Source organism: Bradyrhizobium sp. SZCCHNS3002 (genome assembly GCF_032377435.1).
Lineage (GTDB): Bacteria > Pseudomonadota > Alphaproteobacteria > Rhizobiales > Xanthobacteraceae > Bradyrhizobium.
Map to the genome: position 1 here is coordinate 112,923 of NZ_JAUHHY010000007.1, position 230,686 is coordinate 343,608.

Annotated in this window: 202 protein-coding genes and 1 tRNA gene (2 of these 203 only partly in view); 111 read left to right on the forward strand and 92 right to left on the reverse strand. The window is 66.2% G+C overall.

The features are described 5' to 3' along the window. The 3 genes from carB to QW845_RS16645 form a co-directional block, all read right to left on the reverse strand. A protein-coding gene (carB, locus tag QW845_RS16635) for a carbamoyl-phosphate synthase large subunit (protein WP_315802639.1) crosses the window boundary here: on the reverse strand, positions 1–248 show its beginning. 3,217 nt of this gene lie to the left of the window's left edge; only the first 248 of its 3,465 coding nucleotides appear in the window; it begins with the start codon at positions 246–248; the stop codon falls past the left edge of the window. Between the two features lie 234 nt (positions 249–482). Beyond that, positions 483–559: transfer RNA gene (locus QW845_RS16640), tRNA-OTHER, on the reverse strand. Positions 560–666: 107 nt separating this feature from the next. Further along, complete coding sequence (locus tag QW845_RS16645; protein WP_315802640.1) at positions 667–1,371, reverse strand: class I SAM-dependent methyltransferase; 705 nt, start codon at positions 1,369–1,371, stop codon at positions 667–669. A gap of 108 nt (positions 1,372–1,479) precedes the next feature. Here QW845_RS16645 and QW845_RS16650 point away from each other — a divergent pair, with 108 nt between their 5' ends. Continuing rightward, positions 1,480–2,007 (forward strand): DNA starvation/stationary phase protection protein, encoded by a 528-nt coding sequence (locus QW845_RS16650; protein WP_315802641.1) that lies wholly within the window; start codon positions 1,480–1,482, stop codon positions 2,005–2,007. 72 nt (positions 2,008–2,079) lie between these two features. Here the strand turns inward: QW845_RS16650 and QW845_RS16655 are convergent, their stop codons facing one another. The 4 genes from QW845_RS16655 to QW845_RS16670 all read right to left on the reverse strand — a co-directional run bounded on the left by QW845_RS16655 (position 2,080) and on the right by QW845_RS16670 (position 4,798). Beyond that, positions 2,080–2,871 (reverse strand): sulfite exporter TauE/SafE family protein, encoded by a 792-nt coding sequence (locus QW845_RS16655; protein ID WP_315802864.1) that lies wholly within the window; start codon positions 2,869–2,871, stop codon positions 2,080–2,082. A gap of 107 nt (positions 2,872–2,978) precedes the next feature. Continuing rightward, entirely contained in the window at positions 2,979–3,872 is an 894-nt protein-coding gene (locus QW845_RS16660; RefSeq protein WP_315802642.1) for an MBL fold metallo-hydrolase, read from the reverse strand. Between the two features lie 11 nt (positions 3,873–3,883). Continuing rightward, positions 3,884–4,336, reverse strand: coding sequence for a DUF6691 family protein (locus QW845_RS16665; RefSeq protein ID WP_315802643.1), 453 nt, complete (start codon positions 4,334–4,336; stop codon positions 3,884–3,886). A gap of 6 nt (positions 4,337–4,342) precedes the next feature. Continuing rightward, the gene (locus tag QW845_RS16670) at positions 4,343–4,798 is read right to left on the reverse strand and encodes a YeeE/YedE family protein (RefSeq protein WP_409997930.1); all 456 of its coding nucleotides are present in this window, start codon (positions 4,796–4,798) and stop codon (positions 4,343–4,345) included. Positions 4,799–4,857: 59 nt separating this feature from the next. Between QW845_RS16670 and QW845_RS16675 the strand changes: the two genes are divergently transcribed. Further along, a complete protein-coding gene (locus QW845_RS16675; RefSeq protein ID WP_315802866.1) occupies positions 4,858–5,184 on the forward strand; it encodes a metalloregulator ArsR/SmtB family transcription factor in 327 nt (108 codons plus the stop codon). On the opposite strand, the gene QW845_RS16680 is transcribed toward QW845_RS16675, so the two are convergent. The 3 genes from QW845_RS16680 to carA form a co-directional block, all read right to left on the reverse strand. Next, a complete protein-coding gene (locus tag QW845_RS16680; RefSeq protein ID WP_315802644.1) occupies positions 5,185–5,727 on the reverse strand; it encodes a cupin domain-containing protein in 543 nt (180 codons plus the stop codon). A 63-nt stretch (positions 5,728–5,790) separates the two neighbouring features. Beyond that, positions 5,791–6,282, reverse strand: a complete 492-nt coding sequence (locus QW845_RS16685; RefSeq protein ID WP_315802645.1) for a PaaI family thioesterase — start codon at positions 6,280–6,282, stop codon at positions 5,791–5,793. 147 nt (positions 6,283–6,429) lie between these two features. Next, positions 6,430–7,626: a glutamine-hydrolyzing carbamoyl-phosphate synthase small subunit gene (gene carA, locus QW845_RS16690; RefSeq protein WP_315802646.1), complete on the reverse strand. Its 1,197-nt coding sequence runs from the start codon at positions 7,624–7,626 to the stop codon at positions 6,430–6,432. A gap of 191 nt (positions 7,627–7,817) precedes the next feature. Between carA and QW845_RS16695 the strand changes: the two genes are divergently transcribed. From QW845_RS16695 to QW845_RS16710, 4 genes are all read left to right on the forward strand, one after another. After that, on the forward strand, positions 7,818–8,273 hold the full coding sequence (locus QW845_RS16695; protein WP_315717508.1) for a GatB/YqeY domain-containing protein: 456 nt from the start codon (positions 7,818–7,820) through the stop codon (positions 8,271–8,273). 315 nt (positions 8,274–8,588) lie between these two features. Beyond that, a complete protein-coding gene (locus QW845_RS16700) occupies positions 8,589–10,196 on the forward strand; it encodes an acyl-CoA synthetase (RefSeq protein WP_315802647.1) in 1,608 nt (535 codons plus the stop codon). A gap of 355 nt (positions 10,197–10,551) precedes the next feature. After that, on the forward strand, positions 10,552–11,328 hold the full coding sequence (locus tag QW845_RS16705; RefSeq protein WP_315802648.1) for a DUF2189 domain-containing protein: 777 nt from the start codon (positions 10,552–10,554) through the stop codon (positions 11,326–11,328). 112 nt (positions 11,329–11,440) lie between these two features. Then, positions 11,441–11,863, forward strand: a complete 423-nt coding sequence (locus QW845_RS16710) for a hypothetical protein (protein ID WP_315802649.1) — start codon at positions 11,441–11,443, stop codon at positions 11,861–11,863. A 13-nt stretch (positions 11,864–11,876) separates the two neighbouring features. Here QW845_RS16710 and QW845_RS16715 read toward each other — a convergent pair whose 3' ends face one another. Then, a complete protein-coding gene (locus tag QW845_RS16715) occupies positions 11,877–12,416 on the reverse strand; it encodes an SRPBCC family protein (protein ID WP_315802650.1) in 540 nt (179 codons plus the stop codon). Next, positions 12,409–12,723, reverse strand: a complete 315-nt coding sequence (locus tag QW845_RS16720; protein WP_315802651.1) for a metalloregulator ArsR/SmtB family transcription factor — start codon at positions 12,721–12,723, stop codon at positions 12,409–12,411. The genes QW845_RS16715 and QW845_RS16720 overlap by 8 nt, the downstream gene beginning before the upstream one ends. A 142-nt stretch (positions 12,724–12,865) precedes the next feature. Here QW845_RS16720 and QW845_RS16725 point away from each other — a divergent pair, with 142 nt between their 5' ends. Next, positions 12,866–13,486 (forward strand): LysE family translocator, encoded by a 621-nt coding sequence (locus QW845_RS16725; RefSeq protein WP_315802652.1) that lies wholly within the window; start codon positions 12,866–12,868, stop codon positions 13,484–13,486. Positions 13,487–13,560: 74 nt separating this feature from the next. Here QW845_RS16725 and QW845_RS16730 read toward each other — a convergent pair whose 3' ends face one another. Then, on the reverse strand, positions 13,561–14,397 hold the full coding sequence (locus QW845_RS16730) for a PhzF family phenazine biosynthesis protein (RefSeq protein WP_315802653.1): 837 nt from the start codon (positions 14,395–14,397) through the stop codon (positions 13,561–13,563). Between the two features lie 25 nt (positions 14,398–14,422). Beyond that, positions 14,423–14,626, reverse strand: a complete 204-nt coding sequence (locus QW845_RS16735; protein WP_315802654.1) for a hypothetical protein — start codon at positions 14,624–14,626, stop codon at positions 14,423–14,425. Positions 14,627–14,652: 26 nt separating this feature from the next. Here QW845_RS16735 and QW845_RS16740 point away from each other — a divergent pair, with 26 nt between their 5' ends. Next, positions 14,653–16,062 (forward strand): PLP-dependent aminotransferase family protein, encoded by a 1,410-nt coding sequence (locus QW845_RS16740; RefSeq protein WP_315802655.1) that lies wholly within the window; start codon positions 14,653–14,655, stop codon positions 16,060–16,062. Positions 16,063–16,066: 4 nt separating this feature from the next. On the opposite strand, the gene QW845_RS16745 is transcribed toward QW845_RS16740, so the two are convergent. Next, on the reverse strand, positions 16,067–16,870 hold the full coding sequence (locus tag QW845_RS16745; protein WP_315802656.1) for an N-formylglutamate amidohydrolase: 804 nt from the start codon (positions 16,868–16,870) through the stop codon (positions 16,067–16,069). 250 nt (positions 16,871–17,120) lie between these two features. Between QW845_RS16745 and QW845_RS16750 the strand changes: the two genes are divergently transcribed. The 4 genes from QW845_RS16750 (at position 17,121) to rpoD (ending at position 23,104) form a co-directional block, all read left to right on the forward strand. Continuing rightward, positions 17,121–17,945 (forward strand): transglutaminase family protein, encoded by an 825-nt coding sequence (locus tag QW845_RS16750; RefSeq protein ID WP_315802657.1) that lies wholly within the window; start codon positions 17,121–17,123, stop codon positions 17,943–17,945. A gap of 37 nt (positions 17,946–17,982) precedes the next feature. Continuing rightward, positions 17,983–18,393 (forward strand): gamma-glutamylcyclotransferase family protein, encoded by a 411-nt coding sequence (locus QW845_RS16755; RefSeq protein WP_315802658.1) that lies wholly within the window; start codon positions 17,983–17,985, stop codon positions 18,391–18,393. 167 nt (positions 18,394–18,560) lie between these two features. Further along, positions 18,561–20,567 carry a DNA primase gene (gene dnaG, locus QW845_RS16760; protein WP_315802659.1) on the forward strand — a complete coding sequence of 669 codons (2,007 nt, stop codon included), beginning with the start codon at positions 18,561–18,563 and terminating at the stop codon, positions 20,565–20,567. A gap of 428 nt (positions 20,568–20,995) precedes the next feature. Continuing rightward, positions 20,996–23,104 (forward strand): RNA polymerase sigma factor RpoD, encoded by a 2,109-nt coding sequence (rpoD, locus tag QW845_RS16765; RefSeq protein WP_315802660.1) that lies wholly within the window; start codon positions 20,996–20,998, stop codon positions 23,102–23,104. Positions 23,105–23,225: 121 nt separating this feature from the next. On the opposite strand, the gene QW845_RS34145 is transcribed toward rpoD, so the two are convergent. Beyond that, the gene (locus QW845_RS34145) at positions 23,226–23,516 is read right to left on the reverse strand and encodes a DUF6881 domain-containing protein (protein ID WP_409997933.1); all 291 of its coding nucleotides are present in this window, start codon (positions 23,514–23,516) and stop codon (positions 23,226–23,228) included. A gap of 140 nt (positions 23,517–23,656) precedes the next feature. Here QW845_RS34145 and QW845_RS16770 point away from each other — a divergent pair, with 140 nt between their 5' ends. Together QW845_RS16770 and QW845_RS16775 are read left to right on the forward strand one after the other, a co-directional pair. Then, a complete protein-coding gene (locus QW845_RS16770; protein ID WP_315802661.1) occupies positions 23,657–23,779 on the forward strand; it encodes a hypothetical protein in 123 nt (40 codons plus the stop codon). A gap of 41 nt (positions 23,780–23,820) precedes the next feature. Next, a complete protein-coding gene (locus tag QW845_RS16775) occupies positions 23,821–26,007 on the forward strand; it encodes a tetratricopeptide repeat protein (protein ID WP_315802662.1) in 2,187 nt (728 codons plus the stop codon). 272 nt (positions 26,008–26,279) lie between these two features. Here the strand turns inward: QW845_RS16775 and QW845_RS16780 are convergent, their stop codons facing one another. Further along, complete coding sequence (locus QW845_RS16780) at positions 26,280–26,516, reverse strand: hypothetical protein (RefSeq protein ID WP_315802663.1); 237 nt, start codon at positions 26,514–26,516, stop codon at positions 26,280–26,282. 207 nt (positions 26,517–26,723) lie between these two features. On the opposite strand from QW845_RS16780, the gene QW845_RS16785 reads away from it, so the two are divergent. Next, the gene (locus tag QW845_RS16785; protein WP_315802867.1) at positions 26,724–27,098 is read left to right on the forward strand and encodes a thiol-disulfide oxidoreductase DCC family protein; all 375 of its coding nucleotides are present in this window, start codon (positions 26,724–26,726) and stop codon (positions 27,096–27,098) included. Positions 27,099–27,196: 98 nt separating this feature from the next. On the opposite strand, the gene QW845_RS16790 is transcribed toward QW845_RS16785, so the two are convergent. From QW845_RS16790 to QW845_RS16800, 3 genes are all read right to left on the reverse strand, one after another. Beyond that, positions 27,197–27,517 (reverse strand): hypothetical protein, encoded by a 321-nt coding sequence (locus tag QW845_RS16790; RefSeq protein WP_315802664.1) that lies wholly within the window; start codon positions 27,515–27,517, stop codon positions 27,197–27,199. 156 nt (positions 27,518–27,673) lie between these two features. Then, a complete protein-coding gene (locus tag QW845_RS16795) occupies positions 27,674–28,189 on the reverse strand; it encodes a hypothetical protein (protein WP_315802665.1) in 516 nt (171 codons plus the stop codon). Positions 28,190–28,272: 83 nt separating this feature from the next. After that, positions 28,273–29,217 (reverse strand): OmpA family protein, encoded by a 945-nt coding sequence (locus QW845_RS16800; RefSeq protein ID WP_315802868.1) that lies wholly within the window; start codon positions 29,215–29,217, stop codon positions 28,273–28,275. A gap of 278 nt (positions 29,218–29,495) precedes the next feature. Between QW845_RS16800 and QW845_RS16805 the strand changes: the two genes are divergently transcribed. From QW845_RS16805 to QW845_RS16825, 5 genes are all read left to right on the forward strand, one after another. Next, on the forward strand, positions 29,496–30,302 hold the full coding sequence (locus QW845_RS16805) for a lytic murein transglycosylase (RefSeq protein WP_315802666.1): 807 nt from the start codon (positions 29,496–29,498) through the stop codon (positions 30,300–30,302). Positions 30,303–30,377: 75 nt separating this feature from the next. Beyond that, complete coding sequence (gene putA, locus QW845_RS16810) at positions 30,378–34,031, forward strand: trifunctional transcriptional regulator/proline dehydrogenase/L-glutamate gamma-semialdehyde dehydrogenase (RefSeq protein WP_315802667.1); 3,654 nt, start codon at positions 30,378–30,380, stop codon at positions 34,029–34,031. A gap of 120 nt (positions 34,032–34,151) precedes the next feature. After that, positions 34,152–35,399, forward strand: a complete 1,248-nt coding sequence (locus tag QW845_RS16815; protein ID WP_315802668.1) for an amidohydrolase family protein — start codon at positions 34,152–34,154, stop codon at positions 35,397–35,399. 1,032 nt (positions 35,400–36,431) lie between these two features. Next, a complete protein-coding gene (locus tag QW845_RS16820; protein WP_315802669.1) occupies positions 36,432–37,121 on the forward strand; it encodes a hypothetical protein in 690 nt (229 codons plus the stop codon). A 172-nt stretch (positions 37,122–37,293) separates the two neighbouring features. Next, a complete protein-coding gene (locus tag QW845_RS16825) occupies positions 37,294–37,575 on the forward strand; it encodes a hypothetical protein (RefSeq protein WP_315802670.1) in 282 nt (93 codons plus the stop codon). A gap of 171 nt (positions 37,576–37,746) precedes the next feature. Here the strand turns inward: QW845_RS16825 and QW845_RS16830 are convergent, their stop codons facing one another. Together QW845_RS16830 and QW845_RS16835 are read right to left on the reverse strand one after the other, a co-directional pair. After that, positions 37,747–40,899, reverse strand: a complete 3,153-nt coding sequence (locus QW845_RS16830) for an efflux RND transporter permease subunit (protein ID WP_315802671.1) — start codon at positions 40,897–40,899, stop codon at positions 37,747–37,749. Further along, positions 40,892–41,899 (reverse strand): efflux RND transporter periplasmic adaptor subunit, encoded by a 1,008-nt coding sequence (locus QW845_RS16835; protein ID WP_315802672.1) that lies wholly within the window; start codon positions 41,897–41,899, stop codon positions 40,892–40,894. Before QW845_RS16835 ends, QW845_RS16830 begins: the two co-directional genes overlap by 8 nt. A 767-nt stretch (positions 41,900–42,666) precedes the next feature. On the opposite strand from QW845_RS16835, the gene QW845_RS16840 reads away from it, so the two are divergent. From QW845_RS16840 to QW845_RS16870, 7 genes are all read left to right on the forward strand, one after another. Continuing rightward, positions 42,667–47,952 (forward strand): AAA family ATPase, encoded by a 5,286-nt coding sequence (locus QW845_RS16840; RefSeq protein WP_315802673.1) that lies wholly within the window; start codon positions 42,667–42,669, stop codon positions 47,950–47,952. A gap of 32 nt (positions 47,953–47,984) precedes the next feature. After that, entirely contained in the window at positions 47,985–49,442 is a 1,458-nt protein-coding gene (locus tag QW845_RS16845; RefSeq protein ID WP_315802674.1) for a formylglycine-generating enzyme family protein, read from the forward strand. 9 nt (positions 49,443–49,451) lie between these two features. Next, a complete protein-coding gene (locus tag QW845_RS16850) occupies positions 49,452–50,060 on the forward strand; it encodes a DUF4399 domain-containing protein (RefSeq protein WP_315802675.1) in 609 nt (202 codons plus the stop codon). Between the two features lie 1,074 nt (positions 50,061–51,134). Then, entirely contained in the window at positions 51,135–51,413 is a 279-nt protein-coding gene (locus QW845_RS16855; protein ID WP_315802676.1) for a PepSY domain-containing protein, read from the forward strand. Between the two features lie 10 nt (positions 51,414–51,423). Further along, on the forward strand, positions 51,424–52,197 hold the full coding sequence (locus tag QW845_RS16860; RefSeq protein WP_315802869.1) for a cytochrome b/b6 domain-containing protein: 774 nt from the start codon (positions 51,424–51,426) through the stop codon (positions 52,195–52,197). 614 nt (positions 52,198–52,811) lie between these two features. Then, positions 52,812–53,153 (forward strand): cupredoxin domain-containing protein, encoded by a 342-nt coding sequence (locus tag QW845_RS16865; protein WP_315802677.1) that lies wholly within the window; start codon positions 52,812–52,814, stop codon positions 53,151–53,153. Between the two features lie 96 nt (positions 53,154–53,249). Further along, positions 53,250–55,106 (forward strand): outer membrane beta-barrel protein, encoded by a 1,857-nt coding sequence (locus tag QW845_RS16870; RefSeq protein ID WP_315802678.1) that lies wholly within the window; start codon positions 53,250–53,252, stop codon positions 55,104–55,106. A gap of 278 nt (positions 55,107–55,384) precedes the next feature. On the opposite strand, the gene QW845_RS16875 is transcribed toward QW845_RS16870, so the two are convergent. From QW845_RS16875 to QW845_RS16910, 8 genes are all read right to left on the reverse strand, one after another. Next, a complete protein-coding gene (locus tag QW845_RS16875) occupies positions 55,385–56,173 on the reverse strand; it encodes an energy transducer TonB (protein WP_315802679.1) in 789 nt (262 codons plus the stop codon). A gap of 26 nt (positions 56,174–56,199) precedes the next feature. Then, positions 56,200–56,649, reverse strand: a complete 450-nt coding sequence (gene exbD, locus QW845_RS16880) for a TonB system transport protein ExbD (RefSeq protein WP_315736414.1) — start codon at positions 56,647–56,649, stop codon at positions 56,200–56,202. Between the two features lie 4 nt (positions 56,650–56,653). Next, the gene (gene exbB, locus QW845_RS16885) at positions 56,654–57,718 is read right to left on the reverse strand and encodes a tonB-system energizer ExbB (protein ID WP_315802680.1); all 1,065 of its coding nucleotides are present in this window, start codon (positions 57,716–57,718) and stop codon (positions 56,654–56,656) included. 1,020 nt (positions 57,719–58,738) lie between these two features. Beyond that, positions 58,739–59,428, reverse strand: coding sequence for a Fe2+-dependent dioxygenase (locus QW845_RS16890; RefSeq protein ID WP_315802681.1), 690 nt, complete (start codon positions 59,426–59,428; stop codon positions 58,739–58,741). Positions 59,429–59,468: 40 nt separating this feature from the next. Continuing rightward, positions 59,469–62,000, reverse strand: coding sequence for a TonB-dependent receptor (locus tag QW845_RS16895; RefSeq protein ID WP_315802682.1), 2,532 nt, complete (start codon positions 61,998–62,000; stop codon positions 59,469–59,471). Between the two features lie 86 nt (positions 62,001–62,086). Next, positions 62,087–62,371, reverse strand: a complete 285-nt coding sequence (locus QW845_RS16900; protein WP_315802683.1) for a hypothetical protein — start codon at positions 62,369–62,371, stop codon at positions 62,087–62,089. A gap of 29 nt (positions 62,372–62,400) precedes the next feature. Further along, positions 62,401–64,794, reverse strand: coding sequence for a TonB-dependent siderophore receptor (locus QW845_RS16905; protein WP_315802684.1), 2,394 nt, complete (start codon positions 64,792–64,794; stop codon positions 62,401–62,403). A 274-nt stretch (positions 64,795–65,068) separates the two neighbouring features. Then, positions 65,069–66,187 (reverse strand): ring-opening amidohydrolase, encoded by a 1,119-nt coding sequence (locus tag QW845_RS16910; protein ID WP_315802685.1) that lies wholly within the window; start codon positions 66,185–66,187, stop codon positions 65,069–65,071. A 120-nt stretch (positions 66,188–66,307) separates the two neighbouring features. Between QW845_RS16910 and QW845_RS16915 the strand changes: the two genes are divergently transcribed. The 4 genes from QW845_RS16915 (at position 66,308) to QW845_RS16930 (ending at position 70,173) form a co-directional block, all read left to right on the forward strand. Then, positions 66,308–67,111 carry an MBL fold metallo-hydrolase gene (locus tag QW845_RS16915; RefSeq protein ID WP_315802686.1) on the forward strand — a complete coding sequence of 268 codons (804 nt, stop codon included), beginning with the start codon at positions 66,308–66,310 and terminating at the stop codon, positions 67,109–67,111. Positions 67,112–67,331: 220 nt separating this feature from the next. Next, positions 67,332–68,936, forward strand: a complete 1,605-nt coding sequence (locus QW845_RS16920; RefSeq protein WP_315802687.1) for a hypothetical protein — start codon at positions 67,332–67,334, stop codon at positions 68,934–68,936. A 119-nt stretch (positions 68,937–69,055) separates the two neighbouring features. Continuing rightward, positions 69,056–69,544, forward strand: a complete 489-nt coding sequence (locus QW845_RS16925) for a DUF427 domain-containing protein (protein ID WP_315802688.1) — start codon at positions 69,056–69,058, stop codon at positions 69,542–69,544. Between the two features lie 146 nt (positions 69,545–69,690). After that, on the forward strand, positions 69,691–70,173 hold the full coding sequence (locus QW845_RS16930; RefSeq protein WP_315802689.1) for a hypothetical protein: 483 nt from the start codon (positions 69,691–69,693) through the stop codon (positions 70,171–70,173). A 707-nt stretch (positions 70,174–70,880) separates the two neighbouring features. Here QW845_RS16930 and QW845_RS16935 read toward each other — a convergent pair. The 5 genes from QW845_RS16935 to QW845_RS16955 form a co-directional block, all read right to left on the reverse strand. Continuing rightward, positions 70,881–71,291, reverse strand: a complete 411-nt coding sequence (locus tag QW845_RS16935; protein WP_315802690.1) for a hypothetical protein — start codon at positions 71,289–71,291, stop codon at positions 70,881–70,883. Between the two features lie 126 nt (positions 71,292–71,417). Then, positions 71,418–72,068 carry an Mpo1-like protein gene (locus QW845_RS16940; protein ID WP_315802691.1) on the reverse strand — a complete coding sequence of 217 codons (651 nt, stop codon included), beginning with the start codon at positions 72,066–72,068 and terminating at the stop codon, positions 71,418–71,420. A gap of 247 nt (positions 72,069–72,315) precedes the next feature. Further along, positions 72,316–72,510, reverse strand: coding sequence for a DUF2783 domain-containing protein (locus tag QW845_RS16945; protein WP_315802692.1), 195 nt, complete (start codon positions 72,508–72,510; stop codon positions 72,316–72,318). After that, on the reverse strand, positions 72,507–74,144 hold the full coding sequence (locus QW845_RS16950; RefSeq protein WP_315802693.1) for an FAD-dependent oxidoreductase: 1,638 nt from the start codon (positions 74,142–74,144) through the stop codon (positions 72,507–72,509). The genes QW845_RS16945 and QW845_RS16950 overlap by 4 nt, the downstream gene beginning before the upstream one ends. Before the next feature lie 51 nt (positions 74,145–74,195). Continuing rightward, a complete protein-coding gene (locus QW845_RS16955; RefSeq protein ID WP_315802694.1) occupies positions 74,196–74,738 on the reverse strand; it encodes a VOC family protein in 543 nt (180 codons plus the stop codon). Between the two features lie 138 nt (positions 74,739–74,876). On the opposite strand from QW845_RS16955, the gene QW845_RS16960 reads away from it, so the two are divergent. Then, a complete protein-coding gene (locus tag QW845_RS16960; RefSeq protein WP_315802695.1) occupies positions 74,877–75,395 on the forward strand; it encodes a MarR family winged helix-turn-helix transcriptional regulator in 519 nt (172 codons plus the stop codon). A gap of 68 nt (positions 75,396–75,463) precedes the next feature. Beyond that, positions 75,464–77,335: a molecular chaperone HtpG gene (gene htpG / locus QW845_RS16965; protein WP_315802696.1), complete on the forward strand. Its 1,872-nt coding sequence runs from the start codon at positions 75,464–75,466 to the stop codon at positions 77,333–77,335. A gap of 26 nt (positions 77,336–77,361) precedes the next feature. On the opposite strand, the gene QW845_RS16970 is transcribed toward htpG, so the two are convergent. After that, a complete protein-coding gene (locus QW845_RS16970; RefSeq protein WP_315802697.1) occupies positions 77,362–78,348 on the reverse strand; it encodes a tripartite tricarboxylate transporter substrate binding protein in 987 nt (328 codons plus the stop codon). 176 nt (positions 78,349–78,524) lie between these two features. Between QW845_RS16970 and QW845_RS16975 the strand changes: the two genes are divergently transcribed. The 5 genes from QW845_RS16975 (at position 78,525) to QW845_RS16995 (ending at position 85,195) form a co-directional block, all read left to right on the forward strand. Next, the gene (locus QW845_RS16975; protein WP_315802698.1) at positions 78,525–80,330 is read left to right on the forward strand and encodes a long-chain-acyl-CoA synthetase; all 1,806 of its coding nucleotides are present in this window, start codon (positions 78,525–78,527) and stop codon (positions 80,328–80,330) included. A 127-nt stretch (positions 80,331–80,457) separates the two neighbouring features. Further along, positions 80,458–80,703 (forward strand): acyl carrier protein, encoded by a 246-nt coding sequence (locus QW845_RS16980; RefSeq protein ID WP_315802699.1) that lies wholly within the window; start codon positions 80,458–80,460, stop codon positions 80,701–80,703. Further along, positions 80,690–82,078: a fatty acid--CoA ligase family protein gene (locus QW845_RS16985; protein WP_315802700.1), complete on the forward strand. Its 1,389-nt coding sequence runs from the start codon at positions 80,690–80,692 to the stop codon at positions 82,076–82,078. The genes QW845_RS16980 and QW845_RS16985 overlap by 14 nt, the downstream gene beginning before the upstream one ends. Next, complete coding sequence (locus QW845_RS16990) at positions 82,071–82,802, forward strand: SDR family NAD(P)-dependent oxidoreductase (protein WP_315802701.1); 732 nt, start codon at positions 82,071–82,073, stop codon at positions 82,800–82,802. Before QW845_RS16985 ends, QW845_RS16990 begins: the two co-directional genes overlap by 8 nt. Before the next feature lie 98 nt (positions 82,803–82,900). Then, complete coding sequence (locus tag QW845_RS16995) at positions 82,901–85,195, forward strand: heavy metal translocating P-type ATPase (protein WP_315802702.1); 2,295 nt, start codon at positions 82,901–82,903, stop codon at positions 85,193–85,195. 10 nt (positions 85,196–85,205) lie between these two features. Here QW845_RS16995 and QW845_RS17000 read toward each other — a convergent pair whose 3' ends face one another. Then, the gene (locus QW845_RS17000) at positions 85,206–85,613 is read right to left on the reverse strand and encodes a hypothetical protein (RefSeq protein ID WP_315802703.1); all 408 of its coding nucleotides are present in this window, start codon (positions 85,611–85,613) and stop codon (positions 85,206–85,208) included. 157 nt (positions 85,614–85,770) lie between these two features. Here QW845_RS17000 and QW845_RS17005 point away from each other — a divergent pair, with 157 nt between their 5' ends. Then, positions 85,771–86,487, forward strand: a complete 717-nt coding sequence (locus QW845_RS17005) for an MgtC/SapB family protein (RefSeq protein WP_315802704.1) — start codon at positions 85,771–85,773, stop codon at positions 86,485–86,487. Between the two features lie 202 nt (positions 86,488–86,689). Here the strand turns inward: QW845_RS17005 and QW845_RS17010 are convergent, their stop codons facing one another. Next, entirely contained in the window at positions 86,690–87,490 is an 801-nt protein-coding gene (locus QW845_RS17010; RefSeq protein WP_315802705.1) for an RMD1 family protein, read from the reverse strand. 155 nt (positions 87,491–87,645) lie between these two features. Between QW845_RS17010 and QW845_RS17015 the strand changes: the two genes are divergently transcribed. Next, positions 87,646–88,794 carry a DUF3095 domain-containing protein gene (locus tag QW845_RS17015; protein ID WP_315802706.1) on the forward strand — a complete coding sequence of 383 codons (1,149 nt, stop codon included), beginning with the start codon at positions 87,646–87,648 and terminating at the stop codon, positions 88,792–88,794. A gap of 7 nt (positions 88,795–88,801) precedes the next feature. Here QW845_RS17015 and QW845_RS17020 read toward each other — a convergent pair whose 3' ends face one another. Next, entirely contained in the window at positions 88,802–89,236 is a 435-nt protein-coding gene (locus QW845_RS17020; RefSeq protein WP_315802707.1) for a DUF2147 domain-containing protein, read from the reverse strand. A 974-nt stretch (positions 89,237–90,210) separates the two neighbouring features. Between QW845_RS17020 and QW845_RS17025 the strand changes: the two genes are divergently transcribed. Then, positions 90,211–90,669 carry an FKBP-type peptidyl-prolyl cis-trans isomerase gene (locus QW845_RS17025; protein WP_315802708.1) on the forward strand — a complete coding sequence of 153 codons (459 nt, stop codon included), beginning with the start codon at positions 90,211–90,213 and terminating at the stop codon, positions 90,667–90,669. 375 nt (positions 90,670–91,044) lie between these two features. Here QW845_RS17025 and QW845_RS17030 read toward each other — a convergent pair whose 3' ends face one another. Continuing rightward, complete coding sequence (locus QW845_RS17030) at positions 91,045–91,260, reverse strand: CsbD family protein (protein WP_315802709.1); 216 nt, start codon at positions 91,258–91,260, stop codon at positions 91,045–91,047. Between the two features lie 148 nt (positions 91,261–91,408). Here QW845_RS17030 and QW845_RS17035 point away from each other — a divergent pair, with 148 nt between their 5' ends. Further along, positions 91,409–91,927, forward strand: a complete 519-nt coding sequence (locus tag QW845_RS17035; protein ID WP_315802710.1) for a cupin domain-containing protein — start codon at positions 91,409–91,411, stop codon at positions 91,925–91,927. A gap of 150 nt (positions 91,928–92,077) precedes the next feature. Here QW845_RS17035 and zigA read toward each other — a convergent pair whose 3' ends face one another. From zigA to QW845_RS17060, 5 genes are all read right to left on the reverse strand, one after another. Beyond that, entirely contained in the window at positions 92,078–93,283 is a 1,206-nt protein-coding gene (gene zigA / locus QW845_RS17040) for a zinc metallochaperone GTPase ZigA (RefSeq protein WP_315802711.1), read from the reverse strand. Between the two features lie 572 nt (positions 93,284–93,855). Continuing rightward, entirely contained in the window at positions 93,856–95,085 is a 1,230-nt protein-coding gene (locus QW845_RS17045) for a TadE/TadG family type IV pilus assembly protein (protein WP_315802712.1), read from the reverse strand. A 284-nt stretch (positions 95,086–95,369) separates the two neighbouring features. Continuing rightward, positions 95,370–96,821, reverse strand: coding sequence for an MATE family efflux transporter (locus QW845_RS17050; RefSeq protein ID WP_315802713.1), 1,452 nt, complete (start codon positions 96,819–96,821; stop codon positions 95,370–95,372). 150 nt (positions 96,822–96,971) lie between these two features. Beyond that, on the reverse strand, positions 96,972–98,138 hold the full coding sequence (locus tag QW845_RS17055) for a hypothetical protein (RefSeq protein ID WP_315802714.1): 1,167 nt from the start codon (positions 98,136–98,138) through the stop codon (positions 96,972–96,974). After that, positions 98,135–98,836 carry a FecR domain-containing protein gene (locus QW845_RS17060; RefSeq protein WP_315802715.1) on the reverse strand — a complete coding sequence of 234 codons (702 nt, stop codon included), beginning with the start codon at positions 98,834–98,836 and terminating at the stop codon, positions 98,135–98,137. The genes QW845_RS17055 and QW845_RS17060 overlap by 4 nt, the downstream gene beginning before the upstream one ends. Positions 98,837–98,975: 139 nt before the next feature. On the opposite strand from QW845_RS17060, the gene QW845_RS17065 reads away from it, so the two are divergent. After that, positions 98,976–100,304: a phospholipid carrier-dependent glycosyltransferase gene (locus QW845_RS17065; protein ID WP_315802716.1), complete on the forward strand. Its 1,329-nt coding sequence runs from the start codon at positions 98,976–98,978 to the stop codon at positions 100,302–100,304. A 66-nt stretch (positions 100,305–100,370) separates the two neighbouring features. Here QW845_RS17065 and QW845_RS17070 read toward each other — a convergent pair whose 3' ends face one another. Then, entirely contained in the window at positions 100,371–101,021 is a 651-nt protein-coding gene (locus tag QW845_RS17070) for an OmpA family protein (protein WP_315802717.1), read from the reverse strand. 384 nt (positions 101,022–101,405) lie between these two features. Here QW845_RS17070 and QW845_RS17075 point away from each other — a divergent pair, with 384 nt between their 5' ends. The 4 genes from QW845_RS17075 to QW845_RS17090 all read left to right on the forward strand — a co-directional run bounded on the left by QW845_RS17075 (position 101,406) and on the right by QW845_RS17090 (position 104,576). Then, a complete protein-coding gene (locus QW845_RS17075) occupies positions 101,406–101,636 on the forward strand; it encodes a hypothetical protein (protein WP_315802718.1) in 231 nt (76 codons plus the stop codon). A 74-nt stretch (positions 101,637–101,710) separates the two neighbouring features. Then, on the forward strand, positions 101,711–102,883 hold the full coding sequence (locus QW845_RS17080; protein ID WP_315802719.1) for a winged helix-turn-helix domain-containing protein: 1,173 nt from the start codon (positions 101,711–101,713) through the stop codon (positions 102,881–102,883). A gap of 125 nt (positions 102,884–103,008) precedes the next feature. Beyond that, positions 103,009–103,566, forward strand: coding sequence for a TetR/AcrR family transcriptional regulator (locus QW845_RS17085; RefSeq protein ID WP_315802720.1), 558 nt, complete (start codon positions 103,009–103,011; stop codon positions 103,564–103,566). A 47-nt stretch (positions 103,567–103,613) separates the two neighbouring features. Next, the gene (locus QW845_RS17090; protein ID WP_315802721.1) at positions 103,614–104,576 is read left to right on the forward strand and encodes an alpha/beta hydrolase; all 963 of its coding nucleotides are present in this window, start codon (positions 103,614–103,616) and stop codon (positions 104,574–104,576) included. Between the two features lie 36 nt (positions 104,577–104,612). Here the strand turns inward: QW845_RS17090 and QW845_RS17095 are convergent, their stop codons facing one another. After that, positions 104,613–105,047: a DUF2809 domain-containing protein gene (locus QW845_RS17095; RefSeq protein ID WP_315802722.1), complete on the reverse strand. Its 435-nt coding sequence runs from the start codon at positions 105,045–105,047 to the stop codon at positions 104,613–104,615. A 129-nt stretch (positions 105,048–105,176) separates the two neighbouring features. Here QW845_RS17095 and QW845_RS17100 point away from each other — a divergent pair, with 129 nt between their 5' ends. The 17 genes from QW845_RS17100 to QW845_RS17180 all read left to right on the forward strand — a co-directional run bounded on the left by QW845_RS17100 (position 105,177) and on the right by QW845_RS17180 (position 124,002). Further along, entirely contained in the window at positions 105,177–106,508 is a 1,332-nt protein-coding gene (locus tag QW845_RS17100) for an MFS transporter (protein WP_315802723.1), read from the forward strand. A gap of 419 nt (positions 106,509–106,927) precedes the next feature. Continuing rightward, the gene (locus QW845_RS17105; protein WP_315802724.1) at positions 106,928–108,034 is read left to right on the forward strand and encodes an efflux RND transporter periplasmic adaptor subunit; all 1,107 of its coding nucleotides are present in this window, start codon (positions 106,928–106,930) and stop codon (positions 108,032–108,034) included. Positions 108,035–108,188: 154 nt separating this feature from the next. Next, positions 108,189–111,329: an efflux RND transporter permease subunit gene (locus QW845_RS17110; RefSeq protein WP_315802725.1), complete on the forward strand. Its 3,141-nt coding sequence runs from the start codon at positions 108,189–108,191 to the stop codon at positions 111,327–111,329. Positions 111,330–111,353: 24 nt separating this feature from the next. Next, the gene (locus tag QW845_RS17115) at positions 111,354–111,962 is read left to right on the forward strand and encodes a TetR/AcrR family transcriptional regulator (RefSeq protein ID WP_315802870.1); all 609 of its coding nucleotides are present in this window, start codon (positions 111,354–111,356) and stop codon (positions 111,960–111,962) included. Between the two features lie 139 nt (positions 111,963–112,101). Further along, entirely contained in the window at positions 112,102–112,725 is a 624-nt protein-coding gene (locus QW845_RS17120; protein ID WP_315802726.1) for a flavin reductase family protein, read from the forward strand. A gap of 52 nt (positions 112,726–112,777) precedes the next feature. Beyond that, entirely contained in the window at positions 112,778–113,197 is a 420-nt protein-coding gene (locus QW845_RS17125) for an acyl-CoA thioesterase (protein ID WP_315802727.1), read from the forward strand. 372 nt (positions 113,198–113,569) lie between these two features. After that, positions 113,570–113,812 carry a hypothetical protein gene (locus QW845_RS17130; protein WP_315802728.1) on the forward strand — a complete coding sequence of 81 codons (243 nt, stop codon included), beginning with the start codon at positions 113,570–113,572 and terminating at the stop codon, positions 113,810–113,812. A gap of 159 nt (positions 113,813–113,971) precedes the next feature. After that, positions 113,972–114,163 (forward strand): hypothetical protein, encoded by a 192-nt coding sequence (locus tag QW845_RS17135; RefSeq protein ID WP_315802729.1) that lies wholly within the window; start codon positions 113,972–113,974, stop codon positions 114,161–114,163. 150 nt (positions 114,164–114,313) lie between these two features. Continuing rightward, entirely contained in the window at positions 114,314–115,147 is an 834-nt protein-coding gene (locus QW845_RS17140) for a DeoR/GlpR family DNA-binding transcription regulator (protein ID WP_315802730.1), read from the forward strand. Positions 115,148–115,300: 153 nt separating this feature from the next. Further along, positions 115,301–116,854, forward strand: a complete 1,554-nt coding sequence (glpD, locus tag QW845_RS17145; protein ID WP_315802871.1) for a glycerol-3-phosphate dehydrogenase — start codon at positions 115,301–115,303, stop codon at positions 116,852–116,854. Beyond that, entirely contained in the window at positions 116,851–117,933 is a 1,083-nt protein-coding gene (locus tag QW845_RS17150; protein WP_315802731.1) for an ABC transporter ATP-binding protein, read from the forward strand. Before glpD ends, QW845_RS17150 begins: the two co-directional genes overlap by 4 nt. A 12-nt stretch (positions 117,934–117,945) precedes the next feature. Then, positions 117,946–119,028, forward strand: a complete 1,083-nt coding sequence (locus QW845_RS17155) for an ABC transporter ATP-binding protein (RefSeq protein WP_315802732.1) — start codon at positions 117,946–117,948, stop codon at positions 119,026–119,028. Positions 119,029–119,031: 3 nt separating this feature from the next. Then, on the forward strand, positions 119,032–119,934 hold the full coding sequence (locus tag QW845_RS17160; protein ID WP_315802733.1) for a sugar ABC transporter permease: 903 nt from the start codon (positions 119,032–119,034) through the stop codon (positions 119,932–119,934). Beyond that, positions 119,934–120,740 carry a carbohydrate ABC transporter permease gene (locus tag QW845_RS17165; protein ID WP_315802734.1) on the forward strand — a complete coding sequence of 269 codons (807 nt, stop codon included), beginning with the start codon at positions 119,934–119,936 and terminating at the stop codon, positions 120,738–120,740. The genes QW845_RS17160 and QW845_RS17165 overlap by 1 nt, the downstream gene beginning before the upstream one ends. Before the next feature lie 188 nt (positions 120,741–120,928). After that, on the forward strand, positions 120,929–121,258 hold the full coding sequence (locus QW845_RS17170) for a DUF2160 domain-containing protein (protein WP_315802735.1): 330 nt from the start codon (positions 120,929–120,931) through the stop codon (positions 121,256–121,258). A 67-nt stretch (positions 121,259–121,325) separates the two neighbouring features. After that, a complete protein-coding gene (locus QW845_RS17175) occupies positions 121,326–123,122 on the forward strand; it encodes an ABC transporter substrate-binding protein (protein WP_315802736.1) in 1,797 nt (598 codons plus the stop codon). Positions 123,123–123,288: 166 nt separating this feature from the next. Continuing rightward, positions 123,289–124,002 (forward strand): hypothetical protein, encoded by a 714-nt coding sequence (locus tag QW845_RS17180; RefSeq protein ID WP_315802872.1) that lies wholly within the window; start codon positions 123,289–123,291, stop codon positions 124,000–124,002. Here the strand turns inward: QW845_RS17180 and QW845_RS17185 are convergent. Beyond that, positions 123,991–125,163 (reverse strand): tetratricopeptide repeat protein, encoded by a 1,173-nt coding sequence (locus tag QW845_RS17185; protein WP_315802737.1) that lies wholly within the window; start codon positions 125,161–125,163, stop codon positions 123,991–123,993. The two genes, QW845_RS17180 and QW845_RS17185, sit on opposite strands and share 12 nt — an antisense overlap. A 23-nt stretch (positions 125,164–125,186) precedes the next feature. Between QW845_RS17185 and exbB (QW845_RS17190) the strand changes: the two genes are divergently transcribed. Genes exbB (QW845_RS17190) through QW845_RS17200 form a run of 3 tightly spaced genes read left to right on the forward strand, consistent with a single transcriptional unit; the run spans position 125,187 to position 127,336 of the window. Next, positions 125,187–125,963: a tonB-system energizer ExbB gene (gene exbB, locus QW845_RS17190; protein WP_315802738.1), complete on the forward strand. Its 777-nt coding sequence runs from the start codon at positions 125,187–125,189 to the stop codon at positions 125,961–125,963. Between the two features lie 3 nt (positions 125,964–125,966). After that, positions 125,967–126,392, forward strand: coding sequence for a TonB system transport protein ExbD (gene exbD / locus QW845_RS17195; RefSeq protein WP_315802739.1), 426 nt, complete (start codon positions 125,967–125,969; stop codon positions 126,390–126,392). After that, positions 126,389–127,336, forward strand: a complete 948-nt coding sequence (locus QW845_RS17200; RefSeq protein ID WP_315802740.1) for a TonB family protein — start codon at positions 126,389–126,391, stop codon at positions 127,334–127,336. The genes exbD (QW845_RS17195) and QW845_RS17200 overlap by 4 nt, the downstream gene beginning before the upstream one ends. Before the next feature lie 43 nt (positions 127,337–127,379). Here the strand turns inward: QW845_RS17200 and QW845_RS17205 are convergent, their stop codons facing one another. Both QW845_RS17205 and QW845_RS17210 read right to left on the reverse strand, forming a co-directional pair. Next, entirely contained in the window at positions 127,380–127,721 is a 342-nt protein-coding gene (locus tag QW845_RS17205) for a hypothetical protein (protein WP_315717331.1), read from the reverse strand. 48 nt (positions 127,722–127,769) lie between these two features. Beyond that, positions 127,770–128,612 (reverse strand): hypothetical protein, encoded by an 843-nt coding sequence (locus QW845_RS17210; protein WP_315802741.1) that lies wholly within the window; start codon positions 128,610–128,612, stop codon positions 127,770–127,772. Positions 128,613–129,569: 957 nt separating this feature from the next. Between QW845_RS17210 and QW845_RS17215 the strand changes: the two genes are divergently transcribed. Beyond that, positions 129,570–129,926 (forward strand): EF-hand domain-containing protein, encoded by a 357-nt coding sequence (locus tag QW845_RS17215; RefSeq protein WP_315802873.1) that lies wholly within the window; start codon positions 129,570–129,572, stop codon positions 129,924–129,926. A 79-nt stretch (positions 129,927–130,005) separates the two neighbouring features. On the opposite strand, the gene QW845_RS17220 is transcribed toward QW845_RS17215, so the two are convergent. Further along, positions 130,006–130,638, reverse strand: coding sequence for a response regulator transcription factor (locus tag QW845_RS17220; RefSeq protein ID WP_315802742.1), 633 nt, complete (start codon positions 130,636–130,638; stop codon positions 130,006–130,008). A 310-nt stretch (positions 130,639–130,948) separates the two neighbouring features. Between QW845_RS17220 and QW845_RS17225 the strand changes: the two genes are divergently transcribed. The 3 genes from QW845_RS17225 to QW845_RS17235 all read left to right on the forward strand — a co-directional run bounded on the left by QW845_RS17225 (position 130,949) and on the right by QW845_RS17235 (position 137,736). Then, positions 130,949–133,342, forward strand: a complete 2,394-nt coding sequence (locus tag QW845_RS17225; protein ID WP_315802743.1) for a TonB-dependent receptor — start codon at positions 130,949–130,951, stop codon at positions 133,340–133,342. A gap of 446 nt (positions 133,343–133,788) precedes the next feature. Next, positions 133,789–136,821, forward strand: a complete 3,033-nt coding sequence (locus QW845_RS17230; RefSeq protein WP_315802744.1) for an autotransporter domain-containing protein — start codon at positions 133,789–133,791, stop codon at positions 136,819–136,821. A gap of 546 nt (positions 136,822–137,367) precedes the next feature. Beyond that, a complete protein-coding gene (locus tag QW845_RS17235; RefSeq protein ID WP_409997934.1) occupies positions 137,368–137,736 on the forward strand; it encodes a hypothetical protein in 369 nt (122 codons plus the stop codon). Between the two features lie 172 nt (positions 137,737–137,908). Here the strand turns inward: QW845_RS17235 and QW845_RS17240 are convergent, their stop codons facing one another. Both QW845_RS17240 and QW845_RS17245 read right to left on the reverse strand, forming a co-directional pair. Next, positions 137,909–139,006, reverse strand: coding sequence for an alkene reductase (locus QW845_RS17240; RefSeq protein ID WP_315802746.1), 1,098 nt, complete (start codon positions 139,004–139,006; stop codon positions 137,909–137,911). A 168-nt stretch (positions 139,007–139,174) separates the two neighbouring features. After that, a complete protein-coding gene (locus QW845_RS17245; RefSeq protein ID WP_315802747.1) occupies positions 139,175–139,678 on the reverse strand; it encodes a DUF1993 domain-containing protein in 504 nt (167 codons plus the stop codon). Positions 139,679–139,866: 188 nt separating this feature from the next. On the opposite strand from QW845_RS17245, the gene QW845_RS17250 reads away from it, so the two are divergent. Together QW845_RS17250 and QW845_RS17255 are read left to right on the forward strand one after the other, a co-directional pair. Beyond that, a complete protein-coding gene (locus QW845_RS17250; protein ID WP_315802748.1) occupies positions 139,867–140,058 on the forward strand; it encodes a hypothetical protein in 192 nt (63 codons plus the stop codon). Positions 140,059–140,261: 203 nt separating this feature from the next. Continuing rightward, positions 140,262–140,636, forward strand: coding sequence for a VOC family protein (locus QW845_RS17255; RefSeq protein ID WP_315802749.1), 375 nt, complete (start codon positions 140,262–140,264; stop codon positions 140,634–140,636). Positions 140,637–140,698: 62 nt separating this feature from the next. Here the strand turns inward: QW845_RS17255 and QW845_RS17260 are convergent, their stop codons facing one another. Then, the gene (locus tag QW845_RS17260; RefSeq protein ID WP_315802874.1) at positions 140,699–141,937 is read right to left on the reverse strand and encodes a lytic murein transglycosylase; all 1,239 of its coding nucleotides are present in this window, start codon (positions 141,935–141,937) and stop codon (positions 140,699–140,701) included. A gap of 245 nt (positions 141,938–142,182) precedes the next feature. Beyond that, positions 142,183–143,823 carry a phosphoglucomutase (alpha-D-glucose-1,6-bisphosphate-dependent) gene (gene pgm / locus QW845_RS17265; RefSeq protein ID WP_315802750.1) on the reverse strand — a complete coding sequence of 547 codons (1,641 nt, stop codon included), beginning with the start codon at positions 143,821–143,823 and terminating at the stop codon, positions 142,183–142,185. A 488-nt stretch (positions 143,824–144,311) separates the two neighbouring features. On the opposite strand from pgm, the gene QW845_RS17270 reads away from it, so the two are divergent. Beyond that, on the forward strand, positions 144,312–145,022 hold the full coding sequence (locus QW845_RS17270) for a hypothetical protein (protein ID WP_315802751.1): 711 nt from the start codon (positions 144,312–144,314) through the stop codon (positions 145,020–145,022). A gap of 159 nt (positions 145,023–145,181) precedes the next feature. Here QW845_RS17270 and QW845_RS17275 read toward each other — a convergent pair whose 3' ends face one another. Further along, positions 145,182–145,604 (reverse strand): hypothetical protein, encoded by a 423-nt coding sequence (locus QW845_RS17275; RefSeq protein ID WP_315802752.1) that lies wholly within the window; start codon positions 145,602–145,604, stop codon positions 145,182–145,184. A 335-nt stretch (positions 145,605–145,939) separates the two neighbouring features. On the opposite strand from QW845_RS17275, the gene QW845_RS17280 reads away from it, so the two are divergent. Continuing rightward, entirely contained in the window at positions 145,940–147,238 is a 1,299-nt protein-coding gene (locus QW845_RS17280; protein WP_315802753.1) for a TadE/TadG family type IV pilus assembly protein, read from the forward strand. 7 nt (positions 147,239–147,245) lie between these two features. On the opposite strand, the gene mdoH is transcribed toward QW845_RS17280, so the two are convergent. After that, positions 147,246–149,384: a glucans biosynthesis glucosyltransferase MdoH gene (gene mdoH / locus QW845_RS17285; RefSeq protein ID WP_315802754.1), complete on the reverse strand. Its 2,139-nt coding sequence runs from the start codon at positions 149,382–149,384 to the stop codon at positions 147,246–147,248. Beyond that, positions 149,372–150,877 carry a glucan biosynthesis protein G gene (locus tag QW845_RS17290; RefSeq protein ID WP_315802755.1) on the reverse strand — a complete coding sequence of 502 codons (1,506 nt, stop codon included), beginning with the start codon at positions 150,875–150,877 and terminating at the stop codon, positions 149,372–149,374. The genes mdoH and QW845_RS17290 overlap by 13 nt, the downstream gene beginning before the upstream one ends. Before the next feature lie 591 nt (positions 150,878–151,468). Between QW845_RS17290 and arsA the strand changes: the two genes are divergently transcribed. Next, complete coding sequence (gene arsA / locus QW845_RS17295) at positions 151,469–153,238, forward strand: arsenical pump-driving ATPase (RefSeq protein ID WP_315802756.1); 1,770 nt, start codon at positions 151,469–151,471, stop codon at positions 153,236–153,238. Between the two features lie 815 nt (positions 153,239–154,053). Here arsA and QW845_RS17300 read toward each other — a convergent pair. After that, positions 154,054–155,499 (reverse strand): short-chain fatty acyl-CoA regulator family protein, encoded by a 1,446-nt coding sequence (locus QW845_RS17300; protein ID WP_315802757.1) that lies wholly within the window; start codon positions 155,497–155,499, stop codon positions 154,054–154,056. A 197-nt stretch (positions 155,500–155,696) separates the two neighbouring features. Between QW845_RS17300 and QW845_RS17305 the strand changes: the two genes are divergently transcribed. After that, entirely contained in the window at positions 155,697–155,903 is a 207-nt protein-coding gene (locus QW845_RS17305) for a hypothetical protein (RefSeq protein ID WP_006612464.1), read from the forward strand. Between the two features lie 234 nt (positions 155,904–156,137). Then, complete coding sequence (locus tag QW845_RS17310) at positions 156,138–156,686, forward strand: hypothetical protein (RefSeq protein ID WP_315802758.1); 549 nt, start codon at positions 156,138–156,140, stop codon at positions 156,684–156,686. A 15-nt stretch (positions 156,687–156,701) separates the two neighbouring features. On the opposite strand, the gene QW845_RS17315 is transcribed toward QW845_RS17310, so the two are convergent. Then, positions 156,702–157,586, reverse strand: coding sequence for a metallophosphoesterase (locus QW845_RS17315; protein WP_315802759.1), 885 nt, complete (start codon positions 157,584–157,586; stop codon positions 156,702–156,704). Between the two features lie 128 nt (positions 157,587–157,714). On the opposite strand from QW845_RS17315, the gene QW845_RS17320 reads away from it, so the two are divergent. From QW845_RS17320 to QW845_RS17330, 3 genes are all read left to right on the forward strand, one after another. Beyond that, positions 157,715–158,236 carry an NUDIX domain-containing protein gene (locus QW845_RS17320; RefSeq protein WP_315802760.1) on the forward strand — a complete coding sequence of 174 codons (522 nt, stop codon included), beginning with the start codon at positions 157,715–157,717 and terminating at the stop codon, positions 158,234–158,236. A 50-nt stretch (positions 158,237–158,286) separates the two neighbouring features. Next, on the forward strand, positions 158,287–159,219 hold the full coding sequence (locus QW845_RS17325; protein ID WP_315802761.1) for a glycosyltransferase family 2 protein: 933 nt from the start codon (positions 158,287–158,289) through the stop codon (positions 159,217–159,219). A 78-nt stretch (positions 159,220–159,297) separates the two neighbouring features. Next, positions 159,298–160,470, forward strand: a complete 1,173-nt coding sequence (locus tag QW845_RS17330) for a M20 aminoacylase family protein (protein ID WP_315802762.1) — start codon at positions 159,298–159,300, stop codon at positions 160,468–160,470. A 16-nt stretch (positions 160,471–160,486) separates the two neighbouring features. On the opposite strand, the gene QW845_RS17335 is transcribed toward QW845_RS17330, so the two are convergent. From QW845_RS17335 to QW845_RS17350, 4 genes are all read right to left on the reverse strand, one after another. Continuing rightward, on the reverse strand, positions 160,487–161,548 hold the full coding sequence (locus tag QW845_RS17335; protein WP_315802763.1) for an AraC family transcriptional regulator: 1,062 nt from the start codon (positions 161,546–161,548) through the stop codon (positions 160,487–160,489). A gap of 148 nt (positions 161,549–161,696) precedes the next feature. After that, complete coding sequence (gene eat / locus QW845_RS17340; protein ID WP_315802764.1) at positions 161,697–163,103, reverse strand: ethanolamine permease; 1,407 nt, start codon at positions 163,101–163,103, stop codon at positions 161,697–161,699. After that, a complete protein-coding gene (gene eutC / locus QW845_RS17345) occupies positions 163,096–163,878 on the reverse strand; it encodes an ethanolamine ammonia-lyase subunit EutC (protein ID WP_315802765.1) in 783 nt (260 codons plus the stop codon). Before eutC ends, eat begins: the two co-directional genes overlap by 8 nt. Beyond that, positions 163,875–165,275, reverse strand: coding sequence for an ethanolamine ammonia-lyase subunit EutB (locus QW845_RS17350; RefSeq protein WP_315802766.1), 1,401 nt, complete (start codon positions 165,273–165,275; stop codon positions 163,875–163,877). Before QW845_RS17350 ends, eutC begins: the two co-directional genes overlap by 4 nt. A gap of 249 nt (positions 165,276–165,524) precedes the next feature. Here QW845_RS17350 and QW845_RS17355 point away from each other — a divergent pair, with 249 nt between their 5' ends. Continuing rightward, positions 165,525–166,037, forward strand: coding sequence for an N-acetyltransferase (locus QW845_RS17355; RefSeq protein WP_315802767.1), 513 nt, complete (start codon positions 165,525–165,527; stop codon positions 166,035–166,037). A 134-nt stretch (positions 166,038–166,171) separates the two neighbouring features. On the opposite strand, the gene QW845_RS17360 is transcribed toward QW845_RS17355, so the two are convergent. From QW845_RS17360 to QW845_RS17385, 6 genes are all read right to left on the reverse strand, one after another. Then, positions 166,172–168,499, reverse strand: coding sequence for a TonB-dependent receptor (locus tag QW845_RS17360; RefSeq protein ID WP_315802875.1), 2,328 nt, complete (start codon positions 168,497–168,499; stop codon positions 166,172–166,174). A gap of 159 nt (positions 168,500–168,658) precedes the next feature. Continuing rightward, entirely contained in the window at positions 168,659–169,030 is a 372-nt protein-coding gene (locus tag QW845_RS17365) for a DUF2946 family protein (RefSeq protein ID WP_315802768.1), read from the reverse strand. A gap of 205 nt (positions 169,031–169,235) precedes the next feature. Next, positions 169,236–171,299: a hypothetical protein gene (locus QW845_RS17370; protein WP_315802769.1), complete on the reverse strand. Its 2,064-nt coding sequence runs from the start codon at positions 171,297–171,299 to the stop codon at positions 169,236–169,238. Positions 171,300–171,480: 181 nt separating this feature from the next. Beyond that, positions 171,481–174,303 (reverse strand): DUF4159 domain-containing protein, encoded by a 2,823-nt coding sequence (locus QW845_RS17375; RefSeq protein ID WP_315802770.1) that lies wholly within the window; start codon positions 174,301–174,303, stop codon positions 171,481–171,483. Further along, positions 174,300–175,256 (reverse strand): DUF58 domain-containing protein, encoded by a 957-nt coding sequence (locus QW845_RS17380; protein WP_315802771.1) that lies wholly within the window; start codon positions 175,254–175,256, stop codon positions 174,300–174,302. The genes QW845_RS17375 and QW845_RS17380 overlap by 4 nt, the downstream gene beginning before the upstream one ends. Next, positions 175,256–176,254, reverse strand: a complete 999-nt coding sequence (locus QW845_RS17385; protein WP_315802772.1) for a MoxR family ATPase — start codon at positions 176,252–176,254, stop codon at positions 175,256–175,258. Before QW845_RS17385 ends, QW845_RS17380 begins: the two co-directional genes overlap by 1 nt. A 265-nt stretch (positions 176,255–176,519) precedes the next feature. Between QW845_RS17385 and QW845_RS17390 the strand changes: the two genes are divergently transcribed. The 5 genes from QW845_RS17390 to QW845_RS17410 are packed head-to-tail and all read left to right on the forward strand — an operon-like array spanning position 176,520 to position 180,091. Then, positions 176,520–177,140 (forward strand): DUF1285 domain-containing protein, encoded by a 621-nt coding sequence (locus tag QW845_RS17390; protein ID WP_315802773.1) that lies wholly within the window; start codon positions 176,520–176,522, stop codon positions 177,138–177,140. A gap of 8 nt (positions 177,141–177,148) precedes the next feature. After that, a complete protein-coding gene (locus QW845_RS17395; protein WP_315802774.1) occupies positions 177,149–177,811 on the forward strand; it encodes a CoA pyrophosphatase in 663 nt (220 codons plus the stop codon). Further along, positions 177,808–178,071 (forward strand): DUF6111 family protein, encoded by a 264-nt coding sequence (locus QW845_RS17400; RefSeq protein ID WP_315802775.1) that lies wholly within the window; start codon positions 177,808–177,810, stop codon positions 178,069–178,071. The genes QW845_RS17395 and QW845_RS17400 overlap by 4 nt, the downstream gene beginning before the upstream one ends. Beyond that, entirely contained in the window at positions 178,068–179,318 is a 1,251-nt protein-coding gene (locus tag QW845_RS17405) for a CCA tRNA nucleotidyltransferase (RefSeq protein ID WP_315802776.1), read from the forward strand. The genes QW845_RS17400 and QW845_RS17405 overlap by 4 nt, the downstream gene beginning before the upstream one ends. Beyond that, a complete protein-coding gene (locus QW845_RS17410) occupies positions 179,315–180,091 on the forward strand; it encodes a TSUP family transporter (RefSeq protein WP_315802777.1) in 777 nt (258 codons plus the stop codon). The genes QW845_RS17405 and QW845_RS17410 overlap by 4 nt, the downstream gene beginning before the upstream one ends. Before the next feature lie 10 nt (positions 180,092–180,101). On the opposite strand, the gene QW845_RS17415 is transcribed toward QW845_RS17410, so the two are convergent. The 6 genes from QW845_RS17415 to QW845_RS17440 all read right to left on the reverse strand — a co-directional run bounded on the left by QW845_RS17415 (position 180,102) and on the right by QW845_RS17440 (position 185,496). After that, on the reverse strand, positions 180,102–182,042 hold the full coding sequence (locus QW845_RS17415) for a diguanylate cyclase (RefSeq protein WP_315802778.1): 1,941 nt from the start codon (positions 182,040–182,042) through the stop codon (positions 180,102–180,104). A 206-nt stretch (positions 182,043–182,248) separates the two neighbouring features. Next, positions 182,249–182,974 (reverse strand): HAD family hydrolase, encoded by a 726-nt coding sequence (locus tag QW845_RS17420; protein WP_315802779.1) that lies wholly within the window; start codon positions 182,972–182,974, stop codon positions 182,249–182,251. A 31-nt stretch (positions 182,975–183,005) separates the two neighbouring features. Then, positions 183,006–183,893 carry an oxygen-dependent coproporphyrinogen oxidase gene (gene hemF / locus QW845_RS17425; protein ID WP_315802780.1) on the reverse strand — a complete coding sequence of 296 codons (888 nt, stop codon included), beginning with the start codon at positions 183,891–183,893 and terminating at the stop codon, positions 183,006–183,008. A gap of 106 nt (positions 183,894–183,999) precedes the next feature. Further along, on the reverse strand, positions 184,000–184,368 hold the full coding sequence (locus QW845_RS17430) for a 6-carboxytetrahydropterin synthase (RefSeq protein ID WP_315802876.1): 369 nt from the start codon (positions 184,366–184,368) through the stop codon (positions 184,000–184,002). Between the two features lie 16 nt (positions 184,369–184,384). Then, positions 184,385–185,017 carry a 7-carboxy-7-deazaguanine synthase gene (gene queE / locus QW845_RS17435; protein ID WP_315802781.1) on the reverse strand — a complete coding sequence of 211 codons (633 nt, stop codon included), beginning with the start codon at positions 185,015–185,017 and terminating at the stop codon, positions 184,385–184,387. Beyond that, positions 185,014–185,496 (reverse strand): tRNA (cytidine(34)-2'-O)-methyltransferase, encoded by a 483-nt coding sequence (locus QW845_RS17440; RefSeq protein ID WP_315802782.1) that lies wholly within the window; start codon positions 185,494–185,496, stop codon positions 185,014–185,016. The genes queE and QW845_RS17440 overlap by 4 nt, the downstream gene beginning before the upstream one ends. Positions 185,497–185,776: 280 nt before the next feature. Between QW845_RS17440 and petA the strand changes: the two genes are divergently transcribed. The 4 genes from petA (at position 185,777) to QW845_RS17460 (ending at position 189,709) form a co-directional block, all read left to right on the forward strand. Then, positions 185,777–186,307: a ubiquinol-cytochrome c reductase iron-sulfur subunit gene (petA, locus tag QW845_RS17445; RefSeq protein WP_315802877.1), complete on the forward strand. Its 531-nt coding sequence runs from the start codon at positions 185,777–185,779 to the stop codon at positions 186,305–186,307. A 60-nt stretch (positions 186,308–186,367) separates the two neighbouring features. Beyond that, a complete protein-coding gene (locus QW845_RS17450; protein ID WP_315802783.1) occupies positions 186,368–188,440 on the forward strand; it encodes a cytochrome c1 in 2,073 nt (690 codons plus the stop codon). Positions 188,441–188,555: 115 nt separating this feature from the next. Beyond that, positions 188,556–188,888 (forward strand): YnfA family protein, encoded by a 333-nt coding sequence (locus QW845_RS17455; protein WP_315802784.1) that lies wholly within the window; start codon positions 188,556–188,558, stop codon positions 188,886–188,888. 146 nt (positions 188,889–189,034) lie between these two features. Then, positions 189,035–189,709 carry a dienelactone hydrolase family protein gene (locus QW845_RS17460; RefSeq protein WP_315802785.1) on the forward strand — a complete coding sequence of 225 codons (675 nt, stop codon included), beginning with the start codon at positions 189,035–189,037 and terminating at the stop codon, positions 189,707–189,709. Between the two features lie 45 nt (positions 189,710–189,754). Here the strand turns inward: QW845_RS17460 and QW845_RS17465 are convergent, their stop codons facing one another. Beyond that, complete coding sequence (locus tag QW845_RS17465) at positions 189,755–189,958, reverse strand: hypothetical protein (RefSeq protein WP_315802786.1); 204 nt, start codon at positions 189,956–189,958, stop codon at positions 189,755–189,757. 399 nt (positions 189,959–190,357) lie between these two features. Between QW845_RS17465 and QW845_RS17470 the strand changes: the two genes are divergently transcribed. Next, entirely contained in the window at positions 190,358–191,410 is a 1,053-nt protein-coding gene (locus QW845_RS17470) for a hypothetical protein (RefSeq protein ID WP_315802787.1), read from the forward strand. A gap of 61 nt (positions 191,411–191,471) precedes the next feature. Here the strand turns inward: QW845_RS17470 and QW845_RS17475 are convergent, their stop codons facing one another. Further along, positions 191,472–191,888: a 4-oxalocrotonate tautomerase gene (locus tag QW845_RS17475; RefSeq protein WP_315802788.1), complete on the reverse strand. Its 417-nt coding sequence runs from the start codon at positions 191,886–191,888 to the stop codon at positions 191,472–191,474. Between the two features lie 132 nt (positions 191,889–192,020). Here QW845_RS17475 and QW845_RS17480 point away from each other — a divergent pair, with 132 nt between their 5' ends. From QW845_RS17480 to QW845_RS17500, 5 genes are all read left to right on the forward strand, one after another. Next, positions 192,021–192,593 carry a TetR/AcrR family transcriptional regulator gene (locus QW845_RS17480; RefSeq protein ID WP_315802789.1) on the forward strand — a complete coding sequence of 191 codons (573 nt, stop codon included), beginning with the start codon at positions 192,021–192,023 and terminating at the stop codon, positions 192,591–192,593. Between the two features lie 335 nt (positions 192,594–192,928). Then, positions 192,929–194,083 (forward strand): IS4 family transposase, encoded by a 1,155-nt coding sequence (locus tag QW845_RS17485; RefSeq protein WP_315800429.1) that lies wholly within the window; start codon positions 192,929–192,931, stop codon positions 194,081–194,083. Between the two features lie 181 nt (positions 194,084–194,264). After that, a complete protein-coding gene (locus QW845_RS17490; RefSeq protein WP_315800429.1) occupies positions 194,265–195,419 on the forward strand; it encodes an IS4 family transposase in 1,155 nt (384 codons plus the stop codon). A gap of 300 nt (positions 195,420–195,719) precedes the next feature. Next, positions 195,720–197,882, forward strand: coding sequence for an anthranilate synthase component I (locus tag QW845_RS17495; RefSeq protein ID WP_315802790.1), 2,163 nt, complete (start codon positions 195,720–195,722; stop codon positions 197,880–197,882). Positions 197,883–198,016: 134 nt separating this feature from the next. After that, the gene (locus QW845_RS17500; protein WP_315802791.1) at positions 198,017–198,556 is read left to right on the forward strand and encodes an adenine phosphoribosyltransferase; all 540 of its coding nucleotides are present in this window, start codon (positions 198,017–198,019) and stop codon (positions 198,554–198,556) included. A 16-nt stretch (positions 198,557–198,572) separates the two neighbouring features. Here QW845_RS17500 and QW845_RS17505 read toward each other — a convergent pair whose 3' ends face one another. From QW845_RS17505 to QW845_RS17555, 11 genes are all read right to left on the reverse strand, one after another. Continuing rightward, on the reverse strand, positions 198,573–199,241 hold the full coding sequence (locus QW845_RS17505; RefSeq protein WP_315802792.1) for a hypothetical protein: 669 nt from the start codon (positions 199,239–199,241) through the stop codon (positions 198,573–198,575). Between the two features lie 56 nt (positions 199,242–199,297). Further along, positions 199,298–200,059: a hypothetical protein gene (locus QW845_RS17510; protein ID WP_009025709.1), complete on the reverse strand. Its 762-nt coding sequence runs from the start codon at positions 200,057–200,059 to the stop codon at positions 199,298–199,300. Positions 200,060–200,321: 262 nt separating this feature from the next. After that, positions 200,322–201,521 (reverse strand): M48 family metalloprotease, encoded by a 1,200-nt coding sequence (locus QW845_RS17515; protein WP_315802793.1) that lies wholly within the window; start codon positions 201,519–201,521, stop codon positions 200,322–200,324. A gap of 33 nt (positions 201,522–201,554) precedes the next feature. Beyond that, positions 201,555–202,112, reverse strand: coding sequence for a LemA family protein (locus QW845_RS17520; RefSeq protein WP_315802794.1), 558 nt, complete (start codon positions 202,110–202,112; stop codon positions 201,555–201,557). Positions 202,113–202,301: 189 nt separating this feature from the next. Continuing rightward, positions 202,302–202,733, reverse strand: coding sequence for a hypothetical protein (locus QW845_RS17525; RefSeq protein WP_315802795.1), 432 nt, complete (start codon positions 202,731–202,733; stop codon positions 202,302–202,304). A 145-nt stretch (positions 202,734–202,878) separates the two neighbouring features. Then, positions 202,879–203,868, reverse strand: a complete 990-nt coding sequence (locus tag QW845_RS17530) for a small ribosomal subunit Rsm22 family protein (RefSeq protein WP_315802796.1) — start codon at positions 203,866–203,868, stop codon at positions 202,879–202,881. A 63-nt stretch (positions 203,869–203,931) separates the two neighbouring features. Then, positions 203,932–207,396 carry a chromosome segregation protein SMC gene (smc, locus tag QW845_RS17535; protein ID WP_315802797.1) on the reverse strand — a complete coding sequence of 1,155 codons (3,465 nt, stop codon included), beginning with the start codon at positions 207,394–207,396 and terminating at the stop codon, positions 203,932–203,934. 243 nt (positions 207,397–207,639) lie between these two features. Then, positions 207,640–208,296 (reverse strand): DsbA family protein, encoded by a 657-nt coding sequence (locus QW845_RS17540; protein ID WP_315802798.1) that lies wholly within the window; start codon positions 208,294–208,296, stop codon positions 207,640–207,642. Positions 208,297–208,414: 118 nt separating this feature from the next. After that, entirely contained in the window at positions 208,415–208,894 is a 480-nt protein-coding gene (locus tag QW845_RS17545) for a DUF721 domain-containing protein (protein WP_315802799.1), read from the reverse strand. A gap of 26 nt (positions 208,895–208,920) precedes the next feature. Further along, positions 208,921–209,241, reverse strand: a complete 321-nt coding sequence (locus tag QW845_RS17550; RefSeq protein WP_315802800.1) for a HigA family addiction module antitoxin — start codon at positions 209,239–209,241, stop codon at positions 208,921–208,923. Beyond that, a complete protein-coding gene (locus tag QW845_RS17555) occupies positions 209,213–209,497 on the reverse strand; it encodes a type II toxin-antitoxin system RelE/ParE family toxin (RefSeq protein WP_315802801.1) in 285 nt (94 codons plus the stop codon). The genes QW845_RS17550 and QW845_RS17555 overlap by 29 nt, the downstream gene beginning before the upstream one ends. A gap of 121 nt (positions 209,498–209,618) precedes the next feature. On the opposite strand from QW845_RS17555, the gene mutY reads away from it, so the two are divergent. From mutY to QW845_RS17570, 3 genes are all read left to right on the forward strand, one after another. Next, positions 209,619–210,713 carry an A/G-specific adenine glycosylase gene (gene mutY / locus QW845_RS17560; RefSeq protein ID WP_409997931.1) on the forward strand — a complete coding sequence of 365 codons (1,095 nt, stop codon included), beginning with the start codon at positions 209,619–209,621 and terminating at the stop codon, positions 210,711–210,713. Positions 210,714–210,833: 120 nt separating this feature from the next. Beyond that, positions 210,834–212,060: a DNA repair exonuclease gene (locus QW845_RS17565; protein WP_315802802.1), complete on the forward strand. Its 1,227-nt coding sequence runs from the start codon at positions 210,834–210,836 to the stop codon at positions 212,058–212,060. Further along, positions 212,057–215,512, forward strand: coding sequence for an AAA family ATPase (locus tag QW845_RS17570; RefSeq protein WP_315802803.1), 3,456 nt, complete (start codon positions 212,057–212,059; stop codon positions 215,510–215,512). Before QW845_RS17565 ends, QW845_RS17570 begins: the two co-directional genes overlap by 4 nt. 532 nt (positions 215,513–216,044) lie before the next feature. Here QW845_RS17570 and QW845_RS17575 read toward each other — a convergent pair. Next, positions 216,045–216,788 carry an AraC family transcriptional regulator gene (locus QW845_RS17575; protein WP_315802804.1) on the reverse strand — a complete coding sequence of 248 codons (744 nt, stop codon included), beginning with the start codon at positions 216,786–216,788 and terminating at the stop codon, positions 216,045–216,047. 468 nt (positions 216,789–217,256) lie between these two features. Here QW845_RS17575 and QW845_RS17580 point away from each other — a divergent pair, with 468 nt between their 5' ends. The 5 genes from QW845_RS17580 to QW845_RS17600 all read left to right on the forward strand — a co-directional run bounded on the left by QW845_RS17580 (position 217,257) and on the right by QW845_RS17600 (position 222,333). Next, complete coding sequence (locus tag QW845_RS17580; RefSeq protein WP_315802805.1) at positions 217,257–217,694, forward strand: HIT family protein; 438 nt, start codon at positions 217,257–217,259, stop codon at positions 217,692–217,694. Between the two features lie 199 nt (positions 217,695–217,893). Beyond that, on the forward strand, positions 217,894–218,718 hold the full coding sequence (locus QW845_RS17585; protein WP_315802806.1) for an SDR family oxidoreductase: 825 nt from the start codon (positions 217,894–217,896) through the stop codon (positions 218,716–218,718). Positions 218,719–218,865: 147 nt separating this feature from the next. Beyond that, a complete protein-coding gene (locus tag QW845_RS17590) occupies positions 218,866–219,288 on the forward strand; it encodes a PaaI family thioesterase (RefSeq protein WP_315802807.1) in 423 nt (140 codons plus the stop codon). 1,309 nt (positions 219,289–220,597) lie between these two features. Next, the gene (locus QW845_RS17595; protein ID WP_315802808.1) at positions 220,598–221,584 is read left to right on the forward strand and encodes an MBL fold metallo-hydrolase; all 987 of its coding nucleotides are present in this window, start codon (positions 220,598–220,600) and stop codon (positions 221,582–221,584) included. 128 nt (positions 221,585–221,712) lie between these two features. Next, positions 221,713–222,333, forward strand: a complete 621-nt coding sequence (locus QW845_RS17600) for a glutathione S-transferase family protein (protein WP_315802809.1) — start codon at positions 221,713–221,715, stop codon at positions 222,331–222,333. 42 nt (positions 222,334–222,375) lie between these two features. On the opposite strand, the gene QW845_RS17605 is transcribed toward QW845_RS17600, so the two are convergent. Further along, positions 222,376–223,305, reverse strand: a complete 930-nt coding sequence (locus QW845_RS17605) for a LysR family transcriptional regulator (protein WP_315802810.1) — start codon at positions 223,303–223,305, stop codon at positions 222,376–222,378. Between the two features lie 98 nt (positions 223,306–223,403). Here QW845_RS17605 and QW845_RS17610 point away from each other — a divergent pair, with 98 nt between their 5' ends. The 5 genes from QW845_RS17610 to QW845_RS17630 all read left to right on the forward strand — a co-directional run bounded on the left by QW845_RS17610 (position 223,404) and on the right by QW845_RS17630 (position 228,919). Further along, the gene (locus tag QW845_RS17610) at positions 223,404–223,829 is read left to right on the forward strand and encodes a nuclear transport factor 2 family protein (RefSeq protein ID WP_315802811.1); all 426 of its coding nucleotides are present in this window, start codon (positions 223,404–223,406) and stop codon (positions 223,827–223,829) included. Positions 223,830–223,863: 34 nt separating this feature from the next. Beyond that, positions 223,864–224,301: a nuclear transport factor 2 family protein gene (locus QW845_RS17615; protein ID WP_315802812.1), complete on the forward strand. Its 438-nt coding sequence runs from the start codon at positions 223,864–223,866 to the stop codon at positions 224,299–224,301. A 164-nt stretch (positions 224,302–224,465) separates the two neighbouring features. Continuing rightward, the gene (locus QW845_RS17620; RefSeq protein ID WP_315802813.1) at positions 224,466–225,059 is read left to right on the forward strand and encodes a biliverdin-producing heme oxygenase; all 594 of its coding nucleotides are present in this window, start codon (positions 224,466–224,468) and stop codon (positions 225,057–225,059) included. Continuing rightward, positions 225,056–227,587, forward strand: coding sequence for an HWE histidine kinase domain-containing protein (locus QW845_RS17625; RefSeq protein WP_315802814.1), 2,532 nt, complete (start codon positions 225,056–225,058; stop codon positions 227,585–227,587). The genes QW845_RS17620 and QW845_RS17625 overlap by 4 nt, the downstream gene beginning before the upstream one ends. 294 nt (positions 227,588–227,881) lie before the next feature. Next, entirely contained in the window at positions 227,882–228,919 is a 1,038-nt protein-coding gene (locus QW845_RS17630; protein WP_315802815.1) for a hypothetical protein, read from the forward strand. Positions 228,920–228,922: 3 nt separating this feature from the next. Here the strand turns inward: QW845_RS17630 and QW845_RS17635 are convergent, their stop codons facing one another. Continuing rightward, positions 228,923–230,056 (reverse strand): site-specific DNA-methyltransferase, encoded by a 1,134-nt coding sequence (locus QW845_RS17635; RefSeq protein ID WP_315802816.1) that lies wholly within the window; start codon positions 230,054–230,056, stop codon positions 228,923–228,925. A 386-nt stretch (positions 230,057–230,442) separates the two neighbouring features. Here QW845_RS17635 and QW845_RS17640 point away from each other — a divergent pair, with 386 nt between their 5' ends. Next, positions 230,443–230,686, forward strand: the start of a protein-coding gene (locus QW845_RS17640; RefSeq protein WP_315802817.1) for a neutral zinc metallopeptidase. The gene runs 677 nt beyond the window's last position; 244 of the gene's 921 nt are visible here — the first part of the coding sequence; it begins with the start codon at positions 230,443–230,445; its stop codon lies beyond the right edge, outside the window.

A 230,686-nucleotide genomic window follows, 5' to 3' on the forward strand; every position in this document is an offset into this window, starting at 1 on the left:
TGGCGTTCCTTCTCGATGATCTTGGCGACGATCTCCGGCGTGATCGGCTCGATATAGGTCGCATCGGCCAATTCCGGATCGGTCATGATCGTGGCCGGATTGGAATTGACGAGGACGACGCGATAGCCCTCCTCCTTCAGCGCCTTCACCGCCTGCGTACCGGAATAGTCGAATTCGCAGGCCTGGCCGATCACGATCGGACCGGCGCCAATGATCAGGATGGTCGAGATGTCGGTTCGTTTCGGCATTCAAGCTCACGGGCAAGAAACGGCAGAGAATTGGGCACAAAAAAAGGGCGCGCGTGCTGCGCGTCCCCGAAGGCCAAGGGCCAAGGCGCGACCAGTGCTCGCGCGCGAGCGGTCTTTAGACCAGTTTCCTCTGAGCGAAAAGGGTTTTGGCCCGAAATCAACGGTCAAATTGGCCGGAGCTGGCGGAAGGGCGGCGGATGGCTCGCAGAGCCGAAGCCGCGCAGCGGCGAAGGCTGGAGGCCCGGCCTGGACTTGAACCAGGTTCAAGAGCGTTGCACCGCTCTTCGCGTCGTAGCTTCCGCCACCGGGCCGGGAATGATCTTACCTCTCACGGCCGCGTGAGCCAGCCCGTGTTTCAGTTAACCCTAATCCGGTTGCTCGATGTTGGGCCAGCGCGCGGGCTGGTCGGCTCGGCCGGTCACGCGGTTCCCGTCACCGGCTGCGCCACGAAGGTCATGCGCCAGGGATTGTGGCCGATATTCTTCGGCGCTCGGACAGCGCTGAGGCCGGCCTTCTTCAGCCGAGCCAGGATCTCGGCCTCGCTGTAGCGCTGCAGGCCGACCTTCGTCCGCAGCTGCCGGTAATCGGACAGGGCAGTGGCGACCAGCCCGACCATGGCATCCTTGAGGAAGCCGTCCCGTGCGGCGAACATCAGCAGCGCGAGCACGTCGCGGCCCATGCCAACGTCCGGGCGCAGGACGTCGCCGAGGACGAACTTTCCGGACGGCTTCAGCAGCCGCCTGATCACGGCCAGGGCTGCGTCGAATTCCGCCTCGCTCATGTACTGTGCCACGGAGTTCATGACGACGAGGTCGATCGAGCCCTCCTGCATGTTGCGCAGTTCGTCCAGCGAGCGCACGCGGATCTTGGTGTTGGGGGCGAAACGCGCGATCAGCCGGCCGCGCACGCCCGGCGCCGGCTCGGCCAGGATCAGCGTCATGCAGGCGTCGGCGACCTTGGCGGCCGATAAGGCTTCTCCGCAGGAATAGTCGAGAACGACCGCGTCGGGCGAGGGGATATAGCCGACGATGTCGCGCGCAATCGCCTGGAAGTGCAGGTCGCGATGCAGCTTGCTCGCATAGATCGTGTGCGTGGAATCGTAATAGTCGATCCAGTCGTCCATGGCGGGTTCCGGCAAACACAGTTCCTTGATGGGAACTTGGGGGGTCAGCGAGCGTTAACGGGTCCGATCACCCGTGTCCATCGCTGCTTCTAACAGGAAGGCTGACCCGTGAGTAAAGCAAAGACCGACAAGACCGCCCCCGAGCTCGATACCCCGACCGATCTGTCGCCGGACGCCGTGAACAAGATTTCGACGGCGTTGAACACGCTGCTTGCCGATGCGTTCGCGCTTTACCTTAAGACCAAGAATTTCCACTGGCACGTCAGCGGCCGACACTTCCATGACTATCACCTGATGCTCGACGAGCAGTCGGACGCGATCTTCGCCACAACGGACCAGCTCGCCGAGCGAGTTCGCAAGCTCGGCGGTACCACGGTCAAGTCGATCGGCCAGATCAGCAAGCTGCAGACCATCAAGGACAACAACGAGGAGTATGTGCCGCCGCGCGAGATGTTGCGGGAGTTGATGGAGGACAACAAGCACATGGCGGCCGCGATGCGCAAGGCGCACGAGCTGTGCGACGACAATGACGATCCGGCCACCGCGGGATTGCTGGAGACCTTCATCGACGAGACAGAGCGCCGCACCTGGTTCTTGTTCGAAGCCAGCCGCCAGGAAGGCAGCAACGCGGCATAAGCGGGCCCGCGTCGAGTTGAGGTCCGGGCGCGCTGCGAGCACGTGGTGCGCCCGTCCAGTCTCGATGCCGCGCTATGTGGAGTGGCCGAGTGCCGACCAGCTCCGGTAGATCATGTAAGCCGCCACCACGAACACCACACTGGCAAACACCTTGTTCAGGGTGCCGCGCGTGCCGGACAGGCGAGCGGCCAGCTTGGCACCGACCAGGCCACCGGCGATGCCGGCGACGAGAAAGGTCGCCGCCAGTGCCCAGTCGACCAGCCCCGACAGCGCGTAGTTCGCCGCGGTCGTCAGTCCGAACGCCGTGACGGACACGAGCGAGGAGCCGATCGCGTAGAGGATCGGCATGCCTGTCGCAAACATCAGAGCCGGAACGATCAGGAAGCCGCCGCCGATGCCGAAGAAGCCGGACAGCGTTCCCGTGCCGAAGCCGAATGCCACTAGCGGCAAAAGATTGTCGCGCGAAAGCTTGACGTCCAGCTGGCTGTTCGTGCCGCGCTTGCGCAGCATCAAGAGTCCGATCACGATCATGACCAGGGCGAACAGCAGCAGCAGCTTCTGACCGTCGACCATCTTGCCGAGCGTCGAGCCAGCGAAGGCGCCGACCACGCCCGTTGCAGCAAACACCAGCGCACAAGGCCATTTGACGTTGCCGGAGCGGGCATGATTGGCGAGATTGGCCGCCGCGTTGATCGCCACGGCGACCGCGCTCGTGCCGATCGCGACGTGGGGATTGCCGACGCCTACCAGATACACCATGAGCGGCACGGCCAGCACCGATCCGCCCCCGCCGATCAGGCCGAGCGTGAATCCGACGAAAGAGCCGGACAGCGAGCCGAGCGCAAGCTCGGCAGCGGACAAGATCATCCTGCGATGCTCCAGAGTGGCGTGCCGCGCCGGTGCCCGGCCGCTGCCAAATGGGAAAGCCGAGCCGCGACGTCTGCCGCGTGCTCGGTGGGGCGAGGGGTGTCTTAGAGTGCGTTGAGCGGCACTTTCAGGAAGCGCCGGCCGTCCTGATCGGGCGTCGGCAGCCGTCCCGCCTTCATGTTCACCTGCAGGGAGGGGATGATCAGTCTGGGCATGTCCAAGGTGCGGTCGCGCGCCTCGCGGGCGGCAACGAACTGATCCTCGGTGATGCCGTCGCGGACGTGGATGTTGTTCGCGCGCTGCTCGGCCACCGTCGTTTCCCAGCGGATGTCGCGGCCGTTTGGACCGTAGTCGTGGCACATGAACAGCCGCGTCGCGTCAGGCAGGTCCAGCACGCGGCGGATCGAGCGATACAGCGTGCGCGCATCGCCGCCAGGAAAGTCGGCCCGTGCCGAGCCGCCATCCGGCATGAACAGCGTGTCGCCGACGAAGGCGGCGTCTCCGATCACATGGGTCATGCAGGCCGGCGTGTGACCCGGCGTATGCATGGCGAAGGCGGTCATTGCGCCGATCCGGTAGCTGTCTCCATCATGGAACAGGCGGTCGAACTGGCTGCCGTCGCGCTGAAACTCGGTGCCTTCGTTGAAGATCTTGCCGAAGGTCTCCTGCACCATCCTGATGTTGGCGCCGATGCCGATCCTGCCGCCCAGCCGGGACTGGATGTAGGGCGCAGCCGACAGATGGTCGGCATGGACATGGGTCTCGATCAGCCAGTCCAGTTGCCAGCCGCGATCCTCGATCAGGCGGATGATTCCGTCGGCCGAATGCGGCGCGATGCGCCCCGAGGCATAGTCGATGTCCATGACTGAATCGATCACGGCGCAGGCCCGCGAGCCTGGGTCCTTGACCACGTAGCTGACGGTGTTGGTGGCGGGGTCGAAGAACGGTGTGACCTCGGGTTTCACCGACAGGTCGACCGGATGTGGCATGCCGGGCATTCAATCCTTCCTCATTCTGAAGTGACCGCGGCGAGCGAGGGCCGGCGGCGCGAGAGCATGCGGGCTGCGGCCATTCCGATCATCATGGCCGTGACGAACAGGACGACGGCAGGCGAGCCGTAGCCGAGCGCCACGAAGGCCGGGCCCGGGCAGATGCCGGCGAGGCCCCAGCCGATGCCGAAGATCGCAGGGCCGGTTGCGATCCGCCAATCCAGCACTTGCGAGGATGGCAGGTGAAATTGGTCACCGAGGACGGGACGCCGGCGCCGGAAAACCAATCGGAAGCCGATGAAGGCGACGCCCACTGCTCCAGCCATCACCAGGATCAGGCTCGGATCCCAGCCGCCGGAGCGGATCGCGGCGAAATCGAGGAAGTCGAGCACCTTCTCCGGATTGGACATGCCCGAGAGCAGCAGCCCGAGGCCGAAGACGAGGCCGACGGTGAACTGGATGAAGATGATCATGGCGCCTCACAGCACGTGGCGAACGAGGAAGGTGGTCGCGACCGCGGTGGCCATGAACACCAGCGTGGCGACGATCGAGCGAGGCGACAGGCTGGCGATGCCGCAGACGCCATGACCCGAGGTGCAGCCGTTGCCCCAGACCGCCCCGAAGCCGACCAGCAGCCCGGCTGCAACCATATCGATCGGACCGACCTCCAGCTTCAGCGGCGGCAGGCTCCCGCTGACGATGCGGACTGCAAGGGCGGCCGCGACCAGGCCGCCTATGAAGGCGAGCCGGCCAGCGAGGGCGCTGTCCCAGGGCGGCAACAGCCGCGCGGCAATGCCGCTGACGCCGGCGATGCGGCCGGTCAGGCCCATCAGCATGACGGCTGCAGCGCCGATGAGGGCGCCGCCTGCGAGCGCCGTGACCGCTGTATACTCCGTGATCATATCGTCCTTGATTCCCTCGTCAGGGGGGGGCATGTTGCAATCGGCTATCATGTGCATTATTGCATATATACGAAAATTAAGAAGTAACAATGATGACAACACAGGCCAGGCGCAAAACCCGTGAGGCCATGGTGGCGGCGCTCGACGTCAAGGCGGAGGAGGCGGCGGGCCTGCTCGCTGCCATGGCGAATTCGAAGCGCCTCATGGTGCTCTGCAACCTCATCGACGGCGAGCGCGCGGTCGGCGATCTCGCCGAGCAGGTCGGGTTGCGACAGGCGGCGCTGTCGCAGCATCTCGCCAAGATGCGCGCGCTGGATCTCGTCGCCACCCGGCGCGATGGCCAGACGATCTACTATCGGCTGGCGAGCCGCGAGGTCCGCGAGATCCTGCAGACACTGTATCGGCTGTATTGCGCCTGATCAGCGCGCCTGGTGCCACAGGCGCGTCAGTGGGCCGCCCGCACCGAGAACGGGATCGGTCGCGGGCAGCGGTACCGCCGGGATCGTCTTCAGGGCGCGCGCGTGGTTCTCCGGCGTCGGCCGCGTGATCTGCATCTTTGGTCCGGGCGGATAGGCGCCGACGATGCAGAAATCGCTGCTGGCGGAGATGCATTGATGTCCGGTGCCCGCCGGCAGGATGGCGACGTCGCCTGCCCGAAGCTCCAGTTCCCGACCGCGGTCGCCGCCGAAGCGGACCCGCGCCGTTCCGCTGGCGACGCCCAGCGCCTCATGCACGGTCGCATGATAGTGCAGATAGTCGTGGACTCCGTTGCGCCACATGTCGCCCCAGCCATTGGCGGCGAACATGCGCTCGATGTCGGCCGCCGGATCGGTGCTATCCAGATCGATGACGGCCTCGTAGACCAGGAACGGCAGCGGATTGTTGGGCACGAGGCCGTCGTCCGTGAATACGATGCCGAGCGGTTCGCTTGTCTTGACGCGTGGCGAGGGGGCGGCAGGCATGGCGACCTCGGAAAAAGATGAGCCTCACCCCCATCAACCGGCTTGCGCGGCCGCCGTTCCGGCTCACGCCTTGGGCAGTTCGAACACTAGGCAAGTCGTGGTGGCGTGCGCCAGCAGCCGCCCTCGTGAATCGGCGATGCGTGCTTCGGCGGTCGCGGCGCGGCGTCCGAACGACAGCGTCCTGCCCTCCGTTCTCACGGTGCCGGTGGATTCGGTCATTGCCTTGATGAAGGAGACCTTGAATTCCAGCGTGGTGTAACCGCTGCCCTGCGGGCACATCGTGTGGACGGCGAGCCCCATCGCGGAATCCAGCAGGATCGCGGCGTAGCCGCCGTGCACCGAGCCGATCGGATTGTAGTGCCGCAAGGCCGGAACGCTGTGCATGACGACCTGGCCGGGCTCTGCGCTGCAGTCAAACGGCGCGACGGTCTGCATGATCGGCGGCAGCGGCAAAGTCCCGGCAAAGATGCCGCGCACGAAATCGAGCCCGGGCATCGACGCCAGCACCGCCAGCGGCGCCACGCCGAAGTCACCGCGCAAATCCGTCTCGCTCATGTTGTCGACCTCCAAGGTATGACATCTATCATATAAATGCTGTGCGAAAAGATCGAGGGCAATACCGACGCAGGCGATCACATGATTGCGGACAGAAAAATGCCCGGGACCAGCCCGGGCATTTCGAATTGTCTGGAGTCACCGGCCTCAGGCTGCGCTGCGCTTCTTCTCGCGCATCAGCTCGCCAAAGCGTTGAAACAGATAGTGCGAGTCGCGCGGGCCGGGCGAAGCTTCCGGGTGATACTGCACCGAGAACACCGGCTTGCCCTCGAGCTGGATGCCGCAATTCGAGCCGTCGAACAGCGAGATGTGGGTCTGCGTCGCGCCCGATGGCAGCGTATCCTGGTCGACAGCGAAGCCATGGTTCATCGAGGTGATCTCGACCTTGCCGGTGGTCTCGTCCTTGACCGGATGATTGGCGCCGTGATGGCCCTGATGCATCTTCTTGGTCTTGGCGCCGACCGCAAGTCCGAGCATTTGATGGCCGAGGCAGATGCCGAAGGTTGGCGTGCCCGATGAAATCACCTGCTGAATGACCGGCACGGCATATTTGCCGGTCGCCGCGGGATCGCCCGGTCCGTTCGACAGGAACACGCCGTCCGGCTTCATCGCCAGGATGTCCTCGGCCGGCGTCGTCGCCGGCACCACCGTCACCTTGCAGCCGACGCCGGCGAGCAGGCGCAGGATGTTGCGCTTGATGCCGTAGTCGATCGCGACGACGTTGAACTCCGGCTTGGTCTGCTGGCCGAAGCCCTCGTTCCACACCCAGGGGGTCTCGTCCCAGGTGAAGCGCTGGGCGGAAGTCACCATCGGCACGAGGTCCATGCCCTCCAGGCCCGGCCACTCCCGCGCTTCCTTCTTCAGGGCGTCGAGGTCGAAATGGCCGTCCCTGGCATGCGCGATCACGGCGTTCGGCATGCCCTTGGAGCGGATCAGCGCGGTCAGCGCCCTTGTGTCGATGCCGGACAGCCCGATGATCCCGCGCGCGCGCAGCCACTGGTCGAGATGGCGCGTGGCGCGGTAGTTCGATGGGTCGGTGATCGCCGTGCGCAGGATCACCCCGCGCGCGCCCGGCGTCGCCGCCATGTTCACCGTCTCGATATCCTCGTCGTTGGTGCCGACATTGCCGATATGCGGGAAGGTGAAGGTGATGAGCTGGCCGGCATAGGACGGATCGGTCAGGATCTCCTCGTAGCCGGTCATTGCGGTGTTGAAGCAGACCTCGCCCACCGCGTGGCCCTCGGCGCCGAGGCCGTAGCCTTCCAGCACCGTTCCATCGGCGAGCACGAGGAGCGCGGTCGGTTTATGGTCCGGCCAGGCGGCGTCAGTATCGATGTGTGTCATGAGGCCTCTACATAGTGCCCCTGGCGAGCGGCGTCAAAGCGGGAAGCGAGCGATTCACACGCGATTTCGGTCAATTTGCACGGAGAATGGCCTGGTTTACGAGTGAACGGCCGGAACGTATGCGGAACCGAGTTGTCTCGCCGGGACGAACCGCCTAGACCAGCCGCAACGGAATTCGAGAGGGCAAGATCATGCTGCGCGACGACATCAACAATGCGGTCAAGGAGGCGATGAAGGCCAAGGACGAGCGCAAGCTGTCCACCCTGCGCATGGTCAACTCGACCTTGAAGAACGCCGACATCGCCGCGCGCGGCGAAGGCAAGCCGCCCTTGACCGACGCTGACGTGCTCGCGGTGCTGCAGAAGATGATCAAGCAGCGTCAGGAATCGGTCGAGCTGTATGAAAAGGGCGGCCGCGCCGAGCTCGCCGCCGGCGAGCGCGAGGAAATCGCGGTCATCTCGGCCTATCTGCCGAAGCAGATGAGCGACGACGAGGTGAAGACCGCCATCTCCGCTGCGGTCGCCGAGACTGGCGCCGCCGGCATGAAGGACATGGGCAAGGTGATCGCCGTGCTGAAGGCGAAGTATACCGGCCAGATGGATTTCGCCAAGGCGAGCGCGCTGGTGAAGGCGGCGCTGTCGGGCTAGCCACCGCCTATTTTTGCGCACGGCGCGAGCCGCACGGGCAGTGCGCTCCCTCTCCCCGTTCTTCACGGGGAGAGGGTTGGGGTGAGGGGCAGACGCACGGGAAGTGCTGGTGGTGAGACCTGTACCCCCCCTGTACCCCCTCACCCGGATTGCATCTTCGATGCAATCCGACCTCTCCCCCGCATCCGCCTTCGCTCTTCGAGCTACGGCGGACAAGAGCGGGGTGACGTTAAGGAGACCGTGCAAGCGCCCATGCAATCGCCAGCTCATGGGCGAAGCGCTTGAACTAACAACCGAGAGGGAAACGCCTCCTCCATGCTCAAGGAAACGTCCGACTACGAACAGCTCACGCGCGACTTCCGCTGGGACATTCCGGCGCAGTTCAACATCGCGGTCGCGACCTGCGATCGCCACGCCGACGGCTCCAGGCGACTGGCGCTGATCGTCGTCGAGGAGGACGGCGCCGCACGGCGCGTGTCGTTCGATGAGCTGCGCGACTATTCCTGCCGCTTCGCCAACGTATTGAAGGCCGATGGTCTCGCGCAGGGCGACCGCGTCGCGGTGTTCCTGTCGCAGTCGCTGGAGCTGCCGATCGTCCATTTGGCGGCGTTTCGCGCCGGTCTCGTCTCGGTGCCGCTGTTCACGCTGTTCGGCGAGGACGCGCTGCAATTCCGGCTGCAGAACTCCGGCGCCAAGGTCGTCGTCACCGACACCACGGGCTTTGCGAAGCTTGCGCGCATTCGCGACCATCTGCCGGAGCTCAAGACGATCTATGTCACTGACGGCGACGGCCTCGGCGCCCGGCCATTCTGGCCGGCGCTGGAGCGCGCCTCGGATCAATTCCCGACCGTCGCCACGTCAAGCGACGACCCTGCCATCATCATTTACACCTCGGGCACGACCGGTAACCCGAAGGGCGCGCTGCACGCCCATCGCGTGCTGCTCGGACATCTGCCCAATGTCGAGATGGTGCACGGCTTCCTGCCGAAGCCCGGCGACGTCATGTGGACGCCAGCGGATTGGGCCTGGATCGGCGGCCTGTTCGACGCGCTGTTTCCCGCCTGGTATCACGCGGTGCCGGTGGTGGGGTATCGCGCGAAGAAGTTCGAGCCGCAGGCCGCAATGCAACTGATGGCGGACTACGCCGTCCGCAACGTGTTCCTGCCGCCGACGGCGCTGAAGCTGATGCGCCAGGCCAACGTCAAGCACGAGGGGGTCCGGCTGCGCAGCATCCTCACCGGCGGCGAGTCGCTCGGCGCCGAGCTGCTCGACTGGGTGCGCGCGACTTTCGGCATCGATGCGCACGAGATCTACGGCCAGACCGAGTGCAATCTCGTGGTCGGCAACAATGCAAAGCTGTTTCCGATCCGGCCGGGCTCGATGGGCAAGGCGACGCCCGGCTTCCAGGTTCTGATCGTCAACGACAAGGGCGAGGAGCTGCCGCGCGGCGAGAGGGGCATCATCGGCGTGCGCCAGCCCAACCCCTGCACCATGATAGAATATTGGCGCAATCCGGAGGCGACGCGGAAGAAGTTCGCGGGCGACGTGCTGCTGACCGGCGATCTCGGCACCCAGGATGACGACGGCTATTTCTGGTATGCGAGCCGCGAGGACGACGTCATCACGTCGGCCGGGTATCGCATCGGCCCGGCGGAAATCGAGGACACGCTGCTCAAGCATCCGGCGGTCGCGCTGGCGGCCGTCGTGGGCATTCCCGACCCGGTGCGCACCGAGGCCATCAAGGCGTGGATCGTGCTGCGGCCCGGCTTCGTTGCAAATGACACGCTATCGCGAGAGATCCAGGACTTCGTCAAGGTGAAGCTCGCCGCGCATGAATACCCCCGCCACGTTGAATTCACCGACACCCTGCCGATGACGGCGACCGGCAAGGTGCTGCGGCGGGAGTTGAGGGCGCGGGGGTAGGGGCGGCGGTCCGACCGCCTTTTCGTCGGTAGTCGCTGAGATGTAAAGCAAGGTGGCGCGGCACGCTCGGTGCACCTCGCCCCGCTTGCGGGGAAGGTCGGATTGCATCGTCAGATGCAATCCGGGTGAGGGGGGACAGGTCTCGCCACGGACACTTCCCGTGCGTTTGCCCCTTACCCCAACCCTCACCCCGTAAGAACGGGAGAGGGAGCATACCGTCCGTGCTGTGAGAGCTTCATCGTCGGACGAGATGTGAAGGTCACGCCCTTATCCTCTGCCTACAAGTTGAAATTGAAATCCCCGCCCTCCCGCTGTTAGCATCGGTGCAAAGAACAACAGTCTGGAGGGTACGCCGATGACCGCATCCGTCTCGGGACGATCCGATCCTGTGGTGCGCCGCATCACCACGGCCGATATTGCCGAGGCCTTGACGCAAGGCCTCCGCGATTTTCAGGTTCAGCCCATGTTCGGCCTTGCTTTCGGGCTGATCTACGTGCTCGGCGGCATCAGCATCGTGCTGTGCGTCACCGCCTTCGGCATGGTCTACTTGGCCTATCCGTTGGCCGCGGGGTTTGCGCTGATTGGCCCGTTCGTCGCGATCGGTCTCTATGAGGTCAGCCGCCGCCGCGAACTCGGCCAGCCGATGTCCTATGGCGGGATCTGGCGCACGATCACTTCGCGCGGCGAGATCGGCTGGATGGCGTTCGTGACGCTATTCTTCTTCATCATCTGGATGTACCAGGTGCGCCTCCTGATCGCGCTGCTGCTCGGGCTCAATGCTTCTTTCTCCAGCATCAGGGAGTTCATGACCGTGGTGCTGACGACCAACGAAGGTCTGCTCTTCCTCGCGATCGGCAATCTCGACGGCGCCGCCCTGTCGCTGGTGCTGTTCTCGCTCACGGTCGTGTCGTTTCCGCTGCTGCTGGAGCGCGACGTCGATTTCGTGACGGCGATGATCACCAGCGTGCGCGCGGTCGTGACCAGTCCCGGCCCGATGATCGGCTGGGCCGCCGTCATCACCGTGCTGCTGATCATCTCGGCATTGCCGTACTTCCTGGGACTGCTGGTCACCGTGCCGGTGCTGGGCCATGCGACCTGGCATCTGTACCGCCGGATCGTAGCTCCGGCGTAAGGCAAGGGCGAGCCGCGACGAAGGTTCGATGGAGCATTGACGCCCTCGAACGGGCTCGTTTCGAAACGCGGCTCGCCGGTGGTCCTTCCGGCGCCAATATCGGAGGAGAATGATGCCGGACAACATCGCGTTGTTTGCCACGATCGTCTTGTTGCTGCCAATGTTCTATCTGCTGCTGGCCGCGCCGGCCTTTCTGCTGGTGCGGCTCGACATCGTGCCGGTCACCCGGCTCCTGCGCGGCATGTTCGACTCCTACTTCGTGGCGCTTTCGATCGCTGGTGGCATCGGCGCGCTGGTCGTTCTGGCCGACGGTCGCCCCGTTCTGGGGCTGGGCATTGGCCTGATCGCGGCGTTCGCGCTGCTCTCGCGCCGCTGGTTTCTGCGGCAGATGGACGCGCGCATCCGCGACAGGGATTCCGGCGATGCGACGGCCGTGCGTCGGCTGCGCCGGTTACATTGGGGTGGCATGCTGAGCAATGCGGTCCAGGTCGGCGTTGTTCTCGCCAGCATCCCACAGATCGCTGCGGTATCGTAGCAGGCCTTGTCGTTCAAGGCACTGCAATCCCCATCGCCTTCAGGGCCGCCAGCATGCGCGTCGGCGGCGTCATCTTCACCGCGAGCGGCTTGCCGGTCTCGAGCACGCTCTTGAGGCTCGACAGGATGGCCGGCCAGCCCTGGCGCCCGCCGGACAGGATGTCGTCGGAGAGCGGCCGCTCATGCGCTTCGGTCATCGTGAGACGGACGGCGTCGCCAGCCGGTTCGATCTCGTAGGTCACGAGCGTGCGGCCCAGTGCGTCGACGAGGCCCGGCCAGTTGACATCCCACGTGACCGTCAGCCGGTACGGCGGCTCGCAGACGATCACCTGGCCGCTGATGTGCTCGGAGCCGTCGGGCGCGCGCACGATGAAGGCGCCGCCCGCCTTCAGCTCGGCTTCAATCGCGAAGCCGAAGAAATATTGCCGGCTGAACTCGGCCGAGGTCAGCGCCTGCCACACCTTCTCCGGCGTCGCCGCGATGTAGATCGTGTACACCGTCTCCGGCTTGAAGTGCGCAAGATCGACGGCGTGGGTCTCCTTCGGCTCAGTCATCCCGTTCCTCCAATCGCTTCTTCAATTCACCGAGCGCGACGAGCTTGGCGCGCTCGAATTTCCTGATCCAGCGGTCGCCGATCTGGTGGATCGGCAGCGGATTGAGGAAGTGCAGCTTCTCGCGGCCGTGCCGGAGCGTCGTGACCAGATTGGCCGCTTCCAGAATCGCCAGGTGCTTGGTCACCGCCTGCCGCGTCATGGCGAGGCCGTCGCAGAGCTCGGTCAAGGTCTGGCCGTTCCGCGCATGAAGCCTGTCGAGCAGCGCCCGCCGCGACGCATCCGCCAGCGCCTTGAAGACGTCGTCCATTTGATGAAGAATAGGCAACCAAAAGGTTGCGTGTCAAGCGGAGCGCTGCAAGTTGTTCGACTTGGAATACGTCGAGATGTTGCAGCTTCCCTCTGCCGACATGCCGTGCATTAGTGACATCTCATCCACATCGAGGCGCCTCATGTCCCTGCAAGTCTATATCGCCTTCGTTGCCGCCTGCATCGGGCTTGCGCTGCTGCCCGGTCCCGTCGTGACGCTGCTGATCGCCAACGGTCTGCGTCACGGAACCCGTGCCGCGTTGATCAATATCGCCGGCGTGCAGACCGGGCTTGCGATCGCGATCGGCATCGTCGCTGTCGGCCTGACATCGCTGATGGCGACCATGGGCTATTGGTTCGAATGGGTGCGGCTGATCGGCGCGGCCTATCTGGTGTGGCTCGGCATTCAGCTCATCCGCTCGCCGATCGAGGGGATCTCGGCGGGCGAGGAGCCGCCTCCGCCGCCGCGCGGCGGCTTCTTCCTGCAGGGCTTGCTGGTGCTGCTGTCGAACCCGAAGGTGATGGTGTTCTTCGGGGCGTTCCTGCCGCAGTTCATGGACATGGGCCGGGATCACGTGCCGCAGGTCGGATTGCTCGGCGTCACCTTCATGGTGATCGCGGGTCTCACCGACGCGATCTATGCGCTGCTCGCGGGCCGTGCGCGAAAACTGTTCTCGGCCAGGCGGACCCGGCTGGTGTCGCGCATCTCCGGCGGCTTCATGATCGGGGGCGGGGTCTGGCTGGCGCTGACGCGGGCGCGGTGAGCCCGCATTGAGTTTAGGGCCTGCTCTCACCCCGGAGGGCCCGGGGGGGGGGGAGGGAGGAGGGGCCGCCGGCGTTACAGGCTGATCGTCCCCTTCACCACCGGCGCGACGTCGCCGCCGATCCAGATCGTGTCGCCGTCCTGCGCGACATGGACGCGGCCGGCGCGGCCGAGCACGGTGCCCTGGGACGCAACATATTGCTTCGGAGCAATTCCGGCTCCGATCAGCCATTGCGCCAGGCTTGCATTGAGGCTGCCCGTCACCGGGTCCTCGCCGCCGCCCCACATGAAGCCGCGGACCTCGTAGTCGGCATCCGTGCCATCCTGCGCTCGATCCCATGGTGCGACCACGCCGATCGGCTGTTGCGGCAGCGCCGCCGGATTTAAGCGGATGTCGAGCAGCGCGCGGCGCGAGTCGAGGAGCACGCCGATCCAGCCCGGGCCGTTGTCGACCCACTGCACGGCGCGCATCGCGCTCGATTGGATGCCGAGCGCTGCTGCGATCCTGCTGGTCAGTTCGGCATCGACTTGGCCGGAGCGCCTGAGCGGCGGGGCTGCGAAGGCGAGCCGCTCTCCGTCGCGCCTGATGCGCACGAGGCCCGCGCCGCATTCCTGCACCACGTGTTCGCCCTTCGGCCGGCCGCCGAGCGCGAGCCATACGTGGCACGAGCCGAGCGTCGGATGGCCTGCAAAAGGCAGCTCGCGCTGCGGGGTGAAGATGCGCACGCGATAATCAGCGCCCGGATCCTGGGCACGCGACAGGAAGGTGGTCTCGGACAGGTTGGTCCAGTTGGCGATCGCCCGCATCGCCGCATCGTCGAGGCCGTCGGCCTCGGCGATCACGGCAAGCGGGTTGCCCTTGAAGGCCACCTTGGAGAACACGTCGACTTGATGGAACGGAAGCGTCGGCATTTCGGTGTCCTCCTCGACGTCGTTGTCAGTCGCGCCAGAACGGCTTGTTGGCCTCTTCCTGGACGATCGCCGGATCAAGGCCGCAGTCGCGCATCTGGTCGCGATCCAGCATTGCCAGTTCGGACCGCCAGAACAGGCGCTGCAGCCAGAGTTGCGGCACCCCGAGCAAATTGCTCTTTCCGTGGGCAACTTGCGGAGTTGCCCAACGCTGCGCCAGGGAATATGCCATGAGTAACCTATTGCTCTTCAATTGCGTTGTTCGAAGAGCAATCGCGCCATCCATATCTCGGTGCAATCGAAACATTGCTCTCGGTACAATATAGCATGAATGCTTCGTATACGGCCCTGGTCGACGACATCGCCGAGGACATCGCCAACGGCAGGCTGAAGGCCGGTGACCGGCTGCCGCCGCAGCGCCAGTTCGCCTATGAGCGGGGAATTGCCGCATCCACGGCAGCCCGCGTCTATGCCGAATTATTGCGCAGGGGCCTGGTCGTGGGCGAGGTCGGGCGCGGCACCTTCGTCGCGGGTGAGGCGGTGCCGGTGCCACCCTCGCTGCGGCTGGAGCCGTTCGACGGCCGCATCGATCTCGAATTCAATTTTCCGACCCTGCCGGATCAGGCGGCCCTGATCGCGAAGTCGCTGGCCGCGTGGCAGCGGCCGGAGAAGCTGGCGCCGGTGCTGGCGCCGATCACGCAGCGCCGGCTGGCCGAGGCCGGGCGCACCGCCGCGGCCTTCTTCGCCAGCGAGCGCTGGCGCCCGCGTGCGGAAAATTTCGTTTTCGCCGGCAGCGGGCGGCAGTCGCTGGCTGCGGCGATCTCGGCGCTGGTGCCGGTCGGCGGCCGGCTCGGCGTCGAGGCCGTGACCTATCCGATGATCAAGGGCATCGCGGCGCGGCTCGGCGTCACCCTGGTGCCGCTCGCGATGGACGGCGAGGGCATCCGTCCGGAGGCGCTGACCAAGGCGCATCGCAGCAGCGCGCTCAACGCGATCTACATCCAGCCGGTGATGCAGAATCCGCTCGGCCTGACGATGAGCGAGGCGAGGCGCGAGGAGATCGTGCGTCTGGTGCGCAAGCACGAGCTGATGATCATCGAGGATCTGGTCTACGGCTTCCTCAGCGATCAGGTCTCGCTGGCGACGCAGGCCGAGGAGCGCGTCGTCGTGGTCGACAGCCTTGCCAAGCGGCTCGCGCCGGGGATTGCCGTCGGCTTTCTCTACGTGCCGGCAAGCATGCGCGAAAAATTCGCCGCCACGGTGCGCACCGGGGCCTGGTCGGTGACGTCGCTGGCGCTGGCCGCCGGCATGGGGCTGCTCGCCGACGGCACGGCGGCCGAGATCACCAGGCGCAAGCGCGCCGATGCGCTGGTGCGCCAGGCGATCGTCGCCGAGTGCCTCGCCGGCCATCACATCGAGGCCGATCCGCGCTCCTACCATGTCTGGCTGCACCTGCCGGAGGGCTGGCGCGCGGAAGCCTTGACGGCCGCAGCAGCCCGTGCCGGCATCGCGATCACCCCGGCGAGCGCCTTTGCAGTGGCGCACGGTCATTCACCGAACGCGGTAAGGCTCGCGCTCGGCCTGCCAAGCCACGAGGATCTGCGCACAGCTCTGTGGCGGCTTGCCGGATTGCTGTCGCATCACGACGCCTCCGACATGACAGAGTAGCAGGCTACGCGAGGCCCTTGCTGCGCAGCTCGGCCTCGATCTCGCCGAGAATGCGGATCAGCCGCTCGGCCCAGCGCTGCTGGCCCTCGGGCTCGGCGATTTCGTTCTGACGAATCTCGATGCCGGAATTGATCAGCCCGCGCGCCTCGCCATGCACGGGGATGGTGTAGTCGGTGCCGTCGCCGACCGCATAGGGCTGATTGTCGCCCACCACGAGATCGGGCTCGGCCCGCAGCGCCTTCAACAGCAGCGGCGGCAGCACACGGTCGTGCTGATACAGCGTGCCGATGTGCCAGGGCCGCCCGATGCCGGCATAGACGGGCGTGAAGCTGTGCAGCGAGACGAGAATGGTCGGCCGCCCCGCGACCTTGCGCGCATCGAGCACCGCGGTGATGCGGTCGTGATAGGGATCGAAGATGGCGCGCCGCCGCAGCTCGGCGTCCTCATGCGTCAGGCCCTCATTGCCGGGGATCGTGGTGCGCTCGCTGATCATCGGAATCGCGTTCGGCGCCTTCGGCGAGCGGTTGCAGTCGATCACCAGCCGCGAATAGCGCTGCGCGATCAGATGCGCATCGAGCGCGCGCGACACGGCCTCCGCCACGCCGGCGATGCCGATGTCCCAGGCGATGTGCCGCTCCAGTTCGCTCTCGTCGAGGCCGAGATTACCGAGCGCCCGCGGCAGCAGGCGGCCGTAATGATCGCAGGTGAAGACCAGCGCGGAGGCGCCATCCTGGTTCTGCTCGTAGACCGGCGGAACTTCGTCGCCCTGAAGGAGTCTTTTCGTATCGGTCGCGCGCGGCTGATTCATGATCACGTTCGTTGCTCATTCAGGCGGCATGACGATCTGCAATTGAGCAGGGGCCAATCTGGATCGGATCGCCGAAAACCGCGATGATGATTCGATGACGATGCCGATCCCGCGAGGCGATCACAAGGCCTGATATGGCCGGACCCGATCGGTTCTGTGGGTGGCGTTCGCGTCAGGCCGTCAGCGCCGCCGAGCCGCGTGCTGAGACCATCGAACACGCCGAGAGCCGCGCGTGCGGAAGAGGGGACTGATGGAGATCAAGGTCGGGTTCGAGATCGCCTACGCCGCGCCCGCGGCGACGCCGATGGTGATCATGCTGTCGATCCATCCCTCGCGCCGCCAGGACATCGTTGGCGCCGAGACCATCGTCGCCGAGCCGGGCGTGCCGATCAGCTTCTACCGCGACAGCTTCGACAACATCTGCGGCCGCCTGGTGGCGCCGAGCGGCGGTGTCACCTTCCACGGCAGCGCCATCGTGCGTGATACGGGCTTGCCCGATCTCGTCGAGCCCGCCGCGCAGCAACTGCCGATCGACCAGCTGCCGGACGATCTGCTGCTGTATCTGATGCCGAGTCGCTATTGCGAGACCGACAAGCTGACCGACGTCGCCTGGTCGCTGTTCGGCAGCGTGCCGGCGGGCTGGGCGCGCGTGCAGGCGATCTGCGACTTCGTCCACGATCATGTCAGCTTCGGCTATGAGCATGCGCATCACATGAAGTCGGCACACGACGTCTATCAGCAGCGCACCGGCGTCTGCCGCGACTTCGCGCATCTGGCGCTGACCCTGTGCCGCTGCATGGGCATCCCGGCGCGCTATTGCACCGGCTACATGGGCGACATCGGCATTCCGCCGGAGCCCTATCCGATGGATTTCTCAGGCTGGTTTCAGGCCTATCTCTCGGGCGAGTGGTACACGTTCGACGCCCGCCACAACGTGCCGCGCATCGGCCGCATCCTGATGGCCACGGGGCGCGATGCCGCCGACGTCGCACTGTCGACCTCGTTCGGCCGGATGACGCTGACCAAATTCCACGTCGTCAGCGACGAGATCGTGGCGGCCCGCGGCGTGGCGTGAAGCTGGCCTCGCCGCGCGAGGCCGGCTATGCAGGGCGATGACCTCCGACACGACATCCGATCTCCTGTTCGTCTACGGCACCTTGATGCGTGGCTTCGACCATCCGATGGCGCGGTTGCTGTCGGCCAACGCCGATTTCGTCGCCGAGGCCAGTTGCCGCGGCCGGCTGTACCGGATCCAGCATTATCCCGGCCTCGTGCTCTCGGATGACGCCGTGGATGCCGTCCATGGCGAGCTGTTCCGGCTGCGCCAGCCCGAGCCCATGCTGCGCGAGTTCGACATGTACGAGGCCTGTGGCGAGGGCTTCGCGCAGCCGACCGAGTACCTGCGTCAGCGCCTCAGCGTCACGCTGGCCGACGGCTCGGCCCGCGAGGCCTGGACCTATGTCTACAACTGGCCGGTCGACGAGGCCGCCCGCATCGCCTCGGGGCGCTTTCTGGCGCCTTGATCCCCTCTCTCCTCCCGTCATTCCGCGGCGCGCCCTGCGGTCGCCCCGGAATGACTGAAGGAGAGAGCAGGGCCTGTGAATAGCCCGGACAAGGGCGAGGAAGTTCACATTTCGTACACGGGTGCCTATATGCGTAAGTCCATCAACACAGGACCACCGCCTCACCCATGGCTCGCTTCACGCCGGAATTTCTCGATGAGCTGCGCGCCCGGCTTCCGGTCTCGGACGTCGTCGGCAAGCGCGTGAAGCTCAAGAAGGCGGGGCGGGAGTGGAAGGGGCTGTCGCCGTTCCAGCAGGAGAAGACGCCGTCCTTCTACGTCAACGACCAGAAGGGTTTTTATCACGACTTCTCCTCCGGCAAGCATGGCAACATCTTCGACTTCGTGATGGAGACTGAGGGCTGCTCGTTCCCTGAGGCGGTCGAGCGGCTGGCGGGGATCGCCGGCCTGGCCTTGCCCGCGGTGACGCCCGACGCGGCGCGCCAGGAGCGGCAGCGCAAGACGCTGTATGACGTGATGGAGCTGGCGGCGAAGTTCTTTTCTGACACGCTGGCGTCCCGTCATGGCGCGCGCGCCCGTGGCTATCTTGCCGATCGCGCGATCCTGCCGCAGACGCAGCTCCAATTCCGGCTTGGCTACGCGCCGCCGGATCGGTTCGGCTTGAAGGAATATCTTGGCGCCCAGGGCGTGCCGGTGGCCGACATGGTCGAGGCGGGATTGCTGGTCGGCGGCGACGACATTCCCGTGCCGTACGACCGCTTCCGCGACCGCGTGATGTTTCCGATCACCGATCTCCGTGGACGCGTCATCGCCTTCGGCGGCCGCGCGCTGCAGAAGGACGTGCCGGCGAAATACCTGAACTCGCCGGAGACGCCGCTCTTCCACAAGGGCGACAACCTCTACAACCTGCCGAGCGCTCGTCAGGCCGCGCATAACGGCGCGCCGATGATCGTGGTCGAGGGCTATGTCGACGTCATCGCGCTGGTGGCGGCCGGCTTTGCCGGCGCCGTGGCGCCGCTCGGCACCGCACTGACCGAGAGCCAGCTTTCGTTGATCTGGAAGATGGTGGACGAACCGATCCTCTGCTTCGACGGCGACCGCGCCGGCCAGAAGGCAGCCTATCGTGCCGCGGACCTTGCTTTGCCGCATCTCAAGCCCGGCAAGAGTCTCCGCTTCGCGCTGCTGCCGGAGGGACAGGATCCCGACGATCTCGTCCGCTCCGGCGGCCGCGGCGCGGTCGAGGAGGTGCTCAAGGTCGCAAAACCTCTCGCCGAGGTGATCTGGTCGCGCGAGATCGAGGGCGGCAGCTTCAACACCCCGGAGCGCCGCGCCGCGCTGGAGGCGCGGATCGGTCAGCTCACCGGCGGCATCGCCGACGAGGTGGTACGGCGCTACTACAAGCAGGATCTCAGCGACCGGCTGTACCGGGCGTTCGCGCCGGACGGTGGCCGGGGCTTTGGCCGCGGCTACGGTGCCGAATCAGGACGGCGGTTTGGCCCCCGCAGTCCCGGTTCCGGACAGCCGGGGCGGTTATCCACAGGGGGCGGCCGCCGCGGCGGCGCGCCATCCACAGGATCCGCGATGGCCCGCGGACCCTACCAGGCGGCGAGCCCCCAGCTCGCCATGAGCCCGATCATGCGCGGCCAGCGCTCGGCGATCTCGCGCCGGGAGGCGCTGATCCTGCAGTGCCTGATCAACCACCCCTGGATCCTGCACGACCACCTCGAGGAGGTCGCAGCCCTCGAACTGGCCCATCCCGAGGCGCACAAGCTCCGCGCCGCCATCATCGCGGCCTTCGCCCACGACCACCACCATTCGCCGGACCCGGACGAGCAGGCCGAGAAGATGCGGGCCGACCTGGAGAAGTCAGGCTTTTCCGAGCTTCTTCAACGGGTTGAGCGAGCGATCACGACCGCTGCGGTGTGGGCGGCGAAGCCCGGCGCGGCGCGCGATGACGTTCTTGCGACCTGGCACCAGCTCGTTGCCTTGCATCGGCAATGGCACTCCTTACTTAGGGAATTGAAGGATGCCGAGCTTGCCTTGGGCGAGGAGCCGAGCGAGCCGAACATGGGCTGGTTGAGGGACGTGAAGGCCAGGATGGCCGAGATGGACGGCACCGAAGCGCTGATCGAAGGCTTCGGGGAACTGTCCGGTCGTACCAACCGCAACGTGTAGACCGGATGCCCGGCGCCCTGTCGCGAACTGAGCACATTTCGACCCGGTCCGCTTGCGCGGTCTCGGGTCCGCGCGAAAAGACTCGCCAAATCCATGGTTTGGCTGCAAAAACAGGGTTAATCGAAGTTTAAGAGGTCCGGGGCATTTTCTGCAGCAGATGGGTTGGTTTCGCTGTCGGACACCGCGCCTGCATGTCGGGCGCCGGATTCGATTGCAAAACCGGTATCGCTTTTGCAAGAAACGCGCGCCGGTCCGAAAACGGGACGACACCAGCGTAGGACGACACGAGCGACGGACTTCAGGGGGTGGCGACGTTGAATGTGCGCCGCCCTTTCCGCGTCGAGAACAGTTTGAGTAGAGCAGGCGGGCGCCGCGATGCCAAGGGCGAAGATGCCACGGGCGGAGCGGGCGCGTTTCGGGAGCAATGAATGGCCACGAAGGCAAAGACGCTGCAGGTGAAGGACAAGGAAAAGGACGACAAGGCCGCGGACGCTCCTGAGAAGGACGCCGCCGATGCGCCTTCGCCGTTGCTCGACCTGTCGGACGCCGCCGTCAAGAAGATGATCAAGCAGGCCAAGAAGCGCGGCTTCGTGACCTTTGATCAGCTCAACGAGGTCCTGCCTTCCGACACCACCTCGCCGGAACAGATCGAAGACATCATGTCGATGCTATCAGACATGGGCATCAACGTGACCGAGGCCGAGGAGGCCGACGAGTCCGACGAGAAGGACGACGGCGAGGACGAGACCGACAACGAGCTCGTCGAGATCACCCAGAAGGCCGTCACCGAGGTCAAGAAGTCGGAGCCCGGCGAGCGCACCGATGATCCCGTGCGCATGTATCTGCGCGAGATGGGCACCGTCGAGCTCTTGTCGCGCGAGGGCGAAATCGCGATCGCCAAGCGCATCGAGGCCGGCCGCGAGGCGATGATCGCAGGGCTCTGCGAAAGCCCGCTGACCTTCCAGGCCATCATCATCTGGCGCGACGAGCTCAACGAAGGCAAGATCTTCCTTCGCGACATCATCGATCTCGAAGCCACTTATGCCGGCCCGGAAGCCAAGGGCGGCATGAATCCGCAGATCGCCGCGCCCGTGAATGGCGAGGGCGCTCCGGCCGAGGGCGGCGACGTCCAGGCCGCGGTCGCGCCGCCGGCCGCGCCGCAGCAGCCGACCCCGTTCCGTGCCGCGCCGAACGGCGCGCCCGCCGAGGAGAAGGATCCCGGCGAGGCGGCGGCCGAAGCCGACATGGACGACGACGAGTTCGAGAACCAGATGTCGCTCGCCGCCATCGAGGCCGAGCTGAAGCCGAAGGTGGTCGAGACCTTCGACAAGATCGCGTCCGAGTACAAGAAGCTGCGACGCCTGCAGGAGCAGGACATCGCCAACCAGCTCCAGAGCGAGTCGCTGTCGCCGTCGCAGGAGCGCAAGTACAAGAAGCTCAAGGACGAGATCATCGTCGAGGTGAAGTCGCTGCGCCTCAACCAGGCCCGTATCGACAGCCTCGTCGAGCAGCTCTACGACATCAACAAGAAGCTGGTCTCGTTCGAGAGCCGGCTGATGCGCTTGGCCGACTCCCACGGCGTCGCGCGCGAAGACTTCCTGCGCAACTACCAGGGCTCCGAGCTCGATCCGCGCTGGCTCAACCGCGTCTCCAAGCTCTCCGCCAAAGGCTGGAAGAACTTCGTCCATTACGAGAAGGACCGCATCAAGGATCTGCGCCAGGAGGTGCAGGCCATGGCCGCGCTCACCGGTCTCGAGATCGGCGAATTCCGCAAGATCGTGCATTCGGTGCAGAAGGGCGAGCGCGAGGCCCGTCAGGCCAAGAAGGAGATGGTGGAAGCCAACCTCCGTCTCGTGATCTCGATCGCCAAGAAGTACACCAACCGCGGCCTGCAGTTCCTCGACCTGATCCAGGAAGGCAACATCGGCCTGATGAAGGCGGTCGACAAGTTCGAGTACCGCCGCGGCTACAAGTTCTCGACCTACGCCACCTGGTGGATCCGGCAGGCGATCACCCGCTCGATCGCCGACCAGGCCCGCACCATCCGCATCCCCGTGCACATGATCGAGACGATCAACAAGATCGTCCGCACCTCGCGCCAGATGCTGAACGAGATCGGCCGCGAGCCGACCCCGGAGGAGCTCGCCGAGAAGCTCGGCATGCCCCTGGAGAAGGTGCGCAAGGTCCTCAAGATCGCCAAGGAGCCGCTCTCGCTTGAAACCCCCGTCGGCGACGAGGAGGATAGCCACCTCGGCGACTTCATCGAGGACAAGAACGCCATCCTGCCGATCGACGCCGCCATCCAGTCGAACCTGCGCGAAACCACCACCCGCGTGCTCGCCTCGCTCACCCCCCGCGAAGAGCGCGTGCTGCGCATGCGCTTCGGCATCGGCATGAACACCGACCATACGCTGGAAGAGGTCGGCCAGCAGTTCTCGGTGACGAGAGAGCGTATCCGCCAGATCGAGGCCAAGGCGCTGCGTAAGTTGAAGCATCCGTCGAGGTCAAGGAAGCTGCGGTCGTTCCTGGACAACTAATCACTGCATCAGTCGTCATTGCCGGGCTTGACCCGGCAATCCATCAAGGGACAACGGCGGACCGAGAGGTTCGCCGTTTTAGTTTGTGATCCATGTAAGCCAGGCAATTTGTCGACGTGACCTAACGCGCACGCCTGGCGCTCCAACGGCGCTCGAACTCTTCCTTCGAAATCTCTTCCGCCACGAATTGAGGATCCTGCCCGATCTCGTCGATGGGAGGAACAGCTATCTTCCCGAGCCGCGTCCGATCTGTCGCCTCGGTCGCGGTTGCGAAGCCGATGCTGCCGTCCCGAAAGATCTCCAGCTTTCGCGTCTCGAAGCGCTCGCCGTCGAGTTCGCTCCAGCGTTTTGCAAACCCTGGCGGCGACAGTGATGCGTAGGGTGGGCAAAGGCACGTGCACGGTGTCGAGATTGGCGACGGTGTCGTGCGCCGTGCCTACCGCGGCAGGCGGCCAATTGTGGGCACGCGCCGCCTTCGGCGGCGCTTCGCCCACCGTACGCATTAAGTTGGTACTCTGACGGCGATGGACGTGACGCGCTGCGGAAGGACCAATGACGGCATTCACCCAGCAAATTCCCGCAGAAAACATGGTTAATGAATTGTTTACGCTTGTCATCGAAGGTTCGGCGGGCGACCGAATGACGCCTGCATTCCGGCACTCTGCCCCGTCGTGACAGAACTTGGCGATGGCGGCTGATCCCTGGACGTTTTCAGCATGCAGCCAGCCTTGCGGAAAGGCGATGAGATCGCCGACCTGTTCGCCCGGGCGAGTGCGTTTCACCGCTCCGGCGATCTGGCCAAGGCTCAGGCCGGCTACAAGAAAATCCTCAAGAAGCGGCCGAACCATTTCGGCGCGCTCTATATGTTTGGACTGTCCGAGCACCAGAGCAACAATTCAGAGGCGGCGGAGCGCCTTCTGAAGCGGGCGGTGCTGGCAGACCCGCAAAACGTTGCGGCGAGATATGCGCGGGCCGTCGTCCTGTCCGCGCTCCAGCGCGACGACGAAGCGCTGACCTGCTTCGACGATCTCCTGGCCTTGAAACCGGATTTCTTCGAGGCGCAGCTGGAACGCGGCAAGCTGTTGTCGCGCCTCCAGCGCTTCGCGGAGGCGGTCGTCAGTTTCGACAACGCCCTCCGGATCAATCCGCACCACCTCGACGTGTTGATGAACAAGGGCGAAGCGCTGCACTATCTCGGCCGGTTCGCCGATGCGATCGCATGCTACGACCAGCTTCTCGCGGCGAAACCCACGCATCTGGCCGCCATCATCAATCGAGGCTGCGCGTTCAAGGATCTGCGTCGATCCGATGAGGCGATCGCCGAATTCAACCGGGCGCTGGCCCTTGCGCCCGACGACACCACGGCGCGGATCAATCGCGGCGAGACGTTCCTCCAGCTCAAGCGTAACGACGACGCGCTCGCTGATTTCGACCGGGTGATCGCGCTCGATCCGCAATTCACCCTGGGCTGGCTCGGCCGCGCCAACGTCCTGATGCTCAACAAGCGGGTGAGCGAGGCGCTGGAGGCCTGCCAGCGCGCCGTTACGATCGAGCCGAACTCCGCGAAAGCGCTGAGCCAGATCGGTCAATGTCATGCGCTGATGGGCGATGCAGAGGCGGCTGTCGCACTTTTCGATCGGGCGCTCGCGATCGACCCGGCCGACGAAGTCGCACTGGCGAACCGCATCTTCTCGTTGGATTTCTGCGATGTCGGCTATGCGGAGCACCAGGCCGTCCGATCGGAGTGGTGGCGCCGGATCGGATCCAGGATCGCAGAGAGGCATCCGCCTGATCATACCAATGATCTTGACCCTCACCGACGGATCGTCGTGGGATATGTGTCGGGCGACTTCAAGGAGCATTCCGCCGCCCGCACGATCCGGCCCGTGCTGCAGAACCACGACAAATCGCAGGTCGGGGTGATCTGCTATTCGAACTCACCGGTCCAGGACGAGATCACCGAGACGTTCCGGGCGGCTGCTGATCGATGGCACGACGTGATGCAATGGTCCGACGATCAGCTCACGGATTGCATCCGGTCCGACCGGGTCGACATTCTCGTCGACCTGTCCGGACACTCCCGCGGCAATCGGCTGGCCACCTTCGCGCGCAAGCCGGCCCCCATCCAGGTCACCGCCTGGGGCCACGCGACCGGCACCGGTCTGGCGACGATGGACTACCTGTTCGGCGATCCCGTCATGGCGCCGCTCGAGGTGCGTCACCTGTTCACGGAGCAGGTCTATGATCTGCCGTGCCTGATCATCATCGAGCCGCCGCCGGCGGGGCTGCGCAGCCTCGAGGCGCCCGTGACGTCCAACGGCCATGTGACCTATGGCGCGTTTACCAGGGCGAACCGATTATCGAGCGCCGTCCTCGACGTCTGGGCCCGCATCCTGCGCGCCGACGTCAGTGCCCGGTTGCTGGTCAAGGATTATCTGCTCGGCGATGCTGCGATTCAGGCCAGGCTGCTGGCCGACTTCGCCGCGCGCGGCATCGCGCCGGATCGCATCGGCCTGATCGGACCGACCTCCCGCGACGAGCATCTCGCCGCCCACCGGCTCATCGACATCTGGCTCGATCCATTTCCCAATGGCGGCGGCGTCTCCGCCTGGGAAGCCCTGCACATGGGCGTGCCGGTCGTGTCGAAGCTCGGCAACGGGATGTGCAGCCGGGCCGGCGGCGCGATCCTGACGGCGATCGGCATGGCCGACTGGGTCGCGACGAACGATGATCAGTATGTGGACATCGCGTTGCGGTCGACGCCGGACCGGCTCAGGATGATACGTCACCAGCTTCCCGACCTCATCGCCGCACGTTGTGGTCCGGCCATCTACACCAGGGCCGTCGAAGCGGCCTATCGCACGATGTGGCAGACCTATTGCGGCGGGCGGCAGAGCTCATAAGGAACAGTCATCGAGGGCGCTGCATCGTGCGGCGATGGGGGAGGCTGCAGGAAGGTTTGGAAGGTGGCGTCGAGGTGCCGGGGGCCGTGACATATTTCAGCGGCAGAAGCGTACGGCTCGGCGACGTCTCGCGGGGCGATGTTACCGTCGTAGGCCCCGCGATGGCGGCGCCGTCGAAACGATGACGAGTTCGCTCGACGCGCCTCGAACATCCCGCAAGGTGCGCGTCGCCGGCCGCCAGGGCTTCGACGCCTTGTGGCAGCGCGGCTGAGCTACTTCTTCTTCGCGCCGACCCGCTCCAGCGACTTGATCGCCAGCGGCGGGCGGCCGGACTTTTCGGCGATCTCGCGGTCCTGCTCCATGATGAAGCCGCGGGCCGGCTCGTCGCCGTCGAGGCCGCCGAGCAGCTCGGCCGGCACCCGCCGGTTGGAGCGCTGCGAGCCGTCCTCATAGGTGACGTTGAAGAAGGCGAATTCGCCTTTGGGATTGGTGCCGGGTTTCTTTGCCATGATCGGCGGTCTACGGCGGCGGGGCCGGTCCGGTCAATGCAGGAAAATGCTTATCCGCTGTCCGAATTTGACGTTTCCGTCATATGATTTTCGTGGAATCGGAGGAGTGGCCAGGCACGGCCGCGGCCTCTCGAAAACTCCTCGAATTTGCCGGATGACAATGCGTTCATCGCGGCCCCGAACCCGCGGCGAATTCCCGACATGTCGATGCCCCAACTCACCGTCTGGTACAACACGCGCTGCCCGGTCTGCGACGCCGGCATCGACTGGCAGCGCAACAAGCTGCTGGCGCTGGTCAGGTCGGGGCGGGTCGCGTTCAGGGACATCAATGAAGAGCCGGAGGCGCTCGCCGCATTCGGCGCCGATGTCGACGCCGTCCGCCGCCGCCTGCACGCGACCGACGAGGAGGGGCAGTTGATCACCGGCGCCGACGTCGCGCTCTTGCTGTGGGCGCTGACGCCCGGCGAGGGCTGGCTCGCCAAGCTGTTCGGCAACCGTCTGGTGCGGCCACTGACGCGGTTCGGCTACGACCGGTTCGCCGATGTGCTGTTCGCCTGGAACAGGCGGAAGGGGCACTGGTGAGGGCGGACGGACGCTTGCCATGTCGCCACAACGGCGGTGCGCTCCCCTCCCCCTTGCGGGGAGGGGAGCGCACCTCCATTGCGGCAGAGATTTCAAGCTTATCGCCTCCGCGCCTTCACCCGCGCATGCACCCGTGTGCCGCCGCGCGGCTCGTCGTCATCATCGCCGCGGCCGAGGGCCATGATGGCGGTGCCCATCGCGGTCGAGCCGAAGGTGACGAAGAACGAGCCGAGCAGCAGGCCGATGGCGACGCCGGGCGAGCGATCGGAGAAGATCAGGTGGCGCAGGCCGAAAGGGTCGAGCGCCAGCAGGCCGCCGACCAGCACCACGGCCATGCCGAGGCCGAGCGCGAGGTTGATCGCGAGCAGGCGGAACAGGGGGATCTGAAGCAGTCTGCGTCGTCGCTGGCCTGGCGGCATCGGCGATCTCCCGCGGATCGTGAACGACCTCGACATGGTAGCACCGGCCGCAATGGGCTCAAGGCCGAAGCCGTCCGGCAGGGACATGGCTGACGCGCCATCGCGGCGCGCCGCTTCGGGACGATGGCGCGCCGGGCAGGCCGCGCGCCGATGACCTCACGCCGCCTCGCCCTCGGCGATGCCATGCTGCTTGGCGATCACGCTCTGCCAGACGCTGGCGATCGCGCGCTGGGTCTCCGGCGCGATCAGGCAATGGCCCTCGGGATCGAAGCCGCAGAACCGCACGGACGGATCGTGCCTCGTCTCGATCAGCGCCTTGTTGATCATGTCCAGCGAGGCCATCACCTGGCCGATGTTCTGCAGCCGCGTATGATGCAGGATGTCGATCAGGCGGAACATCATCACCGGCGGCTGGCCGAGTGCGATGCCCGGGCGGCCGAACTCGAAGAACACGTTCACGGCCGGCAGCACGCCCTGGATCTGCGCCAGGATCTTGGCCGCATCGTCGGCCGAGCAGGCCACGAGGTGCGCGCCCGGCTCCGGCAGGGCGGGCGGTGCCGAGGGGGCCTCCGGCCCGAGCCCGAGCCCCGACAGCACCTGGTGCTCGATCCAGCGCCGCACTTCCGGTGGCGCCGAGCGAATCTGGTCGGCGGTCAACGTAATTCCGATCATGGCGTCGTCTCCAGTTTGGCCGCGGAGCTTAGGGAGCCACGATGGCACTGTCTTGACGAGGATCAAGCGGGTTGCGCGCCGTCTCAGGGCGCCACCAGCTCGACGCGCCGGTTGAGCGCGCGGCCCGCATCGGTCGCGTTGCTGCCGACCGGAGCGAGCAGGCCGACGCCCGCGGTGCGCAGCCGCGCCGGCGCGATGCGATAGCTGCGCGAAAGCTCGGCGGCGACCGCCTCGGCGCGCCGCCGTGACAGATCGAGATTGTAGTCGTAGCTGCCTTGGTTGTCGGTATGGCCGACGATGAAGACGCTGAGCTGCGGCTGGCCGGCGAGCAGCTGCGCGATCTGCTCCAGCGTCGGCCGGCTCTCCGGCTTCATCGTCGCCTTGTCGGTATCGAAATAGATGCCGTAGAGCGCGATGTGGCCCTTGTCGCCGAGGCCCTTCGCCATCTCGGCGGCGCTCACCATCTTGTTCTCCATCGCGCCGAGCTCGGCGATGGTGAGCTGGGCGTAGATCTGCTGGTTGTTCTGGCTGACCAGCACGCTGGCATAGGTCTCGCGTCCGCCTGCCGCCTTGCGGCCGGCAAAATAGCGGTAATCGAACCCGTCGACCCACATCTGAGGCACAGGCAGCAGGTCGATCGCCTCGGTGAACGGGATGGCGCCGCAGGCATCGGTGTCGCAGGCGAGGAGCGTCTCGAAGCCGGCCTTGGCGAGCTGGTTCTCGAAATTGCGTGACACTTCAAGGATCGAGGGACCGGGCGCGGTGCGATAGGCGATTCTGACGATGCGGCCTTCCGGGCGCCGCTCGTCGGTCGCCTTGCCGTCCTTGAACGGCGCCGCCTGCATGCGCGCCGCATCGAAATCCTTGGCGACATAGCCGGTGATCACGCTGCCGGCGAAACGTCCGATGCCGGGATAATCCCTGGCTCCCGCGATGTCGCCGGGCTGGGCGGCAGCAGGCGCCAGCGTGTGACAGAGCAGAGCCGCGAACAGCGCGAGCTGCGTCAGTGCGCCGAGTCGGAACGTCATTCTCATGGGGAACCTCTCCAGGCAAAGGGCAGGCAAAGCGGGCTAACGCGTGTGGCGTGCAGAGGGCGCTCGATCAGCGCGCGCAAGGAATGCGACCGCGACGAAGACGCGCCTTGCATATGTGGCGGGGAGGCCGCGTTGCGTTCAAAGGAGGCGAAGACGCAATGCAGATCGGGGGCGATCCCTGCCGGCTGGCCTGCCGCCGACAAATCGGGCATGGTGACGGCGCTTGGCGCCGCCTGTCCTCATCACGCTCTCATGCAGGGACCTTTCTTCTCATGCTCGTTGTCCGATCCCTCGTAGTTGTTGCGATCCTCTCATTTGCCTCTCCAGCCCTGGCCGCGCGCTGCGGCGGCGACTTCAATACCTTCATCACGAGCTTCTCGGCGGAGGCGCAGGGCGCTGGCGTCTCGGGCGGCACGATCAGCCAGGCGCTGTCGGGCGTGACGCTAGATCCGGCCGTGCTCGCCTTCGACCGCCGCCAGCGCTACACCTTCAACAAGAGCTTCGAGCAGTACGTCTCGACCCGCGTCGGCGCGGGCCGCATCAATGGCGGCCGCGCCATGCTGCAGCGGCACGCGGCACTGCTGTCGCGGATCGAGCAGCAATATGGCGTGCCCCGACAGATCCTGGTCGCGATCTGGGGGCTGGAGACCGATTTCGGCAAGGGCGACATGGGCAAGCTGCCGGTGATCCGCACGCTCGCCACGCTGGCGCATGATTGTCGCCGCACCGAGCTGTTCCAGGGCGAGCTGCTGGCGGCGCTGAAGATCGTCCAGCGCGGCGATCTCACCTTGCGCGACCTCGTCGGCGCCTTCGCCGGCGAGATCGGCCAGACCCAGTTCCTGCCGTCGTCCTACATCAAATACGGCGTCGACTTCGACGGCGACGGCCGCGTCGACCTGCGCCACTCCACCGCCGACGTGCTGGCCTCGACCGCCAACCTGCTGCACAGCAACGGCTTCAAGATGGGCGCGCCCTATGACGAGGGCTCGGCGAATTTCGAGGCGATGCGCGAGTGGAACAGGGCGGTGATCTACCGCAAGACCATCGGCTACTACGCCGATCAGCTGATCGGGCGGTAGCGCGATCCGTCGCTCGCGGCCTGCGCTCAGGCCGCGGGCATGGCGAGTGACGGGGACCGATTGAGGAGACGTGTCATGTCGCAGCCGCCGCCACGACCGTTCGCCGCGTTCGATGCCCACCTCCAGCGCCAGAGCGGGCTGCGCGCCGCGATCACCTCGGCCTATCGCCGCGCCGAGCCGGACTGCATCGCGCCGCTGCTCGATCTCGCCGCGCTCCCGGAGGCGTCGTCGGCGCGGGCCGCCGGTCTGGCGCGGGATCTCGTCCTGCGTCTGCGCGGCAAGGCGCAATCCGGCGGCGTCGAGGGACTGATCCAGGAATATTCGCTGTCGAGCCAGGAGGGCGTAGCGCTGATGTGCCTGGCCGAGGCGCTGCTGCGGATCCCGGACACAGCGACGCGCGATGCGCTGATCCGCGACAAGATCGCGACCGGCGATTGGCGCGCCCATATCGGGCACAGCCCGTCGCTGCTGGTGAACGCCGCGACCTGGGGCCTCATCGTCACCGGCACGCTGACGGCCGCCGCGAGCGAGGACAGCCTGGCGTCGGCATTGACGCGGCTCATTGCCCGCGGCGGCGAGCCGATCATCCGCAGGGGCGTGACGCTCGCCATGCGCCTGCTGGGCGAGCAGTTCGTGGCAGGGCAAACCATCGATGAGGCGCTGTCGAACGGCCGGCGGTGGGAGGCGCAGGGCTTCCGCTATTCCTACGATATGCTGGGCGAGGCGGCGACGACGGCGGGCGACGCCGCGCGCTATTTCGCCGCCTATGAGATGGCGATCCACGCGATCGGGAGGCATGCGGCCGGCGCCGGCATCTACGACGGGCCAGGCATCTCGATCAAGCTCTCGGCGCTGCATCCGCGTTACCTCAGCATCAAGCGCGACCGCGTCATGAACGAGCTGCTGCCGCGGCTGAAGCGACTGGTGCTGCTGGCGCGGGGATACGACATCGGCCTCAACATCGACGCCGAGGAAGCCGATCGTCTGGATTTGTCGCTCGATCTGCTCGAGGCGCTCTGCATCGATCCGGACCTCGCCAGCTGGAACGGCATCGGCTTCGTCATCCAGGCCTATCAGAAGCGCTGCGCCTTTGTGGTTGATTGGCTCATCGACCTCGCGCGGCGCACGCAGTGCCGGCTGATGGTGCGCCTCGTCAAGGGCGCCTATTGGGACAGCGAGATCAAGCGCGCGCAGGTCGATGGTCTCCAGGACTTTCCGGTCTTCACGCGCAAGCCCCATACCGATGTGTCGTACCTCGCCTGCGCCCGCAAACTGCTGGCCGCGCCCGACGCCGTGTTCCCGCAGTTCGCGACGCATAATGCGCGCACGCTGGCATCGATCGTGGAGATGGCCGGTCCCAATTACGAGCGCGGCCAGTATGAATTCCAGTGCCTGCACGGCATGGGCGAGCCGCTCTACGAGGAGGTTGTCGGACCCGCACGGCTCGGACGCCCGTGCCGCATCTACGCGCCGGTCGGCTCGCATGAGACGCTGCTGGCCTACCTCGTGCGCCGGCTGCTGGAGAACGGCGCCAACACCTCCTTCGTCAATCGCATCGCCGATCCCGCCGTGTCCGTCGACGATCTGATTGCGGACCCCGTCGCCATCGTTCGCGCGTCGGAACGCACCGGTGCCCCGCACGACAAGATCAGGCGTCCGCCCGCGCTGTTCGGCCCGGGCCGCGTGAACTCGGCCGGATTCGACCTTTCCGATCAGCGCGCGCTGGCGCGTCTCGGCGAAGGCCTGGTCACGAGCGCGGGCCTCGATTGGAAGGCTGTGCCGACCGGAGCGACGGGCAGCGAAGGTGCGCGCCTCATTCGCAATCCCGCCGATCGCCGTGACGTCGTCGGCGCGGCCAGGGATGCCGCGCCTGCCGAGATCGAGGCGGCGCTGTCGCGCGCGGCGAACGCCGCGCCGGCCTGGGCCGCGACCAGCCCGCGCGTGCGCGCCGCATGCCTGCGTGCTGCGGCCGAAACGATGGAGGCGCGTCGCCTCGTCCTCATCGGCTTGATCGTCCGCGAGGCCGGCAAGACCTTTGCGAACGCGGTCGGCGAGGTGCGCGAAGCCGTCGATTTCCTGCGCTATTATGCGAGCGAGATCGAAGCTCTCGCCGAGGGCGAGATGCCCAAGCCGCTTGGTCCCGTAGTCTGCATCAGCCCGTGGAATTTTCCGCTCGCGATCTTCACCGGCCAGGTCGCGGCCGCACTCGCGGCCGGCAATCCGGTGCTGGCGAAACCTGCCGAGGAGACGCCGCTGATCGCCGCCGAGGCCGTCCGCATCATCCATGAGGCCGGCGTTCCAGCGGATGTCCTGCAATTTCTGCCGGGCGACGGCCGCGTCGGTGCCGCGCTGGTCGGCGATCACAGCGTGCAGGGCGTGATGTTCACGGGATCGACCGACGTCGCGCGGCTGATCCAGAAACAGCTTGCCGAGCGCCTCACCGTCTATGGACAGCCCGTGCCGCTGATCGCCGAGACGGGCGGCCAGAACGCGATGATCGTGGATTCCTCGGCGCTCGCCGAGCAGGTTGTCAGCGATGTCATCGCTTCCGCCTTCGACTCGGCTGGCCAGCGCTGTTCGGCGCTGCGCATCCTCTGCCTGCAGGCGGACGTCGCCGACCGCATCCTGTCGATGCTGCGCGGCGCGCTGCGCGAGCTTGAACTCGGCAATCCCGCGTCGTTGTCGGTCGATGTCGGCCCGGTCATCAGCGGCGAGGCCCGCGACACGCTCGATGCGCATGTCGCCACGATGCAGGCGCGCGGCCATGCCGTGGAGCGGCTGCCGCTGCCACCGCAGGCGGCGCACGGCACGTTCGTCGCGCCGACCATCATCGAAATCAGCAACATCTTCGATGTCGAGCGCGAGGTGTTCGGCCCCGTCCTCCACGTCCTGCGCTACCGTCGCGAGCAGCTCGCTGACCTCGTCGACGCGATCAACCTGACCGGCTATGGCCTGACCTTCGGTATCCATTCGCGCATCACGGAGACGATTGCCCGCGCCTCGAGCCACAGCGCGGCCGGCAACATCTACGTCAACCGCAACGTGATCGGCGCGGTGGTCGGCGTGCAGCCGTTCGGCGGCTCCGGCCTGTCGGGGACCGGGCCGAAGGCCGGCGGTCCGCTGTATCTGCGCCGGCTGTTCGCGATGCCGCCGCGCCAGCGGCTCATGGCGTCGCAGTCTGACGCGGTCTTGCGCTCTTACCTCGACGGGTTGCGCGCCAGCGGACACGCCGAGGCGGCGCTGGCGTGCGAGGCGCATGGGCCCCAGGTGCTGGCCGGCTTCGAGATCGAGCTGCCCGGACCCGTCGGCGAGCAGAACATCTATCGCATCACCGCGCGCGGCGCAGTCGCGGCGCTGGCGCGAAGCGAGCAGGCGCTGCTGATCCAGATCGGCGTCATTCTGATGACCGGCAACGACGCGTTCGTCGAACGCGCGAATCCCGCTGCTGCCGTGTTGGGACCGCTCACCAGCCGGCTGCGCGGCCGCCTGCGGATCGTCGACAGCTGGCGGGCTCTCGGCGATCTGCAGGCCGTGCTTGCCGACGGCGAGGCGGATGAATTGATCGCGCTCGGCCGCGACCTCGCCACGCGCCCCGGACCGATCGTCCCGCTCGTCACGCCGCGCGCCAGCGACGGCTGCTACGATCTCGACCGGCTGGTCACCGAGGTCAGTCTCTCCACCAACACCGCGGCCGCCGGCGGCAATGCCAGCCTGATGTCGATCGGCTGAGAAGACAGGTATTCCGTCCCGGGCTGGCTCGACGCCGCAGGACAGGATAGGGGAGAACACCGTCATCGCCGGCCCGCTCCGCCCGCTGACGCACGCTTCGCTCCGATCGAGGACACCTTGATGTCGACCATCCTGTTCAAGAATGCCGCTCTGCTCGACCCGCTGCAGCCGGAGCTGCGCGAAGGCCATCACGTGCTGGTCGAGGACCATGTGATCAAGGAGGTGTCTGACAAGCCGCTGCAGACCAGCGTCGACCAGACCATCGATCTCCAAGGCAAGACGCTGATGCCGGGGCTGATCGACCTGCACGTCCATGCGATCGCGGTCGAGCTCAATCTGGCCCAGCAGGTGCAGATGCCGAACGTGCTGGTGACCCTGCGCTCGGCGCTGCTGCTCAAGGGCATGCTGCGGCGGGGCTTTACGACGGTGCGTGACGCCGGCGGCGCCGGCTATCCGCTGAAGCAGGCCGTCGACACCGGCCTCACCGAGGGCCCGCGGCTGTTCGTCTCCGGCCGTGCGCTCAGCCAGACCGGCGGCCATGGCGACATGCGGGCGCGGACGGATTTCCTCTCCGACAACGCGCCCTGTCCGTGCTGCGTGCGCGTCGGCGCGCTGGCCCGCGTGGCCGACGGCGTCGATGCCGTGCGCAAGGCGGTGCGCGAGGAGCTGCAGATGGGCGCCGACCAGATCAAGATCATGGCGTCCGGCGGCGTGGCCTCGCCGACCGATCCCGTCGGCGCGTTCGGCTATTCGGAGGACGAGATCCGCGCCATCGTCGCCGAGGCCCGCGCGCGGCAGACCTACGTCCTGGCGCATGCCTACACGGCGGAAGCGATCGCCCGCGCCGTCCACTGCGGTGTGCGCACCATCGAGCACGGCAATCTCGTCGACCTTCCGACGGCGCGGCTGATGGCGGAGAAGGGTGTCTATGTCATCCCGACGCTCGTCACCTATGAGGCGCTCGCCAATGAAGGCGCGCAATATGGCCTGCCGCCGGAGAGCGTCGCCAAGATCGCGGATGTGCGCGATGCCGGCCTGCGCTCGCTCGGCATCTATCGCGACGCCGGCGTCAAGATGGGCTTCGGCAGCGATCTCCTGGGGCCGTCCCAGCGGCTGCAGAGCGATGAATTCCGGATCCGCGCCGAGATCCTCGGTGCCCGCGAGGTCATCGCCAGCGCGACCGTGATCGGCGCCGAGGTGCTGGGCATGCAGGGCAGGCTCGGCTGCATCGCGCCCGGGGCCTTTGCCGACCTGCTCGTGGTCGAGGGCAATCCGCTGCGCGACGTCTCGTGCCTGCTCGGCCAGGGCGATCACATTCCGCTGGTGATGAAGGCCGGCAAGGTGCACATCGACCGGCTGAACGCCTGAGGCAGTTCGGCGCCGAAATCTACCCGGCCAATGGTCGACAATCCCAGCGTTTGCGCGCGCTGTCATGCGGGACGTCCATCGTCTCTCCGCCGCCTCGACGCTGCGGGCGCCGACATCTGCGATGAGTGCTTCTTGGAACGCAGTCATTCGCCCTCGCGGCGCTCCGTGCGTCCGAGTTGTGCGGGTCGTTTCGCCCTCATCGACGAAGAGGGCGCAGGGAATGCCGGGAGCTGGCCGCCCCCATGGCCCGCCTGCGAAAAAAATGCAGGCGGCAGGTACCACAGGTTCAGCCGAGACATCCCGGCATTCCCCGCGCGATGGTTGGGCGGCTTATACGTCCTCTCCCCGGGGACCGGCTGTCTTGCCCCCGTCACGAACGGATCATCGTCACCGTCCGCTTGGCCTCAGCACCGGGAGGCCAGGACCCTACGATTTCGCCGGCGCATCGGGCTCGTTCGTCCGCACGATTGCTCGCGCTGCGATCCAATGCACCCACCGCATCCCGCACCCACGTCTCGTGACGATCGCGAAGCGCCCCTCATGGCGGGACGGGATGCGCATAGTCAATCATGATTTTCTGAAAAACGAAAGTGGAATATTTTTCGTGGGAGGACTGGACAAGGATGATGTGCTTGAGGCGGTGAGTAAAATCAGATCTTGGGCGCATCGCATCAGAGGTTGACTTGTCGGTCGTGCGCGCCTGGCTTCGAGCTCGCACGAGTCTCGAGAAGCATATCCGCCCAAGCCCAGCCGGCCGACGTCTTTGGCGGCGGCCGGAAGGTCCGAGAAGGGCGAGTAACGGAAATGACAGGGAGGGCCGATGTCGGGGAGTGCAAAAAGGAGAAAAGCCATGGGTCCGGCAACCAAGCGGCCCAAGCCGCGTGCCGACACACGGCGCGGCTCCTCTAGCTGCCGCCTCCGAGTCGCCTTTTGAGCCTTTTTAGTGCCAGCCTAGTTTGATCGAATAGCGCAATAGCGCCAGCCACCAAAGCGCTTAATATCTCCCCGAGATATAGCTAGTGGGGAGTTCTTATGTGGCCATTTTCGGAAATGTCGCTCTCAACTGCCTCCTTCATTGGCACAATTGCCAACTGGGGGTTGCTTATTAGTCTTCTTGGTGGAGTGCTCTCTACGTTCGTGATCGTGAAGGCCACGGACGTGAAAGAAGAGCACTGGGCCGAGGACAGGCGGCGCTCTGACGAGCGCATCGCGGAGGTGGAAAGCCAGTCTGAACAGTTGCGAAAAGATACCGCGTTGGCCACCGCTCGCGCGGCCGAAGCCGAGCTGAAGCTCGCTGAATTCCGGAGAGGCAGAACAGTCGGGCCATCTGAGGCCGATAAGATTGTAGCTGCGCTAGAGCCGTTCGCTGGAGTAAAGTTTGATATTGGCCACGCTCCAACAGGACGTGAACAATGGGATTTCCTTTGGTTGCTTGAACCTGTGTTTCCGAAGGCAGGTTGGGTTTTTGTGGACTGGGACGGCCCGCAGAAATTCTCAAAACTCAACTGGACCATGACGTGGCATTTCTACGGCGTGGCCAACGTTTTAAATGTATCTATCGAATTGACGCCAGAGCATCGCAGCGAATTATTGCCGGCAGCCACAGCACTAGCCAAGGTGCTGAATGACATCGGTATTGTTGCACAAGTGGAAGCCGCTCCTATTAGCGGGGCGAGCGCCAACGCAGATGCCATCCATATCCTAGTGGGCGAAAAGAGATAGTGCGGAATTGCTCAACGCCTTCGAGTGTTACTCGCATGCACTCGCCGCAGGCAAGAGCTAAAGGAACTCCCCGCCACGTTCCACTAGAAATCGTACTCGCGCCGAGATCGCCCGGATCGACAGGCGCGGCCATTACACTTAAACTTTGGCACACCTTATCGAGGAGGCATCCATGCCGAAAGAGCAAAAGACGCTCGCCGAACTCGACGACATCGTTCACAAGCACATCGAGCGAAACCATCGCGGGCCGCTAGGCGGAGCGCAATTCTTGAAGATCGTACCGGTCGAGGGTAACCCCGACCGCACCTGGCGCATCGCCCACGGCGGCCAGGCTGGCGGATTCGGCGTGGCCCTCGACGAGGCCGAGGCAGAGCTCGTCAAGCTCTACGATCTAGTCCGTCATACCGCCGGTGGGTATCAGACCCAAGTAACAAATCAGCCGGATCGGTACTAACGTCCGAGAAAGGCTGAATGCGGACGCCGGTCATTCGGTCGCGAAGGTCTGCAGTTGACCAGTGGCAAGCTCGTCAGCACGGGTCGGAAGTTAATCTCCTTCATCCGGCCCGCACGGTGAAGCGTCGAGCAGCCATGTGCGGCGAACGTCGCGGACGTCTCACGCCCACGATCAGCTCGCCGTGACATCTCCGTGGGCGTGCACGCCGCGCGCGAACCGTCCGAAGCGCAGCGCCAGGGTCGGCAGCACCAGCAGGTTGAGGGCCATCGAGGTCAGGAGTCCGCCCAGGATGACAACGGCCATCGGTCCCTCGATCTCGCGGCCCGGCTCGCCGGCGCCGAGCGCGAGCGGCAGCAGGCCGAGGCCGGTCACCAGCGAGGTCATCAGGATCGGCACCAGGCGGTCGGCGGCGCCGGCGATCGCGGTCTCCAGAGTCCAGGCGCGGCCCTCGACGACGACCAGATGCTCGTAATGCGAGATCATCAGGATCGAGTTGCGCAGCGCGATCCCGAACAGCGTCACGAAGCCCACCATCGAGCCCAGCGACAGCACGCCCCCGGTCAGCGCGACGGCGATGACACCGCCGACGAAGGCGAACGGGAGGTTGATCAGCACCAGCACCAGGTTGCGCCAGTGCCCGGTGACGAAGGACAGCAGTAGCACGATGCCGATCGTCGCCAGCAGCGAGTTCACCAAGAGGTCGCGGCGCGACTTGGCCTGCGCTTCGGCCGCGCCGGTGAACTCGACATGCGCGCCCGGCGGCAGCTTGACCTCCTTGGCGATCTTCCGCTTGGCCGCGGCCACGAAAGATTCGAGATCACGCCCCGCGACGTTGGCGGTCACGGTCTGGACGCGCTGCCCATTGCGATGAAGCACGACGTAGCGCCCCGCGGTGCCGTAGACGTCCGCGACCTGCTTCAGGAGGATGTAGGCGCCGCTCGGCGTCCGGATCGGCATGTTGCCGATCTCGGTCGGGCGTGCCGTCGCATCGGGGTCGAGCTTGACGATGACGTTGAAGACGACGTTGCCTTCATAGGCCTGGCCGACCACGTCGCCCTGATAGGCGGTGCGGATCAGCTCCAGCACCTCCACCGCGTCCAGGCCCCAGGATTGCAGATCGGTCGGGCGCAGGGTCACGTTGACCTGCGGCATGCCCGGCGGCGACTGCTGCTGGATGTCGATCGCGCCCCGGACCTCGCCGAGCTCGCGCGCGATGTCGCGCGCCGCGCGCTCGAGATCGTCGAGATCGGGGCCGAACACGTTGATGACCACGGCGGCGTTGAAGCCGGACAGCGTCTCCTCGATGCGCTCGGTCAAATAGGTCTTGATCGACAGGTTGATGCCGGCGAAGTTGGCGAGCGCGGCGCGGATGCGCTGCTGCGCCAGCTCCTGCTGGTCGCCTGACAGCCCCGGCTTCAGGTCGACCTCGATCTCGCTCGAATGCGTGCCCGCGGTATCGACGCCGGCCTCGGCGCGGCCCGCATGCTGCGCCACGCTGCGGACCTCCGGCACGCCCTTCAGCGCCTCTGCGATCAGCGAGCCCAGCCGCAGCGATTCGTCGAGCGAGGTCCCCGGCAGCGTCGAGACGTGGAGGATCAGGTGGCCTTCCTTCAGGTCGGGCAGGAAGGTGCCGCCGAAGAACGGCACCAGGCTTGCGCCGCCGGCGGTCACCAGCAGGGCCGCCAGCATGACCGACTTGGGAAACCGGCCGAGCCGCCGCAACAGCGTCTCGTAGGAGCCGCGCGACCAGCGCACCAGCGGCGGCTCGCGTTGCTCTCGCGGCTTGCGACCGGCCAGCAGCAGCATCGACAGCGCCGGTGTGACCGTCAGCGCGACGATCAGCGAGGCCACCACCGCGAGGATGTAGGCGATGCCGAGCGGCCCGAACAGCCGGCCCGCGAGACCCGGCAGCGCAAGGATCGGCACGAACACCAGCAGCACGGCGAAGGTCGCATAGGCGACCGCGCTGCGTACCTCGAGCATGGCGTCATAGACGATTCGCGCTTCGCTGCGCGGCGACGGCAGGCCTCGGTTCTCACGCAGCCGGCGCACCACGTTCTCGACGCCGATCACGGCATCGTCGACGACCTCGCCGATCGCGATGGCGAGGCCGCCGAGCGTCATCGTGTCGAGGCTCTGTCCCATCCATTGCAGGGCCAGCACGGCCGAGAGCAGCGACAGCGGGATCGCGGTGCAACTGATGACGGAGGTGCGCCAATCATAGAGGAACAGGAACAGCACGATGATGACCAGGGCGCCGCCGATCAGCAGGGCGAACAGTACGTTCTCCGTCGCCGCATCGATGAAGGTCGCCGGACGAAACAGATCGGCGTGCAGCTTGACCTTCTCGCTGTCGAGCGCCGGCCGCAGATCCCGCAGCGCGGCCTCGACGCGCGCCGCGACGTTGCGCGTGTTGGCGCCGAATTGCTGGCTGATCATCATCATGATGCCGGGCTGGCCGTTGATCAGCGCGCCGCCGATCGGTGGCTCCGGCGCGTTCACGACCGTCGCGACGTCGCCGAGCACCACGCTGGCGCCGCCCTGGTGCAGCAGGACCGTACGCGCCAACTGCTCGGGTGTGAGCGACTGGCCCTGCGTCTGCAGGATGACCCGCTGGTTGGCGGTGTCGACGAAGCCGGCGCCGCGCACGCCGGTGGCCTTGCGCGCTGCGGCGACGACGTCGTTCATGCCGACGCCGAAGCGGACCAGGTCGTCGGATCGCACCTGCACCTGCAGCGACCGGATGTCCCGGCCATAGGTCGTGACCTGCGCGACGCCCGCGACCGCCAGCAGCCGCCGGCTCACGGTCCAATCGGCGATCGTGCGCAGATCCATCAGCGAGCGCTGCTCGGAGGTCAGCCCGATCGCCAGCACGGTGCCGGCCGCCGGCACCAGCGGCGTCATCGACGGCGCCCGCACGCCCTGTGGCAGGCTGCCGGCAACGACCGCGAGCCGCTCGGTCACCAATTGCCGCGCCCGGAAGACCTCGGTGCCGGGCTGGAAAATGACCGAAATGACGGACAGGCCCTGGATCGACGACGACCTCATGCTCTCGACGCCGGCGAGACCGTTGATCGCGGTCTCGATCGGCTGCGTGACCAGCACCTCGACCTGTTCCGGACTGAGACCTGGCGCCTCGGTCTGGATCGAAACCTGTGGCGGCGCGAATTCGGGAAAGACCGCGTAGTTGGCGCTGCCCAGCGACAAGATGCCATAGCCGAGAATGGTGCAGGCCAGCGCCAGCACGATGCCGCGGAAGCGGATGGCAAACGAGATCAGCGCCGCCTGGGGGCCGGCCGCGGCGCCGCGAGCGCCGTCAATCATCGTCGCCGCCGCCGCGCAACTCGCTCCTGGCCTCCTCCGACAACAGCACCTGCGCGCCGCGCAGGACGATCTCGGAGCCCGACGGAATGTCCTGAACGACATAGTCGTCGTCCGACACCGGCTGATCGGTGCGGATCGGATGGCGCTTGAAGACCTCGGGGCCGGCGCGCAGATAGACCCACGAGCGGCCCTGCCATTGCACGATCGCGGTGTCCTCGACGAAGACGCCGTCGAACGACTTGCCCGAGGGCACGTAGGCGGTGGTGTTCATCCCCGGCAGCAGCCCGCTGTCGCCGGCGGCGACGAAGTAGTAGCTCACGCCCTGGATGCGCGGATCCGTTCGCGGCGCAGCCGACAGATAGCGCAGATCGATGTTGACGCTGCGGGTCGGCGCCTGCGCCAGCGCGGCGCGCGGCGGCTCGGCCAGGGTCACGCCGGGCGGCAGCGTGACCTGCACCAGCAGCTGCTCGCGTTCGATCAGCTGGACTACCTGCGGCGAGCGCTCGATGATGCCCTGTCCGATGACCGCGCCCCATTCCTGCCGCGCCGTCGCCATCAAGGTCTTCACTTGCGATTCCGCGGCAGCCAGGGTCGCTTTATCGGTCCGGAACGTGCCTTCCGCCGCCTCGGCGTCCTTGCGCGGCATCGCCGCCGACTGCACGAGGTCGCGGGCGCGCTCGAATGCGAGCCTTGCGACGTCGAGCTTCGCTTGCGCCGTCTGCAGCTGCGCCTGGGCGTTGGCGTAGTTGTTGGTCAGGTCGGTCAGCCTGGCGACGTCCAGCACCGTGCCGTAGGCGCGAAACTGCTCGGGATGGGATTCCGCCGCCAGGACGGCGGTCTGGAGCCCGATCTGCTTTTGTTGCGTTGCGGAAAGCTTGACCGACGCAGGTTCGCGCTCGGCCGGACCGGCAGTCTGCGCCTGCGCGCGCGACGGCAGCGAAACCAGCGTGAACAGCACGGCGCCGCATGCGGCCGCAGCCCTCGTCCGTTGCCTCACCATGCAGTCCCGGCCCCATCGATCGGGAAACGTCTGGACGACGTCGATGTCATTGCAACAACAGCTACTTCAGCTTCGAGGGTGTTTCAAGCAGCGTCGGCTGCAGAGCCATCGCATGGGATCCGGCGACATCCCCGGGCTTCTTTGGCGGGCCATCGTGTGGGGCACGGCGACGCCGTTTCGGTCGGATGCAATCACCGTATTCGGGGAGGGAACGACGCGGTGCCATGCACGCTGGCGCCAATGCTTGTGGCGCCGCCCCCCTGCAAGCGAGCCGCATACGCGGCGGGCTCGTGGTCGAACAGGGACCGCAGCCGTGCTGCGGCGTGAACATCGGGCGTTCGGCATGCGTCTCGATATTTCTTCTTGAGCGTTAGAAGTATTCTTAGACACATTCCAGCGTATTCGTCCGCAACCCAAGCTTGTTGTCGGCTACGCGCGCGACGCTACACAAAAAGCCAAGACTAACAAACTTCTTAGGCGCGATTTTCCTCATCGAATGACCCGGGATTTTTTCCCGATTCTCCGACGGGAGCGAGAATCGTCACATTCATCTACCTGTCGGGTCATTGATGTGACCTCACTTCGCCATACCCCTCCGCAACGAGTCGGGAGTTCCGTCGACGTTGCAGCGAGGCAAGCTTGTCCACTCTGAACCCACTCTCCGATCGCCCGGCGCTCCGTGATCATGCGCAGGGCCATCCTTGTCGGTCAGCCTCTCGCCGAGCTCGCGCCGACGTTGCGGCCGACTTCAGAGAAGGATCTGCGCGATGAGCCAGCTGGTGAATGTGCGGCCCAACGAGGCCGGCGCGGGCGATCGCAAGGCGCAGAGCAGTGCAGCCGATCACGGCATGCGGCTGCTTGGTGCTATCGGCGCGGCAGCCCTGGAGCCGCAGTCGCCGACCGACGCCTGGGCGTCCTCGACGAGCGAAGCACTCGGCATGGGATCGGTCGTCGAGCCGTTGCAGGACGTGCTCGGCAGTCTGACCGAGATCATTCGTGCCGAGGGCTCCCCGGCGGAGCGTCAGCCGGATCATCCATTCGCCGACGATCATGGCTTCGCGCTCGACCAGGAGGAGCTGGCGGGCCTGCCGGGCGTGGTGATCAATACCTTCGATGTCGACGGTCCGGTGTGGCTCGCCGTCGAGGCGCTTGCCGCGACGGAGCCGCCTGCCATCGACTACGATCTCAAGACCTGGGTCGAGCCGTCGTCCGATCCCGACCGTCGTCCATCGCCGCACGAGAGCATCGTGGTCACGGTCGATGAGATCGAGAAGAACCGCCTCACCTTTGCCCGCCACGCGCGGCCTGAGGATTTTTCGCCGGCCCCGGAGCTGGGCGCCTGGACTGGACGGCTGCGCCTGGAGCAGCGTCCTGACCTCGTGCAGCGGCTCGAGCGCTATATCAGCGGGCCATGGACCGCCTGGGCCGACACCGAGCGCATGCGCCGCCGGACCATGTCGATCCACCAGCGGCTGCGCGACATGGCGGCCACGGTCGGCGCCGATCAGGTCATGGAGGTCATGTGGGGCGTCGCGCTGTCGTCTTGGCGGCAGGGCGGGCGGGAATTCGAGTTGCCGCTGTTCGAGCGCGCGGTCGAGATCGAGATCATCGCGCGCCCGGATGCCGAGGTCAGGGTCCGGCCGCGCTTCGTCGGCGCAACCGTCAATTTGAGGGCGCTCGATGCCGTGGCGCCGGACGCCGCGCTTGCCGTGCGCGACAAGCCGGATCGCCTGGTCGAGGCGCTGGAGCAGCGCGCAGAGCTGTCGCCGTTCACGCCGATCGGGACCGATCAGATCCTGAGCGCCGCAGGCGTGCAATCCGGTAACAGGACGTCGCGCGATCCCGTGTCGTCGGACGGCACGCCGGCCATGGAGGCCGCCATCGCGGCGGGACGCTGGGTCATATCCGCGCGGCGGCGGCCGGAGAGCCTCGCCCTGCGCGACATCGACAGTCTCAAGACCGCGATCGAGCATGCGCCGCAGAGTGAGTGCTGCCTGTCGGGAGCCGTGAACGCGCTGCTCTCGCAGCCGGATGGACGTGGCCACGCCAATGCGCGCCGGCACCTGTCCGGCATCGTCGGGGGCCCCATCGACATTGCGCCTGCGCCAAAGCCTGCCGCGGTCGAGCAGGGTGATCTGTTCTTCCCGCTGCCGGCTGTCGCGGAGGATGTCGAGGTCGTGCGCGAGCTGTCGCGGTCGGATGGCCTGATGGTCCAGTCTGTCGCACGCGACGATCGGATCGCGGCGCTCGTCAACGTCGTCTGCCATCACCTCGCGCTCGGCTCGCGCGTCCTCGTCGTGTCCAGGGACGAGGCTGCACTTTCCCTGCTGCATCAGAAGCTGCCGCCGGCCATTCGCGAGCTGACCGTCAGCTCGACCGGCTCCGACAAGGACGTGCTCAGGAAGGCCGAAGCCCTGGCGGGCCGGCTGCAATCGATCCTGGACGCGCCGAATCTGCGCGATCAGGTCGGCCAGATCGGTCGGCTCGAACGCGACATCATCTCGAAGCGCACGCAGATCGCTTCGCTCGACGACGAGATCGCCGAGATCGTCCGGCGCAACCTGCGGCTCGCCGGCGGCTTGCCGGAGCTGCCGTTCGATCTGTTCAAGGCGCTGATCGGCGAGCAGGCCGCCCATGCCTGGTTCACCGACCGGCCGCAGCGCCTGCTCGCGGCCACCGACCCGCTCGTTGTGGCGGTCGACAAGGCACGCGGGGCGCGGCTGCGGCTGGCCGCCGATCTCAAGCACATCGACGACGAGCTGCCGGACCCCGCAGTGCTGCCCGACACCGCCGCGATCCTGCGGCTGCACGCGGAGCTGCAGCACCAGGCGGGGCTGACGTCGGACGCGGGCCGCGACGAGGATCTCGCGCTCGACGCCATCGCGACCTTCGGGCTCGACGCAACCAACCGCCTGGCGGCCGATCTCGATGCGCTGGTGGCCGGCCATCGCGCCATCGCGGAGGCGCCCTGGCTCGCGCGTCTGTCGCCGCTCGGCACCGCCAAGGCCGACGGGCCCGTCGGTCTCGACAAGGTCGTGGGCTGGGCGCGTGATGCGTCGTTCCAGCTGTCCCGAAGCGCCGAATTCACGAGGCGCCAGGTGCAGGCGCCGGTCGAGGCCTTCACCAGGAAGGATGCGATTCGCGTGGTCGAGCGGCTCGCGGCCGGCGAGAAGCCGTTCGCGCGGTTCTCGGCCTCGCGCCGCGCGCTGAAGGCCGCCGTCGAGGCCATCACGGTGGACGGGGCTGCGCCGTCGAAGCCGGCGGACTGGCAATATGTCGGGCGCTTCCTGCTGTGGCGTCACGACCTGCATGCGTTGCGCGCGCGCTGGACGTCGATCGCAACGCAGATCGATGCACCCGCGCTTCAACTGGAATCGGCGCGCGCGTTCGATGACCTCGGGCACATCGTCAAGAGCGTCGAGGCCGCCGTCGTGACGGCCGCGCTCGCCGTCCGCAACGTGGCCGATGCCTGCTCCAAGCTGTCGATGCCGGACGGCGATGTCAGGGCGATGCTGGCCGATGCACAGCGGCTGGCCGCGTTCGGCGCGGCGATCCGGACCGTCATGACGCGCGTATCGGGACCGCTGGTCGAGCTCGCTCGCCTGGGCGAGTTGTTCGCCCGGGCGGGAGAACTCGCCGTCTCTGTTCAGGATGACGTGCTGTCGCGGGTCGGTGACGCCGAGACGGAGCCCCAGGAGCTCGAAACGCGGTGGACAGGCATTCTCGCAACCATGGAGAAGATCCGCGAGGCCGGCCCGGACTACGAACTCGTCAGGACCGCCTGCCGGATGGCGACTGCAGCGGGCGCGCCGAGTCTGGCGCAGCGACTGCGGTCCGCGCCGGCCGCGGGCGAGGCGAAGGATGCGACGACGCTCGCGGAATGGGTGGCGGCGTGGAATTGGGCCGTGCTGATGCGGATCGAAAGTCCGGAGGAGCGGCAGCTGCTGCATGACCTCGCGGCTCAGCGCGCGCGGCTTGAGACGCGCTCGCTCGCTCTGTTCGAAGCGGTGATCGGTGCCCGCATGTCGCTGGCCATCGCGCAGAATGCGGGCGGCGCCGTCAGGCAAGCGGTGAAGCGGTTCAGGGACTCGATGCAGAAGATGGCGTCGGCCTGCTCCGGTCCGACCGCGCGCCGGCTTCGGTTTGCCGCGCGCAGGTCTCTGGACGGCTGGCTCGAGGAGATTCCTTGTCACGTGATGCCGGCCTGGCGTGTCGCCGAGTTGCTGCCGGCCCGGATCGGCACCTTCGATCTTCTGGTCGTCGACCACGCCTCGCGCTCCGATCTGCGCGAACTGACGGCGATGCTGCGGGCCCGTAAGGTTCTGATCAGCGACGCGCGTCACGACGACGGGACCTTGGTCGAAGCCGGCCGCAACGATACTGTTGTCAAACGCACCGAGACGACCGCGCTGCGTAGCCTGCCGCCGGCGCTGCGGCGGCTGCTGATGCCGGGTGCCTCGCTGCGCGATCTCGCCGCGATCCTCTTTCCCGATCGCATGATCGAGCTGCGTGCGCGCCCTGCCGGCGTCGAGGCGGCCTCGGTCACAGCTCAGCTGCTGCCCGCCGATACGTCCAGATCGGCCGATGCACCAGCCGCCGAGCTGCCGCGGCCGGCCCGCGCGGCTGCGCCGGCGCCGAAGCAGCGGCCGCAGCCGCGGCAGGTCATCACGACGCACTCGCTCGAAGAGGAGATCGCCACCGTCGCGAAATATCTCTCGATGGCGCGCCGCTCGGGGACGGACATCGTCACGTCTGCCGCGGGCAAGCCGAGCGCGCCCGCGATAGCGCAGCGTGCCGAGAGCCGCGCGGCTGCGCCCAAGCCCTCGCCGGAGATTCGCGTTCTGCGCCGGCGTCCGCCGCGCGAGCCGGCCGCGGACATCGTGACGCCGGCTTCGGCTCCGCCCGAGCTTCCGGTCGTCGAGGAGCCGGCCACGGTCGAGCCGACCCAACCGCGCGCGACCATCGTCGCCGAAGCGCCGATCATTGTCGCCGATCGGCTCGCGGTGCCGCAGCGCCCTGGCGAAAGCAAGGTGGTCACAGCAGAGATCGACGCGAAGCCCACGAGCGCCGCGTCGGCAGAGCCCGTGAAGACAGGCGTCGTTGCGACATCCGCTGCGGCAGCGGCTTCTGCCACCACTGAGCCTGCCGCCGCTGCCGCGGCTCCAGCCTCTGTTGCGGAGTCCGTAACGCCGGCGGCAGAGATCAAGATTCACCCTTCTCTCGTCGAGATGGCGTTCAAGGCGACGGAGAACGCCGCGGCACCACGCCGCCGTGTGCCGAGCCGGCGCGTGATGGCAGTTGCCGCGGCCGGGCTGCTGGCGATCGTCGGTGCGGCGGTGTCCTGGGAGCGCGCGTCGGAATGGATCCAGCCGGCCCTGAGCGGTGCGACGGCAGCGTCCGCGCTGCCGAGCGAACCGGGCGCCCGCAAGGTCAATGCGGAGCGGATCACGCCGGAGGCCAAGCCGGCGATCGCCGCTGCGGCCGAGGAGCATGCCACGGTCGGCATGAGCGTGCCGGTCAGCACACCGGCGCAGGCGTTCCTCTATCACGAGGATCCGCAGGATCCGAAGGGCAAGCGTTATCCTGGCAAGGTCACCTGGTCGATCGAGCAGAGCAAGGGGCCGCGAGTCGATGCGGCGCCGGCGATCAAGGGGGAGATCGAGATCGAGAACGGCACCAAGGCCACGATCTCGCTGCGGCGGAACGCCGACATGGAGATGCCGGCGAGCCACATCATGGAGCTCAAGTTCGACTGGCCGGATCAGTCGGTGAGCGGCCTGACCAGCCTGAGGGGCATCGGCCTGAAGGGCGAGGAGGCCGAGCGCGGGACGGCGCTGGTGACCCAGACCGCCCGGGTGACACCGAAATACTTCATGGTCGCGCTGTCCGCCAACGAGGTCGATACCAAGCGCAACCTGATGCTTCTCAAGGGCAAGCAGTGGTTTGACATTCCGATCGTCTACGAGGGCGGCAACCGGGCGCTGCTGTCGATCGAGAAGGGATCCGACGGCGACCGCGTGTTCAAGGACGTGTTCGCGAGCTGGGGTCAGTAACGGGGTTGGCGGGCATCACGAGCGAGGACAGCATGAGCGAGAGTTCAGCGTTGCAATGGCTGCGGGCTCCCAAGCTCGCCGAGGATGCGCTGCCGGAGGATTCCCGCGCGGTGGCTTGCCGGCGCTGCGGCCGCACGGTGCAGGTCTCGCTCAGCCCGATGCGTCCGCCGAGCTTCCTGCGCGTCGAGGATCAGGTCGAGTGTCCCGAGGTGCAGGAGCGCTGGACCGGTAAGAGCGAAGGCGGGCTGTTGCTGATGATGTGCGGCGCGCTCGAGCAGTCGCTCGATGCCGAATGGGAGACCGCAGAGCCGGAGGGTGCGGCTCGACGAGAAGCTGCGCCAGTCTCTCCGGTGCGCCCGTCGCTTGCGCCGGCGGCGTCCGGTCCGGACAGATGGGACGACGGCAGCGACGATGATCAGGAGGAGACGGGTGAGGGCGGCCGGCTGAACGTCCTCCTCGCACCGGCTCCAGGAAGTCGCAAGAAGCTGATCCGCGGAGCGCTCGGCGTCGGGGTCCTCGGCATCGTCTTCCTCGGCGGCGTGCTGCTGCCGTTACGCGAGATCAGGCTGCTGATTCAGGCGCCGCCTGGGTCAGGATCATCGAGCTCGCAGCAGGAGGCGCAGTCCGCCGCGCCGCTGCCTCCGCCGCGCCGGATCCTGCTGGAAGCCGCCAGCGCGCCCCAGGACGTTGCGCGATCGCCGTCCAGCGCCTTCATCGCGCCGCGTCAGCCGGCTCCTGCACTCGAGGCAACGCTGGCGCGATCATCCGGCACCGCGGCGATCCCGCCGGCGCCGGACGCCGAGCCGAAGCTGCTCGTGCCCGAGCTGGTTGCGATCGCCGGCGGCAGTTTTGCGATGGGCGGCGACGACGAGTCCGAGCAGCCGTCGCATCAGGTCAGCGTGCGACCGTTCTCGCTCGGCAAGCATCCCGTGACGATCGGCGAGTGGAAGCAGTGTGTCGCGGCGGCAAGCTGCGCCGACATCGCGGCCGGTGCGGATGATCGTCCGGTCACCAACCTGAGCTACGACGACACGCAGGCCTATCTCGCCTGGCTGTCGAAGGCGACCGGCAAGGCGTTCCGGCTGCCGACCGAGGCCGAGTGGGAATATGCCGCGCGCGGCGGCCAGCGCACCCGCTATTGGTGGGGCGATCGCATGCGCCCCGGCATGGCCAGCTGCAAGGGCTGCAACGGCACGGGCGACGCCGAGACCGATCAGCCGCCGAAGATCGGCAGCGTCCAGGCCAATCCTTACGGCCTGTTCGACATGGGCGGCGGCGTCGGCCAGTGGGTCGCCGACAACTGGCATAAGAACTACAGGGGCGCGCCGGCGGATGGATCGGCCTGGCTCGAGGAGGGCAGCTATGCCCGCGTCATCCGCTCGGGATCGTGGAAGAACGGCGCCGCCGATGCGCGGGCCGGCAGTCGCGACCGCTATGACGGCCGCATCCGGCATCCGACCCTGGGTTTCCGCGTCGCGCTCTCACCATAGGGGATTTGCATGCTGCCGAGGTCTGCGCGACTCTGCCTTATCCTGACCGCATCGCTCGTGCTCGCGCCGTCATTGGCGCCAGCCAAGGGAACGAAGGCTGCGAAGGATGCCCGCGTCTATTTCATCTCTCCTGCGGATGGGGAGACGGTGACCGGGCCCTTCATCGCTCGCTTCGGACTGCGCAACATGGGCGTCACCCATGCGGGCGACGATTTCGCCGGCAGTGGCCATCATCATCTTCTCGTCGACGTCGACGAGACGATGCAGGCCGGCGAGGAGATTCCGCGTGACAAGAAACACGTTCATTACGCAGCGGGGGAGACCGAGGCGCGGATCGAATTGTCGCCCGGCAAGCACACGCTGCAGCTGGTGCTGGGCGACACCAGGCATCTCAACTTCGATCCGCCCGTGATCTCCGAGAAGATCATGATCACGGTGAGCAAGCCGAACGGAGGCGAGCAGGAGGCGCGGGCGACGCGCAGCGTCACCGTCCGAAACCGACCGCAGATCCGGTCCGTACCAGCCGAGCCGCCGGCCCAGCCCGAGCCGTCGCCGGAGATGACGAAGTCGCCCGAGAGCTCCGACTTCATCAGCCGCGTCTTCTCCGGGACGAAGTGACGACCTCTCCATTCCCAACCAGGGCTATCGCATATGAAGATCTGAGTGTTTCGCTGCGCTGCCTCCACGTCGTCATGCCCGGGCTCCGTCCCGGGCATCCACGTCCTTCCCAGGATGCCGAACGACGCGGATGGCCGGGACGGAGCCCGGCCATGACGGTGTGGAAGGAGCCGACCTCAAACTTGTATCGTCAAGTGCGATAGCCCTGATTCCCAACGGCCGGGCGCGTGATGCGCGTCGGCTTGCGCGCGACCGTGGGACGCAAGCTCGGTCGCTCCGCAAGGATCCATCGCTGAGGGCGGCGCCTGTCGCGCGATGGCGGCAAGGACGATCCGCCATCCGGCAACGGCCGCTCGTCCGGACGCGCGTCCATGGCAGATCCCGGCGCAAGCGGGGACGTCGTTGCCGAGGCATCCGAGACGTCGTTTTCCTGCAGCGACTCGCCATCCTGGTCGGCAGTCCGTGCCGGCAAGAGTATCGCCCGCGTCCAGGATCAGGATGGCCTTGCCGTTGTCCGCACGGATGTGCGTTTGACGGCCGCTAGATCCGTTCGCAAGCAGCCGCATCGTCATCGTCCACCACCGATCTCGATCTGGTCGTGCGAACGATCGCGATGCTCAGAAAATTTTTCTGAGGCTTAAGGTCGCAGCCTTGTAGCTGTCGGTTCCTTTCTCGCCTCACCATGGTCACAGCGGCAATCGGGCGGGAGTGTGGTCCCGCACGCCGCGCCGGCCACGCCTTGTGCGGGAGCAAAGCGCATACGCCTCACGACGATGCTGCTACATCCTTGCGAATCAATATCAGTTGCAACGCGCAGGGAACCCGGCACGGGGTCGAGTCCTGAAGAGATCAGTAGCCTGCTGACATGGTTCGATCCTGACTGGACCGCATGTGAGTTCGCATCTCAGCGACATTGCGGCCGGATGCGGAACGTTTCGAGCCGCGCCTGCGTGGTCGAGGCCATCCACCGCGGACGATGACGTCCAAGTTTCGTTGAAATCTCCCTCCCCTTTGTAGTCCGCGCATCGAGCGCTGTTGGCGCCGATGGCGCAGTCTTCGAGGAGGAATTTCATAATGAAGGTCATCAAACTGTTAGGCGTGGTCTTGGCGGCGGGTCTGGCGTCGGGCTCCGCGGCGCTCGCCGACGGCTACAAGGATTGCACCAGGCTCGACAAGGCGTCGTGGAAGACCACCGCCGAAGCCGAGGCGAAGGCGAAGGCCGCGGGCTACGAGGTTCGGCAGACCAAGATCGAGGGCACCTGCTACGAGGTTTACGGTGTCAAGGGCGGCAAGCTCTATGAGCTGTTTTACAGCCCCGAGGACCTCGCGCTGAAGCACACCAAGGCGAAGTGATCTGATGGTCATGCGTGACGCAGGCCAGGCGCAGCGGAGCGTCGCCTCCCCGACGCCGGCGAACTCACGTCCGGGGACCGTGGCGGTCTGGGATTTTCCGCTGCGCGTCTGGCACTGGTCGCTCGCGGCCTTCGTGCTCGTCGCCTGCGTCACGCCCAACACCTTCGATCGCCTGCACCGCCTCGCGGGCTATGCCGTCATCGGTCTTCTCGCCTTCAGGCTGATCTGGGGGCTGATCGGCAGCCGTCATTCGCTGTTCGCGCGGATCAGCCTCAAGCTGCGGGCGGCGCCTCAGTATATCGTGGGCATGCTGCGCGGAGAGACGGGACGCTATCTCGGGCTGAACCCGGCGGGGGCCGCGATGCTGGTCGTGATGCTCGCGCTTCTGATCGTCTCGACCATCAGCGGCGTCATGCAGGTCTCGGTCCGGTTCTTCGGCGTCGGCTGGATCGAGCAGGCGCATGCGCTGTCGTCCAATGCCATCATCGCCCTGATCGCCGTGCATGTGCTCGGCACGGTGTGGATGAGCTTGCTGCAGCGGGAGAACCTGATGCGCGCGATGGTCACGGGACGCAAGCGCGTGCCGGGCATCATGCGCGCCGCGCCGGCGCGCAGCGTCGCACGCCAGAGCCCGGAGCCCGAGCCCGTGGCGGACGAGGAGCAAATATCCGTCGTCCCCGATCTGCCGCCCCTGCGCGTGAATCCGGCGCCCGGCGCCGCGAAGCCTGCGCGTATGCCGCGATCCCTCAGCGTTCACGACAGGCGGCTGGGGGTCGGCAGATGAGACGGCGGGCATCGGTCGTGTGCGCTCGCCGGCGATATGGGCGAGCAGGCCCGCGCCTGATTTCATTTCTGGTGCGCGCGAGGCTCGTCCGCACACGGCTCGAGCTGGATGGGCGCACACGCATATTGCGGTCCATGCCGCATGAGACCAGTGCGAGCGCGTTCCTTCGTGCATCTCGCTCGTACTCGTCTCGATGAGCCGGTGCATGAGAATCATGCAGGTGCTGTACGCAGCGTAAGCGGTCGATCGTGAGCCTCGTGTGGTTCGCGGCGTGCGCGACGGCGCTGCATGACCTGTCGTGTCTCATATCAGCACAGCTGCGAACTCAGGTGATCGTGCTGCTCCCGACCGCGGAGACCGCTGATGTTCGTCATTGTCATTCGGCGCGCATCGGCGATGCTCGAGCCGACGCGTCTGCGCGGCGCCTCGACGCCGAACAACTAATAAATTCGCGCGCTTTGTCGCACACAACGATGTTGTCAAATTTCGACACGGCAAATTGCCGCATTCGGGACTTCATAGTCGTTCTATGAAGTGTCGGAGACTCGTCGAAGCAGGCGAGCGCCGGAAGACGTTCGGCACATTCGGGTGAATTCGGGACAGGGACATAAATCATGAATCTCTTTGGGAAGGGACAGGCAGCGGGAGCCGCCGTGCTGTTGATCGCGGCGTTCGCGCTGCCGGCAGGAGCGGCTGAGACGACCATCGAGATATCGGTCAAGGACAACAAGTTTCAGCCGGCGGAGATGAAGGCGCCGGCCAACACGCCGATCGTGTTCAAGGTCAAGAATCTGGATGGCGCGCCGGTCGAGTTCGAGAGCGAGCCGCTGGAGTTCGAAACGGTGATCAAGCCGAACATGGAAGGCGTCGTGAAGGTCAAGGCGCAGAAGCCGGGACGCTACGAATTCTTCGACGATTTCCATCAGGGCAACAAGGGCGCGCTGATCATCGAGTGATCCGGCCTTCGGTCCCGCGGCGCCGTGATGCCGGAATGCGTCACGCCGCGGGCGCCGCGCTTCGCAGGTTGCCGAACTCGACGGAGACGAGGCTCTTTGGAACGGGCAGCACGAGAGACGGTCGCTTCCAGACGTGGCATCGGTCGCGACGTCTCACGGTGCCAGGAGGAGACGGTTGCGATCACCGTGCTGCTCGTGACGCTGCTTGGAGCCGCGCCGTCGTCCGCTGAGACCGTCGTTCCGGGCAGCCAGGTGAGAGCCTATGCAGATCCCGGAGCCTCCGACGGGGGGCCGGTGGTAGTCGTGCCCAATCGCCGCCGGCAGCCGGCGCGGCCTGCCAACGGCAACGGACCGCTGGTCATTCCGCAGGTGATCGTTTCGCCTGGTGGCGTCGAGCCGGAGCCCAAGGCGGCCACCCAGGTGGACGAGGCTCCACCGCCGCGGCCGCGATCTCCGGTCGATGCCGGAGCGGGCGCGCTTCCGCAGGCCGCGCGCCGCGAGCCGGCGCCGCGCCTGGCGCCTGTCCGCAATGGCTTCTTCGGCACACCGTCAGCCGGCCTTCTGGTCGGTGGCTGCCTGTCGACGCCGGGCCGGTTGTCGGTCACGAACGTCCCCAATCGCTGCCTTGACGCGCTGGCGTTCGCCGTCAGTCCGCCGCCGGCGACGCGCGGCGTGCTGCCGCGCAATCTGCCGCCGATTCCGCGACAGGATGCACAGCCGATTCCGCCCGTTCTGGCCGACAAGCCCAAGATGCGGCTGCCGCCGGTGAACAAGGGGCAGAAGCCGCAGGATCAGCCGCAGCCGCCGATGATGGAGGAAGACCCCTATGAGCCCAAGGGCATCACGGTGGGAAACTTCATCCTGAAGCCTGCGTTCGAAATGTCCTCGGGCTTCGACAGCAATCCCGGCCGTGTACCGCAGGGCAAGGGCTCGGCCTTCGTCAGCGTTGCGCCGGTCCTGCTCGTGCGCTCTCAGTTCGAGCGGCATCTGCTCAACGCCGATGTGCGCGTCGGCTACATCGACTATGCAAAGCTCCGGCAGCTCAGCAGGCCTACCGTCGACGCCAAGGTGAATGGGCGCTACGACATCACCGATACGTTTGCGCTCAACGGCGAGGGCCACGTTGCCGTCGATGCCGATGATCCCGGCACGCCGCGCTTCGCCGGCCGGTTCGCCAGGATTCCGCTGGCCTCCACCGTCGGCGGCTCCGCCGGCGTCACCAAGCGGTTCGAGGAGGTCGAGGTCTCGACCAAGGCCGCCATCGACCGCGTCGCGTTCCAGAACGCGCCGCTCGTCGACGGCCAGATCGTCAGCAATGCCGATCGCAACTTCGTCCAATATGGCTCGCAGAGCCGCATCACCTACAATCTGACGCCGGAGATCCGCCCCTTCGTCGACGTCGCCATCGATCGCCGCGTTCACGACATCGCGGTCGATGCCGAAGGCTTCCGCCGCGACTCCACCGGGACGGCGGTCGAGGCCGGCGTGACATTCAACTACGCCGACAAGCTGACCGGCGACGTCGCCGTCGGCTACCTGACGCGCCGCTACCAGGATCCGATGCTCAAGCCGGTCAACGGCTTCATTGCCGATGCCAATCTGACATGGCAGTTCGCCAAGGAGACGGCGATCGCGCTGGGGGCCAAGTCGCAGGTGGTGGAGATTACCGAGCCCGGCATTTCCGGGGTGCTCAAGCGCGACGTCACCGTCGGCGTCGAGCATCAGTTCGAGCCCTGGCTCATCGGCACGTTCCTCGCCGGCTATGGCGAGGACGCGTTCACCGGCACGACGCGGGTCGACAACCGCTATCTGGTCGAGCTCGGCATGCTCTACAAGTTCTCGCGCCTGCTGCAGCTCAGGGCCAGCGTCCGGCGCGAGGAGACGCGCTCCAACTTCCGCGAAAACAATCTGTCGGCGACCGTGGTGCAGGTCGGCGCCCGGGTGCAGTACTGATCGGCAGCCCGGCACGCACCCGCGCGCGGCATCTGTGGTCTTCTGAGGACGTGCCTGGAGATCGCGCTTCTTGTCGTGACGCAGCCAACAGTCATCCCCCGGGCAAGGCCGCAAGCCTGGAAGCCGGAGTTTCCCGCTCTGGCTTCGCCGTGTAGTATAGCTCCCCTGCAACGGGTGGACGCGCAGCGGGAGTGCCCGGCTCCAGTCTCCAAAATGAAATGCAGCGCCCACGACGTGAGCGCTGCCAGGTCCGGATCTGCGCGGCAGTCCGGCCGCGACTATTTCTTCTGATTGAAGTTCACGTCGAGGCTGAAGCTGAACTGATCGTCCGTCAGTCCGGACGGCGGTGCAGGCACAGGGTCGGAGCGGCGGATCATCGCCAGCGCGGCATCATCGAACATCGAGTCGCCGCACGACTGCATGACGGACGCGGACACCACCTTGCCGGCCCGGCTCAGCACCAGCGCCACCTTGACCGTGCCATTGTGCTTCTTGCCTTCCGGATAGCGCTTGTGCAGCTCGAAATAGGCGCTGATCTTGCGGCCCCAATCGTTGGTCAGCTTCTGCTTGTCCTTGCCCATTCCCGGATTGGGGGCCTTGGCCGTCTCGGCCGGCGGCGCGGCCTCGTCCAGCGCCTTGCGGGCCGATTCCTCCTGCGCGGCAGATGCGACCGACGCCTCGGCCTGCTGGGTCGCCTGCTGCTGTTCCTCCTTCTCCGGCTTCTTGGGTTCGTTCTGCGTGACGACCCGATCGGCCTCCTCCTCGGTTTCGGTCGGCTTGTCCTTGACGGCGTCGGACTCCTTGACTTCGGCGGTCTGCTGCATCTGCTCCGGCGCAGCTTCGGCCGCGTCGCTGTCGGGACCCGGCGGAAGATCGTTGTCCTCGACCTGGGGCGAGGCTATCTCGAGCGCGAATTCGGCGCCGGCCGCGCCGAGGCCGCCGTCCACGTCATTGCCGCTGAGATGGACGACCGCGAGCGCGGCGCCGCCACCGTGCAACATGAGGGCGCCGATCGCGGCTGAGATCCACAAGCGGCGCGACGCTCCCTGATACTTGTGTTCGACCATTCTTCAGTTCCGTCGTTTCACTGGTTTCAATGTGCAGCCTGGGCGGCGGCCTGTGAGACGCCTTCGACAGTCACGAGCTTGATCTTCGGATAGCCGCCGGTCCGCAGCAGCTCCATCACGTCCATCAGCTCTCCATACGCCACGCCCCGGTCGGCGCGCAGGAAGATGAACTTGTCCTTCGCTGCCTCGGGGATGTGTTCGAGGGTGCTCACCAGGCTCGCCCGTTTCACCTGCTCCTCGCCGACGAACAGTGTCAGATCCGGCTTGATGCTGACATAGATCGGCTTGTCCGGCTTCTTCTGCGGCGTGGCCGTCGATGTCGGGAGATCGACAGGCACGTCGACCGTCGACAGGGGTGCCGCCACCATGAAGATGATCAGCAGCACCAGGATCACGTCGATGAAGGGCGTGACATTGATGTCACTGGTCTCGCCGAGATCATCGTCGCCATCGCCTTCCGAGAGAGAAACGGCCATGGAGCTACTCCGCTGCCAGCGCCATCGGAGGCGCTGAGTGGACGTGGATCGGCTCGAAGCGCTCGCCGTGATGGCTGCTGTGGTGGCTCTGGCCGCGATCCAGATCGCGCGACAACATCCGGGCGGTGGCGCCGGATGACCGGTTCACGAGCTCCATGTAGCCTTTCGTCACCCGCGTGAAGTGATTGTAGATGATCACGGCCGGGATCGCGGCGACGAGGCCGATGGCGGTTGCGAGCAGCGCTTCGGCGATGCCGGGCGCGACGACGGCGAGGTTGGTGGTCTGCGACTTCGAGATGCCGATGAAGCTGTTCATGATACCCCAGACCGTGCCGAACAGGCCGACGAAGGGCGAGATCGAGCCGATCGTGGCGAGCAGGCCCATGCCGGTCCGGCAACGCCGGCCCTCGGCACGCACGATCTCGGAGAAGCTCGAGGCGGCGCGCTCGTTGACGCCGTGAGACGGCAGCTCGGACGACATCCTGATTTCGTGCATGGCGGCATCGATCAGGGCTGTCAGCACGTTCTGCCGTGATCCCAGCGCGAGCTTGGCTTCCGACAGCCAGCGCACGTCGTCGACCTTGCGCAGCGCGCGGCTTAGCTTCCGGCGCAGGATGGAGAACTCGATGGTCTTGGCGATGAAGACGGTCCAGGTCGCGAGCGAGGCGAGCGCGAGCCCCATCATGACCGACTTCACGAGAATGTCGGCGGCCAGGAACATCGACCATGGCGACAGATCATGCGGCACGTGTGATGCCGCCTGCGCACCGCCTTGCGCCGGCTTCTCTGCCTGATCCTTCGCCTTGTCGCCCGCCGCTGCATCAGTCACGGTCTCGGCAGCGGTCGACGGCTGGGCGTCGTTCGTGGCGGCTGCCGGAGCCTGGCTCGTTGCAGCGGCTTGCGGCGTGGCGGCAGCCGGAGCTGGCGCCGGCGCAGCCGTCGTTGCGACGCCGCTGGTTGTCGGAGCCGCGGCGGCGGGCGCGGGCGCGGCGACCTGCGGCGCGGGTGCGGCCTGGGCAACGGCCGGCGCCGTGGATGTCTGTCCCGTCGTCACCGGTTTCGGTGCCATGCTTTGAGCCGGAGCCGCGTGCGCAGCGGCGGCCGGCGCACCGGCCGCGGTGTTGACGGGCGCAACTGCAGGCGTCTGCGTGGCGGCGGCTGTCGTCGCAGTCTGAACGGCCTTTGCTCCGGTCGCATTCGCTGGATTTGATGCTGTGGTCTGCGGTGCTGTTGCAGCCTGGCCAGGTCTCGGCGATGTGGCCGGCTGCTCGGCATGCGCCATGGCGCCGGCCGAAACCGCTGCGATCACCGCTCCTACTTGAAGAACGATCCTGAACATGTTGCTGAACACCCCTTGGTAGTTAACCGCTCCGTAATGTTTCCAGTCCTAACCCGGCTGTTTTGAGACGCCGCGTCGACTCAAAGCGGGAACATCGACGCCGGAGGTCGCCGCCATGGGTGCGATGCCAGACGAAAGATCGAATCGTGCGACCTGCGTAACAGCTCTCGATGGCGTGCATCGCGTCCTAACTCCCTGAAAGTCCTGCTGTGCGGCGGATGCGCCTTGCGCAGCGTCGCCAATGCGGCTGCCTGTCACGCAAATGCCGCCGTTCGGTCTTCCATCAATTCTAATTAGTCGACGCGGGCGTGACGGGCCTGTTCGGCGGGCGCGAGGATTTATGCGTGCATCTGTGATGCCGTCCGGCAAGGCAGAAGGCCTCGGGACCGAATCATAGTGCTGCCGAGATCGGCATGGTTCGAGAAATTGCGTGCGCCGCGCGACTCTCGCTTCGTTGTGATCAACGTCGATGTCGGCCGCAAGGAATGGCCGTAGTTCGCGAAGCGCACGAGCTCTCCGGCATGGAGAATCGCGGAACGCTGGTGGCGATCTGGCGGAAGTCCAAGACGCGGATCAACTGAGAAGAGACAGCTGCCGCATGTGAGCTCGGCTGGCGGTTGATCGCGGGCGCCGAGGACAGCACTGCAGCGAGCGGTCGCCATCCAGAACGAATGAGCCGGGCTGCATCTCGTGCAACCCGGCTCGAAGGCGATCGAACTCAACGTGATCGGCGCGATTGGGGACGGCCGTTCAGTTCTCCGCCCAGTAGCGGATCAGGTTGTGATAGAGGCCGGTCAGCCGCACCATCTCCGGATCGTCGCGCCCCATCCGCTGCGACAATCCCTGGATCGTCGTATCGAGATCGAAGATCATGCTGCGCGCGAGGGGATCGCGGATCATGCTCTGCAGCCAGAAGAACGAGGCGACGCGGACGCCGCGCGTCACCGGCGTGACCATGTGCAGGCTCGAGGCGGGGTACAGCACGAGGTCGCCGGCGGGCAGCTTCACCTCGTGCGAGCCGTACAGATCCTCGATCACCAGCTCGCCGCCGTCGTAGTCCTCCGGCTCGGAGAGGAACAGCGTGACCGAAAGGTCGGTGCGAATGCGCAGGCCGGTGAGCTTGTCGCCGCGGACCGCGTTGTCGACGTGGATGCCGAAATGGTGGCCCGACTCCGCGCTGTAGCGGTTGAACAGCGGCGGGAAGATCTGCTGCGGGATCGCGGCGGCGAGAAAGCGGGGATTGGCGGTCATCGCCGAGATGATGCGGTGGCCGAGCTTGCGCGCCACCTCGCTGTCGGGCGGCAGCTGCTCGTTGCGCTTGACCATGGCCGACTGGGCGCCGGCCGTCGAGCGGCCGTCCTCCCAGTCGCTGGAGTCCATGATGCGGCGGAAATCCGCCACATCGTCTTTGCTCAGAATTCCGGGGACACAGATCAGCATGAACTCATCACTTGACGTGTGCCCCGGCTTGGACGGGCGATCAGAACCGTCCTGACAGGACGATCGATGCGCTTCGTCCCGGACCGACGAGCACGAACGGGGTGGCACTCTGATAGAGAGCGTCGTAGTAGAGCTTGTCGAAGATGTTGGCAACAAACAGCTTCGCCGTCCAGTTCTTGTCGAGCTTGGCTTCCGCGAAGGCATCGAAGCGCCAATAGCTCGGCAGCTCGGTGCCCTGGTTCGCCGCCAGCCAGGTGCCGCCGAAGATCTTCGAGCGGTACACCGCCTGGCCGCCGATCTCCCAGGTGTCGTTGATCTGGTACTTCGTCAGCAGGCTGAACGACTGGTGCGCGGTGTTGGCGAGCTGCAGGCCGACATTGCTGGTGAACAGCGCGGTGTTGGCCGGCGGGATGTTCGACTTCGTCACCTCCGACTGCATCAGCACGATGCCGCCGAAGATGCTCCATTTGTCGGTCAGCTTGCCGCCGGCCTGCAGGTCGATGCCGCGGATGCGGTAGGCGGCGCCGGCCGAGAGACACGGCACGGAGCCGACGGTGCCCGCCGGATACGGACAGTCCGCGGTGGCCTGCGCGGCGCTGGTGATGTTGCGCGACTCGCGGGCGTTCTCCTTTTCGGTCTGGAACAGCGCTCCCGTGACCAGCAGACGGCCGTCGAGCAGCTCCCACTTGGTGCCGATCTCGATCGAGGTATTCTTCTCGGGCCCGAAGATCTGGTTGGCGCCGCCATTGGTCACCGCCGACAGGCCGCCATATTGCGGGCTGAGACCATCGAACTCCGCGCCGACCGGATTCGACGAGGTGGCGTAGGCCGCATAGAAGCTGGCGTAGGGCACCGGCTTCAATGTCATGCCGACGTTGAAGTTCGGCATGCCGCTGGAGGCCGCGGTCGAGCCCGGCGTGTTGGCGACGCCGTTGACGGTCCCGAAGCCGTCGACCCGGACGTCGTATTTGTCGTAGCGCACGCCGCCGTTGAGGATGACGAGATCGCGGTAGTTGACGCTGTCCAGCGCGTAGACGCTCGCCGAATCGATCTTCACGTTGGTCGGGAATTGTCCGAGCGACGGAATGCCGAACGGCAGGTTGGTGAACTGCGGGTTGAACACGCTCACGCCCGACAGCGAACCGCTGCCCGCGAATGCCAGGCCCTGCTGCTCGGAGGTCAGGCCGGTGTAGCTGTTGATGAGCGCCTTTTCCTGCGAGACCTCGAGGCCGGCGAGCACGGTGTGCCTGAAGTTGCCGGTGTCGAACTTGTAGGTCGCCTCGAGCTGGTTGGCGAGCACGTCGGTCTGCTGGAAGCGGCTCTGCGGATTGGCTCGGATCACCGAGTTCGACAGCGGATTGGTGAGCGTCGGGCCTTCCGGCAGCGTGCCGATATAGTTCAGGGTCGAGCGCGACACCCGGAACTTGTCGGAGATCGTCAGGTCAGGGGTGACCTTCACCTCGGCATTGAGCGTGCCGATGTCCTGTCCGACGCGCGAGAAGTCGCGGTTGACGAAGCCGTACCAGGCGTTGCGCGGCGCGCCGACCTCAGGGAACGGCGCGCCGGCGGTGAGCGTGCTCGGCCGATAGTACGGCACGCCGAAGTCCGGACGTCCCGTCACCTCGTTGTGGATGTAGTTGGCGGACAGCGTTACGGTGTCGAGCGGCGTCCACTTGGTGGCGATGAATCCGCCGTTGCGGTTGTCGGTGACGTAGTCGCGGCCGGCGACGCCGGCATCCTGGAACAGGCCGCCGACGCGGGTAGCGAAGGTCGGCGTGATCTTCTGGTTGACGTCGATCACCACGCGCTTGGTCCTGTCGGTGCCGAGCGTGGTGTCCATGTTGTAGAAGCTGTTCTCGGTCGTGGCCTGCTTTGTCACGATGTTGATCGCGCCGCCGGTGGTGCCGCGGCCGGCGAAGGACGAGTTCGGGCCGCGCAGGATCTCGACCTGCTCGGTGAAGAAGTTCTCGCGCACCGAAACGCCGGCGTCGCGCACGCCGTCGATGAAGACGTCGTTGCGGGCGTCGAAGCCGCGGATGAAGAAGCGGTCGCCGAACGCGTTGCCGCCTTCGCCGGTGCCGAGCGTCACGCCGGCGGTGGAGAGCACGGCGGATTTGAGGCTGGTGGAGTTCTTGTCGGCCAGGATCTCCTTGCTCAGCACCGTCACGGTCTTCGGCGTGTTGAGCAGCTTCTCCGGAAACTTGCCGGAGGCCTGCAGCCGCTCGCCCTTGTAGTCGGAGGCGGGGCTGGAATAGGGGTTGCGGTCGGGCGGCAGATTGCTCTTCGGCGCCGCGGCCTGCTGCTGTGGTTGCTGGCGGGCGGCGCGGCGCATCGCGTCGCGGGCGCGGACCTGGTCCGCGGTCGGGCGCGAGGCGGCCGGCTTGGGACGTGCCACCGGGGCTTCGACGGTGACGGACGGCAGCGGCGCCTGCTGGGCTTCGGCACTGGAGAACGAGGCAACCGCGATCAGGCTCGCGACGGCCGAGACTTTCACGCCGGAAATCTCGGGAGATGGCTCCCACTCGTGCCCGCTTGCCCCTCGCAAGCTCCTTGGAAAGATTGCCTTACCCATACTCGACCACCCCATTCGTTACGCAAAACTCTGACTTGGGTTCGTTTGAACGCCCGCAACCGGCGCGCGCCTGTTGCGAATGCAAGTCAAGAAGCGGGGGAAAGCGGTCCAAAGCTGGTTCCGCCGGTGGCCGGAATGCGAAAAGTTTCCATCCATTTCTGAAAATGAGAGTTGTTCGCAAACTGTCGCCGCGAGGCAACAGTTGAAACCCCTTGGTTGAACTGATCTCCATCATTCAATTGCTGATGGGAGAATTGATCGCCTTTCACCTCGTCTGGCGACGTGAATCGTGCGGTTGACGAGCAGTTCGGTCGATCTTCCGCGCGAGCTGCTCCCCGCCGCATCGCGAGATGCGGCGGGAATCTGGCCAATCTGTTTCCTGACCAGGACGCGTGCGGCTTTAGAACTTCGCCGTGGTGATCAGGTAGAAGGCCCGGCCGGGAGCGACCTGGGTGAACGGCACGTTGCTGCGGTAGAAGGTGTCGTAATAAAGCTGGTTGGTGATGTTCTGGGCATAGACCTTCATGCTCCAGTTCTTGTCGATCTGCTTCTCCACGAACGCATCGAACCGCCAGTAGCTCGGTAGCTCGTTGCCGGTGTTGGCCGCGAACGTGCCGCCGAACACCTTCGAGCGGTACACGGCCTGGCCGCCGATCTCCCAGCCGTCGTCGAACTTGTACTTGGTGAGCACGCTCAGCGACTGGTGCGCGATGTTGGCGAGCTGCAGTCCGGTATTGGACGCGACGCCGCTCTGCGTCACCTTGGACTGCATCAGCACCAGGCCGCCGAAGATGCTCCAGCGGTCGGTGAGCTTGCCTTCGGCCTCGATGTCGATGCCCTGGATGCGATAGGCCGCGCCCGAGGTCAGAAGGCCGTTGACGGTCTCGCGGGCGTTCTCCTTCACCGTCTGGAACAGCGCGCCGGTCACCAGCAGATGGCGGTCGACCAGCTCCCATTTGGTGCCGATCTCGGCGCCCTTGTTGCGCTCCGGCCCGAGGATGATGGTGCTGTTCGGCGGAATGCCGCCGTAGTCGGTGGCGGTGCCGTCGAGCTCGGAGCCGAACGGATTGGCGGAGGTCGCGTAGGCCGCATAGAGGCTGCCGATCGGCAGCGGCTTGTAGACGAGACCGAGATTGTAGTTGATCAGGTCGGAGTCGACGGTCGCCGAGGCGGTGTTGTTCGACGAGCGCATCGCGTAGCCGTCATAGCGCAGGCCGCCGGTGAGGATGAGGGTGTCGCGCCAGTTCGCGGTGTCGATCACATAGGCGCTCTTGCTGTCGACGTCGTAGCGGGTCGGATTGCCGGTCAGGAACGGCACGGTCGTGAACGGCAGGTTGGTGTAGGCGGGGCTGAACATGTTCTGGTTCTGCAAGCCCCCGCCGGTGGTGCCCTGCGAGCCGAACGCCTCCGAGGTCAGCCCGGCGTAGCGGTCGATCGAGATGTTCTCCTTGGAGAACTCGGTGCCGACCACCGTGGTGTGCTTGACCGGGCCGGTGTCGTATTTGAACGTGAGGTCGTTCTGGTTGGCCCAGTTGTCGACGGTCTGATAGCGGCTCTGCGCGCTGGCATTGAAGAACCATTTGATCGGATCGGGGCTCGCCGTTCCCGCCACGCTCGCATTCGGCAGGGTGCCGATGTAGTTCAGCTCGGAATGCTCGCCGCGCAGCTTGCTGGTGAAGGTGATGCTGTCGCTGAGCTTGAGCTCGCCGGCGAGCGTGCCGAAATCCTGCCGTGCGGCCTGGAAGTCGCGGTTGAGGAAGCCGTACCAATTGTTGCGCGGGATGCCGGCCGAGGTCGCCGGGATGTTGCCCTGCTTGTAGAACGGCACGCCGAAATCCGGATAGCCGGATAGGTCGGTGTGGACGTAGTTGGTCGTGACCTTCAGCGAGTCCGTCGGCGTCCACTTCGTCGAGATGAAGCCTCCCCAGCGGTCGTCGGTGACGTGGTCGCGTCCCGCGACATTGGCATCCTGGAACAGGCCGCCGGTACGCACCGAGAAGGTCGGCGAGATCGTCTGGTTGACGTCCAGCGTCACGCGCTTGGTCTGGTCGGTGCCGAGGGTCGACTCCGCATTGGTGAAGTTGCGGTCGCCGGCCTGCTTGGTGATGATGTTGATGGCGCCTCCCGCGGTGCCGCGCCCGGCATAGGCCGAGGCGGGGCCGCGCAGGATCTCGACCTGCTCGGTGAAGAAGTTCTCGCGCACCGACACCGCGGGATCGCGGATGCCGTCGATGAAGATGTCGTTGCGGGCGTCGAAGCCGCGGATGAAGAAGCGGTCGCCGAACGCGTTGCCGCCTTCGCCGGAGCCGAGCGTGACGCCCGCGGTCGAGCGGCCGACCTCCTTCAGGGTGGTGACGTGCTTGTCCTCCAGCACCTCCTTGCTCATCACGGTGATGGTCTTCGGCGTGTTCACCAGCTTCTCGGTGAACTTGCCCGAGGCGACGCGGTCGACCTTGTAGGGCGCGGCCGCGTCCGCGTAAGGATTGGCGTCGGGCGGCGTCTGCGGACCGGTCTGAGCCGGCGGCTGCTGCGGCTGGCGGGCCGCGCGGCGCAGCGCGCTGCGGGCGCGGACCTGGTCGGCCGACGGCCGCGATGGCGCCGGCTTGGCGCGCGCGGCCGGCGCCTCGACGGTGACAGAGGGCAGGGGCGCCTGCTGCGCCTCGGCGCCGGAGAACGAGGCGACGGCGATCAGCCCCGCGACCGCCGACATCTTGACGCCCGATACGTCAGCAGAGGGATCCCCTGGAAACGCGGTGCCCCCGCGCAAGCTTGCTGGAAAGACGGCTCGACCCATACTCAACCACCCCAATGGTTACTCGAGGACTGAATTCTTGTTCGTGGATTCGGCAGCAGGATCGTTCCTGTTGCGAATGTCTCTCAACAAGTCCTCGAATTTCGACCAAAACGGGTTGCGCAGGTGGCCTGCCTGGGACGATCATACCTGATGCATGTGATAATCAGTCGCATCTATAGACATGTTGGTCACGGAGTACCGGTCGCACGCAGAATCCGCGATGAGCCCCTCACGTCGCAGGAGCCCGCGCCTGCCGGATCTGGATACCGTCGGCCTAGCCGCGCGCGACGATCACCGCGACCGGCCCGCCGCCGTCAGGGCCCTGGTGCTCAGCGCCGCCCGAGACGAACAGGTCGGTGAAGCCAAACAGCCCGGCCAGCGCGCCGCCGACGAAGGCGCGGGCATGGCGGGTCGAGGAGACGTCGCTGTCGTCGAGCATGGTATGCCGCTGGCCGCGCAGCCGGCCGCTCTGCGCCGCCTCCGCCTTGGCGAGCACCGCGGCGATGCGGCTGCGATCGGCCGCCGGCACCTGGCCCGTCACGTTCAGGCCGAGCCGGGCGAGCGCCTGCCGCGCCGGCTCGATGTCGATGGCATCGCCCATGACGGCATGATCGATCGCGAGCGGCCCGCTCCACCTGGCCGACATGCCGGCCACCATGATCTCGTGGTCGAGCAGCTCGACGCCGCCCGAGGTGGCGGCGCGCCCGCTGTAGCGCGAGACATCGGCGCAGATCGTCGCATCGGACAGATCGCCGGCGGCGAGCTCGCCGAGCGCGACGGCGACCCCGAGCGCCGAGGCGCCGCGCGAAAAGCCCATCGACTTCAGCGTATCGCGCACGGCGGTGCGCTGTCCCCGGGCCTCGACCGCCTCGATGCGCTCCATCGTCAGCAGCGGGCATTTCACCTGCACGTAATGGACGTCGGCGGGATCGCCGATGCCGGCGTCGGCCATTGCCGCGCGCACGCCGGCGGCCACGAGCTCGACCTGCTGCATGCGGCCGAGATGCTCGCCCGCCAGCACCGGCGTGCGCGCGCGCCCCAGCGCCAGCGATGTCGGGACATCGCGTGGCTCTGCGGCGTCCCCGCCGTCGCGTGCCTCGAACACGATCATGTGCGGCGACAGCGCGCCCTCGGTGCCGCCGGACATCACCATCGCGATCTGCCGCACGGCGTCCGCCGCAAGATATCGGCCGAGCAGCGCCTCCAGCGAGCGCACGGCGAAGGCGCGGGTGAAGTCGTTGACGCAGCCATTGCCCTCGGTCTTGCCGAGAATGGCGATGATCCCTGCGGGATCGATCGCGCCTTGCGCGATCCCGGCCTCGAGCGCGCCGACATCGTCCGGGCTCCGCATCGGCAGGCGATGAACGTAGGCGCGGCGCAGCCGGGTCGGCATGTCGAGAACTCCTCTGGTGCGGTCCGGCGACACTAGGCAATCACGAAGCCGCGCGCGACGGTGTTCCGAGATGGCCCGCATGCTATCCTTGGCATTCCCAACCCGGACGACCGGTGATCCATGCCTCTCTGGACCTGCTTTCAATGCGGCGCGCAGTTTCCCGATACGCCAGCACCGCCCGGCCATTGCGTCGTCTGCGAGGACGAGCGGCAATATGTGAACTGGACGGGACAGAGCTTCCTCAGCCGCGACGACCTCGCCGAACGGCATCAGGTCGCCTGGCGCGAGGATGACGGCCTCACCGGCCTTGCTCTGGAGCCGGGCTTCGCGATCGGTCAGCGCGCGCTGCTCGTTCCCGAGCCGGAAGGCTGCGTGATGTGGGACTGCATTCCGCTGGCGACGGATGCGGCCATTGCCCATGTCCGCTCGCTGGGCGGGCTGAAGGCCATCGCCGTGTCGCATCCGCACTATTATGGCGCGGTCGCCGATTGGAGCGCCGCGTTCGGCAATGCGCCGGTCTATCTGCACGGCGACGACGCGGCCTTCGTCACCCGTCCGCATCCTGCGATCGTGCCGTGGACCGGCGACCGCCTCGCGCTCTCGGACGACGTCGTGCTGCTGCGGACCGGCGGGCATTTCGCCGGCGCCACCATCCTGCATTGGCGGAAGGGAGCCGAGGGCAGGGGTGCGCTGTTGACCGGCGACATCGCCATGGTGGCGATGGATCGTCGCCATGTCAGCTTCATGTACTCCTATCCGAACTACATCCCGCTCGGCGCCGCCGCCGTGCGCCGCATCGCCGATGCGGTCGCGCCGCTCGCGTTCGATCGGATCTACGGCGCCTGGTGGCAGAAGAACATCGCCGACGATGCCAAGGCGGCGTTCGATCGCTCGGTGCGGCGCTATCTCCAGGCGATCGCTTGAGCCGACGGTTTCGCGGAATCCCCGTAAAGTAACGGAGCATTAGGCACAACCAGAAGGTTGCCTCAGGACATCTTGCAGTCTTTGGTCGGATGGTATCGAAGTATCCCGGGCGGAATGGGGTACCTCAATGCATTTGCCATCGTGCTCGCCGGCGACTGGCGCCATCGCGCCGGCCAGCCTCCTCGTGCATTCAGACTTCCGATCAGTCCCCCATCCTCCCGTGTCCGCCTCCAGCGCCGGCGAGCTGCCCTGGCGCTGGATCCTGCTGGCGCTGGTGCTCGCCATCGTGCTCGCGGTGCCGTTTCTGTTGGTCGATGTCCCGCCGGTGCTCGACTATCCGAACCACCTCGCGCGGCTGTTCGTGCTGGCGCATCCCGACGATCCCGTGCTGTCGCAGATGTACGCGCCGAACTGGCGCATCCTGCCCAATCTCGGCATGGACGTGATCGGCGTCGCGCTGCTGCGCATCACCGACGTTCATGTCGGCGGCCGCATCCTGCTCGCGCTCAGCCTGTTCGCGCCGCTCCTCGGGGTCATCGCCTATCACCGCGCGGTGTTCGGCCGGCTGTCCTTATGGCCGCTGGCGGCCGGCATCGTCGCCTATGACGGCGTCTTCCTGCTCGGCTTCATGAATTTCCAGCTCTCGCTCGGTCTTGCCCTCGGCGGCGCCGCCGGCTGGGTGGCGCTGCGCCGTCGGGGCGGCTGGCTGCCGGCGATCGCCTGGGGGGCCATCACTGCGTCGGCTGCCTTCCTCTGCCACATCTTCGGCTTGCTGTTCTTCGCGGTCCTGATCGGCGCCGGAGAGGCCGATCGGCTGTGGCGGCTGCGCCGGTCGGCGGTCCTGACGCGGGAGCTGGCGGTCGCGGCCTGTGCGCTCGGACTCACGCTCAGCCCGGCCGTGCTGCTCTATGGGCTCTGTCCGCTGGGCGAGGGAGGGTTGCAACTCGGCGACTGGGACGGACCGCCGAAGCTGTGGCGCATCATGACGCCGTTCCTGACCACCAGCGCCGAGCTGACGATCATCACGACCGTCGTGGTGATGTCGGTGCTGGTTCTCGTCCGGCGCCAGCTCGTCATCGCGCCGGGCATTCCGCTGGCGCTGGCGGCGCTGTTCACGGCCTTCGTCGCGGCGCCCTGGACGGCGCTGGGAGGAACGCTGATCGACATGCGCTTTGCCGCGATGGGCGGCCTGCTGCTGTTCGCCGGCCTGCATCCGGTCGTGTCCGGCAGGAAGGCGGCGCTCGTCGGCATCGTCCTCGCAGGGCTGATGCTGGTTCGGACCGCGGATATCGCATCGGCCTGGATCGATCACCGAGTCGACCTCGCCGAACTGCGCGCGGCGATCGCGCATGTGCAGCCCGGCGCGCGCGTCATCGCCGCGCATGGCCACGAGCAGCCCGTCTCCAGCCGGCGCGAGCGCATCCTGCCCGGCTTCCGTTATGTCGATTCCCATATGGCGGCGCTGCTCGTGATCGAGCGGCGGGCGTTCTGGCCGCTGATGTTCGCCCATCCGAACCAGCAGCCCGTCACGGTGCGTCCCTCTTTCGCGCGTCTCGCGCAGCCGCTGGCCGAGCCCGCCGCGTGGCGCTGGCTGCAGCCGGACACGCCGCCCGCCGACGTGTTGCCGCTCGCGCGCTATCTGGCCGGCTGGCGCTCGAACTTCGATGCTGTCCTGCTGCTCGACCCGCCGGTCCCGGAGCAGCCGGTCGCCGGCCTCTCGCCGCTCTATCTCGGTAGCTACATCCAACTGTTCCGCATCGGGCTGCACAACGGCAAAACCGCGCAGGAGCCTGGGCCCGCTCCGCCGGCGGCTTCACCGTCGTGAAGCCGGAACGACAGCCGCCGCTCCCCATCAGTCTACGGTGATCCTCTGCCTCCCTTGGGCCGTTGCCTTGCGCTGGCCGGTCGCTACGCGCGGCGGCGGCGCCATGACGGAGAAGGGACATGCAGCGCATCGTGCCGGGGCCGGGACAGGAATCGGTGTGGGACTATCCGCGGCCGCCGCGGCTGGAGCGCTGCACGGCGCGGCTGCGCGTCGCATTCGCCGGCGTCACCATCGCCGACACGCAGGACGGCTATCGCGTGCTCGAGACCAGCCATCCGCCCGTCTACTATATCCCATCGCAGGATGTCGCGATGCAGTTGCTGCGGCGCGCGCCCGGCGGGTCGTTCTGCGAGTTCAAGGGCGTCGCCGGCTACTGGACGCTGGAGGTCGGCGGCCGCGTGTCCGAGCAGGCGGCCTGGAGCTACGAGCAGCCGACAGCGCCGTTCGCGCCGATCGCGGGCCATCTTGCGTTCTATGCCTCTCGGGTCGAGGCCTGCTTCGTCGGCGACGAGCGCGTTGCCGCGCAGGAGGGCGATTTCTACGGCGGCTGGATCACCTCCCGCGTCGTCGGACCGTTCAAGGGCGGGCCGGGTACGCGGCACTGGTAGAGACAGGCGCTCGTCCCGATGCGTGATCCGATGGCCGGTCTTGATCGTATGGGTGACGGCAGCCCGCGCATGCAGCGTGGCTTGACCTGGCAGGGGCAGCGAGCCTTGCTGGACGAGATATCATCTTCACGACGTCGGGGAATGCCATGCGACGGTTGATGAAGTTCCTGCACACGATGGGCGCGATCGGCATGATGGGCGCGATGGCCTGCCTCGTCGTGCTGCTCGGCCTGATCCCGCAGCCGCCGGTGTCGCTGTCGCATTACGCCGAGATGCGCGCCGCGATGGGCGCCATCGTGCGTTACGTGTTCTTCCCCTCGCTCGGCCTGACCCTGATCGCCGGCCTGCTCGCGATCGCGATCAACCGCGCGCTGCATAGCGCCGGCTGGGCGCTTGCCAAGCTGGCCTCCGGCATCCTGGTCTTCGAATGGGGTTTTGCCGCCGTGCAGGGTCCGATGCAGGAGGCGGCCGAGGAGGCCGCCCGCGCCGTCGCCGGCCAGATCGACCCGGCGACGCTTGCGCCCAACTTCGGCACCGAGCAGGGCGCCATCTGGGTCATGCTCGGCGTCGCCACCGTGAACGTGATCCTGGGCGTCTGGCGTCCGAAATTTACGAATCTGCCGGATTGATTGACCCCAGCGTTCCGCGTTGCAGCGCGCCAGCGTTTTCCGCCGACACTACCGCTCTCTCCTCTCCCCTCCCCGCAAGGGGAAGGGGAGCGCACCGCCGCAGACCGATCGCTCTGCGGATTTCGCGAAATTCCTCTTGCTATTTTTCAGAAATCATGTTTATGTCCCTCCATCCCGCCTCGTGCAGAGGGACGTACGCGTCGTCACGAACGTGGAGGTGGGCTGCGATGGACGTGACGGCGGCGCCAGACGAGCGCTCGCGGTCACGGACGGCGAAGTCGTGTGGTCCTGGCCTCTCGACGCTGAGGTCAAGTCCGCTTTCGATGCTGTGACGGCTCGGGGCGGGCGATGGGGGCAAGAACGCCGATCCCCAGGGAGAGCACGAAGGACACCGTTAAAACCGATCGCGCGGGGGAGGCCGGTTGTCAGGCCCGACCTGTGGTGACTGCCGCCTGCTTTCTTGTTGCAGGCGGGCCATGGGCCGCGGTCAGCACCCGGCCTTCCCCGCGCCCTCTCGTCGAGAGGGCTGACGGCCGCATCACCCGGGCACCGATCGTGCCGCGGGATCGCGAGCACGCATGCAAGATCACATGTTCAGGATGACATCAGGGGGCGCGCGCGCAGCCTTCGACGACGCGCATTGTCTTCAGCCGGTCATGCCCGACGTCAGCGCCGCCTCGGCGCTGACGCCGGCCCTGTCGACGTCTTCAGAGCTGCGTCGCCCGCAGCTCGATCGTGAGCGGCGCGGTCGTCCGCCGGGCGGCCGGGTCGGCCGGCATCTGCAGCACGCGGGCGCGCTGGCCGGTGGCCAGGTCGGTGACCTTGACGATCCGGCCATTGGAGAATTCGAGCGCATCGTGATGTTCGGTCGGCTTGTTGGTGTCGACCTGGCGGAAGCGGGCGAGATGCGCCCCGACCTTGCGGCGGAAGAACAAGCCCTTGATCCGCACGTCGCCCTCGAAGGCGAGTTCGGTGCCTGGACGCAGGCACACCGCGGTCAGCGGATCGTCCTTGGTGCAGAAGCCGCGGGTCTCCGTGCCGGGAAAGCGACAGGAGACCAGCACGTCGGCAGTCTTGGCGTCACGGGAAGCAACAGTATGGAGGCTGTAGTCACACATGGAAAGCTCCTGAAGGCCACCAGCACTAAGCCCGCAACGGCGCAGCAGGAGAGTCGTTCCATGGTGTTGAAGCCCGTCACTCCGACGACGCCCGCCGCGGGACGGTCCCGCGGCGGGAACTCGCGATCAGGTGAGATGCGCGGCTTCTTCGGCCTCGTCCTCGGCGGCGCCCCAATGCGAGGCGTCCTTGATGGTCGGATCGATCAACTCGCCACGCAGCAGCGCCAGCGGCGACTTCCAGTACAGCGCGATGTTGTGGAACGGGTCGGTCAGCACCTTGAAGGCCCAGATCAGGCCGGTCGGGACATCCTGCGTCGCAAACAGCTGGATGACGCGAAACAGACCGCCGCCGATGCCGACCGCGAGCCAGAGCAGGCCGACGTGGCGGACGAAGTCCATCCGGCCGGCCGGCTCGGCGAACAGGCCGAACAGCGTCGGAAACGCGAACAGCGCCACCGGCACCAGGCCCCACACCGTCAGCAGCACGATCTTGCGGGTCTGATTGTAGCCGACCTTGACCGCCTCCTTGTAGTCGTTGCTGACGCCGTTGACGTGGTCATAGCCGTTCGGCTCGAAGAAGAAATGCCCGGTCTGCCGCGTCAGCATCGCCAGCCAGCCGACCAGGCCGGCCATCGCCGGATCCTTGAACAGCAGCGCATAGCACACGAGGAAGATCACGGCGCTGATCAGGTGCAGCGTCTGATTGATCCGGCTCTGATGATAGTAGCGATAGTCGTCGAAGCGCTGCGTCTGCAGCGTCTTGTAGTAGCGCGACATGCGAATCCCCGTGCCGTTGTGGAACGAGGCGAAGACGTAGAGGGCCTCAGTGAAGGTGGCGTGACATTATGATGTTGTCACAATGAAACCGACCGGGAGCGGATCGGGAGGCGATATGAGCACGAACACGCCAATCCTGTGCCGGCGAGTGAGCCGCCTGCGGGTCTCTTTTCCTGCCAGAGAACGCGCACGCGCGGCTTTGATCGGGATCAAAACCGCGCCGAAAGTCGAACAAGAATTGATGCGGTCAGCCGCCGGGCGACCTCGCCAGCCGGATCGCCTCGCTCAGGATCGCGCGGTCGCCGATATGGTTGGCGAGCAGCAGCACGAGTCTGGCGTTCATGCGCAGGGCCTCGTCCTCGCTGAGGTCGCGCTGGCCACCGATCAGCTCGGCATAGAAGTCGTCGGGATCGCGAATGTTCGGGGTGAGGGTGAGGCTCATGCTGCAAGCTCCTGCTGGGCCGCGGGGCGCCTGCCGCAGGCGCGCCGGACCGCATCCGTGATCGCGTCCCCGTCGAACTGCGGCCAGCGGGCGCTGACATATTGATCGGGGCGGAACAGATAGGTCGTGCCGGGCGAGGCGCCGTATCGTGCCGCGAGCAGGCCCTTGGGATCGGCGAGGTCGCGGCCGACGACGAGCACCCGCGCCGTGATGCCGTCGATGCTGAGCTGCTCGGCGGTGACGGCGTTGTCGAAGGTGACAACCGTGAAGCCCGAGCCGAGGCAGTTCAGGAACCAGCCGGGCTCGCCCGCGACCATCACCGGCGCGTCCGCGGCATTGATACCTGGCGTCATCGCGCCGGGTACGCTGCCGCCGTCAGGCGTGTTCAGGGACGATGCGGCATAGGGCGTCGGCGTCGACAGCCGGCCGCTGTTGACCAGCGGCCGCGCAAAGCTGTGGTGCTGCGCGAGGTCGAGCACGGCGTCGCGGAAGGTGCGGCTCGCTTGTGTCTTCGGCGTGATGAAGTCGGTCGCCCGCGTCGAGTTCAGGATGTTGTCGTCGGCCGCGTAAGCGCGTTCCTCGTGATAGCTGTCGATCAGGATCTCCGGCGCCTCGCCGCGCAGCACCATTGCCAGCTTCCAGGCGAGGTTGTCGATGTCCTGCACGCCGGTGTTGGCGCCGCGGGCGCCGAACGGCGACACCTGGTGCGCTGCGTCGCCGGCGAACAGCACGCGTCCCCGGCGGAAATTGTCGATCCTCCGGCAGGCGAACTGATAGATCGACACCCATTCGAGCTCGAACTCGGCGGTCTCGCCGAGCATCGCCCGGATGCGCGGGATCACGCGCTCGGGCTTCTTCTCCTCGTCCGGATTGGCGTCCCAGCCGAGCTGGAAGTCGATGCGCCAGATGTTGTCCGATTGGCGATGCAGCAGCACCGACTGTCCCGGATGGAACGGCGGGTCGAACCAGAACCAGCGCTCGGTGGGGAAGTCCGCCTTCATCCTGACGTCGGCGATCAGGAAGCGGTCCTGGAAGAACTGGCCGGTGAACTCGGCGCCGACCATCCGGCGGGTGTCGGAATTGGCGCCGTCGCAGGCGATCACCCATTGCGCCTCCATGGTGAAGATGCCGTCGGGCGTCTCCACCGCGAGCTGCGCGCAATCCTCGCTCTGCTTCAGGCTGACGAGGCGATGCTTCCAGCGCAGATCGACCAGCGGGCTCCTGCTGCAGGCGTCGACCAGGATCTCCTCCAGATAGTATTGCTGCAGGTTGATCATCGCCGGCCAGCGATGGTCGGGCTCGGGCAGCAGGTCGAACTGATAGGAGAGCTGGTCGCGGAAGAACACCTTGCCGATGTTCCAGCTCACGCCTTTCTCGACCATCGGCGCGGCGCAGCCGAGCCGGTCCCAGATCTCCAGCGGGCGCTTGGCGTAGCACACCGCGCGGGAGCCGATGCTGACGGTGTCGTTGTCGTCGAGCACGACCACCGGCTGGCCGCGGGCGGCGACATCGAGCGCCGCGGTGAGGCCGATCGGCCCGGCGCCGATCACGACGATCGGATGGCGGCGGGTCTCGCCGCTGCGCTGCTCCGCCGAGCAGACATAGGGAAATCGCGGATAGACATAGTTGCTCATGGCTGCCTCGCCTGGCGCGTTGCGGTCGGGACTGTCGGAACGAGCAATCGCTCAGTCGCTGCCGGCGAATTCCTTCTCGTGCATCCAGGCGGTGTGCCGCGGCGGCTTCCTGGTCGTGGCCCATTCGTCGACCATGGCGTGGGCGACCGACTTCATCCGCGTGATCTGCTCCGGCGTCGCGGTCCAGGCCGCGATCTCCAGCCGGTGGCCGCTCGGATCATGGAAATAGATCGACTTGAAGATGGTGTGGTCGGTGATGCCGACGACGTCGAGACCGGCGGCCTCGGCGCGGGCCTTGGCTTCCTCGAGCTCCTCCATGTCCTTCACCTGGAAGGCGATGTGCTGGGTCCATTCCGGCGTGTTCGGATCGCGCCCCATCGGCGGCGAGTTCGGCAGCTCGAAGAAGGCGAGGATGTTGCCGTTCCCGGCATCGAGGAAGATGTGCATGTAGGGATCTGGCGCCTTGGTCGAGGGCACCTTGTCCTCGGCGATCGCGCCGAGCAGGTCCATGTTGAGGACCTTCTTATAGAACTCGACGGTGGCCTTGGCGTCGACGCAGCGATAGGCGACGTGATGAATCTTCTCGATCTGCACGATGGTCCTCCCATGATCATTGTTGGCAGGATAGTAACGAATGATACGATTGTGTGGCTTTGATCCAGATCAACCCGATGTGGATCGGATCGAGGTCGCCGGGACGAGCGCCTGGAACGGACGAAGGCAGGGGATGCGATGACGAAGGTGGCCAACGAGACCCGCGGCCGGACAAATGGAGAGGGGGCCGCCGAGCCCGAGCTTCGGCTGCAGCGCTATTTTCCCTACCGGCTTGCCCGGCTCGCCGAGCAGGTGTCGCTGGCGGTGGCGGAGGTCTATGCCGACCGCTTCGCGCTGTCGCGCCAGGAATGGCGGATCCTGGCGGCGCTCGGCGAGCAGCCGCGGCTGCCGACCAAGGAGATCGGCCGGCTGACGACTCTCGACAAGATGAATGTCAGCCGCGCCATGCAGAGCCTGGAGGCCCGCGGCATCGTCAGCCGGAGCCGCGATCCCGCGGACGGCCGCGAGCGGATCGTGGCGTTGACGGCTGCCGGCAGAGGGCTGTACCGCAGGATCGTGCCCCATGCGCTGGCGCGCGAGGCCGATCTGCTGAGCGTGCTTTCGGCCGCCGAGATCGCGACCCTCGACACGGTCATCGACAAGCTGCTCGCGGCCGCCGAACGATCGGTCGACGATCCCCCTGGCCGAAAGGCTTGATCGGTGCCGCCGCCGCGCTATATCGACGGTCTCTCTCCACCCCTGATAGCATGGGCCAACGTACGACGATGACCGACACCGCCACCGTTAGCCATTCCTTCCAGGCCGAAGTCTCCGAGCTGCTCCATCTGATGGTGCATTCGGTCTACTCCGAGACCGACATTTTCCTGCGCGAGCTGATTTCGAACGCCTCGGACGCCTGTGACAAGCTGCGTTACGAGGCGATCGCCAGACCCGATCTGATCGGCGACGGCGAGCCGCCGCAGATCCGCATCATCCCGAACAAGGCCGCTGATACGCTGACCATTGCCGACAGCGGCATCGGCATGGAGCGCCAGGAGCTGATCGACCATCTCGGCACCATCGCCCGCTCCGGCACCAAGGCGTTCGTGCAGAAGCTGGCCGAGGCCAAGGACGGCACCGGCCTGATCGGCCAGTTCGGCGTCGGCTTCTATTCGGCCTTCATGGTCGCCGACCGCATCCAGGTGATTAGCCGCCGCGCCGGCGGCGGCGAGGTCTGGACCTGGACCTCGTCGGGCGGGGCGGGCTTCGAGGTGGCGCCCGCGTCCGAGGAGGATGCCAAGCGGGTTGCGCGCGGCACCGAGATCGTGCTGCACCTCAAGGACGACGCGAAGAAATATCTCGAAACCTATGAGATCGAGCGCATCGTCACCGCCTATTCCGACAACATCCAGTTCCCGATCATGCTGGTGCCGGAGGAGGGCGAGCCGCGCCAGATCAACTCCGCCAGCGCGCTGTGGCAGCGCTCCAAATCCGAGCTGACGCCGGAGGACTACAGCAAGGCCTACAAGTCGATCGCGCATGCGTTCGACGAGCCGGCGATGACGCTGCACTACCGCGCCGAGGGCCGCTATTCCTATGCCGTGCTGCTGTTCGCGCCCTCGACCAAGCCGTTCGACCTGTTCGAGCCGGCGCGCAAGGGCAAGGTCAAACTCTATGTCCGCCGCGTCTTCATCACCGACGACGCCGACCTGATGCCGGCGTACCTGCGCTTCATCCGCGGCGTGATCGACAGTGAGGATCTGCCGCTCAATCTGTCGCGCGAGATGCTGCAGAACAATCCGCAGCTGGCGCAGATCCGCAAAGCGGTGACGACGCGGGTGATCAGCGAGCTGGAGCAGCTGGCCGAGAAGGACGCCGAGAACTTCGACAAGATCTGGGACTCCTTCGGCGCCGTCATCAAGGAGGGACTCTACGAGGACTTCGAGCGCCGTGACAAGCTGCTGGCGCTGGCGCGCTTCACCACGACGACCGGCGAGAAGCGCTCGTTGAAGCAATATGTCGAGGGCCTCAAGGAGAACCAGACCGAGATCTACTTCCTGGTCGGTGACAGCATCGAGCGGCTGAAGTCCAATCCGCGGCTCGAGGCGGCCAAGGCACGTGGCGTCGAGGTGCTGCTCTTGACCGATCCGGTCGATGCGTTCTGGACCTCGGCGCGGCTCGAATATGACGGCAAGCCGCTGAAGTCGCTGAGCCAGGGCGACATCAACTTCGATCCGATCCCGGTGACGGAGCCGAAGGCCGAGGACGAGGCGCAGCCGGCGGCCGACGAGGCCAACACGATCGCGTTGATCAAGGCGAGCCTCGGCGATCACGTCACCGACGTGAAGGTCTCGACCCGGCTCACCACCAGCGCGTCGTGCCTGGTGGCCGGCAGCCATGGTCCCGATCGCGAGCTGGAGCGCATCCTGTCGCAGCAGGCGCGCGGGGCGCGCACCAAGCCGATCCTCGAGATCAATCTGCGCCATCCGCTGGTCGTGGCGGTCGCCAAGGCCGCCGCCGACAAGGCCAAGGTCGACGATCTGTCGTTCCTGCTGCTCGAGCAGGCGCAGATCCTCGACGGCGAACTGCCGGAGGATCCGGCCGCCTTCGCGGCCCGTCTCAACCGGCTGGTGCTGCAGGGCGTCGCGGGGGCCTGAGGCAGGCGAGTCGCCGGGCGCGGAGGTCAGTTCTTCGCGCTCACCTGCGGCACCAGCTTGCGCCAGTGCATGATCTCGGCGCGGTAGGTCGCGGTGTAGACGCCGACGTCGCCGATGAGCGGCGTGGCGCCGACCTCGGCGAACTGCCTGCTGATGTCGGGATCGGCCAGCGCGGCGTTGATCTCGCGGTTGAGCAGCTCGACGATGGCTTTCGGCGTGCCGTGCGGCACGGCGACGCCATAGAAGCCGGAGGTTTCGAACGCCGGCAGCACGTCGGCGACCGGCGGCAGATCGGGGAAGGCGGCGGCGTGCTCGCGCGTCGTGACGGCCAGCGCCCGGACCTTGCCGCTGCGCAAAAGGTCGACGGCGGAAGCGGCGTTGTCGAACATCGCGTGGATGTGGCCGGAGGCGAGGTCGGTCAGGGCCGGACCCGAGCCACGATAGTGCACAGTCGACCACGTGAGGCCGCCGAGTGTCCGGAACAGCTCGGCCGACAGCAGCTGGACGGTGCCGGGACCGGCGGAGCCGACGCTGAGCTTGCCCGGGTTGGCCTTGGCATAGGCCAGGAATTCGGGCAGCGTCTTGACCGGCAGCTGCCGGCTGACCAGCAGCAGCAGCGGCATGCGCGCCATGCCGGCGACCGGCGTGAGGTCTTCGTCGGTGTTCGGCGAGCCGTCGACCGAGGCGGTGATGACGTTCGCGGTCGAGGTCGCGAGGATCGTGTAGCCGTCCGGCGCGGCGCTCGCGACGCTCTTGGTGGCAGTGGCGCCGCCCGCACCCGGCCGGTGATCGAGCACGAAGGGCTGGCCCAGGCGGCGGGTCAGCCGGTCGCAGATCAGGAGCGACAGCCGGCCGGTGGCTCCACCCGGGGCAAACGGAATGACCCAGGTGACGGGCTGAGCCGGATAGGGCGCATCAACTCCGGCGAACGCCGTGGTCGAAGTCATGGCTGCAACACTGCTCCAGGCGGCGCAGCGCAGCAATGCGCGTCGTGTCATCGTGTCCTTGGGCATGCCGGCCTTCGCGTTGGCATGTTCTGGGAGCGGTACGCTAACCGGCATTTCCGAGAACTTCGTAAAGGATCGCATTCGCATCAACAGCCACGCACTCTCGGCCGGTTAACCCTCCCGATTAACGGCTGGTGAGGCCACACCGCCTATAAGCACGCCGAATTGGGGCGAGGGCGTTCATGAACTCCGGGCAGTCGGATCGATCTGTGGAACTCAGCACGGCCTCTCGGAAGCCGTCGGCGGCGAAGATCTGGCTGAAGGCGATCGATCTGACCTCGCGCATCGAGGCAGAGCCGGCGCGGCTGTTCGCCGACGTGGTGGACGACTGGGCTGCGAAGCAGCCCGAACGGCCGGCGCTGGTCTCCGATCGCGAGACGCTGAGCTATTCCGCCCTGTCTGCGCGCATCAACCGATACGCCCGCTGGGCGCTGGCCAACGGCATCGGGCCGGGCCACACGGTCGCCTTGATGATGCCGAGCCGGCCCGACTACTTGGCCGCCTGGCTCGGGATCAGCCGCGTCGGCGGTGTTGTTGCGCTCATCAACGCCAATCTCATCGGACCGTCGCTCGCGCATTGCATCAATGTGGCCCGGCCAATCCATGTGATCGTCTCCAAGGACTTCCACGAAGCTTATACGGAGGTTGCGCCGTTGATCGCGGGCGGGCCGCGTGTCTGGTTTGCCGACGGCGGCGATCTCGACGTCGCGATCGCCGCGATGGATACGCACGCGCTCGACCCAACCGAGCGCCGCGCTGTGACGATCAACGACCGCGCGCTGCTGATCTACACCTCCGGCACGACGGGCCTGCCCAAGGCCGCCAGCATCAGCCATCGCCGCATCATGAACTGGGGCGGATGGTTTGCCGGCCTCACCGGCGCAGGTCCCGACGATCGCCTCTATGACTGTCTGCCGGTCTATCATTCCGTCGGCGGCATCGTCGCGCCCTGCAGCATGCTGCGCGCCGGGGGAGCCGCGGTGCTCGCCGAGAAATTCTCGGCGCGCAATTTCTGGCGCGACATCGTCCGTCACGATTGCACGCTGCTGCAATATATCGGCGAGCTCTGCCGCTATCTGCTGGCCGCCGCGCCGTCCGATTTCGACCGCGCGCATCGGCTGCGGCTCGCCTGCGGCAACGGCATGCGCGGTGACGTCTGGGAGGCGTTCCAGGCGCGTTTCCGCATTCCTCAGGTGCTGGAATTCTATGCCGCGACCGAAGGCAACTTCTCGCTCTACAATGTCGAGGGCAGGGTGGGATCGATCGGGCGCGTGCCGTCGCTGCTCGCGCATCGCTTTCCCGCCGAAATCATCAAGCTGGATGCCGACCAGCGCGCACCCCTGCGCGGAGCCGACGGACGGTGCCTCGTCTGCACGCGCGGCGAGATCGGCGAGGCCATCGGCCGCATCGGTACGGCGGACAAGGGAGGCGGTCGCTTCGAAGGCTATACCGATACGGGCGAGACGGAGAAGAAGATCCTGCGCGACGTCTTCGAGAAGGGCGATGCCTGGTTCCGCACCGGTGACCTGATGCGCCAGGACGATCAGGGCTTCTTCTATTTCGTCGATCGTCTCGGCGACACCTTCCGCTGGAAGGGCGAGAACGTCGCGACCAGCGAGGTGAACGAGGCGATCCTGCAATGTCCCGGCGTGTTGGAAGCATCGACCTATGGTGTTGTCGTGCCGGGGACCGATGGGCGCGCCGGGATGGCCGCGCTCGTCGTCGGCGATAGCTTCGATCTCGATCGTCTCTCCGTCGAACTTGCCCGAAGGTTGCCGTCCTACGCGCGGCCGGTGGCGCTCCGCATCACGTCGTCGCTGCGGTCGACTGAAACATTCAAGCAGAAGAAGCAGGAGCTGATGCGCGACGGCTTCGATCCGTCGGTCGTGCACGAGCCGCTCTACGTGCGAGACGCCGGGACAGGTGCATATTACCCGCTCGATCGCGATCTGCATGCGCGGATCCTCGCCGGCGAGGTTCGTTTGTAGGTGATTTTAATCATAGGCCATGATGGGCATTTACCAACGGTCCCGAAACATCGCGGGCCAGTCCGGGTTCCTTCACCTTCTGGCCCTATGGTCGGTTTCATCGTTTGAACAGTGCGCGGATTGGCCCATGTCGGTACGGTTAAGAATCATTGCAGCGATCAAGCAGATTGCGGAAGAACAGAAGGTCAAGCTGCCGCCGCTGACCGACGAGCTGACGTTGCATGAGACCGGCTTCGACTCGCTCGCTTTCGCCATCCTGGTCGCCCGTCTCGAGGACGATCTCGGCGTCGATCCGTTCACCCTGTCCGAGGATGTGACGTTCCCCAACACGATAGGCGACTTCATCGGGGCCTATGAGAATGTCCCCGCGTGAGATCTTCGCCCTTCGCGACCATCTCGGGACCGCGCTGACCGAACGGACGATCTCCGATCCGCGTCACGTCATATCGCTCGCCGAGCTCTCGCGCGGGAGCTGCCTCGGCAGCCGCACCGAAGAGCTCAACGGACGTTCGGTGCTGCTGGCGACCTCCGGCCAGCTCCTCGCCGGCCTTGCGCTGATCGAGATCGATGGCGTCGCACGACGTCTCCTGTTGTGTCCGCCGGATCTCAAGGGCGAGCATCTCGCCAGCATCATTGCCGATGCGGACATCGACGCCATCGTGACCGATGAGGTCCAGCGTTTCGACGCCTGCGGTGTCGATCTCGTGATCGAGGTCGCCCTGCCGCAGCCTTCTGCCGCGGTCGTGCAAACGGTGCGCGCCACCGAATGGCTGATGCTGACATCGGGTACATCGGGCGTGCCAAAGATTGTCGGGCATACGCTGGACGGTCTGTGCGGCGCGATCATCGGCGACCGTCCGGTACCTGGCGAAGCCATGCCGGTGTGGGCGACGTTCTACGACATCCGCCGCTATGGCGGCCTGCAGATCTTCCTGCGCGCCATCGTCGGCGGCGGCTCCATGGTATTGTCGGATCCGGGCGAGGGACTATCGGACCACGTCGCGCGTCTCAACGCACGCGGCGTTACGCACATGTCCGGAACGCCGTCGCATTGGCGCAAGCTGCTGATGAGTGGGGCAGTGGAAGGCTTCGCGCCGCGCTATGTGCGTCTCTCCGGCGAGATCGCCGACCAGGCCGTGCTCGATGGATTGAAGCTGGCATTCCCCCACGCTTCGATCGGTCATGCCTACGCCTCGACCGAGGCCGGCGTCGGCTTCGCCGTCAATGATGGGCTGGAGGGCTTTCCTGCGACGCTGCTCGGCGAAGGCCGCGGTGCCGTCGACATGAAGGTCGCCGACGGCTCGCTGCGCATTCGCTCCAAGCGCGCCGCGCACGCCTATGTCGGACGCGCTGCGGCCGCCCTGACCGATACGGATGGTTATGTCGATACCGGTGACATGGTCGAGCTGCGCGGCGATCGCTACTACTTCGTCGGGCGCCGCAACGGCATCATCAATGTCGGCGGGCTCAAGGTCCATCCGGAAGAAATCGAGGCCGTGATCAATGGCCATCCCGAGGTGCGGATGTCGCGCGCCAAGTCGCGGCGCAGCCCGATCACCGGCGGCATCGTCGTCGCCGAGGTCGTGCTGACGGCGGATGCCGATCCGGCGCGGACCGAGGCGGTCCGCAATGAGATCCTCGCCGCGTGCCGCGCGCGCCTCGCGCCCCACAAGGTGCCGGCGATGATCCGTATCGTGCCGGCGCTCGACGTCACACCGGCCGGCAAGCTGGCGCGCGCCGATGCGTAACGTTCTCGTCACCGGCGGCAGCCGCGGCATCGGGCTCGCCATCGCGCGCAGGCTCGCTGGCGCTGGCTATGACGTCGTCACGGTGGCCCGCCGGGAAAGCGAGGAACTGCGCGCTGCGATCGCCGAGTTCAGCGCCAGCAGCGCCGGCATTCATTTCCGCGCCTGCGACCTCAGCATCGTTGACGAACTACCCGCCTTCGTGAAGTCGGTGCGCGACGAGTTTGGTCCGCTCTACGGTCTCGTCAACAATGCCGGTCTCGGCACCGAGGGCCTGCTCGCGACCATGCATAATTCGGAGATCGAGGCCCTGGTGCGGCTGAACGTTCTGGCGCCGATGATCCTGACGAAATACGTCGTTCGCCACATGATGGCCGCGGGCGAGGGGCGGGTAATCAACATCTCCTCGATCATCGCCTCCACCGGCTACAACGGCCTGTCCGTCTACGGCGCGACCAAGGCGGCGGCCAACGGCTTCACGCGCTCGCTGGCGCGCGAGGTCGGCAAGGTCGGCATCACCGTCAACGCGATCGCACCGGGCTTCATCGCCACCGAGCTGACGCAGAGCATGGACGAGGAGCAGCAGCGGCGCATCGCCGGCCGCAGCGCGTTGCGACGGCTGCCGGAAACGGATGACGTGGCGGCGATGGTTGAATTCCTGCTCGGCGATGGCGGGCGCAATGTCACCGGCACCGTGCTGACGGTCGATGCAGGCAATACCGCCTGAGCCATTTGCGGCGATCGGTCGCTCTCGCCGTTGATTTCGCTCAAGGGTCCGACGGGCGGCAGCAGCGATAGTGCCGGCGCAATCCGGAACCGGTATCCATGTTCGAGCGCATTCTGCGGTGGACCCTCGTCGCGATCGCAATCGCGGGCCTCGCCGCGGGCGGCCTCGCGCATGTGCTCGGTCGCCCCGATCTTGCCGGGATCGCTTTTACGGCCTCGACCGTTCCGGTCATCCTGGGGCTGATCGTCTCGATCGTCCGCGATGTCCTGGCCGGCCGCATCGGCGTCGACGCGATCGCGCTGGTGTCGATGAGCGCGGCGATCATCCTCGGCGAGCCGCTGGCCGGCGCTGTCGTGGCGCTGATGTATTCCGGCGGCAACGTGCTCGAAGACATTGCCGTCGCCCGCGCCGAGCACGATCTGCGCGCGCTGGTCGATCGCGCGCCGCGCGAGGCACATCGCCGCCGTGGCGACCAGATCGACAACGTTCCGATCGCCAGCGTCGCGGTCGGTGATCGCCTGATGGTCCGCGCCGGCGAGATCGTCCCGGTCGATGGCATGGTCGAAGCGACCATCGCGGTCGTCGACGAGTCGGCGCTCACGGGGGAGCCGATCCCGGTGACGAAGACGCGCGGGATGGCGATCCTGTCGGGATCGGTGAATGCCGGCGACACGTTCGAAATGGCGGTCACCGCCACTGCGGGCGAAAGCACCTATGCCGGCATCGTCAAGCTGGTGACGACGGCCCAGACCGCGAAGGCGCCGTTCGTGCGGCTTGCCGACCGCTATGCGCTGATCTTCCTGCCCGTCAGCCTCGCCATCGCGGGGGCCGCCTATCTGGCTTCGGGCGATCTGATCCGGAGTCTTGCCGTGCTGGTGGCGGCAACGCCGTGCCCGCTGATTCTCGCTGCACCCGTCGCTTTCATTGCCGGCGTGGCGCAGGCGGCCCGAAGCGGCATTCTGGTCAAAGGCGGCGGCAAGCTCGAGGCGCTCGCGCGCGCCCATACCGTGCTGTTCGACAAGACGGGCACGCTGACCGTCGGCGGCGCGCGGCTGCTGTCGGTCGACGCCGCGCCGGGCGAGGACGCCGATGCGGTGCTGCTGCTCTGCGCATCGCTCGAGCAGGCCTCGCACCACGTGGTGGCGCACGCGATCGTTCAGGCCGGCCAGGCGCGCGGGCTGAAGCTGAAGGTGCCCGAACAGGTCAGGGAAACCATGGGCTCGGGCCTCGAAGGTCTGATCGATGGCCGCCCTGTGATGGCCGGCTCGCGCGACCTCGTGCTCGGCAGCCGGACGCCGCCGCCCTGGGCGGCGCGCGCGATCCGCCGGGCGTCGTGGCGGTCGGCGCTGATCGTCTTCGTTGCGATCGAGGGGCGCCCGATCGGGGCGCTGCTGCTGGCGGACGAGCTGCGCGCGGATACGCCGCGCGCGATCCGCTGGCTCCGCGAGGCCGGCATCGCGCGCATGGTCATGGTGACCGGGGACCGCGCCGCGGCCGCCCAGGCGATCGGCGCGGCGCTCGACCTCGACGCCGTGCTGGCGGACCGTGTCCCCTCCGACAAGGTGGAGGCGGTCAAGAGCGAGCAGCGGCTGCATCCCACCATCATGGTGGGCGACGGCATCAACGATGCTCCGGCGCTGGCCTCCGCCGACGTCGGCATCGCGCTCGGCGCCCGTGGTGCCAGCGCCTCGTCGGAAGCCGCCGACGTGGTCATTCTCGCCGATCGGCTCGATCGCGTCGGCGAGGCGATCGTGATCGCGCAGCGCGCCCGACGCATCGCCCTGGAGAGCATCTTCGTCGGCATGGGCCTGTCGTTCGTGGCGATGGGGGCCGCGGCCTTCGGCCTGCTGCAGCCGGTGCCCGCGGCCCTGGTCCAGGAAGCCATCGACGTCGCCGTCATCCTCAACGCGCTCCGCGCTCTGTTCCCGGCCGGCCGCAGCAAGGCCGGCCGGATCACGGCCGAAGACGGCCGAGGGCTCAGGCATGATCACCAGGCGCTGCTGCGCGGCCTCGACCGCCTGCGCGCGATCGTCGATGCGCTCGACGAAGCCCCGCCCGACGGCGCCGTGGCGCTGATCATGGAGGCGAACGGCGTGGTGCAGGACAAGGTCGTGGCGCATGAGCGCGACGACGAGGGCTCGGTCTATCCGAAGCTTGCTCGCCTCCTGCAGGAGAGCCACGGCCTGTCGGCAATGAGCCGCGCGCATCGCGAGATCCTGCATCTGGCGCGCCTGCTCGGCCGGCTGGTCGAGGATCTGCCGTCCGAACATGTGGACCGCTATCTGATCCGCGATGCGCAACGGGTGATCGAGGCGATCGAGACACTGGTCCGCATGCACACGGCGCAGGAGGACGACATCTACGAGGCCGTGGTGGCGCGCTCGGCCGCCTGAGCCGTTCGCGTCAGCCTGGATGCCGCGGCAGGTCGATCCGTTCGTTGGCAAATTCCGCAGGACCTTCGATCAGGCGGCGGATCCGCCGCTCGCGCTCCTCGGCGGACAGGCTCGGATCGAGCATCCGATCGATCAGCCGGATCGCATTCTGCTCGATGGCGACGGGATCCCGCGACGTGGGCTGCCCGGCTGCGGCCGGCCGCGATGCATGCAGGCCGATCGTGAGCAACTGGCCGATGGCGTCGGAGCGTGTCATCTGGTGAGCCTCCGCCCAGGCGTCGATCTCGGCGGTGAGCTCCTGGGACAGCTTCACCGCGCTCACCGCATCATGTCCCAGCCGGACGGCCGGGCTGTGATCCCTGCGGACGTCGGAGAATGGCGTCATTTGTTTGCCGGACGTCATCTGCCTGTTGATCATATCAGCCTAAAGTATACGGGAGGGACGGGGATTTGATTTCGATCAAGGACGGCTTAAGAAAGCGGCCTTCTCGCGACGGTTCCGCCGCCGAATGCTACGCGTGCCGCTGCCGCCAGGCGGGCCACGGAGCGTAATACCGTAGACAGTCAGCAAGCCCATGCGATTCCTCCACACCTTCCAGGTCTTCGACTTCCTCGACACGCTCGTGAGCCTGTTCACGGCGTTCGTGCTGGGCACGCTGATCGGCGCCGAGCGGCAATACCGGCAGCGCAGCGCCGGCCTGCGCACCAACGTGCTGGTCGCCGTCGGCGCGGCCGCCTTCGTCGACCTCGGCAACCGCCTCACCGGCGCCGACGGCGCGGTGCGGATCATCGCCTATGTGGTGTCGGGCATCGGCTTCCTCGGCGCCGGCACGATCATGAAGGAGGGCATGAACGTCCGCGGCCTCAACACCGCCGCGACGCTGTGGGCGTCCGCCGCGGTCGGCGCCTGCGCCGGCGCCGACCTGATCGCGCAGTCGGTGGCGCTGACGGTGTTCGTGCTGGCCGGCAACACCTTGCTGCGGCCGCTGGTCAATGCGATCGATCGCATCCCGCTCAATGCGCAGACCTCGGAGGCGAACTACGAGATCGTCCTGACCACCGACGGGCTGCGCGCCGCCGAGCTGCGCGAGGCGCTCGACGAGCGGCTGGAGGCGGCCAAATACCCGGTGCGGGAGACCGAGGTTGTCTATCGCTCCGAGGACATCGTCGAGATCATCGCGACGCTGGTGCCGCTCGCGGTCGATACGGTCGATCTCGACCGCGTCGTGTCCGAGCTGGCGAAGCTTGCCGGGGTCCGTCATGCGACTTGGAACGTCAGAGCGCTGGTGTGACGGCATTGGCGGACCAGCATCGCCGCGTCGGCGGCGGGGCGCTCGCCACACCTCGTGGCTGGCTGCCGCCGGCGACGGTCGCAAGCTCCCACCCACGTCATGGTTCGACATCCCCCAGCATCGCTCATCGCGCAACGGCGAGAGTTCCATGCCGCGTCTGAACCATCGCTGAATGCGATGGCCGCCGGTCGAGGCTCTGCCGTCAATGCCCGCCGCGGGCGAAGATCTCGTAGAAGCCGAGCACGATCTCGCAGGCGATCAGGATGACGACGATGACCTCGAGCCGCAGCGAGCGCTTGGTGTCGATGATGTCGGCGAGCGTGGTCGCCGTCTCCGCGATCACCGCGAGCTTGCGGTTGAGGGTGTCCTCCCGCTCCTTCAGCTCATACTCGTCCTCGAGCCGTGCATAGAGCCGTTCCAGATCGGGCCGGTCCCACAACACGTCCGGCTTCTCGCCGACCGCCACGCGGCCGGAGACGCGGTGCTGCACCAGCAGCGCCTCGCCGAGCAGCTTGAGCATCGCCACCCGGCTCTTCGATGTTCGCCCCAGCAGCGCCAGCTCGCGCGCGAACGGCTCGATCGTGTCGAACACGTTGGCGATCTCGCGCTCGCTGCGGCCGAGCACGACGCTCTTGGCCAGCGCATCGGCGACGATGAGCAGCCGCTCCAGCGACAATTCCTTGACCAGGACCGGGCCTCCGACCGGGATCGGCTCGTCGGATTCGCGCGCGACCTGGACCTTGGCCGTCTCTTCCTCGTGCGGCGCGATCGGGCCGAACAGTCGCGCGCTCAGCCGGTCGAGGAAGTTGATCTCCTCCGCCACCGACAGGCCGATGAAGACGACGACGCCGTAGCGGAAGACCACGGCGATACCCGTCTCGCCGATGCGGACCGCCAGCGGCGTCGCCGACAGCACTTGGCCCTCGAAGCCGGCGGTATTGATGCGGTCCGCGATCTGGAGCGCGCGGGCGGCGAGTTGTGGAACGGGTGAGGTGTCGGCCATGATGGCGATAGGCTAGCACGTCAATGCCGATGGAACGATAACGCGGTGCAATCCGTCAGGCGACACGTCCGCTGCCGAATATCGTTGCCTGAACCCGCTTGACAGGAAAGAACGTAGCTCCTCATTGGACGCGCACCCCGGACGGATGCCTCTCAATGTCGAAGACCAGCGCTGCGGACTACTATGCCTCGATTCCGGTGTTTCGCGGCTTCGCGCGCCTGATGGAGCCGCAGCTCTACCAGCCGGTGCCGGATGACTGGCTGATCGGCACGGCTGACATCGTCGAGTCGACCAAGGCGATCGCCGACAGGCGCTACAAGGCGGTCAACATGGCCGGGGCGGCGGTCATCGCCGCCGTCACCAACGCCTTGGAGGGGCGCGAATTCCCATTCGTGTTCGGGGGCGACGGGGCGAGCTTCGCCGTCGGGCCGGATGACGAAGCGGCCGCGCGCGAAGCCCTTGCCGCCACCGCGACCTGGGTCAGGGAGGATCTCGCTCTCGCGATGCGTGTCGCCCTGGTGCCGGTGAGCGCGATCCGCGCACAGGGCCTCGACGTCCGCGTGGCGCGCTACGGCCCGTCTGCCAACCTGTCCTACGCGATGTTCGCGGGCGGCGGACTGGGCTGGGCCGAGGCCGCGATGAAGCGGGGCGAGTTCGCGATGACGCCGGCGCCGTCCGGTGCGCAGCCCGATCTGTCCGGACTATCGTGCCGCTTCGAGGAGATTCCGGCGGCGCGCGGCGTCATCCTGTCAGTGCTGGTGCTGCCGGCGCCCGGCGCGGATGCGCAGGCCTATCGCAGGGTGATCGAGGAGATCATCACCCTCACCGAGCGCAGCCCCGACGCCGGGCGGCCGGTGCCGGCCGGCGCGCCGGCGCTGCGATGGCCGCCGCAGGGATTTGGCTACGAAGTCCGCGCCGCGCGCGGACCGCTGTTGTCGCGCTGGGCCCGCGTGCTCGGACGGACGCTGTTCGTCTATGCCGTGATGCGGTTCAACATCAGTATCGGCGGCTTCGTGCCGGATCTCTACAAGCAGCAGGTGGTCGAGAATTCCGACTTCCGCAAATATGACGATGCGCTGCGCATGATCCTCGACTGCACCGATGAGCTCGCGCAGGACCTGGAGCGCCGGCTTGGCGCGGCGGCGTCGCGCGGCATCGTCCGCTACGGGCTGCATCGCCAGGATGCCGCGATGATGACCTGCTTCACGCCGTCCGCGATCCGGCCGGATCACGTCCACTTCATCGACGGCGCGCGAGGCGGCTACGCGTCGGCTGCGACCGCGTTGAAGGCCGCGGTCGCCTGAGCGCTGATCAGCGCGCGCGGGTCCAGGTCTCGCCGCCGCACAGCGATCCGACGCAGCCTTCAACCTTCAGCGTGTCCGGGCCGGAGACGGAGATGTGGCTGGTGTAGCTCTGGCCGTCATCGGCGTTGTAGATCTTGCCGGACCATTTGTTCGGCCCCTCCGCGTGAACGCCTTCGAACAGTTGCAGGCCGATGATCGGGCGGTTGGCCAGCGCGCGATTCGGATTCTTGTTGTCGACGGCCGGCTTGCCGGTGTCGGTGTCCATCGGCTCCTTCAGCCACACGACGGTGCCGCAGAGACCGGCGCCGCATTTGGCGACCTTGATCCTGGCGTCGCCGGCCTGGGTCAGCCAGGTGCCGGTCGGATCATCGGCAGCCAAAGCGGGCTGCGCCATCACGACGGTCGCCAGCGCAAGACCAGCCAAACGCAATTTCCAAATCATCTTACCCCCCCGTTGAAGCCGCGTTTCCATAACAGCAAACGGCGCAGTTGCAATCGCAGAGCAGCGGTTGTCCAAAGCGGGATCATCACGATCAGGTGCATCGCCGACGGAACGTCTCAATCCCTTGCTCGGTTGTCTCATGCACTGGAAATGGCTTTGACTGCCGCGACAAACTCCATTGTCGTCCCGGCCTGGTGCGCAATTGCGCACGCGGCGCCGGGACCCATACCACCAGGGAGGGGTTTGAGGCAGACTGGTCATTGGCATTGTGCCCATCACGTCCGCCGCGGCGTATGGGTCCCGGATCGGCGCCGCGACGCGCTGGCGCGCGTCACGGCTTGTCCGGGACGACAGCGGTGGGTTTGGCGGATTTACGACTCAAACAGCTGATGACAGGGCCGGGACACGGCAGCGCGGCCTCGCGGCATGTGATGCCCGAGTGCTGCGATCCATGTGGCCCTCTTGAAAGTGCGGAGGGCGCAGGGAATGCCGGGTGAAGGCCTCACCCATGGCCCGCCTGCGAAAAAAATGCAGGCGGCAGGTACCACAGGCAAAGCCGAACACTCCGGCATTCCCTGCGCGACGGTCTTCACGCTTATACGCAGTCTCCCTGGTGCGCCGGGCTTGTTGGCCACCATGCCGCGACGATGCTTGCGCATCGCGCGGGTGACACCAGCGTCGGGGTGTCAGGACGCTGCGACTTCACGTCCGCAAGATATCGTTCGTCCGCATCCTCGTCGAAGAGAATGCTGCGATCTCTCGCGGCCATCGCACCCCGCCTCGCGTGTCGTGACGATCGCGCGCTACGCCCCTCTGCGGTGAGGCGGGATGCGCGGAGATAATCATGATTTCCGATTATTGGCAATAGGATTATTTTTTTCGGAAGCAGATGCCGGGCTGGTCAGCCGCTCCCGCTTGGGCTAAACCGCAGCTCCCGTGAACGAGCAGAGGCGGTCTGGAGCATGCGGCGTCCGATGAACAGAAGAGTTGCGCTGATGATGGCGGCATCGGCCGCGGCCGGTGTCGTGCTGGGCTCCCGCGCGGTCGCGGCCCAGACCAGTTCCGCCCAACCGACAGGAAAGACCATGACCACTCCCTCCGGACTGCAGATCATCGACACCAAGGAAGGCACCGGCGCGACGCCGACGCGCGGTCAGACCTGCGTGATGCATTATACGGGCTGGCTCTACGAGAACGGTCAGAAGGGCAAGAAATTCGACTCGTCGGTGGATCGCAACGAGCCGTTCGAATTCCCGATCGGCATGAAGCGCGTGATCGCCGGCTGGGACGAGGGCGTCGCGACCATGAAGGTCGGCGGCAAGCGCACGCTGATCATTCCGCCCGAGCTCGGCTATGGCGCACGCGGTGCCGGCGGCGTGATTCCGCCGAACGCGACCTTGATGTTCGACGTCGAGCTGCTGGGCGTGAAGTAGGTCTGGGAGAGTGAGGGCGGTTCGGTCAGCAAGCGTGCTGTGCGATACAGCGTCCTCTCCCCCAAGGCGAAGCGGAGCTTCGCCAGGGTGGGAGAGGACATCACCGGCCCATCCGCGAACGCTATAGGGTGAGGGGTATCCTTCGGCGAGCGATGCTCGGGGAGAGATACCCCTCACCCGACGAAGCTTGTGGGGACTGTCCTGCATGCCCTCTCCCACAAGGGGAGAGGGCGCATTCATAGGCGCCGGTTGGGACGCCGATAGTTGCTATTCGTCGTCAACTAACAACGGCGCGAAGACCGGCCCGCGAGGGGCCGGTCTTGTTAGTTTCTGGAGATCGTCATCGCGCGACCTCAGCGACCGCGCCGATCCTGCTCAGAGGTTCTTGTTCGCAGCGCCGGCGGCGGTGTTCACCGCGTCCTTGGTCGCCTGCTTGGCATCGCCCAGCGCCTGCTGGCCCTTGCCCTTCACTTCCTGGATCGCGCCTTCGCCCTGCAGACGGTCGTTGCCGGTGGCTTCGCCGATGCCCTGCTTGGCCTTGCCGATCGCCTCGTTGGTCGCACCTTTGATCTTGTCCATGGTCGCACCCATGATGTCTCTCCATTGTGTGTGTGAACTGTGCGGACTCAACGCGGGCGTTGCGAAAAGGTTCGCGTGGAACCGCAATGGCGCCGATGCGGCATTTCGACTACAATCGCGCCGGTTCCTCCGAACACAAGAATCCGAGAAGAAGAAAATCATGTCAGGCTCTCACGATCACGCGCACGGCCATTCCCACGATCACGGCGACGAGCGCTGGAAGCACGACGGCGTCCGCGTCATTCCGGGTCATCAGCTCGATGGCAACGTGCCGTCGACACCGGGCATGGACCGCAAGGCCGCGATCAACTTCGCGCGCGTCGGCGCGCAGAAATTGTGGGCCGGCACCGTCACGATCCGGCCGGACGCCAAGACCGGCGCGCATCATCACGGCCATCTCGAAAGCGTGATCTACGTCGTCAAGGGCAAGGCGCGGATGCGCTGGGGCGATCGGCTGCAATTCACCGCGGAGGCCGGCCCCGGCGACTTCATCTTCGTGCCGCCCTATGTGCCGCACCAGGAGATCAACGCCAGCCCGGACGAAGTGCTGGAATGCGTGCTGGTGCGCAGCGACGGCGAGGCGGTCGCGATCAACATCGACATCGAGCCGGTCGAGAAGCCGGAGACGGTGCTGTGGATCGATCCGGTGCACCGCGATCCCGCCGAGTCGAAGCCGTAGCCATCAAGGAAATGGCGGAGCCGTCTCGCGACGGCTCCGCCGGGCAGGGAGTGGCTATACCGCCCTCCCTCTCACACGCGAAGCAGGGGCGACTGTCGCGCGTGTGTCTCGCGGTTCGTTGTCTCGAGCCGCAGTTCGGATGAATGCCGATCAGGCCGCCTCGTCGGCGCGGCGCCAGACCGGAAACGGATCCGACAGCCGCGCCCATGCGGCGACATCCATCGCAGGCTTCCCCGGCAGCAGGCAGGCGTCGAGCCGCGCGCTCAGGCCCGCCTCATCCATGTTGCTGCCGATGAACACGATCTCCTGGCGGCGGTCGCCATAGACCTCGTCCCAGCGCCCGAGCATGCGCGTGCGCCAGTCGAGGTCCTCGGGCCACAATTTCTGCGGCACCGCAGCCCACCAGAAGCCGAGCGCGCTGGTGCGGACGATGGCGCCGGCCTGGCTGATCTCTCCGAGCCATTGCGGCCGGGTCGCCAGCCAGAAATGGCCCTTGGCGCGGATCACGCCCGGCCAGGATTCGCGCAGGAACCGGTCGAAGCGGGCCGGAATGAACGGCCGGCGGGCGCGGTAGACGAAGCTCGTCACGCCATAGGCCTCGGTCTCCGGCGCATGGTCGGCGAAGCCGTAGAGCTCGCTGTACCAGAGCGGGTGCTGCTGGGCGCGGTCGAAGTCGAAGCGCCCGGTCGCAAGCACGCGCTCCAGTGGCACACGGCCCTGGCTGGTCTCGATGATGTCGGCGTCCGGATTGAGCGCGCGAATGATCTTGCGCGCGGCGTTGCGCTGATCGCTGCTGGCATCGTCGACCTTGTTGAGCACGATCACGTCGGCGAACTCGATCTGCTCGACCAGCAGATCGACCAGCGCGCGCCGGTCGCCGTCGAACTGGTCGCCGCGGTCAGTCAGGAAGTCGGACGACGAATAGTCCTTGAGCAGGTTGACCGCGTCGACCACCGTCACCATCGTGTCGAGGCGCGCGACATCCGACAGGCTCATGCCATGCTCGTCGCGGAAGTCGAAGGTCGCCGCCACCGGCAGCGGCTCTGAAATGCCGGTGGCCTCGATCACGAGATAGTCGAAACGACCGCTCTCGGCCAGCGTGCGGACTTCCTTCAGCAGGTCGTCGCGCAGGGTGCAGCAGATGCAGCCATTGGTCATCTCGACCAGTTGCTCATCCGTCCGTGACAGATTGGCACCGCCATCGCGAACGAGGTCCGCATCGATGTTCACCTCGCTCATGTCGTTGACGATCACCGCCACCTTCAGACCCTGGCGGTTGTTCAGGACGTGGTTCAGCAAAGTGGTCTTCCCAGCCCCGAGGAAGCCGGACAAGACCGTGACGGGGAGTTTGCGCATCGAGATCGAACAGCCTCTTCAGGGGAAGGGGTCGGTGCCGGCGAACGGGCATGCGGCCTCAATCGTTATGTTATAACATAACATCATCTCAAGTCGCGCTGGGTGTCAAGGGAGAGTGGGTGACAAAGGTGTGAGAGGCGTGATGACGTGGGATCTTGCCGCGGGCGGTGGACGCGCGGGGGAGGCGTCGGCCTCAAGGAGAGCAGAGCAGGTTCAGCGGTGTGCTTTAGAATCGCCGGGAAACCGATCCGCTTGAGCGATGTTGCAGGAGCGACGCTGCAAGAACAACGCTGCAAGAACAACGACTGGTGCGCTCCCTCTCCCCGTTCTTACGGGGAGAGGGTCGGGGTGAGGGGCAGCCACACAAGAAGTCTTAGTTGTTAGGTCCGTTCTTTCTTGGCGTGAGGACGTTCGTGATGTGATCCGAACCTCTGTGATTCAGGTGAGACGGGTGGAGGCTATCGACTCAAACCGCTCGTGCGGCTGCCGCTCACCCCAACCCTCTCCCCGTGAAGAACGGGGAGAGGGGGCGCACCGTCATTGCGGCTGGAGCGTGCCTCATATGCAGCAAGCTACTTCGACAAAAACGCCGTGCCGGCCTGGCCGCTGGTCGCCGACATCGACAGCGCGCCGGGCGCGATCGCCCAGTTGGTCTGGTTGAGGATCAGCGTGTTGAACACCATCGTGACGCTGTTGCTGCTCATGGTCGAGACCGAGTTGATGGTGACGTTGCGGCTCGGCAGGTACATCAGGCCGGTGTAGGACGAGCTGCTGGTGCCGTTGATCGGCAGGTTCGTCGTCGACAGGCCTGACGGCTCGTACATCAGGATGTTGGCGTAGGTGCCGCTGGTCGGCGCCGACAGCGTCGCATTGACGTTGCCGTTGAAGGTGAGCGTCGCGTTCTGGTCGACGAGGTAGAAGGTGACGCCGCTGCCCGTCACCGTCCACCCCGAGTTGAAGGTCATCGCGCCGCCCTTGATGATGTAGAGGCCGGGATTGAGCGTCAGCGTGCCGGAGCCGTTGAAATTGGTCGCGCCGCAATACACGCCGGGGCTGAGCGTGACCGAGCCGGGATCGTAGACCTTGTTGTTGGTGGTGCACGCGCCCACCGTGACGGCGGGCAGCTTGCCGGCGAAGGGATCGGCGATCGCCGCGCAGCCGGTCTCGGCCGGCGGCGTGACGCCGCCGTTCTTGGTGATGTTGGTGCCCTTGATGCAGATGCGCTTGACGTTGAGCGTGGCGTTGAACATCGCCGCCGGGCTCTGCGTCGACAGCACGTGAACCTCGCAGCTCGGCGCATTGAGCTGGGCGCCGGAATTCACCAGCAACGATTGCGCGTTGATGGTGCTGACCAGCAGGATGCAGACCGGCGACCTGGCCTGCGCACCGGCTTTCGCCGTAGCGGACGCCGTCACGCCGAGCGACGTCGTGCCCATGACGTTGAGGAACGAGGTCTTCACCGTGGTCGTCGCGGTGCCCGACAGCGAGCCGTCGCCGTTGGGCGTGAAGGTCGCCGATGTGCCGCTGCCGAACCGGCCCTTGAAGCTGCCCGAGAACACCGCGCTCGCGGTCGAGACCTGCTGCGCGCTGGCCTGGGTCACGCCGGCGAGGACCGCGGCATCGACCGACTTCTGGAGTTGCGCCTTGGTGTCGCTGGACTTGGCGAAATCGACGGCGGCGCCGACCGACACCAGGATGGGGATGATGGTGATGGCGAAGATCATGCTGATCTGGCCGTCCTTCGCGCGGCCAAATCTCCATGCCAGATCGCGAAGTGTCTTCGACGAAATCGATACGGTCATGTGCAACGCTTCCTGCTGATGGCTGTCCGAGGCTCGACGCCGGCGGATGCGAGCCCGTGCTGCAAGGAAGTGGCGGCCAGACATTACCGCATGCTGAATCCGGTTCCGTAAAGGAACCCTGCGACGTCGTTGCGGAAGCCGAAGGTTATCAGTGTATTTGCCGGATCATCGAGAGGTGCTCGTTCGCACCACTCACTGGTAGTAGCCGCGCGAATTGCTTGTATTCGGCGGTGGCCGCTTGTGAGTTGCATGTCGTTTGAATTGCTCTTGCCGGTTAGTGTCCGCTAAGCGCGCGAGCGCCAGATCCGGGGCGAGAGAACGAGGCTGCAAACGAGTGCGTAGGCGACGAGCGACAGCGTGACCATTGCGGCGAGCGAGGCCATGCCGCCGCCGAGCATGACGATGGCGGCATAGCCGCCGCCCGCCGCGATCAGCACGCGCAGGGCGGAGCCGACGAACGGCCACAGCACGTGCCCCGCGCCTTGGCCGGCAAAAGCCAGCACGAAGCCGAAGCCGAGCGCGGCGTAGGCCGGCGCTACGGTGCGCAGATAGGTCGCGCCCTCGCGCACAACCTCGGCGTCGCGGCTGAACAGGCCGAGCCAGAGCGGCGGATGCAGCGCCACGATCACGCCGATGGTCCCGACCAGCGTTGCGCCCGCCAGGGCACTGATCCAGGCGATGCGGCGCGCACGGCCGCGCTGTCCGGCGCCCACATTGATGCCGACCATGGTCAGGGTGGCCGTGCACAGTCCGAACAGGATCGGGATCATGATGTAGTCGAGCCGCGAGGCGATGCCGTAGGCGGCGAGCTCCGAGGTGCCGAAGCGGCCGGCGAGCGCGGTCACCAGGATGACGGTGAGATTGACCATGACCGCGTTCAGCGCGGTCGGCAGCCCGACCCTCAGGATGTCGGCGAACAGCCGGGCCTGCAGGCGCCCAACGCGCACATGCAGGCTGGAGCGGCCGGAGGCCATGGTGCGCACCAGCACCAGCATGGCGCCGCAGTAGTACAGGCCGAAGGCGATGCCCGCGCCGGCGATGCCGAGCCCCGGCAGCGGACCGAGGCCGAAGATCAGCAGCGGCGAGGCGGGGATCATGACCAGCGCGCCGACCAGGGTGACCAGCGCCGGCACCCGCACATTGCCGGCGCCGCGCAGCGCCGCCGCCTGCAGGTTGACGATCCACACCGGGATGGCGCCGGCGAACAGATAGTTGGAGTAGCGCAGCGCGGCCTCCAGCGCGCCTGCGCGTCCGCCGAGCGCATGGTACAGGGCCGGGCCGAGCAGGGCGGTCGCGAGCGTGAACAGGCCGCCGGCGATCACCGCCAGCACGATCGCATGGAACGCGATGGCATCGGCATCGGCGTTGTGCCCGGCGCCGACGGCGCGCGCCACCGCCGAGGAGACGCCGCTGCCGATGCCGCCATTGGACATCATCGTCATCAGCATGAAGATCGGGAACACCAGCGCGACGCCGGCCAGCGCATCAGTGCCGAGGAAGCCGACGTAGTAGGCCTCGGCGACGTTGACCGCGGTCTGCGCCACCAGCACCGTCATCGTCGGCAACGCCAAGCGGAACAGCGCCGGCAGCACCGGGCCGGAGAGCAATGCCGTGCGGACCGACGCGGCCTTGGCGCGCGACGGAGCCGGGGCCGGCGTGACAAGCGGCGCTGGCGCCTCCGGAGCTGCCGTGCCGCTACGCCGGGCCTCGCTGGTTGCCTGGGTGGAAACGTCCATCGGATCTCCGCGCGCCTGGCGAGCCGTTGCATTGAAATGACGATCATCATTCAATAGGTCCGCCGCCGGGCGCGGGTCAAGGCGACGCGGGCGCAGGCCGATCATGAAAATTTGGCGGAGCAGGGTGATCCGCTGCGCCGGGGCGGCCCGCTAATAATGGACGCGCAGGCCGATGCCGCCGTGGATGGTGTTGCCGACCGGCTGCGGGCCGAGCGTGCCGTTGACGAACAGGTCGGCGATCCAGCCCTGCGGCAGGCGGAAGCCGAGCCGGCCGCCATATTCGAACCAGCCCTGGTTGCCCATGGTCGGCGTCACCGTGCCGTTGCCGGTGACGGTCGCGACGATGCCGGAGCTGGTCGCGAACGACTGGACGTAGCCACCATTGATGTTGGCCTCGATGCTCGTGCCGAACAGGTGGGTCCACTGGCCGCCGACCTTGACCAGGCTGGTGCGGTCGGTGCCGCCGGCGATCGTCGCGTCGAACGGGTTGAAGGCCACCGTGGGATCGCGATAGCCGGCGACGTGCTGCCACAATTGCCACAGCTCGACCGAGGCCGCGAGCTCGTCGCGCGGCGAGAACCGGCTGATCCAGCCGGCGCGGCCATAGACCGCGTAGTTCGATGCCGTGGTGGTGCCGTCCACCGTGACGTTGCCGAGGCTCGTCGCATAGCTGCGGCCGTAGCGCACGCGTTCATAGGGCGTCAGGATCGTGCCGACGTCGAAGAACGGCCGCGACGAGCCCCAGTCGGCGAAGTCGTAGCGCAGTGCAAAGGCGCCGATCGGCGCAGACGTCACGTGATAGCCGTTCTCGTCGTAGTGCGTGTAGGCGAGGCCGGCGAGCAGCGCCAGATTGCTGGTGAGCTGCTTGCGGCCATGGATGCCCGCCGAGAACGAGCCGGCCGAGCCGAACGCGCTGACGCAGTCGCTGCAGTTGACCTGCTCATTGACGCCGAGCAGCACCAGCCCGAGCACGCGGTTGGTGATCATCTGGTTGAAGCGCTGGTCGGCGAGGCTGTTGATCGCGTTGGCGCTGTTTCCCGCGCCGGTGGGCGACGGCGACGGGGTCGGCGTGCTCGAGGGCGAGGGCGTCGGCGTCGGACTGGCGGTCGATGTCGGCGTGGCCGACGGCGTCGGCGTCGCGGTGGGCGAGGAGGTCGGAGACGGCGACGGGGTCGGGCACGGCGCCGCCGCGAAGTTGTCCACCCCGCAAGTGCTCTGCGCGGCGGCCGGCGCGGCTTGCAGGGCGAGCGCGAGCAGCCCGCCGGCGATGGCCGTCATCAGGAGAGCAAGCTGACCGCGGCGTGTTCTCATCGTCATCGTCCGCACAGGATGCCGGTGAAATCCTGCGGCGGCGCATTGCTGGCGAGATCGGTGACCGTGCAGAGGCCCGATGTCGACGCGCAGCTCGCCGCAAAGCTCCAGGACGGATTGCTGGTCTTCTTGATCGTGCTCCTGCCGTTGCCGGTTGCGGTGATGATGGCCGTGTCGCCGGGCTGGGTCAGCTCGAGGCATTGGAAGGTGAGGGTGCAGACCCGCGACGCGCCTTCCTGCAGCACAACCATGGTCTGGCCGCGCTGCGAGCGGATGTCGAGGATGGTGCCGCGCACGCCGATGGTCGCGAGTGGCGTGTTGATCTTGTAGGCGGTCTTCTCGGAATGGCCGGTGACGAAGCGGAACGCGCCGGTGCCGAGCCGGATCGCGATGTCGCGATAGCTGGTCTCGTCGTTGAACACGGTCCGGTCGAGCGTCAGGGTGGCGTTGGCGCCGAGCGAGAGATTGGTGCTGTCGATCATGACGAGCCGCGCGGCGCTGTCATTGCCGGTGCGCACGGTCTCGTTGCGTACGACGCCGTCGCCGACATTGATCGGGCTGCTCGACGCGCCTGCAACGCGCAGCACGTCCTTCTGCACCAGCACGGCTTCGCCGATGCGGCCGTCGGCGCTCGCGCCGCCCGCGACGCCCAGCAGAGCGGCGGCCGAGATCGCAGCGACACAGGTTCGGCGACGCAGGCTCATATCCACACCGAAGGTCGTTCCCTGCTCAATCTAGCCGAAGACGGCGTGCGGGGTTGTTGTAAAATGGGCACAAGTTTGCCTCGATGACCGTTCGGTGGTTAGTTGCCGTCACCGTGGGATCAGTTCAACGCGGAGGCCCATGAAGGTATCTGCTGCTCGCCGGGATGACGACGAAGATGACGGCGAGGTTGCGCAGGATGGCGCTCTGTCGGTCCGCCGCGGCGTGATGACGGCGTTGCTGATCTTCGCGATCGCGCACGTCGTGCTGATGATCGGGCTCGCCTCGCCGCCGAAATTCGTCTTCGACGAGGTGCATTACGTGCCGGCGGCGCGGCAGATGCTGGGACTGGGGCCGGCGACGCCGCAGCTCAACCCGATGCATCCGCCGCTCGCCAAGGAGCTGATCGCGCTGTCGATCAGGACGTTCGGCGACAATGCCTTTGCATGGCGCTATCCCGGTACCGTGCTCGGCGGGCTCGCCGTCGCCGCGATCTATCTGTGCGGCCTGGCGCTGTTCGCGGCGCAATGGCCCGCCATCGCGGCGGCGCTGCTCGCGGCCTTCAACCAGATGCTGTTCGTCCAGGCGCGCATCGCGATGCTCGACATCGGCGCGCTCGCCTTCAGCCTGCTCGGGATCGCGGCGTTCCTGTTTTCGTTCAGGCTGCGCCGGCCGCAGGTCGTGTTCGCGCTGGCGGGGGCGCTGTTCGGCCTTGCGATCGCCTGCAAATGGAGCGGGCTGTTTCCGCTCTTGACGGCGCTTCTCATCGTCGGTCTCATCAAGCTGTTGCAGCATTGGCAGACCTCGTTCGGCGATGGCGAGCCGACCGACTGGTATCGGCCCGAGCAATGGCCGCAACTGAGCTGGCTGCAGATCGTGCTGGGCCTCGTCGCGATGCCCACTGTCTGCTATCTCGCGACCTTCGTCCCGCTGCACGGCCTGTCCGTCATGGGCATCGTCGAGGCGCAGCGGCGCATCTTCGCCGACAGCGTCACCACGGCGATCGCCGGCCACACCTATATGAGCGCGTGGCCGACCTGGCCGCTGCTGGTCCGTCCGGTCTGGTTCCTGTTCGACAAGAATGGTGACACCGACATCGCCGCGGTGGTGCTGCTCGGCAATCCGCTGGTGCTGTGGCCGGCGCTGGCCGCGCTCGCGATCTGCGCCCGGGATTTCATCGCGACGCGCAGCGCGACGGCGTTCCTGATCCTGGCGTTCTATCTCGGCTGCTATCTGCCCTGGGCGCTGCTGCCGCGCGCGCTGAGCTTCATCTACTACTACCTGCCGTCGGCGACGCTGGCGAGCCTCGCGCTCGTCCATGCGCTGCGACGCTGGCCGCGCTGGGTGCTGGTGAGCTATGTCGCCGTCGCGATCCTGGGCTTCGTCGCGATGCTGCCGATCAGCGCCGCCTTCATCGGCACGACGATGCAGACTTTCACCCGGCTGATGCTGTTCCAGAGCTGGATCTGAACGCGGACAAAAAGCGCCCCGCCCGCCAGGGACCGTAAGCAGGCGGGGCGATGCGCGGCGGAGCGCTCACTTCGCCGCGGTTTTGGTGTCCATGTTGACGACCTGGACCCGCCGGTTGAGCGGATCGGCCGGGTTGGCCGCGTCCTTGAGCTTGGTCTTGCCGTAGCCGACCGTGACGAGGTCCTGGCCGGGGAGGGCGAACTTCTCGACCAGATAGCGCTTGATGGTGTCGGCGCGGCGCTCCGAGAGATCCTGGTTGAAGCCGTCGCTGCCGATGCCGTCGGTATGGCCGGCGACCACGAAGGTCGAGCCCTTCAGGTTCGGATCGGACAGCGCCTTGCCGAGCTCCTGCACGGCCGGCATCGAGGCCTTGCTGATGTCGGCCGAATTGTAGTCGAACTGGATCTCGAGATCGATCTTGGGCTTGGTCGCCGCGATCTCGGCGATCTGCTCGCGCTCGCCGAGCGACAGCGAGCGGGTCTTGCGGTTGCGCATGCTGTCGATGAAGGCCGCTTGCTTCGCCTGCGTCGCCGTGTCGACCTGCGGGGTTGCCTGCGGTCCGACCGAGATGCCGCGCGTCACGGCCTTCGGCTTCAGCGCGTTGAGGATCTTGTCGGCCGACACGGCCTCGCCGGCGAAAGCGGTGCCTGCGCCGATCGCCAGCATCGCGGAGAACGCCGCCGCCTGAACTGCAAAACGTCCAAAATATGGGGTCATCGTCGTTATCCTCGGGTCGTCATGCCCTATGGCCATTGGATGCGTGAACGATAGAACGGGTTCAAAGCGTCCAATGTGATCGACGTCACGTTGTCGGGCCGGGCGGCCCTCGAGGGGCGAAGCGAGCGGTCCGCGGGACGCGCCGCGCGCTGCCGCAAAGCGATCGGCAGCTGGCCGGTCCGCGAACAACAAATCGGCCAGATGCGGTTCTACCGGATAGCGCTCGCCAGGAAAAAATCGCAAACCTAAGGGACGCGAACGGCGAGTGGATTCGTAGTCAAGAAACGCGAACAGAAAAGCAGAGCCGTGTTCAACCCATCGCACAGGCGCGACTATCAGTCCCATCGGGCGAGCAGCCAGGATCAGGCGGGATCATCCGGTTCCATGTCGACGCTGATTGGAGCAGGGATCATTGCCGCATCGATCCTGCTGTCGACGCTGTTCACGGCCGTCGGCAACCGCTATGTCGGCCTGGAAAGTCCCTCCGAGGATACGGCCTGGCTGGTCGACCGCCTGACCGGCCGCATCTACAAATGCCGTGCGCCCGATCCCGGCCGCGCCAGCTGCAAGGCCGAGATCGCCACCGGCAGCATTCCGGACAAGTCCAAGCCTTGAGGTTCCGCAAGGGGTTCCCGTCGGCCTGATTCGCCGTTGCGGGAGCGGGGGCGAATCTCGCACCATTGCGCGGCATGCCCGCCGTTTCCACGCCCATCCCGCTCTCCAAGCCGCAGGCGCGCCGCATCTGGCTGCGCGCGCAGCGCCTCGATGCCGACGCGCCGTTCGGCGCGGGCCCCGAGGCGGTCGCCGCCGCGATCGCCCATCTCGGCTATGTGCAGATCGACACCATCAACGTCATCGAGCGCTGCCACCACCACATCCTGTTCAGCCGCATTCCCGCCTATCGCCGCGCCGATCTCAGGCAGGCGCAGAGCGCGGACAAGACCGTGTTCGAATATTGGACCCACGCGCTGTCCTATATTCCGGTGCAGGACTTCCGCTACTTCGTTCCGGCGATGCGCCGCCACCGCCGCGAGGGCCATCGCTGGCTCACCACCGTGAAGCCGGAGGATACGCGCAAGGTCATGCGGCTGATCCGCCAAGGCGGCGCGCTGACGATCCGCGACATCGACGACGACGTGCTGCGCGAGAAGGACCACGCCTGGGCCAGCCGCAAGCCGTCGAAGCGCGCGCTGCAGCTCGGCTTCTACGAGGGCGTGCTGACGGTGTCGGGCCGCGACGGCATGCTCAAGACCTACGACCTCACCACCCGGCATTTCGGCTGGGAACGGCTGCCGAAGGGCGCCAACGATCGCGAGATCGCAGCCTATCTGCTCGACCGCGGCCTGCGCGCGCAAGGCGTCGTCAGCCTCGATTCGCTCTGCCATCTCAATGCCCCCAGCAAGGCCGCGGTGCGCCGGGTGATCGATGCCAGGGTCAGGCGCGGCACGCTTGTGCCGGTGGCGCTGGAGGGCGCCGGCAAGCAGGAGCACTGGGCGACGCCAGCAGCGTTGGACGAGCCGGTTGAAATCGATCCGGCGCGCGTGCACATCCTGTCGCCGTTCGATCCGCTGATCATCCAGCGCAAGCGGACGCAGGCGATCTTCGACTACGATCATCGCTTCGAGGCCTATGTCCCGAAGGACAAGCGCCTGTTCGGCTATTTCGCGCTGCCCGTCCTGGTCGGCGACGAGATCGTCGCCGCGCTCGACCTCAAGACCGACCGCCAGAACGGCAAGCTCCTGATGCAGAAATGGAGCTGGGTCGGCCCGGGCAAGGCCGCGCGTGGCGAGCTGCGCAAGGCGCTGAAGCGGGAGATCGAGGACGAATTGCACCGGTTCCAGCGGTTTCAACTTGGAGACTGACCTTTCCGCCGGAGAATCGTTCGAGCTCTTGATTTGGAAACGAATGTTTCCTAAAAGGAGGAATGACGCGGTCACAAACGAATTCGTCCGAGCGCCGCGGCCCTGGTCGGCCGCGCGAGTTCGATATGGACACCGCCCTGAACAGGGCCCTGGTGGTCTTCAGCGAGCGCGGCTACCACGCCGCGTCGCTGGCCGAGTTGCGCGCCGCCATGAAGCTCGCCACTGGCAGCCTGTACAAGGCCTTTGCGGACAAGCGCGCGATCTTCCTGGCGACGTTGGATCATTACATCGCGCGCCGCGACCAGCAGGTGCGCGAGCGTCTGGATGCGCAGCACAGCGGCCGCGACAAGCTGGAGGCCTTGCTGCAGTTCTATGCGGAAGCCGCCAGCGACAGCGAAGGCCGGCGCGGCTGCCTGGTCGTCACCAGCGCGGCGGAGCTCGCCACCTTGGATGCGGAGGCCGCTGCCAAGGTCCGCGGGGCGTTGCGGCGGGTTGAAAGCCTGTTGCGCGATCTGATCGACCTCGGACAATCCGACGGATCGATCCGGCCGAATCTCGACGCGGAAGCCGTGGCCGGCGCTCTTTTCTGCGTAATCCAGGGGCTGCGGGTGGTCGGCAAGACGGGACGTGCGAAGAACGAGATGATGAGCGTCGCAAGTCAGGCCGCGGCCTTGTTCGCGTGATGCCGTGCCAAATTAGGAAACATTTGTTCTATAAAGGAGAGTGATCCGTGCCCGAGTTGATGAACGCCATCGCTGCCAAAAGTCCGTCGCGCCTGGTCGCGGCTGAGCCGTTCTGTCGCGCCGAGCCTTCGTTGGCTGGATTCACCCACTGGTTCGAGACCGTCGACGGTGTCAGGCTGCACTATGTCAGCGGTGGACCGCCGGATGGCGAGGTGGTGGTGCTGCTCGCAGGCTTCCCCGAAAGCTGGTTTGCCTGGCGCAAGGTCATGCCGCTGCTCGGGTCGCGCTATCGGGTCATTGCGCCGGATCTCCCAGGACAGGGGGACTCGGATCGGCCAGCCGAAGGCTATGACACGCAGGCCCTGGCCACGGCGGTGCACCGCCTGCTGCAGCAGCTCGGTCTCACCCGCTATCATCTGGTGGCCCATGATATCGGCGCGTGGGTGGCCTATCCCTATGCGGCCTTGTTCGAAGCCGAGGTGCGCAGCCTGGCCCTGCTCGATGCAGGAATTCCCGGCGTCACCTTGCCCGAGGCGTTGCCGTTCGCGCCAGACCGCGCGTGGCGCACCTGGCACTTCGCGTTCCACGCCGTCGCGGATCTCCCGGAGATGCTGATCCATGGCCGCGAACGCGACTATCTCGCCTGGTTCCTGCGGCGGAAGGGGGCCAGTCCAGAAGCGTTCTCCGAATGCGATCTCGACGAATATGCCCGCGTGCTGACCAAGGCCGGCGGCTTGCGCGCCGGGCTCGCCTATTATCGTGCCGCCGCACTGTCAGCGCTTCAGAACCGCGAACTGAAAGCCAGGGGCAGGCTGAAGCCGCCGGTGCTGGCCGTTGGCGCCGACCAGGGATCGATCGTGGACATGGCCGCGCCGCTCAGGGAGGTCGCTGATCAAGTGGAGGGCATCACCATCTCCTCGTGCGGCCACTACATTCCGGAAGAGCAGCCTGCCGTTTTGGCCGAGGAGCTGGACGCCTTCTTCAGCCGCATCGGTACCGCGCCGAGCTGAGCTCTCGCGCGATGTCGCAGCTTGCCGTCGGCAAACCTATGCCGAAGCAGGCCGCATCGCGATCCGGTCGATCCAGACGCCGATGAGGATGCCGACCACATAGGCGGCAATGTTCCACAGTGAGAAGATGCGGCCGAGCAGCAGCGCGCCCGCCAGCGTCAGGCGAAAGCTGTCGAGCCAGGGCGTGTGGATCAGCCTGAAGGCTTCGACGATGGCGGCGATGGCGAGCGCGAGGCCGGCGATCTGCCCCACCGCCATTCGCGGCAGCAGCGCGACGAGCAGCATATAGACCATCGTCGCCCAGAGCACGGAGCCGCCATACTTGACGATCAAGGCGGGAAGGCCGAGGCCGGGACCGTGGAAACGCAGGCCGAGCCCGAGCGCGATCACGATCAGCGCCGTCGCGAGCGCTCGTGCTGCGCGGCGGCGCCTGTCAGCGCGGGCGAGCATCCCGGGTGACGAGAGCGTCATGCGCGTGCCGCGCCCCCGCGATGCGCCGACGGGCTGTGGGGTTTCAGGTTTTCCGATTGACTTGCCACGACCGATGCTCAACACCGCCCATCAACTACCAATGTCTGCAATGCTCCCGGGAGGAGACCGATGAGTCCGTCCGCCACCACCCCGGCCGCGCCTGGCCGCTCCGACATCGAGGCCGCGACCATCCGCGCCATCTCCTGGCGGCTGATTCCCTTCCTGGTGCTGGCCTATTTCTTCTCGTATCTGGATCGCGTCAATCTCGGCTTCGCCGCGCTGACCATGAACGCCGAGCTGAAGTTCTCGCCGCTGGTGTTCGCCTGGGGCGCCGGCATCTTCTTCATTGGCTATTTCATCTTCGAGGTGCCGAGCAATCTGGCGCTGGAGAAGTTCGGCGCCAGCCGCTGGATCGCGCGCATCATGGTGACCTGGGGCATCATCTCGGCGCTGATGGCGCTGGTCTCGGGCCCGTGGAGCTTCTACACGCTGCGCTTCCTGCTCGGCGTCGCCGAGGCCGGATTCTTCCCGGGCATCATCCTCTATCTCACTTACTGGTATCCCGCGCAGTATCGCGCGCGCTTCCTCGCCGCCTTCGCGGTTGCCGTGCCGATTTCGACCGTGATCGGCGCGCCTGTGTCGGGCCTGCTGCTCGGCCTGCACGGCTTGATGGGACTGCAGGGCTGGCAGTGGCTGTTCATCATCGAGGGCATCCCCTCGGTCATCCTCGGCGTGGTCACCTGGTTCTACCTGACCGACCGGCCCGAACATGCAACCTGGCTGTCGGCGGAGCAGAAGGCCTGGCTCGCGGCAAGGCTCGAGGCCGAGACGGCGGCGAAGCAGGCCGCCGGACACATGACGCTCGGCGAGGCGCTGTCGTCGCCCAAGGTGATCGTGCTCAGCCTGATCTATTTCGGCTTCGTCGGCGCGCTCTACGGCATGCAGTTCTGGCTGCCGCAGATCGTCAAGGCGTTCGGACTGACCAATGTGCAGACCGGCTTCGTCACCGCGATTCCCTATGCGTTCGGCACCGTGGCGATGATCCTGTGGGCGCGGCATTCGGATGCGACGCGCGAGCGCGTCGTGCACGTCGGTGCGCCACTGATCCTGATCGCGGTGGCGCTGGCCGCCTCGAGCATGATCGGCGATCCCACGCTCACCATGGTCGCGCTGACGGTTGCCGCGATCGGCGTGTTCTGCGTGTTCGGCGTGTTCTGGACCTTGCCCACGGCGTGGCTGTCGGGCACGGCCGCCGCCGGCGCCATCGCGCTGATCAATTCGATCGGCAATCTCGCCGGTTTCGGCGGCCCCTATCTGGTCGGCTGGATCAAGGACACCACCGGCTCCACCACCCATGGCCTGCTCGCATTGTCGGTGCTGCCGCTGATCGCCGGGCTGCTGGTGTTCTTCGGCGGCCATGAGAGCAAGGTCGAATTCGCAGGCCAGGCGCCGGCGGAATAGCGACCGCACAATCGGCTGACGATTGCAGAGGCTTGAGATCGCCCATCGAGTGAGGTGACGAAGGGCCCGGTCTCGACCGGGCTCTTTGTTGTGGCTTCCAGGCAGGGGCACGTGCGCTCCGCGGGGTCGAGGCGGGGGCGATCCGCGGCGGCCGCGCGGGCGTTCGTTGGCAGGCTGCATCAGCCGACCGAACCCGAAGCTCGAGATGAGGAGGATGGTGCCGACCAGTGCGGGATTCCGGGTTCGACGGCTGCCGCCGTCGCCTTGGCTGGGGCGGGAGTCCCCAAGAGCCCACCTGCCGCGCCAATGAGCACCTGCGGCAACGTGTCCAGATGTTCACGAAGTCCTGATCACTGACGAATATTGACAATCATCACTCAACATTCGACACTCGCTCGCAACTGCAGCGAGGGTGCGCCATGTTGATCCGCCTTATTTTCGCGAGCTATTCCAAGCTGTTGACCGGTCTTGCGCTGGCCACCATGGCCGTCGCCCTGGCCGGGTGCAATGAAACCGTCGCCCAGAAGGCCGAGCCGGTCCGGCCGGTTCTGGTCGCCCCGGTCCACTATGAGGCCGAGACGCCCGAACGCAGCTTCGTCGGCACCATCCGGCCGCGCATCGAGGCCGATATCGGCTTCCGCGTCGCCGGCAAGGTCGCCAAGCGCCTGGTCGAGGTCGGCCAGACTGTCGATGTCGGCCAGCCGCTGGCCACGCTCGACGAGGTCGACCTGAAGCTCCAGGCCGAGCAGGCTGAAGCCGAATTCCGCGCTGCCACCGGCGTGCTGGCGCAGGCGTCCGCCGCCGAGACCCGCGCCAAGGAGCTGCGGGCCAAGGGCTGGACCACGGATGCCCAGATGGACCAGGCCAGGGCGTCCGCCGACGAGGCGAGGGCACGGCTCAACCGTGCCGAACGCTCGGTCGAACTGACCCGCAACTCGCTGTCCTACGCGACGCTGGTTGCGGATGCGCGCGGCGTGGTCACCGCGAGCATGATCGAGCCGGGCGTGGTGGTTGCCGCCGGCCAGGCCGCGATCCGGGTCGCGCGCTTCGCCGAGAAGGAGGCGGTGGTCGCGATCCCGGAGACGCTGCTCGAACGCGCCAAGACCGGCAGCGCCTACGTCACGCTGTGGTCGGACGCCGACAAGAAATATGCGGCCAAGCTGCGCGAGATCGCGCCGGCCGCCGATCCCGCCACGCGCACCTATCTCGCCAAATTCTCGCTGCCGGACGCCGGCGAGGCCGTCTCGCTCGGCATGACCGCGACCTTGACGCTCGCCGATCCCGCCACCACCCGCGTCGCGCGGCTGCCGCTGTCGGCGCTGTTCAGCGAGGGCCGCGATCCGTCGCTCTATGTGGTCAACGACAAGGGCGAGGTGACGCTGAAGCCGGTGAAGGTGAAGGCCTATGACAGCAAGGACGTGCTGGTCACCTCGGGCGTCGACGAGGGTGAGAAGGTCGTGGCGCTCGGCGTGCAGAAGATCGATCCCGCGCAGAGAGTGCGCGTGGTCTCGGCGCTGACGTTCTGATGGCATGATGGCCTCATGGTTCGAGACGCGCGGCGACGCCGCGCTCCTCACCATGAGGAGCTAAATCCTCATCCTGAGGAGGCGCGAAGCGCCGTCTCGAAGAGATTGAGGCCACCGAAGCGCGAAGCAACTAGGTCCTCATCGGAGAGCACCCATGAAGCGGTTCAACCTGTCGGCCTGGGCGGTCAATCATCCGCCGCTGGTGCTGTTCCTGATCATTGCGCTCGGCGTCGCCGGCTTCTTCTCCTATCAGAAGCTCGGCCGCGCCGAAGATCCGTTCTTCACCGTCAAGGTCGTCAACGTCTCGGTGATGTGGCCGGGCGCGACCGCCGTGGAGATGCAGAGCCAGGTCGCCGACCCCATCGAGAAGAAGCTGCAGGAGCTGCCTTATTTCGAGAAGGTGCAGACCTATTCGAAGCCGGCCTTCACCGCGATGCAGGTGACCTTCCGCGATTCGACGCCGCCGAAGGAGGTGCCGCATCTGTTCTACCTGATCCGCAAGAAGCTCGACGACGTGCAGTCCTCGCTGCCGTCGGGCATCGTCGGTCCGTTCGTCAATGACGAGTTCTCCGACGTCGATTCGATCCTGTTCATGATGACCGGCGACGGTGCCGACTATGCGCAATTGAAGAAGACCGCCGAAGGTCTGCGCCAGCGCCTGCTGAAGGTCGCCGGCGTCACCAAGGTCAATCTCTACGGCACCCAGGACGAGCGCATCTATGTCGAGTTCAGCCATGCCAAGCTCGCCACGCTCGGCATCACGCCGCAGGCGCTGTTCGATTCGCTGGCCAAGCAGAACAATGTGACTCCGGCCGGCACGGTCGAGACCTCGTCGCAGCGCGTGCCGCTGCGCGTCACCGGCGCGCTCGATGGCGCCAAGGCGGTGGCGGAGACGCCGGTCGAAAGCAACGGTCGGGTGTTCCGGCTCGGCGACATCGCCACCGTCACCCACGGCTACGTCGATCCGCCGAGCTTCAAGGTGCGGCAGGAAGGCAAGCCCGCGCTCGGCATCGGCGTCGTCACGGCCAAGGAGGCCAACATCCTGGAGCTCGGCAAGGAGGTCCACGCCGCGGCCGACGACTTCATGAAGGCCGTGCCGCAGGGCATCGAGATCGAGCAGATTGCCGACCAGCCCAAGGTGGTCGAGCACGCCGTCAGCGAGTTCGTGCATTCGTTCGTCGAGGCGCTGGTGATCGTGCTGTTCGTGTCGTTCCTGGCGCTCGGGTGGCGCACCGGCATCGTCGTGGCGCTGTCGGTGCCGCTGGTGCTGGGGCTCGTCTTCATCGTCATGAACATCATGGGGCTGAACCTGCACCGCATTTCGCTTGGGGCCCTCATCATTGCGCTCGGCCTTCTGGTCGATGATGCCATCATCGCGGTCGAGATGATGGTGGTGAAGATGGAGCAGGGCTGGGACCGGATGCGCGCGGCGTCGTTTGCGTGGGAGTCCACCGCGTTCCCGATGCTGACCGGCACCCTGGTCACGGCCGCGGGCTTCCTGCCGATCGGCTTCGCCAATTCCGCGGTCGGCGAATATGCCGGCAGCATCTTCTGGATCGTCGCCATCGCGCTGGTCGCGTCCTGGTTCGTCGCGGTGATCTTCACGCCCTATATCGGCGTCAAGCTGCTGCCGGACATGAAGGCCCATCACGGCCATGACGAACACGCGGTCTACGACACGCGCATGTATCGCGGCCTGCGCGCCATCGTGCGCTGGTGCGTCGATCACCGCATCACCACCGTCGCTGCGACGGTCGGCGTGTTCGCGGCATCGATCGTCGCCTTCGGCCACGTCCAGCAGCAGTTCTTCCCGCTGTCGGAACGCCCCGAGCTGTTCCTGCAGTTGCGGCTGCCGGAGGGCACCGCGTTCGGTGTCACCGAGAAGGCGGCGCGCGAGGCCGAGGCGCTGCTGAAGGACGACAAGGACATCGAGACCTACACCGCCTATGTCGGGCAGGGCTCGCCGCGCTTCTGGCTCGGCCTCAACCCGCAACTGCCGAACGAGGCCTTCGCCGAGATCGTGATCGTCGCCAAGGACGTCGCCGCGCGCGAGCGCATCAAGGCCAAGATCGAGACCGCGGCTGCGAACGGCGAGCTGAACGAAGCGCGCGTCCGCGTCGATCGCTTCAATTTCGGTCCGCCGGTCGGCTTCCCCGTCCAGTTCCGCGTCATCGGTCCCGATGCGGCCAAGGTGCGCGAGATCGCCCATCAGGTGCGTGACGTCATGCGCCAGAACCCGAATGTCAGGGATCCGCAGCTCGATTGGAACGAGCAGTCGCCTTACCTCAAGCTGGTCGTCGACCAGGATCGTGCCCGTGCGCTCGGCCTGACCCCGCAGGACGTGTCGCAGTCGCTGGCGATGCTGATCTCCGGCGTCCAGGTCACGACCATCCGTGACGGCATCGAGAAGGTCGGCGTCGTCGCGCGCGCGGCACCGTCCGAACGGCTGGATCTCGCCCATGTCGGCGACCTCACCATCACCTCGAAGAACGGCGTGGCGGTGCCGCTGCAGCAGATCGCCAAGATCGAATATTCCCACGAGGAGCCGATCCTGTGGCGGCGCAACCGCGACATGGCGATCACGGTGCGCGCCGACGTGGCGGATGGCGTGCAGGCGCCTGATGTCACCAACCAGATCTCGCCGAAACTGCAGGATATCCGCAACCACCTCGAGCCCGCCTACCGGATCGAGGCCGGCGGCGCGTTCGAGGAATCAGCCAAGGGCAATGCCTCGATCTTCGTGCTGTTTCCGCTGATGGTCATCGTGATGCTGACCCTGCTGATGATCCAGCTTCAGAGCTTCTCGCGGCTGATCCTGGTGTTCCTGACCGCGCCGCTCGGCATCGTCGGAGCGTCACTCGGACTGAATGTCGCCAACGCGCCGTTCGGCTTCGTCGCGCTGCTCGGCCTGATCGCCCTCGCCGGCATGATCATGCGCAACGCGGTGATCCTGGTCGATCAGATCGAGACCGACGTCGCCCATGGCCTGACCCGCAAGGACGCGATCATCGAGGCCACGGTGCGCCGCGCCCGCCCCGTGGTGCTGACCGCGCTGGCGGCGATCCTGGCCATGATCCCGCTGTCGCGCTCGGCGTTCTGGGGCCCGATGGCGATCACCATCATGGGCGGGTTGTTCGTTGCAACCTTCCTGACGCTGCTGTACTTGCCTGGATTGTATGCCCTATGGTTCCGCAAGAGTCTGGACGAGCGCGGAGCGAAAGACGCGGATCATTCCGCAGCGCAGCACGTTGACGTGCCGAGGCCTTCGCTTCCTCTGGCCGAGGCCGCCGAATGAAGGATCAACAAGATCGCAGGCATGATGACCCTGGTTTCCGACCATATCGAATCCGACACGCACGAGCGCATTCTCGTCGTTGCTGAGCGCCTGTTTCGACAGATCGGCTACCAGAAGACGACCGTCGCCGACATCGCCAAGGAGCTCCGCATGAGCCCGGCGAATGTCTACCGGTTCTTCGACTCGAAGAAGGCGATCCACCGGGGGGTCGCCCGCACGCTGATGGCCCAGGTCGAGGCGGCCGCCATCGCGATCGCGGAGCGGCCCGGTCCGGCGGCACCGCGGCTGCGCGAGCTGCTCGGCACGATCCATCGCATGAACACCGAGCGCTATGTCGGCGACAACAAGCTGCACGAGATGGTCGCGGTGGCGATGGAGGAGAGCTGGGACGTCTGCGAGGCGCACATGCTGCTGATCACCGAGATCATCGGCCGCGTGATCGGGCAGGGCGCGGCGTCCGGCGAATTCGCGGTCACCGACCTGACGCTGGCGGCAAAATGTGCGACGACCGCGATGATGCGCTTCTTCCATCCGCAGATGATCGCGCAATGCGCGACCAAGCCGGGCCCGACGATCGACGAGATGATCGATTTCGTGCTGGCAGGGCTTGGTTCCAGGGGCGCTGCGGTCTAGGTTGCAGTCATTCCGGGGCGATGCGAAGCATCGAACCCGGAATCTCGAGATTCCGGGTTCGCCTCTTCCGATCAAAGTGGCTTCGCCATTTTTGTCGCGCGAGGCGCCCCGGAATGACTGCTGCTTAGGAGACGACGGCGTGATCGAACGCGACTTGCATTTCTACGAACCGAAGAACGGCCACGGCCTGCGCCACGATCCCTTCAACGCCATCGTCGCGCCGCGTCCGATCGGCTGGATCTCGTCGCGTGATCCTGATGGGCACGTCAACCTTGCGCCCTACAGCTTTTTCAATGCGTTCAACTACACGCCGCCGATCATCGGCTTCTCCTCGACGCAGTGGAAGGACTCGGTTGCCAACATCCAGGACACCGGCGAGTTCGTCTGGAACCTGGTGACGCGCGGGCTTGCGACGCAGATGAATGCGACCGCCGCGCATGTCGCGCGCGAGGTCGACGAGTTCAAGCTCGCGGGCGTGACGCCGGTGCCGTGCAAGTTCGTCAACGTGCCGCGGGTCGGCGAAAGCCCCGTCGCGTTCGAATGCAAGGTGACGCAGATCATCCAGCTGCAGGGCGCCGACGGCACCAAGGCCCAGGCCTGGCTGACGCTCGGCGAGGTGGTCGGCGTGCATATCGACAAGACGCTGATCAAGGACGGTGTCTACCAGACAGCGCTCGCGCATCCGATCGTCCGCGCCGGCCGTCGCGGCGACTATTTCGAGATCATGCAGGAGGCGATGTTCGAAATGGCGAGGCCGGACTGACGGCCCTGCTTGGCGCCTTCTTGAACGCTCCCGCAATTGGAGACCATCCGACGTGACCGAAGCGACCGCCCATGCCGCGCCGACCGAGCCCCGCGGCGATCTCTGCATCCGCACGCTGGCGATGCCGGCGGACACCAACGCCAATGGCGACATCTTCGGCGGCTGGCTGCTCAGCCAGATGGACGTCGGCGGCGGCGTGTTCGCCGCCAAGGTCGCGAAGTCGCGCACGGTGACGGTCGCGATCGAGGCGATGAACTTCCGCAAGGCGGTCTATGTCGGCGATCTCGTTTCGGTCTACGCACATCTCGTCCGCGTCGGCCGGACGTCGATGACGGTGCGTCTCGAAGCCTGGGTGCTGCGCCGGAAAGAGGAGCAGCCGATCCTCGTCACCGACGGCAATTTCACCTATGTCTCGATCGACGACGGCGGCCGGCCGCAGCCGATCCAGCGTGATGGCGTGATCGCGACCTGATCACATTCGCGGTCGGCGGCCGCAAATAACCTCCGTTAATGCGCGGCATATGCCGCTCGCTCGGCATAGGAACCGGCATCCGGCGATGCGCGTTCATTCGAGCACGTTCGCGCGGCGTCTGCGCCGATCACTCTCGCGCGATCTACGTCCGGTCCACAGGGCAGGCGTCTTTACGATGTTTGCAAGTTCTGGTTGCTTGGATGCGCGTTGCCGCGTCTCTGCCGTATTGCGCGCTTCGAGTGGCGCGCCGGACGGACAGCAATCATGGCAGTCCGTTTCCGACCAACAAGGCAAAAAATGCCAGCCGGAAAAAATTGCCGGCACAGGGGAAATGGTGGGGGCATGTTGCGCGAACAGGGTGGGAGGAAGTCCATGTCGGACGTCGACGAGAAACTGACCTTGCAGGTGCTGAAGAAGCTGCAGCAGCGGCTCCTCCATGCCGAGCGCAGGATTGGCGTCTACGAGCATCAGCTCAGCGCGTTTCGTGAACATCACGTCGAGGTGCTGAGGGATCTGCGCACGATCTATCAGTTGCTCGGTCGGCATCAGCACTGTCTCGGCGGAGCCGATGCATCGCTGCACAAGGCGACGCTCGTCCCGGATGATCCGCACTGATTCGGCAAGGCGTCACGGCGTGAGGGCGTGCAGCGCAGCCAACATAACATCCACACAATTTCCTGTTGGCATTCACGTCGGAATAGCCGGGGCTCCCTGCACGGAACATTCGTCATGGAGCTCGGTTATACGCCCCGGAATGAACGACGGGATTGCGCAATGTCCGAAACCTATATCATCGAGGTCAGCTCCCAGGCGGCGGGGATCGTCATCCGCGACCGCGGCGGCTTTCGCTTCTTCGCGGCGTCCCATCGCTTCAATGCCCTCGAGGGCCAGGTGTTTCGCAATGCCCGCGAAGCCGAACGCGCCGCGATTCGGCTCGTGACCGGTGAGCTGAGCGCAGCCGCCTGAGCGAGCTCGGCGCACGTGGACGTAGGCCGGACCAAGGCCGCGTCTGAGCTGCTCCGGGGCGAGCGATTGCTGCGATGCGCCCAATGCTTCGCCGATTGACGCTTGACTCGATCAGCATCACCATGGTGCAGCTTGTCCTGAAAGCCTGCCATGGCCGTCCTGTCCCAACGCCAGACCGACATCCTCAACATCGCCCGCGCCTCCGGCCGCGTCATGGTGGAGGATCTCGCGCGCCGCTTCGAGGTCTCGGCCCAGACCATCCGCAAGGATCTCAACGATCTGTGCGAGCAGCGCGCGCTGACGCGCATTCATGGCGGGGCCATCATCGCCTCCGGGGTCGAGAATCTCGCCTACGAGGCGCGGCGCTTCGTCGCTGCCGACGAGAAGAAGGCGATCGGTGCGGTCGCAGCCGCGCGGATTCCGAACGGCTCCTCGCTGTTCATCAATATCGGCACCACGACGGAGGAGGTGGCGAGCGCGCTGTCGTCGCACCAGGACCTGCTCGTCATCACCAACAATCTCAACGTCGCGATGCTGCTCTATCCGCATCCGCGCATCGAGGTGATCGTGGCCGGCGGCACCGTGCGGCGCTCGGACGGCGGCGTCATCGGATCGACCGCGACGCAACTGATCGGCCAGTTCAAGGTCGACTACGCGATCATCGGCGCGTCCGCGATCGACGAGGAGGGCGCGCTGCTCGACTTCGACTATCGCGAGGTCCAGGTTGCGCAGGCGATCATCGCCAATGCCCGCAGCGTGATGCTGGTCGCCGATTCCACCAAGCTCCACCGCAGCGCGCCGGTGCGCATCGCCCATCTCAGCCAGATCCAGACCTTCGTCACCGACCGCCCCCTGCCGGACGGACTGGCGAGCCTCTGCCATAGCCGCGGCATCGAGGTGGTCTCGGCGATGTCCGCCGACGATGCCGACGACGCCGCAGAGGCAACCGAAACGGCGGGGTCCGCCGTTCTCCGCCGCGCCTGACTTTCCGCCACTCTCGCAGGCTCCTTGATCCCGGTTTGGGCAGCTTTTGCCCAACCGCGGCCCAACATGCGAATTTCGATTTGCTTTCACTTTCGTTTGTGTTTAACTCGAAACCGAAAGTGAAATCGCCGCAGTCAAGGCGATTGCCGGGGGATACGTCTGTTGGAGCGGATCTACGACCTCGCCATTATCGGAGGCGGCGTGAACGGTTGCGGCATCGCGCGCGATGCGGCCGGACGCGGAAATTCCGTTTTCCTGTGTGAAATGAACGATCTGGCGAGCGGAACCTCGTCCTGGTCGACCAAGCTCGTGCACGGCGGCCTGCGCTATCTCGAATATTACGAGTTCCGGCTGGTCCGCGAGGCGCTGATCGAGCGCGAAGTCCTGTGGCAGATCGCGCCCCATATCATCCGTCCGCTGCGCTTCGTGCTGCCACATCATTCGGGGCTGCGCCCGGCCTGGCTGCTGCGCCTCGGCCTGTTCCTCTATGACCATCTCGGCGGCCGCAAGCTGCTGCCGCCGACGCGGTCGGTGAACCTGCGCAGCGACGAGGTCGGCCGCCCCTTGATCCCCGGGCGCTACAGCAAGGGCTTCGAATATTCCGACTGCTTCGTCGACGATGCGCGCCTGGTCGTGCTGACCGCTCGGGATGCCGCCGATCGCGGCGCCGTCATCCGCACCCGCACGCGTGCGACCGAGATCCATCAGGATGGCAGCCACTGGCTGGTCACGACCGAGAACACCCAGACCGGCGAGCGCGAGACCATCAAGGCGCGCGCGCTGGTCAATGCCGCCGGTCCCTGGGTCGAGCAGGTGCTGGCGACCGGCGCCGGCGTCAATGCGAAAGCGAAGGTGCGGCTGGTGCAGGGCTCGCACATCGTGGTGCGCAAGCTCTACGATCACGACCGCGCCTACATCTTCCAGAACGCCGACGGCCGCATCATCTTCGCCATTCCCTATCAGCAGGATTTCACGCTGATCGGCACCACCGATCGCGACTATCAGGGCGATCCGGCCAAGGTGAAGGCGACCGACGAGGAGATCGCCTATCTCTGCGCCGCGCTCGGGGAATATCTCGCCAAGCCGGTGACGCCGGCCGACGTCGTGTGGAGCTATTCCGGCGTGCGGCCGCTCTATGATGACGGCGCCAGCGAGGCCAAGGCAGCGACCCGCGACTACGTATTCGAGCTCGATACGCCCGGCGGCCTGCCGCTGCTGTCGATCTATGGTGGCAAGATCACCACCTACCGGCGCCTGTCGGAAGAGGCGCTGGAGCGTCTTGCGTCCTATCTGAAAGGGGGCAAGGCGGAGGAAGGCTGGACCGGCAAGGCGCCGCTGCCCGGCGGCGACATGAAGGTCTCGGCCGTCGGGCCGTTGATTGCGGATCTCTGCAAGACCTTTCCGTTCCTGTCGGATGCACATGCGAAGCGCATCGCCCTTGCCTACGGCACGCGGGCTGCGGCCATGCTCGCCGGTGCGACATCTTTGGCCGATCTCGGCCAGGACTTCGGTGGCACCTTGACGGAGCGTGAAGTCAGGTACCTGATGACGGACGAGTGGGCGTTGACGGCCGAGGACATCGTGTGGCGTCGATCGAAGCTGGGGTTGCGGATGTCTGCGGCTGAGATCGCCGCCCTCGAGGCGTGGATCACAGCCAATCGCGAGCGCTCCACCTTGCCGGCGCGTGAGGCGGGAGGACGCGCATGAGCGTCACGCTCGATCACGTCTCCCGAATTGTCGACGGCGTGACCACCATTCGCGACGTCTCGCTGACCTTGCAGCGCGGCACGCTGAGCGTGCTGCTCGGGCCGACGCTGTCCGGCAAGACCTCGATCATGCGGCTGCTCGCCGGCCTCGACAAGCCGACCACCGGCCGCGTGCTGGTCGACGGCAAGGACGTCACCGGCGCCGATGTGCGGCAGCGCTCGGTCGCGATGGTCTATCAGCAATTCATCAACTATCCCTCGCTGACGGTCTATGAGAACATCGCCTCGCCGCTGCGCGTGCAGGGCAAGTCGCGCCAGGAAATCGAGAAGCGCGTGGCGGAAGCGGCGCGGCTGCTCCGGCTCGAGCCCTATCTGAAGCGCACGCCGCTGCAGCTCTCCGGCGGCCAGCAGCAGCGCACCGCGATCGCGCGCGCCCTGGTCAAGGGTGCCGACCTCGTGCTGCTGGACGAGCCGCTCGCCAATCTCGATTACAAGCTGCGCGAGGAGCTGCGCACCGAGCTGCCGCGCATCTTCGAAGCCTCGGGCGCGATCTTCGTCTACGCCACCACCGAGCCGTCGGAGGCGCTGCTGCTCGGTGGCCGCACCATCTGCATGTGGGAAGGGCAGGCGCTGCAGGCCGGCGATACCGCGGCCGTGTATCGCCGACCCGATACCTTGCGTGTCGGCCAGGTGTTCTCGGACCCGCCGATGAACACGGTCGAGATCCAGAAGCGCGGCGAGAGCGTGGAGTATGCCGGCGGGGTCAAGGCGCCGGCGGTCGGCCTCTATGCCGATCTGTCCGATGGTGCCTACCGCGTGGGCTTCCGCCCGCATCAGCTCGGGCTTGGCAAAGGCGATGGCAGCCACGGCCGCCATGCCTTTCCCGCGATCGTCTCGGTCACCGAGATCACGGGATCGGAGAGCTTCGTGCATCTGACGCGCGACGGCATGAACTGGGTCGCCGTGCTGCACGGCGTCCATGAATATGAGCCCGGCGAGATCCTCGACGCGGTGCTCGATCCGTCCAATGTGTTCGTGTTCGACGCCGGCGACCGCCTGGTCGCCGCGCCGGCGATCTGAGGGAGATGCCGCATGGCCCGCATTGACCTCGTCGATCTCGCCCACGCCTACAACGGCAACAGCGGCGATATCGAGAGCTACGCGCTGAAGCCGGTGACGATGACCTGGCGCCAGGGCGGCGCCTATGCGCTGCTCGGCCCGTCCGGCTGCGGCAAGACCACCTTGCTCAACCTGATCTCGGGCATTCTCACGCCCTCGCACGGCAAGATCCTGTTCGACGGCACCGACATCACCAAAGCCTCGACCCGTGAGCGCAATATCGCGCAGGTGTTCCAGTTCCCGGTGATCTACGACACGATGACGGTCGGCGAGAACCTCGCCTTTCCGCTCAAGAACCGCGGCGTGCCCAAGGCCGAGATCGACAAGCGCGTCGCCGAGATCGCGCGTCTCCTCGATCTGACTCCGGACCTCAACCGCAAGGCGACACGGCTCACCGCCGACGCCAAGCAGAAGATCTCGCTCGGCCGCGGCCTGGTGCGCTCCGATGTCGCCGCCGTCTTGTTCGACGAGCCGCTGACCGTGATCGATCCCGAGCTGAAATGGCAGCTGCGTTCGAAACTGAAGGCGCTGCATCGTGAGCTCGACCTGACGATGATCTACGTCACCCACGACCAGACCGAGGCGCTGACCTTCGCCGACACCGTCGTCGTCATGCATGACGGCCGCGTGGTGCAGAGCGGCACGCCGGCAGAGCTGTTCGACAAGCCGGCGCATACCTTCGTCGGCTACTTCATCGGCTCGCCGGGCATGAACATCCTCTCCGCCGAGGTGAAGGGACGCGAGGCCCGCATCGACGGTCACACGCTGACGCTGTCGCGCAGCTACGACGCGCTGCCGGCCGGAGCCAAGATCGAGATCGGCGTCCGTCCGGAATTCGTCGATGTCGCTCAGCCCGGACCCGGCCTGCTCGATGCCAATATCGAGCGCGTCGACGATCTCGGCCGCATCCGCTTCGCGCGCGTCCGTGTCGGCGACGTCAAGTTCGCCGCGCGACTGCCGGCCGGCTTCTCGCCGCAGGGCTCCGCGATCGGGCTGAAGTTCAATCCAGCCTATGTCCACGTCTATGCCGACAGCCGTCTCGTCGAGGGAGCCTGAGTGATGGACAAGACCATCAACAACAAGGCCTGGTTCCTGGTGCTGCCGGTGTTCCTGCTGGTGGCGTTCTCCGCCATTCTGCCGCTGATGACGGTGGTGAACTATTCGATGCAGGACACCTTCGGCAACAACCAGTTCTTCTGGAACGGTGTCGGCTGGTTCAAGGAGCTGCTCGATCCCTCGACCGATCTCGGCGGCCGCTTCCTCGCCTCGCTGTGGCGCAACCTGATCTTTTCCGGCGCAATTCTCGCCATCGAGGTCCCGCTCGGCATCGTGATCGCGCTGGCGATGCCGCGGCAGGGCTGGACCGTGGCGTTCGCACTGGTCGTGCTGGCATTGCCGCTGTTGATTCCGTGGAACGTTGTCGGAACCATCTGGCAGATCTTCGGGCGTCCCGACATCGGCCTGCTCGGCTATGTGCTCAACGCCATCGGCCTCGACTACAACTACGTCTCCAACGAGGCTGACGCCTGGTTCACCGTCATCCTGATGGATGTCTGGCACTGGACCAGCCTGGTGGCGCTCCTATGCTACTCCGGCCTCAAATCGATCCCGGACGCCTACTACCAGGCGGCCCAGATCGACGGCGCCTCGCGCTGGGCGGTGTTCACCGCGATCCAGCTGCCGAAGATGCACCGCGTGCTGCTGATCGCCGTGCTGCTGCGCTTCATGGACAGCTTCATGATCTATACCGAGCCGTTCGTGGTCACCGGCGGCGGCCCGGGCAATTCCACCACCTTCATCTCGATCGAGCTGGTCAAGATCGCGCTCGGCCAGTTCGACCTCGGCAAGGCCGCGGCGCTGTCGCTGGTCTACAATCTGATCATCCTGATCGTCTGCTGGGTGTTTTACACCATCATGACCAATGCCGGCGCCGAGCGCCGGCCGGTGGAAGGGGGCGCGTGATGAACACGATTCCGGGCCGCCGAATCATCATCTCGCTGTTCCTGGTCTTCCTGCTGTTGCCGATCTATTGGCTCGTCAACATGAGCTTCAAGACCAACACCGAGATCGTCTCGACCATGACGCTGTGGCCGCATCAGCCGACCATCGCGAACTACATGCGCATCTTCACCGACGAGAGCTGGTATTCCGGCTACATCAACTCGTTGAAATACGTCGTCATCAACACGGTGATCTCGATTGCCGTAGCGCTGCCGGCGGCCTACGCCTTTGCGCGCTACCGCTTCCTCGGCGACAAGCATCTGTTCTTCTGGCTGCTGTCGAACCGCATGGCGCCGGCCGCGGTCTATGCGCTGCCGTTCTTCAATCTCTACTCGGCGATCGGGCTGTTCGATACGCCCTGGGCGGTGGCGCTGGCCCATTGCATCTTCAACATCCCGCTCGCGGTCTGGATTCTCGAGGGCTTCGTCTCGTCCGTGCCGCGCGAGATCGACGAGACGGCGTTTCTGGACGGCTACTCGTTTCCGCGCTTCTTCATCAAGATCCTGGTGCCGCTGATCGCCAGCGGCATCGGCGTGGCGGCGTTCTTCTGCTTCATGTTCTCCTGGGTCGAACTCCTGCTGGCGCGCACGCTGACGGCGACCGAAGCCAAGCCGATCTCGGCGATCATGACGCGAACCGTGTCTGCCGCCGGCATGGACTGGGGCCTGCTCGCCGCCGCCGGCGTGCTGACCATCATCCCCGGCGCGCTCGTGATCTGGTTCGTCCGCAACTACATCGCGCGCGGCTTCGCGCTGGGACGGGTGTGATGATGATTTCATGTCGCCGCAGTCTCCGCTCCACCTCTCCCGCCTGCGGGGGAGGTCGCGTCGCATCGTCAGATGCGATGCGGGTGGGGACCTCTGTCCTCTCGGGCAGTTCGATTCGCGGCGCCCCCACCCCAACCCTCCCCCGCAAGCGGGGGAGGGGGGCCGCTACCGCCTGGAGTCACTGAGCCATGGACAACATCGCATGGATGGCATGGACCCTGCCGACAGCAATCTTCTTCGCCGCGCTGGCCTGCACGCTGGTCGTCATGACCTGGCTCGCGGCCCGCTACCCCGAGGCCGAGCGGGTCGGAGTGCTGCGCATTCCGACCACGCGCGGCGATCGTCTGTTCATCTCGCTGATCTTGGCGGCGATCATCCATCTTGCCTGGATCGGCCTGGTCGGCACCGACACGATTACGACCTTGCCGATCGGCGAGGAAGGGTTTGAGGTTTCGAGCCTGTGGCTCGCAACCGCAATTTCGCTTGCGTCCGCCGTTGCGATCTTTCGCACCGTCTGACGCAAGTGAAAAGGGGCAGATCCGGGGGCAACCCGGACCTGGAATATTGTCGCTCAAGGAGGAAAGCATGCGACACTTGAAGCCTAGGAAGCATCACTTGACCAAGGCCCGCTACCTCGCGATGACCAGCGCCGCAGCGCTGTTTGCCGCGGGCATGACGATGTCCGTTCCGGCAAAGGCCGACGAGGCCGCCGCGAAGAAGTGGATCGACAGCGAGTTCCAGCCGTCGACGCTCTCGAAGGACGACCAGATGAAGGAAATGCAGTGGTTCATGAAGGCCGCTGAACCCTTCAAGGGCATGGAGATCAACGTTGTCTCCGAGACGCTGACAACCCACGAATACGAGTCCAAGACTCTGGCAAAGGCGTTCGAAGAGATCACCGGCATCAAGGTCAAGCACGACATCATCCAGGAAGGTGACGTCGTCGAGAAGATCCAGACCCAGATGCAGTCCGGCAAGAATGTCTATGACGGCTGGATCAACGACTCCGATTTCATCGGCACCCACTTCCGCTACGGCCAGGCCGTCGACCTGACGGACTGGATGGCGAAGGACGCCAAGGACGTCACCGATCCGATGCTCGACGTCAACGACTTCATCGGCAAGTCCTTCACCACCGCGCCCAACGGCCATTTGTATCAGCTGCCCGACCAGCAGTTCGCCAACCTGTATTGGTTCCGCTACGACTGGTTCACCAACCCGGACTACAAGGCCAAGTTCAAGGCCAAGTATGGCTACGACCTCGGCGTGCCGGTGAACTGGTCGGCCTACGAGGACATCGCCGAGTTCTTCACCAACGACATCAAGGAGATCAACGGCGTCCGAGTCTATGGCCACATGGACTACGGCAAGAAGGATCCCTCGCTCGGCTGGCGTTTCACCGACGCCTGGCTGTCGATGGCCGGTAACGGCGACAAGGGCCTCCCGAACGGCCTGCCGGTCGACGAATGGGGCATCCGCATGGAAGGTTGCCGTCCGGTCGGCTCCTCGGTCGAGCGCGGCGGCGACGTCAACGGACCTGCCGCAGTCTATTCGATCGTCAAGTATCTCGACTGGATGAAGAAGTATGCTCCGCCGCAGGCCCAAGGCATGACCTTCTCGGAATCCGGCCCGGTGCCGTCGCAGGGCAACATCGCTCAGCAGATCTTCTGGTACACCGCCTTCACCGCCGACATGGTCAAGCCCGGCCTGCCGGTGATGAACGCCGACGGAACGCCGAAGTGGCGCATGGCTCCGTCGCCGCACGGCTCCTACTGGAAGGACGGCATGAAGCTCGGCTATCAGGACGTGGGATCGTTGACGCTCCTGAAGTCCACGCCGGTCGATCGCCGCAAGGCGGCCTGGCTCTATCTGCAGTTCATCGTCTCGAAGACGGTGTCCTTGAAGAAGAGCCATGTCGGTCTGACCTTCATCCGTGAATCGGACATCTGGGACAAGTCGTTCACCGAGCGCGCGCCGAAGCTCGGCGGCTTGATCGAGTTCTACCGCTCGCCCGCGCGCGTGCAGTGGACCCCGACCGGCAACAACGTGCCCGACTATCCGAAGCTCGCGCAGCTGTGGTGGCAGAACATCGGCGATGCGTCGTCCGGTGCGAAGACGCCGCAGCAGGCGATGGACGCACTCGCAGCCGCGCAGGACTCCGTGCTCGAGCGTCTTGAGAAGTCCAAGGTCCAGGGCGACTGCGGGCCGAAGCTGAACAAGAAGGAGTCGGCCGAGTACTGGTTCAACAAGTCGGCGAAGGACGGCAACATCGCTCCGCAGCGCAAGCTCGCGAACGAGAAGCCGAAGGGCGAGACGATCGACTACGACACGCTGATCAAGTCGTGGCCGGCGTCGCCTCCGAAGCGCGCCGAGGCGAAATAGCAACCTCTCCTTCGGACGACCGGCGACAGGTCGGTCGTCCCCGGGGAGTTTGGAAGGCCGGGAGCAATCCCGGCCTTCTTCTTTTTCGTTGACTTGTTCGGTCGTGCGAGTTCGGATCTGGATGCCAGTGGCCCGGATGAGACCGGGTCGAGCTCTGGAATTTGCGATGCGCATGATCTTTCGCTGCGACCCCGTCCTTGCGGATCACCTGCTGCGACCGGTGCCGGCCCGAACCATGCTGCCGGAATGGTTGCGCCAGATGCCGGCCTCGGCGCATTCGGAGCTTCACGGGCGCGACATCCGCACGGTCAAGCAGTGTCCCCCCTTTGTCGACGCGATGGCCTATGGCGTGACGATTCTGCTGCCCTGCGACGTCAGGGTCGAGCGCGGCGCATTCGCCTGGGAATGGGACATTCCGGCGCCGGCGACCAAGGGACATCCGCGTGCGCCATTGAGCTTTCATGTCGCGGCCCAATTGGCCGGTGCGCCGTTTGCGTCGGACAAGCAGGCCGCCATCAAGTTCAATTCCTTCTGGACGATCGAGTGCGAAGCCGGGTGGTCGCTGTTCGCGACGCATCCGATCAACCGCGAGGACCTGCCGTTCCGGACCCTGTCGGGCCTGGTCGATGCGGATCGCTTCCACGACGGCGGCATCAATTTTCCAGCGCTCTGGCTCGATCCGGATTTCACCGGCATCCTGGCCAGGGGAACGCCGGTGGCGCAATGCTTTGCGGTATTGCGCGAGCCGCCGCAGCTCGTGTTCGAGCCGCTCGACGACGCGCAGCGGGATACGTATGCCGGGACGGTCGCCGAGGTGCTCGCGACACCAAACGTGTACCGCAAGAAATTTCGCGCACGCCGCGGCCGCCTAACCAGCTGAGTTCAGGGCGCGCTTCAACGCGGCAGGATCGATCCAAAGTCTGCCATGCGGAGCCGAGGTGAGCGCCATGGCGATGGCACCGAACATCTGTGGGCGAAGCCGATAGGCACAAGCATAGGCCTGCATTGCCGCGTCGGGGTCGCCGCTCTCCTGCAGGACGATGCCGAGATTGAGCGCCGCTTCGGCGTGATCCGGCCTTATCGCCAGCACGCGGCGATAGGCTGCGGCAGCTCCCGCGAGATCCGCAACATCCTGTCGCACGAGGCCGAGATCGAACCAGACCGAGGCCGGCGCAGCCGGGTTGGCTGCGCGTTCGAGGACGGTCCGTGCCGTATCGAAGTCGCCGTTCTCCCAGGAAAGACGTCCGAGCCGCGCTAGCGCTTCGTCGTGCTCCGGTATGACCTTGAGAATCGCCAGCCAAGCTGCCCGCGCCTGGGCTGCCATTCCTGCCTGATCGAGAATGCGCGCTTTTTCGATGAAGACATCGCGGCGGGGTGACAGCGCGATGGCGCGGTCGACATGGGCGAGCGCGCGCTCGAAATCCTTCCCCACCCGCGCGATGCGCGCCGCAAGCAGCCGAGCTGCGGCATGGTCCGGCCGGCGGGCCAGACTGGCCTCGATGCGCAACCGTGCTGCGGCGTTGTCCTCGACCGCGAACAGCACTGCGGCAAGCAGATGGCTCAACATCGGTTCGTCTGGACTTTGCTTCAAGCCCGTTTCGCACAGCCGTTGCGCCTCTGCCGCGCGCCCTGCGTTGAAGGCGGCCGTGGCGCGTCGCGCGATCTCTTCGGTGGTTTCGCTCATATTCACGATCATATACGGTCGGGCCGGACAACTGAACTCGGGTGCCGGCTCCGGACTCATCGTCCGCGGTGATGCGAGCGGTGCCCTCGCCGGCTCGAGCTGGGCGAACTTGAGGCCGATGCGCACCACCGTAGCGCAGCAAGCGCTCGCGCCCGTTCCATCCGGGAATTCTTCCCATCGGCCTGGGGACATATTCCATGAGGCAAGTGTCTTGAAGCTGCCGAGAACAGGCGGCACTCTCGGCTTGCGAACAGTGCAGCCGTTCCATTGCAGCTCTGCCCGGGTATCAAAACCAAGAGCCCTCCGGGGAGAACGGTGGACGGCACGGGGCTCCGCGGCTGCATCGAGGACCCCCAAGGTCCCTTACAGGGAGTACGGCCATGGATCAGGCGCACATCGCCAATATCGCGAGCACGCTGCCGGAGGCGTTGTCGCCCTGGACCATGTTCATGCAGGCCGACATCGTCGTGAAGTCGGTGATGATCGGCTTGGCGTTGGCCTCGGTGGCAACCTGGACGGTGCTGGTCGTCAAGACCATTCAGCTCCGCTCGGCGCTGCGCACGGCCCGCGGCGCGCTCGGCATCACCATGGCGGCCCGCTCCTTGGCCGATGCGACAGGACGCATTTCGGCCGATGAGGGTGTCGTCGGCCGACTTCTCGCCCTGGCCGACGACGAGATCGACAAGTCGCGCGGCCTGCCTGCCGACGGCATCAAGGAGCGCGTCTCCTGGCAGTTCGAGCGGATCGAGGCGGCGGCAGTGGCGCGCATCGGCCGCGGCATCGGCATTCTCGCCACCGTCGGCGCCGTCGGCCCGTTCGTCGGCCTGTTCGGCACGGTCTGGGGCATCATGAACAGCTTCATCGGCATCTCGCATGCGCATACGACCAACCTCGCGGTGGTGGCGCCGGGCATCGCGGAAGCGCTGCTCGCGACCGCCTTCGGCCTCGCCGCCGCGATTCCCGCGGTCGTGATCTACAACCTGTTCGCGCGCGCCACCGGCGGCTATCGCGCCGTCATCGCCGATGCGTCGGTGGCGGTGATGCGCCTGCTCAGCCGCGATCTCGACCGGCAGCATGCGGGGCCCGCCGAGGCGCGGCGCAGCGCCATCCGCGCGGTCGAGGCGCCGATGCTGTCGATCGCCAATCCGGCGGAGTGAGCCATGGCCGTCAAGCTCGCCCGGCGCACCGACGAGTTCGAGGAGACGCACGACATCAACGTGACGCCGTTCATCGACGTCATGCTGGTGCTCCTGATCATCTTCATGGTCGCCGCGCCGCTCGCCACGGTCGACGTCCCGGTCAACCTGCCGGCGATCTCGGCCGAGCCGCAGCCGCGCGCGGAGACGCCGGTCTTCGTCACCTTCAAGGCCGACCGCTCGCTTGCCGTCGGCGACCAGAGCGTGGCGCAGGCCGACATCGCCGCCTCGCTCGATGCCGCCACCAAGTCCGATCATGAGCAGCGCGTACTGCTGCGCGCCGATCAGACGCTGCCCTATGGCGAGGTGATGGCGCTGATGAACACGTTGCGCCGCGCCGGCTATACCAAGGTCGCACTCGTCGCACTGGAAGACCGGGGCGCGCAGTGAGCGTCCTGACGCTCGATCCGTTCGAACACGAGCAGCGCCGTGAGCGGACGCTGTGGACCATCGCCGCGCTGGTGGTGGCCGCGCTGCATGTCGGGCTCGCCGTCGGCTATCTGCTGCTGCGCCCCGCGCCGCAGGGGCGTGCCCAGGCGCCGGCCTTCGACGTCGTGTTCACCCCGGCGGTGGTGAGCGAGCCGGCGCCGACGGCGCAGGATGCGCCGGCGTCCGAGCCGCCGCCGGCGGAGGCGCCGAAGGAAGAGCAGGTGAAGGACGAGCCGGTCGCGCGTGAGGCCGTCGCTGAGCCTGTCCCGCCGGCTCCCTCCGAGCCGGAGCCGCAGGTCGTGGCCCAGCCTGACCTGGAGCCGGATGTCATTCCCTCGCCGGAGCCCGCGCCGCAGGTCGCCCTCGCGCCCGAGCCGCCGCGTGCGGACGATGTCGTTCTGCCGCCGCCGCCACCACCAAAACCGATCGAGGCGAAGCCGCCGGAGCCGAAGCCCGTTCCCGTGCCCGAGCGTGTCGAGCGCAAGCCGGTCGAGAAGAAGGAAACGAAGGAGCGGGCCGAGAGGAAGTCCGCACCGCCGAAGCCGGCTGCGGCGCCGGCGGCCCGGCCTTCACGGGTCGCGTCGGCGCCCAATCCCGGCGAGGACAGCGTCGGGGCGCGCGAGGGCCAGGCCAGTTGGAACGCCGAGGTGGTGGCGCAGATCCGCCGCGCCGCGGCCTATCCCTCCGACGGCAATGGCGCGAGCGGCACCGTCATGCTGAACGTCGTGATCGATCGCAACGGACGACTCTTGTCGCGACGGCTCGCCGGCAGCTCGGGCTCGCCGGCGCTGGACCGCGCGGCGATGGGCATCATCGAACGCGCCGCGCCGTTTCCGCGGTTTCCGCCGGCGATGGCGCAGACGCAGGTCTCGCGCACGGTGCCGCTGCATCTGAGGCCGCGCTGAACGCGGCGCCATCCGGAGCTACGTCCGGTGGCGCTCCGTCCCGCTATTTGCTGCACTCGGTCAGATCCGTATCGCGCACGACGAACTGCGCGCCTTCCTTGAGCTCGATGTTCTTGGCGACGCAGGTGCGGCCGCCCTTTTCGGACAGCTTGATGTCGTAGCGGCCGGACTTCACGCCGACCAAGGTCATGCGCTCGTTGTGGTCGACCTCGCCCTCGTCGTCGTTCTTGCACTGGTCGGCGCCCCAGGTCTTGGTGCCCGCGGCCGCCAGGTACATCTTCACGATGGTCTGGCCGGTGCGATTGAGAAAGCGCGGGCCGTCCTCGGCGGACGCGGCGGAGCCGGCCAGCATGAGAAGCGCGCAGGCGGTGACGAGGCGACGCATGACGAGTGTCCTTTTCTTATGATTGGTCACGGGATGAAGGCGCGCGGATCAGAAATCCTTGCCGATGCTGGTCTTGACGGCGAGGCCACGCGAGGCGTTGGTCAGGCCGTAGCCGAGGCCGAAGCTGAGCTCGAAGCCCTTGAAGCGGGTGTCGGCGACTGCGTAGAGCGTCTGCATCTGCTGATTCCAGGGCAGGATGTAGCCGAACGGTCCGAGATTGGAGAAATGCTCGATGCCGACGGTCCAGCGGTCGCTGAGGCGCTTGACGAAGCGCACCGACGGCTCGAACGCCGAGCCGGCGCCGTCGATGCCGAAGGTCATGTTGGCGTTGAAGATGAGCTGATAGTCGTTGGGCAGGTTGACGCCGATGATCGGCGTGAACATCTGCGCCACCCGCGGCGTCGCCTCCTGCACGAAGCGTGGCGCGCCGGGCTGGCCGGCGCCGGCCTTGTTGGCGACCCACAGATCGGGGGTGAGGCCGCCCTGCGGCGCCAGGATGGTGCGTGAGACCAGGCCGATGAAGACGGTGCGCTCGAGCCGGTCGCCCTGGATGAAGGTCTGGCGGATGGTGACGCCGCCGGACTGGAATGAATAGCCGGGCACGCCATTGTCCATCACGTTGCCCAGCGCCATCGGCACATTGGTGCGGGCAAAGGCGTAAGGCGAGGTCAACGCGATCTCGTACCATTCGGTCGGCGAGTAGCCGATCTCGGTCTCGCCGGTGACCGCACGCTGCGGCACGCGGCGTCCGCCGTTCTGTTGCGGATTGAAAGTCGTCAGATAGCCGAAGCGCTGCTCGACCTGGAAATGTCCGGGCGAGGCGGGGTCATTGCCCTGGATCTCCTCGGCCGCTGCGCCGAACGGCGCGAGCACGAGAGCACCGGCAGCCATGTACAATCGCGATCGTCTTCTTGCACTCCTGGCGATGCCGTTCGGCTGCATGTCCCCGCGCTCCCTTCAACTGATGAGCTAACGAGTCGCCGGGGCGAAAAAATGCGGGCCTGTCGGCTGAAAGATGACGCGATCGGGAAACGATCAGTCGTTGAATGCCGCATTTGCTCCGGCCTTTCCTGTTTCGGTGAGGAATAGGGATGTTTTGGCAAGTCGAACGGGACATTTTGACCGAGACAATATGGCGGCCATTTCGCGAGTGAATCTCAACACGGTGATGAATGTGGCGTGTTGCAAACACATTGAGGTCATAGAGCGAGGAAAACATCGGTTGCAGCATGCATTGCTGATCGCCGGATCAGCCAGAGAATGGACACGCCCGTGCTTCACACACCCGGTCATCGCCGCCGCTTGTCCGCTCAGCCGATGCCGCTCGGGCTGATAGTCGCGCTCCTCCTGTCCACGCTGCTGCCGGACGGACGCGCCTTCGCGGAGGAGACGCTGCGGGACCAATTGGAAGCCTGGTGGAGTCAAACCCACGCCGGCAAGAGAAGTCAGGTTGGGCAAGCCCAACACGCGTTGTCGGGGAGCGATGCCAAATCCGCAAGGCATGTCGCCAAGCGCAGACGCCACGTCGCCAACGCCCGGGCCGAGGCGGAGGGAGGCACCTTCGACCACGATAGCGGTCCGCGTCGCGACCGCCCGGGGAGATATTTCCTGCACGGACCGAGGTTCTAGTCCCGACGCTCTTGCGGGAATTTCTCGGGCGTCTCGTTCTTGCACTTGCGAAATGACAGGGCCTCCCATACGTCAAAGCGATGTGTGGCGCGTTGCCGATGAAACCAGCGACGCTCGCATACGTTGTTTTCGTGCCCTTCATCGCCGCCCCTCGGACGGCGGAGACAAAGGATCAATTCGATGAATTGGAAACTGATGATGACGGCCGCCGCCGTCGGCATGGCCGCGATCGTCGGCACGTCGACGATGGCTGTCAGTGCACCGGCCCCTTCGAAGCTGCTGACCGCGATCGACCCCGACAAGGACGGCACCGCCGACATGAGCGAGGTCCGCACGGCCGCCGGCGCGCTGTTCGATCGTCTCGATCGCGACCATGACGGCACGCTCGACGCCAAGGAGCTGCGCGGCCGCGTTTCGGCCAAGGATCTCAAGGCCGCGGATCCGGACAATGACGGCACGCTGACCAAGGACGAGTATCTCGCGCTGGTGGAAGGCCGCTTCAAGGCGGCCGATCCTGACAACGACGGCACGCTCGATTCGAAAGAGCTGAAGTCGGTCGCCAAGCTGCTGAAGTGAGGCGCCGTCCGTATCGGACGCGACCAGGACATGGACTCACGGGGCCTGCGACGGGAGACTGTCGCAGGCCCCTCGCGTTTCAGCTCGGGCGGGACATTTCCACTGCGAGACGAACCAGGTCGGGCAGGCTGCGGGCCCCGAGCTTCTGCCGCAGCCGGTAGGTCAGGTTGATGACGGTCTTGTAGCTGATGCCGAGATGGTCGGCGATCGCCTGATAGGATTTCGCCTCGGCCAGCAGCGCCAGCGCCTGGCGCTCGCGCGGGGTCAGCGCAGGGGCAGCCATGCCGTCGGGGTCGGCGCGGAGCAGGGCGATGCGGGTGGCGAGCTGCGGATCGAGATAGGTGCCGCCGGCGCGCACCTGCTCCAACGCCTTGGGCAGCTCGTGCGGCGGCGCGTCCTTCAGCAGATAGCCGCTGGCGCCGGCGTCGATCGCCGAGCGGACGATGCGCGGATCGGCATGCATGCTGAAGACCAGGATCCGGGCGCGGGGATCGTGCGACCGCATGCGTTCGATCAGACGGATGCCGCCGAGCTCCTGCCCGTGCAGACGCAGATCGACGATCGCGACGTCCGGCCGGTCGCGGACATAGGCGTCGTACCCGCTGTCGGCATCGTGTGCCTCGGACAGCGAGCGGATCCCGGCTTCGTTCAGCAGCCAGCGGCAGGCCGTGATCACGACCGGGTGGTCGTCGACGAGAAGAACGCGATACATCCGACGTCGTCTTGCCCCTATGGCGCCGACGGCGCCGATGCTTCCCTCTACCAATGAGTTCCCTTGCAAACCAGGATCGGGTGCAACAGTGCGGCCGAGTCTGGGAGAGAGCCCGGCGAATTGATCTCCACTTTCCGGATCCGGGAAGATTGTCCCTAGGGGCCGAAGAATATTGCCCGTTGCGACGAACTGGACGGCTGTTTACGAATGTTAAGGTTCGTAAACGGGTAAATCGACCAGTTCTGGTGCGGGTGGGGCTCAGGGGCGTGGGCTGTTGCCGGAACCGGTCGACAAGAAACTGGGGGACGTCTTGACCAGACTGTCGGCGCTGAAGAGCGCGTTTCTCGCGACGTGTGCGTTGCTGCCCACGGCTGCGTTCGCGCAGCAAACCCTGCAGACCATCGAGGTGGTCGGCGTCTCGCCCGTTCAGGGCAGCGAGATCGCGAAGGACAAGATTCCATCCAATGTCGAAACCATCGGGGCGCGGGAGCTCGACCACAGCCGTGCGCCGACGCTGCTCGACGGCATCCTGCAATCGGTGCCCGGCGTATCGCTCAGCGACCAGACCGGCAACGCGTTTCAGCGCGACCTGAACTACCGCGGCCAGACCGCCTCGCCGGTGCTCGGGACGCCGCAGGGCATCGCCGTCTACCAGAACGGCACCCGCATCAACGAGGCCTTCGGCGACGTCGTCAACTGGGACCTGATCCCGGAAATGGCGATCGCGCGCATGACCCTGATGCCGAACAATCCGCTGTTCGGCCTCAACGCCACCGGCGGCGCGCTCTCGATCGAGATGAAGAACGGCTTCAACTACCAGGGCGGCGAAGCGCAGCTGTTCGGCGGCTCGTTCGGCCGGATCCAGTCGGGCGCGCAATACGGCTGGAACAATGGCACCTATTCGACATACATTGCCGCGGAAGGCGCCTATGACCGCGGCTGGCGCGACTATTCGTCGGCCTCGCAGATCCGGCGCATGTATGCCGATTTCGGCGCGCGCGGCGACAACACCGAATTCCACCTCTCCTTCACCGGCGCCGACAACAAGCTCGGCTCGGTCGCGGCGACGCCGATCGAGATGCTGAATCAGCGCTGGTCCAGCGTCTACACCTGGCCGCAGTCGCTGCGCCTGCAGATGCAGATGGTGCAGGCCAGCATGAAGTGGGCGCCGACCGACACGCTCTCGATCCAGGCCAACGGCTACTACCGCAACTACAAATCCGCGCGCATCGACGGCAACGGCACCGAGGTTGCGGCCTGCGACCCTGCGGGCGCGTTCCCCGGCGAATTCTGTCTCAGCGATGCCGCCGGCACCGAGTTCCAGATGAACCGCAACGGTCCGACCGTCAACACGCTGGCGGGCGATGCGGCGCTCGGCCAGATCGACCGCAACACGGTCAAGACCGACAGCTATGGCGGCTCGCTGCAGGCGACCTCGACGACGCAGCTCTTCGGCCATGACAACCATTTCGTCGTCGGCGCCAGCGTCGATCACGGCAATACCAACTTCCAGGCCACCTCCGAGCTCGGCACCATCGACAACAATCTGTTCGTCACCGGCCTCGGCGTCTACGTCGATCAGCCCAATGCGGGCCTCGCGCCGGTCAACCTGAACGCCAAGAACACCTATCTCGGCGTCTACGCGACCAACACCTTCGACATCACCTCGCAGCTCGCCTTGACGGCCGGCGGCCGCTTCAACTGGGCGCAGATCAATCTGCGCGACCAGACCGGCTTCGCGCCGCTGCTGAACAGCAACAACAACTTCCAGCGTTTCAACCCGGTGGTCGGCCTGACCTACAAGATCACGCCTGATATGACCGCTTACGCCGGCTACTCCGAGGCCAACCGCGCGCCGACGCCGCTCGAGCTCGGCTGCTCCGATCCGGCCAATCCCTGCCTGATCGACAACTTCCTGATCGCCGATCCGCCGCTCAAGCAGGTGGTGTCGCGCACCGTCGAAGGCGGCCTGCGCGGCGAGATCTCCGGCGGCCGCTCGGCCTACGCCGCCGATCTGCCGGCCTATCGCAAGGTGCCGATCAAGTCGGTGGCGGTTGATGACGGCTGGCGGCTGCGCTGGGGCCTCAGCCTGTTCCGGACCGAGAATTCCGACGACATCATCCAGGTCGTCGACCCGGCCAACCCGGTGCGCGGCTACTTCAAGAACGCCGGCACCACCCTGCGCCAGGGTGTCGAGGCCAAGCTCGATCTCGCTTGGAATCGCTGGACCGCATACGCCAACTATACTTTCATCGACGCCACCTTCCGCAGTGCTTTCGATGTCAACGATCCGTTCCTCGGGGCGCCGGTCGGTGTCGTCTCCGGCAACCACATTCCCGGCATTCCGGCGCATCGCCTGAAGCTCGGCGCGGAATATGCCGTGACCGACGCCTGGAAGGTCGGCGCCAGCGTCAACTATGTCGGCAGCCAGTACCTGTTGCACGACGAAACCAACGTCTATCCGAAGGTTCCGGCCTACTGGGTCGTGAACGTCAACACGTCCTATCAGGTGACCAAGAACGTCGAGGTGTTCGGCCTGATCCAGAACCTGTTCAACCAGCGCTACTACTCGGCGGGCACCGTGTTCGACCCTGCCGGCTTCAACACCGCCGGCGGCGGAACGGCGTTCGCGTTGAACGATCCCCGCAGCATGGTGCCGGGAATGCCGCTCGCGGCCTATGCCGGCATCCGGGCGAAGTTCTGAGCCTCAGCCACGGACCACCAGCGACGCATAGGCGCATCCGCGCCGCGCCACGGCAGCCCCCACCGTGGCAAGAAGGCCGGGAGAAATCCCGGCCTTTTCATTTGCTGGTCGGGGTCTTGCAGGTGCCGGAACCGCGAGCGCGGAGTTCATCTCTGCGATGTCCTTCGCGGTGGAGCGGTCTGCCGTCCTCGTCGTCAAGTTTCAGATCTGGCGGGAGAGCGGTGCTTCAAGCGAAGCCGCTTATGATGATTAATCGAATTACTATGGGACTAATTCCGTTGTTAGTTGGACAATGTCCCGTGCGTTCATAGAAAAGTTCGCCTTGCTGGTTCCTGCCAACGTTTCGATACAATCGGTCATCAACAAGAAGCCGTGTATTGCGTAACGTGGGGCGTCAGGTGAAATCAAAAAGCAAAAAGCGCAGCGAGGCGGCTGCCGCTAGTTTCGTGTTGTTGTCGACATGGATGGTCGTCGGCGAGGCAAGGGCCGAGTGCACGACGCCGGGTGTCACGGTCACCTGCAGCGGGAGCATCTCCTCCGCGATCACCGTGTACGACGCCGCTGCGGCGACGGCGACGCCCTCGAGCGGCAGCAATTCTTATACGCCGGCGAACCCGGTCTTTCCAGCGACCGGCTACAATCCCAACCCTCCCACGACGATCGTCACGCTGGACTCCACGGCCGTTCGGAATCTCACTACGAACACCCAGACCGGCCTGGCCGATCGCGGCATGATCGCGGCCAATTTCTCCAATGCCGAGGATCCAGCGGTCAACAACGTCATCATCAACAATGCCGGCTGGCTGAGCCTCACCACCAGCCAGCTCAGCGCCGGCCGGCTTCACGTCGTCGTCGCCGACAGCCAGGTCAACAAGTTCACCGTCAACAACACCGGGACGCTCGCCGTCACCCAGAATGTCTTCGGCGCGTTCGATGCGAGCAAGCTGAGCGTTTCGATCGGCGCTACGGCGACAGGCCGGTACAACGGCACCAACCTCGCGGTCATCTCGGCGCTCTATTCCGACGACAACACCAACAGCTTCGTGGTGAACAACCGCGCCGGCGGTACGATCTCGGCGACCGGCAACTATGCCGCTGCCTATTACGGCCGGGCCGACACCTCGATCACCAACTCCGGCACCATCGCCAGCACGAGCTGGACGGCGGCGAGCCGCTTCTACGACGGTCACTGGGCGATCGCAGCGTTCGCCGGCGCCGAGTTCGATACCATCCCCGGCAGCAATCCGGATTCGCCGCTCTACAAGTTCGACTCCAGCGGCAACGTGACGGTGACGGAGACCAAGGCGCTGACGCTGACCAACAACGCCAGCGGCGTGATCAAGGGCGACATCCTGGCGCTCGATACCAATCCGCTGACCACCGCCGCCGGTCTCGCCGCAGGATCGACCTTCCCGCTGACCGGCAGCGGCTCAAACTCTGGCCCGCGCGACAGCGTCATCGCCAATGCCGGCCTGATCCAGGGTAACCTCTATCTCGGCTCGGGCGAGCATGACATCACCAACAGCGGCACGATCTCGGGATCGATCTCGGTCGACCAGAGCGCCTCGCGCGGCTCCTTTGCCAAGGCGACCGCGGGTACCGTCGCCGGCACCTATAGCAGTTCCGGCTCGGGCATGGATGCCAACGGCAACGCCTGTCCGACGGCCGGCACCAACACCACGGACCCGCTCTGCGCCGCCAGCAACAACCAGGCGGCGACGTTCTTCGGCGCCCGCACATTCAATCTGGTTAACACGGGCACGCTCGGCGGAGACATCACCATCAACGACGAGGATGGCGCCACGAATGCCATCCTGCTCAAGGGCACCGGCTTCAGCGGCAACGTCGTCGCGCAGAACGGCCTCGGCAGCAATTCGCTGACGCTCGACGGCGTGACAAGCCTCGCCAGCATCGTCAATTTCGGCATGCTGGACCTGATGAAGTCGCAGGTCACCGTGAGCGGCGGGGCCGGCGTGCAGCTCGTCGATGGCGCCGTGCTGCGGACCACGATCTTCGGATCTGGCGGCACCGCGGCGGCGCCGTCGACCAGGATCGGCAACATCACGGGCGCGGTGACCTTTGCGGGCGCGGGCACGGTCGCGCCGACGCTTCAGGGCATTGTGCGCCATGGCGATGTCTACCGCGTCGCGACGGTGGTGTCGGCGACGCCGCTCGACGTCGATTTCTCCGGCGCGCTGGTCGGTTTCACGGCCGATACGTCCACCGGGGCTCTGCTGCTGAATGCATCCGTGCGGTCGCCCGCGACCATCGCCGGCATCTCGCCCTCCAGCCTCGCCGCGCTGAACGGATTGCTTGGCTACAGCGGCAGCAACGCGCAGGTGCAGGCGCTCGGCGGCGCGGTGCAGAGCCTCGGCACCGACAGGGAGGTGCGCAGCGCCGGCGATCAGTTGCGTCCGTTCGTGAACGGCGCCCAGGTCCAGGTGCCGCTCAGCACCGCATCGCTGTTCCAGAACCAGATCGACAACCGGCTGACGGCCGCGGCCGCATCGCCCAATTCGCGCGTCGCCTCGGCGTTCGCCGACGACACCGATCCGCTCACCTCGATGCTGATGGCCTTCAATGCGACCAAGGCCCGTCCGACGGTGAAGGCAGCGCTGGCTCCGGCCATCGCGCCCGAACCGGAACGCACCGTCTGGGGCAGCCTGATCGGCACCAATGCGTCGCAGCGCGACGTGGCCGGTGTTGCCGGCTACAGCGGCAATACCGGGGGGCTCGTTGCCGGCATCGATCAGCGGATCGATGGTGCCTTCCGCGTCGGTGCGGCGTTCGGCTATGCCACCAGCGCGATGGACGATCGGACCGCCGCCGGCGATGCGGTCGGGATGCAGCACTATCAGGGCACGGTGTACGGTGCCTATGTCCAGCCGTCCTGGTACGTCAACGGCTCCGCCGGCGTCGCGCTGGTCGACTACACCACCACGCGCCGCATCAACTTCGCGGGCTTCACCGATACCGCCTCCGGCAGCCACAAGGGGTGGCTGACGCTGCTCCGCGGTGAATTCGGTCTGCCCGTGAAGGTGGATCAGGCCGTGCTGACGCCGTTTGCCGGCGTGACCTATGCCCGCCTCGATCAGCAGGCCTACACCGAGACCAGCACCGCAGGTGCTGCGCTCGCGATCGCCAAGCAGACCACCAATTCGGTGCGCTCGAACCTCGGCCTCCGCGCCTCGGTTCCGTTGCTGGTGACCTCGACCTACGGCTTCGGCCTGGAGACGCTGGCGGCATGGCGGCACGAGTTCGGCAACACCGCGCAGAACGTGACCGCAAGCTTCGCCGGCGGCGGCGCGACCTTCTTCGCCGTCGGACCGTCGCCCGAACGCAACCTGGCCGAGCTGGGCGCCGCGCTCAAGCTGGTGGCATTCGGCGAGCGTCAGTCGATCTCGCTGGGCTACAACGCCGTGGTCGGCAGCCAGTATCTCGAGCAGTCGGCGGTGCTGAAGGTGCGGGCGGAGTTCTGAAGAGTCCGCCTTTGGCAGAGCCTGCGAAGCACGACGTCGAAGAGGCCGGGAGCAATCCCGGCCTTTTTGTCGCTGCATCGTCGCAGCGCGCGGCGCGACGTGTCTCCGCTGCCGTGGGGTGAACAAAGGCGCGCGCGACACTGCATGCCGCGAGCTGAACTCCATCGCGCACCGTGCCCACCATTCCCTCCGGTTGCGCGGGTGCACGGTGGGCACGCGACGCCTGCGGGGCGGCCGCTTTGCCCACCCTACGCAGCCTGCATGAATCGTCGAGGGGCCTGCTCACGCCGGGTCTCGGGCAATTATCCCGCTGGCCTCGTGAGCGGGATCGTTGCCTGCTCTTGGAATTTACGAAGCATCGCGATTAGTTGCTGCTGGCCTCCGTCAACTACGAACTTCCGCCACAGAAGCCGACCAGCTATTGCGCATCGTATCGAGCAGCGAGGTGTGCACATGAGTCGTAGATCTTCAAGCCTTGTATCGATCGTCTCATTATTGGTGGATGCCGTTCGCCGGCCCCACGTCCGCCGTTGGGTACGAGCGACAATCTCGGTCGCGACTCTCGCCGGCGGTATAGGTGCGCATTCTCTGCTGCTTGGCGATGCGACGGCGCGCGATCTCGACGGGCGTTATGCCAATTCTCCGCTCAAGGGCTGGTTCGAGAGTTTGCGTTCGGGCAGGGGGCCGTGCTGCTCGGATGCGGATGGCACCGCGCTCTCGGACACGGATTGGGACACGAAGGATGGCCGCTATCGTGTCCGCATTGAAGGCCAATGGTGGGTCGTTCCGGAAGAGGCCGTGGTGACTGAGCCCAATCGCGCCGGCCGGACGATGGTATGGCCCGTGTATTATCGCGAGCTGAATACGGGCCTGCGCATCGATGTGCGCTGCTTCCTGCCGGGCAGCATGATGTAGTTGGGGATGTGCTGGATCGCAGGGCTGTAGGGTAGGCAAAGGCGCGCAAGCGACATGCTGCGTCAGACGCGGTCTCTTGCGCGCCGTGCCCACCATTCCCTCCGCTTGCGCGGATGCACGGTGGGCACGCGCCGCCTGGCGGCAGCGCTTTGCCCACCCTACGAGATGACGATTACTCCGCCGCTTGCGCCGCTTTCAGCGTCGGATAGTCGGTGTAGCCCTTTTCGCCGCCGCCATAGAGGGTGGCGCGGTCGAGCTCGTTGAGAGCTGCGCCCGTCTTGAGCCGCTCGACCAAGTCGGGATTGGCGATGAACGGCCGACCGAAGGCGATCAGGTCGGCCGCGTTGGCATCGAGCTGCTTGTTCGCGAGCGCGAGGTCATAGCCGTTGTTGGCGATGTAGGTGCCGTTGAAGCGCTTGCGCAGCGAGGCGTAGTCGAACGGTGCAACGTCGCGCGGGCCGCCGGTCGCCCCCTCGATCACGTGGATGTAGACCAGATTCAGTGCCGCGAGCTGGTCGACGATGTAGTCGAACAGCGCCTGCGGATTGGAATCCGAGATGTCGTTGGCCGGCGTCACCGGCGACAGACGGATGCCGGTCTTGTCGGCGCCGATCGCCTCCGAGACGGCCTTGGCGACCTCGAGCATCAGCTTTGCGCGGTTCTCGATCGAGCCGCCATAGGCGTCGGTGCGCTTGTTGGCGCCGTCCTTGGCGAACTGGTCGAGCAGATAGCCGTTGGCGCCGTGGATCTCGACGCCGTCGAAGCCGGCCTCGACGGCATTCAATGCGGCCTGCTTGAATGCCGCGACGATACCGGGAATTTCGCCGAGCTCGAGCGCGCGCGGCGCTGAGACGTCGGTGAAGGCGCCGCCGACGAAGGTCTTGGTCTTGGCGGCAACGGCCGACGGCGCGACCGGTGCGCCGCCGTTCGGCTGCAATGAGACATGGGAGATGCGGCCGACATGCCAGAGCTGGATGAAGATGCGGCCGCCCTTGGCGTGCACCGCGTCGGTCACCTTGCGCCAGCCGGCGATCTGCGCCTTGGAATAGATGCCGGGCGTGTCCTGATAGCCCTGACCCTGCTGCGAGACCTGGCTCGCCTCGGAGATCAGGAGGCCGGCCGAGGCGCGCTGGGCGTAGTACTCGGCCGTCAGCGGACCAGCGGCGAGGCCTTCAACGGCGCGGTTGCGCGTCAGCGGCGCCATCACGACGCGGTTGGCAAGGGTGATCGGACCGAGCTTGTACGACTCGAACAGTTTGGATGCACTCATCGAGGTTTTTCCAGAAGAGGGGGAGGGGAGGAGGGGATTCAGGTCAGTTGTGCATTGCCGCGAACAGCGCAATGCCGGGAGGTATCCGTCCGGCGCAGACGAGCCGCGCGATGGAGCGGCCGCGACTGGCCGTCCGCTGGACAGCCTGTCGCAGTACACGAAAGGGGATCAGGCCACGCCCAGGAAGTCCCGCTTGCCGATGTCGACGCCGTTGTGGCGGAGAATGCCGTGAGCGATCGCAGCGTGGAAATAGAAGTTGGGAAACGAGACGCGGTTAACGAAGTCCTGCCCCTTCAGGGTCAGGGTGGTGTCGGGCCCGCTGGGAAAGGTCACGTCGCGGCTATCGGCCCCGTCGAACTGCGCCGGCGTGAACGCCTTGAGGTAATCGACGGTCTTGGCGAGCCGCTGGCGGAGCTCGGCGAATGTCGTCTCGGTGTCGGGCGTGCTGGGGATCTCGCTGTGGGACAGCCGCGCGCACCCCTTGGCGGCGAAGTCGCAGGCGAGCTGGATCTGCTTGGAGAGCGGCAGCATGTCCGGATACAGGCGTGCGCCGAGCAGCACCTCGGGGGCGATCTTCCTGGCTTCGCAATGGGCCTCGGCCTTGCTGAGAAGGCCGGACAGGCTGCCGAGGATCTGGAGGTAGGCCGGGACGGTCGAATCGTAGAAGGACATGTGATGCTCTCTCTTGGCAGGAGACGTCGCGACGAAAGCGCGCGCCCTCGGAGATGGGGCGGCGTTCAAGAGAATGCAACTGCATCTTTCCGGTTTTTCCGGGCGCTGGCGGATTGCTGCCCTACCGTTCCCGGCATATCACCTCGTCTATGCGAGCTGGCCGTCGCCGGCGTTCTCAGCGATTTTCGATGTCGCGGCAAATAGGCGGTCGCCACTGCTGTCGCGCGACTGGCATCCATCAGGCGCATGCCTTCCAGTATGAGGATTTCGCCAAGCCGTGGACGCAACGCCGGATCGAGGTCGTGGAGAATTTCGAGCGGGACACCGGCCTGAAGGCGTATAAGGCCTGGATGGACAAGAAGGACCGGCACCCGTACTGAGGCAGGCATGACGGCGACGGCTCATTTCGGCTGAGTTGCCGACCATGCTCGGGATGGAGATCATTGTGACAAGCCGACGGGCTCGAGTTGTCCGTCAGCTCCCGCTTTTGTGTCCGGAGCGATCATCTCGCGGTCCAATTCCAAGGGTGATAGATTGGAATTGGGAGGAGCGGACGATGGTCGCATGACATCGGAGGACACGCATGATCCGTTCCGGAGCTTTGATCGCCATCCTGCCGTGCAATGATCTCGATGCCTCGGAGCGGTTCTACAATCGGCTCGGCTTTGCGCGCCCGGACAGCGACAGGCCGGCTCCGGGTGAGCCCGACACCTATCGCATGCTGTCGAATCCGCAAGGTGGATCTCTGCACCTGACGGACGCGGTCGAGGGATGGCTGACGCCGGGCCGAAACCCCTTTGGACTCTACCTCTATGTCGAGGATGTCGACGCCGCGGCGCGGGAGTTTCAGCAAACGCCCGAAGACAAGCCGTGGGGGATGTACGAGTTCGCGCTATCCGACCCGGATGAAACCTTGGTCCGTGTCGGCTGGCCAACGCGGCTGCGCGCCGGGTCGTAAGAGGTCATCGACTCGTTTGGGCTCTTACGCGCCACGCGCGGGCGTCGCCCGCCGATGTGCGCTCACCGCGTCGCTGTCGTTGAAGCCGGTGCCGCCTGCGCCCGCGGCGTGTTTCCACGCATCCGCGTGAGCAGCTCTGCCGTGGGCCAGGAGTCGGCCGGCAGCCCCAGCCGCAGCTGCATCGTCTTGACCGCGGTGCGGCTCTGCTGTCCCAGCACGCCGTCGACCTTGCCGACGTCGAAGCCGGCCTTCACCAGCAGCTGCTGCAGCTCCTTGATCTCGTTGAACGGCAGTTGCGCCACGGGGCCGGCGGGCTTGCGCATCGGCGGCGCGCCGGCGATGCGGGCGGCGAGGTAGCCGGCCGTGGTCGAATAGATCAGCGAGTTGTTCCATTCGGTATAAGCGGCGAAGTTGGCATAGGCCAGGAACGCCGGGCCGTTGCGGCCCATCGGCAGCAGCACCGAGCCTTCGAGCGCATCGTTCGGCAGCGGCCGGCCATCGGCATAGGTCACGCCGAGGGCGGTCCATTTGCTGCGCGGCGCCTTGACGGTGAGGTCGGCCTGCTCCCAGGGAAACGTCTGCGGCACGCGGATCTCCTCCAGCCACGGCTCGCCGCGGCGCCATTTCAGTCCGGTCGCGATGTAGTTGGCGGTCGAGCCGATCACGTCGGGCGCGCTGCGCAGGAGATCGCGGCGGCCGTCGCCGTCATAGTCGACGGCATAGGTGACGTAGTGGGTCGGCAGGAACTGGGTCTGGCCGAGCTCGCCAGCCCAGGAGCCGATCATCTCTGACGGCGTGAGATCGCCGCGGTCGATGACCTTCAATGCGGCGATGGTCTCGTTCTGGAAGCGCTCGCTGCGGCGGCAGTCATAGGCCAGCGACACCAGTGACGGCAGCACCGGCAAATTGCCCATGTTGGCGCCGAAATCGCTCTCCAGACCCCAGAACGCGGCGATGACCGCCGGGGGCACGCCATACTCCTTCTCGGCGCGCGCGAACGCTGCCGCGTGCGCCTTGATGTGCTGCTGGCCGTTCTGCATCCGGTAGGGCGCGGCCATCCGGCCGGCGAACTCGGTGAACAATTGGCCGAACACGCGCTGGCCGCGGTCGCGGTTGACGATGCCCTGGTTGTAGGTGAGGTAGGGCGAGGCGGCCGCGATCGCGCTCTGCGACACGCCTTCGGCAATGGCACGCTGCTTCAGCTCGGCGAGAAACCGGTCGAAGCTCTGGCCGTTATGGCAGGCCGCGGCGCGCATCGATGGCGCCGGCTTCGGACGCGGTGTGGTCGCCTCCGGCGCCATTTGCGCCGACGCGCTGACAACCAGCATGAAGGAGGTTGCGAGCGCGCTGAAGGTGACGCGCAAGGCAGTCGAAGAGCTTCGCATCCGGTCTCACCGATGGCTGTCTAATTCCTTGTCCGTCCATCGATATCCGATACGGAGGGAAAGGAAAAGGCGAGGGGGAAGCGAATGGTGGAAAGGGGCGAATGGCGAATAGGGAGTAGCGAATAGGGGATGAGGAAGCCCCCATTCGCTACTCGCCCTCTTCACCCAACCTTCGCCAGCGCCGCCTGGGCCTCGCTCTGGATCCGCTTGAGATGCTCGGCGTCGCGAAAACTCTCGGCATAGAGCTTGTTGACGTCCTCGGTGCCGGAGGGGCGCGCCGCGAACCAGCCGTAGTCGGTCTCGACCTTGATGCCGCCGAACGACTGGCCGTTGCCCGGAGCCTTGGTATGCACCATGCGGACGGGATCGCCGGCGAGCTCCTTCAGGTTCAGCATTTCCGGCGTCAGCGCCTTCAGCGCCGCCTTTGCCGGCGGGCTCGCCGGCACGTCGATGCGCTCATAGACCGGCGCGCCGAGCTCTGCCGTCAGCTCCTTGTAGAGCTCGCTCGGGTCGCGGCCGCGCCTGGCCATGATCTCGGCCGCGAGCAGCCCGAGGATCAGGCCGTCCTTGTCGGTGGTCCACACCGTGCCGTCGCGCTTCAGGAACGAGGCGCCTGCGCTCTCCTCGCCGGCGAAGCCGAAGCTTCCGGAGCCGAGCCCTTCGACGAACCATTTGAAGCCGACCGGCGTCTCCACCAGCTTGCGGCCGAGCTTCTGCGCGACGCGGTCGATCAGAGAGCTCGACACGATGGTCTTGCCGATGGCGGCGTCGCTGCGCCAGTCGGGCCGGTGCGCGAACAGATAGGAGATCGCGGTCGCCAGATAGTGGTTCGGATTCATCAGCCCGCCCGAGCGCGTGACGATGCCATGGCGGTCGGCGTCGGTGTCGTTGGCAAACGCGACGTCGAAGCGCTCGCGCATGCCGATCAGGCTCGCCATCGCATAGGGCGACGAGCAGTCCATGCGGATCTTGCCGTCCCAGTCCGCGGTCATGAACCGGAAGGTCGGATCGACGAGATCGTTGACGATGGTGGCATTGAGGCCGTAGCGCTCGATGATCGGCGCCCAATAGGCAATCGCCGCGCCGCCGAGCGGATCGATGCCGATCTTGATGCCCGCGGACTTGACGGCCTCGAGATCGACGGTGTTGGCGAGATCGGCGACGTAGGGCGTGATGTAGTCGTAGGTGTGCACCGAGCCGCTCTGCTTGGCCCGGCTGTAGCTGATGCGCGATACGCCATCGAGGTCGTTGGCCAGATACACGTTGGCCTGCCGCTCGATCTCGCCCGTCGCATCGGTGTCGGCGGGGCCGCCATGCGGCGGATTGTATTTGTAGCCGCCATCCTCCGGCGGATTGTGCGACGGCGTGATGACGACACCGTCGGCGAGATGCGCCGTGCGGCCCTTGTTGTAGGAGATGATGGCGTGCGAGATCACCGGTGTCGGTGTGTAGCCGCCGTCCCTGTCGATCATCACCTCGACGCCATTGGCGCCGAACACCTCGAGCGCGCTGGCCAGCGCGGGCTCGGCCAGCGCGTGGGTGTCGATGCCCACGAAGAGGGGGCCGTCGAGGCCCTGCTGGCGGCGGTAGTCGCAGAGCGCCTGGCTGGTGGCGAGAATGTGGTTCTCGTTGAAGCTGGTCTTGAACGACGAGCCGCGATGCCCCGACGTGCCGAACGCGACGCGCTGGGTCGGCTCGTGCGGGTCGGGCTTCAGCGCATAATAGGCCGTGATCAGCCGCGGAATGTTGGCGAGCGCGGCATTGGCGATCGGCTTGCCGGCTGCGGGGTCTGTCTTGGCCATGGAGCATCCTTCGCAAGTTCGAGAAACATCTGCGGCGGCGCTTCGTTCCGCCGATGCGGGCGCAGGGAACGCGGCGCGTCGCGACGAGCCTGCCGCAACATGGCGGCGTGCGGCGATCCGATCAACGGAATTCGTGCCTGCCCCCCGCGGCGGCGTGAAGCCTGTTTGATATCCGCTGGGGGGAATGCCGGAGACTCGCGGTCGAGGCCGGCCAATGCCGCCGACTTGTGCGCGCGACATTAACCACGCCGGATCGAGTCCGCGCGCAAAGATCGGCACTTAAGTCTGAGTTTAACGGATGGCCCTTGAAATGGCAGGCCAGAGCAGAGGCGCGTCTCGTGCGCGGGAGAATCGTCAGGAGCGGAAAAGTGAGAGCGCTTTGTCTCGGCGCGTTGGCCGTCGTTTCAACCTTGGCCCTGGCCGGCTGCAGCCATCAGGTGACGCCGCAGGTGGCATCGCCTTGCGTCGATCTGAGCGGAAGGCCCTGCGTGGACGGTCCCGTCGCCGACCAGCCGCCGCAATCATTGGAGCCTGCCACCACGATCCACAAGCCTGCAGCCGCGGTCGCGCGCCGCGCGGCTCTGCAGCGCAAGCACGCCCGTGCCGCAAAGCGCCGGGTCAAGTCGCAAATCGTCACCGCCAAGCCGGCTGAGAAGCCGACTGAAAGGCCGGTTGACAAACCGATCGAGAAGCCGCTCGCGGCGCCGGCGCGAACGCCGCGGCCCGGTTCGCCTGCGCCGGCTGACGGAGCACCTTCGCCGGTGATCAAGACCCCCGCCGCCACGACGGACACGCCGAGTCCGGCCAAGGTCCAGAACGACGTCATGGTGGCTGCGGTGACGGTGGCCGCCGAGCTCGCCGAGCGGATGACCGCGCTGCGTGTCCCCGAAGGACCCGGCGAAAGTCCTCTCGTCGCTGTGCTGCTGGCGCGTCCCACCGTGCGTGGCGTAGGCGATCTCAGCGGCAAGGTGATCGCGATCGACGAGCGCTATGCCAAGTCCAACGCGAAGATCACCGCGGCCATGAATGCGGCCGGTGCGACGGAGGTGCTGCTGCTGGAAGGGCAGGCCACCGCGATCACCCGGTTGAACAATGGCGAGGTGAGCGCGGCCGTGGTGGCCCTGGTCTCGCCCGAGGCCGCGGAGGCGTTTCCGAAGATCGCGGGCTTTCGCCTGTTCTCTGTCGTCCTGAAGCCGTAGCTTCACGATGAGCATGAACATCTGCTTGGCACATGCCAAACCAGCACCTTCATGCAGTCATCCGGACAGATTGTTGCGGAGGCAAGTCGAAAGGCCCGGCGAAGGTTGCTGTCGAGGGCGCAATCTTGCGGAGGGAGGCTCCCACATTCGGAGCCCGGCTCAAGCCTTCTTGGCGGCCTTCTTCGGCGCGGCCTTCTTCGGTGTGGGCTTGGCTGGATCGTTCCCGGCCGCCTTGCTCGTCGCCTTGCCGCTTTGCGGCTTGGCCGCCGCACCGTCGGCCTTCTTCTCCGGCTGCTTGGTCTCCGGCTTCCTGGGCAGCTCCGCGGCGGCGGCCTGGCGCATCGCGCGGGCGTAGCTGTCCGCGACGTTGTCGGCGGAGATCAGGAGCCGTCGGGCGGCGGCATTGGCCTGCTCGACCGCCTCGCGCGCGAGCAGCTTGAAGCGCTCCTTGGCATCCTTGTCCTTGGCCTTGACGGCCATGCCGTTGAAGCGGTCCTTACGCTTTTTCGCCGCGGCCAGAATGGCCTTGTTCTGCTGCTTGGCCAGTTGCCGGATCACGGCATCAAGATCGGCTTCCGCCATCGTCGTCCCCAACTCCCCCAGAGAATCAGCGCGCCCCGGCGCTGCAAACCGCGCGGACTATGCAATCGGCGCAGCCGCTTTGCAATCGGGGTACCAGAGGAGGGGCGCCACGCAGATCGGGCGGGCGGGCGGATGAGACCCGTCCGTCATTCGGTGTCGTGCCGGCCCACGAAAACCCTCCGCATGGCGGTCATGTCGCTTCGAGTGGTGCATCGGCACCGCTTACGACAATCGGAAACGCAACGTAACGAATTCTCGGCAATTCCATCAATTCCAATGCAACGGTTGATCCGCAACATCTTCGGCAACATCACCGTGTTTGTTGGAGTGTGGCCGTGCTGGCCGGAAATAGATACCTCAGGCTATTGTCGCGGTTCCGTCGCGACCAGAGCGGCAACATCGCGATCATCTTCGCGCTTGCCCTGCTCCCGATCCTCGCCTTCGTCGGCTCGGCGATCGACTATTCGATGGCCGTCCGCGCCAAGGCGAAGCTGTCGGCTTCGATGGACGCCGCGATGCTGGCTGCGACCGGCTACACCGCGATGCGCGGCGCCGCGTCGGACGCCAAGACGGCGGCGACCAACATGTTCAACGGCCAGATGGCGGCGCATAATCTGGCGGCGGACTCGCTGAACATCGATATCAGCGATAGCGTCACGGCGCGGACCGTGACCGGCAGCGCCAGCGTGGTGGTCAAGACGGCCTTCATGCACATGTTCGGCTACCCGACCATGACGGTCTCGGCCTCGTCGTCGGCTTCGGCCTCGTTCCCGACCTACATGGACTTCTACGTTCTGCTCGACAACTCGCCGTCGCAGGGCCTCGGCGCAACCACGGCCGACATGACGACGCTGCAGAATGCGACGTCCGACAAGTGCGCCTTCGCCTGCCACGACACCTATACGTCCAGCTCGAAGAAGACGCTGCAGACCAACAGCTATTACTCCATCGCCAAGAAGAAGGGCGTGACGATGCGGATCGACGTCGTCAGGTCGGCGACGCAGTCGCTCACGGACACCGCGACCGCCAGCCAGGTCGTCAGCAACCAGTACCGCATGGCGGTCTACAGCCTGGGCAGCGATTGCGGCTCGCTCGGCCTCACGACCATCGCCAGCCTGTCGTCGAGCATGTCGTCGGTGAAGTCGTCGGTCGGCGCGCTCGACCTGATGACGATCCCCTATAGCGGCTACAACAACGACATGTGCACCGATTACGACGGCGCGATGTCCGCCATGAACGGCGTGATCCCGACGCAGGGCGACGGCTCGTCGACCAAGCCGCAGAAATGGCTGTTCCTCGTCGCCGACGGCGTCGCCGACTACTCCTACCCGACGACGTGCAGCAAGACCGTGCTCTCCGGCGGACGCTGCCAGGAGCCGCTGAACACCGCGACCTGCACCTCCCTGAAGGCGCGCGGCATCAAGATCGCTGTGCTCTACACCACCTATCTCGCGATCACCAACAACAGCTGGTACACGACCTACATCGCCCCGTGGCGCAGCGACATCGGCAATATCATGAAGTCTTGCGCCAGCCCCGGCTACTACTACGAGGTGGATTCCAGCGGCAGCATCGGCGCCGCATTGACCGCTCTGTTCCAGCAGGCGATCGCCTCGGCGCATCTGACCAAGTAGCCCGGGCTCACGCCTCGGCGGCCGGCAGCTTGACGAGCCGCTCGATCGTGGTGCGATCGTTGAGCACGGCGAGCGTTTCGCGGCGGGAGAGGAAGTCGATCGCGTCCCTGAAGCAGGCCGCGTCGGCAATCCTGGCCTTCGCCGTCGTCAGCTCGACATCGATGTCACCCGGCTCGCGGCGCCGTGGCGCGGGCAGGGCATCGACATGCTGTCGCCGCAGCTCGGCATTCCGCTGCAGCGCGACCAGCGCGGCCTCGCGGCGGGGCTCGGGCTCGCGGGCAAGCTCCCGCGCCCGCATCAGCACGCGCGGCGGCGTCCGGTCCTCGGGCGTCACGAACAGGCCGGCGCCGGTGCCGCGGCCGCCCGTTAGAAGGCCGATCGGAATCGACAGCACGAGGCCGGCGATGACCGGCGACATCCAGGCGAGCAGCGGCAGCGACACCGCATAGGCGCTGGCAGCCATGGCGAGGCCGCACAGGGTGGGCAGCGCGAACTTGCGATAGATCTCCTGCCGGCTCACGCCGCCGTCGCTGCGGCGCTGCACCTGCCACCCGGCGTCGCGCCCGAGCAGGATCTCGATCACGGCGACCGACTGGAAGATCATCATCGATGGCGCGATCAGCGCCGCCAGCACGGTCTCAGCCAACACCGCGACGCAGAGGCGCAGCCCGCCGCCGAAGCCGCGGCGCCGCGCCGGCGTGAACAGGGCCGCGAGGCAGGCGAGCAGCTTCGGCACCATCAAGAGCCCGAGGGTCGCGGCAAAGACCTGGGCGGCGAGCACCGGATCCTGCGCCGGCCAGCTCGGGAACAGCGCAAAGCCTTTCGGGAAATATTCCGGACGGACGAAATTGGCCTGCAGCGAAATCAGGATGCCGAGCACGAGGAACGCGAACCAGAGCGGCGCGGTGATGTAGGCGCCGATGCCGATCAACAGGTGCAGCCGCGACACCCAGTGCAGGCCGCGCGCCGGCAGCACCGCCAGATGCTGCAGATTGCCCTGGCACCAGCGCCGGTCGCGCGCGGCGTGATCGATCAGCGATGGCGGCACTTCCTCGTAGCTGCCGTCGAGGTCGACCGTCATGTAGATTCCCCAGCCGGCGCGGCGCATCAGCGCGGCCTCGATGAAGTCGTGGCTGAGAATATGCCCGCCGAATGGTTTTCGCCCGCGCAACTCCGGCAAGGCCGCGTCCTGCGCGAAGGCGGCGATGCGGATGATGGCGTTGTGGCCCCAGTAATTACCTTCCGCGCCGTACCACCAGGCATTGCCGGCGGCGATGACGGGTCCGTAGAGCCGGCCGGCGAATTGCTGCAATCGCGCGAACAGGCTGGTGCCGTTGACGATCACGGGCAGGGTCTGGATCAGCGCCGCCTGAGGGGCGTGCTCCATCGCATGCGCCAGCCGCACCACGGTCGCGCCGCTCATCAGGCTGTCGGCGTCGAGGATGATCATGTGATCATAGGCCGCGCCGAAGCGCCGCACCCACTCGGCGATGTTGCCCGCCTTGCGGGCGACATTGTCGGCGCGGTGCCGGTAGAACACGCGATCGGTGCCGCACGCCTCGCGCAGCGCCAGGAACGCGGCCTCCTCGCCGATCCAGATGTCGGGATCGGTGGTGTCGCTGAGCAGGAACCAGTCGAAGCGCTCGGCCTGGCCGGTCTCCGCCACGGACTCGATCATGGCGCGCAAGCGCACCATCACCGCGTGCGGATCCTCATTGTAGGTCGGCAGCAGCATCGCCGTGCGGCTCGAGAGTCCGGGCAGCGGACCTTCGACGTCGATCGCGATCGTATCGCGGCGGCGCGCGAACATCGCGCAGAAGCCGGCCAGCGCCGACACGAAAGCAAAGGCGATCCAGGCGAGCAGGATCGAGAACAGCACCAGCACCATGCCTTCCAGCACGGTCACGCCGCCGACATCGACCACCTCGTACATCCTGGTGCAGCCGGCCAGCGTCAGCGCGGCCGTGCCGGCGAAGATCAGCATGCGTCGGAACGCGATGCGTGGCCCGCTCGTGATCGCCTGCGTCGCCGCCGGAACATGATGGAGCGGCGACGGCTGCATCGCGAGCGGCGCTTCTGGGGGCAGCAGGCCGTTGATCTCCGCGCGACGAGGCGCGCGCATCGTCTCTGCGGCTACGGCGTCCATCGGTAGATCCAGCTTTCGGAGACGAGCTTGTCGTTGGCGGTCAGCTCCGCGCGCAACTCGACCGGTGCGCTATTGACGGCGCATTGGAAGCTCAGCCGCCATCCGCCCGTCTCGGGATTGGGCTGCGTGACGATGTTGGTCACCTCGGCCTTGTCGGCGCTCACCACGCCCTTGATCTGCGCCGGATCGAGCCCTTTCAGGGCGTCGCCTTCGAGCTCCAGCACGAACAGCCGGCCTTCGCCGTGAACGCCGACGCCGGTGCGGGTGAAGCGCGCCAGCGCGTGCGGCTTCGGCGCGTCCTGGCCCCAATGCAGGCGATAGGTCATGTTGTGCTCGCCCTTGGCGGCGAGCGGCGTCTTAGGCCGCCAGAATGCGGCGATGTTGTCGTGGATCTCCTGCTTGGTCGGAATCTCGAACAGCACCACGGCGCCTTCGCCCCAGTCGCCGATCGGCTCGATCCACAGGCTCGGCCGCCGTTCGAAATGCGATTCCAGATCCTGATAGGCGGCATAGCTGCGCTCGCGCTGCATCAGGCCGAAGCCGCGCGGATTGAGGTCGTTGAACACGCTGACTTGCAGGTCGCGCGGATTGCTCAAGGGACGCCACAGCTGCTCGCCCTTGCCGTTGAACATCGCAAGCCCGTCGGAATCATGCACCGCGGGTCGGAAGTCGTCGGCCTCGTTGCGGTCGTTCGGTCCGAAGAAGAACATGCTGGTCATCGGCGCCAGCCCGGCATGGCCGATCTCGACGCGCGGGTACAGCGAGGCCTCGACGTCGAACACGGTGGTCTCGCCGGGACGAATGGTGAAGCGGTAGGAACCGGTCGCGCTCTTGCTGTCGAGCAGCGCGTGCACCACCATTGCGGTGGCGCCCGGCGTCGGCTTCTCCAGCCAGAACGCCTTGAAGACGGGGAATTCCTCGCCCTTCGCCTCGCCGGTGTCGATGGAAAGTCCCCGCGCGGAGAGACCATAGATCTCACCCTTGGCCACCGCGCGAAAATAGCTCGCGCCGAGGAACACGCAGACCTCGTCATAGTAGTCCGGCCGGTTCATCGGCGCATGGATGCGGAAGCCGGCGAAGCCGAGGTCGGCCGCCGGGAACGCCGCGACCTGCTGGCCGAATGCGAAGTCCTCGGGACGATAGGCCACGGGCCTGGCCTGTCCGTCCGCAACCTCGTAGATGTCGACCCGGTCCTTGTAGATCGAGCCGCGATGGAAGAACTGCGCCTGGAACGGCAGGTCGTCGCCGCGCCACAGCGCGTGGTCCGGCAGGAAGCGGATCGAACGATAGGCATCGTAGTCGAGCTTCGCCAGCGCGTCCGGCAGCTTGTCGTCCGGCGCGGCGAATGGCTTGGCCGCGAGGGCGCGTGCGAGGTCGCGCACGGTGGCTGCACTGAACGGCTGAGCCGCAGGCGGCGCTGCGGACGCGCTCCGCGCCAGGGACGCGGCGACCGGGATCGCAGCCGCAGATTGAATGAACTGACGGCGATTCAACTTATTCTCACTCTGTTGCGTGGAACTGCGGAGCAACCCTTCTGGAGGCCTGCGGTTCCACCGCAAGCCAACAAGAGGCGGCTTTGGAGTTCCGACCTGCTGAATGCGCCGACGGCGATCCGTCCGGCGCGTGCAGAGCATGTGCGCGGCGTTCTGAACGCAGCGTGAGCGACGGTCCCGCGTGACGGACATGGAGCCGAGACGTGAGCATTCGACCTGCTCGCGTCAGCCACAGCAATTTTGCTTCTCGTGTCTTACGCCGGAAGGTGCGGGGCTACATCCAGGGCTGGATCTTCCACGTCCTGACTCGCACACGGCGGCTGCCGCAATGCCGACGATGGGTGCGCTCCTGCAACACGATTATTGATCCATCGCAACAAGGAGTCGTGCCGGGGCTCTACGAATCGATTGGTCTGCGGCAACCGATCAAGGCACGAAAAGGTACCATGATTGGTGACCCGAAAGGACGTCGAAGTCGGTCTAGCACTCCGCGCCGAGTTCATGCACCGAATCGAGCGAACGCCGGCGACAAAAATCTTACCGACTCCCGGGTCGGCAATGCCGCACCACGATCACCTGGAAGGGATTTGAATGCTTCGATTGCGTGCGCTGAACGCTCCGACGCCCTTTCTTTTTTTCACTGGCAAGGGCGGTGTAGGCAAGACGTCGCTCGCTTGTGCGACCGCCATCAGTCTCGCGGACCGTGGATTGCGTGTTCTTCTGGTCAGCACCGATCCTGCGTCGAACCTCGACGAGATGTTGGAAGTTGAACTAACTGACAGCCCGGTGCCGGTGCCGAACGCGGCAAGGCTCTTCGCGATGAATATCGACCCTGAGGCCGCAGCCGAGAGCTACCGATCTCGCGTGCTCGAACAGCTCGAGCCCACGGTGACGGATCAGGAGAGATCGACCATACGCGAGCAGCTTTCCGGCGCATGCACCACCGAGATTGCCGCATTCGACGAGTTCGTCGGATTGCTGGACGGGGACAGAGCGGGTTACGACCATATCATCTTCGATACGGCCCCGACCGGCCACACCTTGCGGCTTCTGAGCCTGCCGAAGGCTTGGACCGGTTTCCTGAAGGACAACGACCGCGGAGCATCGTGCCTCGGCCCACATTCGGGTTTGAAGATGCAGGAGGATCGTTTTCGACAAGCGCTTCAAGCGCTGGGCGATCCTCGGCGGACGACCGTGGTCCTGGTGACCCGCGCCGACCGGAGTGCAATCCGGGAGGCGGCGCGAACGTCGAGCGAACTTGATGCACTCAACCTCTCCAATCAGACACTCGTCGTGAACGGACGCTTTCACGCCACTGACCCTGCCGACGCGGTCGCAAGCGCACTCGAGCGGGATCAGGATGAGGCGCTCGCCTCGATGCCGGATTCGCTGCGAAAGCTGCCGCGGGACGACGTCCCATTGGTTGGGTTCGACATTGTGGGTCTCGCGGCGCTCAGGGCCGTGTTGTCGTCGTCCAGTCCACGGCTTGAGACGTCGACTGGCGAGCAAGTCGGAGTGCCGGTCGGCCTGCAGGGCCTCGACCGATTGGTCGATGACATTGCTCACCGCAATAGCGGCCTCATCATGGTCATGGGCAAGGGCGGCGTCGGGAAGACGACGGTTGCCGCTGCCATCGCTGTCGGCCTTGCGAGACGCGGACATGCCGTCCATCTCAGCACGACCGATCCAGCGGCCCACGTCACGGATGTCGTTGATGCCGCGATGCCCGGGCTGACGGTGGATCGGATCGATCCTCGGCGCGAGACGGAGCGCTATGTCGCGAAGATACTGGCGAGCCGTGGCCGCGACCTGGATGAGCAGGGCAAGGCGCTCCTGCTTGAGGACCTGGCTTCGCCCTGCACGGAGGAAGTCGCCGTTTTCCATGCCTTCTCGCACGTGGTTGCGGAAGCCCGGAGCGCCTTTGTGGTGCTCGATACGGCGCCGACCGGTCATACTCTGCTCCTGCTCGATGCGACCGGGGCCTATCATCGCCAGATGACGAGCCAATTGGAGCCGAGCGCCGCTGGCCGGCTGATCACGCCGCTGATGCGATTGCAGGATTCCAGCTACACGCAGATCATCCTGGTGACCCTGCCGGAAACGACGCCCGTTTCGGAGGCCGCCGCTCTCCAAGAGGACCTGCGGCGCGCCGGCATCGAGCCGTTCGGTTGGGTGATCAACAAATGCCTCGCCGCCTCCGGAACTCGCGATCCCCTGCTGCAAGCGCGGATTGCCAGAGAGCGGACCCAGATCGCTCGTGTTCAGGACGGCCTGGCCAAGCGCGCTTTCATCATGGGGTGGCGAAGCAGGCCTCCTGTCGGCATCGAGGAGCTGGAGGCCTTATCGATACCTAGTTCTTGATCACGTTCAGCTCCAGCGCGATCTGGTCTCCTCCCCTCGCGTCTCTTGTTACGCGACCCCCGCCCGCCCGTCGGGCAAATCGGCCGCGCATATTTGTTGGATTTGCGGCGCGCGCTACCGGCTCATGGCCTGTCGAGCTGTCAATTCCGTGTGCGCCGATGGACTGATTTCGTCAGCGAGTTCAGCTGGATCACTCGTGTCCAGTCCTATCGGCAAAAATATTGCTGTTTCCATTTTTCAGAATTTGATGTTCACTCCGCTTGTCCCGCCTCGATCTGAGGGGCGTTTCGCGGTCGTCACGAGCGTTGGGTGCGGGATGCGATGGGCGTATCGAACTGCAGCGCGAGCGATCGTGCCGACGAACGGTTCGATGCGCACGGTCAAGCCGTGTGGTCCTGATCTCCCGGTGCTGAGATCAAGTTTGCGCCTGCGATGGCGCTGATGACAGGGGCAAGACAGCCGGTCCCTGGGGAGAGCACGGAGTAAGCCGTAAAGCCATCGCGCGGGGAAGGCCGGGATGTCCCAGCCGAACCTGTGGTTCCTGCCCCGTGCATTTTTTCCGCACGGGGGCCATGGGGGCGGCGAGCTCCCGGTCTTCCCTGCGCCCTCTGTGTTCAAAGGGGGCAAACTAACAGAAAAGCTCGGGCGCAGATGCGCCGCGAGGAGGTGACTGCATGTCTCTCCGCACCGGATATCCGAGCTTCACGTGTCTCCGCGTGACGTGTGCTCGCGTCCGTGCGTTGTTTTTTCAGTGTCATTGCGAGAGCGGGGCTACACACTCCGCCCCCGGAATGACGGAGGCGAGAGTGGAGCCCTCACAACTCCCTCGCATTGCTGAACGCGAACGAGCTGACGCGCCGGGTGGTCTCATCCAAAATCAGCGTCCGCGTGATCGGCGGCTCGGCGCGCTGGGCGCAGTTCTCGCGCTCGCAGAGACGGCAGTTGACCCCGATCGGGGTGCCCTCGGCCGTCTCGAGATCCATGCCGGCGGCGTAGACGAGGCGCGACGCGTGGCGGATCTCGCAGCCCAGGCCGATCGCGAAGCGTGGCTGCGGCAGCGGATGCGGCGCCACCGGCCGGCGGACCATCTGGGCAATCGAGAAATAGCGCGAGCCGTCGGGCAGCTCGATGATCTGCTTCAGCAGCCGGTCCGGCGTGTCGAAGGTCGAGTGCACGTTCCACAGCGGGCAGGTGCCGCCGAACTTGGAGAACGGGAAGGTGCCCGACGAGAAGCGCTTGGAGACGTTGCCGGCATTGTCGACGCGCAGCATGAAGAACGGAATGCCGCGCGCGTTCGGGCGCGACAGCGTGGTGAGGCGGTGACAGACCTGCTCGAAGCCGGTGTTGAAGCGCTGCGCCAGCACGTTGATGTCGTAGCTGAGCGCCTCGGCAGCAGTGAGGAACGGTGCGTAGGGCATCATCACGGCGGCGGCGAAATAGCTCGCGAGTGTCATGCGGTAGAGCCGGCGCGAGGTGTCGTCGAGCGCGCCGGCGCGGCCGATGATGATCTCGAACTGTGGGAGGCATTCGGCCATGCCGAGTTGGACTGCGAGCTGGAAGGTGCGGCCGGGCCCGTCGACCAGCTCGGAGATCAGCAGCTGACGCCGATGGCGGTCGTAGCGGCGCAAGGTCTCGCGCATGACGTCGACCGGCATCACACGGGTCTGCACCGAATGTTTTTCGCGCAGCCGCGCGGCGAGCGCGGCATAGAGTCCTTCGGCCGGGACGTCGAGCGCGTCGCGCAAGGCTTCGGCCTGCTGCTCGAGCTCGGCGAAATAATTGCGGTTGGCCTCGATCAGGTCGCGCACCCGCTCGATCGGGTTGGCTTCGAAGCGGGCGCCGTCGTTGCGGTCGGCCATCTGCGCCGCCACCAGGGTCTCGCCGCGCCGGGCCTCGGCGTAGGCCGCGTACAGCCGCTGCAGCGCATGGGTGACGCCGGGGCAGAGCTCGGCAAGGTCGCGCAGCTCCTGCTTGGGCAGCTCGATCTGCCGGAACAGCGGATCGGAGAAGATCTCGTTGAGCTCGGCGAAGAAGCGGTCCTCGTCCGCGGTGGCGAGATCGCGCAGATCGAGATCATAGGCCTCGGCCAGCCGCAGCAGGATCTGGGCCGAGACCGGGCGCTGGTTGCGCTCGATCAGGTTGACATAGCTCGGCGAGATGCCGAGGCCCTCGGCGAGCTGGGTCTGGGACAGCCCGAGCTGCTGGCGGATGCGCCGGAAGCGGGGCCCGACGAACAGCTTCTTTCCGGACTCACCGGGCATCGCGATCCCCTCATGGCCGACCGGCCCTCGGATTGTGACAAAATTGACAAAATGACATTTATGACAAGTGATGATGTTACATGACATCACCATTCGAAAACAAGGCCTCTATACGAAGCTGCCAGTTTCGCGTTTATCTCCTGTCACGCAATTCGCAATGCACTGTCAAAGTTGTGACGGTTGAAGGAGAGGGTCTCATGACCAGCAATTTCTGGGTGATCGGCGGCGAGTTCGGCTCGATGAATTTCCACAAGCTGGTGGAAGGCTCGGCCCAGGTGAAGGGGCCGTTCAAGTCGCGCAAGGAGGCCGAGGACTGCTGGCGCGAGGTGTCCGAGGAGAACCGCCACAAGGCCGGCGTCCGCTTCTCGATCGTCGAGGAGCCGCAGCGCGCGCCGGCGGCCTGATCGCTGGGAAGGAATGCATTGCCGGGTATTTGATTAAGCTCGAGGAAAGAGCCCAAGGACGGGGCGGTCTCAGCCGGGTCATGCCGGAGGAGGCCGCCCACGTCCGTTTCGTGGTTACGCCAGCGTGCTTATAACCCATTGAAGATGAAAGGGGATTGCAGAATACTGGGTTACTGCTACGTTAACACGGTGGGAACCTGGCGAAACCAGGGCCGAACCGTGAAAGCGTGACCGATGTCCGAGGCCGCCGACAGCAGCACTGAAGCCCGCCCCGTGCGCCTGCGCGAGGCGCTGCGCCAGGCCCGGATCGAGGCCGCAGACCGAACGGGCGTGGTGGTCGACCTGCGCGACGCCGAGGTGGCGCGGCTCGAAATTCTCAACGACGCGCTGGACCCGCTGTTCGCGGAGATCCCGAGCCAGCTCGATCTGTTCGATCGCGGCATCAGCCAGGGCGAGACGCCGCGGCTGTGGATCGACGTCGTCGCCCACGTCGTGATGGGGCGTGACAAGCGGCAGTATCGCTTCGTGCAGGACACCCGAAACGGCCGCGTCGTGCTCGCCGAGTCGCACGACATCGCGGCGATCGTGAAGGCCGTCACCGACTACGTCGCCCGCCGCATGGTCGAGCGCGAGCGCGCCTTCAGCGTCGCAAGGGCTCAGGCGAAGACGAGCGCCGAGGCGCCGCGGCGGCGCGGTGGGGTCTGGCCGTTCGTGCTCGGCTTCGTGCTCGGCGCGCTGTCGCTGTTCGGCGTCGCATTCTATGCGAGCCTGCAGCAGATCTGACGGCGTGGCCGCGCCTCAAAGCAGGCGGACCTCGCGGATCTCGCGCACCCGCAGCGCCTCGTTGACCGCGCGCACGGTCATGTCGCAGCGCCAGTGGTTGCCGTCGCTGCTGATGGCAAACATGTTGTAGGCCGCGGCCGGATAGTGGCCATGCGCCATCGACGACGCCGAGGGCACGCCGACGACCGGGATCTTGCGCTCCGGGCCGTCGAGCCAGATCGTCGAATGCACGTGGTCGTGGCCGTGCAGGATCAGCTCGACGCCGTGGCGCGCGAGCAGCGCGATCAGCTTCCCGGCGTCGGTCAGCCGCTTCATCCGGTGGGCCGAGCGCAGCGGATGATGCACCAGCAGCACGCGGAACAGCTGCTCGTGGGCCAGCGATTCGAGCATCTGCTCCAGCGCGGCGAGCTGTGCGCTGCCGAGCCGTCCCGTCGCCATGAACGGCGCCGACGGCACGGCCGAGGACAGGCTGATCAACGCGAGCGGCCCGCGCCGGCGCAGCGACGGGAACGTAGCCGGTCCCTCGGCATCGCCGCCGAAATAGTCGGCAAAGCTCTCGGCGAAGCGCAGCCGCGTCGAGCGCACATAGGCGTCGTGATTGCCGGGAATCGCGGTGACCTTGTCCGGCGGCCCCACTGTCCGCAGCCAGGCCTGGGCGAGCGGGAATTCGGATTCGAGGGCGAAATTGACCAGATCGCCGGTGACGGCGATCTGGTCCGGCATCTGCGCGTGCAGGTCGGAGATGAGCAGATCGAGGATGTCGCGGCGGTGATATTTGTAGCGATTGCGCGTCCAGTTGAGATAGCCGAGCGCGCGCTTGCCGGCGAGCTCCGACAGGCGCGGCTTGTGCTGGGGAGCGAGGTGCGGGTCGGACAGGTGGGCGAGGGTGAAGGCAGCCATTACGCCCCTCGGTGCCGATGGCGGATGCAGGCGCGCCCAGATGTCATCTCGTGCTATCCCTCGTGATGCCCCGGCTCTCATGACAAGCCCCGCCAGCGAGCGCAAGAACAACCAGGACGACGACAGCGATGACGACACATCTGAGCCGGCTGCGGATCCGGTTCGAGCCTGTGCTCCGGCGCGGCTTCCACCTCTATTGGCGCTTCGCCCGCGGCATGACGCTCGGCGTCCGCGGCGTGGTGCTGGATGCCGAGAACCGCGTGTTCCTGGTCCGGCACGGCTATGTCTCGGGCTGGCACCTGCCGGGCGGCGGCGTCGAGGTCGGCGAGACGTTCATCGAGGCGTTGACGCGGGAGCTGTTCGAGGAGGGCCGGATCGCGCTCGCCGGCGAGCCGCAGCTGCACGGCATCTTCCTCAACAACCACGTCTCGCCGCGCGATCACGTTGCCGTCTTCGTTATCAAAAGGTTCACGCAGGACCGGCCGCCGGAGCCGAACCTCGAAATCGTGGAGACCGGCTTCTTCGCACGCGACGCGCTGCCGGAGGGAACCACGCTCGGCACGCAATCCCGCCTGCGGGAGGTGCTGGACGGCGTTAAGGTCATTCCCACCTGGCGGCCGGAACAGCGCGCTGTCGCCGGATCATTATGAATTTCTGCACCGAATGAGGGCAGTCTCCCGTCCCTGGGGGAGAGGGGTCGATGAGTTCAGCTTCGATGCGGATCGCCGTGCTGGTGCCCTGCTACAATGAGGAGGCCGCGGTCGCCACCGTGGTCCGCGATTTCAAGCAGGCGCTGCCGACGGCCACCGTCTACGTCTATGACAACAATTCCAAGGACCGCACCATTGAGGTCGCGCGCGCGGCCGGCGCCGAGGTGCGCAGCGAGCGGCGGCAGGGCAAGGGCCACGTCGTCCGGCGCATGTTCGCCGATGTCGATGCCGACATCTACGTGCTGGTCGATGGTGACGCGACCTATGACGCGCCGAGCGCGCCCGGCATGATCGCGCGTCTCGTGAGCGAGCGGCTCGACATGGTGGTGGGCCTGCGGGTCGACCAGGAGCAGGCCGCCTACCGCATGGGCCATCGCACCGGCAACTGGATGCTGACGAGCTTCCTTGCCGAGGTGTTCGGCCAGGCCTTCAAGGACATCCTGTCCGGCTACCGCGTGTTCTCGCGCCGCTTCGTCAAATCCTTCCCCGTCCTCTCCGACGGATTCGAGATCGAGACCGAGCTGACCGTGCATGCGCTGGAGCTGGCGCTGCCGGTCGCCGAGCTCGCGACGCCATACTACGCGCGGCCCGAAGGCTCTGTCTCCAAGCTCAACACCTGGCGCGACGGCTTCCGCATCCTCGGCACGATCCTGAAGCTCTATCGTTCGGAGAAGCCGCTGCGCTTCTTCAGTGCGATCGGCATCTTCCTCGCGCTGGTCTCGATCGGCTTCGCGATTCCCATCTTCGTCACCTATATCGAGACCGGGCTGGTGCCGCGGCTGCCGACCGCGGTGCTCTCGATGGGCCTGATGATCATGGCGCTGCTGTCGGCCTCCTCGGGCCTCGTGCTCGACACCGTCACCCGCGGCCGCCGCGAGATGAAGCTGCTGGCGTACCTGTCACACGCCCCGATCGAGGGCTGATGCGGGCGAGAGCTTGTGTCCATCCGCCGTTCCGGTCATGGTTCGGGCATCACCGTCCCGAACGAGAACACCGCCTCCATGCCCATCCTGAACAGCATCGCCGCGCTCACCGACGACATGGCCGCCTGGCGCCATGATTTCCATGAACATCCCGAGCTGATGTACGAGGTGCACCGCACCGCCGGCATCGTCGCCGAGCGCTTGCGCGAATTCGGTTGTGACGAGGTGGTGACCGGCATCGGACGCACCGGCGTGGTCGGTGTCATCCGCGGCCGTCGGACCAGCTCAGGTCGCACCATCGGCCTGCGCGCCGACATGGACGCGCTGCCGATCGAGGAAGCCTCGGGCGTGCCCTACGCGTCGAAGACGCCGGGCCTGATGCATGCCTGCGGCCATGACGGCCATACCGCGATGCTGCTGGGGGCCGCCAAGCATCTCGCGGACACGCGCAATTTCGACGGCACGGCGATCGTGATCTTCCAGCCGGCCGAGGAGGGCGGCGCCGGCGGCAAGGCGATGGTCGACGACGGGCTGATGACCCGCTGGGGCATCCAGGAGGTCTACGGCCTGCACAACGCGCCGGGCGTGCCCGAAGGCGTCTTCGCGCTGCGGCCGGGCCCGATGCTGGCGTCGTCGGACCAGCTCGAGATCACCGTCCGCGGCAAGGGCGGGCATGCCGGTGCCGGGGTCCACAAGGCGGTCGACAGCGTGCTGATCGCCGCGCACATCATCACCGCGCTGCAGTCGATCGTGTCGCGCAACGTCGATCCGATCAAGTCGGCGGTCATCTCGATCTGCGTCGTCGAGGCCGGCACGGCGATGAACGTCATTCCGGAGACCGTCGAACTGAAGGGGACCGTGCGCACGCTCGATCCCGAGGTGCAGGACCTGGTGGAGCGCCGCATTGCCGAGGTCGCCGACGGCATCGCCCGCACCTATGGCGGTGAGGCGACGACGAAATACACGCGGCTCTACCCGATCACGATGAACCATGCGCGCGAGACCGGGGTCGCCGCCGATGTCGCCCGCGACGTCGTCGGTGCGGAGCGGGTGGTCGACAATGCGCCGCCGCTGATGGGCGCCGAGGACTTCGCCTTCATGCTGCAGGCCCGCCCCGGCGCCTTCGTCTTCCTCGGCATGGGCGACGGCAAGGACTGCCACCATCCGGCCTATCGTTTCAACGACAACATCCTCGGCCATGGCGCCTCCTATTGGGTGCGGCTGGTCGAGAAGACGATGCCGGCAGATTGATGCCGGTGGCGCGGCTTTAGCTGCGAGCCGTCGCCTGCAATGACCGTTGGCGCCAATGCCGCGGGCTGCAGCCGGTCCAGCGCGAGAACGCGCGGGAGAAGGCTGAGGCTTCGGAATAGCCGAGCAGGAAGGCGACGTCGCCGAGCGGCAGATGCGCCTGGCGCAGATAGTGGCGGGCGAGGTCGAGCCGCGTCGCCTCGACCAGGTCGGAGAAGGTGGCGCCGAACTCGGCAAGCCGGCGCTGCAACGTCCACGACGTTGTCGACAGCGCATCGGCGACCTCCTCGAGATGAAGCGCGCCGGCCGACAACCGCCGCCGGATCTCGCCACGGACCAGATCGAGGAACGCCGGCGTGCCGCAGGAGCCGGCGACACCGGCAAGATCCGTCGTCAGCCGCTGCAGGCGTGGAAGATCCGCCCCCGGCATCGCCCGGTCCAGGCCGCGATCGCGAAACACCAGAGCATTGGTGCCTTGCGACCAGCCGACGTCGGCATCGAAGGCTGCCTCATGATCGCGCCAGGCCGCCGGCCGGGCGTGTTCGAACAGCACCATGTCAGGCGCCCAGCCCGATGGCAGGCACGCACGGAAGACGTTCGCGAACATGCCCATGGTCAATTCGGCATCCTGCCGGCGATCGACGATCGAGCCGTCGAGAATGCGATATTCGAGCCGCAGCAAGCCGTCGTGGCGCGTCAGGCGGGTTTCGGTCGCCTGCTGATGCCAGGGAAACCACAGCGCGAGATGCTCGATCGCCGAGCCCAGCGTCGGCGCCGCCAGCGCGATCTCGCCGATCAGGCCGAGCATCCGCGGCTGGTAGCGTTGGCCGAACCAAAGGCCGAAATTGTCGTTGCCGGTCTCCTGTGCGGCGTCTTCCATCATCGCGACATAGTCGGCGAGGTCGAGCGCGCGGCGGGTCTCGCCGAGGCAGCTGGCATCGATGCCGATCCGCTCGAACACCGCTTCCGGACGGCCGCCTGTCTGGGCGATGAAATCAGCGACGCCGGTGGCCGCGGCGGCCAGAATGTTGCGGCTCCGATCGCGCGGATGCTGGCTTTCGGCTGTCGGATGCTGTCCCATGAAATCCTCACCTTTGAGGAAATGCGCCGTTGTTTCACACCTCGTAGTTATGCAAGTCACGTGCCTGCCGGAGCGGCCATTCATGACCCCTCCGCGCGAGCACATGGCGCGGAGGGTCCTCGATCGAGACTGTCGCGATCCGGCCGGATCAGTCGGCCATGGCGCGGGCTTCGGTCAAGGCGATGTCGAGCAGGCTGTCGTTCGCCGCCATGCTGCGCTTGCCGGCGGTCAGACGATAGAGCAGCAGGCCGGCCGCGAACAGCACCACGAAGGCCGCGAACACCTGCAGATTGAACCAAATCATCGTGAGCAGCGAGAGCGTCGCACAGACCAGCGCCACGGCCGGAAGCACGGGATAGATTGGCGCCTTGAACGGCCTGATGAGATGGGGCTCGGTGGCCCGCAGGCGGAAGAGAGCGGCCATGCTCATGATGTACATCACGAGCGCGCCGAATACGCTCATCGTCACGATGTTCGCCGTCAGCGTCTGTCCGGCGAACTGGATGAGCTCGTCGGAGTAGATCGCGGCGATGCCGATCACGCCGCCGGCAAGGATGGCCCAATGCGGCGTGCGGCAGGTCGGGTGCAGCGCGGCGAGCTTGGCCGGCAGGAAGCCGGCGCGCGACAGCGCGAAGATCTGCCGCGAGTAGCCCATGATGATGCCGTGGAACGAGGCGATCAGTCCGAACAGGCCGATCCACACCAGCATGTGCAGCCAGCCGGAGTTCTCGCCGACCACGATCTTCATCGCCTGCGGCAGCGGATCATTGATGTTGGCGAGCTTCGACCAGTCGCCGACGCCGCCGGCCATGATCATGGTGCCGAAGGCGAGCACGACGAGCGTTAGAATCCCCGCGATGTAGGCGAGCGGAATCGTCTTGGTCGGATTCTTGGTCTCTTCCGCGGCCATGGCGGCGCCTTCGATCGCCAGGAAGAACCAGATCGCGAACGGGATCGCGGCGACGATGCCGCCGATGCTCGCCAGCGAGAATGAATTCTCGCCGGCCCAGCCGTTGGCGGCGAAATTGGCGAAGGAGAAGCCGGGCGACACGACGCCCATGAACACCAGGAGCTCGGCGATCGCCAGCACGGTGACGAACAGCTCGAATGTTGCGGCGATCGATACGCCTGCGATGTTGAGGGCCATGAACACCAGATAGGCGCCGAGCGCGGCGGTCTTGGGCGACAGCGCCGGAAACTGGACGTTGAGATAGGCGCCGATGGCGAGCGCGATGGCAGGCGGTGCGAACACGAACTCGATCAGCGTCGCGAAGCCGGCGACGAAGCCGCCGAGCGGGCCGAAGGCTCGGTAGGAATAGGCAAACGGACCGCCGGCATGGGGGATCGCGGTGGTGAGCTCGGTGAAGGAGAAGATGAAGGTCGTATACATCACCGCGATGAAGATCGTGGTGATGAGGAAGCCGAGCGTGCCGGCCTTGTCCCAGCCATAGCTCCAGCCGAAATATTCGCCGGAGATCACCAGCCCGACCGCGATGCCCCACAGATGGAGTCCGGTCAGGCTCTTCGAAAGCGTCGGCTTGGCCTCGTCACTCATGTCCATTCGCTCCTGTCGGCTTGTGATGGGTGATTTGTGTTGTTGGTTGTGTCGTCGCGATCGCGGCGTCCGGCGCCGCCTCCTTGAGGCCGATGCCGGTGACGCCGATCCGCAGCGCCTCGCGCACCAGCCAGGCCAGCTTGTCGGCGGCGCGCTCGGCGGAGAGCCCGTGGCCGTGAATGTTGGACATGCAGTTGCGGGCGCTGTCGCGCAGGCCCGGGGCCGGGTGCAGCGTCAGATACACACCGAGGGAATCCGCGGCCGACAGACCCGGACGCTCGCCGATCAGGACCGCCACGAGCCGGGCGCGCATCGCGGCACCGACATCGTCACCCAGCGCCACGCGCGCCTGCGAAGCCAGCACGATCGGTCCGATGGACAGGCCCGTCAGACGAGCCTCGGTGGCGATCACGACAGCGGCGGCATGGCTTTCGACCGCATCCGCCGACAGCCCGTCAGCAATGATGAAGACGAGATCGTATGGGCCTGATGGCAGCCGCGACGCTTCGCCTGTGGCGAGACGGCGGCCAAGATCTGGCCGGCGCAGATAGCTGGCGCGGTCCGGCGCTGCGCTCGCGACCTTGATCACCTCGCGCGGCGCGAGCGCGCCGGCGATGCCGTCGAAATCGACCTTGCCCCATACGGCATCGCGCGCGCGCGCATGCGCCATCTGGAATTCCAGCTTCGCCGCCGTCGGAAGCCCGTCGCCGGCGCGGCCGAGTGCGACGCGGGCACGCGTCATCCTGCGCAGCAGGTCGAACGGATCGTCCCTCATGCCCGCGCCCCCTGGCCGATCAGCCGGGCTACGGAAGGCGCGCTGCCCGGCAATGGCGGCACGCGGCCGCTGTGGTCGAGAAGACCCATCCGCGCCAGCCACGCCTCGAACTCCGGCGCCGGGCGGCGGCCGAGCAGATGCCGCAGCCGCATCACGTCGTGATGCGACAGGCTCTGATAGTTGAGCATGATGTCGTCGGCGCCGGGCACCGCGATCAGGAAGTTGACGTTCGCCGCCGCAAGCAGCAGCGCCAGGTCGTCCATGTCGTCCTGATCGGCTTCGGCATGGTTGGTGTAGCAGACATCGCAGCCCATCGGCACGCCGAGCAGCTTGGCGCAGAAATGATCCTCGAGGCCGGCGCGGATGATCTCCTTCGCGTCGTAGAGATATTCAGGACCGATGAAGCCGACGACGGTGTTGACCAGCAGTGGCGAGAAGGCGCGCGCGACGGCATAGGCGCGGGCCTCGACGGTCTGCTGATCGAGGCCGTGATGCGCATCGGCGGACAGGGCCGCGCCTTGGCCGGTCTCGAAATACATGACGTTGTTGCCGACCGTGCCGCGCTTCAGTGACAAGGCTGCGTCATGCGCCTCGGCCAGCAGCTTCAGGGTCACACCGAAGCCGGCATTGGCCGCCTCGGTGCCGGCGATCGACTGGAAGACGAGATCGAGCGGCGCGCCTTTCTCGATCGCCTGGATCGAGGTCGTGACGTGGCTCAGCACGCAGGACTGCGTCGGCACCTCGAATTTGAGCCTGAGATCATCGAGCATCGTGAGCAGGCGGATGCAGGCCTCGACATTGTCGGTCGCGGGATTGATGCCGATCACGGCATCGCCCATGCCGAACAGCAGGCCGTCGAGCGTGCCGGCGGCGATCGCCTGGGGATCGTCGGTCGGATCGTTCGGCTGCAGCCGTGACGACAGCCGCCCCTCCAGGCCGATCGTGGAGCGGAAGCGGGTCACGACCCGGCATTTGGCGGCGACGGCGACGAGATCGCCATTGCCGCAGAGCTTGGAGACCGCGGCCACCATCTCCGGCGTCAGTCCCGGCGCGAGGGCGGCCAGCCGGCCGGCATCCGCCTCCCAGGACATCAGCCATTCGCGCAATTCGCCGACGGTCAGCGATGCGACGGGCGCGAATGCGGCGGCATCGTGGCTGTCGAGGATGAGGCGCGTGACCTCGTCGCTCTCATAGGGAATCAGCGGCTCGTCGAGGAAACGCCGCAGCGGCACGTCGGCGAGCGCCATCCGCGCTGCAACCCGCCGCGCGGCACTGTCGGCTGCGATGCCAGCCAGCTCATCGCCGGACCGGAGCGGCGAGGCGCAGGCCAGCAGCGTCTTGAGATCATCGAACACATGAGTTTCGCCGCGATGGCGCGACCTGAACGCACCCGTCATCTTCGACCTGCTGCTCGTGCTGCGTCAGAGCGGTCCAAGCGGCCGCGACGGCGACCACAACGCTCATGACCTGGGACAGGTTAAGCGAGGGCAGCTCCGGAAACTTGACATCTTAGCACAATCTTCGGTCATGCCGCGCGAATGCTCAGAAAATTAGCATCGGTGCCCCCGGAGCGGGAGAATGCTGTCAACACGTGGACGGCCCGCCCATGGACCGCGCCGCTCCAGAATGCTATCTCGCCACCCCACATGAGTGACCTGTCCATTACGATCTCCGCCGAAAAGCCGGGCGACGCGCAGGCGATCGAGCGGCTGCATGAGCGCACCTTCGGCCCCGGCCGCTTCGTGCTGAGCGCCTACCGCTTACGCGAGCATGTCGATCATCTGCTCGCATTGTCGTTCACCGCTCATATCGGCACTTTGCTGGTCGGCTCGGTGCGGCAACTGCCGATCTGCGTCGGCGACACCAAGGCGCTGATGCTCGGGCCGCTGACGGTCGAGCCGCCGTTCCGCAAGCACGGCATCGGCCGCATGCTGATGGAGCGTTCGGTCGCGGACGCGCGGGCGCAGGGCCACCGCTTGATACTGCTGGTGGGGGACGCGGCCTACTACACGCGCGTCGGCTTCAAGCCGGTGCCGAAGGGCAGGGCGATCATGCCGGGACCGGTGGACTACAACCGGCTGCTGGTGAACGAGCTGATCGAGGGCGCGTTCGAGGGCGTCGAGGGCGCGATCCGGCCCGATTGGGATTACGCGCGCTGACGTTTTCCGTCATTGCGAGCGAAGCGACGCAACCCAGACTCCCGACGGAAATCTGGATTGCTTCGTCGCTTCGGTCCTCGCAATGACGAGGGGGAGCGCAGGTTGCTTTCCTCCACGCCCCACCGAATTCGCAATCAGAACTTCAGATTGGCAAAGATCCGCACGCCGATGCCGGGCAGCAGCACCTCGTCCTTGGTGTAGGAGACCGAGTTGCGGATCTTCTCGTTGAGCAGATTGTTGCCGACGAGGCCGACCAGCATCTCGCGCGCGCCGAACATGTTCGGGTTGAGCTTGGTCCGGTAGCTGACCTCGGCCTTGAGCAGGTTGTAGCCTGGCGTCGGCGTCTCCGCGATCGGCGCGATATCGTTCTGCGCGAAGGCGTGCAGCAGATTGATGCGGGTCAGCCAGTTGGCATCGCGCCAGAACAGGCCGCCGCCGACGCGCATCGGCGGAATCCGCGGCACATTGGTGCCGTCCGCGAAGGTGGCGCGGACGACGTCGAACTGGTTCTCGATGCCCCAGATGCCGGTGCCGAGCGAAGCGACATCGAACTGGCTCTGGAACTCGAAGCCGCGGAACAGCGCGTTGCGCTGCGAGTAGACCGCCTGGTTCAGCTCGGTGCCGGTGGTGCCGCAGGAGGCAAAATCGTCGCCGCACATCACGCCGGTCAGCCGCCGATAGATGAAGTTGCTGAACTGCGTGTAGTAGGCGGTGGCCTCGAAGCGGAAAGGGCCGGTGGCCTTGCGCAGTCCGGCCTCGACGGTTTTGGCCGTCTCGATGGTCAGGTTCGGATTGCCGATGTCGAAGGTTGCGGTCGCATCATGGCCGCCGCGCGAGAACAACTCGGCTGGCTTCGGCGCGCGCTCGACATATTGCGCGGTGACGCTCGCCACGAGATCGCCCGGCAGGTTCTGCAACAGGCCGACGCTCGCGCTCTTCGGCGTGTACGACGGATTGCGGGCGATGTTGGCCTGTGGCGTGCCGTCCGGCAGATAGTCGACCGGGAAGTTCGGCGTGGAGCCGTTCAATGAGACGTGCTCGATGCGGGCTGCGACCTGCGCCTTGGTCGCCGGTGTGAAGGCGAACTCGTTGAAGACGTAGCCGGCGACGCGGTTGTTGGTGTTGGGGCCGAACAGTCCGTTGAACACCGAGCCGGGATTGTCGGGGCTCGGCGCATTCAGCTCCTGGTGTCCGGCCTGCACGCCGTAGGCGGTCGTGAGCGTCGCGAAGCGCAGATTGACTGGCATCATCTGCATCTCGACGCGCGCTTCCTGCTCGCGATTGGTGAAGGTCTGCCGCACGCCGTCGGTGGTCGGATCGGTGACATCGGCGAGACCGATCTCGTTGTGCCGATAGTCGGTCGCACCGGCCCAGAAGCGGATGGCATCGATCGCCGCGGAGTCCGGGCGGTACTCGCCCTTGGCGGTGATCTTGGTCTGGTGCGCGTCGATCCGGGTCCGGCTGTCGGCGCCGTCGATGCCGGGGATATGGTAGAGCGCATCGGTCTGCGTGATCGCAGCGCCGACGAAGCCGCCTGAGAAGAAGTAGCTGCCGCCGAGCGAGGCGCCATCGTTCTGCACGGCGGAGTTCGGCTGCCGGCCGTTCACCGGGCGGGTCTGGTCGAACAGATAGGGGTAGCCGGGAATGGAGTAGTCGCCGGTCTTGCGGCCGTAGGCATCGGCATGGACAGCGAAATTGCCGCCGCCGGCATCGAGCAGCACGCCGCCCTCGACGCCGCGGTCGACCGAGCTGAACGAGGTGCGCGTTTCCGCGGTGACGCAAGGCGCGCTGCCCACGGCCGGCGCGCTCGCCGGCAGGCCATAGGTTTGGAACGGCGCTGTCGAACAGGTCGGCACCGCATTGGGAATGCGGTTGTTGGTGGCGCTCACGACGCCGCCGATCGAGGTCGAGCCGTAGCGCAGCGCCGCGGGGCCGCGGACGACCTCGATCTGGTCGCTGGTGAGCGGATCGATCGGCACGAAATGATCTTCGCCGAGATCGGACGCACCGCCGCCGCCGATGCCGTTCTCGACGATGCCGACGCGGTTGACGTCGAGGCCGCGGATGATCGGCCGGCTCGATGCGCCCGGCGCGAAGCTCGAGCCGGTGATGCCCGGCTTGGAATTCAGGAGATCGCCGAGCGTTGCCGCGCCGGAGCGGCGCAGCTCCTCGTTCGGCACCACCGTGACGGTCGCGAACTGGTCGGTGATGATGGGCGTCACGCCCTGCTGCGGCGGGGGCGGCGCGGTCTGTGCCTCGCGCGCGGGCGCCGGCGTGCGTGGGCCGCTGCGCGCCACGCGCGCGGTGGGATTGGGCCGCGGCACCACCGGCTTGCGGGCACGGATCGGGCTCGGTGCGGTCACTGTGACCTCGGGCAGTTCGGCCGCCGGCTTCGCCGGATCGTCAGCGCGCGCGGGCGCACTCAAAACGCACAACATGGCTGCGGCGCTGCAGCCCGACATCAAGGCTCTCGACAACATCTTTCAATTCCTGATCCTGATCAGGCGTCCCACGTCTTTCGTTGCTGGCGGGATGCGCCTGCCGTCGGGTTGCGACGGACCCATTCCTGCACGCGGCCGCCGTGCGCTCGCGCAGCGGGGCAGCGTTTCGAGCGGCTCAGATCAGGCGGTGGGAGGAGCGCGCGGCTGGAAGGCGGTGTCGACGACGACGGCCGCGACAGTGGCGGTGATCGCATCGGGCAGCCGGAATGCGACCGCTTCAGGAGGCGTCAGAACGGGCGCCGGTGACAGCAGGATCGACTGCGCCATCGCCATGACGGCGCAGATGGCGCAGCCGTCAGCGGATGGCTGCTGGTCGGGGTCCTGGCTTGCGGGAGAGGAGCCGGTATGGGCCTGCGCCGTCGTGAGACGGCCGCCGCCCAGCGCCTGCGCGGAGAGCCAATGAACGTGGCCGAACGCGAGCGCGAATTGCAGCACCAGCGCAAACAGCGCCAGCCGCGAGACATCCTTGATGTTCGCGCGAAACCAGCTCATCGCCAGCTCTGGCTCATGTAAATCGGCCTCATGTGAATAGGCCACCCCGTTCGGCTGGGAGGATGATCAGCCGTTGTTACAATGTAACATCGCAAGGGGGCTTCACACCTGTCAATCAGCGCACTGCGACGGCGGGTGGAATCCCCGTCGCTGTGCCCTTCGCGCCACGTCGCACGAGGCGGTGGCGCGTGCTCGTGTCGTTGTGTCAGCGACCCTCGCGCACCCAGGTGGCGGCGAGCGCGCCGAGCAGCAGCAACAGGCCGATCACGCCGGCGAACATCGGCAGCACGCCGACGCCCTTGACGACGCTGGCGTCGCGCATCCGCACGCCCATCCAGCCGTCGCCGCTGAACAGCGTCGATGACCTGACGGGGACGATGCGCGGCATGTCGATGCCGGATCCGTCGGCGATGCGGCGGGCGTCGCCGCCGGTGGCCTGTGCCAGCGGCTTCAGCGTCTCGGTGGTCGAAGTGACCTCGGAGAATTCCTTCGGATTGGTCGGGCCGACATTGATGAGCGCCTTCAAGGTGCCGTCCGTGGCCTGCCACAGGCCGAGCTCGTTGGCCGGCAAGGTCGCGCGCCATTCGCCGGGATCGCCCTGGCTCAACGTCAGCTCACGCGTCTGGCCGGACGGCGAAGTCACGGTGACCGGCGGCACGGTGTCGCCCATGGTCTGGCGGATGACGGCGAGATCCTTGCCCTGGATCTGGAGTCGCAGCGCCTCCTCATCCAGGTCAGGCTGCTGCATCAGCCAGTGCGACGTGCGTCGGAGCAGGTCGAGATGCGGACCGCCGCCCTCGTAGCCGCGCGCCCACAGCCAGATGTGGTCGGATAGCAGCAGCGCGACGCGGCCGGCGCCGAAGCGCGACAGCAGCAAGAGCGGCTTGCCGTCGGCGCCGGTCATCACCGGCGGGCTGACCGCATTGCGCGTCTCGACGGTGCGGAAGAAGCGGCTCCAGCGCGGCGGCTCGGAGCCCGAGCCTTCGAGGCCGCGCGTCACCGGATGCCGTTTGCCGGCGTCGGACAGATGCGCATAGAACGGCTTCTCGGTGACGCCGACCGGCTCGGCGGGCAGCACCGAGTCGAGCGGTGTGCGCCAGATGCTGGTGTTGGAGGCGTAGTCCGGGCCGGCCGAGACCAGCACCGCGCCGCCATTGCGCACGTAGCGCGCGATGTTGTCGAAATAGGCGACCGGCAGCACGCCCTGGCGGGCATAGCGGTCGAAGATGATCAGCTGGAATTCGTTGATCTTCTGCTGAAACAGCTCGCGGGTCGGAAACGCGATCAGCGACAGCTCGTTGATCGGGGTGCCGTCCTGCTTCTCCGGTGGCCGGAGGATCGTGAAGTGGACGAGATCGATGCTGGCGTCTGACTTCAACAGGTTGCGCCAGGTACGCTCGCCCGAATGCGGCTCGCCCGACACCAGCAGCACGCGCAGCTTGTCGCGGACGCCATCGATCGAGACCACCGCGCGGTTGTTGACGAGGGTCAGCTCGTTGTCGAGCGGCGAGGCTTCGATCTCGACGATGTTCTGACCTTCGTGCTTGACGTCGACGTCGACATTGGCAGCCTGGCCGCTGGTCAAGGTGCGCTCGCTGATGACCTCGCCGTCGCGGCGGATCACGACCTTCGCGCTGGCGCCCGCGATGCCCTGATCATCGAGCCGGAAGCTGATGGTCTGGGGCTGGCCGACGATGCCGAAACGAGGGGCCGCGGTGATCGCGACGCGGCGGTCACGCTCGGCCTTCTGGCCCGTGATCAGGGCCTGCAGCGGAGCCTGGAAGCCGAGCGCGGCGAGGTTGCCGGGAATGTCGTGCACGCGGCCATCAGTGATCATGAAGGCGCCCGCGACCCGATCGACGGGGACGTCCGACAGGGCCGATGTCAGCGCGCTGAACAGATGCGTGCCGTCGGTCTCGCCGTCCGCCTGGCCGGCATCGACCACGCGGACCTCGAGGCCTTTGATCTTCTTCAGGCTGTCGACCAGCGACTCCTGGGCCGCCTGGGTCTGCTTGTTGCGGTCACCGAAATTCTGGCTCGGGCTCTTGTCGATCACGACGGCGGCGACCGAGCTCAGCGGCTCGCGGTCCTCGCGCGTGAACTGCGGATTGGCCAGCGCGAGCGCGATCAAGGCCAGCGCGGTGACGCGGATCCAGGCCGAACGCGAGCGGCCGAGCAACAGCAGCGCCGCGATGACGACGATCGCGCCGATCGCGAGCCACAGCACGATCGGCGGGACCAGAGGTGTGAACGCGATGCCGTAATTCATGAGGCAAACTCGCTGGCTTCGTCATGGCCGGGCTTGTCCCGGCCATCCACGTCGAGCCGCATGAAAGGTTGGACGTGGATGCCCGGGCCTTCGCCGCGCCGAAGCGGCTTCGGCCGCGCAGGCGGGACAAGCCCGGGCATGATGGTGGAGGTTTTGGCGCGATCAACGCGCATAACTGGCATCATTGCCCGAGCCGTTCGATCAGCGCCGGTGCGTGCACTTGATCAGCCTTGTAGTTGCCGGTCAGCGTGTACATCACGATGTTGACGCCGGCGCGGAAGGCGAATTCGCGCTGCCGCGGCTCGCCCGGAACCATCGGCAGCATGGCCTGGCCGTCGGGGCGGATGGCCCAGGCACCGGCCAGATCGTTGGAGGTGATGATGATCGGCGAGACACCGTCGCCGCCGCGCGCCGGGCGCGAGGCGCTGTCCTCGTCCTCGTCCTTCGGCAGCGCCTCGACCCAGGTCTGTCCTGTGGTGAAGCGGCCGGGGAAGTCGCGCAGCAGGTAGAACGTCTTGGTCAGCACGTGCTCGCGCGGCACCGGCTCGAGCTCGGGCACGTCGAGCGACGACAGGATCTCGCGCAGCGACTGCATGCCCGGGGTCTGCTGCGCGCCGTTCTCGCCGGGGGGCGCCTCGACCGCGTCGCGGGTATCGAAGATCACTGTGCCGCCCTGCTTCATGTAGGCATCGATCTTGTTGATCGCGTCCTGCGGCGGCTTCGGCACGCCCGGCACGATCGGCCAGTAGATCAGCGGGAAGAAGGCAAGCTCGTCATGGGCGGGATCGACGCCGACGGGATCGCCGGCTTCGAGCGCAGTCCGCTGCGCCAGGAACAAGGTCAGTCCGGTCAGCCCGGCCTTGACGATGGAATCGACGTCGGCATTGCCGGTCACGACATAGGCAAGCCGCGTCTGCGACACCGCGCGCATCGCGAAATCATCGCTTGCCGCATCGGCGCGCGCGGTGGTCGGCATTGCGACGGCGAGCAGGGCGCCGGTTGCAAGCACCGCAAGCGCGATGGACGCGGGTGCTGCACGTCGCCGCCGTGCGAGCGAGGCCAGCGCGCCGCCGAGGAGAGCGACGATGACCGCGTCGATCAGGAAAAGCAGCAGTGCGGTCGACAGCAGGATGCCCCGGAGATCGCGCGGCTCGGCGGTGGTGTAGCTGGCGCGGTTGGCGCGCAGCGCCGACGTGTCGAGCTGAAGAATGCGATCGGCGGGGCTCAGCGTGTTCACTGCGGTGGGTCCCTCGGCTGGGCCATAGAATCCGGGCGGATGATCCAGCGAAGCCCGGTCGTTGAAATCGGCCGGCAGCGGCTTGGCGGTCGAAGGCGGCGGTCCGAAGGCGCCGAAGCCGTCGAGGATGTGCAGCGGTGCCAGCGTGGCCTTGGCGGTCTCGCCGGCGGGACCCGGTCCCGGCGTCGAGGTGTAGCCGGACATGTCGACGATGCGGCGGAGCATCTCGACCATCGCGCCGGACATCGGCAGATCGGACCAGCGCATGTCCGCGCTGACGTGGAACAGCGCGATCACGCCTTTGCCGCGATGCTCGCCGGTGACGAGTGGCGTGCCGTCCTCGAGCGAGGCCCAGCTCTTGGTCGCCAGCACGGCGTCGGGCTCGGCGAGGACCTGGCGGTTGACGGTGACGTCCTTCGGGACGGTGATGCCGGCGAACGGACCGTCGGCGGCGAACGCGGCCAGGTGCTGCGGCTTCTCCCATGTCAGGCTGCCACCCAGGGTGCGGCCGCCGCGGCGCAGCTTCACCGGCACGAGGTCGTCGTCGCCCTGCGCCAGGCGCGGGCCGGCGAAGCGCACCAGCACGCCGCCATTCTCGATCCAGTCGTTGAGACGGTCGCGCAGCTCGGGCGACAGCGTGCCGACGTCGGCCATCACGATCATCGGCACCTTCTGGTCGAGGAACTGCGTGATGACCTGCTGCGGGGCGCCGCGATCGCCGAGCCTGAGATCGGCGAACGGCGACAGCGCCCGGGTGAGATAGAAGGTCGGGGCGAGCAGCGGCTGCGCGGTGTCGCTGGTGGCGCCGGAGACGATGCCGACGGCGCGGCGACGCCAGCGCTTGTCGAGCAACTGCACGGCGCCGGCCGAGCGCTCGCCCGCGATCTCGAGCCGGGTGATGTCGTTGCGCAGCTCGACGGGAAGGTCGAAGCTCGCCTCGGCGTCGTGCGCGCCGGCGGCAAAGCTGAATTGTGCCTCGCCGAGCGGCGAGCCCTTGGCATCGAGCGCGCGGACGATGCCGCCGGGAACGGAGAGATCGGCGCGCAGCACCTTCACGGTCATCTTGGCGGCGGCGTTCTCGGCACCGGCGAGCGCCAGCGGCGAGGGCGTGCCGCCTTCGAACACGGTCAGGCTGCGGTCGCCGATGGTCTTGGCGAGACCGGTCACGAATTCGCTGCCGCGGCCGGGATCGACGCCGTCTGAGAACCACATGATCTCGGCATCGCCGGTCGCTTTCAGGAAGCGATCGAGCTGCGGCAGCGCATCGGCGCGCTCGGTCGTGTAGGCCTTGGGCGCGATCTGGCGCAGCGCGACGCGCGCCGCCCCGGCCGGCATCAAGGTGAGATCACGCGCGGGCTCCGACAGCGGCAGCAGCGCGACGCCGCGGCGGTCGGCATCGGCATTGGCGATGATCTCGTCGGCGGCCCTGATGCGGGTGTCCCAGCTTGCGGCCGCGCTCCAGCTGTCGTCCAGCAGCAGCACCAGCGGCGCCTTGCTGCCGACGGCCTCGGTGCGCGGATTCCAGATCGGGCCGGCCGCGGCGAAGATCACCAGCGCCGCCGCGATCAGCCGCAGCAGGGTCAGCCACCAGGGCGAGCGCGACGGCGTCTCTTCCTTCGGCGTGATATCGAACAGCAGGCGGGTCGGCGGAAACTCGATCCGGCGCGGCCGCGGCGGCATCACCCGCAGCAGCCACCACAGCACCGGCAGGCTGACGAGGCCGGTCAGCAGCAGCGGTTCGGCGAACGACAGCGGCAGGCCCATCATGCGCCGAGCCCTCCGGGGCCAGCGCCCACTTTGACGCTGCCGCGCGCGCTGCCTTTGGCCGTGGTCATGCCGGCATGCAGGAACAGCAGCAGCTCGGCGGCCGAGCGGCTGGTGGTGTGGGTTGTGAACAGCCAGTCGAGCCTGCCGGTTTCGGCGCGGATCTGGTCGCGATGCAGCGCCACGCGGGCGACGTAGTCCTGCGCCCAGCTCTCGGCGCGGCCGGCGGTGATCACCTCGCCGCCTTCCGGTTCGACGAACTCGACGCGGCCGGAATAGGGGAAGGTCTCCTCGGCGGGATCGACCACCTGCACCATCGTGCCGTGTGCGCCCGATGCAGACAGGCCGGCCAGCATGGTGCTGATCTCCGAGATCGGCGACCAGAAGTCGGACAGCACGACGATCTCGGCGAGCGCCGAGGGGACGAAGGAGGGCGGCAGGCTGGGCCGCGCCGTCTCATCGTGCAGCATCGCCTGCGCGATGCGGTCGATCACGTTGCGGCTCGCGGTCGGATTGATCAGGCCGGGAATGCCGACGCGTTCGCCGCCGGCGACCAGCAGTTCGGCCAGGGCGAAGGTCACGATGAGGGCGCGCTCGAGCTTGCTGTCGCGCGCGCCTTTCGACGCAAACGCCATCGAGGGCGAGCGGTCGGGCCAGATCCACACCGTGTGCGCGGCCTCCCATTCCTGCTCGCGGACGTAGAGATGATCGTCGCGCGCGGAGCGGCGCCAGTCGACGCGCTGCGACGGCTCGCCGGAAACGAAGCGGCGATATTGCCAGAAGCTTTCGCCGGAGCCGGCACGCCGCCGTCCATGCAGGCCGTGGATCACATTGGCGGCGATCTGGCGCGCTTCCAGCACCAGGCGCGGCAGCGACGATGCAAGCGTCCGGCTTTCGCCATCGGCACGCCGTATCGCGAGAATCTCCTTGTCGGCGTGCCCTGTCGCTGCGGCCATCAGCCAATCCGGCTCTTCAGTTGCCGGATCACGTCCGGAATGGTGCGTCCCTCGGCGCGCGCCGGGAAGGTCAGCGCCATGCGGTGCTTCAGCACGGGCTCGGCGAGATCGAGCACGTCGTCGATCGAGGGCGCGAGACGGCCGTCGAGCAGCGCGCGCGCGCGCACCGCGAGCATCAGCGATTGGCTGGCGCGCGGACCGGGGCCCCAGGCGATCAGCTTGCCGGCCTCGCCGGCCTCCGGACCGGGACGCGCCGAGCGGACCAGCGACAGGATCGCCTCGACGACGGAATCGCCGACCGGCAGCCGCCGCACCAGCCGCTGCGCCGCAATCAGTGCGTCCGCCGTCATCGCGCCCTTGGCGGCACTCTCCTCGGCGCCGGTGGTCTCGAACAGGATGCGGCGCTCGGCGTCACGATCGGGATAGTCGACGTCGATCTCCATCAGGAAGCGGTCGAGCTGAGCCTCGGGCAGCGGATAGGTTCCTTCCTGCTCCAGCGGATTCTGGGTCGCGAGGACGTGGAAGGGCTTGGGCAGGTCATGGCGGGCGCCTGCAACCGTGATGTGCTGCTCCTGCATGGCTTGCAGCAACGCCGACTGCGTGCGCGGGCTGGCGCGGTTGATCTCGTCCGCCATCAGGAGTTGCGCGAACACCGGGCCGGCGATGAAGCGGAACGAGCGCTTGCCGCCGGCACTCTCGTCGAGCACCTCGGCGCCGAGGATGTCCGATGGCATCAGGTCGGGCGTGAACTGGATGCGCTTGGCATCGAGGCCGAGCGTGACGCCCAGGGTCTCGACCAGCTTGGTCTTGGCGAGGCCGGGGACGCCGATCAGCAGCGCGTGGCCGCCGGACAGGATGGTCACCAGCGTGTTTTCCACCACGCGGTCCTGGCCGAAGATGACGCTGGAGATCGCATCCTTTGCCGCTCGGATCTGGCCGGAGACCTGTTCGGCCGACCGGACGATCGCATCCTCGAGCTTCTCGGCACTCTCAGCCATTTCCGTCGCTCCTTCTGCCCCGCATCTTGAACTTTCGGACGGACGTTCCGCTCCAGTTTGCCGGGGAAGCGGATGCCAATCTATGCGAAGGCGCTGTATTCGTTGAGTTAAACTATCCCCATATTATCGGCATTACGGGGTATTGACGGCATCACGTTATGGCGACCTTACCTGACCTGCAGGGCCGCCAGGAACTTTTGCACAGACGACGGCGATGGAATCTTGCACCAATCGTGCCAAGGTGGACGCAAACTCAAGGCAAACCATGGCGAAGCAAGGGCAGACCACCGACAACGGACTCGACACCGCCAACGGACTCGATCGGCTGACGTCGGCGGCAACGCAGGCCGGCACGTCCGCAAAGGGATTGCCGCCGGTGCATTTGTGGAATCCGCCATTCTGCGGCGATCTCGACATGCGAATCGCCGGTGATGGTAGCTGGTACTACATGGGCACGCCAATCGGGCGGCAGGCGCTGGTGCGGCTGTTCTCGACCATCCTCAAGCGTGAAGGTGACCGCTATTTCCTGGTCACGCCGGTGGAGAAGGTCGGCATCCGCGTCGATGACGCTCCCTTCACGGCCGTAGAAATGCGGACGGAGAGCGATGCGCGCGGACCGCTGCTGCGATTCCGCACCAATGTCGATGATTGGGTCGCATGCGATGCCGCGCACCGGCTGCGCTTCGAGCCCGGCGACAGCGGCGGCCTGACGCCCTATCTGCATGTGCGGGCCGATCTCTGGGCCAAGGTGACCCGGGCGCTGTACTACGAGCTTGTTGACATGGGCGAGGAGCGGATGATCGATGGGCGTGTCATGTTCGGCGTGGGGTCCGGCGGCGCGTTCTTCCCCATGGCCGATGCAGAAGAGGTGAGGGCGGCGCTTTGAACCAGCCCATGGTGAGGAACGGGGCCGCCGCTGTGGTCAATTCAGCGGATTTCTTCGCGCGGGGCCGCGCGCGGCTGGGCTTCGACGTTCCGCAGGCCCTGCTCGATCCCGATGTCATTCCGGCCAGCGGAGATTCCGGCACCGACCGCATGCTCGAGATCATCTCCCGCGAGCAGCCGATCCGCCCCGCGGCAGTGCTGATCCCGGTGGTCGACCATCCCGAGCCGACGGTCCTTTTGACCCAGCGCTCGCCGAACCTCTCGAGCCATGCCGGACAAATCGCCTTTCCCGGCGGCAAGATCGACGTCACCGATGCCTCGCCGCTCGATGCCGCCCTGCGCGAGGCCGAGGAGGAGGTCGGGCTCGACCGCAGCTTCGTCGACCCGATCGGCTATCTCGACGTCTACGGCACCGCGTTCGGCTTCCGCATCCTGCCCACGGTGGCGCGGGTGCGGCCCGGATTCACGCTCAAGATCAACGCCGGCGAGGTCGACGACGCCTTCGAGGTGCCGCTGGCCTTCCTGATGGACCCCGCCAATCATCAGCTGCATTCCAAGGAGTTTCGCGGCATGGAGCGCTCGTATTACGCGATGCCGTTCGCCGAGCGCTACATATGGGGCGCCACAGCCGGCATCCTTCGGGTCTTGTACGAACGGATATGTCGGCCATGATCCGTGGCGTGTTGACGGAAATCGGAATTTTCCTCATTCCTTTTGCGGTTTATGTGTTGTTCTTGCTCGCGACCAAATCGGGGCTGTTGGTGCCGGCCAGCTGGCCCTTTCATCTGATCACAAAATTGACGGTGGCGGCGCTGGTGTTGGTGATTGCAAGTCTGGTCCTGCTCGCCGAGTTCTCCGGCGCGCCGCCGCGTTCGACCTACGTCCCCGCTCATGTCGAGAACGGCAGGCTCGTTCCAGGGGTCGAGAAATGATCGACGCGCGGGTGCTGCACGCGCCCTGGCTCTCGTCCGGTCCCGCCGCGCGCGTGCTCGCGCTGCTCAATTGCGACGGAGAGGAGGCGCGGGTGGTCGGCGGCGCCGTGCGCAATGCGCTGCTCGGCATCGCCATCGGCGACATCGACATCGCGACCACGGCGCTGCCGGCGGAGGTGGTCCGGCGTGCCAAGGCGGCGTCGATCAAGAGCGTTCCGACCGGCATCGACCACGGCACCGTGACCCTCGTGCTCGAGGGGCATCCGTTCGAGGTCACGACGCTGCGCGAGGATACCGAGACCTTCGGCCGCAAGGCCAAAGTCGAGTTCGGCCGCGACTGGGTCGGCGACGCGCACCGGCGCGACTTCACCATCAACGCGCTCTCCGTCGGGCCGGACGGCGTGGTGCATGATCACGTCGGCGGTCTCGCCGACATCGCCCAACGCCGCGTGCGCTTCATCGGCGATCCCGCCCAGCGCATCGCCGAGGATTATCTGCGCATCCTGCGCTTCTTCCGCATCCATGCGGCATTCGGGCATGGCGCCCCTGATCGCGAGGGCTATCTGGCCTGCATCGCCGGCCGTGGCGGGCTTGCGACGCTGTCAGCCGAGCGCGTGCGCATGGAGATGCTGAAGCTGCTCGTCACCGACGGCGCGGTCGGCGCCGTCGCGGCGATGGCGGATGGCGGGTTGCTGACGGCGATCCTCGGCGGCGTCGCCTATCTCGGTCCGTTCGCCGCGATGATCGGCATCGAGCGCGAGCTGGAGCTGCCGCCGAGCGCGGTCCGCCGTCTTGCCGCGCTCGCGGTCGCCGTGACCGAGGATGCGCGCCGGCTCGGCGTCAGGCTGAAGCTCTCCAATGCCGAGACCAAGGCGCTCGACGGCATGGGCCATCGCTGGTGGCGGTTCGCTTCCGCCGACGAGGCGCGGGTCCGGCGTCTGCTGTATCGTCTCGGCGAGACCGTCTACCGCGACCGCCTGATGCTCGGCTGGGCGCGGGCGCGCGATCGCGGCGACCGGCGATGGCGCGAGCGTGCGCTGTTGCCGCAGCGCTTCACGCCGCCGAAATTGCCGTTGAAGGCGGCCGATTTCATCGCGCGTGGGGTTGCGGAGGGACCGCTTCTCGGTCATGTGCTCACCCTCGCAGAGGATGCCTGGTTGGCTGCGGACTTTCCGCTCGACGAGGCATCGCTGAACGCGATCGCCGACCAGGCGGCGGCGCGCGTCAATCGCGACGGACGTTCATGAATTTTCTGGCAGGCTTTGCCGACATCTCGCTCTCGCAACTCCTGCTCGTCGCCGCCGTCGCCCTGTTCGCTTCCATCATCGGCGGTCTTGCCGGCTACGGCACCGGCGCTCTCATGCCGCTCGTACTGGTGCCGATGGTCGGCGCCGAACCGGTAGTGCCGATCATCGCGATCTCCGCGATCCTCACCAACCTCAGCCGTGTCGTTGCCTATATCAGCCACGCCGACCGTGCGCGCGCCGGAATCGTCATCGCGGCGGCAGCGCTCACGACCGCGCTCGGCGCCTACGGCTACACGCGACTGACCAATGCCGGCGCGGCGTTCGTGATCGGCACGATGCTCATGATGAGCGTTCCGCTGCGGCGGATCCTGCGCAAGCGCGAGGTCCGGATCGGCAATGGCGGGCTTGCCGCCGGCGCGGTCGGTTATGGCGTGCTGGTCGGCGGCACCTCTGGCTCCGGCGTCATCCTGCTGTCGCTGCTGATGGCCGCGGGCCTGGAAGGCGCCGCGGTCATCGCCACCGATGCGATGATCTCGGTGGCGACGGGCGTCATCAAGATCTCGGTGTTCGGCCTCGCAGGCGTGGTCACGGCGCAGGTGCTGGCCTTCGCCCTGCTGATCGGCGCGGTCGCGGTGCCCGGCGCGTTCCTCGCCAAGGCCTTCGTCGCGCGCATGCCGGTGCACATCCACGCCGTCATCCTCGACGCCGCCGTGATCACCGGCGGCGGCGTGATGATCGCGTCGGCGCTGCGACACCTGCTGCTGGCGGGGTAGCTTTCCGGCGTCAGGCCACCTGCTGGCCCGTCTCCCGATCGGATGGCGTGATGGTGTCGGTCTCCGCACGTGCCACGATGGCATCGAGCGCGGCGACGGCCCGGTTCGTCACCTCGTCGATCGGCGGGACCATGCCGCCGGAGGCGAGCTCGACCCGGTTGCGGCCCTTGTGCTTGGCGCGGTACAGCGCGCCGTCGGCGACGCGCAGGATCTCCGTCAGGTCGAGGCCGGCCTCGGGATAGGCGGCGACGCCGACCGAGATCGTCACCCGCGGCAGCATGCCCTCGCCATAGCTGATGTTGAGCGCCTCGACGCGGGCGCGCAGCTCCTCCGCGCGCAGCGCGGCCTCCTCGATTCCGCAGTTCGGCAGCATGACGACGAACTCCTCGCCGCCGAGGCGGCAGGGCACGTCGTCGCCGCGGAACGTGGCCTTGAGGATCTCTCCGACATGGCGCAGCACGGTGTCGCCGGCTTCGTGACCGTGATTGTCGTTGAACGATTTGAAGTGGTCGATGTCCAAGGTCACCACGCTCAGCGGCGTCTGATTGCGCGCGGCGCGCAGCAGTTCGCGGCGTGCCGTCTCGATCAGATAGCGCCGATTGTTCAGCCCGGTCAGCGTATCGCGTAGCGACTGGTCACGCAGGCCTTCGCGCAGCTTCATGTTGGCGATGGCAATCGACAGGTGCTCGGCGCAGGCGAGCGCGAGGCGGGCCCGATCGGCGAAGCGCGCCTTGGCCTCGGCCGCGGTGTCGCGGTCGTCGAAATTGTAGGCGACGTGCAGCAGTCCGACAGTCTCGCCATGGGCCAGGATCGGGATGCAGCAGTAGTTCTCATTGGTCTCGTGGTGCACGTGGTCGCAGCGGAATTCGACCTCGCTCGTGCCATGGACGTAGACATGGCCGCGGCGCAGGCTCCAGCAATCGTCGGGGTGCAGGGTCCGGGTGGGCAGCGTGCCGTTCCATTCGGCGGCCAGTTCGAGCACGTCGCGGCTGTCGGCGTAGATGTAGAGCGCGCCCGTGCATTCCGGCATCAGTCCGCCGAGCACGGTCGAGATCATCCCGTAGAGCTCGCTCTCGGACTTGGCCGACTGCAGCCATTCGCTGAGCTCCGAGAGGGTTCGTGTCGCCGCGTTCAGGCGTTCGTTCTCGACCAGGCTCTTGCGGAACACGGCCAGCGCCCGCGCCATCATGCCGAGCTCGTTGCTGTGGCCGGCATAGGGAATCTCGGTCTGCAGCTCGCCCCTGGCGATCGCCTCCATGCTGCGGGTGATGCGGAAGATCGGCATCGAGACATCGTGGACGACGAACAGCAGCGTCGCCAGCCCGATCAGCACGCTGACGCCGTTGACCGACCACAGCACCAGGCGAAACACCTGGGCATCCAGCGTCGCGCTCTCGATCGCGCTGTCGGCGCGATGGTCGGCGAGCCTGATGCCGTGTCCGATTGCATCGACCACGGCCTGGAAGACCGGCGGCGTTTCGATGTTGACGACATGCTCCAGGCGGTCGCGGCTCGCCCCGACCTCCGGCTCGAGCATCACCGCCTGCTGCTTCTGGTACAGGTCCCATTTGTTGACGAACTCGTCGAACGCCATCTTCAACGGCGCGTCGGTGCCGATCGTGTCCTGGAAGCGCGCGATCTTCGCATCGACGTCGGTGGTGCGGCGTCTCAGCTCCTGCTCGGACGCGGCGCGTGGCTCGGCCGCGGTGGAGAGGGCTGCGCGGATCGCGACGAGATGGGTGTGGGCGATGCTGACGTTGAGATCGCCCAGGGTGTGAATCTTCGGCAGCCGGTCGCGGTTGATGTTCTCGATCGCGTCCTGCAGCGCCGACAGCCGCATCGTCGCCATGACCGACACGCCGGCGAGGATCGCCAGCAGCAGGAAGACGGACGTCAGGAGCGAGTTCTTGATCGACACGCCCAGGGAGATCTGCGGCAGATTGAGAGCCATGACACCGACGCTGCTCGAACCGGCTTGCGATCGGTCGAAGCGGCGCGCAAGGACTGGCGCCTATTCCCCTCCAAGCCCCGCAGCGAATAGACGCTTGTGCGAATTTCGATTCGGTTACGGGCAGGCCGCAGGTCACCGGGGGAGGGCACGAACGGCGCGCGCGGTTAAAGGCGCGTGTCCCGTCAAGGTGAACGACGGGCTAACGCTCAGGCCGGCACCAGCTCGGTCAGCGAGCGGATGATGCGGTCGGGCTTGACGTCGGTGCCTTCGGGCAGGCCGTCGCCATGGACGTCGATCCAGATCGAGTAGATGCCGAGCCGCTGCGGCGCGACGATCTCCCATTCGAGATTGTCGCCGATCATCCAGGTGTCGTCCGGACCGACGCCGAGCCGCTCCATCGCGTGCCAATAGGCGCGCTCCTCGGGCTTGCCGAAGCCGTGCTCGCCCTCGATCTGGATGTGGTCGAAGCGATGCGCCAGCGCGAAGCGCTCGATCTTGGCGCGCTGCTGGCCGGCCTCGCCGTTGGTGACGAGCGCCAGCCTAACGCCGCGCGCCTTGAACGCGTCGATCGCCTCGTGGGCGCCGGGGAAGACGAACATCTGCTCGTCGCGGTAGGCGGTGAAGCGGTCGGCGATGCGGATCGCGAGCTCCATTGGTAGGGCGGCGCCGGCGCTGGTCAGCGCCGCGAAGCCGCCCTTCACCACCTCCTGCCGCGCCTGGATCAGCTTCATCCGCCACTCCGCGCCCGCGACCGACCAGAAGCTGCGGGCCGAGGCCAGGATCGCGGCGGCCACCGCCTGCGGCGTATGCGGCGCGAGTTCGTCGGCGAACTCGGTGGCGACGATGTTCCAGGCGATCTCGGGACGGCCATAGGCCGACAGGATGGTGTCATCCATGTCGATCAGCATGGCGCGGGGCAGGGCGGCGGTCATAATGAGCTTACGGGTCAATCAAACAAGGGTTTCAGGGCCATTTCACTTCAGGCGGCATCGACGACAGAATGGACTCCACATTGCCGCCGGTTTTCAGCCCAAATGTGGTGCCGCGGTCATAAAGCAGGTTGAATTCCACATAGCGGCCGCGCCGGATCAGCTGCTCCTCGCGGTCTGCCTCGGTCCAGGGGGCGGCAAAATTGCGGCGGACCAGCTCGGGATAGATGGCGAGAAAGGCGCGGCCGACGTCCTGGGTGAAGGCCAGGTCGGCCTCCCAGTCGCCGGAATCGTGATGGTCGTAGAAGATGCCGCCGATGCCGCGCGGCTCCTTGCGGTGGGGCAGGTAGAAGTACTCGTCGCACCAGCGCTTGTACTTGTCATAGGAGGCGACAGCCGCGTGCGCGTCGCAGGCACCTTTCATCGCGGCGTGGAAGGCGACCGTGTCAGAGTCCTCCTGGGTGCGGCGGCGGTCCAGCACCGGCGTCAGATCGGCGCCGCCGCCGAACCAGGCTTTTGTCGTGACGACGAAGCGCGTGTTCATGTGCACCGCCGGCACGTGCGGCGACCACAGATGCGCGATCAGCGAGATGCCGGAGGCCCAGAACCGCGGGTCTTCCGAGGCGCCGGGAATCTGGCTGCGGAATTCCGGGGCGAACTCGCCATGCACGGTCGAGCAGTGCACGCCGACCTTCTCGAACAGCCGGCCGTGCATCATGCTCATGACGCCGCCGCCGCCATGCCCGCCGCCATGGTCGGTGCGCTCCCACGGCGTGCGCACGAACCGGCTCGGTGCGCGCGGATAGAGCGCAGCCGGCGCCTCGTCCTCGAGCCGCTCGAACGCCGCGCAGATCTGGTCGCGCAGGCTCTCGAACCAGGCGCGGGCGCGGGCCTTGCGATCCTCGATGGCGGCGATGGTCATGGACGCTCCCCCCCTGGCACATTGGCGGTCACCCCGCCGTCAAGAGTCCATGACAGCCGGAGGTGACAGTGCTGTTGTCGCTACGGTTCGGTCCTACCACAATCGATCAGGCCTGCGGACCGAAATAGGTGCAGGTCTCGCGGCAGCTGTCGCGGTGGACGCTGACCTTGGTGACATGGCCGATGGAGCGGACGCGCTCATAGATGAAGCGCGACAGGTTCTCCAGCGTCGGCAGCCCGATCGCCTCGATCTTGTTCAGGAACTTGTGGTCGAGCATGGTCTGGATCTCGCCCAGGCGCTGCGTCAGCACGCCGAAATCCACCACCATGCCGGTCTCGGGATTGGTCGCATCGCCCCGCACCGTCACCTCGGCGCGGAAGGAGTGGCCGTGGATCTCCTGGCTGGCTTCGCCGAGCGTCGTGATCGGCAGCGTATGCGCGGCCTCGAAGGTGAACGACTTGGTCAATTCCCACATCGTGTCAGTCACAATCCTATCTGATGCCGATCATCTTGTGCGTCTGCAGGCTGAGCCGCCATTGCGGATGATGCTGGCAGTAATCGATGGCGCGCGCCGTGTTCGCGGCCGCCTCGGGCCCGTCCATCGGCTGCAGCGAGAAGCGCTCGAAGGCGAGGCCGTCGAACCGCTCCGGCTCGGCTCCCTGCTGCGGATAGACCAGCTTCAGCTCGTGGCCCTGCCGCAGGTTCAGCTCGGCGCCGGCCTTCGGGCTGACGCAGATCCAGTCGATCCCGTCAGGCGGAATGAGCGTACCGTTGGTTTCGACCCCGACCGCGAAGCCGCGGGCGTGGAGCGCTTCGATCAGGTCGGCATCGACCTGCAGCAGCGGCTCCCCGCCGGTGAGGATCGTATAGCGGTCGGCCGCCCCGCCTGTCCATTGCCCGGCGATGGCCGCGGCCAGGTCGGCGGCATTGGCGTAACGGCCGCCTAGCGTGCCGTCGGTGCCGACGAAATCGGTGTCACAGAACCGGCACGTCGCGGTTGCGCGGTCGGCCTCGCGGCCGCTCCACAGGTTGCAGCCGGCGAAGCGGCAGAACACGGCGGCACGGCCCGCCTGGGCGCCTTCGCCCTGCAGGGTCATGAAGATTTCCTTCACCGCGTAGCTCACGCTCCGGCTCCTTGTGACTGCAATTGGACGAATTGTCCGGTCTGGCGCAGCGCCTCGCCGGTGGCGATCGCCGCCGCCATCGCCACGTTCAGCGAGCGCAGTCCGGGCTTGAGCGGAATCCGCAACCGCGCATCGGCCGCTGCCGCCACGCCGTCCGGCACGCCGGCGCTCTCGCGCCCGAGCAGCAGGATGTCGTCCGGCCGGTAGTTGACGTCGAGATAGCAGGTCGCGGCCCTGGTCGTCAGCAGCAGCAGGCGATGGCCCGCTCCGGACCGCCAGGCCTCGAACGCGCTCCAGGAATCGTGCCGCCGCCAATTCAGCTGGTCCAGATAGTCCATGCCGGCGCGGCGGAACTGGCGGTCGGACACCGGAAAGCCCGCCGGCTCGATGATGTGGGCCGCGAGCCCGAGGCAGGCGCAGAGGCGCAGAATCGTTCCGGTGTTCTGCGGAATGTCGGGCTGATAGAGCGCGATCTGCATGCGAATTGGTCTTAAGACTGAGGCTGAAAGTCCGCTTCCGAAGCGGGAATTGGTGCATGGCGTGCTGCAGGGCCGATAGCGGGCTTGCGCTCGTATCGCAAGGGTGCCAATAGAACGATTCTGGACGGCTTGTTCCCCAGGGGCGGTGGAGCGAGCCGTTTTCTGCCGCCGCGGGGGACGCGGGCGCCGGCAGGATCTCCCGGTCACGTGATCTCCCAGGTCGAGATCGTCAGACGTCGAGCGGGGCGGTTCCACCGGCTGCAACGAAGAAAGGGTTGGAATCGTGACAGCGTCTACTGCGGATCATCCGACACGCCGGGATTTTCTTTTCGTCGCCACGGGCGCTACCGCGGCAGTCGGCGGTGTGCTCGCCCTGTGGCCCTTCATCTCCCAGATGAACCCCGATGCCTCGACCATCGCGGCCGGTGCGCCGATCGAGGTCGATCTCGCGCCCGTCGCCGAAGGACAGGACATCAAGGTGTTCTGGCGCGGCAAGCCGATCTACATCTCCCACCGCACCAAGAAGCAGGTCGAGGAAGTGCGCGCGGTGCCGGTGTCGAGCCTGCCGGATCCGGCGACCGACCAGTCCCGCACCAAGGACGGCCACGAGCAGTGGCTGGTCGTGATCGGCATCTGCACCCATCTCGGCTGCATCCCGATCGCGCATGAAGGCAATTACGACGGCTTCTTCTGCCCGTGCCACGGCTCGCAGTACGACGCTTCCGGCCGCGTGCGCCAGGGACCGGCGCCGCTCAACCTTCCCGTCCCGCCCTATCAGTTCGTTTCCGACACCAAGATCCAGATCGGCTGAGCAGACGTTTGTCTTGAGCTCACGCTCGATCGTGCAAGATAATTTCTTCAGGAACGCATCATGAGTGGACCTTCTGACTACCAGCCGAGCCACCCCGCCTTGAAGTGGCTCGAGCAACGACTTCCGATCATCGGCCTGGTCCACTCGTCCTTCGTTGCCTATCCGACGCCGCGGAACCTGAACTACTGGTGGACGTTCGGCGCCATCCTTTCGATCATGCTGGGCGTGCAGATCGTCACCGGCGTCATCCTGGCGATGCACTACACGCCGCACGCCGACATGGCCTTCAAGTCGGTCGAGCTGATCGTGCGCGACGTGAACTACGGCTGGCTGCTGCGCAACATGCATGCCTCCGGCGCGTCGATGTTTTTCCTTGCCGTCTACATCCACATGTTCCGCGGCCTGTATTACGGGTCATACAAGGCGCCGCGCGAGGTGCTCTGGATCCTCGGCGTCATCATTTATCTCCTGATGATGGCAACGGGCTTCATGGGCTACGTGCTGCCGTGGGGCCAGATGAGCTTCTGGGGCGCCACCGTCATCACCAATTTGTTCTCGGCGGTGCCCTATTTCGGCGAGAGCATCGTGACCCTGCTGTGGGGCGGCTACTCCGTCGGCAATCCCACCCTGAACCGCTTCTTCGCGCTCCACTACCTGCTGCCGTTCCTGATCGCCGGCGTGGTCGTGCTGCACGTCTGGGCGCTGCACGTGGTCGGCCAGAACAATCCGGCCGGCGTCGAGCCGAAGACCGAGAAGGACATGGTGCCGTTCACGCCCTATGCCACGATCAAGGACTTCTTCGGCGTCGCCTGCTTCCTGATCTTCTATTCCTGGTTCATCTTCTACATGCCGAACTATCTCGGCGACGCCGACAACTACATCCCGGCCAACCCGGCGGTGACCCCGGCGCACATCGTGCCCGAATGGTACTACCTGCCGTTCTACGCCATCCTGCGCTCGGTGCCGAACAAGCTCGCCGGCGTGATCGCGATGTTCGCGGCGATCATCGTGCTGGTGTTCCTGCCCTGGCTCGACTCGGCCAAGACCCGCTCGAACAAGTACCGTCCGCTCGGCAAGCAGTTCTTCTGGATCTTTGTCGTCGTCTGCGTCGGCCTCGGCTATCTCGGCGCGCAGCCGCCGGAGGGCGTCTACGTCGTGCTCGGCCGTATCCTGACCGTGCTGTACTTCGCCTACTTCCTGATCGTGCTGCCGCTGCTCGCCCGCATCGAGCGGCCGCGGCCGCTGCCGAACTCGATCGCCGACGACGTGCTGGCGAAGTCCGGCCGCAAGGCGGCGCCGATGGTCTCGACCGTGATCGCGCTGGTCGCCGCGGTGTCGCTGCTCGCCGGCAGCATGGGCGATGCCCGTGCCAGCGAAGGCCAGGAGAACCCGCCGTCGGTGAAGTGGTCGTTTGCGGGTCCGTTCGGCACCTTCGATCGCGGCGCCGTGCAGCGAGGCCTCAAGGTCTACAAGGAAGTCTGCTCGAACTGCCATTCGCTGAACTATGTGGCGTTCCGCAACCTGGCCGAGCCCGGCGGTCCCGGCTACTCGCCCGCCCAGGCGGCCGCCTTCGCCGCCGAGTACAAGATCAAGGATGGTCCGAACGACGCCGGCGACATGTTCGAGCGCCCGGGCCGCCCCGCCGACTACTTCCCGGCGCCGTTCCCGAACGAGCAGGCCGCGCGGGCCGCCAATGGCGGCGCGGCTCCGCCGGACCTGTCGCTGATCGCCAAGGCGCGCTCCTACAAGCGCGGCTTCCCCTGGTTCCTGATCGACTTCTTCACCCAGTTCCAGGAGCAGGGCCCGAACTACGTCAACGCACTGCTGCAGGGCTATGAAGAGACCCCGCCGCACGGCGTGACCATCCCGGACGGCTCGTACTACAACAAGTACTTCCCCGGCCACGCGATCAAGATGCCGCCGCCGCTGTCCGACGGCCAGGTGACGTTCGACGACGGCTCGCCGGCCACCGTGAAGCAGTATGCCCACGACGTCGCGACCTTCCTGATGTGGACCGCCGAGCCGCACATGGAAGCACGCAAGCGCCTCGGCTATCAGGTGTTCATCTTCCTGATCATCTTCGCCGGGCTGATGTACTTCACCAAGAAGCGGGTCTGGGCTGCCGCGCATTGAGCGGAGCCCGAGCCATCGCCGCATGCGATTGAAAAAGCCCCCTCTGGGGGCTTTTTTTCTTTTGGCCGCTCTGGCCGTCGTAGCATTGGCGAGGCACGGCAGAGGAGGGGACGCAATGACGTCATTGTTGGCCTTCGCAGGCGCCGCCGTGCTCGAGATCGGCGGCTGCTTTGCGTTCTGGGCTTGGCTGCGGCTCGGCCATTCGCCGCTATGGCTGTTGCCGGGGATGGTCGCGCTTGCCGGCTTCGCCTATCTGCTGACCCTCGCCGACAGCCCGCTCTCCGGCCGCGCCTACGCCGCCTATGGCGGCATCTACATCACGTCGGCGCTGCTGTGGGGCTGGCTGGTCGAAGACCATCGCCCCGATCTGTGGGACGCCGCCGGCGCCCTGATCTGCCTCGCCGGCATGGCCGTGATCCTGTTCGCGCCACGGTCGCTGCCGGTGTAGCGCGGCGACCCGTGGCCGAGCGTGGCGACATCCGGCTACGAAGGCGGTCACGTTGAAGCGAACCCGATCCCCTCCCGTCGCGCCGGACGCGCATTTGCGGTAAACCGCATTCCCAACGTCCCAAACAGAAATTGCGGAGGACCATCATGGGCACACTCATCAGCTTCAAGCGCCCCGACGGCCAGGAGGCCAAGGGCTATCTCGCCAAGGCGGCGCAGGGCAATGCGCCGGGCGTCGTCGTCATCCAGGAATGGTGGGGCCTGCAGGATCAGATCAAGGGCATGTGCGACCGGTTCGCGCTGGCCGGCTTCAACGCGCTGGCGCCGGATCTCTACAAGGGCACGGTGGTGCCGTATCACGACACGGATGCGGCAGGCCGCGAGATGAACTCGCTCGATTTCATGGACGCGACCACGCAGACGGTGCGCGGCGCCGCGCAATATCTCGCCCGTAACGGCGCCAAGGTCGGCCTCACCGGCTTCTGTCTCGGCGGCGCGGTGACGATCATCGGCGCCACCCGGATCGCTGAGCTGACCGCCGGCGTCGTGTTCTACGGCATTCCGCCGGAGCAGGCAGCCAAGCCCGCCGACGTCAAGATTCCGCTGCAGGCCCATTTCGCCAACAAGGACGATTGGTGCACGCCGGCGCTGGTGGACGGCTTCGAGGCGGCAATGAAGGCCGCCGGCAAGTCGCTCGAGCTCTACCGCTACGACGCCGAGCATGCCTTCGTGAACGAGCAGCGCATGACCGTGCACGACCGCGCGGCCGCCGAGCTCGCCTGGGGCCGCGCCACGGCGTTCTTCCACAAGCATCTCGGCTGAGCTGAGGGCAGGGGCGCACCGGTCCGAAGCGGTGCCGCGCGGACTTTACACCGCGCGGACGGCCTTGATCTCGGCCGACGTCTGTTCGGCCTCGTCGCGGGACGAGGCGTCGTCGGTCGGCTCCAAGGGACGGGCGGGATCGATGCTGGTCGCCGCGTCGGCGGAGCGCCGTCGACGCTTCGTCCTCTTCGCCTGCGCTTCCAGGAAGCAATCGAGCAGCGTCTGCTGCTTCGGAAGCGCATGCGACACAGAAGGCTGTTTGCCGCGAGCCATGTTAACCAAGGTAATTCAATATGGTTAACCAATCATTGCCATACTATGGCAGATAGACAACAGGTGTTGCCCTCACGCACGGTCAAGTTATGTAACTTTTTGCGGTTGTGACAACCGCCGATCGACAGGAGAGGCCTCATGCACGCGCGCAACATGAGGTTGTGACGGGCCGCACAGCCGCCGGCTGCAGCCTTCCGCCGCCTGGCGCTGCGAGGTTTCCGCGAATCACCGTTGTTTCGCCGGGATATGAGCGTTGATCATGTTCGAAACGCGTCGCTTCGTTCGATGTTCGAATTCGCCGCGTCTCGTCGCCGGTTGCGTCGCAGAAACAATCTGAGGTAGCATTCCCCGATCCCTCTGCTGATGGAGAAAGCCGTGCGTGTGGCCTTTGCGCTGGCCGGGCTGGGCGGCTTGAACGCCCATGGCGCCGGCTTCCTCGATACGGCCCGCGCCTGGGGCGTGACGCCGGATCTCGTCACCGCGACATCCGGCCAGATCCTGGTGCTGTCGGCGTGGCTTCAGGGTCTCGATCTGCGCAACGAGCTGATGTCCTCCGACCGCCACCGGGATCCGGCGTCGCAGTTGCGCACGGTGATGTTCGGCTATCCCGGGGTGTTCCGTCCCGCCTATGCCGAGGCGCTGGCGCGCCTCGTCTCCTGGCCGGATTGGCGCGACGGCCCGTTCAACGCCCTCGCCGACCGGCTGTGGCCGGCGCAGCAATATGTCCCGGTGCGCAGCGAGGCCGACTTCGCGCACGCGGCGGAGACGCTCAACGCCACGCCGATCGGCGTCGTGTTCAACACCTATGATCCCGAGACCGGCACCGGCTATCTCTACGGCAACGAGGCGGCGCGGGCGCTGCTGCCGTCGGAGAAGTCGGTTCCCAATGCTCATGCCGTCAAGGCGCGGCAATCGGCGGCGAAGCGCGACCTGCGCTACGCCTCCGAGGTGCTGGCCGAGCGCGCCATCCGCCCGATCACGCCGGAGGCGGTCAAGGCGGCGCTGTGGCTGTCGCTCTACGGCTTCACCAAGCTGCCGCAGGGACAGATGGACGGCGCCTATCACCGTGCCAGCATCATCTCCGAGCTGCACGGTTTCGACCGCGTCTTCGCCGTCCGCCCGCTCGCACAGGGGTGGCAGGGCCAGGCGCCGGCCAATTGGTTCGAGGTGCAGGACTGGACCACCGAGATGTGGTTCTCGGTCGGCTACAAGGCCGAGGTCGATGCGCTCAAGCGCATCAACGACCTGATCGCGAGCGGCGCCATCACCGATCCCAAATACAAGACCGTGGAGCTGGTCGAGATCCAGCCGGAGACGCCGGCCGGCTACTTCAACTACTTCGTCGAGCGCGGCGAGGTGTATGAGAACGCGGTGGTGGCCACGGAGCAGAAGTTCGCGGAGCTCGGGCTGGTGAAGCCGGTGACGTGAGCGGTCGGCATTCAGTCACGGCCGCCGCCGCGCGATGCGGTAGCGGCCGCGATGGCCGTGGTCAGCCTGCGGTGATGGCTCCCACAAGCGCTTCGTTGGTCATCGGCCTGCCGTGCAGATTCCAGGTGCCGTCGACGGCATGGACGCCGTTGGACCAGATCCGGTCCCTCGCCAGCGCGCCGCCGGAGAGGTCATGCAGAATGTCGGTGGCTTCGCCGAAGAACGCCGTCTGGATGTCGCGGCTGGCGAGCGCAAAGGACGGCGTCTTGGTCTCGATCCAGGCGCCATCGACCGGTTGGCCGCCGGCGAAGGTCTGGCCCTTCGGCAGGATGTTCAGATGGGCCGTGACGTTCGCCGTCATGATCCTGTTTCCCGCGAGACCATGATGTCTCAGGAACGCTTCCGTGATCCGCGCGACCGCGATCGGCGCCTTGTCGGCAGCGATGACGCCTTCGGTGAGTGTGAGACTGATCGGCATGAGTCCTCCTGTGCCCGCCCTATGGCGGTTGTCCGGGGAATGGCGGTCATTATATAACGACCGTGATGTATATATAGAATAACGATCGTTATGAGTCAATCGTGAAATAACGATCGCTATGAAAGGCGCCAGATGCGGTATCAGGCCGAACATAAGCTGGAAGCAAAGGCAAAACTGTTGGAGGCCGCAGGCCGCGGATTTCGCCGGCTCGGCTATGGCGGGATCGGCGTCGATGGTCTGGCCAAGGAGGCCGGGGTCACCTCCGGCGCATTCTACGGTCATTTCAAGTCGAAGGACGCCGCGTTCGAATCCGCCGCCTTGGCCGGACTCGAGGAACTCAGAGCCGGCATTGCAGCCCTTCAGGCGGAGCAGGGCGCCCGCTGGGCCGAGACGTTCGTCGCCTTCTATCTCGGTGAGCGCCTCACTTGCGCGCTGGATGCGAGCTGCGGCCTGCAGAGCCTGACCCCGGACGTCACGCGCGCCAGCGCGGCCATCAAGGCCAGCTACGGCGCGGCGCTCGAACGGGTCGCCCGGCAGATCGCGAAAGGGTTGCAGGGAAAGACCGACGAGGCGCGGCTGCAAAAGGCCTGGGCATTGATGGCGCTTCTCTCGGGCGGCGTGACCATGGCGCGCAGCGTCGCCTCACCCGAAGCCCGCGACGCCATCGCCGCCCATCTCAAGCAAGCCGCGCGCGGGCTGCTGTAGGGCAATTGCCGCGCGAGTACTCAGCTTCGCAAGTTGTGAGTTGCCGCTCGCCCAACAGCGGTGAGCCCCGCTCCCTGCAAGGGGCACTCCAGGGCAGGGCTGTCGCATATGGAGATGCGGAGCTATCCCAGCGAACTATCCTGCCGACTAGTTGCTCCGTCATGCCCGGGCTTGTCCCGGGCATCCACATCGTTCTCAGCATGCCGGACGACGTGGATGGCCGGGACAAGCCCACGGCTGTCCGGTTCAGACAGACTGGACATGGTGCATGGCGTGGATTCTTCTGCGGTCTTGAGCATCGCCAAATGTTCGAGACACACCAGGAAGGTCCCGCCATGCCGCATCAGAATACAGTATTCCGAGACATTCTGAAGTTGGTCCCCTGGCATCGCTTCGAGGCGCTTGTGGACGAGCATGGCACGGACGCGCGGATTCGACGGCTTTCCACCAAAGACCAATTTGTGGCGCTGCTGTACGGCCAGCTTTCGGGGGCTTCCAGTCTGCGTGAGATTGTCACCGGGCTGTCGAGCCACACCGCGCGGCTTTATCACCTGGGTGGGGGCCCTGTCCGCCGCTCGACTTTCGCGGACGCCAATATGAATCGGCCTGCGGAGATGTTTGCCGCCCTGTTGGCCATCATGATGAAGCAGGCCCATCGCCGGTTACGCCGCAAGCTTGCCGAGACGACGTATTTGATTGATTCGACCAGCGTACGGCTGACAGAAGCCAGCGCTGGCTGGGCACGGTTCTCTACCGGTGTCTGCGGTGCCAAGGTGCATGTGATCTATGATGCCGACGCCGACCGGCCGATTTATGCGGCAATCAGCGGAGCCAACGTCAACGACAATACTGCAGCGCATCAGATGCCCATCGAGCCGGGAGCAACCTACGTCTTCGATCTCGGCTATTATGAATATGCTTGGTGGGCTCAACTGGACGCCGCCGGTTGTCGAATCGTGACCCGGTTCAAATCCAATACGCCGCTGCGGGTCGTGGAGGAGTTGCCTGTCATCGCGGATGGCAACATCCTCTCCGACCGCATCGGCTTCCTTCCACAACGCCAAGCCTACAGCCGCCGCAATCCAATGCAGACTGCGGTGCGCGAAGTGCGCGTCACCTTGGAAACGGGAAAGATCCTGCGCATCCTGTCGAACGACCTCGATGCCAGCGCTCAAGAGATCGCCGACCTCTATCGTCGCCGCTGGGCCATCGAGTTGTTCTTTCGTTGGGTCAAGCAGACCCTCAAGATCACCAGGTTCCTCGGGACTTCTGAGAACGCCGTTCGTATCCAGATCGCCGTTGCCCTGATCGCCTTCCTCTTGCTTCGCCTCGCGCAAGACCTTCAGAAGGCAATCCAAAGCCCCTTGGTCTTTGCCAGATTGGTCCGCACCAACCTCATGCATCGCCGCCCCATCGATCAATTGCTCACGGGGCCACCCCAACTTGCCAAAAACCCACAACAGTTGAGCCTCGCAATATGCGGAAGCTGAACCGGACAGCCGTGGGTCAAGCCCGGCCATCCACGCCGTGCGGCGCCCTCGGAAAAACGTGGATGCCCGGGACAAGCCCACGGCTGTCCGGTTCAGGCAGGCTGGACAAGGCGCATGGCGTGGATTCTTCTGCGGTCTTGAGCATCGCCAAATGTTCGAGACACACCAGGAAGGTCCCGCCATGCCGCATCAGAATACAGTATTCCGAGACATTCTGAAGTTGGTCCCCTGGCATCGCTTCGAGGCGCTTGTGGACGAGCATGGCACGGACGCGCGGATTCGACGGCTTTCCACCAAAGACCAATTTGTGGCGCTGCTGTACGGCCAGCTTTCGGGGGCTTCCAGTCTGCGTGAGATTGTCACCGGGCTGTCGAGCCACACCGCGCGGCTTTATCACCTGGGTGGGGGCCCTGTCCGCCGCTCGACTTTCGCGGACGCCAATATGAATCGGCCTGCGGAGATGTTTGCCGCCCTGTTGGCCATCATGATGAAGCAGGCCCATCGCCGGTTACGCCGCAAGCTTGCCGAGACGACGTATTTGATTGATTCGACCAGCGTACGGCTGACAGAAGCCAGCGCTGGCTGGGCACGGTTCTCTACCGGTGTCTGCGGTGCCAAGGTGCATGTGATCTATGATGCCGACGCCGACCGGCCGATTTATGCGGCAATCAGCGGAGCCAACGTCAACGACAATACTGCAGCGCATCAGATGCCCATCGAGCCGGGAGCAACCTACGTCTTCGATCTCGGCTATTATGAATATGCTTGGTGGGCTCAACTGGACGCCGCCGGTTGTCGAATCGTGACCCGGTTCAAATCCAATACGCCGCTGCGGGTCGTGGAGGAGTTGCCTGTCATCGCGGATGGCAACATCCTCTCCGACCGCATCGGCTTCCTTCCACAACGCCAAGCCTACAGCCGCCGCAATCCAATGCAGACTGCGGTGCGCGAAGTGCGCGTCACCTTGGAAACGGGAAAGATCCTGCGCATCCTGTCGAACGACCTCGATGCCAGCGCTCAAGAGATCGCCGACCTCTATCGTCGCCGCTGGGCCATCGAGTTGTTCTTTCGTTGGGTCAAGCAGACCCTCAAGATCACCAGGTTCCTCGGGACTTCTGAGAACGCCGTTCGTATCCAGATCGCCGTTGCCCTGATCGCCTTCCTCTTGCTTCGCCTCGCGCAAGACCTTCAGAAGGCAATCCAAAGCCCCTTGGTCTTTGCCAGATTGGTCCGCACCAACCTCATGCATCGCCGCCCCATCGATCAATTGCTCACGGGGCCACCCCAACTTGCCAAAAACCCACAACAGTTGAGCCTCGCAATATGCGGAAGCTGAACCGGACAGCCGTGGGACAAGCCCGGCCATGACGAGGTGGAGAAAGACGCGCACACGTAAGCGCCACCCCCACCTGTGTCCCCGCCGCCCCTTGACCCCGCCCGCCGCCCGTGGTCAGTTCCGCCGCATGAGCACCCTTGTCCGCCCAGCCCGTCTCTGGTGGCGCACCTTGTAAGAGGTGGCCGGTGCGATTCATTTGACATTCGATCGCAGAGGGGCCGCCACGCAGCGGCGGCTTCCGGTTGGTCCTGTGTGGCGTTTCCTCGGCAAATTCCGTAAGAGGACGCCCAAGAGGACCCCATGAACAGGACCGTTTTCGCCCTTCCGGCCCGCAGCGACTACCGCACCTCCAGCGGGCTCGCGATCACGCGCGCCGTCGAGCAGTTTTCCGGCAATGCCAGCCGGCTCGACGACCTGATCGACCTGCTCGACCGCCGCCGCGGCGTGGTGCTGTCCTCGGGCACGACCGTGCCCGGCCGCTACGAGAGTTTTGACCTCGGCTTCGCCGACCCACCGCTGGTGCTGGAAACCAAGGGCACCGACTTCACCCTGCAGGCGCTCAACCGCCGCGGCGAGGTGCTGATCGCGTTCCTGAAGGACACGTTGCGCGAGCCCTGCGTGGTCATTACTGCGGCTTCGCCGGCGCGGCTGGCCGGACACATCGTCCGCGGGCCTGCCCCGGTCGAGGAGGACCAACGCACCCGCCGCGCCAGCGTGATGTCGCTGGTGCGGGCGATGATCGCCGCGCTGTCCGCCAATGACGATCCGCTGCTCGGCCTGTTCGGCGCCTTCGCCTACGACCTCGTCTTCCAGATCGAGGACCTCGTGCAGAAGCGGCCGCGCGAAAAGGACCAGCGCGACATCGTGCTCTACGTGCCCGATCGCCTCCTGGCCTATGACCGCGCCACCGGCCGCGGCGTCGTGCTGTCTTATGATTTCTCCTGGAACGGCCAGTCGACATCAGGCCTGCCGCGCGACACCGACGCCAGCGTCTATCTGAAGGAGCCGCGCCAGGGCTTTGCCGACCACGCGCCGGGCGAGTACCAGGCCACGGTCGAGAAGGCCCGCGCCGCCTTTGCCCGCGGCGACCTGTTCGAGGCGGTGCCCGGCCAGTTGTTTGCCGAGCCGTGCGAGCGCTCGCCGGCGGAAGTGTTCCAGCGGCTCTGCCGGATCAACCCGTCGCCCTATGGCGCGCTGATGAATCTCGGCGACGGCGAGTTCCTGGTGTCGGCGTCGCCCGAGATGTTCGTCCGCTCCGACGGCCGCCGCGTCGAGACCTGCCCGATCTCCGGCACCATCGCGCGCGGCCGCGACGCCATCGGCGATGCCGAGCAGATCCGTCAGCTCCTGAACTCGGAGAAGGACGAGTTCGAGCTCAACATGTGCACCGACGTCGACCGCAACGACAAGGCGCGCATCTGCGTGCCCGGCACCATCAAGGTGCTGGCGCGCCGCCAGATCGAGACCTACTCGAAGCTGTTCCACACCGTCGACCACGTCGAGGGCATGCTGCGGCCGGGCTTCGACGCGCTCGACGCGTTCCTGACCCACGCCTGGGCCGTGACCGTCACCGGCGCGCCAAAGCTGTGGGCGATGCAGTTCGTCGAGGACAATGAGCGCTCGCCGCGGCGCTGGTACGCCGGCGCGATCGGCGCCGTGAATTTCGACGGCTCGATCAACACCGGCCTCACCATCCGCACCATCCGCATGAAGGACGGGCTCGCCGAGGTGCGCGTTGGCGCCACCTGTTTGTTCGATTCGGACCCCGCGGCCGAGGATCGCGAGTGCCAGGTCAAGGCGGCGGCGCTGTTCCAGGCGCTGCGCGGCGATCCGCCGAAGCCGCTGTCGTCGACGGCGCCGGACGCGACAGGCTCCGGCAAGAACGTGCTGCTGATCGATCATGACGACTCGTTCGTGCACATGCTGGCCGACTATTTCCGCCAGGTCGGCGCCAACGTCACGGTGGTGCGTTATGTCCATGCACTGAAGATGCTGGCCGAGCGCAGCTGGGATCTGATCGTGCTCTCGCCGGGGCCGGGCCGTCCCGAGGACTTCAAGATCTCGACCACCATCGATGCCGCGCTTCAAAAGAAGCTGCCGATCTTCGGCGTCTGTCTCGGCGTGCAGGCGATGGGAGAGTATTTCGGCGGCCAGCTCGGCCAGCTCGCCCAGCCGGCGCATGGAAGGCCCTCGCGGGTCCAGGTGCGCGGCGGCCGCCTGATGCAGGGGCTGCCGAATGAGATCGTGATCGGCCGCTATCACTCGCTGTTCGTCGAGCGCGACAGCATGCCCGAGGTGCTGACGGTGACGGCGGCAACCGAGGACGGCGTGGCGATGGCGATCGAGCACAAGACGCTGCCGGTCGGCGGCGTGCAGTTCCATCCGGAATCGCTGATGTCGCTCGGCGATGCCGTCGGTTTGCGGATCGTGGAGAATGCATTCCGGCTGAAGCAGCCGGCGTAACAGGTGGTCGCCGTCATCGCGAGGAGCGTAGCGACGAAGCGATCCAGAGTTGTTTTCGCGGCCCTGGATTGCTTCGCTTCGCTCGCAATGACGAATTCCTCGCGGTCACGGCAAAACAAGGTAGCGAGAGCACGATGACGTTCGATCTGGACATCAAGAACACGGTCCGCACCATTCCGGACTATCCGAAGCCCGGCATCCTGTTCCGGGACATCACGACGCTGTTGGCGGACGCGCGCGCGTTCCGCCGCGCGGTGGACGAGCTGGTGCATCCCTGGGCCGGATCGAAGATCGACAAGGTCGCCGGCATCGAGGCCCGCGGCTTCATCCTCGGCGGCGCGGTCGCGCATCAGCTCTCGGCCGGGTTCGTGCCGATCCGCAAGAAGGGCAAGCTGCCGCACAAGACGGTCAGCATGTCCTACGCGCTGGAATACGGCACCGACGAGATGGAGATGCATGTCGACGCGGTGCAGCCCGGCGAGCGCGTGATCCTGGTCGACGACCTCATCGCCACCGGCGGCACGGCCGAGGGCGCGGTGAAGCTGCTGCGCCAGATCGGCGCGACCGTGGTGGCGGCCTGCTTCATCATCGACCTGCCGGATCTCGGCGGCGCCGCCAAGCTGCGCGCGCTCGACGTGCCCGTGCGCACGCTGATCTCGTTCGAAGGGCACTGAAACGCGCGCGGCGGCGTCAGGACCGCTGCATCAGGAGCTCGTTCTCGATCTCGCGCAGCGCATAATAGTTGCGCCGGATCCATTGATAGAGCTCGGTGGAGGGGTCCTTCTCCTGGCGCAGATAGCCGGTGAAGGAGAACGAGAAGCGCTCGATGTAGGTTCGGAGGAAGGCGGGCAGGGCGGCAATGCGCAGATGCTTGCTGCGGCTGTAGAGGTCGGGGAGCTCCTCGCGCAGCACGTGGTCGTTCTCGACCACGATCAGCTGTGCCTTCGGGATCTGCCGCCGCAGGGCGTCATAGGCGCGCATCGAGACGCGGTCGCCCTCGGCGCAGTACAGCACGATCGGGACCACGTTCCGCCGTGCGGCCTCCTTCAAAAAGCCGATCTGTTCGGACATTTTGAAGAACTCGTCGAACGAGTAGTAGCCGAGGTCGATCACCTTGGGGATACCGTCGTTGAGGATCACCCGGTCCATCAATTGGATCTTGCCGTAGGTGTCCTCGATCGTCGCGGTTTCCGTGATCTGCGGCAGGAAGTCGAGCAGCGACGGCTCGCGCAGGGTGACGTCGAAGGCGAGCACCTGGCCGTTCTTGAGCAGCAGGAACTCGCTCAGGACCCGCGCAAGCAGCGTCTTCCCGGATTGCGGCCGGGGCGAGCAGACGATGTAGACGGGCGTCGCGGGCATCCGACCTATATCAGGTCAAATGCGGTTGCGATAAAGTCCCATCAGTCACGGGAATGCTATTTTTCCCCGGCCGGCCGCGGCGCCGCCGCCTTGGTCGAGCCGACGATGTCGGTCAGCTTGATGCGGTCGTACTCGCTCCAGACGTTGGCGAGCCAATGCCGGACATAGCCGCGCAGCACGAAGGAGTAGTTGGCGGCCTCGTCGCGCGGCCCCTTGTTGGCGACGAATTTGAGGAACGGCACCGACGCCACCTCGACCTGCTCGAACGCCATCTCGTTGAGCTTCGGGATGGTCAGCTCGGTCGCGTCCTTGATGCGGTGGAAGTAGGAATTGTAGGTCGACTGGTCCCACTCGAAGAAGCTGGTGTTGTTGATGAAGTTCTTCACCAGGAAATATTTCGCCCCGATCATGTAGCTCGCGGTCTCGGCGATCTCGTCGAGCGAGGCGATCGACGAGCCCAGGATGTGGAACACCGCGAAGGTGATCTGGCCGGAGCGGGCGGCGTCGAGGAAGCCGATGTCGCGCAAGGCGGCCAGTGTCGGCGACATCAGGCCGGCGCGGACGTCGATCACGGTCACTGACGGCGCCACCGCGCTCAATGTGTCGAAGATCTTCATCTGGTCCGGCGTCGAATTCATGTCGACGATCTCGGTGATCTCCGGGTGGAAGCGCTTCAGGGTGCCGCGCGGATGCTCGGTGTCGAACGCCCGGGTGGGGACGTTGTTGGCGCTGAAATAATCGAGCAACGTCCGCGACACCGTGGTCTTGCCGACCCCGCCCTTGTCCGCGCCCACCACAACCACTGCCGGTTTCGCCATGGAAAGTCCTTCAGCCCTGAGGCCGGCCAGGGGGCCGGCGCATTGCATTCTGCTTTGGGCGCGAACATGGCAGAAACGCTGGAGAATTCAAATTCATTGCAGCACGGGACCGGGGAAATTTGCGCCTTCGCCGCCGCGGGCCGGAGCAATCGGAGGCATTCCGGCCAAACGTTCGTGCCGGCGCGGAAGCACTTGCAAGCGAGTGGCAGCACGATTGCCCGTCGCACGGCATTCGCCCCCGATTCCGCTGCGAAGGAGGGGTCTAGTGCCGGCCCCAGGGACCGGTTGCGGGTGTGCTCCAAGGTCCCTCGGGAGCGGCTTGTCCCTGGCCGGATGGCGTAGGCGGGCCATCGGCCTGGCCCCAGGGACCGCCGGACGGCAGCGGTGGCGGAGCGTCGCTTTCGGTCGCGTTGGCGCCGGTGTCGTCCGGCTGTGCCTCGTCCGTGGGCAGTGCCAGCGGGCCCGGATCGTGGCCGCCGGCGAACTTGATCAGCGCCTGGACCCGGGCATCGACGGAAGGGTGGGTGGCGAACAGGTCGGCAAAGCCCTCGCGCGGATTGTCGACGCACAACTCCATGACGGCGGAGGTGGCGCCGGGCAGCTCGCCGCGCCCTTCGATCTTGCGCAGAGCGCTGATCATGGCGTCCGGATTCTTGGTCAACTCGACCGACCCGGCATCGGCGAGGTATTCGCGGGTGCGCGACAGCGCCAGCTTGACCACCTGGGACAACAGCCAGGCCACCACGATCAGCACGACCGCGATGATCACGACGATGATCGCCCCGCCGCCGGAGCCCTTGCGGTCGGAGTCGGATGAGGAGGAGGACGACGACGAGCGGCCCCAGCCGCCGCCCCAGCTCATGTTGGTGAACAGGCGGAAGAACAATTCGCCGAAGAAGCCAACCACGCCGGCGATGATGACGGCCACCACCATCAGCTGCACGTCGCCGTTGCGGATGTGGGTGAGCTCGTGACCCAGCACCGCCTCGATCTCCTTGTCATCGAGCGCAGCGAGCAGGCCGGTCGTGACGGTGACGGCGTATTGCCGCTGATTGAGGCCGGTGGCGAAGGCATTCAGGGCCGGGCTGTCCATGATCTTCAGCTTCGGCATGGTGATGCCGCGCGAGATGCAGAGGTTCTCGAGCAGATTGTACAGCCGCGGCTGCTCCTGACGGGTGACCGCGGTGCCCCCGGTCACGGCGTCGATCATCGTCTGGTGAAAGAAATAGGCGATCACGATCCAGGCCGCCGCGCCCAGCGTGGCCCAGGGCAGCGCCTTGATCAGGTCGCGGGTGGCGGCGTTCATGTAATAGGCGACGCTGCCATTGCCGTTGATCATGACCTCCGCGATCAGCGCGCCGGCGAACACCAGCACATAGATCAGCAGGAACAGGCCGCCGAGCAGCAGCACCGAACGGGTCTTGTTCGATGCGATGTGGGTGTAGAGACCGTAGGCGGCCATGGCGTCGGACCCTTCAGCGCGGAAGGCGCGGGATCAGAACTTGACGCTCGGCGCGGCCTCGACGTCGGCCCGGCTGGCGCCGAGATCGAAGAACTCCTTGCGGGTGAAGCCGAAGGTGCCGGCGAACAGTGCGGCGGGCATCTGCTGGATGCCGGTGTTGTATTCCTGCACAGCGTTGTTGAAGAAGCGGCGGCTGGCGGCGATCTTGTTCTCGATGTCGGACAGCTCGCTGGCGAGCTGCTGGAAGTTCGCATTGGCCTTCAGATCCGGATAGGCCTCGGACAGCGCGATCAGCCGGCCGAGCGCACCGGAGAGCTGGCCTTCGGCCGCCGAGACCTGGGCCGGTCCCTGCGCCGACATGGCCGCATTGCGGGCCTTGATCACCTCGTCCAGCGTACCGCGCTCATGCGCGGCATAGCCCTTCACGGTCTCGACCAGGTTCGGGATCAGATCGTGGCGCTGCTTGAGCTGGACGTCGATGTCGGCAAAGGCCTGGCCGACCCGCTGGCTGAGGGCGACCAGCCGGTTGTAGGCGCCAAGGGCGAACAGCACGAGAATGACGATGATGCCGAGGACGATCCAGCCGGACATGACGGGCTCCGAGGGAGGGGGCGGGAGGACGAGGCGGCCGACACGCGACGGCGCCGCCGGTCCGCAGGTGGACCGGCGTGCATTGGTCGCATCAGGATGGAGGCCCGTTCAAGTCGTTTTAGCCTGACCGGTCCGTTCGATGGACGCCCAGGCGGCCGAGTTGGCGCCGGAGGCAACGACGCGCAAGGCTCAATAGGGACGGGCGACCCGCCATTGCTGCGTGGGGTCGTTGCCCTTGATATCGCCGGGGGCGCTGTCGAGCTGCGAGGTGTAGAGCGGCCGGTAGCGGTAGGCCCACATCTTCTTGCCGTCGCTGCGGGTGATGACGGTGAAATCGCCGGTCGCGACCGCGTTGTCGGGCGCCGCCAGCGGGGGGCGCTTCTGGGCGCAATCGCCGTCGCAGGTCGACTTGTTCCCGGTCGTGTCGCGCTCGGTATAGTACAGCGTCATGCCTTTCGGGTCCGTCAGAACTGGCCCGTTCTTGCCGATCACCGCCTTGGCCGGCGGGCCTTCCTGCTTGGGGGCTGGCGGCGGCGCTGAGGACTCACCGCCATGGCCGCCCGCGAAGGCGGTCCCTGCCGAAGCCAGCAGCATCGCAGCGATCGTCATCGTCCTGAACATCGAAATGCATTCCCTTGTGAGCAGCGCATGTCAGCGCCCGTTGCAGCTCACCGTAGCAAACGCGGATTTCTCGCCGGTTTCGCGAGATCGCGAAAATGAGAGACAAACTCGACCGGACGTTAACCATGGGCGGCCGGGCAGGTATTCAGCGGCGCGGCGGCGGCTCCACGCCGTCGCCCCAGTCCCACCGGCGGGCGGCGGCGAAGGCGGGCTTGTCACGGCGCGGGATGCTGACGACGCGGGCAGCGCCATCCGCCTGGCACAGCTTCGCGGCTGTCGCGACCTTGGTGACCGACGGCGGCGCGAGCACGCGTGCGGCGGGCCGATGCGTTGCCGGCTTGCGAGTGAGGGCAATGAAGCTGAACTTCTCGTCCTCGAACGGGACGTCGGCGCCCTTCAGCTCGCGATGCGCCCGGGACCGCGCCAGCCGCTGCGCGAAGTGGCACCAGTCCGGTGCGACCAGCGGGCAGGGGGCTGCGTGCGGGCAGGGCGCCGCGACATGAGCCCCGGCCGCGATCAGGCGGTCGCGCGCCGCGATGATGCGCTGATAGCCGGCGGGCGTGCCGGGCTCGACGATGAGGAGCGTATCGCCGGTCGTCGCCCACAGCGCGTCCACGATCGCGGAGCGTTCAGCGTCCGCCAACTCGCCGATCATGTAGCTGGCGATGACGAGATCGGCACGTCCGGCACGATCGAGCAGCGCTCGCGCCGGTCCCAGCGCATAAGAGAGGTCGCGCAGGCGCATCGTGTCGTCAGCGAGCGTCAGCGCCAGCCCGCGCAACGCTGCATTGGAATCGACGGCGTTGAACGAGGTCAGCGGCGGAAACGCTTCCGCCGCAGCGAAGCTCGCGGTCGCCGGCCCGGCACCGACGTCCAGCAGCGAGGCCGGTGCGAAGTCCGGGCAGGCCTGCATCACGGCGTTCAGGCTGGCTGCGACGGCCGCATAGGTCGCCGGCATCCGCACGGTGGCATAGGCGATGGCGTCGGCGTCGCTCGTGATCGTTCCGGAATTGCCGCCGCTGCGATAGGCGGCCGAGATGCGGGCCGCTCGGGCGGCTGCATCCTGCCGCGACTGCCCGTGCAGCCTGGCTTCGAGGGACGCCTTCAGCGCGGCGGGCAGATCGGGAGAGATCATCGGTCCTCTCCACGCGTCAGTCCGGGCGCCGCCGACGCGGCGATCCGGAATGACGCAGCACGATCACGCCACCTGCTGGTCGAGGATCTTCACGGCCTCGTCGAGCGCGACCGAGACGAGCTGCGAGACGCCGCGCTCCGCCATGGTGACGCCGAACAGCCGGTTCATGCGCGCCATGGTGATCGGGTTGTGGGTGATGATGATGAAGCGGGTCTCGGTCGAGCCCTTCATCTCGTGCAGCAGGTTGCAGAACCGTTCGACGTTGTGGTCGTCGAGCGGCGCGTCGACCTCGTCCAGCACGCAGATCGGCGAGGGGTTGGTGAGGAACACCGCGAAGATCAGCGCCATCGCGGTCAGCGCCTGCTCGCCGCCCGACAAGAGCGACAGCGTCTGCGGCTTCTTGCCCGGCGGCTTGGCGATGATCTCGAGGCCGGCCTCGAGCGGATCGTCGCTCTCGATCAGATGCAGCGCCGCCTCGCCGCCGCCGAACAGCTCGGTGAACAGGCGCTTGAAGTGGTCGTTGACGGTCTCGAACGAGGATTGCAGGCGCTCGCGCGCCTCCTTGTTGAGGCTCTGGATGCCCTGGCGCAGCCGCTTGATGGCTTCGACCAGGTCGTCGCGCTCGGTGGTCAGCGCGGTGTGCGAGCCCTCGACCTCGGTCAGCTCCTCCTCGGCGCGCAGGTTGACGGCGCCGAGCCGCTCGCGGTCGCGGCGCAGCTTCTCCAAGGTCTCTTCGATCTCGTGCAGCGGCGGCAGTTGCGTGTCCGGACCGATCTCGGCCATCGCCGCGACGGCCTGCGGCTCGCATTCGAGCATGTCGTGGATCTCGCGCTCGACGTCGCCGATGCGGCGCTTGGCGCTCTCCAGCCGCTCCTCGGCGCGCGCAGCCGCCTCGCGCGACTTCGACAACGCTTCCAGCGACGCCTTGGCGGCGCGGTCGGTGTCGCCCATCGCGGTCTCGGCCTCGGCCAGCGCGTCGGCCGCGACCTGGCGCTCCTCCTCGGCAATCGCAAGCTCGTCGATCAGCGCGCTGCGCTTCTCGGCAAAGATCTCCGGCGCGTTGTCGAGCTCGGCGCGCTCGTCCCGGACCTCGGCGATGCGCGCCTCGATGGTGGCGATCTGCGAGCCGGCGCCGCGGATGCGGTTGAACCAGTCGTTGCGCTCGCTGATGATCGCCTGCACGCGGCGATCGGCGAGCTCGGCCTCGCGGGCCAGCGCCTGGGCCTCGGCGCGCACCTGCGCGGCGGCGCGGCGCTTGGTCTCGATCTCGGCGCGCACGGCGGCCAGCCGGCCGTCGGCCTCGGTGGTCGCCGGCAGCTCCTCGATCGCCTCCAGCGCATTCTGGTGCAGCTCGGCGATCTCGGCGCGGTCGTGGGCGAGACGCGTGGACGCCTCGACCAGCGCCGATTTGCGCGCCGAATGGCGGTTGATTTCGCGCTCGGCGTTGGCGTGGCGCTCGCGCGCGGAGTTCACCTCGCGCTGCGCGGCGCGCCAGGCTTCGCGTGCGGCGCTCTCGGCGGCGGTCGCAGCCTTCACCTCGGCCTCGGCGCTCTCCAGCGCCTGGCGCTTGTTCGTGGCATCGATGCGCGCCTGCTCCAGCTCGGCCTCGATGTCGATCAGGCGGGCGCGCTCGGCGAGCCGGCGGGCCGCGCCGGTCGGCGCATGCGCGGCGGCGATGAAGCCGTCCCAGCGCCAGACGTCGCCTTCCGGCGACACCAGCCGCTGGCCGGTGCGCAGCTGCGACACCAGCTGGGCACCGCGGTCGCGCGACACCACGCCGATCTGGGCGAGACGGCGCGACAGCTCCGGCGGCGCCTGCACATAGGCGGCGAGCGGCTCGACGCCGTCGGGTAGCGCGGGGTCGGTGACCTCGGCGCCGGCGACGGTCCAGTGCATCGGCGCGGACGCATCGACCGGGGCATCGAGATCGTCGCCGAGCACGGCGCCGAGCGCCTTCTCAAAGCCCTTGGCAACGGTGACGCCGTCGATGATCGGCGGCCACAGGTTCTTGGTCTCGCTGTTGACCATCTTGGAGATGGTGCGCGCCTCGGTCTCGAGCCGCTGCACGCGTTTCTCGGCTTCGGCGAGCGGGGCGCGCGAGGCTTCGAGCTTCTGCCGCGCATTGGCCTGCGCCGACTCGTTGGTCTGCACGGCGGCCTCGGCCTGCGCCTCGGATTCCTCCGCCGCTTCGAGCGAAGCGGCGAGCGTGTCGAGATCGCCGAGATGGGCGGTCTCCTGCGCCAGCCGTTCCTCGTCGGCGCGGACATTGGCGATGTCCTGGTCGAGCCTGGCGAGACGGTCGCGATGGCTGCGGACGTTGGCCTCGAGCTGGTTGCGGCGGGCGGTGAGATCGGCGAGCTGCGTCGTCAGCTCGGTGAACTGGCGCTCGGTCTCGGCCAGATCAGCCTCGGCTTCGGCGACGCGCTCGTCGACGCCGCTGCGCATCTCGACGCGCGCCTTGATCTCTTCCTTCAGCTCCGCGTCTTCAGTCTCCAGGCGCTGCAGCGCGACCTGCGCATCCTGGTTCTGCTGCTGCTCGCGCGCAACGTCGGCGGTGAGCTGCATCAGGCGGCGGTCGAGCTCGCCGACGCGCTCCTTGGCGCGCACCTCCTCGCGGTCGAGCAGGTCGCGGGCGTTCTTCAGCCGCTGCATCGTCGCGGCGGCGCGGGCCTCGGCCTCGCGCAGCGCCGGCAGGTGCGACGAGCGGATCGCCTGGATGCGGGCGGATTCGGCCTGCTCGCGGGTCCGCTCGGCCATCTCGCGCACCGCGACATCGTGCACATGCGCGGCGTCGTTGAGGTCGGCATGCGCGCCCATCCAGCGCAGATGATAGAGCGTCGCTTCGGCCTTGCGCACCTTGGCCGCGACCTCGCGATAGCGGATCGCCTGCCGCGCCTGCTTGCGCAGGCCTTCCATCTGGCCGGAGAGCTGGCCGATGACGTCCTCGACGCGCAGCAGATTGGTCTCGGCCGCCTTCAGCCGCAGCTCGGCCTCGTGGCGGCGCGCATGCAGGCCGGCGACGCCGGCGGCGTCTTCCAGCACGCGGCGGCGCTGCTCGGGTTTCGCTTGAATGATTTCGCCGATCTTGCCCTGGTGGACGAGGGCCGGCGAGCGAGCGCCTGTGGCGGCGTCGGCGAACAGGATCTGCACGTCGCGGGCGCGCACGTCGCGGCCGTTGATGCGATACACCGAGCCGGCCTCGCGCTCGATGCGGCGCGAGATCTCGAGAATGTCGCGGTCGTTCACGGCAGCCGGCGCGGTGCGATCGCTGTTGTCGATCGTCATCACCACTTCGGCGTGGTTGCGCGAGGGCCGCGTGTTCGAGCCGGAGAAGATCACGGCGTCCATGTCGGCCGCGCGCAGCGATTTGTGCGAGGTCTCGCCCATCGCCCAGCGCAGCGCCTCGACCAGATTCGACTTGCCGCAGCCGTTCGGACCGACGACGCCGGTGAGACCGGGTTCGATCACGAAGTCAGTCGGTTCGACGAACGTCTTGAAACCGTGAAGACGAAGACGCGTGAGTTTCATGCACAGATTCTCTGTTGGCGGGAGACGAATCTCCCAACCCCGACAATACCATGGAAGGCAATGTCAATGTGGACTGAGTCGCCTTCGCGCCCCATTCTAGGGGCCGGACAATGGCGATGGCCGCCCGCGAGGGCAACCCGGCGGCCCCGCTTTTCCAAGGCTTTCTCGCGGCGAACGGCCCACGAATCAGAAGCGGCCCCACGAAGGGGCCGCGCTGTGTCTTGTCGGACTCAGTCTCTCGAATCAGCTCTTCAGAAGCGGGTTGATCTTCTTCTGAAACTCCTCGATCGAAGCCTCGCCCTTGATCTTCTCGCCGTTGATGAAGAAGGTCGGCGTCGAATCGACCTTGAGAATGTCGCTCGCGTATTTCTGGTCGGCGGCGATCTTGTCGAGCAGCGCCTGGTCCTTGAGGCAGGCCTCGACCTGCTGCTGGCTGAGGCCGGCCTGCTTGCCGATCCGCGTCAGGGTCTCCGTGGTGTTCTTCACCACCCAGTCGTTCTGCGAGCGGAACAGCATGTCGGTGACGGCAAAATACTTCTGTGCGTCGCCATTGGCGATGCAGCGCGTCAGCATCGAGCCCGCGGCGGCTTTGATGTCGAGCGGGAACTCGCGGAAGATGTAGCGGATCTTGCCGGTATCGATGTATTCGGCCTTCAGCTTCGGGAACACGGTGGCGTTGAACGCCGCGCAATGCGGGCAGGTCATGGAGGCGTATTCGGTGATGGTCACCGCGGCGTCTGCCGGCCCGATCGCCATGTCGGGCAAGGACTGGGGCTTGGCGACATCGGCGGCGCTCTGCGCCATCGCGTCCGAGATCAGCCGCAGCGGGGACAGGCCCGCCAGGGCGGCGAGGCCGGTCAGCGACAAGGCTGCGGTGAAGGCGCGGCGGGTGATGATCAAGGCTCTGCTCCGAAATGGGCGCATCTCGCGCCTGAAACACTCGTGACGTGGCTTTTCGCTAGCTTGAAACCCAGTTGGAGGCAATGCCGGCGCTCAAGCCGGGATCAAACGGCGAACGTCAATTTCGCTTGATGGCCGCGCCCAGCCGGGCCAGCGCGTCACGCAGCGCGTCGTCCTCGATCGCGGTCAGGGTCTGCGCGACTTTCGCCACCGTCTTCGGATCGGGCGGGGCCGGGCGGCGCTTCACCGGCGGCCGGGTCAACGGGCCCTGGCGCAGCGCCAGCTTGCCGACGGCATGCCAGCCGAAGAAGCGGTTGACCCGCTCCAGGATCACATCCGAGGAATGCTGGATCTCCAGCGCCATCGGCCCCTCGACGCGCAGGATCAAGGTGGCCGGCTCCTGCGGCTGGCCCTCGACCGGCCGCGGCCATTGCATCTTCAACGGCTGGGCATGCTCGGCGATGTCGCGGCCCGCGATCTCCGGCCAGCGTGTCACGAGTTCACGTGCGGCAAACCCCTGCTTGGCATAGGCGGCCGTCAGCACGTCGCCCATCATCAGCGAGAGAGGCTTTGCGGTGAGACGGCCGGGCTTTGCCATGATCAATGCTCGCAACGGCGCGGGCGTCAGGCCGCACGCGGCCGGATGGCCTTCAGGTCCGGCGCAATCTCGCGGCGCCGCTGCATGAGATCATAATCCATCTGGAGACCGAGGAAAAAGCCCTCCGAGATCCGGAAATAACGGGCAAGGCGCAGGTCGGTGTCGGCAGTGATGTCGCGCTTGCCCAGCACGATTTCATTGATCCGCCGGGGCGGCACGTGAACGGCACGCGCCAGCGCGTTCTGGCTCAGCCCCATCGGCTTGAGGAACTCTTCCAGCAGGATTTCGCCGGGATGGGGATTGTGCAGCAGGTTGCTTCTAGCGGTGGTAGTCGACGATTTCGACATGCGCCGGTCCTCTATCATCCCAGACGAAGCAAATTCGCCATTGATCGTTGATCCTGATCGAATGCTGGCCGACGCGGTCAGCCTTCAAGGCTTCGAGACGGTTGCCCGGCGGCACGCGGAGATCGTCGAGAACCCGCGCCTGATTCAAAAGACGAAGTTTGCGAAGCGCGACATCCTGGATGTCGGACGGCAATCTCCGGCTCCGTCGGCCGCTCCATATCAGCTCCGTCTCGCGATCCGCGAAGCTCTGGATCATCCGGAACTTATAACGCGGGACGTTATAGAATGCGAGCGCATTCTATTTGGCTCTGCCACGAGTTGGGGACTTCCGGATCAGGGTTCTGGTCTCGTTGCTCGTTTCCTCGTATGGAGGAGGGGTGGCTCAACTCAAGGCTTCTCGCAAACATGATATCGCTGTCGGGGAAGCAGGGCGTCCCGCACAGCTTCTCGCCTGGTACGACCGCCATCGCCGGCGGCTGCCATGGCGTGCGCCAGCCGGACAGCGCTCCGATCCGTATCGGGTCTGGTTGTCGGAGATCATGCTGCAGCAGACCACGGTGAAGGCGGTCGGGCCGTATTTCGAGAAGTTTGTCGCCCGCTGGCCTGATGTCACTGCGCTCGGCAGCGCCGATCTCGACGACGTGCTGCGGATGTGGGCGGGGCTCGGCTATTATTCGCGGGCGCGCAACCTGCATGCCTGCGCCGTCACCGTGATGCGCGAGCATGACGGCGCCTTCCCGGACACGGAGGAGGGCTTGCGCGCGCTGCCCGGCATCGGTCCCTATACTGCCGCGGCCATCGCCGCGATCGCGTTCGATCGCCTGACCATGCCGGTCGACGGCAACATCGAGCGCGTCGTCTCGCGGCTATTCGCCGTGGAGGAGGCATTGCCGCAGGCCAAGCCGCAGATCCAGGCGCTAGCCGCCACCTTGCTCGGACCGTCCCGCGCCGGCGACAGCGCGCAGGCGCTGATGGACCTCGGCGCCACCATCTGCACGCCGAAGAAGCCGGCCTGCGCGCTGTGCCCGCTGAACGACGACTGCGCAGCGCGCGAGCGCGGTGACCAGGAGACGTTCCCGCGCAAAGGCGCCAAGAAGACCGGCGCGCTGCGGCGTGGCGCCGCCTTCGTCGTCGTCAGGGGCGATGAGCTGCTGGTGCGCTCGCGTCCCTCGAAGGGCCTGCTCGGCGGGATGACCGAGGTCCCCGGCTCGGAGTGGCGCGCCGGCCAGGACGACGCCGACGCGCTGGCGCAGGCGCCAGAGTTGGCCGGTGTGAAAGGCTGGCACCGCAAGCTCGGCGTCGTCACACATGTCTTCACGCATTTTCCGCTGGAGCTCGTGGTCTACGCGGCCCGCGTGCCGGCCCGCACGCGCGCGCCAGACGGCATGCGCTGGGTGCCGATCGCGACGCTCGACGGCGAGGCGCTGCCCAACGTGATGCGGAAGGTCGTGGCGCATGGGTTGGGGGAGTGAACGATGCCAGTTGCGCGAATCTACATTCTACCTTAACAGGAATTACCCAATTATACTCTTTTTTGTTGTTCGGCGAAATTTGTGCCGGTGACGTCGGAAGATTTCAGAGCACCCTAACTAATGCGCTTCAGTTTCATCCACGCCGCCGATTTGCATATCGACAGTCCGCTGATCGGGCTGAAACTCAAAAATCCGGCGGTCGCGGAGCGTTTTTCTCACGCCGGCCGCCGCGCCGTCGATGCATTGATCGTAGAGACAATTGCCAGCAAGGCGGCGTTCCTGATCATCGCAGGGGACGTGTTCGATGGCAGTTGGAAAGACGTCACCACGGGGCACTTCTTTGTCAACGCCGTCAGCAGGCTGCACCGCGAGGGCATTCCGACCTTCATCGTCAAGGGCAATCACGATGCCGAGAGCGTCGTATCGCGGGATTTGCCCTATCCAGGCCTGGTGAAGGTGTTTCCCTCGAACAGAGCGGACAGCTTTGTGCTGGATGCTCATCGCGTCGTGCTGCATGGCCGCAGCTTCCCGAACCGGCAAATTGACGAGTTCGTTGCGACCTATCCGGCACGCCGCGACGGCTGGCTCAACATCGGCGTGCTGCATACCTCGTTGGATGGAAGACCGGGGCACGTCGGCTATGCCCCGTGCAGCGAAGATGACCTCAAGCGCTTCGGCTACGACTATTGGGCTCTTGGTCATGTTCACGCAGCCGAAATCGTGCATCGTGACCCCTGGATCGTGTTTCCCGGCAATCTGCAGGGCCGCAATATCCGCGAGACTGGTGCCAAGGGCGCGATGCGCGTGACCGTGGAAGATGGCAAGATCGTCGAGGTGACGCCAGTGACGCTCGACGGGGCGCGCTGGGCGCACTTCACCGTCGACGTCGCCAATGTCGGCAGCGAGAACGATATCGTTGCGCGAATCTCCGCAGCGATTGCCCTCATGCACGGCCAAGCGGATGGCCGTCCGCTGGCGATCCGTTTGACGTTGACCGGCTCTACTCCGCTGCACAATCAACTCGTCGCCCGGCGTGAGATGATCGAGGACGACATACGCGCTCTCGCCCTTCAGTTCGGCGAAGACTGCTGGATTGAACGGCTCAAAGTGAAGACCCAATTGCCTCCACGGCCTGTGGCGTCACTATCACCTGCGGAAAGCCTCGAAATCGATCAACTGCTGGAGGTCGTCGTCAAGGATCCGGACTTCGCATCGATGCTGGCTGAGTTGGTCGAGACGGTGAAAGCCAAATTGCCAAGGGAGCTGCACGAGGAGTTGCTGGAGGGCGACCTCCATCAAGCTCTTGCAGATGAAGCCCGCGCGTTTCTGTCCGGAGAGATCTCGTGAAGATCGAGCGTCTCGGTCTGGAACGCTACGGCATCTTCACCGACCGTAACTTGGCGTTTCGGCAGGATGCCGCCTTGCATGTCGTGCTGGGCCCCAACGAGGGCGGCAAGACCTCGGCCCTGTCTGCGATCGGCGACCTGCTGTTCGGTTTCGGCGGGCGCACTGACTACGACTTCCGCCATGAGAGCAAGAACCTGCGCATCGGTGGTACCTTTCGTCATTCCGATGGGACGCTGATCTCGGCGCGCCGGCGCAAGGGCAACAAGAATACGCTCATCGACGCGGACGAGCAGGCGCTGCCCGACGATATTCTGGTTCCATTGCTAAGCGGCGTGTCGCGCGAGACGTTCAGCCGCGAGTTCGGGCTCACCGCGCAAGCGCTGCGCGAGGGTGGACAAGAGCTGTTCAAGGCCGGGGGCCGTCTTGCTGAAACGCTGGCGGCAAGTTCGGCCGGCATGACCGCGCTATCGCAGGTTCGGGAAAAGCTGCAGCGCGAAGCCGAGGATCTGTTCACCCCGCGCAAATCTGCCGGTAAGCCGTTCTATGTCGCTGCTGATTGGCGGGACAGGGCGGACAAGGCCTTGCGGGACGCGATCGTGACGCGCGAAGCGGTGCGAGATCTCGAAGCCGCGGTTGCGGATGCGCGTGTGAGGCTGGACGAGCTGAATGACGCGCACGCCCGCAGCGGCGGCGAGCTGTCGAGCTGGCAGCGGACGCTGCGCGTCCGCTCGAAGCTATCGCGGCTGGAAAGCGTCGCGGCTGAACTGATCGGATTCGCCGATCTACCGCCGGTTCCGCCGCAGTTGCTGGTCGCATGGCGCAGCGCATTCGACGCCGACGTCGGCCTGCTCCGCAAAATTTCCGAGCTCGACGCGACTGACGCCGTCGAGGCTGCCGAAATCGCGGCCATGGCCATCGATGACGGAGTGCTTGCGGAAGCCTCAGCTATCGACGCATTGCGCGAGCGGCTCGGCGCAGTTCGCGAGTGGGTCAATGATCTTCCAAAACGCCGCCAGGCGCGCGACGAGGCGGAACGAAGCCTCACCGAGTTGGCTCGACGGCTCGGTCTCGGCTCCGTTGACCTTCTGTTGCAGCGCCAGCCGACCGATGCCGCTGTGGCGCGTGCCCGCGACGCGATTGCCCAGCTTGGGCGCGCCACGCAGGCGCTGGCGGAGGCCGAGGCGCGGCAGGTGCGGACCCAGGGCGAGCGCAACATATTCGCGACCGAAGCGGGGCCGCATCAGGCCGCGCTCGATGTCGAACAGATCCGTCAGCGCTTCGATGCGCTCGGCGACATTCTCGCGCAGGTGGATCGTCATCGGCGCGATCTGGCGGTGCAGACCGGCGAGATCGAGAGTCTGGAGTGCGCCGTCGCAGCCCTCGATCCCGCCCCCGCCGGTTTGGAGCAGTTGCGCGGCCTACCGTTGCCGGATGTCGCGGTGATTGCTGAGTTTACCCATGACATCGCAGTCTGTGAGAACGAGATCGAGCGGCTCGGCGACACGCTTGCGACGACCGGGCAATCGCTCGCCGACACCGAAGCTGAACTGGCGCGTCTGCGTGCTGGCGGGACGGTGCCGCGCCGGACTGATCTGCTCGGTGTGAGGCAGCTCCGCGACATTCAGCTCGACGCATTGGGCGCGGCGCTGGATGGCGATAGGGAGGCGCGGAAGTCGCATTTTGCCGAGGTCGTGCAGTCCTCTCATGCTATCGACGATATGACTGACGCGCTGCTGACCGACACCCAGCGCGCCGCCCTCCATGAGGATGCGCTGCTGCGTCTTGCTGCTCTTCGCTCGAAGTCTGATGGCGAGGCTGTGAAGTTGCAGAGCCTGCAGGCGAGCTTGACGACGCTAACCTCTGCCTGGAGCGCGAGGTGGGCACCCGCGGGTGTCGTGCCGCGCAGCCCTGCGGAGATGCAGTCATGGCGCAGTAAAGTCGAGGAGATCCTTGGCCGGCTCGGCAGGCTGGATGCGCACAAGGTCAATCTCGATGTTCTGGCCGCTGAGATCGGCGCCGGCAGGACGGCATTGATCGGCTTCCTCGCCAGCTTGGGCGCATCGCCGGATACTACGCTGCCGTCCGAGATCTTGTTTCGTGAAGCCAAGGCTCGCGTCGACGCCCTGCAGACGGCATGGGCAGATGCGAAGGCGCGCGAAGTCAAGCAGCAGCAGCTCGAGCGTGACCTCTCCGAGGCAGCAGCCGCGCTGGCCAAGGCACAGGCAATGTTGACCGCGCAACGTGACGTCTGGCCCGCTGCCATGACCGGAATCGGTCTGGCTGAATCCGCAATCCCGGCGGAAGCCGAGGCGGCGCTCGGAGTTTGGCAGTTGGTGCCAGTGCCGAAAACCACGCGTGAGGGTGAAGGACATCGCGTCGAGACGATGGAATCGAACCTGAGGGCGTTCGATGCCGACGTGTTCCGCCTGGTTGATCGCGTCGCGCCGCAGTTCAGGAGCGACTCTGCGCAGGAGTCGTTGGCGAAGCTGTCGGCGGCCCTTGCGGACGCGCGCAAATCCAGCGAAACCCGCGTGCGGCTTAGCCGGAACGCCGAGCAGCGCGTCGTCACGCGTCAGACACTGACAGCGCAGCGACAGGCCGGGGACGGATTGCTCGACGAAGCCTGCCGCACCTTTGGCGTCGACCGCGAAGGTTTGTCCGATGCCATTGCACGGCTGGTGGCGCGTCACGAAATGGAGCGCGAGCAGGTCGCGCTGCGACGGGACGTGCACGAGATCGCCGACGGACGCGACGAAGATGCGCTGCGTCGAGAGCGCGAAGGGCTCGATTTCGACCTGCTGCCGGGTGATATCGCTCGCGGGGAACTGCGCCAGAGCCAACTGCTGAAGGATATCGCTGAAGCTTCCGTCATTCTCCACGAGAAGGAGCGTCTGCTTGGTGCGCTGCTGAAGGGACGGAACGCGCCTGCCTTGGCGGCTGAGCGGGCCGAGGCCGGTGCCGAGCTCGTTTCAATCGCGGAACGCTGGCTGTTGCGCGCCGCGGCGGCTCGACTGGCCTCGCGCGCCATCGAACGGCATCGAGCCCTGGTGCAAGATCCCCTGATCGCACGCGCGAGTACGTTGTTCTCAATGGCCACCAACGACGCCTTCGCAGGGCTGGTCATCGCCTATGGCGATGACGACCAACCGGTGCTGGTGGCGAAGCGGCAGGACGGCGAACGTGTCCCCGTGGCCGGCCTCAGCGAGGGCACGCGAGACCAGTTGTTTTTGGCGCTGCGTCTCGCGCTGCTTGAGCGCCGCAGTTCGGAAGCGTTGCCGTTCATTGGGGATGATTTGCTGGCGAGTTTCGACGACGCGCGTGCGCTGGCCACTCTTCGGCTATTGGCGACGGCCGGACAGCAGCGGCAAATTATCTTGTTTACGCATCATCGTCATATCGCTGATCTCGCGCGCTCGCTGAATGAGCAAGAGATCGATGTGATTTGTCTCTGAGCGGACAGACGGAACGTCCTCAACTACGGCGTAGAATGCCCCGACTTGCGCGCCATCTTGCTCCATCGCTGCGTTCCGTTCCAGGGTGCTGATTCCGTTTTTCAGAATCTTTCTTGACTCCACCCCCAAATCAGGTATCTTATCTGCCCGTTCCGTCCCGGCAAGACGGGGCGTACCCGTCGTCATGAGACGCGTGCCGACAATGCAGGCCTTATGCTGCGCTCTCGCGCGCGCCGTGCCCACCATTTCGGTGAACTAAGTGCTGTCACCCCTCATCACCAGAATCACGGTCACCGTCATCCTGGCGGGTCGCGACCCTGCCGCGTGGACGCTTCGTGTGCGCGACGGCAAGCTGTTGGGCAGCAAGGGGAGGGCGATACGCCACGCTCGTCAAATTGGGGGTAGGGAAATCTGTAGGTGGTCAAAGCGAAGCGTGCCCATCATCGCCATTATCAAGCTCTCAAGCACGATCTCGAGCTTCTCGTCCCTCACCAGAATGACCTCAGCGCCGCGCCCATGGCGGCCCTCGTAGCTACCCGATCAATCGAATCTGGACCCTGGACGGAGCGTCCTTGAGCACGCTGGCCGCGGTCGCGCCAAAGGTTGCCTTGAAGGCGTGGCTGAAATGGCTGGAGCTCGCAAAGCCTGCATCGAGGGCCGCCGACGTGATGGAGTCGCCGCCTCCCACACGCTCCACAGCGTGCCGGAAACGAATCCAAATCCTGAACGTCCTGAATGGCACCCCAATCTCTTGGACGAACAGATGCTGCAGGCGGCTGGGGGAAAGGTCGACTCGCCGGGCCAGCTCCTGGATCGAGTGATTGCGGGCGATGTCAGCCCTTATGATCGATACGATATGTTCGACCCGCGCATCGACTCGTGGTGGACGTGGTTCGATCCCCAATGCCTGTCCAGCCGCGAAATCGAAATCGTCGAAGCGTAGTCTATGACCGGCCTGATGCAACGCGTAGAGATTCCGCACAGCGACGATAAGCGAGCTTTCGATGTCAGGGTCCAGTGAGCTTAGGCCACATCCCTGATGGGGCGAGAGGCGCCGATAGTAAGGATCGTCAGGATCGTTGTATATCACGGCGACCGGCGCCCCGCTTGGATCAAGGGTATGCGACAAGCCTGCGGGGACGATGGCCGTGAGGCAGGTCAGGCTTTCCCCGGCCATTCTGGTGCCGATCCGCAGAGGCGCCTGAAGCGCCACCAGGCAGACCGATATTGGATGCCGGTGCAGCGGCAGCGCACCTGGACGCCCGATGAACATCATTCGCTGAGGCCAGAGGCACAACAAAGCTCTCTCGTCGAAGTTGGTAGCCGATTCTGGCAAGCGACCATTCCTCCACACGTCTATGCTGCGAGAAGATTCACGCCGACGCAATCCAGCGACCTGGGCGCGCAAGCTCTTGTCGTACGCGGCGTCCATAGCGGAAAGATCTGTTTGGGGAAATGATGTCCAACGCCCTCTTGATTGCGACTGTTGAGTTGTGGCGGCTTCTTGCCGTGGCCGGCATCTGGAAATGCCGCCTACACGGTATAGCCCGCTTGCAACACGCACCCGGTCAGCCTCGGCCAGACTAAGAGACGACGGTCCGTGTCACGCGCGCCGCGCCCGGCATGCGAGACCCCCTCAGCGATTGCGCCGCCGTGCCGCGGACCACGCGTCCTCGGCCGATGGAGCGCCGCGCCGTCACACAAAACGCCCCACCGCAGCCTCTCCCATCCTCCGGAGCACCAGATGACCCTCACCGCCCCCTACGACCCCAACAACATCTTTGGCCGAATCCTTCGCGGCGAAGTCCCCGCCGCCAAGGTCTGGGAGGACGATCACGTCCTCGCGTTCATGGACGCCTTTCCGCAGTCGGAGGGGCACATCCTGGTGATCTCGAAGACCTCGACCTCCCGCACCCTGCTGGACGTGGAGCCGGACGTGCTCGCTCGGATGGCCGTAGCCACCCGACGCACCGCCCGGGCCGTGGTCAAGGCGCTCGCACCCGAGGGTTTCCTGATCGTGCAGTTGAACGGGGCTGCCAGCGGTCAGACCGTCTTCCACCTGCATTTCCACATCATACCTCGCTGGGCTGACGTGCCGATGAAGGGCCACGGGGAGGCGCCGATGGGTAAACCAGAAACCCTGCTCGCCCTCGCCGACCGCATCGCCGCTGCGCTCGATTGACCGCAGCCCGGCATGCGGTCCGCTGTCGCTCAAATACCAATCGGAATAGCTCGGATGTGGCAGCACGAAGACGATGTGGTCATGCCTTGCGGCGACGCGCCGTCGCCCTGCGGGGTCTCACCGGAGGCTTCAGGCACTGGGAGCTTGTCCGAAGTCCTGCTCAGCAACGGCACCTGGGAAGCTCAGCAAGGATTCTCACATGTTTCGTTCACTTAGCATTGTCATCACCGGGGGAACGACAGGCCTGGGCTTTGCGATAGCGAACGCGCTTACCCCTCAAGGCGCTCGGCTGACGCTCCTCTCGCGGCGGACCGATAATCTGGACCTCGCGGCTCACGAACTTCGTCGGCGACACGCCGGCGCCGATATCGAGGTTCAGGCCGTCGATGTTGGCGATCCAATTGCGACGTTCCAGGCCATCGGGGAGGTTGCTCGTCGCCGAGGCGGGATCGACATGGTGTTCAACAATGCCGGCGTGATGCGCGAGGGGCGGTTCGAGACCCTCACCGACAATGACTTCCGGGACGTGATGCAAACCAATTTCTTTGGTGTGGTGAACGTCACCAGGGCTGCTTTACCCCATCTGGGCGCCACTGGCGGGCGGTTGATCAATATAGCATCGATCGCTGGTTTAACCGGCATTTTCGGTTTCACCGCCTATGGATCTACGAAACATGCCTTGGTCGGCTTCACCGAATGCCTGCACTACGAGCTGCTGCGCCAAGGTATCAAGGTTCATCTCGTCTGCCCGGGAGAGTTCGAGACGCCGATGGTCGCGGAGCTCGATTCCTATCGGACACCGGAGAACCGGAGACATACGCTGACCATCCCGAGAACTCCCTTGGACCTCGTGGTTGCGGATACATTGCGGGGAATCCAGCGCGATCGGCATTTCATCGTTCCGGGTGGGCGTGCCCGGCTGGCCGTCCTCGGCCTTCGGCTCTTCCCATCGATTGCGCGTAGGCTTGGCGCGCGCATGGTCGCGAAGCTTGAGCGGAAGCGCCGGCGTGAGGGGCCCGGGTGAGAGAGAGCGGATTCACGCCTCGAACAACGACCTGGATCAGCGCCCGACAGCCGCGCCTGGATAGCGCTCGTCGATGGCGACTTCGGCTGCTGACACAGGGCTGGCAGCAGCGGACATTTAGAACTTGGGCGCACCGAGGAGGCACCCATGATCGCAACCGCAATCGACACGCTCGCTTCGCCGCCCTGCGCCGTGTTGCTCGGCTGGCGGCTGATCGACGGCCGCCCGGCTGAGGGCTGGATCAAGATCGGCTTCGACGGCAAGCCGGAGTTCTGCAACCCGGCCGGATTCATCCAGGGTGGCATCCTCGCATCGATGCTCGACGATACGATGGGACCTGCGGTCTTCATCAAGACCGAGGGCCAGCTCTACACGGCGACCGTCAGCATGACCGTCAACTTTCTTGCGCCGGCAAAACCTGGACCGATCGTCGGCGAGGCGCGGGTGCTCCAACTCGGCAAGACGATAGCCTTCATGGAGGCACGCCTCACTGGCGATGCCGGTGTATTGCTCGCCACCGCAAGCGCGAGTGCACGGCTGGTCGAGGCGGCGAAGGCGCTCGCCAAATAACCTCAAGCTTGCCGGACACGCAGGACGTTCCGAGATATCTTGCTCCGGCGACCGTACCGACACGCTCCGCCGTCGTTCCGGCGAACGCCGGCATCCATGCCCCCAGGGAGCGGATTGGAGAGTTACAGAGCTACGGTGACGCTGCATAAAACCTGCTCCGACGAGCGGGAGGCGGCGAGGCAACTGCAGCGGGCCAACCCTGGCAGTCATCCAGACGCAAGTTCCGTTTTTCGGAATTCCTCTTGACTCTCCCCCCAAATCAGGTGTCTTATCCACCCGTTCCGTCCCGGCAGGAGGGGCGTACGCGTCGTCACGACACGCGGGGCGGGATGCGGTGGCTGCGACGGCGTCGTCCGACGAACGACGTCGACCGGTCTCGTGCAGCGCTGCGTCGGCTCGCCGGCGTGAAGCGGGTGCGGGGTCTTTCGCGGACGTTGAAATCGTGTGGTCCTGGCATCCCGGTGCTGATGCCAAGCGGGCGGTGATAATGATCCGCCGGTGACGGGGGCAAGACAGCCGGTCCCCGGGGAGATCACGTATAAGACGGAAGCCCATCGCGCAGGGAATGCCGGATGACCGGCTGGACCTGTGGTGACTGCCGCCTGCTTTCTTTGTTGCAGGCGGGCCATGGGTTGCGGCCAGCACCCGGCATTCCCTGCGCCCTCCTCTTTGCGAGGGTCCTTCTCGGCAACAGCTCGGGCGCTTCGCGCCGCGAGACGGCGAGGTCGCGTCTGTCGTGTTTCGCCATCGATCGACAGGAACACTGTTTCTCAATGGCAGGGGCGTGCCTGACTCGCATAGCCAGACATCCGATCCGCGCCGATGGACCCTGCGTCGCGTCGCCTGGAACGATCATTCTGCAAGCAACCGCCGATGCTGCGCCAAGTTTCGCGGCTGCAGCGCTTTCGCTTGGCTTGTCTTTTACGTTGCGACTGCATTGCAGATGTAGATAATCTTAGATTGTGTTTGATGGTCATGCTCTTCGAGCGCGCAGACGTGTTCCGAGCTGCTGCGCCCCACCCTGAGGAGTCCGCCGCAGGCGGGCGTCTCGAAGGGCGAGGCCACCCTGGGGCCTCATGGTTCTCCCGGCGATGCGTAGCATCGTCCGGAGACGGCGCTGCGCGCTTCCTCACCATGAGGGTTGAGCGCGGAAACCGGTGCTGCACATGACCATGAGCGGCGTGCTCATCGAGAACGGGCGTGCTGATCGAGAAGGGGAAAGCGTCGGCACCTTGTTGAAGTGACAACGTCATGATCGGCAGCTCGGACCAACGCGAGCAAGGAATAAGATCGATTTGGGGAGGCAAAGATGACAAAGCTAACAGGATTTTCGCGTCGTTCGATGCTGGGCCTTGGCGCTGCGGCCGGGCTGTACGGTCTCACGAGTCCCGTCCTGGCCAAGGGGCCGTTCCTGAACACGCAGGCGCCGACGTTCTTCCGCTTCAAGCTCGGCTCGGCCGAGGCCACCATCATCTCCGATGGCGTGCTGCCGCTTGGCGATCCCCATGCGGCGTTCCTCGGCATTTCTCCCGGTGACCTCGATGCGATGCTGACGAGCAACTTTCTGCCGACAGGCGCCGCGACCCTCGAGCAGAACATCCTGGTGCTCAACACGGGAGACAAGATCATCATCTTCGACAACGGCATGGGTGTCTCGAAGCTGTTCGGTGACACCACCGGCAAGATGCTGACGACCCTGAAGCAGGCGGGCATCGAGGCCAAGGACGTCGATGCGCTGGTCATGACGCATGCCCATATCGATCATTGCGGCGGCGTCATCGGCCCGGACGGCAAGCCGAGCTTCCCCAATGCCGAGCTGTTCATCTCCGAAGCCGACTTCACCTTCTGGACCGACGAGGCCAAGGTCGGCCCCAACTACAAGGCGTTCTACGAGCAGGCGGTGCGCAATCTCGTTCCTGTCAAGGACCGCATCACCTTCTTCAAGGACGGCCAGGAGTTCCTGCCGGGCGTCCAGGCGATGTTCACGCCGGGCCACACCGTCGGGCATACGATCTTCCTGATCCAGTCGGGCAAGGATCAGCTCGCCTATATCGGCGACATCTCCCATCATCCGGTGCTGCTGATCGAAAAGCCGCTGATCGAGTTCGCCTATGACACCGACCCGAAACAGGCCGCCAAGACCCGCGTCCGCGTGCTCGACATGCTCGCCGCCAACCGCACGCGGATTCTCGGTTATCACTTCCCATGGCCGGGCATCGGGCACATCGGCAAGGCCGGTGACGGCTTCCGCTACTTCCCGACGGCGGTCCACACGATGGATGTGGCGCCGCTGTGACCTGAGGCCGCCTTGCCGTTTGCCCGACCGCCGGCGCATGCTGGCTGCGCAGACGTGTTCCCTCGACAGCGGGTGGACGGCCGATGCCGCCGCCGCTAGGTTCGCGTCTCGTCTTGTCAGGGATCACCATGCTCAAGCTCTATGTGGCGCCAGGCACCTGCGCGCTCGCTTCACACATCGCGCTGGCCGAGACCGGCGCCGACTACGTCGCCGAGAAGCTCAGCTTCAAGACCAACCAGCAGAAAAGCCCGGACTATCTCGCGATCAATCCCAAGGGGCGCGTTCCGGCGCTGGTGACCGAGCAGGGGGTTCTGACCGAGACGCCGGCGATGCTCGCCTATATCGCGCAGCGCTTCCCGGAGGCTCGTCTTGCACCGCTCGACGATGTCTTCGCCTTCGCGGAGGTGCAGTCGTTCACCAGCTATCTCTGCTCGACGGTCCACATCGCCCACGCGCACAAGATGCGCGGCTATCGCTGGGCGACCGAAGACTCCTCTTTCGCCGACATGAAGAAGAAGGTGCCGGAGACGATGGGTGCCTGCTTCGCGCTGATCGAGCAGAAGATGTTGCGCGGTCCCTGGGTGATGGGCGAGCAGTACACGATCTGCGATCCCTATCTGTTCACGATCGCGCAATGGCTCGAGGGCGACGGCGTCGACATCAACGCCTTCCCGAAGGTCGCCGCTCATTTCAAGCGCATGGCTGAACGGCCGGCGGTGAAGAAGGCGCTTGCCGAGGTCTCGGCCTGACGGCCGCGGACACACGCGCCGGGCGGCGCCCGCACCGCCGGCTCATCCCTTCGTCGCGCGTGGAGGCGCGCCGCCCAGCTCGCGGCCGGTCTCCAGCATCAGCGTGCGCAGCCAGATCGAGCCCGGCTCGACCTGGGCCCGCGTCGGATAGAACATGAATTGCTCGTCGATGCCGGGATCGAGCGGCGGCGTCACGGTCGCCAGCGACAACGGCCGCGCCAGCGCTGATATCAGGCGGCGCGGCACGAAGGCGACGAGGTCGGTGCGCGCGGCGACGTGCAGCGCCTCGATGTAGCTCGGCACCACCAGCGCGATCCGCCGCTCCCAGCCCTTGCTGCGCAGCCAGCTGTCGATCAGGTCCTCGCTCTGGCCGCGCAGCACCACGGCGACGTGGCGCGCCGAGAGAAACCTCTCGCGCTTCGCCAGACCTGATCCGGCGGGGTGACCGCGGCGCACGGCGAGCGCATCGCTGTCGGTGTAGAGCAGTTGGCGGTGAAAGCCCTTGAAGGCGTTGCCGATCGAAATCACCATGTCGATGGTGCGCGCGAATTCGGCATGGAAGATCGCAGGTCCCCGCCACGGCACGACGTCGATGCGGACATTGGGTGCGGCGCGCGTCACCTTGGCCATCAAGGACGGCATCAGCAACTCGACCGCGAGATCGGGCATCATCAGCCGAAACTGACGCTCGCTGCTGATGGCGTCGAAGACATCAGGCGCGAGCAGGCCGCGCACTTGGTCCAGCGCCTGCGCGAGCGGCGCCTGCAGCGCGAGCGCCCGCGGCGTGAGCTCCATTCGCGCGCCGGTCCGCACCAGCAGGGGATCACCGAGCAGATCGCGCAGCCGCTGCAGCGCGTGGCTGGTCGCCGGCTGGGACAGGCCGATGCGCAATGCGGCCCGGCTGACGCTGCTCTCGCGGAGCAGCGCATCGAGCGCCACCAGCAGGTTGAGATCGAGTGCGGCCAAATTCATCAGGCGAATTGATATCATATTCAATATCGATTGGAAGAATGCAGGACCGTGCCGCATGCTTCCCCCTGTCGCACGAGGAATTCGGGAGGAACGATGTCATGACCGCCAGCGCCAACAAGCAATTGATGCAGGAGCTGCTCGCGAAAACCGCCGCCGGCGACCGCGCCGCCTACGTCGCGGCCATCGCCGACGACGTCACCATGGTGATCACCGGGCAATATTCATGGTCGCAGACGATCAGGGGCAAGGAGGCGCTGCTGCGCGATCTCCACGGTCACCTCGCCAGCCTTCTGGCCGAGGGACGCCGCACGCTTCCGCTGCGCTTCATCGCCGAGGACGACCTCGTCGTGGTCGAAGCCAAGGGCGAGATGCGCACCAGGGCCGGGCGGGCTTACGACAACGACTACTGCCTGATCTTCCGATTGCGTGAGGGACGCATCGTGGAAATCCGCGAATATTGCGACTCGGCGCTGACAGAGGCGGTGCTGGGACCGTTCCCGGCTTCGCTCCGGCAGGCCAGCTGATGCGACGATCATCGAATTCAAGGGAGAACCACCGATGAGCGCCGGGGACACCCTAAGTCACCACAACAAGCAGATCGTGCAGCACGTGTTCGACGAGCTGGCCAAGAGCAACCCGCAGCCGCTGCTGGCGCATCTGTCGGACGATTTCCGCTTCGTCATCATGGGCAGCGGATCGTGGTCGCGCAGCTACGACGGCAAAGAGACCGTTCTCGCCGAGCTGTTCGCGCCGCTGCGAGCGCGGCTCGGCCGCATCACCACCATTCCGGTGCGGCTGATCGCGGAAGGCGATCACGTCGTGGTCCAGGCGCGAGGCCGCAATACGACCGCCGATGGGCGCGCCTACGACAACAGCTATTGCAACGTGCTCCGGCTCGACAATGGCCGCATCACCGAATGGGTCGAATATTGCGATACGCTGCTGATCGAAATCGTGCTGGGTCCGCCAGCGGCTGTGGTGCCTGCGGACCGCTGACGTGCCCAGCGCGACGGGAACCGAGGGGAACTCGGCTGTGGGACCGGGGAGCCGGACCATGGTGGCGGAAAAAGAGAGCTGGAGCGGGAACTCACCCGTTCCAGTGACGTTGCATGAGGCCGTGGCGCGCCGTGCGGCCCCATCTCCTTTTTCTGAGCCCCTTGATGTCGCTGGCTGCCATTTCCGATGATCCAATTCCCGCTGACGGCACCGAGGGCATTCGCGACAGATTGAAGGCCGCCACGTCGGCGGCTCATCATGCCCTCGACGAGCGCCTCAGCCGCTTCGACCTGACCACAACGGCGCATTATCGCCGCTTCCTGCAGGCGAGCGCGGCCGTGCTGTTGCCGCTGGAACAGATGCTCGACCGTGCCGGCGCCGACGCGATGCTCGGCGACTGGACCCGGCGGCGGCGCACGGATGCGATCCGCGCCGATCTTGCCGATCTCAACGGCCGTATCGTTCCCATGGAGCTGCCGGCGCGGCCGCTCGATCGTGCCTTCGTCTTCGGCACGCTCTATGTCCTGGAAGGCTCGCGTCTCGGGGCGGCCTATCTGCTGCGCATCGTCGCGGCCTCGGCCGACCCCCGCGTGCGACGGGCAACGCGCTATCTGCGTCACGGCGCGGGGCAGGGGCTGTGGCGCAGCTTCCTGTCACAGCTTGCGGAAGAGCCGCTTCCTCCCGGCGACGATGTCAGAGTGATCATGAGTGCACGCGAAGCGTTCGCGATGTTTGCGAAGGCGATGGCAGCAGCATGAACGAGCCGGTCAACCTCACCAATTGCGATCGCGAGCCGATCCATGTTCCCGGGACGGTTCAGCCGTTCGGATTCCTGCTGGCGCTGGTGTCGGACTTCACCATATGCATGGCCTCGGAGAACGCGCCGGACTTTCTCGGCGGCGACCTCGGATGGCTGCTGCAGCAGCCGCTCGACGCCGTGCTCTCGGAGGCGGCCGCGGCCGCGATCCGTGCCAGGGTCGACTATCTCAGCGGCCCGGATGCGGTCGAGCGCGTGTTCGGCGTCGATCTGCAGGGTCGTGGCAAGCTTTTCGACCTCGCCATCCACTTTTCCGGTGCGTATCTCGTCGTCGAGGCCGAGCCCAGTCTGATCGAGCCCGGCGTCAATTCCGGCGAACTGGTGCGGCTGATGCTCGGCCGCATCCGCAAGACGACGGGGATGATGGATCTGGCGCAGGAGGCGGCGCGCCAGCTCAAGCTGTTGACCGGCTTCGATCGGGTGATGGTGTATCGGTTTCATCCCGACGGCTCGGGCGAGGTGATCGCCGAGGTCGCGGGCTCCGGCCTGGAGCCGTTCCTCGGGCTGCATTATCCGGCCTCGGACATTCCCAAGCAGGCGCGGCAGCTCTATCAGCGCAACTGGCTCCGGATCATCGCCGACATCAACGCCGCGCCTGCGCCGCTGCAGTCGACGCCTACGCACAATGCCGGACTGCTCGACCTGTCGATGAGCGTGCTGCGCGCGGTCTCGCCCATTCACATCGAGTATCTCCGCAACATGGGCGTCGCCGCGTCGATGTCGGTCTCGATTCTGCGCGAAGGCAAGCTGTGGGGCCTGTTCGCCTGCCATCACTATGCGCCGCATCATCTGTCGTTCGAGAAGCGTACCGCGGCCGAGCTGTTCGGCCAGATGTACTCCTGGCTGCTCGAGGCGCGCGAGCGCGAGACCGACGTCGCCTATGAGGCGCGTGCGCATCAGATCCAGGAACGGCTGATCGAGCGCGCGGCTGCGCAGGCGCACAGCAAGCGCGCGATCCTCGACCTTGTCGCCGACTATCGGCAGATGATCGAGTGCGACGGCATCGCCGTGTGGTCCGACGACGAGATCACGCTCGAGGGCGAGACGCCGACCGAAGAGGAGGTGCAGGACCTCATCGGCTTCATCAACCGGACCTCCCCCGGCCGCATCTGCGCCAGCGCCGAGATTGCCAAGGTGTACGCGGCCGGCGAGGTATTCCGCGATCGCGCCGCCGGCTTCCTCGCCGTCCCGATCTCGCGCACGCCGCGCGACTGCCTGATCTTCTTCCGCCGCGAGGTGTTGCGCTCGGTCAACTGGGCGGGCGATCCGAACAAGACCTATGCCGAGGGGCCGCTCGGGCCGCGCCTGACGCCGCGCAAGAGCTTCGAGCTGTGGCAGCAGACGGTGGCCGGCCAGTCGAAGCCATGGTCTTCGGCGGACCTGCGCATCGCCGAGGGCCTGCGCATCACTCTGCTTGAAGTGATTCTGCAGCTTTCGGAGCTCGCCGCGCGCGAGCGCCGCGGCGCACAGGAGCGGCAGGAGCTGATGATCGCGGAGCTGAATCACCGCGTCCGCAACATCCTCAGCCTCGTGCGCGGCCTGGTCGCGCACAGCAAGGAGACCTCGAGCTCTGTCGAGGAGTTCGCTTCCGTGCTCGGCGGTCGCATTCAGTCGCTGGCGCGCGCCCACGACCAGATCACCAATCTCAATTGGGCGCCGGTCGCGTTGCGCGCGCTGCTCGAATCGGAAGCGGGGGCCTATCTCGGTTCGCGGGCAGGGCGGGTGCTGATGGAAGGGCCGGATGTCGCGCTCGACCCCAAGGCGTTCGCAACGCTCGCGCTCGTCGTGCACGAGATGATGACCAACTCGGCGAAATACGGCGCGCTGGCCGACTCCACCGGACAGGTGCAGGTGATCTGGCGGCTCGATCCCGGCTCGAGCCTGGTCATCGACTGGAAGGAGAGCGGCGGCCCGCCTGTGCAGCCGCCGTCGCGGCGCGGCTTCGGCACCACCATCATCGAGCGTTCGGTGCCGTTCGACCTCAAGGGCGACGCCGAGATCCGCTTCGACCTGCTCGGCGTGCAGGCGCGTTTCGTGATCCCTGCCAATTTCGTCCAGATGGTGCCGGCGATGACAGGCGCTCCCTCCCGTCATCAGTTCAAGGAAGAGGACACGCCGCGGCTGTCCGGTACGGTGCTGATCGTCGAGGACAATCTGATCATCGCGATGGGCGCCGAAGTGATTCTGCTCGAGCTGGGTGCGCGGCACATCGACACCGCGGCCTCCGTCAATCAGGCGTTGAAGTCGATCGAGCGCGCGGTGCCGAGCTTCGCGCTGCTCGACATCAACCTTGGCGCGGAGAGCAGCCTGCCGGTCGGGCACCGGTTGAAGGAACTCGGCGTGCCCTTCATGTTCGCGACCGGCTATGGCGAGCGTGCGCCGATTCCTGCGGAGCTGTCCGACATGCCGGTGATTCAGAAGCCGTACACGCGCGAAGTCGTCGAGAAGGCATTGATGAAGATCAAATGAGTCGCACGCGCATCAAAGTCGGCTTTGCGCGTCGCGGTGATTGGCATTCATGATTGCAGTCTTGGGTTTTCTCACATCCGCGTGTTTGTCGTGAGCGACATAACGCACGATGGGAGACACAGCATCGACTATCCCACTGTTGCTGCGACAAAACAGCCCGAAAATATTAGAACGCATCCAAAGGACACCGCTGTTCTAACATTGTTTCGACAAATGGAACCTCCGCAGCCTTATTCCGAACGAAGTCATCGCCGAAACGGCGCAACGGGGGCGCGTTGAATCGTCGGAGGTCTGATGACGAATCGAACGACGAGTTTGTTGCCGTGCGTTGCTATCGCCGTGCTGGCGGGAGCGGCTGCGACGACAATCGAGTTTACACCGGCATCGGCTGCAGACGAATGCCTTGCAAAGCCTGCGGGGACGCCGGCGGGGAAGCACTGGTTCTATCGCATCGATCGCGCGACCAAGAAGCAGTGCTGGTATCTGCGCGATGACGATCGCGAAGCGAAGGGCGCGTCGCTGGTCACGCGCAAGCTCGCCTCGCAGAAGGAGCGGGCTCAGCTCTCGTCGACCGCGGCCAATGCACGTGCCGAGATCCAATCGTCGTCCAAGGACGCCGCCGATGAGGTGAAGGTCGTGTCCTCGACGCCGACCGCTGCGGCGTCTGTGCCAGCGACGTCTGCGTTTCCGTCGGTTGCTGCATTTCCGGCCGCGCCTGCACCGGTCGCCGCGCCGGCGCCCGTCGCGTCAGCGTCGGCGGGTGCGCCCGACCCGGTCGGCGCGGCTGTGAACGAATCTGCTGTTGCGACGCGTTGGCCCGACCAGTCCGGCACGCTGCAGGCAGCGGCGGAGCCCGGCGCGCCGCGCGCATCCTCCTACACGCTCGCTGCCGCCAGCGACACCAGCGCCGCGGAAGCGGCTGCTCCCGCGACGCCGGCGCTGGCCGCTGCGGATGCGTCGCCGGCCGTGACGATCGGCATGTCCGGGGACGATGCGTCCAAGACGCGGATGTTCGCTTTCCTCGGCGCAGTCGCGATTGCGGGCTTCTCGATCAGCGTGCTGTTTGCGCGCGCCCGGGGCAGGCGGCAGCTCCGCATCGAGCCGGCGGCCGCCCGGCGCGTCACGCGTTGGCCGGCGGAGCCTGAGCTCGATCGCATGCAGCTGCCGCCGGTGGACAGCTACTATCCGGCCCTGGCGGGACGCAGGGGTAAATCGTCGCAGTCGACTGCGCAGGTCTCGGTCGTGCCGCGCGACGACGCTCGCTACGATGAGCAGTACGAGGTCGAAGACCTGCTGGCGCGTTATTCCGGACAGGAACGCCGGAATTCGTGAGCGTCAGGCGACGGACATCTCGGAGCGAATCTCGGCGCGCAATTCGTCGATCAGCCTGAGGCCGCCCTTCGTCTCGACATGCCAGAAGGTCCAGCCGTTGCAGGCCGGCAGACCTTGCGCCACCGCGCCGATGCGGTGGATCGAGCCGACCTTGTCGCCCAGCATGATGGCCCCATCGGCGCGCACCAGCGCGCCGTGGCGGCGCTTGGAGTCGACGAGCTTGGTGCCGGGCGCGATCATGCCGCGTTCGATCAGCTCCGAGAAGGCGACGCGCGGCGCTTCGCGGGCCGTCATGAACGGTGCGAGCGTGGCCTCCGGCAGCGGCTCGACCGCGGCGATGCGCCGCTCTGCCGCCTTCGCATAGACCTTGTCGCGCTCGAAACCGATGTAGCGGCGGCCGAGGCGTTTTGCCACGGCCCCGGTCGTGCCGGTGCCGTTGAACGGATCGATCACGAGATCGCCGGGCTTCGATGACGACAGCAGCACCCGCGCCAGCAGGCCCTCCGGCTTCTGCGTCGGATGAACCTTCTTGCCGTCGGCGTCCTTCAGCCGCTCCTCGCCGGTGCACAACGGAATCAGCCAGTCCGAGCGCGCCTGAACGTCCTCGTTGGCGGCCTTCAGCACTTCGTAGTTGAACGTGTAGCCCTTCGCCTTCTCGTCACGCGCGGCCCAGATCATGGTCTCGTGCGCGTTGGTGAAGCGGCGGCCGCGGAAGTTCGGCATCGGGTTGGACTTGCGCCAGACGATGTCGTTGAGGATCCAGAAGCCGAGATCCTGCATGATCGCGCCGACGCGGAAGATGTTGTGATAGGAGCCGATCACCCAGATCGTCGCGCTCGGCTTCATCGCGCGGCGCGCGGCGAGCAGCCAGGCGCGGGTGAAGTCGTCATAGGCGGCGAACGAGGAGAACTTGTCCCAATCGTCGTTGACGGCATCGACCTGCGATTCGTCGGGACGCTTGAGCTCGCCCTTGAGCTGCAGATTGTAGGGAGGATCCGCGAACACCAGGTCGACGGATGCGGCCTGCAGTTTCGACATCTCGGCGACGCAGTCGCCGACGATGATTCGTTGCTCTTCAAGCGGCTGAAATTTAGTGCGGGGCGCCTTTGCAGACGCCCCGCGACGCGACTCTACCATGACTCAAGAACTCTGACTCAGGCGACGCTGTCGGCGACGCGGGACCTAACAACCGACTGCCCACACATTGACGTGGCAAAGTAAAAATGGACTTAATCGGGAAAATTTTTCGCATCGATGCGCACGCGTTCATCACGCGCACCGACGATGATGAGCCGTTCGTCGATGCGCGATGATCTCTGCGCAACGTGGCGATTGCGATGGGCTTTTTCGCTTCGCGCGCACGCCGCCGCCCGGCGAGGGGAGGTTGCACATGCCGGATTTTTCGGCTCGCGCTAGGCAAAATTTGCCGGCCGGGTTATTGATTAACACAGTGGAAATTTTACCTGTTTGCCGCGTTAGGCATTTCGCGCAGAGCCGCGCAAGGACAGTGAGGAAAGGCCGCCATGCGTTACGATGATTTCCGTCGCAGCGACGACATCGACGACCGTCGCGACGAAGGCGGCGGGATGGGCGGCGGTATGGGTCTGCCGATCGGCGGCGGCGGGCTCGGCATTGGCACCATCATCGTGCTCGGCCTGATCGGCTACGCCTTCGGCATCGACCCGCGTATCCTGATCGGCGGCGCCGAGATGATCACCCGTGGCGGCGCGCCGATGGAGCAGGCCGACCGGCGGTCGCCCGGCAAGA

Bases quoted from the DNA above. Each gene is read 5' to 3' on its own strand.
- QW845_RS16645 (WP_315802640.1), bottom strand. From the start codon at position 1,371: ATGGACGACTGGATCGACTATTACGATTCCACGCACACGATCTATGCG.
- QW845_RS16660 (WP_315802642.1), bottom strand. From the start codon at position 3,872: ATGCCCGGCATGCCACATCCGGTCGACCTGTCGGTGAAACCCGAGGTC.
- QW845_RS16665 (WP_315802643.1), bottom strand. From the start codon at position 4,336: ATGATCATCTTCATCCAGTTCACCGTCGGCCTCGTCTTCGGCCTCGGG.
- QW845_RS16670 (WP_409997930.1), bottom strand. From the start codon at position 4,798: ATGCCCCCCCCTGACGAGGGAATCAAGGACGATATGATCACGGAGTAT.
- QW845_RS16675 (WP_315802866.1), top strand. From the start codon at position 4,858: ATGACAACACAGGCCAGGCGCAAAACCCGTGAGGCCATGGTGGCGGCG.
- QW845_RS16680 (WP_315802644.1), bottom strand. From the start codon at position 5,727: ATGCCTGCCGCCCCCTCGCCACGCGTCAAGACAAGCGAACCGCTCGGC.
- QW845_RS16685 (WP_315802645.1), bottom strand. From the start codon at position 6,282: ATGAGCGAGACGGATTTGCGCGGTGACTTCGGCGTGGCGCCGCTGGCG.
- carA (WP_315802646.1), bottom strand. From the start codon at position 7,626: ATGACACACATCGATACTGACGCCGCCTGGCCGGACCATAAACCGACC.
- QW845_RS16695 (WP_315717508.1), top strand. From the start codon at position 7,818: ATGCTGCGCGACGACATCAACAATGCGGTCAAGGAGGCGATGAAGGCC.
- QW845_RS16700 (WP_315802647.1), top strand. From the start codon at position 8,589: ATGCTCAAGGAAACGTCCGACTACGAACAGCTCACGCGCGACTTCCGC.
- QW845_RS16705 (WP_315802648.1), top strand. From the start codon at position 10,552: ATGACCGCATCCGTCTCGGGACGATCCGATCCTGTGGTGCGCCGCATC.
- QW845_RS16710 (WP_315802649.1), top strand. From the start codon at position 11,441: ATGCCGGACAACATCGCGTTGTTTGCCACGATCGTCTTGTTGCTGCCA.
- QW845_RS16715 (WP_315802650.1), bottom strand. From the start codon at position 12,416: ATGACTGAGCCGAAGGAGACCCACGCCGTCGATCTTGCGCACTTCAAG.
- QW845_RS16720 (WP_315802651.1), bottom strand. From the start codon at position 12,723: ATGGACGACGTCTTCAAGGCGCTGGCGGATGCGTCGCGGCGGGCGCTG.
- QW845_RS16725 (WP_315802652.1), top strand. From the start codon at position 12,866: ATGTCCCTGCAAGTCTATATCGCCTTCGTTGCCGCCTGCATCGGGCTT.
- QW845_RS16730 (WP_315802653.1), bottom strand. From the start codon at position 14,397: ATGCCGACGCTTCCGTTCCATCAAGTCGACGTGTTCTCCAAGGTGGCC.
- QW845_RS16735 (WP_315802654.1), bottom strand. From the start codon at position 14,626: ATGGCATATTCCCTGGCGCAGCGTTGGGCAACTCCGCAAGTTGCCCAC.
- QW845_RS16745 (WP_315802656.1), bottom strand. From the start codon at position 16,870: ATGAATCAGCCGCGCGCGACCGATACGAAAAGACTCCTTCAGGGCGAC.
- QW845_RS16750 (WP_315802657.1), top strand. From the start codon at position 17,121: ATGGAGATCAAGGTCGGGTTCGAGATCGCCTACGCCGCGCCCGCGGCG.
- QW845_RS16755 (WP_315802658.1), top strand. From the start codon at position 17,983: ATGACCTCCGACACGACATCCGATCTCCTGTTCGTCTACGGCACCTTG.
- dnaG (WP_315802659.1), top strand. From the start codon at position 18,561: ATGGCTCGCTTCACGCCGGAATTTCTCGATGAGCTGCGCGCCCGGCTT.
- rpoD (WP_315802660.1), top strand. From the start codon at position 20,996: ATGGCCACGAAGGCAAAGACGCTGCAGGTGAAGGACAAGGAAAAGGAC.
- QW845_RS16770 (WP_315802661.1), top strand. From the start codon at position 23,657: ATGACGGCATTCACCCAGCAAATTCCCGCAGAAAACATGGTTAATGAA.
- QW845_RS16775 (WP_315802662.1), top strand. From the start codon at position 23,821: ATGCAGCCAGCCTTGCGGAAAGGCGATGAGATCGCCGACCTGTTCGCC.
- QW845_RS16780 (WP_315802663.1), bottom strand. From the start codon at position 26,516: ATGGCAAAGAAACCCGGCACCAATCCCAAAGGCGAATTCGCCTTCTTC.
- QW845_RS16785 (WP_315802867.1), top strand. From the start codon at position 26,724: ATGCCCCAACTCACCGTCTGGTACAACACGCGCTGCCCGGTCTGCGAC.
- QW845_RS16790 (WP_315802664.1), bottom strand. From the start codon at position 27,517: ATGCCGCCAGGCCAGCGACGACGCAGACTGCTTCAGATCCCCCTGTTC.
- QW845_RS16795 (WP_315802665.1), bottom strand. From the start codon at position 28,189: ATGATCGGAATTACGTTGACCGCCGACCAGATTCGCTCGGCGCCACCG.
- QW845_RS16800 (WP_315802868.1), bottom strand. From the start codon at position 29,217: ATGACGTTCCGACTCGGCGCACTGACGCAGCTCGCGCTGTTCGCGGCT.
- QW845_RS16805 (WP_315802666.1), top strand. From the start codon at position 29,496: ATGCTCGTTGTCCGATCCCTCGTAGTTGTTGCGATCCTCTCATTTGCC.
- putA (WP_315802667.1), top strand. From the start codon at position 30,378: ATGTCGCAGCCGCCGCCACGACCGTTCGCCGCGTTCGATGCCCACCTC.
- QW845_RS16815 (WP_315802668.1), top strand. From the start codon at position 34,152: ATGTCGACCATCCTGTTCAAGAATGCCGCTCTGCTCGACCCGCTGCAG.
- QW845_RS16820 (WP_315802669.1), top strand. From the start codon at position 36,432: ATGTGGCCATTTTCGGAAATGTCGCTCTCAACTGCCTCCTTCATTGGC.
- QW845_RS16825 (WP_315802670.1), top strand. From the start codon at position 37,294: ATGCCGAAAGAGCAAAAGACGCTCGCCGAACTCGACGACATCGTTCAC.
- QW845_RS16830 (WP_315802671.1), bottom strand. From the start codon at position 40,899: ATGATTGACGGCGCTCGCGGCGCCGCGGCCGGCCCCCAGGCGGCGCTG.
- QW845_RS16835 (WP_315802672.1), bottom strand. From the start codon at position 41,899: ATGGTGAGGCAACGGACGAGGGCTGCGGCCGCATGCGGCGCCGTGCTG.
- QW845_RS16840 (WP_315802673.1), top strand. From the start codon at position 42,667: ATGAGCCAGCTGGTGAATGTGCGGCCCAACGAGGCCGGCGCGGGCGAT.
- QW845_RS16845 (WP_315802674.1), top strand. From the start codon at position 47,985: ATGAGCGAGAGTTCAGCGTTGCAATGGCTGCGGGCTCCCAAGCTCGCC.
- QW845_RS16850 (WP_315802675.1), top strand. From the start codon at position 49,452: ATGCTGCCGAGGTCTGCGCGACTCTGCCTTATCCTGACCGCATCGCTC.
- QW845_RS16855 (WP_315802676.1), top strand. From the start codon at position 51,135: ATGAAGGTCATCAAACTGTTAGGCGTGGTCTTGGCGGCGGGTCTGGCG.
- QW845_RS16860 (WP_315802869.1), top strand. From the start codon at position 51,424: ATGCGTGACGCAGGCCAGGCGCAGCGGAGCGTCGCCTCCCCGACGCCG.
- QW845_RS16865 (WP_315802677.1), top strand. From the start codon at position 52,812: ATGAATCTCTTTGGGAAGGGACAGGCAGCGGGAGCCGCCGTGCTGTTG.
- QW845_RS16875 (WP_315802679.1), bottom strand. From the start codon at position 56,173: ATGGTCGAACACAAGTATCAGGGAGCGTCGCGCCGCTTGTGGATCTCA.
- exbD (WP_315736414.1), bottom strand. From the start codon at position 56,649: ATGGCCGTTTCTCTCTCGGAAGGCGATGGCGACGATGATCTCGGCGAG.
- exbB (WP_315802680.1), bottom strand. From the start codon at position 57,718: ATGGCACCGAAACCGGTGACGACGGGACAGACATCCACGGCGCCGGCC.
- QW845_RS16890 (WP_315802681.1), bottom strand. From the start codon at position 59,428: ATGCTGATCTGTGTCCCCGGAATTCTGAGCAAAGACGATGTGGCGGAT.
- QW845_RS16895 (WP_315802682.1), bottom strand. From the start codon at position 62,000: ATGGGTAAGGCAATCTTTCCAAGGAGCTTGCGAGGGGCAAGCGGGCAC.
- QW845_RS16905 (WP_315802684.1), bottom strand. From the start codon at position 64,794: ATGGGTCGAGCCGTCTTTCCAGCAAGCTTGCGCGGGGGCACCGCGTTT.
- QW845_RS16910 (WP_315802685.1), bottom strand. From the start codon at position 66,187: ATGCCGACCCGGCTGCGCCGCGCCTACGTTCATCGCCTGCCGATGCGG.
- QW845_RS16915 (WP_315802686.1), top strand. From the start codon at position 66,308: ATGCCTCTCTGGACCTGCTTTCAATGCGGCGCGCAGTTTCCCGATACG.
- QW845_RS16925 (WP_315802688.1), top strand. From the start codon at position 69,056: ATGCAGCGCATCGTGCCGGGGCCGGGACAGGAATCGGTGTGGGACTAT.
- QW845_RS16930 (WP_315802689.1), top strand. From the start codon at position 69,691: ATGCGACGGTTGATGAAGTTCCTGCACACGATGGGCGCGATCGGCATG.
- QW845_RS16935 (WP_315802690.1), bottom strand. From the start codon at position 71,291: ATGTGTGACTACAGCCTCCATACTGTTGCTTCCCGTGACGCCAAGACT.
- QW845_RS16940 (WP_315802691.1), bottom strand. From the start codon at position 72,068: ATGTCGCGCTACTACAAGACGCTGCAGACGCAGCGCTTCGACGACTAT.
- QW845_RS16945 (WP_315802692.1), bottom strand. From the start codon at position 72,510: ATGAGCCTCACCCTCACCCCGAACATTCGCGATCCCGACGACTTCTAT.
- QW845_RS16950 (WP_315802693.1), bottom strand. From the start codon at position 74,144: ATGAGCAACTATGTCTATCCGCGATTTCCCTATGTCTGCTCGGCGGAG.
- QW845_RS16960 (WP_315802695.1), top strand. From the start codon at position 74,877: ATGACGAAGGTGGCCAACGAGACCCGCGGCCGGACAAATGGAGAGGGG.
- htpG (WP_315802696.1), top strand. From the start codon at position 75,464: ATGACCGACACCGCCACCGTTAGCCATTCCTTCCAGGCCGAAGTCTCC.
- QW845_RS16970 (WP_315802697.1), bottom strand. From the start codon at position 78,348: ATGCCCAAGGACACGATGACACGACGCGCATTGCTGCGCTGCGCCGCC.
- QW845_RS16975 (WP_315802698.1), top strand. From the start codon at position 78,525: ATGAACTCCGGGCAGTCGGATCGATCTGTGGAACTCAGCACGGCCTCT.
- QW845_RS16980 (WP_315802699.1), top strand. From the start codon at position 80,458: ATGTCGGTACGGTTAAGAATCATTGCAGCGATCAAGCAGATTGCGGAA.
- QW845_RS16985 (WP_315802700.1), top strand. From the start codon at position 80,690: ATGTCCCCGCGTGAGATCTTCGCCCTTCGCGACCATCTCGGGACCGCG.
- QW845_RS16990 (WP_315802701.1), top strand. From the start codon at position 82,071: ATGCGTAACGTTCTCGTCACCGGCGGCAGCCGCGGCATCGGGCTCGCC.
- QW845_RS16995 (WP_315802702.1), top strand. From the start codon at position 82,901: ATGTTCGAGCGCATTCTGCGGTGGACCCTCGTCGCGATCGCAATCGCG.
- QW845_RS17000 (WP_315802703.1), bottom strand. From the start codon at position 85,613: ATGATCAACAGGCAGATGACGTCCGGCAAACAAATGACGCCATTCTCC.
- QW845_RS17005 (WP_315802704.1), top strand. From the start codon at position 85,771: ATGCGATTCCTCCACACCTTCCAGGTCTTCGACTTCCTCGACACGCTC.
- QW845_RS17010 (WP_315802705.1), bottom strand. From the start codon at position 87,490: ATGGCCGACACCTCACCCGTTCCACAACTCGCCGCCCGCGCGCTCCAG.
- QW845_RS17015 (WP_315802706.1), top strand. From the start codon at position 87,646: ATGTCGAAGACCAGCGCTGCGGACTACTATGCCTCGATTCCGGTGTTT.
- QW845_RS17020 (WP_315802707.1), bottom strand. From the start codon at position 89,236: ATGATTTGGAAATTGCGTTTGGCTGGTCTTGCGCTGGCGACCGTCGTG.
- QW845_RS17025 (WP_315802708.1), top strand. From the start codon at position 90,211: ATGAACAGAAGAGTTGCGCTGATGATGGCGGCATCGGCCGCGGCCGGT.
- QW845_RS17030 (WP_315802709.1), bottom strand. From the start codon at position 91,260: ATGGGTGCGACCATGGACAAGATCAAAGGTGCGACCAACGAGGCGATC.
- QW845_RS17035 (WP_315802710.1), top strand. From the start codon at position 91,409: ATGTCAGGCTCTCACGATCACGCGCACGGCCATTCCCACGATCACGGC.
- zigA (WP_315802711.1), bottom strand. From the start codon at position 93,283: ATGCGCAAACTCCCCGTCACGGTCTTGTCCGGCTTCCTCGGGGCTGGG.
- QW845_RS17045 (WP_315802712.1), bottom strand. From the start codon at position 95,085: ATGACCGTATCGATTTCGTCGAAGACACTTCGCGATCTGGCATGGAGA.
- QW845_RS17050 (WP_315802713.1), bottom strand. From the start codon at position 96,821: ATGGACGTTTCCACCCAGGCAACCAGCGAGGCCCGGCGTAGCGGCACG.
- QW845_RS17055 (WP_315802714.1), bottom strand. From the start codon at position 98,138: ATGACGATGAGAACACGCCGCGGTCAGCTTGCTCTCCTGATGACGGCC.
- QW845_RS17060 (WP_315802715.1), bottom strand. From the start codon at position 98,836: ATGAGCCTGCGTCGCCGAACCTGTGTCGCTGCGATCTCGGCCGCCGCT.
- QW845_RS17065 (WP_315802716.1), top strand. From the start codon at position 98,976: ATGAAGGTATCTGCTGCTCGCCGGGATGACGACGAAGATGACGGCGAG.
- QW845_RS17070 (WP_315802717.1), bottom strand. From the start codon at position 101,021: ATGACCCCATATTTTGGACGTTTTGCAGTTCAGGCGGCGGCGTTCTCC.
- QW845_RS17075 (WP_315802718.1), top strand. From the start codon at position 101,406: ATGTCGACGCTGATTGGAGCAGGGATCATTGCCGCATCGATCCTGCTG.
- QW845_RS17080 (WP_315802719.1), top strand. From the start codon at position 101,711: ATGCCCGCCGTTTCCACGCCCATCCCGCTCTCCAAGCCGCAGGCGCGC.
- QW845_RS17085 (WP_315802720.1), top strand. From the start codon at position 103,009: ATGGACACCGCCCTGAACAGGGCCCTGGTGGTCTTCAGCGAGCGCGGC.
- QW845_RS17095 (WP_315802722.1), bottom strand. From the start codon at position 105,047: ATGACGCTCTCGTCACCCGGGATGCTCGCCCGCGCTGACAGGCGCCGC.
- QW845_RS17100 (WP_315802723.1), top strand. From the start codon at position 105,177: ATGAGTCCGTCCGCCACCACCCCGGCCGCGCCTGGCCGCTCCGACATC.
- QW845_RS17105 (WP_315802724.1), top strand. From the start codon at position 106,928: ATGTTGATCCGCCTTATTTTCGCGAGCTATTCCAAGCTGTTGACCGGT.
- QW845_RS17110 (WP_315802725.1), top strand. From the start codon at position 108,189: ATGAAGCGGTTCAACCTGTCGGCCTGGGCGGTCAATCATCCGCCGCTG.
- QW845_RS17115 (WP_315802870.1), top strand. From the start codon at position 111,354: ATGACCCTGGTTTCCGACCATATCGAATCCGACACGCACGAGCGCATT.
- QW845_RS17130 (WP_315802728.1), top strand. From the start codon at position 113,570: ATGTCGGACGTCGACGAGAAACTGACCTTGCAGGTGCTGAAGAAGCTG.
- QW845_RS17135 (WP_315802729.1), top strand. From the start codon at position 113,972: ATGTCCGAAACCTATATCATCGAGGTCAGCTCCCAGGCGGCGGGGATC.
- QW845_RS17140 (WP_315802730.1), top strand. From the start codon at position 114,314: ATGGCCGTCCTGTCCCAACGCCAGACCGACATCCTCAACATCGCCCGC.
- QW845_RS17150 (WP_315802731.1), top strand. From the start codon at position 116,851: ATGAGCGTCACGCTCGATCACGTCTCCCGAATTGTCGACGGCGTGACC.
- QW845_RS17155 (WP_315802732.1), top strand. From the start codon at position 117,946: ATGGCCCGCATTGACCTCGTCGATCTCGCCCACGCCTACAACGGCAAC.
- QW845_RS17160 (WP_315802733.1), top strand. From the start codon at position 119,032: ATGGACAAGACCATCAACAACAAGGCCTGGTTCCTGGTGCTGCCGGTG.
- QW845_RS17165 (WP_315802734.1), top strand. From the start codon at position 119,934: ATGAACACGATTCCGGGCCGCCGAATCATCATCTCGCTGTTCCTGGTC.
- QW845_RS17170 (WP_315802735.1), top strand. From the start codon at position 120,929: ATGGACAACATCGCATGGATGGCATGGACCCTGCCGACAGCAATCTTC.
- QW845_RS17175 (WP_315802736.1), top strand. From the start codon at position 121,326: ATGCGACACTTGAAGCCTAGGAAGCATCACTTGACCAAGGCCCGCTAC.
- QW845_RS17180 (WP_315802872.1), top strand. From the start codon at position 123,289: ATGCGCATGATCTTTCGCTGCGACCCCGTCCTTGCGGATCACCTGCTG.
- exbB (WP_315802738.1), top strand. From the start codon at position 125,187: ATGGATCAGGCGCACATCGCCAATATCGCGAGCACGCTGCCGGAGGCG.
- exbD (WP_315802739.1), top strand. From the start codon at position 125,967: ATGGCCGTCAAGCTCGCCCGGCGCACCGACGAGTTCGAGGAGACGCAC.
- QW845_RS17205 (WP_315717331.1), bottom strand. From the start codon at position 127,721: ATGCGTCGCCTCGTCACCGCCTGCGCGCTTCTCATGCTGGCCGGCTCC.
- QW845_RS17210 (WP_315802741.1), bottom strand. From the start codon at position 128,612: ATGGCTGCCGGTGCTCTCGTGCTCGCGCCGTTCGGCGCAGCGGCCGAG.
- QW845_RS17215 (WP_315802873.1), top strand. From the start codon at position 129,570: ATGGCCGCGATCGTCGGCACGTCGACGATGGCTGTCAGTGCACCGGCC.
- QW845_RS17220 (WP_315802742.1), bottom strand. From the start codon at position 130,638: ATGTATCGCGTTCTTCTCGTCGACGACCACCCGGTCGTGATCACGGCC.
- QW845_RS17240 (WP_315802746.1), bottom strand. From the start codon at position 139,006: ATGAGTGCATCCAAACTGTTCGAGTCGTACAAGCTCGGTCCGATCACC.
- QW845_RS17245 (WP_315802747.1), bottom strand. From the start codon at position 139,678: ATGTCCTTCTACGATTCGACCGTCCCGGCCTACCTCCAGATCCTCGGC.
- QW845_RS17250 (WP_315802748.1), top strand. From the start codon at position 139,867: ATGTCGCGGCAAATAGGCGGTCGCCACTGCTGTCGCGCGACTGGCATC.
- QW845_RS17255 (WP_315802749.1), top strand. From the start codon at position 140,262: ATGATCCGTTCCGGAGCTTTGATCGCCATCCTGCCGTGCAATGATCTC.
- QW845_RS17260 (WP_315802874.1), bottom strand. From the start codon at position 141,937: ATGGCGCCGGAGGCGACCACACCGCGTCCGAAGCCGGCGCCATCGATG.
- pgm (WP_315802750.1), bottom strand. From the start codon at position 143,823: ATGGCCAAGACAGACCCCGCAGCCGGCAAGCCGATCGCCAATGCCGCG.
- QW845_RS17275 (WP_315802752.1), bottom strand. From the start codon at position 145,604: ATGGCGGAAGCCGATCTTGATGCCGTGATCCGGCAACTGGCCAAGCAG.
- mdoH (WP_315802754.1), bottom strand. From the start codon at position 149,384: ATGGACGCCGTAGCCGCAGAGACGATGCGCGCGCCTCGTCGCGCGGAG.
- arsA (WP_315802756.1), top strand. From the start codon at position 151,469: ATGCTTCGATTGCGTGCGCTGAACGCTCCGACGCCCTTTCTTTTTTTC.
- QW845_RS17300 (WP_315802757.1), bottom strand. From the start codon at position 155,499: ATGCCCGGTGAGTCCGGAAAGAAGCTGTTCGTCGGGCCCCGCTTCCGG.
- QW845_RS17305 (WP_006612464.1), top strand. From the start codon at position 155,697: ATGACCAGCAATTTCTGGGTGATCGGCGGCGAGTTCGGCTCGATGAAT.
- QW845_RS17310 (WP_315802758.1), top strand. From the start codon at position 156,138: ATGTCCGAGGCCGCCGACAGCAGCACTGAAGCCCGCCCCGTGCGCCTG.
- QW845_RS17315 (WP_315802759.1), bottom strand. From the start codon at position 157,586: ATGGCTGCCTTCACCCTCGCCCACCTGTCCGACCCGCACCTCGCTCCC.
- QW845_RS17320 (WP_315802760.1), top strand. From the start codon at position 157,715: ATGACGACACATCTGAGCCGGCTGCGGATCCGGTTCGAGCCTGTGCTC.
- QW845_RS17325 (WP_315802761.1), top strand. From the start codon at position 158,287: ATGAGTTCAGCTTCGATGCGGATCGCCGTGCTGGTGCCCTGCTACAAT.
- QW845_RS17330 (WP_315802762.1), top strand. From the start codon at position 159,298: ATGCCCATCCTGAACAGCATCGCCGCGCTCACCGACGACATGGCCGCC.
- QW845_RS17335 (WP_315802763.1), bottom strand. From the start codon at position 161,548: ATGGGACAGCATCCGACAGCCGAAAGCCAGCATCCGCGCGATCGGAGC.
- eat (WP_315802764.1), bottom strand. From the start codon at position 163,103: ATGAGTGACGAGGCCAAGCCGACGCTTTCGAAGAGCCTGACCGGACTC.
- eutC (WP_315802765.1), bottom strand. From the start codon at position 163,878: ATGAGGGACGATCCGTTCGACCTGCTGCGCAGGATGACGCGTGCCCGC.
- QW845_RS17350 (WP_315802766.1), bottom strand. From the start codon at position 165,275: ATGACGGGTGCGTTCAGGTCGCGCCATCGCGGCGAAACTCATGTGTTC.
- QW845_RS17355 (WP_315802767.1), top strand. From the start codon at position 165,525: ATGAGTGACCTGTCCATTACGATCTCCGCCGAAAAGCCGGGCGACGCG.
- QW845_RS17360 (WP_315802875.1), bottom strand. From the start codon at position 168,499: ATGTCGGGCTGCAGCGCCGCAGCCATGTTGTGCGTTTTGAGTGCGCCC.
- QW845_RS17365 (WP_315802768.1), bottom strand. From the start codon at position 169,030: ATGAGCTGGTTTCGCGCGAACATCAAGGATGTCTCGCGGCTGGCGCTG.
- QW845_RS17370 (WP_315802769.1), bottom strand. From the start codon at position 171,299: ATGAATTACGGCATCGCGTTCACACCTCTGGTCCCGCCGATCGTGCTG.
- QW845_RS17375 (WP_315802770.1), bottom strand. From the start codon at position 174,303: ATGATGGGCCTGCCGCTGTCGTTCGCCGAACCGCTGCTGCTGACCGGC.
- QW845_RS17380 (WP_315802771.1), bottom strand. From the start codon at position 175,256: ATGGCCGCAGCGACAGGGCACGCCGACAAGGAGATTCTCGCGATACGG.
- QW845_RS17385 (WP_315802772.1), bottom strand. From the start codon at position 176,254: ATGGCTGAGAGTGCCGAGAAGCTCGAGGATGCGATCGTCCGGTCGGCC.
- QW845_RS17390 (WP_315802773.1), top strand. From the start codon at position 176,520: ATGGCGAAGCAAGGGCAGACCACCGACAACGGACTCGACACCGCCAAC.
- QW845_RS17395 (WP_315802774.1), top strand. From the start codon at position 177,149: ATGGTGAGGAACGGGGCCGCCGCTGTGGTCAATTCAGCGGATTTCTTC.
- QW845_RS17400 (WP_315802775.1), top strand. From the start codon at position 177,808: ATGATCCGTGGCGTGTTGACGGAAATCGGAATTTTCCTCATTCCTTTT.
- QW845_RS17405 (WP_315802776.1), top strand. From the start codon at position 178,068: ATGATCGACGCGCGGGTGCTGCACGCGCCCTGGCTCTCGTCCGGTCCC.
- QW845_RS17410 (WP_315802777.1), top strand. From the start codon at position 179,315: ATGAATTTTCTGGCAGGCTTTGCCGACATCTCGCTCTCGCAACTCCTG.
- QW845_RS17415 (WP_315802778.1), bottom strand. From the start codon at position 182,042: ATGGCTCTCAATCTGCCGCAGATCTCCCTGGGCGTGTCGATCAAGAAC.
- QW845_RS17420 (WP_315802779.1), bottom strand. From the start codon at position 182,974: ATGACCGCCGCCCTGCCCCGCGCCATGCTGATCGACATGGATGACACC.
- hemF (WP_315802780.1), bottom strand. From the start codon at position 183,893: ATGACCATCGCCGCCATCGAGGATCGCAAGGCCCGCGCCCGCGCCTGG.
- QW845_RS17430 (WP_315802876.1), bottom strand. From the start codon at position 184,368: ATGTGGGAATTGACCAAGTCGTTCACCTTCGAGGCCGCGCATACGCTG.
- QW845_RS17440 (WP_315802782.1), bottom strand. From the start codon at position 185,496: ATGCAGATCGCGCTCTATCAGCCCGACATTCCGCAGAACACCGGAACG.
- QW845_RS17450 (WP_315802783.1), top strand. From the start codon at position 186,368: ATGAGTGGACCTTCTGACTACCAGCCGAGCCACCCCGCCTTGAAGTGG.
- QW845_RS17455 (WP_315802784.1), top strand. From the start codon at position 188,556: ATGACGTCATTGTTGGCCTTCGCAGGCGCCGCCGTGCTCGAGATCGGC.
- QW845_RS17460 (WP_315802785.1), top strand. From the start codon at position 189,035: ATGGGCACACTCATCAGCTTCAAGCGCCCCGACGGCCAGGAGGCCAAG.
- QW845_RS17475 (WP_315802788.1), bottom strand. From the start codon at position 191,888: ATGCCGATCAGTCTCACACTCACCGAAGGCGTCATCGCTGCCGACAAG.
- QW845_RS17480 (WP_315802789.1), top strand. From the start codon at position 192,021: ATGCGGTATCAGGCCGAACATAAGCTGGAAGCAAAGGCAAAACTGTTG.
- QW845_RS17485 (WP_315800429.1), top strand. From the start codon at position 192,929: ATGCCGCATCAGAATACAGTATTCCGAGACATTCTGAAGTTGGTCCCC.
- QW845_RS17490 (WP_315800429.1), top strand. From the start codon at position 194,265: ATGCCGCATCAGAATACAGTATTCCGAGACATTCTGAAGTTGGTCCCC.
- QW845_RS17495 (WP_315802790.1), top strand. From the start codon at position 195,720: ATGAACAGGACCGTTTTCGCCCTTCCGGCCCGCAGCGACTACCGCACC.
- QW845_RS17500 (WP_315802791.1), top strand. From the start codon at position 198,017: ATGACGTTCGATCTGGACATCAAGAACACGGTCCGCACCATTCCGGAC.
- QW845_RS17505 (WP_315802792.1), bottom strand. From the start codon at position 199,241: ATGCCCGCGACGCCCGTCTACATCGTCTGCTCGCCCCGGCCGCAATCC.
- QW845_RS17510 (WP_009025709.1), bottom strand. From the start codon at position 200,059: ATGGCGAAACCGGCAGTGGTTGTGGTGGGCGCGGACAAGGGCGGGGTC.
- QW845_RS17515 (WP_315802793.1), bottom strand. From the start codon at position 201,521: ATGGCCGCCTACGGTCTCTACACCCACATCGCATCGAACAAGACCCGT.
- QW845_RS17520 (WP_315802794.1), bottom strand. From the start codon at position 202,112: ATGTCCGGCTGGATCGTCCTCGGCATCATCGTCATTCTCGTGCTGTTC.
- QW845_RS17525 (WP_315802795.1), bottom strand. From the start codon at position 202,733: ATGTTCAGGACGATGACGATCGCTGCGATGCTGCTGGCTTCGGCAGGG.
- QW845_RS17530 (WP_315802796.1), bottom strand. From the start codon at position 203,868: ATGATCTCTCCCGATCTGCCCGCCGCGCTGAAGGCGTCCCTCGAAGCC.
- smc (WP_315802797.1), bottom strand. From the start codon at position 207,396: ATGAAACTCACGCGTCTTCGTCTTCACGGTTTCAAGACGTTCGTCGAA.
- QW845_RS17545 (WP_315802799.1), bottom strand. From the start codon at position 208,894: ATGGCAAAGCCCGGCCGTCTCACCGCAAAGCCTCTCTCGCTGATGATG.
- QW845_RS17550 (WP_315802800.1), bottom strand. From the start codon at position 209,241: ATGTCGAAATCGTCGACTACCACCGCTAGAAGCAACCTGCTGCACAAT.
- QW845_RS17555 (WP_315802801.1), bottom strand. From the start codon at position 209,497: ATGATCCAGAGCTTCGCGGATCGCGAGACGGAGCTGATATGGAGCGGC.
- QW845_RS17565 (WP_315802802.1), top strand. From the start codon at position 210,834: ATGCGCTTCAGTTTCATCCACGCCGCCGATTTGCATATCGACAGTCCG.
- QW845_RS17575 (WP_315802804.1), bottom strand. From the start codon at position 216,788: ATGATGTTCATCGGGCGTCCAGGTGCGCTGCCGCTGCACCGGCATCCA.
- QW845_RS17580 (WP_315802805.1), top strand. From the start codon at position 217,257: ATGACCCTCACCGCCCCCTACGACCCCAACAACATCTTTGGCCGAATC.
- QW845_RS17585 (WP_315802806.1), top strand. From the start codon at position 217,894: ATGTTTCGTTCACTTAGCATTGTCATCACCGGGGGAACGACAGGCCTG.
- QW845_RS17590 (WP_315802807.1), top strand. From the start codon at position 218,866: ATGATCGCAACCGCAATCGACACGCTCGCTTCGCCGCCCTGCGCCGTG.
- QW845_RS17595 (WP_315802808.1), top strand. From the start codon at position 220,598: ATGACAAAGCTAACAGGATTTTCGCGTCGTTCGATGCTGGGCCTTGGC.
- QW845_RS17600 (WP_315802809.1), top strand. From the start codon at position 221,713: ATGCTCAAGCTCTATGTGGCGCCAGGCACCTGCGCGCTCGCTTCACAC.
- QW845_RS17605 (WP_315802810.1), bottom strand. From the start codon at position 223,305: ATGAATTTGGCCGCACTCGATCTCAACCTGCTGGTGGCGCTCGATGCG.
- QW845_RS17610 (WP_315802811.1), top strand. From the start codon at position 223,404: ATGACCGCCAGCGCCAACAAGCAATTGATGCAGGAGCTGCTCGCGAAA.
- QW845_RS17615 (WP_315802812.1), top strand. From the start codon at position 223,864: ATGAGCGCCGGGGACACCCTAAGTCACCACAACAAGCAGATCGTGCAG.
- QW845_RS17620 (WP_315802813.1), top strand. From the start codon at position 224,466: ATGTCGCTGGCTGCCATTTCCGATGATCCAATTCCCGCTGACGGCACC.
- QW845_RS17625 (WP_315802814.1), top strand. From the start codon at position 225,056: ATGAACGAGCCGGTCAACCTCACCAATTGCGATCGCGAGCCGATCCAT.
- QW845_RS17630 (WP_315802815.1), top strand. From the start codon at position 227,882: ATGACGAATCGAACGACGAGTTTGTTGCCGTGCGTTGCTATCGCCGTG.
- QW845_RS17635 (WP_315802816.1), bottom strand. From the start codon at position 230,056: ATGGTAGAGTCGCGTCGCGGGGCGTCTGCAAAGGCGCCCCGCACTAAA.